Source organism: Acidocella sp. MX-AZ03, from assembly GCF_027626035.1.
GTDB lineage: Bacteria > Pseudomonadota > Alphaproteobacteria > Acetobacterales > Acetobacteraceae > Acidocella > Acidocella facilis.
In genome coordinates, this window is sequence record NZ_CP110774.1 from 1,055,128 (window position 1) to 1,281,412 (window position 226,285).

The window sequence follows — 226,285 nt, forward strand, 5'->3', positions numbered from 1 at the left end:
GGCACGGGCCGGAGACCAGATCATACGGGACGGCATCTTCTGGCTGCCGCTGCTCGGCGCCTTCCACGGGAACCGCCTGGAAGAGTTCGCCCAACTTCGGGGAGCGGACGTGGCCCAGGCGGGCGATATCTGGTTCCTGAACATCACCGATGAGGACGGACGGCAACTCAAGAACGCGCAGTCCCGGCGTAGGGTGCCCTTGCACTCCGAACTGATAAAGCTGGGGTTCCTCCAGTACGTCCAGGCCACCGCGCCCGCACCAGACGCGCCCGTGTTCCCAGACCTGAAACCGCGCGGCGTGGATGCCAAGCAGGGCTATAGCTTCACCAAGCGGTTTTCGGCCTACCGGCGGGCCATCGGGGTCTACAGAAAGGGCCTGGATTACCACTCTTTCCGACATGGCGTGACTACCAAGCTGTTCGAGGCTGACGTGAATGAGGGATGGATTGACCTGCTGACGGGCCACGAGAGCGGCGGGGAGAGCCGGAAGCGCTATCTAAAAGGCATCCCGCTGGAGAAGCTGAAAGAGGCCATCGAGAGGGTGACTTGGCCTGAGGTGGACCTGTCTTGGCTGTATGTGGAGCGGGCGGACTAAACCCCTCCTGGTCTCAGGCATATTGCTTTCGGCGGCGTTCCATGTTCCCGTTAAGCTAGAACGAATGAGATAAAGCATGGCGCATTTCGACAAGGACAAGTTTGCCGAATACATCACCGCGCATGTGTCTAAGCAACGGTTTGGCGAAGGTCGATGCGCCCACTATGTCCGCATGGCTTTGGCCGCAGCCGGTATGCGTCCCGTCACGTGGCCCGAACCCGCGAGATTATGGGGAGGCACGTTGTTGGCCCTCGGGTTCATACCCGTTCCAGCACCTAATTACGTGCCACAAAAAGGCGACATCGTCGTGATCCAACCAGTTAAGGCCGGTGAAGCGGGGCATATCGAGGGGTACAATGGCAAAAATTGGGTCTCAGACTTTGTTCAAGATGATTTCTGGCCGAGCCATATGTATGCGAAGGCAAAGCCTGGTTTTGTCGTGTATCGCCGGGCTGATTAGTGTTACGCCCGCCCTGGCCAGGGCACCGGATTGTAATTCGGATCGTCAGGCCGTTACGATTGACCCAGTTTTCAAGCTTAATCTCCCAGCCAGCTTCTATGAAGCGCACTACGCCCGTGCATCACCCGCCTTGCTGAATGAGTGCGGAATCACAGTTTCTAAAAAGGCTGATTATAGATACTGGGTTTTTGCATCGGTAAACGCTGGCCCAGACCAGTACGTGATCCTGGGCGGGGAGGTCCGCGATAATACCGGGCAAGATACCCCTAAGGGCCGATGGTCACCCGATATGTTCGGCAACCTCGACCAGATCAGCGCAGGGAAGTGTACTGCCATAAGCTGGCCAATAGACATATTTTGCAGCGCTGGCTCTGGGCCGCCGCCTGTTGCCGTGCTGAATAAATTAGCCGCTGATACGGTGGCACGGTATGAAGCCGCCTTTGGCTCACGGGCCGGTTTCATGGAAGAACTCAAAAAACAAGACCGCATCCCTAACGATCCTGGCCTTAAGATACTCAATCAAGCTCTTGCCACACAGCAATGAGACTTCCAGGGCCGTCAGGTCCGCATCGTTACCATCAATGAAAACCCCTGGTTCGTGGCGGCGGACGTGTGCCGGGCGCTGGGCATTTATCTAAAGTCCACCGGGGCGGTTAACATCAATGCCGCCCTCATGAAACTTGGCGATGACGAGAAGGGGACCAATCGGATTGGTACCCCTGGTGGAGCCCAGGCTATGGCCGTTATCTCTGAGTCCGGCCTGTACAAGCTGGTCATGCGTTCGGACAAACCCGAGGCCCGCCAGTTCCAGGACTGGGTTACCCGCGAGGTCCTGCCCGCTATCCGCCCATCTGGTTAGGCCGAGGCAAAACTGGCGTATGTCAACGTTGTTTTAATGCAATGTTGGCAATCTGTAGACAATCAGAGGTGGCGCAAATACCTTAGCTATAAAGTTAAGCGGGAGCCACTTTATGACCTGGACCTACAGCCAATCGACTGGCGAACTATCCGAAAATGGCCGGTTGGTGGGAAAAGGATACTCTGGAACTCAGGGAGGACGAAATAATCCAGCCATGCAGTCTGTCCCGAATATCGGGCCTATTCCCCAGGGAACCTACACCATCGGCGCCCCCCACGATACCACAACGCATGGCCCTTATGTTATGCGCTTAACCCCTATCCCTGGTTCGGTGACCTTTGGGCGTAACGGCTTCCTCATCCATGGCGATAACCGACGCCACGATGCCTCACAGGGCTGCATCATCATGGGGCCACAAATAAGGCAAAAAATCTGGGCGTCTGGGGATCATCGCCTACAGGTGACGAAATGAGACATGTGGCTCTTTTGGGAATATTGACCGCAGCCTGTGCTTGGCCAGCCCTTGCGGCCCCGCTCACGCCCCCGGAACTGCTCAAAGACATTCACCAGCAGGGGCCGCGCAACGTTGTGGCGCAATTGTCGGCTGGAAATGGTGCCCAATGGACGGACGTGCTGAACCGGATTTCCATGGGCAACGATGAGTGGCTGGCGGTTGCCGCAGCGTTACGCCCAGGCACGGACGCGGGGACGGGCGAGGACCTGACAGGCGCTTTGGCCTATGCGCTGCTCAAAAATCCCCAAGGCGTCCTGCCTCTCACGGGCGGCAGTATCCCGCTTGAGGCGGTTTGCAATGTGCCACTCATTGAACCTACAGATGCCCAGGTAGCCAAGTGGAAGGCCGAGGCCCTGACTGCCCTGTCCCGCGTGAAGGCCACTAGCCTTGCCCGTGAGGTAGCAGCCTGCCGGGCGGATTTTTTGGCGGTGCCAGTGCATCAAGATAGCGGTGCCTAACGCCTCATCGCCAACCCGCCCGCACCCAACGACAACGCCACGCCCCCGGATGGAGGCAGCGCGGCACCCATGAGGATCGCTGCCTAAACCACAAGGAACCTAACATGCTGACACTGACTGGAACCGCCCCGGCCCCGCTGGTGGCGAATGTGAACGGACGCGCCCTGACCACAAGCCGGGCGGTGGCTGAGTATTTCGGCAAGGAACACCGCAACGTCCTGCGGGTAATTGATGAAATTGCTACCACCGAACCCGCATGTTCGCTCCATTTTGAGCAGACGTTCGTGGCCGTTCCTATGCCGCGCGGTGGCTACCGTGACGAGCGTATTTACCGGATGGACCGCGACGGTTTCACGCTGTTGGCCATGGGTTTCACCGGGGCCGAGGCGCTGCGCTTCAAGCTGGCTTACATCGCCGCCTTCAACCGTATGGAGGCCGCACTGACCCAGCAGGAACCCCAGGCCCCCGCCGTTCCCCAAACGCTGCCCGAAGCCCTGCGCCTCGCGGCGGACTTGGCGGACCGCGTGGGGCAGTTAAGTGAACGGGTGGAACAGCAGGCCGAGCAGTTGGCAGAGGATGCCCCGAAGGTCCAGGCGTTTGACCGCTTCATGGACGATGAGGGCCTGTTCGGTATCCGAGAGGCTGCCAGGATGACCTAGCGGGCCTTGAGGTGTCGTGTGGTGCCCGGTGCTGCTAGTGGATGAACCGCAACGCCAGGACAACGCCAGTCATCCAGAGGGCTATGGCGAGGTTAGCCTTCCAGATGCTACCTGTAAGGCGGCCTTCCTGGGCCTCTAGCTTGGCCTCAAGCGCCGCAATGTCCTGCCGGGTCGCTGCCGTGTTCATGATGGCGTCCTGTATCCCCTCGGCAAGCCATTCAGCCTGTGTGCGGGTGAACGCGCCGTCTGCCTCAAGGTGACGCGCAAGGCTCAGCCTGTCAAACGAAACGCGGCTATTCGGGCCTTTTCACTGGGTGCAACGTCAAACCCCATATTTTCCATAGTTATCAAAGCCTTGTGGTAGATAAGGTGGGATAGGTCCGCCCTTAGAGATGACCCGCGTGGGGCATGCCTCGGAAACCATCATACACCCGCCCGGTCCCTCCCGGCACCACCCGCCACCCTGAGTACCCGGATACCGCTTTTGGGTCCTCTCTGGGTCCTCCGGGCCGGTTCGGATTTCTCCAGGACCAACCAGGACCTTTCTGGATAAGTGGGGGGTTAGCACGACCCTAAGAGAGACAGGGCTGGCGGACACATGCTGTTGACCTTCCCGCTACCGGACGGCCCCCTGGTCACCAGCGGCTACCCGAGTACCCAGATACCGTCTTTGGGGGTGTTCTTGGGAGGCTCCGCTAGGTACGAACTTCGCAAGCTCAGATCAGGACCTTTCGGGATAAGTGGGGGTAACCCCACCCTATGATAGATACGCCTACGGGAACACGCTATGATCTTTCCCGCTATCGTCTGTCCCCGGCCTAGCCTCTCGCTACGCCCGGTGCCGCCGGGCCTATCCAAGCACCCGCACGGCACTTCCTGGGGCCGCGTCGGACCCTCACGGGCTGGGCGGGAAACCGGCTGGAAAACACAGGAACCTTCCCAAAAAGCCGGGGGGGGGGGTAACCCCTGCCTAAGAGGGCCACGGCCAGCGCACGCCAAGCATCTACCGCCAGCCCTCGTCCCTCACGCTAAAAATTTTGCACAACCGCAACCCATGGAGACCAACATGCGCCGGATTTCGTACGGCGATAACATCACCATCCGCACCAGCCCCGCCGAGGACGCCAACCTGCTCAAGCTAGCAGATGCCGCACGGGCCGCTGGCGTCCACTACCCGAACCGCTCGGGCATCATCAGGGCCGCGCTGAACATGGCGGTCCAGGAGGTTGAAACGTTCATTCGCCATCTGCCCCCGGCGTGACGGAAGCTCCCGGGCATCCCATGCGCCCCTCAAACTCGAACACCGCCTAACCTAGCCATAATCCGTACGCCCCGTGTGGCCCTGTCCGTCTGCTTCAACGTCCACAGTAATGCCTGGGAAACGTCAGACGGCGGCCCGTGGGCAACCGCAATTTCACAATCCTAAATTTGGAGACTTACACATGACCGATACCCCCATGCACACCCTTTTGCGCAGCCTCAAGGCACACGCGATTTACCCGGAGCAGCCGGAGGCTAACGAACCGATTGAAACTCAGGCGATGTATGAGGCTCCGGGGGTCTGTGAAGCCCTGGGCGTCCATTTGAGCGAACTTGTTGATCTCGTCCCGTACGAATGTATGCCAGGGATGGACGAGGCGGACCTTACTGCCATTTCGCCGGAGGGTGTCCTGGCCCTGGCACTGACCTCGGATGAACCCATCGCCCGCGAATTCAGAATGTGGATTGAGCAAACGGTTATGCCCATCGTATTCCTGAGCGGCATCTACACGGTCGAACAGGAGCATACGTGGGTTAAGGCTGGTAAGTCCGAAGACTTTCATATCCTTTCCTTCCTGGCCGAAAAGATGACGACTTCCTCCGGCAACCTCTGGATAGCCTACGAAGTCCTCCGCTCAATCTTGGAAGGCGGGGCTTACGTGGCGATTGCCGGGCATGTGCAATATGGCGTGATGACACGCGGCGAATCTGCACACCTCGTTAAGCAAGGCATCGCGCAATTCTCCAGGGCTTTGGCGGCTTAACCGCAGGCAACACTCGGCACCGGCTGGTTCCTCTAGGGACCGGCTGGGCCTTGCCTGAAATTCTATACACCAACTCAACGGAACCATTATGAATGACCCTCTGGCCACCATACGGGACATAGCGGCACTTCTCGTTACCGATGCTCAACTGTGCCCGCCCGGTGAACTCGCCATTCGCCTGCGGGAACGCGCCGCCAGCCTGCGCTGTGCCGTAGCGGCCCTCACCCGTGCTCTGGAGCAACTAGCCGCTGCCGAACAGGTGCCCGCCAGTGCCTGACGTGGGCCGAGAGGCAGCACCGCCAGAAAAACGCCTAACCCAGGAAGCCTTTGGGCGCTGGCAGGCCGCAAATGCGCTGAATGGCCATCGCCCCGGCCCGCAGCACACCAAGGCAATCTGGGCGGCCCTACAGACCATGGAGGACATGGCCAGGGAACGCGCGGCGGCCAAGGTATTCCTGAGTTCCTTGGACCCTGGCGTGGGCAAAACCCAGGCTGTTATCCACTTTGCCCGCTCCCTTGTTGCCGCCCAAGACTGCCGAGAGGTGGGCATGATGATCCTAGTGGGACGGGTGCATGAAGCCGAGGAACTGGCCCAGGCACTGGCAGACGTGAGGGAAGCCCTGGCGGTCTACGTCTCTGACCCCAAGGTGAACGAGACAAACAGCGGCGCAGAGCCTGGACAGGCGCAAATCCTCATTACAACCCAGCAGATGATTGAGCGGCGTCTCAGGCATAGCGGCACCTTCCATTCACTGGCCGAGTTCCACTATGCCGGACGCCCGCGCATGGTCCGCGTATGGGACGAGGCGTGGCTGCCGGGAGAACCGATAACAGTCGGGCGGCGGGCGGCACTGGGGTTAGCTGACCCGCTTCAACGGCGTTTTCCAAAGCTGGCGGACGAGGTGGAGAACATCGCATCACGCCTGAACGGTGCCGCGCGGGGTACTCTCGTGGACCTGCCGGACTTCGAGGCCCTGGGCGGCGAGCCCGCACTGTCCATCTTGGAGGGGGCTGGACTGGAGAAAAGGCAATCCGGCTATGACCTGCTGGCCAAACTGCTGCGCCTCAGTGGCCAAACGGTCCGTATCGGCCATGACGGGCAGTTAGGTGAGGCCCTGGTTTCCTACGCGGACTCCGGCACGGCAGAGATGGCCCCCTGCTGGTGCTGGATGCGTCCGGGCGGGTGCGCCAGACCTACCGATACGCCGAACAGGTCCGGCAGTGCCTGGAGCGCCTTCCCGGTGCTGAAAAGGACTACAAGCCTCTGCGGGTGGGCGTTTGGAGCCGGTCAGGGCGCAAGGACCTTTTCCATAACGCGCAGACCCGTCAGCCCCTGCTGGAGGGCATTGCCGAGACGATCAGAAGCAAGCCGGACGAGGCATGGCTTGTGATAGCCCATAAGGACAAAGCAGGCGTCTTGCCGTTTGTGAAGGCCCTGGCTGGGTTGCTTCCTGACCGGCAGGTTATGGCAGGTAGCCCCGGCGACGGCCCGCTAGGCCCCGTGGTTTGCGTCATCACCTGGGGTCAGCACATGGCGGTGAACCATTATCGGGATTTCGGCAACGTGATCCTTGCTGGAACCCTCTTCATGCGAGACAGCCACGCCATTGCCACTACTCATCTCGCGCAGGGACGAGAGGTTGCCTCCGGGTTCCGCCCAAAGGACGAGGTTGCCGCAACTGCTGCCGGTGAAATCCGCCACCACGTCCTGCAAGCCCTGTGCAGGGGCCGGGTGCGGCAGCTTGAAGGCGAACGCTGCGGGGCGATGACCGCATATGTGATCGCGTCGGAACGCTCGGGCATCAAGGACATGCTTCCCGATATTTTCCCAGGGTGTGAGGTCTTCACATGGCGAGACGAACCAAAGCCGCTATCCGGGAAACTCCAAGCAGCACTCAGCTACTTACGGGAGCAAACGGAGGCGGGCGTTCAGACGATCAGCTATCACGACATACGGACAGCAGCGGGCATCAAGAACGCGAACCACCTTGCACGAGACATAACCACCCGCCCGGAGTGGCTGGAGGCGATGCAGGAGCAGGGCTGGGAAGCTGACAGGCCCGCGAGGCGAACAGTGGGGCTGAAACGGACTACGGAAACAAACGAGGACCTCCAGGAAGCCGCGTAGGTCACTTCCATGCAACCACCGAGAATAACCACCAAGTTCCCTTATAGTACCTAGCAGTTTGCTGAAAAACTCCTGGCGGCCGGGATTATGATGTGATTCACTTTGGCTGGCAGGTTTTGTGAGGCGTGGGGTGCGGGGTTCTTTTCGAGATCAGGGCGGGATGTTTTCGTATGTTTCACCAGAAACACGGGTTCCGGCGACCCATCCGTTGCGAGCGATCCGTGCTTTGGTGCGGGATGTTCTGCATGAGATGAGCCGCAGCTTTGCCTGGCTGTATTCCAGGGAAGGCCGGCCCTCGGTGCCGCCTGAACAATTGCTGAGCGCGCTGCTGATCCAGGTGCTGTACGGGATTCGCTCGGAACGGCAGTTGATGGAGCAACTGGATTATAATCTCCTGTACCGCTGGTTTGTGGGCTTATCCCCGGATGATCCGGTCTGGAACCCGACCACGTTTAGCAAGAACCGCGAGCGCCTGCAGAACGGCGATATATTCCAGAAATTCATGAGCCGGCTGCTGAACCACCCGCGGGTGACGCCGCTACTATCGGATGAGCATTTCTCGGTGGACGGCACGCTGATCGAGGCGTGGGCGTCGCAGAAGAGCTTCCGGCCGAAGGATGGCAGCGACGATGATGGTTCGGATTTCCACGGTCAGAAGCGTAAGAACGATACCCATGCCAGCACCACCGACCCGGAAAGCCGGCTGTACCGCAAGGCCGCTGGGCGGGAGGCAAAGCTTTCGTATATGGGGCACGCGCTGATGGACAACCGGCACGGCTTGGCGGTGGGTGGCCGAGTGACCCAGGCCACAGGCACGGCTGAGCGTGAAGCCTCGGAAGCGATGTTGAAAGCCAAAGCCAAGTCGGCCGCCGGGCGGATCACCGTAGGCGAAGACAAGGCTTACGATACCGCCGATCATGTCGCCAATCTGCGCGACGCCGGCGTGACACCGCATGTCACACAAAACAACGGTGAGACCAAAACCGGCAGGCACCGCCGCAGCGCGATTGACGGACGCACCACGCGCCATCCCGGTTATGCGATGTCGCAGACCCGCCGGGCGATGATCGAGTGCATATTCGGCTGGGGCAAGCAGCACGGCACGATGCGCAAGACCAAGCTGCGCGGCGTTGCGCGGGTCGCCGGCACCTTCATGCTCAACCTGATCGCCTATAATCTGGTACGCATTCCAAAAATGGTGGCAATATAAGGGACGAGTCTGTCCGCTGGACGAAAAAAGTCCAGAAACCGGCAAGAAACTTCAATCACTTGAACCAAAATCCAGGCCCCAAAGCTAAATCAGAAAAAATAAAACCAAGTTTCGGGGTTTTTCAGCAAACTGCTAGAGGAAGTGGTGGCTATTTGTAGCTCTAGGACACCTTGAGGAACCTGACGTTAACCACCTGTACGTCAGGTTTTTATTCATCAAGACCAAAATCCACAAAACTATAGGCCGCTTTTCGTAACGTTAGGTTAGCATGACCATAGATATGTCTTGCCACCTTTCAGGTGCCTATAGGTAAACCTTCAAGGATAAATCATCATGTATCAGAACAACGAACCTAACAGCACCGCTGGGGAGGAAGGGACCTCCTGTGACCTCTCGGCCCTTAAGGAACCTCAAGGTGTAGTGGGCGTGGCTGAAAGCGCCCCCCGCACCGACGAGGCACCGACTGAATCGCACACCCCGCCCGCCCTGCCCTCCATCTCCAGCTTCTGGCTCGGTAATGCCTCAGTTTGACGTTCAGGGCGCACTGGCGGCGGGCTACAGCCCCTCCCAGCTTGTGGATTACCTGACCACTCAACACGCCTCCAACTTCGACTTTGCGGGTGCCCGCCAAGCTGGCTATTCGGACGACCAAATCCTCCAGGAATACCAGCAGGGATCGCCCGTTTCCACCTCGCCAGTCACGGCCCTTCGCAATTCCGCCGGGTCCGTCAACCCCCTCACAGGAACCACGGGTTCCGGCGTGAAATGGAGTTTGAACTAACACATGCCCACACTGACCCTCACGCCTCCGGGCGGGGGATCGCCGGTTTCTGTTTCGGTGGACGACAGCTTTTCGCAGTTGTCGCCTGCTGACCAGGAACAGACGGTCAATGAAATTTCCTCACAGGTATTCAAGTCCACCTCGCCCGTAACGGCCCTTCGCAATTCCGCCGGTTCCATCGTCTCGGGCCTTGGCGCAGCCGACAAAACCATAGGCCAACTGGCGGGCAAGTACGCGGGCGGCACGATGGTAGGAAACGGCCTCCAGACCTGGGCCGATACCGCCGGGAACGTCCTGAACGATGCCGGACAGGCCATTTCCGGTGACCGCCAATACGATGGGCAATCTATCCACCGCCTGGGCACCGACCTGTCCCAGGGCAACCTTGGCGGGGCCGCGTACGATGCTGCCGGTGCCGTCGCGTCCGCAGCGCCCTATGCCGCCACCGCAGCCCTTGGCCCTGGTGGTGTGGCCGCCCTGGCTGCCTCGGGTGCTGGCAATACCATCCAGGCCCGTGAGGCTGCCCAGGGCGAACAAGCGCCATCGGGCGGTGACCTACTGGCTGGCGGTGCCTCTGCGGCCCTGAACGCCCTCGGCGGCCCGCTGGCTCATGGTGTCATGGGCGGGATCGCCGGGCGACTGGCGGCCCCTGAAATCGCCTCTATGGCCTCTCCGGTTGCCCGTGCGGCGGCCCGCGTCGCCCTCGGGGCTGGCGCTGGCGGTGCCATGGGTGCTGGCAATTACGCCCTGGACAACGCAGGGACCGGGCAGGGCAACCTATCCGGCATGGGCAACGCGGCCATTGAGGGGGCCGGTACGGGCGCTATCGCCTCTCCGGTGGCCCAGGGTGCCGGGATGGGCGTGAAGGCCCTCCAGGACGCCAGAACAGCCGCGCAGGCCGGGCCGGACGTGCAGGCTTACCAGAAGGAAACCGCCCCGTGGACCGCTGCGGTCCAGCAGGCCGCCCAGACCATCAAGGCAGCCAATCCGAACCTGGACGACGACACGGTACAGCAGGCCGCGCAGGCCCAGGCGAACCAGCAGGGACTGGCGGCCCCGACCTATGACCAGCTTTCCCCGCAGGCCCAGAACGGCATGGCCAAAATGGGGTTGCTGAACCTCTACAATCAGCGCCTCCAGGCTTCCACGGCGAACATGGGCCGGGATACAGCGGAACCCGCTGCGGTGTTCAAGGGCGTCATGGATGACCTGTCCGGGAACATCAAACAAATCGGCCAGGGCCTCGCGGATGCCGGGCAGATCAGCAAGGACCAGATCGCGCCCCTTAACGCTGCCGTGGCGGAAGCTGTACGGAACAACCGGGTATCTGCCCGGGGCGGCGCGGACCTCGGCTATTTCGACACGGCGCGGGATCAGGTGGCGAACCTACCGATCGATCAATCCACCAAGAACACGCTGCTGCTGAACCTGAACATGCTGGACCTCGCCCAGCAGAACAGCATGAAGGGCGCGGCCCAAGGACCGCTTGAGCGCAACGCGGGAACGCTAAGCACTCTGGGCGGCGCAGCCGCTGCGGCAGCTTTGGGTGCCTCGGGTCATGGGGGCAGCCTGGGCGGCCTCGGGCTGGAAGAACTCGGCATCGGCGGGGGCCTGCTAGGTCACTACAAGGGCGCGGTCGTGCGTTCTGGTTTGCGCCAACTGGACCAGATGATGGGGACCCAGCTTCCGCCCCTGCTGCAAAACCAGCAGGCCATCCAGGACTACGCGGCCCAGAACAACCTCCAGCCCGGCGGTGCCCCGGTGACCTCATGGCCCTCCAGGCACAGCTACGGCAACAGGCGGCTGACAATCAGGCCCAGGCGCAAGCAGCCCAGGCTGCCCAGGCCCCGCAACCGCTAACCCCGGTCCAGGCCGGGCAACAGCAGGCCGCCAAGACCCTCGCGGCAACCCTGGGCCGGTATGGCGACCAGCACCCGCTCGGTATGCAGGCCATGCAAAGCCTGAACGACATGGGCCAACAGCCGATGATCGCCCAGGCCCTGGCCCGCTACAATGGCCTCGGGGCCTACGGGGCGTCCAGGACCAGATGGCCCAGCAGCAGGCCAATCAGGCTGCACAGACCGCCATCGCCCGTATGCAGGCCCTCCAGGCAGCCAAGGGGAACGCCCAGGCCGTGAAGGACCAAGGGTTCCTCTCGGGCCTCCAGAACCGGCAGGCCAAGAGCAACGCAATGGCCGTATGGCAACCGCAGGGCACGGGCGGGAACTCGGGGGCGCAATCGGTGCCTCTGGCGACCTCCACGGACCTGCTGCGGACAGTCCTGAACAATCAGGCTACCCAGCGGCAGACCCAGGCCCAGGCGTTGAGCGAGGGGCTGCGGACGGCCCTGCCCGTCCTCGGGACCGGCTGGCAGAACGCCATCTCCAAGCAGACCGGCTTGCCCGTCTCGTTCATCCAGGACCACCTACAGGGCCTCGTGGACAACGGTAACATGGCCCCGAACATCCACGCGGCCATCAACCAGCAGGACACGCTGGAGTCTGGTGACTACCACCGCCTCAACTCGTACTTCCACCAGCTTGCGGGTTCCCCGGACCTGCCTACGGACGTGCCCGGCATGGGCCTGCCCAGCGCCTCCACGCCCGATCAGTCCGGCGTGAGGAACAAGCAGTCCTACGGGGCCAATCTGGCGCAGCACGGGGCCATTCTGGCTGACGTGCGCTCCCGTTACCCGGACCTAGCCGACAAGGCGAACATGCTGGCCACCATCAAGACCCAGCAGGCACGCCAACAGGCCCTGGCGGGCTGGGTGGATGCCGAGACGGACCCGGCGGAACAGGCGAGACTTGAGGAAGCCTTGGGGCCGCTTACGCAATTCGGCTGGAAACCCAGCAGCGGCACCCCGAACCCTGACATAATGGCTAGCGTTGCCGCTCGCACTGCCTATCGGGCGTCTCAGAACGCTGGCGGCATTTCGGGCCACTAATCGACAATCACAGACGACAACATACGGGACCCAAGGTGCTTGACGTGCCTTGCGGTCCCTTGAGGACAAATAATGGAAATCAACCAGACTACCCAGGCGTACCCACGCCTACCGAACTGTTCCGGCAGAGTGTTGCGGAAATCCGGGCAACCGAACCGCGCAAGGTGAGCCGCGTCCGTTCGCCTACGCTGCGCCCCATGTCCGAAAAGGTCCGGGCGTGGAACATGTCAGAAGAGAACAAGGCCCAACTCCGGGCAAACATAGAGGCCGCAAAGGCAAAGCGTGGCGGCAAACTGCCTACGCGCATGGGTGTGCCGGATGGCTGGAAAGGACCCCAGCGCCGCCGGAAGCTGGCCGTGTTACGCGAGCAGGCCCACAAGCAGGCGGACGACATGCTGGACGCGATGGTGGCGGACGGCTCGATCATCCTGCCGGATCGCTCCACCCCCCTGGTAGGCCCGGACGGTAACCTGAACGAGGACATGGCGGCCCGCCTCGCTCTCCAGGTTGCTATCAGTTTCGTGGTGGCCCGAGACGCTGATACGGGCAAATATGCGTACACCTTGCAGGACCGGCTGGCCGCCGCGCGGCTCGTACTGAAATACACCAAGGCACGGCCCGAACAACGGAGCATGCAGGGCGGAAATGCAGCCGAAAAGGCCGAGAGGTTCCTAGCGTGGCTGGCGGCTTGCCGTGAGCCTGACGAGGATGGGAACGGCGAGACGATCTAGACAAATAGGAGGCCACCTACCGGGACGCGCGGTTCCTGGCGGGTGGCCTTCTGTACTGGGCGGCGGGGATGTTCAGCCTATGAAACCATCGGGCACGTGCGCGAAGCCACCACCGGGCACGTATTCCACGTATTTGATGACCTGAATGGAGTTCATAGAGAACCACATGCCAGGGTCCTTCGCCTCGAACAGCGACATGGAACCGTTGACGCGGATGATGGAGCCGGAACCGATGCTCAACGGGCGGGTGATCAGATTATCCTGGCTGTCAAACAGGGCAATTATCCGAGGCTTGTCGTTGATAACCGCGTTGGCGGTGTACTTGATAAACGCCTTGCTGCCGTCCTTGGTGGTCTTGATCGGCGGCTTCTCTTTCCAGACCGCCTCGGCCTTCTTGGGCCATAGGCGTCCACCAGGGCGTCATTGATCTTGGTCCGCATGTCCTCCAGGGCTTTGCCGGTCAGGACCAGCTTCATGGTGAACTTGCCGGTATCCTTGCCCTTATACGTCTCGGTCCGGTTGAGGGCGGGCCAGAAGGCTTCACCCATAGGGCTGATAAAATCGATTTTCATCACAGCCCCCCAGTGCCAGCCGGTCCTCTTTAGTATCGTGAGGGTCCGCCTCGGTTGCTGCTGTGCGCTCCGAAGCAGGCAGAAAATCCAAATCGATATGCAACCGTCCGACTCGTACCCGCCAGCCGCCGAACCGTTCGTCAGCGCTCTTTTGAAACCAAAGCCACGCCTTCCCGTCACCGGCCTCATTCGCGTGCGGCCCGTCAGCGATAAACGCCTCATAAGTAATGTTCGTCAGCGGGATGCGGCAATGGCAGCAGAGCAGTTTAACGGGACGCAGCATGTTGCCCCATTGACCGGCCAGGAACTCGGGTTTGCGAAACTGAAAGCGGGTGATTGTGGTGGACACGTTGAGATGATCCTCATGATTGGTAACGGCCCTCAGGGTCAGACCAGAGCCGAACGGGCCATTAAGGAGCATTTCGTGATTCTCCTGTAAATACCTAAGGATTGTACCCATTTGTGTAGTATTGCAGCGTGGCGAGATGAGAGCCGAAAGATGCCACCAGGGACCAAAACGGGCTCTCCCGGAAGCCAACAGCCTCATGCGGGCCACTGGCGAGTCACTGGAGGGCTTGAGGGCCTGCGGGTAGCGTGGCACCCGACATGAGCGGCAGGCTTCCGTGAGTCTCCAAAGGCTATGGAGATGGGGCTGCTCGGCAATGACGCTACCCAAAACGGGTAACGAGCAAGAGATATGCAGAAACGAATCGGTGCTATGCAGTTTTGACTCGGCTGCAATTGCCCACAACTGAAGAACATCTGTACTCCGGTTGAAACGAACCCGTATCATAGAATTAGCGCCATACGTTGCAGGGGAGAGTTTGATGTTGGGCAGGACACGCATTCGGCTTACGGGGGTTGCGTGTGCCTTTGCACTGTGTGGGCTTGCGGCTGTGACCTCCAAGAGCAACCCCGGCGTTGGCCAGCCATTACCAGTCTACACAATGGCTCAACTGGCAGCATCTCCACCGCGAAATTTACCTCAGTACATAAGACTGCTGGGCAGCGTGGCTCATCCTGATTGGGCCTGGAGTTACGTCTTTTCGACGAGGAACAGCTCGGACCACGCATACGTTTTGCCACGAACGGGCGCGGGTGAGCGGCCAGTCAGCCTGTTTTTCTTTTCGAGCAGGACGACCTGGATAATGGCGTTCCAGCTAACCCGCGCGGCGACGTGGAGGGCCTACTCAGTTCTCAGCCCCTCATTCCTGGTTGGGGAAAGATACCCTATGATCCGTCCTGGAAAGCTCCAGTCCCCGTCTTAGTCCTGAGGCGACTGGCGCTCAACGGTAGTGTGCCTGACGGGCCTACGTCTGCAACACAAGGCAGGCTGTTACTGCTCGTCCCGCTTGCTGTCCTGATTTTCGTCCTCTCATTTGTGCTGACCAGACCTAAACGCGCAACATAACCCTCCGCACCGCGTCCGCCGTCCAGGCCCGCCACGTGCCGTCTCTACACCCTCAGCCCCCAGCCGCTCCGCAATCTGCCGCAAGGACATTCCCCGGCCCGCAGGTCATCCACCAGGGGACGCACACGGGCCGCGAAGTCATCCGCCTGCCGTGACCGCGCCTCTGCCGCCAGCGCCGTGTCAGCCTTGGGACCTCCCCGATAACCGCCCAGAACCTTTCCTCTAGCCTTGGCGGCCACAAGCGCCGCTTTCGTCCTGGCGCTAATCAGCCCGGCCTCTAGTTCGCCCACGGCAGCCATCTGGGTCACCAGGAATTTCCCCACGGGACCGGGCGGTATCTGGGGCATATCGCAGAACACCACGCCACCATCACCCGTGCCTTCCACCACGGACAGTAGGAAACGGGCGTTGCGGGCCAGCCGGTCCAGTTTGGCCACAATCAGCGTGGCCCCTTTCAGCTTGCAGGCCGCCAGGGCCTTGGCCAGTTCCGGGCGGTCATTGCGCTTGCCGGACTCAACTTCGACGAAAGAGGCAATCACACGGCCTGGGTGGGCTGCAAGGTAAGCGGCCACAGCTTCCTGTTGTGCCTCCAGGCCCAGCCCGGACCGGCCCTGCTTCTCGGTGCTGACGCGGAAATAGGAGATGAAAGGCTGCTGGGTCATGTGTATGTCCACCGTGAATGGTCGTTGTCGGTGACCATACGGGGCGCATGAGGTAACTAGCCGAGTCGATTAGGAATCCCACCGATTCCAAAAACGCATGACTCCAGGGATTGCCTTCCTGGTGATTTTGAACCGTCACTAGCCGGTTGCAATTCGACTGGAGGCTTTCATGAAAATCCGCTCCCTTACCCTGCTGGCCCTCGCTTGCGCTGGCGTTGCCGCCTGTACGCCCGAGCAACATGCGCGGTTTGAGGCGTTCAACGCCCGGCTACAGCAGGCGAACCAGCAACTGGCTCAGAGTAACGCTGCATGGGCCGCAGGGCACCCGGCACCCGTGCCGCAACAACCAATGACACCCGCACAGACGGCATGCACGACTCAGACGCTTGGCAATCAACTACAGACGACATGCAATAGCTGGTGAACGCGCTCAACCGTTGCCGTTTGATCTGCGAAGCGCGTTCGGAAAATAAAAACGCGCCAAACGGTCCCTAACGCCGCCGGGCGGGGCTTCTCAAAAGGATTTCAAAATTTCCGTTAAACCCCCGGCTGTTGTTGTTCGGCTGAGCCGAGCGGTGAACACCTCCCAGAATTTTTTGGTTCCATAGGGTCCCATACAGGGGCCGGGGTGGAGGGGGACGGTTCCTGGAAATGACCGGGTGGGTATTTTCTGGTTCCCCTCGGGTCCTCGTCCGTAGCCGGGGAAGTAACCTGACAAACCACTTCGATATATCAGATCAATCTCGTCTTGCCGTCCCTCTATGTTCACCCATAAGTTAAAGCGATGGCAGACCTATCGAAATTGACTTGCAGTCAGTGCGACCGCGTCTTGCTTAATACCCGTTCTGGAGGGGAGATGGTCGCCTTCCAGGCAAAAAGCGGCATGGTCGGCGGAACTCTGAGGCTTTTCCACGGCATGTGCTCCCGTTGTGGCCCCCAAACTGTCCAGACCAACGGTCACCACTCAACTACGGCGGAAAGCATCAACAAACGGCTTTTTTCCAAGCAGGTTGTTCTACGAATCGGAACGATACTGACCGCTGACGAGTACAGCCTTTTCAAAAAATTTCGCGAAGGCAAGTTCTGGCCGTCTCATGCGTTAGCGAAAGAGTGGCACGTCCTCGCGGCCTCTATTTGTGCCCAGGAGATGATGGGGCCAGGGCTACCCGTTCAAAGCCAGTCATTCCTGTTTCTTCGAGGTCAACATATCATCTTGACGCGTTCCCACAAAAGTTCCCACAATGGCCCAGACGAACCAACGGACTGTCCGCTAAGTCATTGATTTTCATAGACCCGATACTGAGGAACTGCTCGTCCAGGTCCCCAGCCATCCTTCGGTCACTCATCTCATTGCGGATCCGGACCCCAACCCTGGGTGGCTTGCCGCGTTGGCCAAATCCTTTCCCCCGCCCGCAACACAACATTACAGGAAAGCGAGGCAGGGTTTTGCCCGCCATCTCGACCCTGCGGCGCGAGCGCGCTATGTGCGGTGCCGCTGGCAGCGCGTCTCCGGCGGGCCGGCCGGGGCGGACTCTCACGTGCCATCCACGCCCCGGCAGCGCGGCTGATGGCACGATGCCGATCTATTTTGAGGGGTTTGATATATATGGCGGAGCTCGCGCCACCGGACAGCACGCTCAGGACGCTGAAAACACCGACCCGTTTCGCGCTCTCCGCCGATCGCGGCTGGGGCCAGCGCTTCGGCTTGGCCTTCGTGGATCTGCGCGAAGGCGCGTCGCTCTACCGGCTGATCTGGGCCCTGGCCTTTTCTGAAATTAAGTTAAGATATCGAGGCTCGGCGATCGGCCCATTCTGGCTGACCATCTCCACCGGCATCCAGATCGGCGCCATGGCCTTCCTCTATGCCGATCTGTTCCATACCGTCATCAAGAGCTACCTGCCCTATCTGGCGATCTCGCTGATCCTCTGGAACTATCTCAGCTCGCTGGTGGTGGAAGGCTGCACCTGCTTCATCAGCGCGGACGCGCTGATCAAAGGCACCCGCATGCCGCTGATGGTGCATGCGGTGCGCACGGTGCTGCGCAACACCATCATCCTGGCGCATAACATCATCGTCGTCATCGTCGTGCTGGTGGTCTTCCAGGTCAAGCAGAGCCTCCTCTCGCTGGCGGCAATCCCGGGCTTCGCCTTGTGGCTGATCGACGGCGTGTTTCTCTCTTTGCTGCTGGGCGCCATCTGCGCGCGCTTTCGCGACATTCCCCAGATCATCGCGGCGCTGATGCAGGTCGCCTTCTTCCTGACCCCGATCATCTGGCAGATCAGCGCCCTCAACGGCCACCCGGCGGCGCAACATCTCATCGAGATGAACCCGTTCAACTTCATCCTCAGCGTCGTCCGCAACCCGATCCTCGGCCTGCCTTTGACCTCCACGGATATTTTCGGCGCGCTTGGCGTCTCCGCCGCCATCGTCATCATCTCCCTGGTCGGCTTCGCTCGGTTCCGCGGCCGCATCGCGTTTTGGGTCTAGCAGCGTGACACATCTGACAGCCTTCAATCTCTCGATCGACTTTCCGCTCTACCATTCGGAGAGCCGCTCGCTCAAAAAAGCCCTGCTGGGCAAAATGTCCGCGCGCTTCGGCGTCGACAAGAAAAGCCGGCCGACGGTGCAGGCGCTGCGCGACATTTCCTTCTCCCTGAAGGAAGGCGACCGGCTCGGCCTGGTCGGCTCCAACGGTGCCGGCAAAACCACGCTGCTGCGCACCCTCTCGGGGATCTATCAGCCGACGATGGGTTCGCTCTCGATGGAGGGCAAGCTGGTCTCGCTGCTCGATCCCGGCCAGGGCATGAATATGGAGCTCTCCGGGCGGGAGAATATCCATCTGCGCGGCTATTTCCTCGGCCTGTCCAAGACCCAGATCCGCTATCTGGAGCAGGATGTCGAGGAGTTCGCCGAGCTGGGGCAGTTTCTGGATATTCCGGTGCGCAACTATTCCTCCGGCATGGTCGTGCGTCTCGCCTTCGCCATGGCCACGGCCTTCCCGCCGGAAATTCTGCTGATGGATGAATGGCTGCTCGCCGGCGATGCCGCCTTCATGACCAAGGCGAAGGCGCGGGTGGAAGGCATGGTGCGCCATGCCGACATCCTGATCCTGGCCAGCCACTCCGCCTCCACCCTGGCCGAATGGACCAACCGGCTGATTTGGCTGGATAACGGCCAGATCCGGGCGGATGGCAAGCCGATGGACGTCTTCGAAGCCTATCTGCCCCGGCATGATTTCGAAGAGCTGCTGCGCGGCCAGCAGATGGCGAATCTTTGAGCCCCCGGGCAGCAGCTTGACGTCGCCGACGGCCAGGATCGAGAGGATGGGCGCCCGGCTGCATGCGGTGATCGTGACCTATAATCCGGACCTGGCCGCCTTCACCCAGGTGCTGGCGAATCTGGCGCGGCAGGTTGAGCATGTGTCCATCATCGATAACGGCTCCGCCAACATCCAGGCGCTCGAAACCCTGGCCGTCGCGCACGCGGCGCGCCTGACCCGTTTTCCAGAGAATCGCGGCATCGCCGCCGCCCAGAACCAAGGCATCGCCGATGCCGCCGCGCAAAACGCCGATTATGTGCTGCTGATGGACCAGGACACGGTGCTGCCGGACGGCACCGCCGCCTCCCTGCTCCAGGACAGCATCGACCTCGCCAACCAAGGCGTCAGGATCGGCGCCGTCGGCTGCGCCTATCGCGATACGCATGATGGCCGGCTCACGCAGATCTGGCGCGCGCGGGGCCTGCTGCTGCGCCGGCAGCGCGTCCATCCCGGCGATCCGCGCCTGCAGGAGGTCGATTGCGTCATCGCCTCAGGTTCGCTGATCCCGATGGCAACATTGCGCGCGGTCGGCGACATGGAAGCAGATCTCTTCATCGATCTGGTCGATATCGAATGGGGCCTGCGGGCTAAGTCCCTTGGCTATCGCAGCTTCGTCAGCTTCAACCGGATCATGTCACACACGCTGGGCAATGGCCGGCTGAAACTCTTCGGCAAAACCATTTCGGTGCACAGCCCGATCCGCAATTACTACTCGATCCGCAACAGCATCATGCTGGCGCAGAGGCGATATATCGGCATCGCCTGGCGCTTCTATTTCATCCGCCGGATCATTCCCTATTTCATCGTCTTCGGCCTGTTCGGCGGACAGACAAAATCCCGCCTGCGGATGATGACGCGCGGGCTGCTCGACAGCCTGCGCGCCCGCACCGGCGGGCTCGGCCGGTGACCAAAAAACGCCTGCTCAGCCCTGCAATTTTCGATTGATGATCTGCGCCGCCCTGACCACCAGCCTGGATTTGGTGCGCAGCACCATCGCCTGCATCCGCAACCGCCTCTTGGCCTTCTCCGGCAGGAACGGATTGGCGGTCATCAGTTGCACATAATCCTCCATGATCTCGATCAGCTCGTCGCGATGCTTGGCCATCTTCTGGTCTTGCGGCGAGTTGGACGGCACGATGGCCCGCATCGCCTCGCCGAGCACCAGAGGATTGAAGCGCGGCAGCAACAGATCCTTGACGAAAAACCGGTTCTTATCGGCATCGTCAGGGAAATTCTTCACGAGCTTGTGGATGTAGCGCAGCCGGCTGCGGCTCATCTTGATGCTGTAGGAGGTGCTGTTATTATTGATGCACCAGACCGTCACCGGTTTTTTCACGAAATAATTCGTATAGCCCTTGCGGAACATCCGTAGGAACAGATCGTCATCCTCGTAGCCGGTGAATTGCGGGTCGAACCCGCCGACGGCCTCGAACGCCTCACGCCGGATCAACGAGGCGGAGGGCAGCACATGCATATCTTTGCGCAACATATCATTGAGGAATTTTTTCGGATGCTTGGAATGGTGAATCACGGTCTCGCGACGAACCACCAGCCCATCCTCGTCGGCCTCGACCAGATCCGCGTAAACCCAGCCAAAATAAGGGTCTTTACGTTTGACGCCTTCCAGGAGGATTTCGATATGGGTCTTCAGATAAAAATCGTCCTGGTCAAGAAACGAAATGAAGTTGGAACGGGTCTGCTGCACGCCGAAATTCCGCGCCGAGCCCTGGCCGCCATTTTCCTTGTGCAGAACCTGGAAGCCCATACGCGCCGCGATTTCGTCCAGCGCCTGGGCTTCCGCCGGCGAGGAGCCGTCATCCACCACGATGAATTCCGCCGGCGGGATGCTCTGCTCCAGCACGCTGCGCGCCGACCGCTCGATATATTTCGAGCCATTATAATAGGGGATGATGACGCAAACGGACATATCCATCGGGGTTTCCCCAAAACTCTGCTGCATACTGGCGGACCTGCTGACCTGAAAACGTCTGATACAATCACACTTTACTTCGCAAGAACCAATGCAACCGTCCATAGACGCCGCCGACCTTCCCGAATTTTAACGCATCGCACCAAAGCCCGGGCCGCCGCCGGCCCGCTGGCATGCGGGATTGCCTTGCGGCTGGCGGCTGCCTTAAATCTTGCACATCTCTCCATCTCCGGACGCGCCCGGACCCATATCACGGAGTTGCCCCATGCCGCCCTTGACCCCGCCTTTCACGCTGGAGACCGCCACCGCCAAGGTTCGCCTCGCCGAGGATGGCTGGAACAGCCGCGACCCGGCGCGGGTTTCGCTGGTCTATACCCCGGACAGTATCTGGCGGAACCGCGCCGAATTCGTCACCGGCCGGGAGGAGATCGTCGCCTTCCTCACCCGCAAATGGGCGAAGGAGCTGGATTACCGGCTGATCAAGGAACTTTGGGCCTTCACGGATCACCGCATCGCCGTGCGCTTTGCCTATGAATGGCACGATGATAGCGGCACCTGGTTTCGCTCCTACGGCAACGAGAACTGGGAATTCGACGCCCAGGGGCTGATGCAGCGCCGCTTCGCCAGCATCAACGACCTGCCGATCCGCGCCGAGGACCGCAAATTCCACTGGCCGCTCGGCCGCCGGCCGGACGATCATCCCGGTCTCAGCGCGCTGGGATTGTAAAGGATCCATCGCTTGCCAAGTTGAGGGGCGCTGCTAATCCTGCGCGAGGATGAAGGACCAGACATGCTGAAAGCCTATGCTTGCCACCACGCGCGGCTGCAGAGCCTGCCCCGGCCGATTTCACCGATGCGGTCTGGTTCGATCTGGAAAACCCGACCGCCGAGGAATATGCCCTCGTCACCCGCCTGACCGGCAATTCCCTGCCGCATTACGATGATCTGGCCGAGATCGAGAATTCCGCCCGGCTGTCGGTGGAGGATGACGTGCTCACCCTGTCCCTGCCGGTGGTCACGCGCGTCAAGGGGGTGCTGGAGGACGGGGTGTGCGGCTTCGTGCTTTCGCCCAAGCATCTGATCACGCTGCGTTTCGCCCCCAGCGCGGTATTCGCGCAATTCACCTCGCCGCCGCCGCCCGAAAACGTCCCACCCAGCGCCCATCTCTTCGCCGGGCTGCTGGAGGCGATCTCCGACAAGCTGGCCGATGCGCTGGAGAAACTGCGGACCGAGCTGAACGATCTCAGCCACCAGATCTTTCATCACCGCATGGGCAGCCGCACCCCCTCGCGCAATGCCGAGCGGGAATTACAGGCCATCCTGGTCAAGCTCGGGCTCGATTACGACTCGCTCTCCTATCTGCGTGACTGCCAGCTCGGCATCGCCCGCATCGCCCCCTATGCCAGCGTGGCCGCGCCCTGGCTGGGCAAGCCGGTGCGCGAGCGGCTGAAATCCGTGCAGAAGGATGTCTCCTCGCTCAACGAATTCTCCACGCATTTGACCGACAAGATCCAGTTCCTGATGGATGCGACGCTGGGCTTCATCAACATCGCCCAGAACAGCCTGATCAAGGTGCTGACCATCGTGTCGATCATGGGCATCCCGCCGACGCTGATTGCCGGCATCTATGGGATGAATTTCAAGATCATCCCGGAGCTGAGCTGGACCTATGGCTATGCCTATGCCTGGGCGCTGATGATCATTTCCGCGGTTGCGCCGCTGATCTGGTTCCGTAAAAGAGGGTGGATATGACCGTTTTTTACACCCCGAAGACGCCAGCGCCGCCAGCGCCATCGAAGCCATCGGCGCCGAGCTTGAGATGTTCGACGATTGGATGGAGCGCTACGAATTCATCATCGAGCTGGGCCGCAAACTGCCCCCCTACCCGGCCGAATGGCAGGATGAGGCGCATCGCGTGCGCGGCTGCCAATCCCAGGTCTGGCTGGCCGCCGAGGAGCAGGATGGCAAGCTGTTTTTCACCGGCGCCTCGGATGCCGCCATCGTCTCCGGGTTGGTGGCCCTGGTGCTGCGGGTGTTTTCCGGCCGCACACGGGCGGAAATCCGCGCCACCCCGGCGAAATTCCTGCATGATCTCGGGCTGATCGGGGCGCTCTCGACCAATCGCGGCAATGGCGTCGCGGCGATGGTGGAGCGGATCCACGATCTCGCCAGCGCCCCGGCGGCCGGCTGAACGCACCGGGGGCGCGCGGCCCCCGGGCAGATCACATCAATACCAGCCGCCCGGCACCCAGCGCCAGGCGCCATCAATCAGCGTCCAATGGCCGTTGCGCCAATGGTGCCAGCCGGGGTGGCGGCGGACATAATGGCCACGGATCCAGAGATAGCGATCGCCATTCCAGTGCCAATGGCCGGGCACCCAGACAAAGGCGGCGCCGGGCGGGGCGGGGCGGCGGCTCGAAGCGCGGCGGCGGGACCGGGCGGAAGCCAGGCGGGGGCGGCGGGCCACCCGGCGGGGGCATCGGCTGGGCATTCGCGGCACCGGGCGCCAGCGCCAAGGCCGGCGCGGCGATCAGTGCCCCCACAAGCAGGCGGGACAACATGCGGCGTGTGGTCATGAACTCCTCCTGATACGCTGTTCAGGAGGGTTAGGCCCCAATCATGGCAAAGCCGGGACGCTTGGGTAAGAAAGCGTTACGGGGCCGCCTGCGGCGCCAAGCGGCGGCGGTTGGCGCGCACTTTCTTGCGGTAAAGCTGCATCACTTCCGGCGCATTCAGCCCCGGCTTGCCGGACATCGCGGCATCCAGCATCAGCGCCCCGCTCTCATGCGCCGCCATCAGCTTTTCCGAGACCATCAGCAGCGTCTCATGCGGCGCGTCATGCCCGCCTTGCGCCAGCTTGGCCAGACGCAGCGCGATCACCTGCTGCGCCTCAAAGGCCAGCATCGCGCTCTGCATCGCCAGATTGGGCAGATCCAGACCAGGCCAAACCGGCCAAAAACCGGACTCAAAGGAAGGAAATTTCGTCATAACATCGATCTATATGGGTTTATGCTGCGCCGCAGCAATGAAAAACCACGCAATGCCCCCTGCCCGGCTGGCATGGGCCCCCGCGCCCTATGCTCCTGCCTCTTGCGCGATCAGCTCCGCCTGCCGCGCCAGCCGCACCAGATCCGCCGCCCCGGGGCCGATCGGCAGCGCCGGGCGTGGTGCCGCACGCCCGTCCTCCAGAATCTGACGCAACCAGACCGCCCAGCCCCGCCACACATCGCGCTCCTGCGGGGCGATGGCGGGGCGCTCCAGCGCCAGCAGCGAAAGCCGCCCGGCCATGCGGCGCAAAGCCGCATCGGCAGCGGCGGCCTTCACCATCGCCGGCTCGTGGCGCCCATGCGGCTCGGAGAGTATGCGCTGCAGCGCGGCTTCGAGATTATTGCTGGCCAGGCCCGCGGCACGCCGCGCCGTCTCCGCCGCCCCCCAGCTCCCCTGCCCCAGCAAAGCGTCGATCACCGCCTCCACATAAGCGGCATGGGCGCGCCGCACGGTGCCGAGGAAGCTCTCCAGCTTCGGCGCTTCAAAGCCCGGCCAGAGCAGCGCGCTGCCCAGAACCGCCAGCGCCCCGCCGAGAAGCGACCACAGCACCCGCGAGGCAGCGACGAAGAATTCGCTCTCGCCCGGGCGCAATTTCTCCACCAGCAGCACCACCATCGGGGTCAGCACGGCGATATAGAGGCTGAAATTCACCGGCCGCAGCGCGAAGGCGCACAGGCTGAGCGGTAGCATGGCAAGCGCCAGCTGCAGATCGGTATGCACGAAAAACCCCAAAGCCGCCGCCAGCACACCGCCCAGCACGGTGCCGGCACAGCGCTCCGCCGTGCGCGCCCAGGTGGCGGCGAAATAAGGCTGCAGGCAGAAGACCAGCGTGATCGTCGCCCAATGTGAATAGATGCCGCCAAAGCGCGTCGTCACCGCCAGCACCGGCAGCGCGATCACCGCCGCCCGCAGCGCGTGCCGGAAGGCGACGGAGGACAAGGTGAAATTCTGCCGGATCGGTGAGAGCACCCGCCGGCGCAGCCCCACCGGGCTTGGCGCCGGCAGGGCCGCCCCTGTGGGCGGCGCCACCGCGATCAGCACCGCGAACTGCTCGGCAATCGCCGCCAGCACATGGCGCTCGGGCGCATCCGGCAAATCCCGCAGCGCCTGGCGCAGCCGCTTCAGGCTGGCGCGCTTGCGCGGCGTATCCAGCGGCCGGTCGGCGAGGATTTCCGGCTCCATCGCAGCCAGCCAGCCCGAGATCAGCCGCAGCGGCGCCACGCAGTCATCGCGCACCGCCGGGTCCTGCTCCAGCTGTTCGGAGAGCGCGATCAGCGCCCCGAAAATCCGGTCGAAACTCTCCAGCCGCAGCGAAAGCTGCGCCCCGCGCGGCGAAACCAGCCCGCGCCGCCGGAAGGTGGCATAGGCCACGGCCCGGGCATTTTCGATCGCCTCGCGCACCTGGCCGCGATATTCCAGCGCATGGGCGGAAAACGCCGCTTCGCCCTCGGCATGGCGGGCAAAGCGCACCAGCTCATTATTCAGCCGCGCCAGCCGGCGCGCCACCTCCGCCAGCGCCCGGCGTGAGGCGGCGTAAGGATGCGTCTCCCAGATCACCAGCGTCAAAATCACCGCCCAGCCGGCGCCGGCCAGGAAGTTCAGCCCGTGCAGCAGCGCCCAGCCCATGCCGGACTCCGGCGCCCCCAAAGCCAGCAACGCGGCGACGCTGCTGAGATTGCCCACCTGCATCCCGGCCTGGCCGTAAATCCGGGCAAAACTCGTGCAGAACACCAGAAACGCCGCCAGCGGCGCCGAAACCCAGGGGCTCTGCGCCCCCACCCAGCTGAACAGCGCATATAGGCTCGCCCCCAGCAGCGCATAGCTGATCACCGCCGGCGCCCGCCGCGCGGCCGGCCCGCCAGGGTCGGCATAGCAGGTCAGCAGCGCCCCCAGCGCCGCCAGCCCGAGTTGCGGCACGTCGAACACCTGCCCCAGCAGCAGCGGCAGCGCCACCGCGCAAAAGGCCCGCAACCCTTCGGAGAGCGACAGCCCCCTTAGATCCGGCTTCAGATTGGGGCCGCCAGCTTCATTCAGCCAGCCTCAGCCGCCGAATTTGTTGGATTTGGGGAAGCCGTTTGGCGGCAGCCGCCCGGCCGCCGCGCGCGCCCCCAGCCATTCGGTCAGCTTGCCCTCATTGCGCACGCGCTCGCCGATGCTCCAGCTCAACCCCTCGGCCAGGGTGAACACCTTGGCATCCGAGAGCCCGCCATCCTTGTATTTCTGCAGCTGCACGCCGGTGCCGCGCGGCATCTCCGGCAGCTGCTCCAGCGGGAACACCAGCAGCTTGCGGTTCTGGCCGATCACCGCGACATGGTCGCCATTCGCCGGCACGCACAGCACCCATTCCTCGCCGGGCTTCACCACCAGAATGGTCTTGCCCGCCCGGCGTTCGGAGGCAAGCTCCGCCCCCGGCAGAATAAAGCCCCGCCCGGTGGAGGAGGCGACCAGATATTTCTGCTCAGGATCGGGCACGAACAGCATCAGCACCCCGTCCTCATTCGCCAGCTCGATGATCAGCCGGATCGCCTGGCCATCGCCGCGCCCGCGCGGAATGTCGGAGGCCTTGATGGTATAGACGCGCCCATTGGTGCCCAGCAGCGCCACCTTGTCGGTGGATTGGCAGGGCAGCATCGCGAACAGCTTGTCGCCCTCCTTGAATTTCAGTTCCGCGCCATCGGCCAGATGCCCCTTCTGGGCGCGGATCCAGCCTTTCTCGGAGAGGATGATGGTGATCGGCTCACGCTCCACCAGCGCCTCGGCGACGATCTCGACCATCGGCGCGGCCGCGGAAATCTTGGTCCGCCGCGCGCCCAGCGGCCCGGCGCCGAACTTCGCCTGCACCTCGGCGATCTCCTCGGCGATTTTCGCCCAGCGCTTGGTCTCGCTCTGCAGCAGCCCCAGCAGCCCCTTCTGCTCCGCGGTGAGCTTCTTATGCTCGTTGCGGATCTCCATCTCTTCCAGCTTGCGCAAGGCGCGCAGCCGCATATTCAGGATCGCCTCGGCCTGCACCTCGGAGAGCTCGAAGGTGGCGATCAGCTGCTCCTTCGGCTTGTCCTCGAAGCGGATGATCCGGATCACCTCGTCCAGATTGAGGAAGACCTTGATATAGCCATCCAGAATCTCCAGCCGCCTGGCGATGGCGGCGAGCCGATGGTTGGAGCGGCGCACCAGCACCTCATGCCGGTGATCCGCCCAGGCGCGCAAAATCGCCTTCAGCCCCATCACTTTCGGGTTCCGCCCATCCGCAAGCACGTTCATGTTCAGCGAGAAGCGGGATTCCAGCTGGGTGGCGCGGAAGAGCGAGGCCATCAGCATGTCCGCATCCACGCTGCGGTTCTTGGGCTCCAGCACCAGCCTTATCTGCTCGGCGCTCTCATCGCGCACATCCGCCAGCAGCGGCAGCTTCTTATCCCCCAGCAGCAGCGCGATCTGCTCGACCAGCCGGGATTTCTGCACCTGATACGGAATTTCGGTGACGACGATATTCCAAGTGCCGTTCTTCGCCGGCTCCTTCGCCCACACCGCCCGGGTGCGCAGAGAGCCGCGCCCGGTCTCATAGGCCGCCAGAATCGTCGCCTCATCCTCCACCAGCTCGCCGCCGGTGGGGAAATCCGGGCCCTTCATATGCGCCAGCAGCTCGGCCGTGGTGGCGTCCGGGTTGGCGATCAGATGCAACGCCGCCGCGCACACCTCCCCGGCATTATGCGGCGGAATCGAGGTCGCCATGCCCACCGCGATGCCGGAGGCGCCATTGGCGAGCAGATTCGGGAAGGCGCCGGGCAGCACCACCGGCTCCTGCTCCTCGCCATCATAGGTCGCGCGGAAATCCACCGCATCCTCATCGATGCCGCGCAGCAGATATTCGGCGATCTCGGTCAGGCGCGACTCGGTATAGCGCATCGCCGCAGCGTTATCGCCGTCGATATTGCCGAAATTCCCCTGCCCCTCGATCAACGGGAAGCGCGAGGAGAAATCCTGCGCCAGCCGCACCAGCGCCTCATAGATCGAGCTGTCGCCATGCGGGTGGAACTTACCCATCACGTCGCCGACCACGCGGGCGCATTTCTTGAAGCCCGAGCGCGGATCGAGCTTGAGCTGATGCATGCCGTAGATCAGCCGGCGATGCACCGGCTTCAGCCCATCGCGCACATCTGGCAGCGAGCGGGACATGATGGTGGAGAGCGCATAGGCAAGGTAACGCTCGGAGAGCGCGTTGCTGAGCGCCAGATCCTCCACCTGCCCGAAATCATCCGGCATCGCCGCGCTCCTTCTCCTCAAGCCTCAGGGAAAGTTGCTCATAAAGAGCCTCGCGCGCCGGCGGAAGGGGCGGTGGCGGGCGCCGAACAGGTCACGGGCGAGAAAATGCCCGGTCAGGCGCAATGCCGCCACGCAATCCTTGAGGTCCGGCTCGCTCTCATCCAGCAAAAAATCCGGCAAGGGCAGCAGCCGGCTGGCCCAGTCCCCGGCCTGCGAGAGGGTCACCGCCCGCCCGGTGCGGGGCGAGACGTAAGCCAGACGGTCATTGCCGCCGGCAGAGGAGGAAAAATCCAGCCCGAAGCCCAGCTCCCGCAGCAGCACCAGCTCCCAGCGGCAAAGTGCTGGCAGCGCGACGCCTTTGATCTCGATGCCCGCCAGCAGCCGCAGCAGCCCCTGGAAGGTCTCGGGCGCGGCCTCGCGTTCGGGCAGGGCCTGGGCAGTGAGCTGGCAGGCGGCGCGCAGCACGGCCAGGCTGTCCGGCTCCTGCATCGCCAGCGCCGCCACCGGGCGCACCAGCTCGCCGCTATAGGCGCCGAGCTGTTCGGGCAGCCGCGCCACCCAGCGCGCCGCGACGATATTGCCTTGCTCCCAGATGCCGCCCTGCCGGCGCGAGGCCCCGCCCTTGGCCAGCCCCCGGCGCAGCCCGTCGGGGCTCAGCAGCGTGACGAGATAATCCCCTTCGCCATGGGGGACGCGCTCGACAACGATTCCCGGCCCCTCAATCTCCATGGCGTGGTCCCCAATGAGCAAAAGTTTTTGGAGGGCGGAGGCGGCCAAGGTTCCGCCGCCGCCCAGCGGCGGTGGAAAGCCGCCGGAGGGGTGGGGTGTTTTTCAAAAACACCCCAAGAAAGTTCGGGGTGTGGGCGACGTCGTCGTCACCGCCCCAACGTTCTTCGCCGCTTTTTTGAAAAAAAGCGGCACCAAAAAACTTTTATAACATTACCTCAAAGCCGCTTTCGCGGTGCTCGCCAAAAGCTTCGCCGCCAACGGCAAGATCTCGTCGTTATAATCATAGGTCGGGCTGTGCAGGCCGGAGCTGGGGCCGTTGCCGACCCAGGCATAGGCGCCCGGCACATCCACCAGGAAACGGCCAAAATCCTCCGCCCCCATCGTCGGTTCCATGTCGCGGCGCACCCGTAGCCCGGCCTCGGCGGCGGCCTGGGCCATCAACTCCGCCTGCTCAGGCACATTCCCGGTCGGCGACAGCTCCTCGCCCAGCCACACATCCGCCTCCAGCCCCAGCGCCATCGCCACGCCCTTCGCCGTCTCCGTCAGGCGGCGCTTCAGCAGCTCCATGCTCTCGGTGGTATAAGCGCGGATGGTGCCCTCCATCGAAGCCCTTTCCGGCACCTGGTTGCGGGCCTCCCCAGCCTTCAACATGCAGGTGGAGATCACGCCGGACTGGATCGGCGGCAGATTGCGCGCGACGATGCTGTTCACCGCCACGATCAGCTGCGCGATGCCCTGCACCGGGTCGATGCAGAGATGCGGCATCCCGGCATGGCCGGCCTTGCCCTTCATCGTCACCACGAAATTCACCGCCCCGGCCATCACCGACTCCGGATGCACCATCACCGTCCCGGCTTCCAGCCCCGGCCAGTTATGGTAGCCGAAAATGCGCTCCATCGGGAAACGCTGGAACAGCCCGTCCTCGACCATCGCGTGCGCGCCCTTATAGCCTTCCTCGGCCGGCTGAAACACCAGATGGATCTGCCCGGACCAGTCCGGATCGTCCTTCAACAGCATCGCCGCCCCCAGCAGCGAGGTCGTGTGGCCGTCATGCCCGCAGGCATGCATCACCCCGGCCTGGTCGAGGCGTAGGGCTTGCCGGTGGCCTCGGGGATCGGCAGCGCATCCATATCGGCGCGCAACCCCACCGAGCGGTTGGAATTGCCGCGCTTCAGGCTGGCCACCACCCCATGCCCGCCAATGCCGGCCTCGTAGGGAATCCCCAGCTCATCCAGCCGGGCGCAGACGAAGGCGGCCGTCTCGCGCTCCTGGCGGGAGAGTTCCGGATGGGTGTGGAGATGATGCCGCCATGCGGTCAGTGTGGTCGCGAAATCATCCGGCATAGCGCACTCCTCAACGCAGCAATTTCACAGCTCAGGCAACAACTTCAAGCAAAAGCTGTACCAGTCCCTTATATGGTGTCTCCTACGCCGCCACCGCCATGGCGATATAGTTGACCGAGAGATCCCGGCTCACCGTAAACCCGGCCTGGCGCGGGGAATAGCTCAAGCCCGCCGTGTCGGTCAGGCGCAGCCCCGCCTGGCGGCAGAGCCGCCCCAGCTCCTCGGGCTTGATGAACATCTTCCAGTCATGCGTGCCCACCGGCAGCAGCCGCAGCACATATTCCGCCCCGAATTTCGCCACCGCATAGCTTTGCGGGGTACGGTTGAGGGTGGAGAGGAACAAAACGCCGCCCGGCGCCAGCAAGGCGCGCAGGCTTTTCAGGAATTCCAGCGGATCGGCGACATGCTCGATGATCTCCAGCGCGGTGACCACCGGGAAGCTCGCCCCCTCCGCCGCCAGCCCCTCGGCGGTGCCATGGCGGTAAGTGATGTTCAGCCCCTGCCCCTGCGCATGGCCCGCGCCACGTCGATCACCTCCGCCCGGCATCCAGCCCGGTCACCGCGAATCCGTCCTTGGCGAGGGCTTCGGCCAGCAGCCCGGCGCCGCAGCCGACATCGAGAATCGAGACCCCCTCGCCTTTCGCCCGCCTGACGCGCTGCGCCACCCAGCCGGCGCGCACCGGATTGAGCATATGCAAGGGCCGCATCGGCCCCCGCGCGTCCCACCAACGCGCCGCCAGCGCGTCGAACCGGGCGATTTCTTCCGCAATCACTGACCCCTGGCTCATTGCCCTATCCTTACTCCGCCGCTATGTGACGCCCCGGCCCGAATTCCACAAGGTTCCAGTTCTCAAGGTTTGTCCATGGCGCGCATCGTGATGAAATTTGGCGGCACCTCCGTCGCCGACCTCGACCGGATCAAGAATGTCGCCAAGCGCGTCAAGGCCGAGGCTGATAAAGGCAACGAGGTCGCGGTGGTGGTCTCCGCCATGTCCGGCGTCACCAACCAGCTGGTCGGCTATTGCCAGTCCCTCTCGCCGCTGTTCGATGCGCGCGAGTATGACGCGGTGGTCGCCACCGGCGAGAACGTCACCGCCGGGCTGCTCGCCATCGCGCTGCAGGAGCTGGGGCAGGAAGCCCGCTCCTGGCAGGGCTGGCAGGTGGCGGTGGAGACCAATGGCGAGCACGGCAAGGCCCGCATCGAGAGCATCGATGGCGAGGAGCTGATCTCGCGCATGCAGCAGGGCCAGATCCCGGTGCTGGCCGGCTTCCAGGGCATCGGCCCGGATAACCGCATCACCACTTTGGGCCGCGGCGGCTCGGACACTTCGGCCGTGGCGCTTGCCGCCGCGCTGAAGGCGGACCAATGTGATATCTATACGGACGTTGACGGGATCTACACCACCGATCCCCGCATCGTGCCGAATGCCAAGAAACTGCATAAGATCACCTACGAGGAAATGCTGGAGCTCGCCTCGGTCGGTGCGAAAGTGTTGCAGACCCGCTCGGTCGAGCTGGCGATGAAAGAGCGCGTGCGCGTGCAGGTGCTCTCCAGCTTCGCTGACAAGCCGGGCTCCATGGTTGTTGATGAGGAAGAGGTCGTGGAAAAGGAAATCGTTGCCGGCATCGCCTATTCGCGGGACGACGCCAAAATCACGGTGCGCCGCGTGCCGGACCGCCCGGGTGTCGCCGCCGCCGTGTTCGTGCCGCTGTCGGATGCGGCCATTAATGTCGACATGATCGTGCAGAATGTCGCCGCCGACGGCACCACGGACATGACCTTCACCGTCGGCAAGACCGACATGGCCCGCGCCTTGCTGGTGCTGGAGCAGGCCAAGGCCGAGATCGGCTATGCCGAGATCAACTCGGACCCGAATGTCGCCAAGCTCTCCGTTGTCGGCGTGGGCATGCGCAGCCATGCCGGTGTCGCCGGCACGATGTTCAAAACATTGGCGGCGCGCGGCATCAATATCCAGGCGATCACCACCTCCGAGATCAAGGTCTCGGTGCTGGTCGCGGCCGAATATACCGAATTGGCGGTGCGCGCCTTGCACACCGCCTATGGGCTCGATGGCTGAGCATGGCTGAGCTGGACCAGACTGCCGCAAACGACACGCTGGACGCCCTGCAGCAGCGGGGTGCCGCCTTCCTTGGCACACGCCACGCCATTCTCGGCGGGGCGATGAGCTGGGTGTCCGAGCGGCATCTGGTCTCCGCCATCTCCAATGCCGGCGGCTTCGGCGTCATCGCCTGCGGCGCGATGCCCCCGGCTTTGCTGGAAAAAGAGATCGAGGCAACCAAGGCGCTGACCGACAAGCCCTTCGGCGTCAATCTGATCACCATGCACCCGCAGCTCGATGAGCTGGTGCAGATCTGCATCCGCCAGCAGGTCGGGCATGTGGTGTTTGCCGGTGGCATCCCTCGGGCGCGCATATCAAGGCGGCGAAGGATGGGGGTGCCAAGGTCGTCGCCTTCGCCCCGGCTTTGGTGCTGGCCAAGCGCCTGGTCAAATTCGGCGCCGACGCGCTGGTGATCGAGGGCTCGGAAGCCGGGGGTCATATCGGCCCGGTCTCGCTCACCGTGCTGGCGCAGGAAATCCTGCCGCACATCACCGAAGTGCCGGTCTTCGTCGCCGGCGGCATCGGAAGGGGCGAGGCGATGCTGGGCTATCTGGAGATGGGCGCGGCCGGTGTGCAGCTCGGCACCCGCTTCGCCGCCGCCAGCGAGAGCATCGCCCACGAAAACTTCAAAAAAGCCTTCATCCGCGCCGCCGCCCGCGACGCGCTGCCCAGCGTGCAGCTGGATGAGCGCTTCCCGGTGATCCCGGTGCGCGGGCTGATCAATGAGGGCACCAAGCGCTTCATGCGTCACCAGGCGGAGGTGGTGCAAAAATTCCAGTCCGGCGAACTGGACAAAACCGCCGCGCAACTGGAAATTGAGCATTTCTGGGCCGGCGCGCTGCGCCGCGCGGTGATCGACGGCGATGTGGAGACTGGTTCCGTGATGGCGGGGCAATCTGTGGGCATGGTGACATCGGTGCAGCCGGTGGCCGAGATCATTGCGGCGTTGCGGGCCCAGGCCCTCGCCGCCTTGGTGGCGCGTGGCACAGGAGCATAATCCTCCTTCCACGCCGGCACGCCGGCGCAAAAAGCCGAAATTCGGCGATACCAGGCAGCTTTTTGCCGCGCTGCGGGAGAATCTCGCCACCGGCACCGCCTCGCTGGCGGATTTCGCCAAGCTGGTGGCGGAGGGTCTGGTGGCTGATGCCACCGTCATTTACGTCACCCGCCCGGGCGAGATCCTCGAACTCGCCGCCACCCATGGGCTGAATGTCTCCGCCGTCGGGCGCACCAAATTGCGGGTGGGCGAAGGCATTGTCGGCCTCGCCGCCGCCTCCGGCGACGTGCAGAACCTGCCCGACGTGCAGAACCATCCCCGCTATGTCTACCGCGCCGAAACCGGCGAGGAGAACATGGCCTCGATGCTCGCGGTGCCGGTGAAGCGCGCCGGGCGCACGCTGGGCGTGATCGCGGTGATGTCCCGCGAAGTGCGCGCCTATGCGCCCGTGGAGGTCGAATCGCTGGCCACTGTGGCGATGCTGCTGGCCGAGATCCTGGCCCGCGCCGGCGCCGCCGATATCGGCCAGGAAGGCTTCTCGGATTCCCTGCCCCGCCGCTATGCCGGGCATGTGCTCTCCACCGGCATCGCCCGGGGCGCGGTGCTGGCCTATGGCGCCGCCGCCCCCATCGCCAAGCTGCTCACCGAGGACCCGGAGGCCGAGCTGGCCCGGCTCGATATCGCGGTGGAAGAGGCGAATAAATCCCTCGACGGGCTGATCAGCGCCAACATGCCCGGCGGCAACGCCTCGCGCGATGTGCTGGATGCCTACCGGATGGTGGCGCAGAGCTCCGGCTGGCTGGCCCAGGTGCGCGCCGCGATCAATGACGGCCTCACCGCCGAAACCGCTGTCGACAAGATCGCCCGGCAGCTGCGCGAGCGCATGCGCCGCATCGCCGACCCCTATCTGCGCGAGCGCCTCGCCGATATCGAGGACATGATCAACCGGCTGATGGTGGCCCTGGGCGGCATGGCGCCGAAGCCCGAGCGCGCGGATGGGATGATCCTGATCGTCCGCCGCCTCGGCCCGGCGGATCTGCTGGACTGGCATACGCGCGGCATCGCCGGCATCGCCATCGAGGAGGCCAGCGCCTCCGGCCACGCCGCCATCCTCGCCCGCGCCCTCTCCATCCCCACGCTGCAGGTGGATCGCGGCGCGGTGGAAGCCGCGGTCGAGGGCGACCAGGCGCTGCTGGACGCCGAGGACGGCACGCTGGTGCTGCGCCCGGAACCGGAGGTGATCCAGGTCTATGACCGTGCCATGGCCGCGCGCGACGAGCGCGCCGCCACCCTGGCCAGCTACCGGGACGTCCCCGCCATCACCAAGGACGGCACCGAGCTGAAGCTGATGATGAATGTCGGGCTGGCGCTGGAGCTGGACCAGCTGGACAAGACCGGCGCCGACGGCATCGGCCTCTACCGCACCGAAATCGCCGCCCTGGCCGCCGGCGGCATCCCGGATGTGGCCGGCCAGGCGGCCGAATATGGCAAGGTGATGGACCGCGCCAAGGGCCGCCCGGTGCAATTCCGCACGCTGGATCTGGGGCCGACAAGCTGCTCCCCGGCGAGACCGCGCAGACCGAGGAAAACCCCGCCATGGGCTGGCGCTCCTTGCGCATCGGGCTGGACCGCCCGGCCATCCTGCGCCGCCAGCTGCGCGCTTTGCTGCTGGGCGCGCAAGGCCGGCCGCTGCGGGTGATGTTCCCGATGGTCGCCACCGTGGAGGAATTCCGCGCCGCGCGCGACCTGCTGGAGGCCGAGGCCGGGCGCATCCGCCCCGCGCCGGAGACGCTGGACGCAGGCACCATGCTGGAAGTCCCCTCGCTGCTCTTTCAGCTCCCCGGCCTGCTCGCCGAGGCGGATTTCATCTCGGTCGGCACCAACGACCTGATGCAGTTCCTCTTCGCCGCCGACCGCGGCACGCCGGAGCTGGCGGACCGCTACGACACACTTTCCGCCCCGGTGCTGGAGATGCTGGAAAAGCTGGTGACACTCTGCCAGGAGGCCGGCGTGCCGCTCTCCATCTGCGGCGAGGCCGCCGGTCGGCCACTGGATGCGCTGGCCTTCGCGGCGTTGGGGATCACCACGCTGTCGATGTCCGGCAGCTCGATCCTGAAGGTGAAATCCGTGCTGGTGCAGGCGGATCTCAACGCGCTGCGCCCGGTGCTGCGGGAATTGCGCCGCGCCGGGGCCGCTGGCGGGAGCATTCGCGAGCCGCTGGCGGTGTGGGCGCGAGAACATAATCTCGCAATTTGAGGGATATCCGATTCCGGGTTAAAAGACATGGATATGCCAGACCATATGACCGGACCCGACACCATGGAGCCTGAAGCCACCTATTCCGGCGCGCGCGTCGGTGCGGGCCTGCGCGAAGTGCGCGAGCGGCTGGGCTGGCAATTGCCGGATGTGGCCGAGGGCCTGCGCATCCGCCCGGAATTTCTGGTGGCGATCGAGGCGGGGGATCTCTCCTCCTTGCCCGGCACCGCCTATCGCACCGGCTTCGTGCGCACCTATGCCCAGGCTTTGGGGCTGGATGGCGAGGAGATCCTGCGCCGCTTCCGCGATGCCGGGCAGCTCGGCCAGGCGGAGAAAACGGAAATCCAGTTCCTTGCCCCGGTGCCGGATCGCGGCGTGCCGAAAGGCGCGATCGTGCTGATCGGCATCGTGCTGGTCGTCGCCGGCTACGGGCTCTGGTATCGCCATACCGAGCAGCAGCGTCGGCTGGACCAGAGCGTCACCCATGTCCCGGCCGAGCTGCAGCCTTTGGCGACGCCGCCGAAAGTCACCCCGCCGCCGGCCACGGCGCCGGTTGCGAGCCCCCCAGGCCCGGCCACGCCCTCCCAGCCGGCAGCCAGCACCAGGCCGACCAATGCCCCCGCCGCGCCGTCCAGCCCGGCGGCGCAGGCTCCGGCCGGGCAGGCCCCCGCCGGGCAAGCCCCGGCGGAACAGAGCGCAACGGCCCCGTCCAGCCCGGCGGCCAGCGCATCCGCCCCCGCCACGACGTCCCCCACCGCAGCCGTCCCGGCCAACAGCGCGGCGCCCGCCGCCGCGGCCCAGGGCACCGAGATCACCGCCACCCAGGATGCCTGGGTGCAGGTCACCGATCCGGCCGGCAACATATTGTTCAGCAAAGTGCTGCACCCCGGCGAAAGCTGGCCGGTGCCGGACATGCCCGGCCTGAAAATGACCACCGGCAATGCCGGCGGCACCCTGCTCACCACCAACGGCCAGGCCGGCCAGCCGCTCGGCGCCCCGGGTGTGGTGCTGCATGGCTACCAGCTGACCCCGCCCGCTTCGGGCAGCGCATCCGCCCGGCCTCCGCCGGGACCAGCCCCGCTTCCAGCGCGGCCCAATAGAGGAACCCTCATGAACTACCGCGAATATCAGCAGATCGACCGCCGCAAATCCCGGCAGATCAGCGTCGGCAATGTGAAGGTGGGCGGCGATGCGCCGGTCTCGGTGCAGACCATGACCAACACCCTCACCCATGATGTCGAGGCCACCGTCGCGCAGATTTTGCGCGCCGAGAAGGCCGGCGTGGACATTGTCCGCGTCTCCTGCCCGGATGAGGAAAGCTCGGCGGCGCTCAAGCACATCGTCAAGCGGGTGAATGTGCCGATCGTCGCCGACATTCATTTCCACTATAAGCGCGGCATCGAGGCCGCCCAGAACGGCGCCGCGTGCCTGCGCATCAATCCGGGCAATATCGGCTCGCCGGAGCGGGTGAAGGAGGTCATCAAGGCCGCCCGCGACCATGGCTGCTCGATGCGCATCGGTGTGAATGCCGGTTCGCTGGAGAAGCATCTGCTGGAGAAATACGGCGAGCCCAACCCGGACGCGCTGGTCGAATCCGCCCTGGAACACGCCAAGATCCTGCAGGATCATGATTTCCACGAATTCAAGATCTCGGTGAAGGCCTCGGACGTGTTCATGGCCGTCGCCGCCTATCAGCAGCTGGCCGAGCAATGCGACCACCCGCTGCATATCGGCATTACCGAAGCCGGCGGCAAACGCGCCGGCACGGTGAAATCCTCCATCGGTCTGGGCTCGCTGCTCTGGGCCGGGATTGGCGATACCATGCGCGTCTCGCTCTCCGCCGAGCCGGAGGAAGAGGTGCTGGTGGGCTGGGACATTCTGAAGTCGCTGGGCATTCGCCATCGCGGCGTGCGCGTCATCTCCTGCCCCTCCTGCGCGCGCCAGGGCTTCAACGTCATCAAGACTGTCGAGACGCTGGAAGAGCGGCTGGCCCATATCGAAACCCCGATCACCCTCTCGATCATCGGCTGCGTGGTCAATGGCCCGGTGAGGCGCTGATGACCGATCTCGGCCTGACCGGCGGCGGCGGTGGCCGGCACATGGTCTATGCCAACGGCAAGACCGACCATACCGTCTCCGACGAGGCGATGGTCGAGCATCTGGTCGAGCTGGTGGAAAAGAAGGCCGAGCAGATCGAGGCCGCGAAGAAGGCCGCGCTGATCCCGGCTGAATAGCAGCGAAACTTGCGAGTTTGAGACCGCCGGGGTGCAGCACCCCGGCGTTTTGTATTTGATGGATGGATGAAGATGGCGACTCTTTTGCAGCCGGTGCGCGGCACCAAGGATCTGATCGGCGAGGATGCGGCGCGGCATTTCCATGTCATCGAAACCGCCAGACGCATCACCCGGCTGTTCGGCTTCTCCGAATGGCAGACGCCGATCTTCGAGGATACCAAAGTGTTTTCCCGCACGCTGGGCGAAACCTCGGATGTCGTCACCAAGGAAATGTATACGTTCGAGGATCGCGGCGGTGATTCCGTAACATTGCGCCCGGAAGGCACGGCGGGCATCTGCCGTGCCTTGATCACCGGCGGCCTCACCCAGACCCTACCGCAGAAAGTCTTTTATGCCGGGCCGATGTTTCGCTATGAGCGCCCGCAGAAAGGCCGCTACCGGCAATTCCACCAGATCGGCATCGAGCTGCTGGGTGCGGCCTCGCCGCTCGCCGATGCGGAAGTCATCGCCGCCGGCTGGCGGATTCTGAACGAGCTGGGTGTGGCGAAAGATGTTGTGCTCAACATCAACACGCTGGGGGATGCCGCCAGCCGGGAGGCCTACCGCGCCGCTTTGGTCGCGCATTTCTCCGCGCATGCGGACAAGCTCTCTGAAGACAGCAAGCTGCGCCTGGAGAAAAACCCGCTGCGCATCCTGGATTCCAAGGATGAAGGCGACAAGGCGCTGATGGAAAATGCCCCGCTGATCTACGACCACCTCACCGAAGAGGCCGCAAATTTCTATAACGGCCTGAAATCCACCCTCGCCGCCTTCGGCGTGCCGTTCGCGGAAAATCCGCGCATCGTCCGCGGACTGGATTATTACAACCACACCGCCTTCGAATTCGTCACCACCGCTTTGGGCGCGCAAGGCACGGTGATGGCCGGCGGGCGTTATGATGGCCTCGTCGAGCAGATGGGCGGCCCCAACGTGCCGGGCATCGGCTGGGGCGCGGGCATCGAGCGCCTCTCGATGCTGATCGAGCCCCGCAAGCCGCCGCGCAACCGGTCATCATCATCCCGATGGGCAGCGAGTCCGAAGCCCCGGCCTTGGACATTCTCAACAGCCTGCGCGCTGCCAACATCGCCGCCGAGATCGGCTATTCCGGCAATGCCAAAAAGCGCCTGGAGCGCGCCAATAAATCCGGCGCGGCTTACGCGGTGCTGGTCGGCGCCGAGATCAAGCTGAAAAACCTCACCGACGGCACCCAGGATGACGTCACCCCCGCCACCTTGATCGAGCGCCTGCGCGGATGAGCGACGCGCTGGACAGCAAGCTCGACCGCATCCTGGCCCGCGCCGAGGAGCTGCGCTTCATGCTCTCCGGCACGCTGGCCGGCGAGGAATTCGTGAAAGCCTCCAAGGAGCTGGCGGAACTCGGGCCCGTCGAGGAACAGGTGCTCGCCTTGCGCGAGGCCGAAAAGCAGCGGCGCGAGGCAGAGGCCCTGCTCGCCGACCCGGATATGAAAGAGCTGGCCGAGGCCGAGCTGCACACACTGAAAGCCCAGATCCCCGAGCTGGAAATGGCGGTGCGCCTGGCCCTGCTGCCGAAGGATGAGGCCGATGCCCGCTCCGGCATCCTGGAAATCCGCCCCGCCGCCGGCGGCGACGAGGCCGGGCTGTTCGCCGCCGAGCTGTTTTCCGCCTACCAGAAATACGCGGCCTCCCAGGGCTGGCGCTTCGAGGTGCTGGAATATGATGAAAACGAGCTGGGCGGCGTGAAGGGCGCGATGGCCGAAATTACCGGCAAATCCGTCTTCGCCCGGCTGAAATTCGAATCCGGCGTGCACCGCGTGCAGCGCGTGCCGACCACGGAAACCCAAGGCCGCATCCACACCTCCACCATCACCGTCGCGGTGATGCCGGAAGCCGAGGAGGTGGATGTCGACATCAACGAGGCAGATCTGCGCATCGATGTCTATCGCGCCTCCGGTGCCGGCGGCCAGCACGTGAATAAAACCGAATCCGCCGTGCGCATCACCCACATCCCCACCGGCACCGTGGTGGCGATGCAGGAGGAGCGCAGCCAGCACAAGAACCGCGCCAAGGCGATGAAAATCCTGCGCTCGCGCATCTATGAGCAGCAGCGCGCCGCGCTCAGCGCCACCCGTGCGGCCGACCGCAAGGGCCAGGTCGGCACCGGGGACCGCTCCGAGCGCATCCGCACCTACAACTTTCCGCAAGGCCGCGTCACCGACCATCGCATCAACCTCACTTTGCATAAAATCGATCGGGTGATGCTGGGCGAGTTCGATGACATCATCGAGGCGCTGATCGCCGAGGACCAGGCGGCGAGGCTGGCCGCCCAAGAGTGAAAACTGAATGATCCCACCGCCCAGGCCCTGGCCGAAATCACCGAGGCCTTGCGCCAGGCCGGGCTGGAGGCGCCCCGCCGCGAGGCCCGGGCGTTGCTCGCCGGCTGCCTGGGCACCAATTCCGCCGGGCTGCTGGCGCGCGACGCGGTCGACCCGGCCGCCTATCAGGCCGCCCTCGCCCGCCGCGCCGCGCATGAGCCGCTGGCCTATATCACCGGCCATAAGGAATTCTGGGGGCTGGATTTCCTCACCACCCCCGCCACCCTCATTCCCCGCCCGGACACCGAAACGCTGATCGAGGCGGTGCTCGCCTCCGGCCAGCGCCCGGCGCGCATTCTGGATCTGGGCACCGGCACGGGCTGCCTGCTGCTGTCCGCCTTGCATGAGCTGCCGGAGGCCTTCGGTGTCGGGGTCGACCTCAACCCGAACGCCGCCACCCTCGCCCGCGCCAACGCTCAGCGCCTGGGTCTGGCGGCGCGCAGCGCCTTTCTCGCCGGCAGCTGGGCCGATGCGATTTCGCAGCGCTTCGATCTGGTGCTCTCCAACCCGCCTTATATCGAAACCGGGGATCTGGCCGGGCTGATGCCGGATGTGCGCGCCTATGAGCCCGCCACCGCCCTGGATGGCGGCGCCGATGGCCTCATCGCCTATCGCGCCATCATCGCCGATCTGCCCCGCCTGCTCACCCAGGATGGGCAGGCGGTGCTTGAACTTGGCATCGGCCAGGCGCATATGGTGGATGAGTTGGCACGCCAGGCCGGTTTCGAGACCGTGCTGCGCCGCGATATTTCCGGCATAGAGCGCGCCATCAGCCTCAAATTCTGCAAATAAGCGATTGGCAGAATGAATTTTTACCGCTAAGCACGGGCGGCGCGGGCAGTTTTGTCCACGAGTCGCCGGGCATGAAACCGGCGCCAAAAAGGGCGTTGCATGTATATGCCGCACCGCGCAAGCCAGCAGACGAGGATAGACACGAGCCGATGAATATGAAGCGCATGCGTGGACGCAACCACCGTTCCGGTGGCGGCGGCGGCGGCGGGTTTCGCAACCAGCAGAATGGTATTCCGCTCAACCGTAATCATGTGTTCGACAGCTCCGGCCCGGAAATGCGGGTGCGCGGCACCGCTCAGCAGCTTTATGACAAATATACGCAGCTGGCCCGCGATGCCGCCTCCTCCGCCGACCGGGTGTTGAGCGAGGGATATTACCAGCACGCCGAGCATTATTTCCGTATCGTCAGCGCCATCAACGCCGCCCAGGGCCTGCCGCCCCGGGCCAGGGCGGGCAGCAGAATAATGGTGAGCCGCGCTATCAGAACGGCAATCAAAGCGAGTATCAGGGCGAGGGCGAAGGCCAGGCCCCGCGTGAATACCGCAATGAGCAGCGCGAGCCCCGCGAAAACCGCGACAATCGCGAGCCGCGGGAATTCCGGGATAATCGCGAAAATCGTGATAACCGGGACAATCGTGATAACCGCCAGGAGCGCCGCTTCGAGCCGCGCAACCGTCCGGATTTCCAGCCCCGCGACAACCGCCAGGAAAATCGCCACGAAAACCGCCAGGACCGCCCCGAGCGCCCTTATCGCCCGGCCGCGCCGATCGCTGATACGCCGATCGACATCAGCTCCGCCCTGGAAGCTGAACTGCGCGCCGCCCAGCAGGAGCCAGCCGGCATCGGCGCGCAGCCCGAGGTGAGGCAGGAGCAGCCGGAGCCGCGCGCGATTCCCATCGTCGCCGATGCCCCGCCCGCCAACGCCCCGGAACTCACCTTGACCGAGCCTGAGGCCAAACCGGCGCCGAAGCGCCGTGGCCGCCCGCCGCGCGCCAAAGCCACCGAACCGGCGGCGGAATAATCTCCGCCGCCTCAATTCCCAAATAAAAAGCCCGGCAAAAGCCGGGCTTTTTTCATGAAATGACGGCAGGCGCTTTTATTTCGGCGCCAGCACCATCACCATCTGGCGCATTTCCAGCTTCGGCATCTGCTCGACCTTGGTTTCCACCTCCATGTCGCCACGGATGCGCTCCAGCACTTTCACGCCCAGCTCCTGGTGGGCCATCTCGCGGCCGCGGAAGCGCAGAGTGACCTTCACCTTGTCGCCTTCGCCGATGAAACGCTTCATCGCGTTCAGCTTCACCATGTAGTCATTATCGTCGATATTGGGGCGAACCTTCACCTCCTTGATCTCGACGACCTTCTGCTTCTTGCGCGCCTCGTTACGCTTTTTCTGCTGTTCATATTTGAACTTGCCGTAATCGAGGATCTTGGCGACGGGCGGCTCCGCGTTCGGGCTGATCTCGACCAAGTCGAGGCCCACGGCGTAAGCACGCGCGATGGCGTCACGGGTGCTGATCACACCGATCATTTCACCATCCTGGTCGATCAGACGAACCTGCGGGATTCTGATTTCTTCGTTAACCCGGGGCCCTCGCGTGAGGGAGGGTGGGTGGCGCTGGCGGTCTGGCTATAGGAAAGTCTCCTGTTTCGATTGCTGGAACCGGCATAAGCCCAATTTGTGACGAAAAGCAATGCGCTATCGCTCATGGCCGGGCCTGTATCGCTCAGATAACGCGAAGCGCGCGGATTTCAACGGTTTACTGTTCAGAACAGAAACTCGCGCCGCGCATTCCAGTGCTCCACCAGGGCACGGGCCTCGCGCGACTCATCCAGCAATTTTCCATGCTGGCGGGCCAGCTGCTCGGTCATGTGCAGAAAGGCGGAGAGCGCCTTCAGGCCAGGATCGCTCGGGTCGTGTAAGAGAGCGGGCCGCCGAGATAGGCCAGGGGCGCCTCGACCGCCCGGGATTTGTCGAATTCCTGCGCGAAAAAGCCGGGATTATGCAGCAGCTCACCCGGCTTGTCGCGCAGCGTCTCATAGGGGAGATATAATGCTGGGAGAAATAATCATCCTGGCCGCCAGCCGCCAGCGCCTTCATCCGCCCCGCCGCCCATTTCTGCATCGCCTGCCAGGCCGAGCGGCGCGGGTAATGCGCCAGCCAGGTTTCGGGCAAAGGCACCGGCGCCACCTCCTGGCCTTGTAGAAACACACCATGATTCCCCGCCCCCGCCACCAAGCCGGGAATTTTCGCCCGGGCGATGACCTTGATGACATGGCTGGGCGCGGCCATGCGCCAGCGCAGCCGCCAGGGCACCACCAGCTCCGCCGCATCCTCGCCGCCGACCTGGCCGTAATTCGCCAGCTCCAGGCTCAGCACCGGGGCATCGGCGGGCAGCAGCGTCACCAGCGGCGCGCTGGCCGGTGTGGCCACGAACTCATCCGCATCCAGAAACAGCACCCAATCCGCGCCCAGCACCTGCGACGCCGCCTGATAGCCCCAGCTATTCACCGCGATTTCATCGAAACTCACCGCATGGCTGCGAAACACCCGCAGCGGAAAGCCTTCCTTCAGCAGTTCCTGCAAGATCTCCAGCGTGCGATCCGTGCTGCCATTATCAAGAAACAGCATCTCATCCACATGCGCGGCATGGTGGCGCACGAACGCCTCGACGATATCGTCCTCATTCAATATCCGCGTGAAGGACACGATTTTAGTCACTGTGGCGCTCCGTCTGCGCCAGGATTTATGCGCAAGCGCCGTGCCGGCGTCCAGCCGCCTGCATCGTCTTGGCAAGCTGGGGATTTCAGGTGAAGACACCGCCATGAGCCTGTCCATCCGCCCCGCCGCGCCCGAGGATGCACCCGCCATCTGGGACATCCTCGCTCCCATGCTCGCCGCCGGCGAGACCTACGCCCTGCCGCGCGACTGGTCGCGCGCGCAGGCCCTGGCCTATTGGCTGGCGCCGGAGAAACACTGCTTCGTCGCCGAATATGAAGGTCAGATCGCCGGCACCTATTATCTGAAGGCCAACCAGGCCGGCGGCGGCGCGCATGTCGCCAATTGCGGCTATGTCAGCGCGGGCTGGGCCGGCGGGCGCGGCATCGCCCGGGCCATGTGCGCCCATTCGCTGGAACAGGCCCGCGCCGCCGGGTTTCGCGCCATGCAGTTCAATCTCGTGGTCAGCACCAATCACCGCGCCATACGGCTCTGGGAGCAGATGGGCTTTGCCACCATCGGCCGGCTGCCCGGCGCCTTTCACCACCCCAGCGCAGGCGATGTCGACGCCTTGGTGATGTTCCAGCGCCTCGCCCCTCTTGTCCCGGCGCATAAATAGAATGATATAGTATATCATCCTAAACATCAGATACTTGATAATGATTATCATTTACATTTAAATGAGCGTCATCGAGGACGATGCGGCCTTCCGGCCGGACAACAAAGAGGGGTCATCATGGACGTTTTCATTTCATGGCGCGGGCCAGCCTGGGCGCGCTGCTCACCGCGCTGGCCGGGCCAGCACTGGCGCAGCAGGCGGACAGCACCGGGCTGCTCGGCAATTGGGCGGGCTGAAGCCGGCCCTCGCCGCGCATGGCGTCAGCGTCAACATCACCGATTCGGAAAATCTGCTGGGCAACACCACCGGCGGGCTGAAAACCGGCGCCACCATGCAGGGTGTCACCACCATGACCATGGATATCGACACCGCCAAGGCCTTCGGCCTGGCCGGCGGCAGCTTCCATGTCTCCGCCCTGCAGCTGCATGGCCGCCCGCTGAGCCAATATTATCTAGGCGACATCCAGACCGCCAATGGCAATGAGGGCGAAAACGCCTCCCGCCTCTGGGAACTCTGGTACGATCAGCAGATCGGCCCGAAATTCGACGTCAAAATCGGCCAGCAGAGCATCGATAATGAATTCATCGGCAGCACCTATACGGCGCTGTTCGTCAACACCATGGCTGGCTGGCCGGTGGTGCCCTCCGCCGATCTCTATGGCGGTGGCCCGGCCTATCCGCTCTCCTCGCTGGGCGTGCGCGGCCAGTTCAAGCCGAGCGAGCATGTCGCCATCCTGGCCGGCGTCTATGATGACGATCCCGGTGCTGGCGCCTTTACCGCCGACCAGCAGGCGCTGGATCCGCGCGGCGGCCGCTTCTCGCTGAAGAACGGCGCGCTGTGGATCGCCGAGCTGCAATACAGCACCAAGCTGCTCGGCCTGCCCGGCACCTACAAGCTCGGCGGCTGGTACGATTCCGCCAATTTCGCCGACCCGCTCTACGGCTATAACCATCGCGGCAATTACAGCCTCTACGGCGTGGTCGATCAGACAATCTGGCAGTCGCCCCAGCGCAGCGCGCAAACTTTGAACGTCTTCGGCCGCATCATGGGCGCGCCGTCCGACCGCAACCTGGTCGATTTCGGCTTCAATGGCGGCCTCACCCTCACCGCCCCGCTGCCCGGCCGCGACAATGACCAGGCCGGCATTGATTTCGGCGTGGCGCATGTTTCCTCGCGCGCCGCCGATGCGGTGATCGCCGCCGGCGCCAGCCGCCACCCGGGCACCGAGACGCTGATCGAGGCCACCTACCAGGCCCAGGCCACACCCTGGCTCGTGCTGCAGCCGGACATTCAGTACGTGATCAACCCGGCCGGCGGCGTCGATGATCCGAACAATCCCGCCAGGCGGCTCGGCAATGAGCTGGTGGTGGGGCTGCGCGGCATCGTCACGTTCTGAAAGTAAGATGTGGGGACTTTTTGAAAAAAGTCCCCATCCTCCGGCGGCTTTCCACCGCCGCTGCGCGGCGGCGGAACCTTGGCCGCCTACGCCCCTCAAAAACTTTTGCTCTTTTGGGTCTCGGGCTATGCTGGGCCATGGCCCAAAAACAAAGCTATGAAAAAACCCTCCGCCATCTGCAGATCGAGCTGGTGAAGCTGCAACGCCACGTCATCGAACGCGGCCAGAAATTGCTGATCATCCTGGAAGGGCGCGACACCGCCGGCAAGGATGGCACCATCAAGCGCATCACCGAGCATCTCTCCCCGCGCGACATCCGCATCGTCGCCCTGCCCAAACCCTCCGATACCGAAACCACGCAATGGTATTTCCAGCGCTATGTCGCGCATCTCCCGCCGCCGGGCAGATCGTGCTGTTCAACCGCTCCTGGTATAACCGCGCCGGGGTGGAGCGGGTGATGGGGTTCTGCACCGAGCATGAATATCATGAATTCATGCGCACCGTGCCGGTGTTCGAGGCCATGCTGGCGGAAGCCGGCGTCACCATCGTCAAATATTATCTCGATATCGACGCCAAGGAGCAGAAGGCCCGCATCGAGGCCCGCCGCGACGATCCGCTGAAGCAATGGAAAATCAGCCCGATCGATGAAAAGGCCCTGGCGCATTTCGACGATTACACCAAGGCCCGCGACGCCATGCTGCTGGCCACCGACAGCGCCGCCGCCCCTGGATCGTGGTCCGCGCCGACGACAAGAAAGCCGCGCGCCTCGCCATCATCGCGGATCTGATCACCCGCATCGATTACAAGAACGCCAAATCCCACGCCATCGACGGCCAGATCCTCTGCCGCTTCGACGAAACCTGCCTAAAAAACGGCATGCTGGCGCGCTAAAACTCTCTAACAGTTTGCTGAAAAACTCCTGGCGGCCGGGATTATGATGTGATTCACTTTGGCTGGCAGGTTTTGTGAGGCGTGGGGTGCGGGGTTCTTTTCGAGATCAGGGCGGGATGTTTTCGTATGTTTCACCAGAAACACGGGTTCCGGCGACCCATCCGTTGCGAGCGATCCGTGCTTTGGTGCGGGATGTTCTGCATGAGATGAGCCGCAGCTTTGCCTGGCTGTATTCCAGGGAAGGCCGGCCCTCGGTGCCGCCTGAACAATTGCTGAGCGCGCTGCTGATCCAGGTGCTGTACGGGATTCGCTCGGAACGGCAGTTGATGGAGCAACTGGATTATAATCTCCTGTACCGCTGGTTTGTGGGCTTATCCCCGGATGATCCGGTCTGGAACCCGACCACGTTTAGCAAGAACCGCGAGCGCCTGCAGAACGGCGATATATTCCAGAAATTCATGAGCCGGCTGCTGAACCACCCGCGGGTGACGCCGCTACTATCGGATGAGCATTTCTCGGTGGACGGCACGCTGATCGAGGCGTGGGCGTCGCAGAAGAGCTTCCGGCCGAAGGATGGCAGCGACGATGATGGTTCGGATTTCCACGGTCAGAAGCGTAAGAACGATACCCATGCCAGCACCACCGACCCGGAAAGCCGGCTGTACCGCAAGGCCGCTGGGCGGGAGGCAAAGCTTTCGTATATGGGGCACGCGCTGATGGACAACCGGCACGGCTTGGCGGTGGGTGGCCGAGTGACCCAGGCCACAGGCACGGCTGAGCGTGAAGCCTCGGAAGCGATGTTGAAAGCCAAAGCCAAGTCGGCCGCCGGGCGGATCACCGTAGGCGAAGACAAGGCTTACGATACCGCCGATCATGTCGCCAATCTGCGCGACGCCGGCGTGACACCGCATGTCACACAAAACAACGGTGAGACCAAAACCGGCAGGCACCGCCGCAGCGCGATTGACGGACGCACCACGCGCCATCCCGGTTATGCGATGTCGCAGACCCGCCGGGCGATGATCGAGTGCATATTCGGCTGGGGCAAGCAGCACGGCACGATGCGCAAGACCAAGCTGCGCGGCGTTGCGCGGGTCGCCGGCACCTTCATGCTCAACCTGATCGCCTATAATCTGGTACGCATTCCAAAAATGGTGGCAATATAAGGGACGAGTCTGTCCGCTGGACGAAAAAAGTCCAGAAACCGGCAAGAAACTTCAATCACTTGAACCAAAATCCAGGCCCCAAAGCTAAATCAGAAAAAATAAAACCAAGTTTCGGGTTTTTCAGCAAACTGCTAAAAATTTTCAAAAGTTTTTGGAGGGCGGAGGCGCCAAAGGTTCCAATGCTGCGCAGCAGCGTTGGAAAGGCGCCGGAGGGGTGGGGACTTTTTACAAAAAGTCCCCATGTCTTTCTCAGATGTTACGGAATCAACCGCTCCGCCTGCAACCCGGTAAACAGCTCAAAAAACGCCTCATCCGTCGGCTGATAGAGCGAAAACCCCAGCCGGCGGCTCTTCGACATATCCGTCACCACCTCGATCGGCCGGCCCAGATCCGCATCAGTATGCCAGGGCGAGGCGAGACGGCTCAGATCCGGCTCAACCAGCCTGGCCCGCGCGGCGATATCGGCCCAGCTGCCTTCGTCCTGCGCCATCTGCGCCTCCAGCGGCCGATGCTCGCCGGTAAAGGGGGCGGGCTGCAGCCCGAACCAATCCGCAATCCGCCCCCACATCCAGGACCAGCGGAACACGTCGCCATTCACCACATTGAAGGCCTGGTTGGCGGCCTCCGGCGTCTGGGCGGCCCAGAGCAGATGCGCGGCGAGCAGCCTGGCATCGGTCATATCCGTCAGCCCGTTCCACTGCATGGCCGAACCGGGGAAATAGAACGGCCGCTCCAGCGCCCGGCAGAGCGAGGCATAGACCGCCAGCGTGGTGCCCATATTCATCGCATTGCCCACCGCCTTGCCGATGATCGTATGCGGGCGGTGCACGCTCCAGCTGAAGCCGTCCCGCGCCGCGGCGGCGAATAATTCATCCTCCTGGGCGTAGTAGAAATTCTCCACATCCAGCCTTGGCTGGTCTTCGCGGAAGGGCGTCTGCGGCAGGCTGCCTTTGCCATAGGCCTCGAAGGGGCCGAGATAATGCTTCAAGCCGGTTACCAGCGCGACATGCCGCGTCGCCCCGCCCAGCGCGTTGAGCAGATTGCGCACCATCGCCGCATTCACCCGGATATTCTCCGCCTCGCTGTCCTGGCGCAGCCAGGTGCAGATGAAGACGATCTCCGGCGCCAGCCCGGCCAGCGCGGCTTTCGTGGCCTGCGCATCCAGCAGGTCGGCCGCCACCGGCATTATTCCCGGCTGGCTCTGCGGGCGGCGCGCCAACCCCAGCACCTCCCAGCCCTGGGCGGATAAATGCGAACAGGCCGCGCTGCCAACAATCCCGCTCGCGCCCACCACCAAAGCCGTCTTCGCCATCGCATCTCTCCTTCAAGCTCCCCGCCACATGGGCAGCCCTGCGCCCCGCGCCAACCCGGACGCGTTGACTTTGCAGCGTCTTTGCACCTTCTCTGCGGGCATGAACGCGCATACAGACCTGCTCGCCGCCCTCTCCTTCGATGCCAACGGGCTCGTCGCCGCCATCGCCCAGCAGCATGATAGCGGCGAGATCCTGATGATGGCCTGGATGAACCGCGAGGCCGTGGAAGAAACGCTGCGCACCGGCCAGGTCTGCTATTATTCGCGCTCGCGCGCCAAACTCTGGCGCAAGGGCGAAAGCTCCGGCCAGACCCAGAAGCTGATCGAGCTGCGGATTGATTGCGATGGCGACGCACTGCTGCTGCTGGTCGACCAGACAGGCGTGGCCTGCCACACCGGCCGGCGCAGCTGTTTCTATCGGGCGGTGCGCGAGGACCAGCTGGTCGAAATTGCTGCGCCGCACATCCATCCTGACACACTTTACGGCAAGGCTTGATCTGCAGCCGTTAAATCGGCGAAATGGACCCTAGAGCCATGAAACGCGGAGCGTGACGCGAACAGCGTGACACTCCGGGATAAAAACTAGGGAACCGATCCATGTCTGCGCAAACGCCCCGGCCTAATTTTCTGCGCCCCTTCCTCGCCGCCGCCGCCCTTGCCCTCGCCTTGGGCGGCCTTGCCGTCAGCCGGGTGGCCACCGCCGCGGACACCAAGGATTACCCCGCTGCCTCCCTCTCCGCCCCAACGGACCACGCGGCCTTGCTGGCGCGCGGCAAATATCTGGTCGATGCGGCGGATTGCATGCCCTGCCATACCGGCCCCGGCCAGGCGCCCTTCTCCGGCGGGCTGATCATGCACACCCCGTTTGGCGGCCTCTCCACCCCGAACATCACGCCGGACAAAACCACCGGCATCGGCAACTGGACGGATGCGCAATTCTACGCCGCCCTGCATGATGGCGTCTCGCCCGGCCACAGCTACGGGATTTTCCCGAAATTCCTGTATCCGGCGATGCCCTATACCTCCTACACCAAGCTCTCCTACCCGGATGTGATGGCGATCAAGGCCTATCTGATGAGCCTGCCGCCGGTGGACGCGCCGCGCGCCCCAGCACCATGAGCTTTCCCTTCAACCAGCGTCCGGTGCTGCTGGGCTGGCGGCTGCTGTTCTTCAAGACCGGCCCGATGAAGATGGACCCGTCCTGGGACGAGCATATGAAGAACGGCGCCTATCTCACCATCGCGCTGGGCCACTGCCAGGAATGCCACACGCCGCGCAACATGTTGCAGGCGACGATGGACGACAAGCAGTTCGCCGGCGCGAAGATCGACAATCTCTATGCCCCCAACATCTCGTCCGACAAAACCTACGGCGTCGGCGGCTGGGCGAAGAATGATCTGATCGCCTATCTGCATGATGACGGCAATCTGGTGAAAGGCTCGCCCTACGGGCCGATGGGCGACATGACCGACCATTCCACCAGCCTGCTGCCGGTCTCCGATATCGCGGACATCGCGGATTTCCTGCAAACCGCGACCAAGCCGCAGAATACCCCGCCCACCCCCGCCATCGCCGATGCGGATGCCTCGATCGCCCGCGGCCAGGCGCTCTATAAAATGAGCTGCGCCGGCTGCCACGGCCAGACCGGCGGCGGTCTGCCGCCGAAACTCGTCCCCAACCTCGCCGGCAATGACAGCGTCACCGCCGAACTGCCGGACAACGCCATCGGCGCCATGCTGGGCGGGCTGGGCAGCTGGGGCGCGCCGGCGATGAAGATGCCGGTCTTCGGCGCCCGGCTGAACGACCAGCAGATCGCCGACATCACCAACTATATCCGCACCGCCTGGGGCAATAAGGGCACCGCCAATGCCACCGCCGAGGATGTGAAGGCGCTGCGGGCGAAAACCCATCTGCAAGGCGCTGGCAGCCTGCAGGCCGATAATCTCGGCTGCCCGGTGATCACCCCGAGCTCGGTCACCGATCCCGGCAATGGCTGGCTGAACATCTATCAGGGCGTCACCCCGGCCACCTTGTCCAACCGCACCAACGCCCTCATCGGCGCGGTGCGCGGCGCCAATAGCAGCATCAGCCCGGCCGACCTCACCAACACGCTGGTCGCCGCCTATTGCCCGGCGCTGGCGCAGGAGCACGGGCTGAGCCTGGCGCAGAAGCAGGCGGCGCTGAAGGATTTCATCGCCAGCGTGCAGCCGCTGGTGGCGGCGCATTAAGAGGTTGCCTGAAAACGATTTTTTAAAGAATCACAAAAGTTTTTTGCGCCGCTTTTTTTCAAAAAAGCGGCATCGTGACAAAAGGCCGGACGCCCCTCTGGGGCGATCCGGCCTTTTGTCACGAAGGGGCGTTTTTGAAAAAACGCCCCTTCAACCCCCAAAAACTTTTATTAGTTCTTGAGCTGGGCGCTTGGCAGGTCCGCCCGCTGCGGACATTCTGCGCCGCGTATGACCCTGCCGCCCCCACCCCGCGCGCCAAGCTTGAACTGGAGACCGTCACCGGCGAGGAGGCGCAGGCGGCGCTGCCCGACCTCGCCCGGCTGCGCATCGAGGTTTTCCGTGAATTTCCCTATCTCTATGACGGCGACGAGGCGCATGAGCGCGACTATCTGCAGACCTATGTGCGGGTGAAGGGTGCTGCCATCGTGCTGGCCCGAATCGGCGAGCGAATCGTCGGCGCCGCCACCTGCCTGCCGCTTTCCGCCGAGACCCAGGCGGTGAAAACCCCGTTTCTGGAAGCCGGCATCGATATTTCCGATATTTTCTATTTCGGCGAGAGCGTGCTGGAGAAAGCCTATCGCGGCCGCGGGCTGGGGTTGGGTTTTTCGTCGCGCGCGAGCGCCAGGCCCGCGCCTATGGCGCCACCCTGGCGGCGTTCTGCGCCGTGCAGCGCCCCGCCAGCCATTGGCTGCGCCCGGATGGCTACCAGCCGCTGGATGGATTCTGGACCAAGCGCGGCTTCACAAGGCGCGAGGATCTGGTCTGCCAGATGAGCTGGCGGGATGTGGACGAAGCCGCCGCCAGCACCAAAAACCTAACCTTCTGGACCAAGCGCCTATGAAGCTCGCCCTCGCCCCGTTCGGGGTCTCCGCCCCCGCCAGCTTCAAGGCCTTCCTGCTGCGGCTGGAGCGCCTGGCCGCCGAGGCTGCCCTGGCCGGGCGGACATGCTGGTGCTGCCGGAATATGCCGCCATGGTCTGCGCCGGGGCGGAGATCAAAGCCCCGGACATCGCGGCCGAGCTGCTGCATGTGGTGGACCAGGCCGAGCTGATCCTCAGCGGGCTGCGCGAGATGGCGATGCGCCACAAGCTGCACATCCTCGGCGGCTCGCTGCCGATGCGCGATGCGGACGGCAAAATCCGCAACCGCGCCCCCTTCATCGCCCCCTCCGGCACCATGGGCTTCCAGGACAAGCAGGCGATGACCCGCTTCGAGGCTGAGGAATGGGGGTTGCCGGCGGCGCCGCGCCTGTGGTGTTCGACACTGCCTTCGGGCTGATCGGCGTGTCGATCTGCTATGACAGCGAGTTTCCGCTGCATGTGCGCGCCCAGGTGGCGGCGGGGCGAAGCTGATTTTGATCCCCTGCTGCACCGCCTCGCCCGCCGGCTTCAACCGGGTGCGTTTCTCCGCCCGCGCCCGGGCGGTGGAAAATCAATGCTATACCGCCGTGGTGCCGTTGATCGGCGAGGCCGCCTGGTCCGGCTCCATCGATGTGAATATCGGCCATGCCGCCCTCTTCACCCCTTGCGACACGGGCTTTCCGGATGACGGCGTCGCCACCGCCGGGGCGCTGAACGAGCCGGCTCTGGTTTTCGCCCAAGTCGATTTCGCCGCCATCGACGCGGTGCGCGCGCAAGGGGCGGTGCTCAATCACCGCGACTGGGCGCCGGTCGCCCCCACTGAAATCGTAGCGCTGCGATGACCCGCATCTTCATCATCGCCGGCGAGGCCAGCGGCGACGTGCTCGGCATGCGCCTGATGCTAGCGCTACGAAACCTGGAGCCGGAGATCCAATTCTCCGGCATTGGCGGGGCGCGCATGGCGGAGGCCGGGCTGACCTCGCTGTTCCCGATGCAGGAGCTGGCGCTGATGGGGCTGGCGGAGATTTTGCCCAAGGTTCTGCATCTGAAGGCGCGGCTGAAACAGACCATCGAGGCCATCCGCGCCGAAAAGCCGGATATTTTGCTGACCATCGACAGCCCTGGCTTCACCTTGCGGGTACTGAAAGCCATCGGCCCGGGCGGGCCGAAGCGGGTGCATTATGTCGCGCCGCAGGTCTGGGCCTGGCGGCAGGAGCGGGTGAAGCATTTCCCCGGTCTGTGGGAGGAGCTGCTCTGCCTGCTGCCCTTCGAGCCGGATTTCTTCGCCCCGCACGGGCTGCATCCGGTTTTCACCGGCCATCCGGTGCTGGAATCCGGCGCCGATGCCGGCGATGCGGCGCGCTTTCACGCCACCCACAAGCTCGCGCCGGACGCTGTGCCGCTGGTGCTGATGCCGGGCTCGCGCGTCACCGAAACCAAGCGCCTGCTGCCAGTGTTCCGGGACACGCTGGCGCTGTTGCAGCCGGATGTGCCGGGGCTGGTGCCGGTGGTGGCGGCGGCCGCAGGCATCGCCGAGGCGGTGGCGGCGCATATGGCGGACTGGCCGGTGCGGCCGATCATCGTGCGCGGCGTATCGGAGCGCTACGATGCCTTCGCCGCCGCCCGCGCCGCGCTGACCAAATCCGGCACCTCGACGCTGGAGCTGGCGATGGCGGGGTGCCGATGGCGGTCACCTACCGGGTCAACCCGCTCTCGGCAATGATGGCCCGCCGTCTGATCAAGGTGCCGCATGTGGCGATGATCAATCTGCTGGCGGGGCGCGCCCTGGTGCCGGAATTGCTGCAGGAGGATTGCGCGCCGGCGCGGCTGGCGCAGACCGTGCGCGGCCTGCTGACCGATGCGGCGGAAGCCGCGGCCCAGCGTGCCGGCTTCACCGCCGCCCTGGCCAGCTTGCGCGCCCCGGAGGGCACGCCATCGGCGGCGGCGGCACGGGCGATTCTCGGCGTGGTTGCGGCCTCGCCGGACCCGTAAATCAGTTCTTAACTTTTTCCTGCTTCACTGCGCCCATGATGAGACTCTGAACCTCCACCCCCCTGCCAAAACAGGCGGCCAACATGACCAGGAGAGCAGCATGAGTGCCAGCATGAGTATCGGCAGCGTCGGGCTGGGCAGCACCAGCAATGCGCTGGCCAGCGTCTTCAATTCCAGCACTTCAGGCGACACCACCAACGTCACCACCCTGCCGGACGGCTCCACCGTGACCACCGTGCGGACAAGAAGGGCGATATCGTCTCCATCGCCACCACCCCGCGCACCCGCCCGCCGGAACCGGGCAGCGCCAGCGCCAGCCCCAGCGCCAGTGGCGGGATCAATCTGCTGGCCTGAGCCGGCCCTTCAGCCGTACCGCGCGCGGCGCTCGCCGAACGGCGTGGCAAGAGATACGCTGTAGGGGCAGCCTCTTCCAAAACACTGCCCGACTCGTAGGGCAATGGCATCGATCTTGCTAGCGCATCAGCGTTCGGCGGTTTTTGTAAAAAAGCGGCCCTTCGGCGGGCTTCCACCGCCGCCTTGCGGCGGTGGTGGCTTTGCCGGGTTCGTCCACTTTTACTTTGCCGCCAGCGCCGCCTGCATCGCCGCCACGGCGGAGAGGTTGGTGATGCCGCGCGCTGTGGTGCTGGGCACGGCGATATGCAGCGGCTTCTCCAGCCCCAGCAGCATCGGCCCCACCGTCACCGCCTCGCCGGTCGCCTTGACCAGATTATAGGCGATATTGGCGGCATCGATATTCGGGAAGATCAGCAGGTTGGCGGTGCCGGTCAGGGTCGAATCGGGCAGCGCCTGGTGGCGGATCTGCTCGGCCAGGGCGGCATCGGCGTGCATTTCGCCATCCACCTCCAGCTCCGGGTCGCGCGCCCGGATCAGCCCCAGCGCCTTGCGCATCTTCTTCGCCGAAGGCGAGTTGGAGGCGCCGAAATTGGAGTGGGAGAGCAGCGCCACCTTCGGCGGCAGGCCGAAATGCCGCACCGTCTCGGCCGCCATCAGCGTCATCTCCGCCACCTCTTCGGCGCTCGGGTCCACATTCACATGGGTATCGCAGAAGAACAGCGGACCGGCCTGCAGGATCAGGGCGGTCAGCGCGAAGACGCGGCCCGAGCCGGTGCTGCGCGGCACGATAGGCAGCGCATACTGGAATTGCCGCCACCAATCGCCGGTGCCGCCGCAGATGGCGGCATCCGCCGCCCCCTGCTCCAGCAGCATCGCCGCCGTCACCGTCGGGCGTTTGCGTACATGCCGGGCGGCGGCATCCGGCGGGGTGCCGCGCCGGCCGACGCGCTTGGAATAGGCCGCCAGCAGCTGCTCGAACAGCGCCGTATCCTGCTCCAGATCGACGATCTGCACGTCCTGGCCAGGGCGCAGGCGCAGGCCGAGCGACTGGATGCGCGCGATCACCGCCTCGGTCTTGCCGATCAGGATCGGCTTGGCCAGCCCGTCATCCACCACGCTCTGCACGGCGCGCAGCGTGCGCTCATCCTCGCCCTCGGCATAGACGATGCGCGGCTTCGCCTTGCGCGCCACCTCGATCACCGGGCGCAGCAACTGGCCGGAGCGGAACACGAAGCGCTCCAGCTCATGCATATAAGCCTCGAAATCCTCGATCGGCTTGCGCGCCACGCCCTCATCCATCGCCGCCTGGGCGACGGCCGGGGCGACATGCAGGATCAGCCGGGGATCGAAGGGCTTGGGAATGATGTAATCCGGGCCAAACACCGGCGCCTTGCCGCCATAGGCGGCGGCGACCACGTCCGAGGCCTCGACATGCGTCAGCTCGGCGATGGCGCGCACGGCGGCCAGCTTCATCCCCTCGGTGATCGCGGTGGCGCGCACATCCAGCGCGCCGCGGAAGATGAAGGGGAAGCAGATGACGTTATTGACCTGGTTGGGGAAGTCCGAGCGGCCGGTCGCCATGATCGCATCCGGGCGGACGCGCTGGACGATCTCGGGCATGATCTCCGGCTCGGGATTGGCCAGGGCCAGGATCAGCGGGCGCTCGCCCAGCAGATGCAGCCATTCCTCCTTCAGCACGCGCGGGCGGAGAGGCCGAGGAAGATATCAGCCCCGGCAGCACATCCGGCAGGCTGCGGGCGTTGGTCTCCCGGGCGACATCTTCCAGCGTCGGGTCCAGATTGGGGCGGCCTTTATACACCACGCCCTCCCTGTCGGTCATGGTGATGTTCTCGGGCTGGCGCCCAGCGCCTTGAGGATGTTCACGCAGGAGAGTGCGGCGGCGCCGGCGCCGGAGGTGACGATCTTCACCTCTTCGATCTTCTTGTTCAGCACCGTCATGGTGTTGAGCACCGCGGCGCCGACGATGATGGCGGTGCCATGCTGGTCGTCATGAAACACCGGAATGTTCATCTTCTCGCGCAGGACCTGCTCGATCCTGAAACATTCCGGGGCCTTGATGTCCTCCAGATTGATGCCGCCGAAGCTGGGCTCCAGCCGCGCCACCGTCTCGATGAATTTCTCCGGGTCCTGCTCGTCGATCTCGATATCGAAGCTGTCGATGCCGGCGAATTTCTTGAACAGGACGGCTTTGCCCTCCATCACCGGCTTGCCGGCGAGCGCGCCGATATTGCCCAGCCCAGCACCGCGGTGCCGTTGGTAATGACCGCGACCAGATTGCCGCGCGAGGTGAGGTCGAAGGAGCTGTCCGGGTCTTCCTTGATCAGCTCGCAGGGGGCGGCGACGCCGGGCGAATAGGCCAGGGCCAGATCGCGCGAGGTTTCCATGCGCTTGGTGGCGGTGATGGCGAGCTTACCGGGACGGGGATAGCGGTGATAATCCAGAGCCGCTTTGCGTAAGGTCTCATCCATGTCTCGAACCCTCCCCCGAAATCAATGATCTGCAGGGTTCATGGCGCAAGCCGGCAGGGCTGGCAACTCGCCCCGCCATGTGATTTTTGAAGATCGCTAATTCTGGAGAAGAGAGCTTGGTGCGGTCGAGAAGACTCGAACTTCCACGAGGTTTCCCCCACAAGCACCTCAAGCTTGCGCGTCTACCATTCCGCCACGACCGCATCGAGGCTGCGGCGGGCCTATAGACTATGAACGCGGAGCCTGCAACAGGGGAGCCATGACGAAAAACGCTTTGGATTGGGAAATCTCGCCGGGCCTGACCGATTACGAAACCGCCCTCACCCGCATGCAGGCGCGGGTGGCCGATATCCGCGCCGGGGCGGCCAAGGAGCTGGTCTGGCTGGTCGAGCATCCGCCGCTTTATACCGAGGGGACCTCGGCGAAGCGCGAGGACCTGCAGGATGCAACGCGCTTTCCAACCTACAAGGCCGGGCGTGGCGGGCAATGGACCTATCACGGGCCGGGGCAGCGCGTGGTCTATGCGATGCTGGATCTGGCCAAGCCGCATGGCCGCGTGCCGGCGCGCGATGTGCGCTGCTATGTCGCCGGGCTGGAGCGCTGGGTGATCGCCACGCTGAAGGAATTCGGCATCAAGGGTGAGATCCGCGAGGGGCGGGTCGGCATCTGGGTGGCGCGCGCTGATGGCACGGAAGAGAAGATCGGCGCCATCGGGGTGCGGGTCTCGCACTGGATCACCTGGCACGGACTATCGCTGAACGTGGCGCCGGAGCTGAGCCATTTTGGCGGCATCGTGCCCTGCGGCATCGCCGAGCATGGGGTGACCAGCCTGAAGGCGCTGGGCGTGGATGTGGGGATGGAGGTGGTGGATGCGGCGCTGGCCCGGCATTGGGGGAAATTTTCGGATGAAGATTTTCGTCTATGGCACGCTGGCGGACAAGGATGCGTTCGGGCGCTGCGCCGGACGGCCGTTGCGGCATGAGCCGGTGCCGGCCCGGCTACACGGTTTTGCCCGGGTGAAATTGCGCGGGGCGCGCTACCCTACGCTGCGCCGCGCCCCTGGCGCGCAGGTGCCGGGCATGGTGATGCGGATCAACGCCGACATGCTGGTGCGGCTGCAGGCTTACGAATCGGTGCGCTACCGGCTGATGCGGGTGCGGCTGGCGGCGGCGGATGGGGCGCACCGGGCTTTGGTGTTCATGGGCGACGCGCCGACGCGCATCCTCTGGGCACCGGATTTGAGGCTGATGACACTGCGCTCGCGCAGTTTTTGAGATCCGCTCGCGCAGTTTTTGAACAGCGTTGAGGGCGGGCGAAAAGCTTCCCATACTCCTCGTCAAAAGACGGAAAGGTGAGGAAGATGGATGCCGAGACGCTGCGGGCTTTGCAGGCGCCGCTGAAACAGGATTACCGGGAGAACCCTGGCCATGCGCTGGTGCAGTCCCGGTCCGAAGGGGTGATCGAGCAGGAAAGCCTGACCTGCACGCTGGTCAATCCGCGCCCGGCCCAGGCGGGGCTGCATCCGGCGGCGGGCGGGCCGCAGGGCACGGCGTGCTCGGCGGATCTGCTGCTCGATTCGCTGGTGGCTTGCGCCGGGGTGACGCTGGCGGCCGTCGCCACCGCCATGGGCATTAAACTGCGCGAGGCGCGGGTGGTGGCGCATTCCTTCTGGGATGCGCGCGGCACGCTGGCAATCGACCGCGCCGCCCCGGTCGGGCTCGGGCCGATCAACCTGACCTTCAAGCTGGACACCGATGCGGATGAGGCGACGCGCGCCCGGCTGCTGAAAAGCACTGAGCGCTATTGCGTGATCTTCCAGACGCTGGCGGCGCCGCCGGCTTGTACGGTGACGCTGCTCTGAGAGTGCGGCTGTAAAAGGTGGGGACTTTTTGAAAAAAGTCCCCACACCCCCAAAAACTTTTGAATTTTCAGGGAAGCTGCGCGGGTTTAGCGCCAGCCCAGGGCTGGGGCGATGTGTTTCAGGATCGCCTCGATCACATGCGCATTATAGTCCACGCCGAGCTGGTTGGGCACGGTGAGCAGCAGCGTGTCGGCTTCGGCGATCGCCTCGTCGGCCCGCAGCTCCTCGATCAGCGCCTCCGGCTCGCCGGCATAGGAGCGGCCGAAGATGGCGCGGGTCTGCGCGTCGATCATGCCGATGCTGTCCTGGTCTTTGGCCTGACCGAAATACATCCGGTCCTGGTCGTTGATCAGCGCGAAGATCGAACGGCTGACGGAAACGCGCGGCGTGCGCTCATGCCCGGCTTCCGCCCAGGCTTCGCGGTAGGCGCGAATCTGTTTGGCCTGCTGGATATGGAAGGGTTCGCCGGTTTCGTCATCCTTCAGGGTGGAGCTTTGCAGGTTCATCCCCTGCTGGGCCGCCCACACCGCCGTGGCGTTCGAGCCTGAGCCCCACCAGATGCGCTCGCGCAGGCCCGGCGCGTGCGGCTCGACGCGCAGCAGGCCGGGCGGGTTGGGGAACATTGGGTGCGGGTTGGGCTGGGCGAAGCCCTCGCCACGCAGCACCTCCAGCAGCACCATGGCGTGGCGGCGGCCCATATCCTTGTCCTGTTCGCCCTCGGCCGGAGCGTAGCCGAAATAGCGCCAGCCCTCGATCACCTGCTCCGGCGAGCCGCGGCTGATGCCAAGCTGCAGCCGGCCGCCGGAGATCAGGTCCGCCGCCCCGGCATCCTCGGCCATGTAGAGCGGGTTCTCGTAGCGCATATCGATGACGCCGGTGCCGATCTCGATGCGCTTGGTTTTGGCGCCGACAGCGGCCAGCAGCGGGAACGGGGCGGCGAGCTGGCGGGCGAAATGATGCACCCGGAAATAGGCGCCATCCGCGCCCAACTCTTCCGCCGCCACCGCCAGGTCGATCGATTGCAGCAGCGCCTCGGCGCCGCTGCGGGTGCCGGACTGGGGCGCGGGGTTCCAATGGCCGAAAGAGAGAAAGCCGATTTTCTTCATCTGCATCACTTTGCGTCAGGGAGCGCCGCCTACTTGGCCCACCGGCTCGGATTTGCCAATTCCGGCCGACCGTCTGGCCTGCCATGCGGATCTGGCAAGCCGCCCGTCCGCGCCTATATGGACATTATGAAATTTTCCGTCCTCGACCAGTCCCCGATCCGCACCAACATCCTGCCGGATCAGGCGATCCGCGAGAGCATCGCGCTGGCGCGGGCCTGCGAGGGGTTTGGCTATCATCGCTACTGGCTCTCCGAGCATCACAGCTCCGGCTCCGTGGCGGGCTCGGCGCCGGAGGTGCTGGCCGCTGCGATCGCCAGCCAGACCAGCCGCATCCGCGTCGGCGCGGCGGGGATCATGCTGCCGCATTATGCGGCGCTGAAAGTGGCCGAGCAGTTCCGGGTGCTGGAAGCGATCGCGCCGGGGCGGATCGATCTCGGGCTGGGGCGCGCCCCTGGCTCGGATGGGCGCACGGCGCTGGCCCTGAACCCGAATGCGCGCCAGGCGGCGGATATGTTCCCGGCCCAGGTGCGCGATGTGATGGCCTGGTCCAGCGGTCAGGCGCTGCCGGTGGATCATCCGTTCCGCGCCGTCACCTGCGAGCCGCGCGGGCCGCATGCCCCGAAATCTGGATTCTCGGCAGCTCCACCTATGGCGCCCAGCTCGCCGCCTGGTTCGGCCTGCCTTACGCCTTCGCCTATTTCTTCTCCGACGGCGCCGGGGCGGAGGAGGCGCTGCACGCTTATCATTCCCAGTTCAAGCAGCCCGGCCCGGAAGCGCCGCCGCGCCGCGCCGCGGTGACCGTGTTCGCGCTGGCGGCGGAAACCGAGGAGGAGGCGCAATATTGGGCGAAATCCCGTGGCGCCTTCTGGGCGATGCGCAATCGCGGCCTCTATATCCCCCTGCCCTCGCCCGAGGAGGCCGACCAGATGGGGTTTTCCGAGGCCGAGCAGGCGCAGATGCAAATGTCGCTCTCGCGCAATTTCATCGGCACGCCGGAACAGGTGGCGGAGCGGCTGCACAGGCTGGGCCGGGATCTGCAGCTGGACGAGATCGCCATCACCACGGCGGTTTACGATCCGGCGGTGCGGACCAGATCCTATGAGCTGCTCGCCAGGGCGTTTGGTCTCACTTAAAATTCGATGACGCAGGTTTCATGAGACGAACCTGTCAAATTTGAAAGCTTTAGTGTTTTGCATTGAATTCTCTCAGTCGCAGGACAAGATCCTAGTTCACGATACGCGTCCCAATCCGGGGACCGTTCCAAAAAGGATAAGGGATTTTGGGCGATGGTTTCTAAGTTTCGTGTTGCATTCGGTCTGTTCGCGATGGTTTCGATGGCGGCAGGTCTTGCTGCCTGCCATACCACGGCGGGCGTCGGGCAGGATCTCTCCCAGGGCGGCCACGCGCTGACCAACAGCGCCAATGCCAACGCGCCCAGCAAGCCCAGCCCCTGATCCGTCGCGCCGCCAGCTTCGCTGGCACCGAGGCTATCCCAGCGTCAATCACAAATCTTGAATAAGGAGATACAACATGGACAAGGATCGTATTGAAGGCACCCTGAAGCAGGCCAAGGGCGCGGTGAAGGAAGCCGCCGGGAAGGTCACCGGCGACACCAAGCTGCAGGCCGAAGGCAAGGCCGACAAGGTCGAAGGCAAGGTGCAGAACACCGTTGGCGGGCTGAAGGACGCCGCGAAGAAGCATTAAGCGCTTCCAGGCTCTTTCCGATGAAGGCGGCGGGGATCACCCCGCCGCCTTTTTGATTGTCAGGGCATCAGCACCTTGTCGATCACCTGAATCACGCCGTTGGACTGCATGACGTCGCTGATCGTGATTTTCGCTTCATCGCCCTTCGCGTCCTTCACCAGCAACCCGCCCGCCGGCGCGTTGCTGAAGGTGAGCGGCTCGCCTTCAACTGTCTTGAGCTGCGCGGTGCCGCCACCTTGCTGGATCATGTTCTCGATATCCGCCGCGGTGTAGCGCCCGGGCACAACATGATAGGTGAGAATCTTGACCAGCTCAGCCTTGTTCTCAGGCTTCAGCAGCGTTGGCACGGTGCCCGCCGGCAGCGCCGCGAAGGCCTCATTGGTCGGCGCGAACACGGTAAACGGCCCCTTGCCTTCCAGCGTTGGCACCAGCCCGGCCGCCTTCACCGCCGCGACGAGTGTTGTGTGGTCCTTCGAGTTCAAGGCGTTTTGCACGATGTTCCGGCTGGGATACATGGCGGCGCCGCCGACCATGGGATCCGCCGACATGGATTGCGCCGACATGGATTGCGCGGCGGCGAGGCCAGGCAGCAGCAAGACTCCTGAAAAGGCCAAAGCGAGCCGCAATTTTTTAACAGACATCCGACATTTCCTTGTTGGTTAGAACCTGAATGGTTCGTTAACAAATAGGATTACGCGCGCGCCGGGCGGACGGATTGCCGGAGGCGCGGGAATATGGATGAATTTTCGTCCATAAGCCCGCGAGAGTTTTAAGAGACTCTATAAAAACAAGCCTTTGGAAAATGATAAATGTTTTTTCGGTGCCGCTTTTTTTCGAAAAGGCGGCGATAGCGTGGGGGCTTTTTGGAAAAAGCCCCAAAAAACTTTTTCAATTTTGCAACAGCCTTCAGCGTCAGGCTTGCAGCGCATCCAGGGCGCGTTGCAAAATCTCCGCCGCCGCCAGCTTGTCGACGATCTCGGCGCGGCGCGCCCGGCTCACCCCGGCCTCAATCAGCCGCTCATGCGTCTCGGCCGTGGAATAGCTCTCATCCACCATCGCCACCGGCAGGCCAAGAAGATCGCTGAGCCCATGCGCCCAGTCCCGCGCCGCCTGGGCGCGGGGCCGAGTGTCTGCTCGCCATCCAGCGGCAGGCCGATGATCAGCCCCCCACCCCTTCGCGCACCGCGATCTCGCCGATCTCGACGGCGTTGAACTTCATCTTGGTGCGCTGGAGGGTGGTGTAGGGGCTGGCGATGCGCAAGCCGACATCGGAGAGCGCCACGCCGATGCGTTTGGAGCCGGGATCGAGCCCCAGCAGCCGGGAGCCGGGGGCAGAAGGGATAAAAATTCGGACAGGTTGTAGAGCGCCATGGCCGCCTGTATGGTCCGCCCGGATTTTTTAGCCAAGGGATTTTGGTATGTCGCTGGACGCCGCAACGGTACGCCGGATTGCGAAACTGGCCCGGATCAGGGTGAATGACGAGGAGGTTTCCACCCTCCAGAATGAGCTGAACGCGATTCTGGGCTATGTGGAACAACTTGGCGAGGTGAATGTGGACGGGGTCGAGCCGCTCTCTGGCGGCGCGCAGATGGCGCTGCGCCAGCGCGAGGACCAGGTCACTGACGGCGACATGGCGGAGAAGATCCTGGCCAACGCCCCGACCGCATCGGAAACTTCTTTGCCGTGCCGAAAGTTGTGGAATGAGCATGTTTGACCTGACCCTCGCCGGCGCCGCGAAAGCGTTGAAGGCGAAAGAGATTTCGGCCGTGGAGCTGACCAGCGCCTATAACGAGGCCGTGGCGGCGCTGAACCCGCGTTTGAACGCCTATATCACCACCACCCCGGAGCTGGCGCTGGAACAGGCCAAGGCCGCCGATGCGCGCATCGCGGCTGGTGAGGCCACGCCGCTGACCGGCATTCCCATCGCGATGAAGGATCTGTTCTGCACCGAGGGTGTGCGCACCACGGCGGGAAGCGCGATCCTGGAGCCGTTCGTGCCGCCTTATGAGAGCACGGTTTCGGGCAAGTTGAAGGCGGCCGGCGCGGTGATGCTGGGCAAGGCCAATCTGGACGAGTTCGCCATGGGCTCCTCCAACATCACCTCCTTCTATGGCGCGGTCGAGAATCCCTGGAAGCGCCAGGGCTCGGAGGCCAAGCTGGTGCCGGGCGGCTCCTCCGGCGGTTCCGCCGCCGCCGTGGCCGCGCGCATCGCGCTCGCCGCCACCGGCACGGATACGGGCGGCTCCATCCGCCAGCCCGCCGCCTTTACGGGTCTGGCCGGCATCAAGCCCACCTATGGCCGCTGCTCGCGCTTTGGCGTGGTGGCCTTCGCCTCCTCGCTCGACCAGCCGGGGCCGATGGCGCGCAATGTCGAGGATAACGCGCTGCTGCTGAACGCCATGGCCGGGTTCGATGCGAAGGATTCCACCTCCGCCGACCGCGCTGTGCCGGATTTCACCGCGTCGCTGACCCGCGGCGTGAAGGGGCTGAAGATCGGCATTCCCAAGGAATACCGGCTGGAGGGCACCAATCCTGAGATCCTGGCGCTCTGGGACAAGGGCATTGAGTGGCTCAAGGCGCAGGGGCGGAGATTGTCGAGATTTCCCTGCCGCACACCAAATACGGCCTGGCGGTGTATTATATCGTCGCCCCGGCGGAGGCCTCCTCCAACCTCGCCCGCTATGATGGCGTGCGCTACGGCAAGCGCGTCGATGGCGCGGATCTGATCGATCTCTATGAGCGCAGCCGCGCCGAGGGATTCGGGGCCGAGGTGAAGCGGCGCATCATGATCGGCACCTATGTGCTGAGCCATGGCTATTACGACGCTTATTACCTGAAAGCGCAGAAGGTGCGGAACCTGATCCTGAAGGATTTCACCGACGCCTTCGGCCAGGTGGACGCCATCCTCACCCCCACCGCCCCCTCCGCCGCCTTCGGGCTCGGCGAGAAGATGGATGATCCGGTGACGATGTATCTCAACGACGTGTTCACCGTGCCGGCTTCGCTGGCGGGCGTGCCGGCGATGAGCGTGCCGGCGGGCCTCTCCGCTGATGGGCTGCCGCTGGGCCTGCAGGTCATCGGCAAGCATTTTGACGAGGAAACGGTGTTCGCGGTCTCGGCTGCCATCGAAAACGCGGCGGGCTTCTCGGCCCTGCCTGAAGTGCGAGCGAAATAATGGCCTATACACTTGAAGGCAGCACCGGCGCCTGGGAGGTCGTGGTCGGCCTCGAAGTCCATGCCCAGGTGATTTCTCAGTCCAAGCTGTTCTCCGGCGCCTCGGCCACCTATGGCGGCGCGCCGAATGCGCATGTCTCCTTCATCGATGCCGGCTTTCCCGGCATGCTGCCGGTGATCAATCAGGAATGCGTGGCGCAGGCGGTGCGCACCGGGCTGGGGCTGAAGGCGCAGATCAACCTGTTCTCGCGCTTCGACCGGAAGAATTATTTCTACGCCGATCTGCCGCAGGGCTATCAGATCAGCCAGTTCGAGCACCCGATTGTCGGCACCGGGACGGTCGAGATCGAGCTGCAGGACGGCACGATCAAGCATATTGGCATCACCCGGCTGCATCTGGAGCAGGATGCCGGCAAGTCCATGCATGACCAGCATCCGGCGAAATCGGTGGTGGATTTGAACCGTGCCGGTGTCGGGCTGATGGAGATTGTCTCCGAGCCGGATATACGCTCGCCGGAAGAAGCGGGCGCTTACTTGCGCAAGATCCGCCAGATCGTGCGCTATCTCGGCACCTGCGACGGCAATATGGAGGAAGGCTCCATGCGCGCGGACGTGAATGTCTCCGTGCGCAAGCCCGGCGAGGCGTTCCGCACGCGCTGCGAGATCAAGAACGTCAATTCCGTGCGCTTCGTAATGCATGCGGTGGAGGCGGAGGCGCTGCGCCAGATCGAGGTCTGGGAGAGCGGCGGCGAAGTGGTGCAGGAGACCCGCCTGTACGATCCCGCCAAGGGCGAGACGCGCTCGATGCGCTCCAAGGAGGATGCGCATGATTATCGCTATTTCCCCGAGCCGGATCTGCTGCCGCTGGTGCTGGAGCAGGCTTGGGTGGATGAGCTGAAAGCCAATCTGCCGGAGCTGCCGGATGAGAAGCGCGCCCGCTTCTGCGCCGAATATGGCATCCCGTTCTATGATGCGGGCGTGCTGGTGGCCGACCAGGCGACGGCGGATTTCTACGAAACCGTGGCCAAGGGGCGCGATGGCAAGCTCGCCGCCAACTGGATCTCCGGCGATTTCTTCGCGGCGATGAACCGCACCGGCAAGAGCATCGAGAACCCGCCGGTGTCCGCCGCTGATCTCGGTGCGCTGCTGGATCTGATCACCGACAAGACCATCAATGGCCGCATCGCCAAGGATGTGTTCGAGGAGATGGTGGAAACCGGCAAGGCGCCGGGGGCCATCGTCGAGGAGAAGGGGCTGCGCCAGGTGACCGATACCGGCGCCATCGACGCGGCGGTGACCAAGGTGCTGGCGGAGAACCAGGACAAGGTGGCCGAGTACAAATCCGGCAAGGATAAGCTGTTCGGCTTCTTCGTCGGCCAGGTGATGAAGGCGATGCAGGGCAAGGGCAACCCTGCTCTGGTGAACGAGGCGGTGAAGAAGCAGCTCGGCTGATTTGCTCATGCCTGCCGCGCGGTTTTGCGCGGGCTGTGCTTGATACGGATCAAACCCCGCCCTCTGGGCGGGGTTTATGCGTTGCGGCCATGATGCAAGATCTGCCGCTCTCGGACGCTTATCAATTCATTGAACCCGGCCCGGTGGTGCTGCTGACCACGCAGATGCCGGGGCGAAAGCCGAATGTGATGGCGATGTCCTGGCATATGGTGCTGGGATTCGAGCCGGCGCTGATCGGCTGCGTGGTGGCGCGGGCCAATCACAGCTACGCGGCATTGCTCACCCAGGGCGAGGCGGTGATCGCGGTGCCGCCGGCGGGGCTGGCGCGCATCGTCACCGGGGTTGGGAATTGCACCGGGGATGATACGGATAAATTCGGCAATTTCGACCTCACCCCCTGCCCGCGGCCCGGGTCGCGGCGCCGTTGATTGGGGAGGCGATTGTGAACCTGGAATGCCGGCTGCGCGACCGCACGATGGTGAAGGCTTATGACATGTTCGTGCTGGAATGCGTGAAGGGCTGGGTGAATCCGGCCTTACGGGAGGCGCCGATGCTGCACCACCACGGCTATGGCGCGTTCAGCGTGGATGGTGAGCGGGTGACGCTGAAATCGAGAATGAAGTAGGGGGCAAAAGTTTTTGGGGGCGGCCCTTTTTTCAAAAAGGGCTGCAAAGCGTTTGGGGTTTTGTAGGGCGTTGCCAACGCCCCGAACGTTTTCGCCGCTTTTTTGTAAAAAAGCGGCACCAAAAAACTTTTATAAACTCAGAGTCGGGATCAGCCCGCTGGCCTCGGCCATGGCCCGGCTTTCAGCGATGGACGCACTCACCATCAGCGCCGCCGCCAGAGCGTGCTTGCCCGCCAGCCCGTCCACCACCACCGGCGCCCCATCCAGGCAGGCGGCGAAAAACGCCTCATGTTCGGCCGAGAGCGCGTCATGGTCCTGCCAGCCCGCCTGTTCGATGCCGAATTCCGGAAAGCCCGGCACTTTCACGCCAATCCCCCGCCCCACCAGGGTCAATTTCCGGGCCGAGAAATCCACGGTCAGATAGCCGGTCTGGGAGAAGATGCGCATCTTGCGCTCGGTCTTCAGCGAGATCCGGCTGGCGGTGATCGTCGCCACCGCGCCCGAGGCGAAGCGGATGCGGGCATTGGCGATGTCATCAAACGTGCTGGCCACCGGCGCGCCCACCGCGTCCACGCTCACCACCTCCGAGTCGGCCAAAGTCAGGATCAGATCGAGATCATGGATCATCAGATCCAGGATCACCGAGACATCCGTGCCGCGCGGCTTGAAGGGCGCGATGCGCACCGCCTCGATATAGAGCGGGCGGCCCATGCGTGAGGAGAGCGCGCCATGTGCCGCGGAGAAGCGCTCCAGATGCCCGACCTGCAGCACCCGGCCCGCCTGCGCGGCCAAAGCGATCAGCTCATCGGCCTGCGCCAGCGTCGCGGCGATGGGTTTTTCCACCAGCACATGCTTGCCCGCGCGCAAGGCCCGGGCGGCGTGCTCGTAATGATACTCGGCCGGGGCGGCGATGATCACCGCATCCGCCTCGGCCAGAATTTCCTCGACCGATTTCACCGGACAGCCCGCTTCCCAGGCCACCTCCTTGGCGCGGGCGGGGTTGGGGTCCGCCAGCCCGACGAGCCGGGCGCGCGTTGCCCCCGCCAGTTTCAAAGCATGGTAGCGGCCAAAATGACCCGCCCCGATCAAGCCCACCTGCAATCGCTCGCTCATATCTTAAGCGCTCTATTCCGCTCCGGGGTTGCGCGCAACGCTCTGCCCGCCATACGGCAAGCGGTTTGGCATTTTTCGGAGCCCGTGTTGCTTTATTTCAGCCGTGCGAAGACTTTCGGTATCCTGCTTGTCGTCGCCCTCGGGGTGTTGCTCAGCCTGCCCAATCTCTGGGCGCGGCCGGGGTTTCTGCCCGCTTTCCTGCCCTGGAACCAGGTGCATCTCGGGCTCGATCTGAAGGGCGGCTCCTATCTGCTGCTGCAGCTGGATACGGATGCGATCCAGAAACAGGATCTCGGCCAGCTGGTCGGCGAGGCCCGGCAGACGCTGGTGAAGGATAATCTCGGCTATAAGGATCTGCACGCGGACGCCGCCAGCCATCAGGTGCTGCTGACCCCGCTGGCGGGCCAGGGGCCGCAGGCGCTGAAAGCGCTGCAGGGGCTGATCACCTATCTGCCGAATTCGCCGACGCCGAGCCTGGCCGTGGCGCAGCAGCCGGATGGCAGCATCGCCCTCTCCATCCCCGCCCAGGCGCAGAAAGCCCGCGACACCCAGGCGGTGCAGCAGGCCATTACCATCATCCAGCGCCGTATCGACGGCTCGGGCGTGCTCAACCCGCAGATCCAGCGCCAGGGGGACAGCCAGATCGTCGTGCAGCTGCCCGGCATCTCGGACCCGGAGCGGGTGAAGACGCTGATCGGCACCACCGCGCATATGACCTTCCAGATGGTCGATGCCAACGCCACGCCGGGTCAGCCCGCACCGCTGGGCGATGAGTGGCTGCCAATGTCCGATAATCCGCAGCAGAAGCTGGCGGTGCTGAGCAATGTCGCCGTCGATGGCGCAGATCTGCAGAACGCCCAGGCCAGCACCGATCCGCAGACCGGGCAATGGGTGGTGAATTTCACCCTCAATGCCGTCGGCGCGCGGGAATTCGCGGATACCACCACCGCCAATGTCGGCAAATTGTTTGCCATCGTGCTGGACGGCAAGATCATCGAGGCGCCGGTGATCCGCGAGCCGATCACCGGTGGCTCGGGTCAGATTTCCGGCAATTTCACCGCCCAGTCCGCCACCGATCTGGCGCTGCTGCTGCGCGCCGGCGCGCTGCCCGCACCGCTGAACATCGTCGAAGAGCAGAGCGTGGGGCCGGAGCTGGGCGCGGATGCGATCCGCGCCGGGGCGATCTCGCTTGGCGTCGGCTTCCTGCTGGTGCTGTTCTTCATGGCGCTGTTCTACGGGCTGTTCGGCTGGTTCGCGAATATCGCGCTGGTGGTCAATCTGGTGCTGATGCTGGCCATCCTCTCGGTAATGGGCGCCACCCTGACCCTGCCCGGCATGGCCGGTATTTTGCTCACACTCGGCATGGCGGTGGATGCCAATATCCTGATCAATGAGCGCGTGCGTGAAGAGGTGAAGGGCGGGCGCAAGCCGCTGGCAGCACTTGAGGCGGGCTATAAGCGCGCTTACGGCACCATCATCGATTCCAACGTCACCACGCTGCTGGCGCACGTGACCTTGTTCATCTTCGGCTCGCCGCCGGTGCGCGGCTTCGCCGTGACCATCTGTGCCGGCATCATCACCACCATGTTCACCGCCACGGTCGTGGTGCGGCTGATTACCTCGCGCTGGTATGCCGCCCGCCGTCCCGCCGCCCTGCCCGTCTAGGACCAGCGATCATGTTCACCAAACCGGCTTTCCGCTTCGTCCCGGACGGGACCAAGATCCGCTTCATGAATGGCCGCTTCGCCGGCTTGATCACCTCGGCGGTGCTGTCTCTGGCCTCGGTCGTGCTGTTCTTCCATCCGGGCCTGAATATGGGTCTGGATTTCAAGGGCGGCGTGGTGCTGCAGGTGCAGACCCCGCAAAAGGCCGATTTCGCGGCCCTGCGCGGCGCCCTCGCCGGGGCCGGGCTCAGCGATGCGGCGCTGCAATCGGTCGGCAATCAGGGCGATCAGGTGCTGATCAGCCTGGAGAGCCGGGCCAATGCCGGCGCCACCCAGACCGCCATCGGCGAGGTGCAGCAGGCGCTGGACAAGGCCGCCCCCGGTTCGAAAATCCAATCCACCCAGGCGGTCGGCGCCTCGGTCTCGGACCAGCTTTTCACCCAGGGGCTTGAGGCTCTGGGCCTCTCCTTCGTGATGATCCTGATCTATATCTGGTTCCGCTTTGAATGGCAGTTCGCGGTTGGCGCGGTGGTCACGCTGATCCTGGATACGACCAAGACCATCGGCTTCATGGTGATCACCCGCATCCCGTTCGACCTGGTGACCATCGCCGCGATCCTGACCATCATCGGCTACTCCACCAATGACAAGGTGGTGGTCTATGACCGGATGCGGGAGAATCTGCGCAAATATAAAACCATGGGGCTGCGGGATCTGATCGATCTCTCGATCAACGAGACGCTGAACCGGACCCTGGGCACCTCGGGCACCGTGTTCCTCGCCGCCCTGCCGCTGGCCTTGTTCGGTGGCGCCGCCCTGTCCGGCTTTGCCTGGATCATGCTGTTCGGCATCGTGGTCGGCACTTCGTCCTCGATCTTCATCGCCGCGCCCATCCTGCTCTTCCTCGGTGAGCACCGGCTGCGCCGCTCCGCGACTCCGGTGAAAAAGCCATCCAATTGAAAAAAGAGTGAAATTTCCCTCGCACGGGGGATTTAAGTCTGTTAGAACCGCCGAGTGTTATTTTTGAACAACTCTCGGTAATTTAGACATGCATCCGAAGGCGGCCGGCATTGCCCTCGCCGACACGTTGCGTCTGCGCTACCAGCCCATTTTCCGCTTGCGCGATGGGGCGGTTTGCCATGCCGAAGTTCTCGCCCGCAGCCAGACGGCGGATGGCCAGCTGCTGGGGCCGCAGGCGATTGTGGAGATGATGTCCTGCCCGGACGCGGCGTTGCACCTTACTCTTGCGATCATGGACCGGGCGCTGGGCGAATATGTCGCGCATGGCTTGCGCCGGCGGGGACTGGAGCTGGCCTTCAACCTGCCGCTGAATGTTCTGGTTTTTCCCGGCCTGATCGAACGGATCCGCGCCGTGCAGGCGAAATATGGGCTGGCGGCCACGGCGCTGCGGTTTGAATTGACCGAGACGCAACCGGTGCGCGACCCGCCCGCCGCCCTGGCCAGCATCGCGGACTTGCGGGCGCATGGCTATCTGCTGGCGCTCGACGATGCGATACCCGGCATGGCCTGCCTGGAGGCGCTGCTCGACGCGCCCCTCAGCGCGATCAAGCTTGACCGCTCCGTGGTCACCGATGAGGGCGCCGACGCCACCATGTTCATCCGCGCGATGACCGGCAGCGCCAAGCGCCACGGCCAGGATGTCGTCGCCGAAGGGATCGAGACGGCGGCGCAGATGCGGCGCATGCAGGCGCTGGGCGTTTCGCACGGGCAGGGCTATTTCTTCGCCTGCCCGCTGACCGCCTTGGACCTTGCGGAGATGCTGGCCACGGCGGCAGGCTGAGAGACTGTTTGAAAAGCCACTCTGGCGGCCGCCAAGCGGCGATTTGCTGCGCTCCGGTGCTCACGTACCTTAAGTACGCTCCGCTCCGGTGCTCGCAAATCACCGCTTGACGACTCACCATAGTGACCTTTGAAACAGCCTCTGAGTTTACGCCGCCGCGAGGGCGAAGCGGCGCTTGGAATCCTCCGCCATCCGCTCGATCCGCTGGCGCCAGGCGGGGCTGTTGGCGGCTTTTTCCAGCATCATCAGATTATCCGCATGCAAGCCAGCCGCCGGCGTCAGCTCATGCACCAGCCCTTCCTTTGAGAGCTTCAGCAGATGCGCCAGCACATTACGCTGCGCCGCCGCCTTCAGGAACGGGTCGGCCTTGGCGTAGAGATCGGCCGCGAGGGCGGCGACACTCCAATCCTGCCGCTTCAACGCCTCCAGAATGCTGCGCTCGCGCCGTTGCCGGTGGCCGAGCAGCTCCGCCGTCAGCCCCCTGGGGTCGCGCAGCAGCGGGCCGTGGCCGGGCAGGAAGAGGTCATCGTCGCGCCCCAGCAGCCGCTCCAGCCCGCGATAATAATCCGCCATGTCGCCATCCGGCGGGCTGACGATGGAGGAGGACCATGACATCACATGATCGCCGCTGAACAGGATTTTTTCTCCCCCTGCCCGCGCCAGGCGAAGCAGAGATGGTCCGCCGCGTGACCGGGTGTGTGCAGGGCGGTGAAGCCCTGCAGCTTGTCGCCATCCCGCAGGGGCAGATCCGGGTTGAAGTCCGCGCGCATCGGCTGGTGGAAGGCCGCCACCTTGGCGCCGGTCTGGGCGGCCAGGGCGGGCAGGCCGGCATAATGGTCGCCATGGGTATGGGTGAGCAGGATCAGCCCGAGCTTGCGCGCCCCGATGGCGGTGATGAGATCGCCGATATGCGCCGCATCGTCCGGCCCAGGATCGATCACAACCAGCCCCTCCGGCGTTTCCACCAGATAGGAGTTGGTACCGTGATAGGTCATGATGCCGGGATTATCCGCGACGATCCGGCTGATCCCAGGGAGGACATCGAGCGGCACATGACGTTGCGGCACGGCTTCAGACAAAAAACCCATGCCCGCATCATGCTATGCGGGGGATGATGGGCAATCACACATGGCTGTTTGAAACGCCACTCTGGCGGCCGCCAAGCGGCGATTTGCCGTGCTCCGGTGCTCACGTACTTTAAGTACGTTCCGCTCCGATGCTCACAAAACCCCGCTTGGCGACTCACTATAGCGACTTTTGAAACAGCCGATTATCCGCTGTGTCAGCCGAAATTATAGGCCAGCCACAACACGCCCAGCACCGCGGCGACGCAGACCACGCCCAGCACCATCGGCAGCACCGCGCCTTGCGACGGGGCGCGGCTGAGCCCGTGCGGAAAATGCCCGCCGGGGCCTTGGGAGTTGTGAAGATAATCTTTTATATTCATTGCCTTGACCCTCCATCTTGCGATGGCACGCGATATTCACAGACCGCTTTTTCGGACAGAGACTGACGCCGCCCGGCGATTGCGCCGGACTGATCCTCAAGTCCGACGATACGCCCCAGATCCTTTAAAATGCAATAAAAACCGTGCGGGTCATGGTTGCGGCGCGCGCCGGGCTTGGCCATCGTGAGGAAGCTGTATGAGGGGGATATTCATGGTCGGACGGCATCTCTGTTTCGCCATCTGTCTCGGGCTGCTGGCGGGTCCGGCTTTGGCGCAGAGTAGCGGCATTGTCGGGGCGGATCGCGACCCGTCCTGTCAGGCGGTGGGGGGCATCGGCTCCTATACGGATTGCCGGCGCAATGGCGTGCAGATCGACCCCAGCTCCGGCCTGGCGCTCAATGCGCAGGATCAGTGCAACTCCGTCGGCGGGGTGAATGATGGCCAGGGCTGCTACCGCGACAATGTGCAGGTGAACCCGCTGACCGGCATGAAGGCACAGCCGAGCGATCCGGGCTATGTCCCGCAAGGCGGAGAGGGCCTGCCCGGCCTGCCGGGAGAGGGCAGCAATTAGCCGCCCTGTGTACTTGCGGGCGCAGCTGGGCCATCTATTTCCGCATGGCCATGCCGCAAGACCCTGACGCCCCCCTGCGCACAGCGCTTCGTCGCCACAAAGCCTTCGCCTCCTCGCTGCTGGTGCTGATGGCCGCCCTGGCCCTCGGCAGCTACTGGCTCCCCCCTCCGGCTGGACCGAGCTGCTGCGCGACGCCGCCAAGGCCGGCTTCATCGGCGGGGTGGCGGACTGGTTCGCCGTCACCGCTTTGTTCCGCCACCCTCTGGGGCTGCCAATCCCGCATACCGCGATTCTGCCGGCGCAGAAGCAGCGCCTGGGCGATGCGCTGGGGCGCTTCGTCGCCAACCATGTGTTCACCGAGGCCGATATGCGCCGGTTGCTGGCGGAGCTGGATGGTGCCGCCATTCTGCGCCGCTTCCTGGCCGACCCGGCTGCTTCAAGGCCGCTGGCCGAGGCGCTGGCCGGGATGCTGCCCAAGCTGCTGGCGAGCATCGAGGATGGCCGGGCCAGGCGCCTGCTCAACCGGCTGTTGCCCAAGCTGGTCGGCGGGCGCGCCGCCGGGTGGTGGTGGCGCGCGCCCTGGCCGGGCTGGTGGAAGGCGGCAAGCACCAGGAGATGTTCAGCTTCATCCTGGCCCAGGTGAAGGAGATGCTGGCGGCGCGGGAGGAAAATCTACGCGAGGCGATCAAGGAGCGCGTCGCCGAGCATGGCGGCAAATTTGTCGGCTGGGCGGTGGGGGCGGGCATCGCCAAGCGCGTGCTCTCGGCGGTGAATAGCGAGCTGGACAAGATCAGCCCGGACAGTTCCGAGATCCGCGACGCCTTCGATGAATGGGCACGCGCCGAAATCGCCAAGCTGGAGACCGACCCGGCCCGCGCCGCCGAGCTCGGCCAGGCGCTGCGCGGGGTGATGACGCATGAGACGGTGCAGGCCTGGGTCTGGGATGTCTGGGCGCGGATGCGCCGGGCGCTGGAGCTGGATGCCGCCAACCCGCATGGGCGCTCGGTGGCGGTGATCGAGGCGGCTCTGGTCAATCTGGCCGAGGTGCTGGGGCGTGACGAAGCCACCCAGGCGCGGCTGAACGAGGCGCTGCGCGGCGGCGTGCTGCGGCTGCTGCCGAGCGCCCAGGCGGAAGGGGCGAAATTCATCGGCCATGTCGTCGGCGCCTGGGATGCGAAGACCATCACCGAGAAGCTGGAGCTGCGGGTGGGCAAGGACCTGCAATATATCCGCGTGAATGGCACGCTGGTCGGGTTTGTGCTGGGTGCGGCGCTGAGCCTGCTGGCGCGGCTGGCTCCGGCGCATCCGTGAACGCAGCATAAGGCTTTGCGATATAATTAAAAATTTTTGGCTTTGAAAAGGCTGGGGGGGGGCAACGCGGTCGCCACCGCCCCAGCATTTTTTGCCGCTTTTTGAAAAAAGCGGCACCAAAAACTTTTACGACTTTACAATCCTTACCGGGATCGACTTGGCCGCCGGCGTGCCGGAGATCTCGTCGTGATGCCCAATCGGCAGCAGCGGGTTCAGCTCCGGGTAATAGCCGGCCAAGCTGCCGCGCGGCATCTGGTAGGGATATACGGTCAGCCCCATCACCCGGCGCTCCACCCCGTCATCCGCGATCGTCTCCAGGCCCACAATGGCCTGCGGCGCGATGCCGTAATCGCGCATATCCGCCTCATTCATGAACAGCACCATCCGCCCGTCATAGACTCCGCGATACCGGTCCGAGTTGGAGTAGATGGTGGTGTTGTACTGGTCGTGCGAACGCACGGTGGAAAGGCGGAACATCTCCGCGCCGCCAATCGGCTTATCCTCATCCAGCCCTTCGATGATCAGGAAATTCGCCTTGCCGGTGTCGGTCTTCCATTGCCGGGCGCGCGGCGGGTTGTTGAGGTGGAAGCCGCCCGGCGCCTTGATCCGCTGATTGAACCCGGCGAACAGATCCGGATACACATCCGCGATGCGGTCGCGGATGAGGTTATAATCCGCGATATAATCTGCCCAGGGCACCACGCTGTTGGGCAGCGTCGCCATCGCCATGCGGCAGACGATCTCGATCTCCGAGCGCAGATCCGCGCTCGCCGGCTCCAGCACCCCGCGCGAGGCGGTGATGTTGGACATCGCATCCTCGATGGTGACGAATTGCGGGCCGCTGGCCTGGTTGTCGATCTCGGAGCGGGCGATGACGGGCAGGATCAAGGCCTGCTTGCCATGCACCAGATGGCCTCGATTGAGCTTGGTGGCGATGCCGACGGTGAGGTTCAGCCGGCGCATCGCCTCATAGGCGGCGAACGTGTCCGGGATGGCGTGGATGAAATTCCCGCCCATGCCGATGAACACCTTGGCGCTGCCCTCGATCATCGCCTTCACGCTCTCGACCACATGATGGCCATGCTCACGCGGCGGGGCGAAGCCGAATACTTCCTGCAACTTGTCCAGATAGGCTGGGGTCGGCTTCTCATCGATGCCGACCGTGCGGTCCCCCTGCACGTTGGAATGGCCGCGCACCGGGCAGATGCCAGCTCCGGGCTTGCCGAAATTCCCGCGCAGCATCAATAGATTGGCGATCTGCTGGATCACCCGCGCGCCCTGCTGGTGCTGGGTGACGCCCATGCCGAAGCAGATGATGGTGGCGTTGGAGGCGATATAGACATCCGCGCAACGCCGGATCTGCGCTTCCTCGATGCCGGAGACCGCGACGATATCCGCCCAGTTGGTGGCCTCGATATCCGCCTTCAGCGCCGCGAAGCCATGGGTATGGTCGCGGATGAACTCCTCATCCAGCACCTTTTCCCCGGCCGCGTCGCGCTCGAACAGCACCTTCATGATGCCCTTGAGCAGCGCCACGTCGCCGCCGATCTTGATATGCACGAATTCGCTGGAGATCGGGGTGGACTGGAAGGTGGCCATCTCCACCATGTCCTGCGGCTCGGTGAAGCGGATCAGAGCGCGCTCGGGCATCGGGTTCACCGCCACGATCGGCACGTTGCGCTTCCTGGCATGCACCAGCTCGGTCATCATGCGCGGGCTGTTGGTGCCGGTATTCTGGCCGATGATGAAAATCGCCTCGGCCTTGGCGAAATCGCCGATCACCACGGTGCCCTTGCCGATGCCGATCGACATTGGCAGGCCGCGGCTGGTCGGCTCGTGGCACATATTCGAGCAATCGGGGAAATTATTGGTGCCGAATTCGCGCACGAACACCGAATAAAGGAAGGCGGCTTCGTTGGAGGTACGGCCGGAGGTGTAGAATTCCGCCTCATCGGGGCTGGCGAGGGCGTTCAGCTCGCTGGCGATCAGCCGATAGGCATCGTCCCAGGACACCGGCACATAATGGTCGGTGGCGGCATCATAGCGCATCGGCTCGGTCAGGCGGCCTTGCTCCTCCAGCCAGTAATCGGACTGCGCCATCAGCTCGGTGACGCTGTACTGGGCGAAGAAGTCGCGGGTGACGCGCTTGCGGGTGGCTTCAACGGCCAGCGCCTTGGCGCCGTTCTCGCAGAATTCCAGCTTCTTCTCGCGGTCCGGATTCGGCCAGGCGCAGCTCGGGCATTTGAACCCGTCCGGATGGTTCATCTTCAGCAGCGCCTGGCTGCCTTTCACCACCACGCTCTGTTCCAGCAACACCTTGGCGGTGGCTTTCGCCGCCCCCAGCCACCGGCCGGCGCCTTATAGGTTTCAAAGCGCAGCTTTTCCGACATGATCACCACTCCCCAGCGGATTGTTCTTGACGCTAAATGAGTGTCCCTGCCCCCGCGACAAGTTGCAATGCAGCAACACCGCCCCGCTTATTGCTCAGCCCTGGGTCGGTCTGGCCTCGTGCGCGTCCAGCCAGGTGATGGCGCGTTCCGCCAAGGCGTGGAAGGCGATGCCGATGAGCCCGCCCAGCAGCACCTCGCTGCCCCGCCAGATGCCGGTCTGGAGAATCGTATCGCCGGGATCGACGGTGAGCAGCACGATCGGCGCCGTCCACATCGAAACCCGCAAATTCGGCCAGAGCCGCACCAGCACGGCGCAGAAACAAACGGCCCCGGCCAGTTGCAACGGCACCGGCGCGGCAAAGGCGACCAGCGCCCCGCCGATAATCACCGCCGAGACGACGCCGACGAGCGTGCCGGTGAGCCGCCAAAGCGCGGCGCGGCTGGTATCGTTGAGTTTTTCCTGGGAGACGATGATGCCGCTCATCGTCGCCCAGACCGGATGCGGCAGCCCGACGCCACGGGCCGCCAGATAAGCCAGCGCGGCCGCAGCTGAGCAGCGCAGGACGAAGGCTATGTGCCGGTAGATCTCATCACGTGTCATTCATCGCCCCGGCGCCTGGTTTCAGCCCGTGTGAGCTTCCAGGAACCGTGGCGCCTTGTCCAGATGAGCGGCACAGGCGGCGGCGATCGAGATTTTTGCGGCAATCCGACGGATGATTCGCGATTTTGCGCAATGCCCCGCGCCGCTTTTTTGCGGCCGGTTTTGACGCCGGCTGAAGCGCGGTGCGGGCCGATGAAAGAGGGGTTGGGAAGCCTGGTGCGGGTGGTCGGAATCGAACCGACACTCCATTGCTGGAACCGGATTTTGAGTCCGGCGCGTCTACCAGTTCCACCACACCCGCCTGGCTGCGCCTTCTGTAAGTGAGGCCAGCGGCGAAATCAACTGGCCGGGCCGCCCCTGCCCGCGAAGCAGCTGTTTTTTAAGCTGAACAAGCGCTTACAGGGCGTTGAGGAGAAAGCTGTCATTTATTTGCCAAGGGCACTTGCCAGCCTCCGGGGCGTTGTTTATAGAGCCGCCCACCGGTCCCGAATAGCTCAGTTGGTAGAGCAAGCGACTGTTAATCGCTCGGTCGTAGGTTCGAGTCCTACTTCGGGAGCCACTTCATCAAAATCCGGTCAAAAACACCCCGCTTCGGCGGGTTTTTTTGTGTCAAAACCCCAGGAAAGCCGCCAATATTTATGAACCATTGGGTCATATCGGTTTTTTTCGGTTCATCCTGGTTCATTGTGTTTCAGAAGTCAGTGGGGTTAAAATGGGGTTACGAAACCCCAGCCACGGACCAGGTGTTAGAACACGGAAATGGCTCTAACGGACGCAAAGATAAAATCAGCTAAATCAACCGATAAGCCGGTAAAACTCTTTGACAATTTGGGGTTATACCTGCTCGTCAGCCCGACCGGGCTCAAGACATGGAAATACAAGCTGAGGACGGGCGGGAAGGACACCACGCTGACCCTGGGCGACTATCCCACCATCCGCCTCATCGAGGCGAGGCGGCTGCGTGACCTGATCCGCTTGAGGGCCCGCGCCGGCGCCCCCATGCTCGCCGAAGAGGTCCAGCAGCCGGTCCTTTTCAGGGACGCGGCTGATGCTTGGCTGGCGCGCCAGCGCACCCAATGGAAGCCGGCGCATTTTGAGCGCGTGAAAAAGAGCGTGGAGAGGGAATTGAACCCAGAGTTCGGACATCTCGCGCTGGCCGATATCACGCCGAACCAGGTCGCGGATTTTCTGCTTCGCGTCCAGGCCCGCGGCGTGAACGATCACGCGCACGATTTACGCCAGCGCATCCGGAATATTTTCCGCCTGGCGCAATCTCGGGGAGATGTGGATCGGAATCCGGCAGAGGCCATGACAGCCGTCATGACGCCCATCCCCAAGGCCACACACCGGGCCGCGCTGGTCCAGCGTGCTGAGGTGCTGCAGATGGTCCAAAAGGTCGAGGCGACAAGCGGCCATCGGATCATCAAGGCCGCCTTTCGGCTCACTCTGCTGACTGCGCTCAGGCAGAGCGAGATCAGGTTCGGCCGGTGGGATGAGATCCGTGATCTGGATGGGCCGGCGCCGCTCTGGGTGATCCCGGGCCACCGCATGAAGGGCAAGGAGGTCGAGAAGCAGCCGCCTCACCTCGTCCCGCTTTCGCGCCAGGCGGTTGAACTGCTGCGGGAACTAAAACCGATCACGCACGAAACCGGCATGCTGGTGCCGGCTTTCCAGCGGGGCCGCGGGCCGATCAGCGAGAACGCGCTGAACCTGCTCCTGGAGCGCGCCGGCTATACGGGGCGGCAGACGGCCCATGGGCTCAGGAGCTGCTTCTCGTCCATCATGAAGAAACGCAACCGCGCCGATTCGCATGTGATCGAGCTGATGCTGGCTCACCTGCCGCCGGGCGAGGTCGCCCGGGCGTATGATCGAGAGGAATATCTGGATGAGCGGCGGGCGCTGTTTCAGGTATGGGCGGATATCGTCATGGAAAAGGCGCCCTCAGCAGCCGAGCTGCTGGGGCGCCCCAGGAGAATGACGGTAGAGATCGACTAAACTTGCTCCTTGATGCGCTCGTCGCATCATCAGATGCCTCCGGGCACCAGGCTGAGGCCAGCGGCACGGCAGCGCCAGCCGGATGACGTTCCCGTGGTCTTAAGCGGCGCCCGCATCGAGGGATGCCCGCCGCCGATGAACATAGCCTTGGGCGCCAAGGCGCGGAGACGGCGCGGCAAACGCAGCCCCCCATTGGCAGTGGGGGCTGATGGTCGGGTTCAACCGGGTATTGATGGGCATTTCCAGGATTGAGTTAAGCTCCTCACCGAAACGCCAAACGCCCCGGCCGCTGAAGCGGACGGGGCGAAAGGCTAGGCGGGAAGTGATGAGGAAGGCGGCGGCACGACGCGCTCGACCGCCGCAAACAGCGTCTTGGCGTGCAGTTCCAGCTGCTCGATGGAGGCTGTCATCGTCATCACATCTTCCACCATGCTGTCCCATTGAATGGGATCAGGACGGTTAATGACCTGGTGTTGGATCAAAAGCTCGGCAATTTCCCGCGTGCGCCTGAGGGCGAGCGCGAAATGCTGGGTCTGCAGGCGCACCGCGCTGTAGTCGCGCTGGGCCTCCGCGTAAACATGCCCGGCCAGATCGGCCGAGTGGGTCGGTTCGTTCATGATTATGTTCCTGAATATGCTGATGTCGCCGGATGGCAGATCCGAACAGTTGCGCCGGCGATCAAAATCGGCCGGGCAATGGCGAAAACCAGCAATGAAGGGGATCTGCACTATTTTTATAGCAAAACGCAGCCAGAAATTCAATATAATTATCTGATTTTAAAAGATTATTTTTATTCTTCCGCATCCACGCCACACCTGATTTTTTTTCTCTGGGGCCCGCTCCGATCGCTTTCAGTTACGCGGCGACCAAACTTTCCTAGCCTCCGACGGTTCATCGGAGTTTGAAAATGCCCAGCGAAAAGCCTGACGATTCAACGATCACCGCCATGCCGGCGGCTATGCCTGCCGCGCAATACCTGACCTATGCCGAGGCTGCACGCATCTTTGGCCGCTCGCCGCGGACCATTCGCTATTGGGTCGCGCAAGGCCATTTGCGGGCCATCCGGATCGGCCACGCACGCCTGATTCCGTTCTCGGAAATCCAGCGCCTGGGCAATGCGCCGGCGCTCCCCGAAAGCGCTTCGTGAGCAGGCCCCGCCCTATGCCGGGTGCTCCCGGACATTTCAACCATAACAGTATCTTAGAGGCCAAAATGCAAAGTCATCACACTCAATCTGATAGGTCGAACGGCGAAGGGTTGAACGATTTGCCGCTGTTTGCCGCGGCTTGCCGCTTTGAGAAGGAAGAGATGGAGATGCCTGAGGAAACGACAAAAATCGAGCAAAAACAGGAGGCCATGCCAGCCGCCTCCCTTAGCTCGGCAACTGAGCTGCTGGAGGAGGTCGCAAGCTGGACCGACCAGACCCAGGCCCGCCGGGTAGCGCTGGCCACCGCCATCCGCCATGCCGAGCATATCCAGACGGTCTGCTCTGACAAGCGTCGTGGCCTTGCCCCTGGCAGTGCGAAGCGCTCAATAATTGCCTTTGGGCCCGCCCGCCGCGCAGCTTTGGCCTGAGCGACGATACTCACCGCAACGCTGTCTCAAGCTTGCGCTATATTCTGATCCGGCTCGGCCGCCATGCTGATGCTGGGCACCGGCGCAACCGGCTGAGCCCGGAATGGGAGTCATTATATAAGGCGCTGCCAACCTCGGAGCGCCAGCGCGGCCTGGTGCTGTTCCTGCGCTTCCTCACACTGGAAAATATCATCCCAGACGAGGTGCGGCCCACGCATCTGGACGCTTTCCAGAGCTGGTGCCGAACCCGGATTCTCCACAAGGATGCTGGCGGCATGGCCCGCCGAACCGCCGGAAACTGGGCGTTTGCCCGCGCGGAGGTGCCCGGCTGGCCGCAGGCGGCGCTGACGCGCACCGGCATGCGCGACCATTACGGCATCTCCTGGGACCACTTCCCGCAGCCTTTTCGCGACGAAGCGGAGCTTTATCTCCAGCGCCTGGCCGACGGGCCGACCAATCTGTTTAAAGGAGGGAGCCCCTTCGCGGCGATGGTTGCGCAAGCGAAAGCCGCGGAGAAGAGCGGCCCCAAGCCCCCTTCCCCACGCGCCGTGCCGCGCGCCTTGAAGCCGCGCACCGTGCAAACCCGGCGCGATCAGATCAAGCTCGCCGCCACAGCGTTGGTGCAGTCCGGCTTGCCGATCGAGACACTGCAAAGCCTGGCCGATCTGGTTACGCCGGCCGACCGCCCCATGGCCATCATGAATTTCCACCGGGAACGGCTGCGGGACAAGCTGAAAGGCCGGCAGGACGAGGTGCGCGAGGATGATCTGCGCAGCACCAATCTGGTCGGCATCGGCGAGATGCTCCGGCAGGTCGCCAAATATGTCGTGGCCCTGCCGGCTGAAGAGGTTGATGATCTCTCCGGCATTGTCAGTTTCGTGCGGCCGGAGCAGCAAGAGGGAATGAGCGAGCAAAACCGCACGCGCCTGCGCGCCTTGCTGGCCGAGCCCACACGCGGGCAGTTGCTGCATCTGCCGCGCTATTGGCAACCCAAGGACCAGAGCGCGCCCAGCCGCTCCGAGGCGGTGCAGATGATGTTCGCGGTGGCGCTCGAGATCCTGCTTTTCGCGCCGGTCCGGCGGGCGAATCTGATCAAGCTGCGTATCGACCAGCATCTGGTACGCCCTGTCCGTGCCGGGCCGATCACCGATATCTTTATCCCCGGCCGGGAGGTGAAAAACGGCCAGACCGTGACCTGGCCGATCGATGAACGAAGCGCGCGGCTGATTGAGCTCTATTTGCGCATATATCGGCCGTTGCTGGCGAAGCCAGGCAACCCGTTCCTCTTCCCCGGCATTGGCGACAGCCATCGTGACGAGGCGGAGTTTGCGGCTGAGTTTTCCCGCCGGGTCGAGTCGGAGATCGGGGCCGCGTTCAATATGCATCTCGTCCGGCATTTTGCGGCCGTGCGCTATTTGCAGAGACATCCCGGCGCCTATGAGATTGTCTCCCAGCTGCTCGGCCACAAGAACCCGGAGACTACTCGGCGCTTCTATCTTGGGCTGGAGCAAGAGGCCGCCGCCCGCCATGCCAACCAGGTGCTGCTTGAGGAGCGCGAATCGACGCGAATCCTGGCGTTGGGCGCATTTCACCGAAGTGGCGGCACTATGCGGAGGAAGCGGGCATGAACGGCAGGCAGCCTCGCCAGGTTATTGATCTCGAAGATTGGCCGCCGGCCGATCGCGCCTTGTGGCTGGCGGGTATCGCGCCGCAAACCGGGCTGCAGCGCGGAAAGCGCCTTGCCCAAACATTGCGGCCAAAGTCCATCGAGCGCGCAGCGAATGGCTATGGCTGGTTCCTGGCGATGGTGGGCAAAGAGATCGACGCCCCTGGCCCCGCCGAGCGGGTGACGCCGGAGAGTGTGGCAGCCTATTTCGAAGCGCTCCGCCAACGCGAGAACAAAAACCGGACGATTAAGACACGGCTGTTTCATCTGCGCACGGCGCTGCGCATCATGGTGCCGAAAGCGGATTTCGACTGGATCACCCGCCCGGGCGACATCCCCCTCGACACGCTGTTGCCGGACGAGATCAAGGAAAAGCCATTCATCCCCACCTCGCGCCAGCTGTTTGACTGGGGCTGAGGCTGATGGACGCCCCGCCGATGGCGCAATGGCCGGCGAGTGCGCATCGGAAGATGCAGATCTGTCAGGATTACCGCAACGGGATGATCATCGCGATCCTGGCCTGTTTGGCGCCACGACTCGGCTCGCTCGCGCAGATGAGATTGGGTACCAACTTGCTGCCGCGCGAGGGCGGGTACCAGGTGCGGCTGGACAGCAGCATCGTGAAGAACAAGCGGGCCCTGGAATATAACCTGCCGCCCCAGCTAACGTCTTATATGGACCGGTATCTGGCGGAGATCCGGCCGCTGTTGCTTGACGAGGCGAAGTACGACCATCTCTGGGGCAACGGGAATGGCGGACCGCTGCATTATCAAAGCGTTGAGACGATGCTGTTTCGCCAGTCAGAGAAGGAGTTCGGCCACGCATTTGGGCCTCATACGGCACGGCATGCGCTGGCGAGCTCACTGGCGGCGGTGGACCCGACGAATCCGGGGCTGGCGGCCGTGGTGCTCGGGGTTAGCGAGGGGGTGGTGAATGGGTATTACCGGCAGGCTCGGCAAAGGGATGCGGCGATAAAGTTTCAGCAGGATTTGGCGCAGGAGAGAAGGCCCTGAGAGTTTCAATAACTGGTGATCTTACTTGCGGGAAACGTCGGACTGCTGCTGCCTTAGCGGCGGCGCAATCATGTAAAAACATAACTTTTTGAATGAGCAAGATACTGATCTTCAGCTCCGCCCGTAATGGTCCTCGATTCTAACAATATCATCCTCGCCGAGATAAGAGCCTGACTGGACCTCGATCAGGGTCAGCGGGATCTTTCCCGGGTTATCCAACCGGTGGACACAGCCGAGCGGCAGATAGATGCTCTCATTCTCCTGGATCAACAGCTCCTCGGTGTCACGCGTCACCAAGGCACAGCCAGCGACGACCACCCAATGCTCGGCGCGATGGAAATGTTTCTGCAGCGAGAGCCGGCGGCCGGGCCAGACGACGATGCGCTTCACCTGGAAGCGCTCGCCCTGGATCAAGCTTTCATAAAACCCCCAGGGGCGGTAGCTGCGATATTGCGCCTCCGCCTCCGGCCGCTTCTGGGCTTTCAGCTTGTCGACGATTTTCTTGACGTTCTGTGCCTCGGATTTATGCGCTACCAGCACCGCATCCTGGGTGGTGACGACGACGAGGTCCTGCACCCCAGCAAAGCGGTGAGCATGCCCTCGGAGCGGGCGTAGCAATTCTCGGCATTTTCCAGCACCACATCGCCCTGGGCGAAATTGCCGGCGGAATCCTTCGGCGCGATCTCGGCCAGAGCCGACCAGGAGCCGACATCCGACCAGCCGATCGCGGCGGGGACGACAGCGGCCTTATGAGTCTTCTCGGCAATCGCATAGTCGATGGAAATGTCCGGGCGGTGGCGAAGCTCGCTTCATCCAGCCGGATGAAATCCAGGTCCGCGTGGCGTGCGGCGGTGGCGGCGCGGGCGGCTGCGAGCACCTCAGGGGCGAGGGCTTGCAGTTCCTCGATCATGATATCGGCCCGGAAGATAAACATGCCGGAATTCCAGAGATAACCGCCTTCGGCCAGCATCTGCGCGGCGCGGGTGGCGTCGGGTTTTTCCACGAAACGGGCCAGCTTGTGCACGCCGGAGAGGTTGGGCAACGCCTCGCCCTGGGCGATATAGCCATAGCCGGTCTCGGCTGCCGTCGGCTGCATGCCGAAGGTGACGATATAGCCGGCGCGGGCCGCGGCGGCGGCTTTCGCCAGCGCCTCATGCAGGGCCGGCTCATCCTGAATGGCGGCATCAGCGGCCATGATCCAGAGCACGACATGCGGGTCGGTCTCGGCGGCGAGCAGGGCGGCGGCGGCGATGGCCGGAGCAGAGTTGCGGCCCACCGGCTCCAGCAGGATGCGCGGCGCCTTCACCCCGGCATCGCGCAGCTGTTCGGCGACGATGAAGCGATGCTCCTGATTGGCAACGACGATCGGGGCGGCGAAACCAGCGCCCGTGCCGCGCAGGGCGGTTTCGGCCAGCATCGGGGTTTCGGAGAGCAGCGGCCAGAATTGCTTAGGAAAGCTCTTGCGCGAAACCGGCCAGAGCCGCGTACCGGAGCCGCCGCAAAGAATCACAGGAATCACGCTTGGGCGGTTAAAATTTGACACGTCCACAGAGTGGTTAACAATATCCAACTTTATTCCCCGCCAACCAAAAAAAGAACAACAACTGCTAACTTGAAAAAAAATTAACACAGCCGATCTGTTCAATACAATACAGGCAACTCCGATTTTTTTGAACGACTTGCGCGCCCGACATTAGAATGCCCTGGATACGTCTTGTTTCAAAAGCGTCAACCAGTAGGGAAAAAAGAAATTTCATTTCAATGACTCACTCTCAGCTTTTGCAACGCCCCTTCCTCAGAGAATAAAATGATTACGAAAGCCGCTCTATAGTAATCGTCGGCCGATCCCTGCCTTATAGGGTTTTACGCACTGGAACCGGAGATAAGCGGCCAAAGTGCTGAGCAGCGTGCTTTAGCTCGGCAGGCGCAGGCGCCGCCGCTCTTGGAGGAGCTCCGGCGCTACCTCAAGGAACTAAACGCCAGGCTCTCCGCGAAGAGTAGCCTCGTCAAGGCACTGCGCTATGCGCTCGGCCGCTGGGAGAGCCTGTGTCTCGGCACCACAAACGGCCGTATCAATATCGACAACAACTAGGCCGAGCGCGCCCTGCGCACCATCGCCACCACTCGTAAAAATTTCCTGTTCCTCGGCCCTGAGGTCGACGGTGAGCGCGCCGCCATCATCTACACCGTCCTCAAGGCCGCAAAACTCAACGGCCTCGACCCGGAAGCCCATCTCGCCAATGTCATCGACCGCATAGCAAAGGGGCATCCAACCACTTTGATACATCCAATCCGACGTAAGCTTCGCTATAATGCTCCACGGCTCGTCCTCCTCATTGTGAGGAAATGCTCAATACCATGAGTAACCCTCGATCCGCGTGACCAAGAGGGCGAGCCACCACACCCGGGACAAACATCAGGTCTTACGCCCTATACGTTTATCCGGAACTTCTCAAATCAATCGCCTCATCGGCCTGTTGTCTCGCTTAGAAAGATTATATGTCCTAATTGACACACCGTAACTTTTAATGTCGAAGCTAAGTTCGCGGAACATTCCATAACGGTGTAATTTTATATCGAAAAAGTACTTTCTCTCGCAATAAAGTTTTTTGCGGTGAATTTAGTGTTAACAGATCAAAACAAAAGGAACCCTTAGATGAAAACAGCACTTGTCTGCGGAGCGGGTGGATTTATTGGCAATCACCTAGTGTCACGCCTGAAGCGCGAAGGCTTCTGGGTTCGTGGAGTTGATCTAAAACTCCCTCCCTACTGCGACACTGACGCAGACGACTTTATGATTGGTGACCTACGCGACCAAGCTATTTGCCGGGCTGTTGTGGATCGGCGCTTTGATGAGGTCTATCAACTAGCGGCAGATATGGGCGGTGCCGGCTACATATTCACGGGCGAGCACGACGCCGACGTGATGCACAACTCCGCGACAATAAATCTCAATATGATCGACGCATGCTACAAGCGGACGATCAAGAACGTTTTTTATTCGTCTTCGGCTTGTATGTACCCCGCTTATAACCAAGAAGACCCGCTAAACCCGAAGTGCTCGGAAGACAGCGCTTATCCAGCGGCTCCAGACAGTGAATATGGTTGGGAAAAGCTCTTCAGCGAACGTGTCTATCTCTCATTTCGTCGTAATCATGGCATGAAGACGCACGTCGCACGTTATCACAACATTTTTGGTCCACTTGGCACATGGGACGGCGGCAAAGAAAAAGCCCCTGCAGCCATTTGCAGAAAGATTGCACGCGCCAAAAGCGGAGATGCTATCGAGATTTGGGGTGATGGCGAACAGACGCGCTCATTTCTGTATGTTGAAGAATGCCTCGAAGCTACGACGCGCCTTCTACGATCGTCATTTTCTGGCCCGTGAACATCGGCTCCGAAGAGATGGTTAGCATCAATCAGCTTGTTGATATTGTCGCCGACATTGCCGGAAAACGTATCGATAAAAATCATATTCCCGGCCCCACAGGTGTGCGCGGTCGCAACTCCGACAATCGACTGATTCGCGAAAAGCTTTCTTGGGCCCCCTCTCAACCGCTACGTGAAGGCCTGACGAAAACCTATGCTTGGATTGAAGCTCAAGTCAGAGCCAACACCCTCAAAAGTGATAGCTTAACATTTTAAGGAGTGATGCATGTTTTCGTTTCGTGACGGCGCATCTAAACTTATGGATGGTTCTTGTAGCAGCGATCTTCTGCTGTCCGGCTACTTGATCCAACATCCTTCTGAGCGCCGCCCACGAGATATTGCATGGATTGGCACGGTACCTGACAATCAGTTTCTACTACTTAACACTATGATTTGTGAGGGAGAAACTTTTATCGTATTGGATACTGAAGGCCGTGAGCATATTGCAACCAACGAAAAATGGACATCACTTCAGCATCGACTTACAAGCAACGGCTTCGTACCCGCGCGCAAGTGGTCGACGTTGGTCAATCTAACCGTTGGTTGCAAATTCTGGAAGCGCTTACTTCAGCATCTCTCGGTGTATTATTCGTGGATGCTGCGTGGGCTGTTGAAGAAAGCCGCTTTTGGCACAATCTGGAACAACTTTGGCGCACCAATCCTTGCGCTATCTGCTTGGTTGGATTTTATAATCCTGAACTAAATTCGGAAAATTTTTCATTGATACGCACTATCCCGAAAGAACTGCAGATTGAATTTATTGCGTCAACAGCGTCCTCTGCTTGGATCGCGCCAGTAGAACAGACGGGGGATAGGATGCGCGAATTACTACACTGTTCCGGTCTATTTGGACACTCTGTTCCCGTGATTGCGCGCGAACCAATAGATTTGCTCGATGTGTTTGATGAACAAGGGCGCATCCCGCTTTATACATTCAACATACGCTCAAACGAAATCACCCGGCTGACTCTTGAGCACGGTTGGTCGCACCTTGAAAGCGACGGGGTGTGGACCAATGCGTACCAGGGAGCGGTCACACTTCCAGTGCCAACAATTCAAAAGATGAAACGTCTACGCGTCTCAGGTAATTGTTGGCTACATCCCAACCATGAACATCAGACGCTTTCGATTGGGATCGCTGGCACAACAAGAGCGGAGTTCAAAATCTCTACGGGCGACATACAGATACTAAATATTCCTCTTGAGCCTTCTGACATTGACGCCGGAAAACTCAATCTGACTTTCAGCGTCTCTTCGCCCGGACGACCAGAAGAATTTGGCGGCGAGGATTCCCGCCTGCTCGGCTTTAAGCTACGAAGTGTAGCGTTGTTCGATTAAGCTGTGCTAATCTTTAGGCAAAGCGCTTTTTTAAATAAATTCGGGTTTGGTGGGGCTTATGAAGATTATAATCAACGCAGCAGGCTATGTAGGACAAGATGCCGGCGCTGGGGCGCGGGGGTTTTTTTACAACACTTGGTAGGAGCACTCGTCTCCGAAGCATCGGTGGATGTGCTGATCCGCCCAAACACCAAAGTGTTCGGAGAGATTGCTCACGGTGCTCGGTTCATCGAGCTTCCTTACTTAACCGGAGATGTTTTCCGTCAATTACGTGATGGTGTAACGGCCGTCATCGACCCGTTCGGGGCTCTTCCTTGTGAAGGATTCCCTAATGATATTGCTCTCTCTGTTGTCATTCACGATCTCATGCACCTTGAAGCGCCAGGTTATTTTACAGCCGCGGAGCGCCATGGTCGTTCAGCAAGTTTCGCGCAAGGCTTAAGTCGCGCTGATTCTATTATCACTTTTACTGCTGACCAAGCTCGTGCAATACGCAAGTTCTATCCCGGAACAACGCCCACTGTTATCCCGCATCTTCCATATATGTGTATGGCGAGAGAACCGGCTTCAATTCAACTCCCAATGGACCTGGACCACTTTTTGCTTTTCCCTGCGGTCAAGTGGCCACACAAAAACCATAAGACTGTCCTCGAAGCTTTCACCGCATATATAGCACGCACCGGATCGCCACTAAAGCTTGTGATGTGCGGCGGCCCATGTGCAGAGAGCAGATTCAGCTTTTTGCCAGCTCCAGATTTATTGTCATCACAGATTGTCGATCTTGGAAGAGTGTCCGATGAACTGCTTCGCTCCCTCTACTCCGCTGCGTCAGCGGTTCTATTCCCAACCCATTACGAAGGGTTTGGAATTCCGGTTCTTGAAGCAGCATATCTGGGAAAGATGGTCCTTGCTTCACGCCTTGCGGTTTTCGATGAAATCTTGGGGCCTGACAATTATCTCGCAGTGGAGGATCCCTTATGTCACCAGCGCTGGATTGAAGCTTTTAATAGCGTCGAAGACAATACTCGCGCAGTATTTGAGCAGAGAGTGCTAAGCGTCAAACAGAATGTCAGTCTGGAAAACTTCCGCAACGCATTTCTGCAGGAACTGCAGGAAGTGGGAAGTCGTTACATGCACCCATCTGGGTATTTTTCTCGCCGTTTTCCGATTGGCGATCGTGTTACCACTTCTAGAGCAATTAAGCTGGATTTCGCTGATCTATATGATACTGCTCATAGCGAACGAGGTACGCGTAGCCCAATTTTAGCATCTAAGTCTGTTGCGGCTCAGTCCTTTATTTTTCGTAGCAAATCCTCAAACCACTCCCAATGTCTTCGCGCTACCTACAATGCCTCCGCCCATTTACAGGTAGGAGCGGGTGCGGAATTTTTTGTTTGGGCGCGCCTCTTGTCGCATGATGGAATAGAGAACCTCCGTTATTCGGTAAATGACCAAAACGTTATCGAACTTTTGCCATTGTTGGCAGATGGAGATTGGCATTTAATCCGTGAACCGTTGCCTTCCGAGGGATACATCGATTTCCGTGCAGGCAAGGAGGGTCATTCTGAATCTCCTGGGTTCGAGCTAGAACTGTTCGACGCATCACTTCTGATTGGTAGTCAGCTTGCAATTCCCGAGGAGGCAGGAATTCCTCATGGGCTTACAGTAGTTGTACCTGCTGAAGATCAGTCTTCACTTGATGCTGCCATCACCAATTGGTGCATACTTATTGAAACTCTCGGAGCAGTATCGAAATCACTAAATTTGATTATTGTCAGCACCCTCGAATTAACCGCACCGGTTCTACCGCAAGACGTTCGGATATTTTATAGTCCAAAACAAAAATTAGTACGAAAAGACGCTGCGGCCACTATTGGACCTTATGAGGCAATCAGTCAGCTTCTTCTCCTGGAGGCTTGCGATCTCCCCTCCCTCTCGACCGATCCAAATTTACGAGTAATTAAAGCAACTCTATCTTCACTCAGATCAAATGCCAGTAATAGTTTAATTTTTCTAACCCAGGAAACCGCATTTTGGCATAACTTTGAACGCGGCCGTATTATCGCGACGGGAGATCGTGTCGGCCAGCCTGTACCTCTACTCGATGAAGAGCTTCTCGCTTCGTTACTGTCCGCTCCGACCAACGAAAAGAAACCTCGATTTGCAATCATTGAGACTGACCGCACAAGCCCCCTAAGTCATCACGGCATCGTTACAAATCTTTTTATAAGCGGCGCGGTCGCCTTAGGGTTTGAGCCGGTACTAGGTCTCTGCTTGAACGCAACATCTGAGGCAGAAAGTGACATTAAGGTATGGTCGGGGTTCAGTCCCCAGGTTTATTTTGTTGGTTCGGCAGACACATATGCTGTTGAATTAAGTACGTTTATCGAGGCGCAAAAGCTCACTTCCGACGATGTCGTTTTCATGCACTCTCTTTCACCACAGATCTTGTTGGGCACGGCGCGCTACATTGCTGCCAATCCGCACGACGCGCCGCGCTTTATCATGCGTTTCTTCTCGACGGCAGAAGCCATGGGTGGTCATCGCCTGTCATATGTGAAAATTCTGCGCTCTATTTTGGCGGTAAGTTTTTTGCGCAACCGCATGAGCTTTTTCACAGAATCACGAAATCTGCTTTCTTACTACTTAAAAGAAACAGGCGGAGAATTCCCACTACTCTTTAACCCACTTCATCCGAGCCTTGCTATGGTTCGCTCTTCGAGCTGGATTGATACAAATCTCGCCAAAGATGGAAAGCCGATTCTCGCCTACTTCGGTGAAGCTCGAGAAGAAAAAGGCTTTGATGAACTGCCCGCAATACTGAGCGGCTTGCTGGCATCGCCAATAATGGCGGAGTTTCAATTTCTTATCCAAACCGGCAGCAACCATCAGAACGATACACCTACAATCATCGCTGCCAAAGCGGCCCTTTCAGCGCTTCGCATCAAATATCCAGGCCGTATCAAAACATTCGAATCTGCCGAGACCGCGGAGCAGTTTTATTTCATGATGAAACACGCGAAGGGCATTATTGCGCCATACCGCGTAGAGTCCTACGCCAAACGTGGAACGGGCGTTACACTCGAGGCCATTCAGATGGGGCTTGACGTTTTCGCCCTCTCGCAGACGGATCTTTATGCCACATTCGGTGAAACCGGTCAGGTTATACCAGTTCCTGACGCCTCTTCTTTTTCCAAGGTGATAATAGAGTACTATGAAACCGGAGTGCGAGAGCAACGGAAACTTAACAAAAGTTATGAGCTTACACCAAGAGAAACGGTCGAACGACTATTAGAGTTGTCACGTGCTTTCCCCGTACAGTCAGACGGCACAATACTTTGGGTTGGAAACGATACCTTCGGAGAAGGGTGCTCTGCAGTTTATGCCGCGCAAAAACGCGCTCTGAGAGAGCTTAATCTAGATTGCCTGGAGCTCTTTGTCCCGTGGCCAGATCTTAACTGGTCTGGTGTTGACGCATCGGCCTATGATGAACGGATTTACGGATTTTCATCCGAATATCAAGCGACTGGATTTGCTTGGGTTGCACGCCCTTCCTTCGGGCCGTCACTAACTGCTGTTGTCAACGATGTTAATTCGGAAGGACCGACGTTCGATCGATTGCGCAACATCAACAGCCATATGCAGTTCCCCCAGTCACTAAGAGCAGCGTTAACTGGAAATTGCGTCGAGAGAACATTACTGAACTACGCGCATCTATATCCAGTTATTGCCGGGGTAATGCCGATCGAGAATATTGTATGCGAAACTCATGATATTTTAGCATATCAACATGCTGTTCGCCGGGGGGACGCCATCTCACTAAGCGAAAAGTTAGATGAATTTAAGGCGCTTGCTCAGTTTCCGCACCTGATCGCCATTAGCGCTGCCGAACAACGAGAGTTATCCAAGGCGTGCATAACGTCAACGGTTCATTGGCGGCTACCGCCTTTTACATCTGAAAGCAGCGAGAAGTCGACTCTATCTCAGTATTGGCAGACAGCTAATCATCTATTGACCGAGCAGGGTGACATACCAGACCAAGTCACTCAGCCTTCACCTGCGATGTTACGGTTGTATTTTGTGCGACCGGATCTCAGGCAAGTGTTCAACCTCAGCTTCTCTGCTGATCGTCTAGCATTTTTTCAATGGTTTGTAGTCAATAGTACGTCGTTTTCATCAGAAGCAACGCGCTTTACTCCTGCGCAGCTTGCTTGGCTGACCACAACTGCCTCTTCAACTCTATCGGGCGCTGCCCGCCTCGTATTGGTACATCGCCCGGATGTTCGTGCGGCGTTTTCTTCGGTGGAAGGAATAGATGCCGAGAGCCTTGAGCGATGGCTTGAAACTCACGGGACCATGAACTTGGCCTTGGGACCGCAAATCTACGCAGGCGTTTGGTTGAATTTGAGACAGATGGGCTTGCTAAGCCTACAATGCTCCTATCCACGATACTTGATTCCGGCCCAACATTTCTTGATGCTGCCCACCCCGGACAAAAGCCTCTTTACGAACGATTAGAGCATGTTGAACGTATCGATCTTATTTTAGTCGGCAGCGCTCATCCTGCGAACATCAAGTCGTTTAGATGGTTTATTGAGGAGGTGTTCATAAAGCATCTTGCCGAACGGCGTTTGAATTTATTCGTGGCAGGATCTGTTGGGGCACAACTTCAAGACTTTTTACAACCGAACATCTTCTTGCTTGGCAGGTGCGCACGCCTGACGCCACTACTCCAAGCTGCGCGCGCTTGCCCTTTACCAGTCGTGGCTGGGTCTGGTTCACCAATTAAAACAATACCCGCGTTGGCTTTAAACGGCGCTGTTACGATCACACCCCACATCGACGAGGCCTTCCGCCTCTCTGATTATGGTATCCCCAGCTTTTCGGACCCCGCCGAGTTCGCTGCTGACCTTTGTGATATGCTCGAGAATTCTGAAGTTCGAAACGCGCGCCGCCAGGCAGCAACACACTACGCGCGAGACGTCCTGACTGAAACAAGCTATATAGAGTTCTGGCGTATAATTATGGATGAACTACAGATGAATAAGGCTAACCAATGAGCCGTCTCGCGCTTTTTGCCAATTGCCAAGCCTGGCCTTTATATCTTTTGCTTAGTTCCCTCACTGATCTCAGCGAGGTATACTGCCTTGATATTAACGGTTACGGATCCCCGGAATTCCGTCAGGCAGCCGACAAGGCATTAGCAGGCTCTGAAGATCTCACGATCGTGACACATCCGCTTTCTGACCATTTTGGTGAATATGCAACGGCGCAACTGCGCTTAAACTATCGCGTTCTGACAACTACAAACATCTATTTTAACGGACTGCACCCTGACATCACTTACGTCGGAGGATTCCAACAACGAGTTCCTTCGCCTATGGGCGACTATCATAGTAAAATAGTCCTAGCTTCTTTTTTACACAGCTTGAGCGAGGACGAATGTTTGGCTAAATTTACAACCGAAACGTATCAACGTGCGGGATTTTTCGACACCTATCATACAGCATGTGAAGAGCTCCTCGCGCGCGATGAAGGCATCGACATCAAATTTGCTTCGCAATTCATTGACAAAATTCCTCGTCAGCCTGCACTGTTTTCGATGAACCACGTGAGTATCTCTCTGTTACGAGATCAAGCAAAAGAGATTGCAGCCGCGATTGGCGCAAAATGGATGGATTTTCCGATTGAGTATCTTTTAAATCCGATGTCCTCAGGGCCGTGGTGGCCTATCTATCCTGAGATTGCTGAACGTCATAACCTCAGCTACCGTACACCATTTGCCTTCAAACTATCAGACCAAGAGCCTCTGTTCAGCTTAGAGAAGTTTATTTGTCAATCCTACATTGGCTATCGCGATTTTTCCGGTCTGCATGAATCTCCGACGGCGCTTGATCTAAAGTCGAATTTTTCTCATCTGCTTCAATATTGAATTTTGATGAAAATTTTCACCTCCCTCTCAGGTAGTTTATTATGAACGAATACGATCTCATTGTATCGATCGGTGATTGGTGCGGGCCCGCTCATAACATTCGACGCTTCTTCGGAGTTGAGGAGTCTTATCCATTTGATTGGTGGATCACTCCCTACGAGGCCACTATAAAGCTGCTTAACAGCAATTTTGAGGGAATGTTAAATCCCGCTAACCTAGTGATCGAAGACAACAGTACTGTACGATGCACGACTTATGGCCTTCTTCATCATCACGATTTTGAGCGCGATGATAATGATCTGATCAAACCGGATATTGACCAGCAAATAAATCATGTTTACGCCAAGACGTACCGTCGTATTCAAAGATTGCTAGATAACACGAAGGATAAAGAAGTCTTATTCGTTCGCTCAAATCTTTGGAATGAAGGAGTATGTGCTGAAGGAGAGGAGCTTCGCGCGAGAGTTGATGTATTCTATGACGCCCTTTTGATGCGATATTCGCATTGCCGTCGCCTCGACCTTTTAGTGCTTGCGCCGCTTGAACCTGAAATTATCTCGAGGCCAACAGGTCGCGTCATTGTGAGGCCGCTTGGAGAACGTATCGGCAGTGCTTTTTTTTGGGACGACAATTATGACGCTGTTTTTAATTCTCTTGGGATAAAGCTCAAACATTAACCGTGAGCTCAATCTTTCAATTACCCACAAGTTGCATGCCGATCATCGCGCCGAGCTTGAAGTCGGTCAGACGCGAGAGCCCGCCCCACATGACGGTATTACCAGGTGGAGGATCGGTTGCGCGGCAACCGTCAGCCAGAGACCGCGCTTGTGTGATTTTCCGAGATGGCGGCCCAGTTCCAGGGGAGCAACTCATTGAGCGTGGTTGCTGGATGTCCCGTACGCATCCGGTGAATGACGGTAACCGATGCGAGTCCGCCACCTCGCGGCGCGGTTTGATTTACTGGACAGTATGCCCCTGAATTTGTGTGGGGCGATATTGTGGATAATGACGGTCCTAAAGCCAGACATCAGCACAGTCATGAGGACAATGGCTACCATCGTGTTGAGCTGATCACCGGGCGGCGTCGGCGGCGGGATTGGACGCGGGAGGAGAAGGCGGAGATTCTTGCCGCGAGTGCTGCGCCTGGTGCCGTGGTTACGCAGGTTGCGCGCCGTTATGGGGTGAGCCGGGGCTTACTTTGGACATGGCGTCGCCAGGCGATGAATGATTTGGCGATGGCGGGGGATTTTGTTCCGTTGCGCATTGTGGATGATGTGGCTGGTTGCCCTATGGCTGAACCGGCTGGACCGCCCTCGGCCCGGGATCAAGCCGTGGGATCGATTGAGATAGAGATCGGGCGTACCCGGATCCGGGTGGAAGGCGCGGTTGACCAGGCTGTTTTGCGGCAGGTGCTTGGTCTGATCGGGCCAGCCCGATGATCCTGGGCATTCCGGCCCGGCCGGGGTTAAGGGTGATGGTGGCGTCCAAGCCGGTCGACTTTCGTAAAGGCATGGATGGTCTTGTTGCCCTGGTGGCGCAAGTTTTGGCGGCCGATCCATTTGCGGGCGATGTCTTCGTGTTCCGGGCCAAGCGCGCGGACCGGCTTAAACTGCTGCTTTGGGATGGCACGGGGCTTTGCCTGGTGACCAAACGATTGGAGGCAGGCGGATTTACCTGGCCGCCGGTGCAGGACGGGGCCGTCACACTGAGCCCCGCGCAGATACGCCTGCTGTTTGCTGGCATGGATTGGACGCAGATTGCAGCACGCTCTCCGGCGCTGGTGAGGCCCTCGATCCCGGCGGAAAATTCGCAGAAATTGCTGTAATTTGCTGGCGGCACAGCGGGCCTGTTTGGTAGCTTGCGTGCATGTCGGATGACCAACATTCCCCGCATGATCCAGCGCATCTGCTGGCATTGAATACAGCCCTGCGGGCGGAGAACGAGAACCTCCGGGCCGTTGTGGCGGCTTTGAAGCGGGCCTTGTTTGGTGCACGATCCGAGAAACAAGTTGAGCCCGAGGCCCAGTTACCGCTCGCTTTGGATGACCTTTCCGGCACGCCGGTGGAACTCGCCAAACCGCCAACGCCGGCGAACGCAAACCGGCCGCCGCAGCGAAAGGCGGCGCGCAATATTGGCGGGCTGCCGGTGCATCTGCCGCGGGTGGACATCACGATCGAGCCGGAGCGCAAGGCTTGCCCTTGCTGTCAGGGCAAGCTGCATGTGATCGGCGAGGATGTCAGCGAAATGCTCGACGTGGTTCCGGCAGTGTTACGCGTAAAACGCATTCACCGGCCGCGCTATGGCTGCCGCTCTTGTGAAGGGGCAGTGGTGCAGGCCAAGGCGCCGCCGCGACCGGTCGATGGCGGGCTGCCGACCCCGGCGCTGCTCGTGCATGTGGCGGTGATGAAATTCGCCTGGCACATGCCGCTGAACCGGCAGGCGCAGATGCTGGCCGGCCAGGGGATCATGCTCGACCGCTCGACTTTGGTGCATTGGGTCGCCCGGCTGGCTTGGTGGTGCAAGCCATTGCATGAATTGCTGAGCGCCATCGTTTTGAGCGCGCCAAAACTATTCTGCGATGACACGCCCTTGCCGGTTCAGGATCGCACCCGCAAACGAACGCGCATCGCAAGGATCTGGGCCTATGCGATCGATGACCGCCCCTGGGGCGGAGCACTGCCGCCGGCGGTGGTGTATTTATATGCAGAGGATCGCAAAGGTCAGCATGTCGAGGAACATCTCGCGGGCAAAGCTTGCGTGCTGCAGGTTGACGGCTATGCCGGATATAATCGGTTGACCCGGCGCGGCCGTGCCGGCGGCCCTGTGACGCTGGCTTTTTGCCTGGCACATGCACGGCGAAAGTTTTTTGAGGTGCATAAGGCAACGGATTGTCCGGTCGCCGCCGAAGCGTTGCTGCGCATTGCTGAAATCTACCGCATCGAGAAGCGTATCCGCGGCACCAGCCCCGAAGCACGCGTGGCCGTGCGCCAGGCGGAAACCCTGCCGCTGTTCGAGACGTTCAAGCCTTGGCTGCTCGACAGGCTGGCGGAAACTTCGGCCAAATCCACGCTGGCCAAGGCGATCCGCTACACGCTGGGTCATTGGGCCGGGCTGTGCGTGTTCCTGAACGATGGCCGGGTGGAGGTGGACAGCAACATCGTTGAGCGCAGCATCAGGCCCATTGCCTTGGGCAGAAAAAATTCTCTCTTCGCCGGCAGCGCCGGCGGCGGTGAGAGCTGGGCGATATTGGCCTCTCTCATCAACACGGCAAAATTGCACGATCTCGATCCGCAGACCTATCTCACCGATGTGCTGGAGCGGATGGTCTCGGGCACGACGAAGGCAAATGCGTTGGGCGAATTATTGCCGTGGAACTGGAAGGCGGCGCAGACCCAAAAGGCCATTGCGGCATGAGGCAGGCTGGCACCCGAACCGCGCAGGCTGACAGTGCGATGGATATGGAAATGCTCGACGCCTGGCTGGAGAAACAGAACCGCGTCATCGATGGCGTCTCGATGCTCGACGGCTATCTCGCCGCCATTGTCGTTGGTCCCTCCTCGATCTCCCCAGATGAATGGTTCTTTGATCTGCTTGGACCCAAGGGCAATATCGCCACCGCGCATGGCAAAACACTCAAGGCCATTATGGCGATCGTCGCCAGGCATAACGCCATCAGCGAAACCCTCTCGACCGCGCCACAAACATACGCACCAATCTTCCAACGCACCGACGCCGGCGTCGTATTCGCCGGACCATGGTGCCTGGGATTTGCCCATGCCATGAAGCTGCGATGGAGCGCCTGGGCGCCGCTGCGCGAGGCACGCGGTATCGAATGCGGCCTCATGTTACCGATCATGCTCTATTGTGCCGACCAGATCGGCGCGCCAATCAACCCACCGCCAAACGGCATCAATACAAAAGACTACCTCAAAACCGCCTACCACGACATCCCGCTCGTTATCCCCGCAATCAGAGAATTCTGGATGCCACAGCGCGTCGCCGAAGCCTCACGGTAGATCACAGCATAGCCCGTGGGGGGCTCACATCGGTTACGAATGACGTATGCCTCCGAGAAGGGCCGCCTTCCTGGATTTTGGTGGCTGGGTCAGCCTTTGGGGAGTGTAACCTGAAGGTGGAAAGTGTCCACAACCGAGATAATGGACACAAGTTTGCGTGTGAAGCGCCAGCATAAAGTGTGGCCTGAGGCGTTGAAGCGCGAGATTGTGGCGGCATCTGGGATGCCCGGGGCTTCGGTGTCGATGGTCGCCCGGCAATATGATGAGAACAGCAACCAGGTTTTTTTTACCTGGCGCAAGCTCTGTGCAGAGGCTTCGGGCGTGACGCCGCCGCAGCTTTTGCCTGTGGTTGTGATGCCGGAGCAGCCTGCGGCACAGCCACCTCCGGCCGCTCCCCGCCGGCGCCCATGGCAGATCGAACTGCCGAGCGGTTACCGGGTGCGGATCGGCACCAAGCTGGTACCGTGATCCTGAAAAACGACACCTCGGACGCTTACTTCTTTCGAAGGATTTGCGAAGGGTACAAGATTATGAGATCAGACATAACGCCCATCGTCGATACGTCCAACTTCAGGCATTCGCTCTTTAATGCGAGGTTGAACCCAGTTTTTAGAGGAAGGATTTTTTGCGTAAAATTGTTGTCTACGACCATCTTCGGTTATTAAGCCGAATAATAAATTGGAATGATGCCCATAGTACACGGAGTTTATTTTGAAATGCTGAGATACCTCGTGAACGATCGGCAAACCATAACAGCCACAAGCAGCAACGAACAAGGTCGTTCTGTTTGCTTCAATGTCAGAAAACACACTATCTCGAAATGCCTCATAAGTTTGCGTCCAAGATTGATTTGGGTAAAATGGCCATACTGAATAAGGTGAAGGCACTGTTGAAAAGTTAGATAAAGTTGATTCGAAGCCTAGGTCTCTCCATAAGCGAGCGATTTTCCCGCTTTCAAATCCTTCAGAAATTTCTTCAGAATATGCTGTTGCTAAAGTCACCCGTTGCCGATCAAGAAATTTGATAAAGGCGTCGTCATTCCAGGAGTATATTTTTTTGGAACGAAAATCAGGTTGTGCTGCTGCGATGCCTAATAGCTCTTCGTCATGTCCCGAAAGCAACACGCCGTCCCTAAGCGCTTGGTAATATTTGCCAGCCCAATCTTCAAATGACACCGCCGCGTGTCCTGGCATCGCATACCAGCCTGCATTCGTTTGTAAGCTAATAATGTTTTTTTGTAGATCAACTTGAGGGTAATTATAAGGACTAGCTGAGAAGTCGAGCCCTTCATTTTTAGCACGGAGAGCATGGCAAGCCACGTGCTCTGCCATAATTTTTGAATTTGACTTAGATTCAAAATAGCTGCGCAATGCAAATAGTTCTACATTGCCAGCGCGCACGTAAAATTTTGGGTTCGTAGATGAAAAAATAGCCGCTGGATATGAACTTGTGTCCCGAAAGTCGCATGCTTGTTCTGCTACGGAAGACAGGGGCGAAGGACGAAGTTGAAGCCAGCGCAATGGGTTGACGAATGTGTTGTATAGTGAGGCCAAAAAGAAGTCGGCGTCAGTCACGTTAGTCCACGCTACGTAGCCACGATCGTGGCTATATACTGGCCAATTAAATAGCGCGCTTGCCGTAGTCATGAACGCTATAGCAAGCTGGAACGTCCAGCCTTCAAAGCCTTTAACCTCCAGGTAAGCTATGTTGAGCGAGATGAGATTTTTGTCTTTGTAAACAACTGGCTTGTTGTGATCAAAGGCAAGGGTCCAACAATCTGTGCCGGGCAAAAATTTCGTAAAATCGGTTGCGCTACGCACATGGCCAAAGAAAGAAATTGAAATTTGGAACGCAGATATTTCCGCAAATTCGAGGTGCTTTGAGTTGTATAATTGACCCAACGTAACAAGATAGTTGGCCGGTTGCAGTAGGAGCAACGCATTAAGCACTGCCAGCCGGGGAGCTTCATCGTTCAAAAAAATCTCAAAATTTGTGTATCTTAAAATTTCCCGACAAAAATTTTCGTACTGTGAAGTGCCCCGAAAAAGAGTTAATTGAGGCCACCAACTGTGAGTAAATTCTGGGCAGTTTTTAAGTTGGTCTTCAGCTACACGTCGCGCATCGCCTAGACGTTCAACCCCGCTGTTTCTAAGGAGTTCCATTAGATAATGAGCGCCCCAAGGGAAGAAGCCATCGTGTTTATAGATCTCATAATACCCGGCAATCGCGAGTTCGGGATCACCTTTTGATGTTTCTAAAAGTGCGCCGATTCTCTCATATACGTCTTTCACGGGCTTTTTCCCTTCCTTCGATCATTAGGCACCGTTAAATATTTTATCTGTTCTTCTGGGAGAATTGAACTGCAACAGCATGTAATAAGTGAATTAATTTAGCACGCTCCTGGTAACCTTCGAAAGGACATCGCTATGGAAATGACTAGGCACAGAACCTATCAATTAATTGGCTCGGCTCAGTTTGGCTTGATTCTAGAAATAGTGGAGGGTTTTCTCCCATTTCCGATCAGTTTTTTTCCGGGTGAAAGTCTGGCGCCTTTTTTCACTTGCGCACGGCGTTCCGCTGGCGGGTAACCGCAGCATCAAGGATAGCCTACAATGGAAAGAACCTCCAAAGCCGAACGTCCGCACGAGACGCTTTTCAAATGCTTTCGGAACATAAAAAAATATTTCTGGATTCGGAAATAAATTCTGCCGCTTTAGGGGATGTTGGGTTGAGAAAAAACCCAATCAATTAATTGATTTAAAATGCTTTTAAAAATATTTCGTTTTGCCAGGTCGCATCAAGGCCCTGGATGTCGATGAACCACTTCACGGACTGGCCGCTGACCCGGTGCCAGGGCAAGCCGCTAGCAGGTAAGGGGCGCCATTCTCGAAAACGGAGATGGTCGGGAGTCGAGCGGTCGGCACAAGCCCGTCGGTGACAGTCGGGTTGCCGTGTTCATGCTCTTATTGAAAAAATGCGGGATGGTCATACCGAGACGCAAAGCGGGCTGGGCGGCGCCCCAAAAACGCCCTGGCTCATAGTTAGGCATACTCAGGAATTTTGGGGCTTGTTTTGGGGTTAAATTAAGGGGGCTATTTATTTTCTCATGTTTTTCTCAAAGGCTTTAAAATTATCACGGTCCTACTTCGGGAGCCAGGTTTTTCAATGAACAATTTCGCTGCTTTCGAACCTGCTGGATTTGTTGGCCTGGCCAAAAGACGGGGCTGAAAAGCTCGTCCCAAACGGGCAAGCTCACAACGCCTTGGATAACGCCAGCGTAAATGCCGCGCGCTGCCAGGGCGATCGGCGCGACAATTCCTGGCCTGACATCGTCAAAGCATCCGCGCCGTAAAAGCCCCTGCGCGGGGTGGGCGCGCTCAGATCGCTTCTTCTAGGGCCGCGGCGCAGGTCAGCGGCACAAAGGAGGGTTAAAGACGGCGATCACGCCGTCTCCGCCTCCCATACAGCGACCGCCCGGGTCCAGCCCGCCGAGCCATTCTTGATTTTGGTCGGAAAGCAAATGATCTCGAAACCAAAAGGCGGCAGCTCGGCCAGGCGGGCGAGCTTTTCCAGGTGACAATAGCCGATCTTGGCGCCGGCCTTGTGCCCTTCCCAGATCAACGACGCATCGCCGGTTTCGGCAAAGCGTCTGGCTGTAAGGGGAAAGGGCGCGTCCCAGCTCCAGGCGTCGGTGCCGGTGACGCGCACGCCCCGCTCCAGCAAATATAAAGTCGCTTCACGGCCAATGCCGCAGCCTTTGCCCAGATAAGCCGGGGTGCCATATGCCGCGCCGGCGGCGGTGTTGATGACCACGATATCCAGCGGCCGCAATGTATAACCAATCCGCCGCAACTCCGCCTCAATATCCGCCGCGGTCGCCACGTAACCGTCTTCCATATGCCGGAAATCCAGCTTGACGCCGGGACGATAACACCAATCCAGCGGCACTTCGTCGATCGTGATCGCGCGCGCGCCGTCATCCATCGTCGGATGATAATGCCAGGGCGCGTCGAGATGCGTGCCGTTATGGGCGGTGACCTGCAAGCTCTCAACCGCCCAGCCGGCCCCATCCGGCAATTGGTCTTGCGTGAGACCGGGGAAAAAATTCAGCACTTCCGCGACGCTTTGGGCGTGATCCTGATAGAGGATTTTTGGGCGCAGCGGCGGCGGGTCGGCCGGGGTGTCGTTATCGATGGCGACTGAAAGATCGAGAAATCGTCTCATTCAAGGTCACTCCGGAAAAAGCGGGGGGGAGGCGTTCAGTCGGCCGCCGGCAGAGCGGCGGCCTGAACGCGGATGGCCAGAGGCGCGAGCAAAGCGGGCAATATCAAGGCCACCAGCCCCCAGCCGCAAAATGCCATGGCACTCACCAGGCTGACCCCGCCATGGCGCAACAGCAGGATGACAAGCGGGCTGAGGAATTCACCCAGGAACACGCAGCTATTGAAGCCCCCGGCGCCAACCCCGCGAACCTTTGAGGGCAGCGCCGCCAACGCCCAAGTGATCAGCCCCACCAGCAGCAGGCCGCACCCGAAGCCGTTCAAACAGCCGCCCAGAAGCAGACCGCCCTGCCCCTTGCTGACCGAAACCAGCAGCAGCCCCGCGCCAGCCGCGAAAAACCCGCCGCCGAACACCGGCACATAGCCAAAGCGCACCAGCAGGCGGAACAGCAAGGCGCCGGCCAGCACCGAGGCCTGGTTGCCGGCGGAAAGCAGCCCCGCCGTGGCCGGTGAATCGAGCCCCAGCCCGTGCAGAATGAAGCTGAGCTGAATGGGCACCATCAGCAGCGCGATACCGGTGACCAAGGCAAACGGGTAAGCCACGGCCAGCACCCGCCAGGGCAGCGTCTGCGCCCCCAGATGCGGCGTCAGCCGATGCGGCCGGGAGGGCTCCCACAACAGCTTCAATGCAAAGGGAAACATCACGATGCCGGCGACATAGAGCCAGAACGGCGTGCGCCAGCCAAACTCCCCAGCGCGCCGCCGAGCCCGAAAAACACCGCGGCCGCGAAAGACGCGACCGCCCCCTGCAGGGAGAGCCAGAGCATACGACTGCGGCCTTCGAAATAATCGCCGATGAGCGCGGTGCAAATGGTCATCACCACCGCCTCGGCAAGCCCCAGCCCGGCACGCGAGAGCACGATCGCGTGCAAGCCCTGCAAATAGAGCGGCGCGGTGCCGAACAGCGTGTAAACCAGCAAGCCGATCAGCAGCAATCGGCGTCTGCCGAATCTGTCCGCGAGCCAGCCGGCCAAGGGCGAAAACACCGCGATCATCAGGGCCGGGATGGTGAGCATCACCGGCGTCAGGGCTGCGACATTGGGGGTTGTGATGAAATGCGCCTGCACCTCGGCCAGCACCGGCCCAAGCAGGACCGCGCCCAGAATGGGCAGGCACGACCCGCACAGCAACAAGATGCCCTGGCCGGTTCCAGCCTGGCGTTGCGTCTCGTTCATTCTCCGCTCCTTCAGCTGGCGTGCACCGGCGGGGCCGGCGGCGGCGGCGCAAATAACGGAAAGCCGATATTCACCCAGAGATTATTTTCCTTTGGCGCGTTTTTTGAAATCACGTCGAACTGATCATTGACGTTGACGATGAAGGGGATCTTCCCCAGGAACCGGCCGCTATAGGTAATGGAGGGGCCGATCCTGAAAATCTCCTGACGCGAACCGGGTATTGCCGCGCCATATTGGCTGTCGCGCTGATATTCCTGCAACCAGCCGCCGGTCACGCCAAGCTCGACCGGCCCGATATTCCAGCCGGCGATATAATCCGCCAGGTAGGCATCGCCGGAATGGTAATGGGTGCGCGTATTCGTGCTGTTGAAGAAGAGGCGGTTGGAAACGCCGATATCCAGCCCATGCGGGTTGTTGTAGCGCAGCGAGAGCACCGGCGAGTAGGTGGTATAGCCGGAGGCGATGGCGGGCTTGCTGGCGCTGTAGGCGCCGGTAGGCAGAATGAAGTCAAACCCGCTGGCGATTTTGAAATTCCGCGTCACGCTCCATTGCCCGAGAAACGGTGTGATGGTGAAATTCGCCACACCGGCAGTATGAAATTTCTGCCCGAATATTTCGGTGTTCAGCACCACGATCGGCGGGACGATTTGCGTGTAGAGACGCCCATTGCCCGGCAAAGTCACTGGCCAGCTGATCAGGATGCGCGGCGTGGTTGAAACGGAATGCACCTTGAAGGGAGGGATCTGCTTCTTGTTGCCGTGGCTATCCGTGAGATAGCCGGCGCCGGATACGTCGGTTTGGTCCAACAGGAAAATCCCCGGAATCGGCGGCAAGGAGGCAATGCCGATCGAGGTGGTGCCAACGGGATAAGGCGCGTTGTTATTTTCGAACGCCAAGGCCGGTGCCGCCGCGAGGCAGCATGAGAGGGCCACGGATAGTTTCAGGATTTTTTTCATTTCCCCAGACTTTCTCGTTATAAAGGCGCTTTGCGCGCCGCTTGGACGGTTGCGATCAATCCATAATCATGAACGTTTGAAAAATTTAGTTTTTATATGGCTCCCATTGAGCGTCTCTATCGGCAAAGCAATTTCGCCAGGACGGTAGATAAAATCAGGAGATTTCCTGGCGCGGCGCGGCGACGACACGTTGCGACAAGGCACCGAACGGCGCATGGCCATCGGCATCATAAGCCGTCATCGCGACCTCATCGCCAAACTTCAGGAAGGCGGTGCGCGGTTCGCCGTGCAGGATCATCTCGCCGCCACGCATCTCCGCGATGCAAGCGCTTCCCACACGCTGCGGCGCGCCTTCCGAAACGGTTCCCGAGCCCAGCAACGTGCCTGCGCAGAGGCAGCGTGTGCGGGCGGCGTGGCGGATCAGTTCCGGAAAGCTGAAATCCATCGCCGCGCCATCGGGCTGGCCGAACAGCGCGCCGTTCAGGCTCACCGAGAGGCGCAATTTCGCCCGCCCCTGGTCCCAGGCGGCCCCCAGCTCATCAGGGGTGATCGCCACCGGCGCGAAGCTGGTGGAGGGCTTGCATTGCAGCCAGCCAAAGCCGGTGGCCATTTCCCGCGCGGCAAGCGCGCGCAGGCTCCAATCATTGGCGATTGTCAGCAGGCGGATCGCCCGATGCGCCTCCTCCAGCGTTGCCCCCATCGGCACATCGCCCAGGCATATGGCGAACTCGCCCTCGAAATCGATCCCCAACGCTTCCGAGGGGAATGGCACATCCTCGCACGGGCCGAGCAGGCTGTCCGATCCGCCCTGGTAGATCAGCGGCAGATCGCCCTGCACATTCTTCTCCAGGCGCAGCGCCTTGGTCATCAACGCGCCATGCGCCAGGAAGGCGGAGGCATCGAGCCATTGAAAGCTGCGCGGCAGCGGCGCCATCGCCTGCTCAGGGTCGAAAGCGAAGCTCTCGCATTGGCCGTCGTTCAAGGCCTGATACAAGTTGCGAAGCGCCGGTTCGCGCGCCTCCCACTGGTCCATCAGCGCCAGCATGGTGGGCACGGGCGCCAGGCAGGCGCGGGAGAGATCACGCGAGACCACGGCCAACCGCCCATCGCGGCTGCCATCACGCAAACTGGCCAGCTTCATGAGTCGCTCCCTTTTCTCAAATCGGCGCCGCCAGCGCCTGGTGGCTGTCGCGCATGATCCGCGCATGTTCCGCCTTGTCGCCACCCGTCCGCTCGATCACGCCAAGCCGCGCCGAGTTTTCCACCACCATGCGGCAGCGCTCCCAGCGCCGGGCCTGGAACCGCGCGAGCGCGGCCTCGATGCCGCCACCGCCAGCGAGTTCCTCGGCCAGCACAATGCCATCCTCGATCCCGATACAGGCGCCCGAGGCCAGATGCGGGGTGGTCGCGTGCACCGCATCGCCGACCAGCACCACCCTGCCCTGGTACCAGCTCTTCAGCAGCAGCCCTTCCAGCGGCCGGTAGATGATCTGCGACCGCGCCCCCAGCTGCGCCCTGATCGCCTGCAAAGCCGGGTCCGGGAATGGCGCCAGCAAGGCGCGCAGATGATCGACGAAGCCGGCCGGGTCCAGGCGCTCATGCGCCGCGCGGTCCTCGGTGACGAACAGATACATCTCCTCGGCGGAAACCGGATTCACCCCCGGCTTCACCCTGTCGCCCATCCACATTGTGCAGCGCTCAATCTCGGGCGGGCGCGGCAGCACCGCGCGCCACACACCCTGGCCGCTATAGGAAGGCGCCGGCGCGTCCGGGAACAATGACGTGCGCACCTTGGAATAAAGCCCATCGGCGCCGATCAGCAGATCATACCGGCCGGTGCCGCCATCGGTGAAGGCCACGTCCACGCCGGTTTCGGTCTGGCTGATGCTGGAAAAGGTCACGCCCAACCGCACCGCCACGCCAGCCGCGCGGGTGGCGGCGGCGAGAACCCCAGCCAGGACCGGGCGCATCACGCCGGCACCGCCCGGCACATCCGGCCCCGCCAGGCGCGGGGTGGGCAGCTGGCTGATCAGCGCCCCGGCCGGGGTGCGGATATCCACGCCATCAGAGCCATGGGCGACGCGCAAAAACGCATCCAGAACGCCGAGGGTTTGCAACGCCCGCAAGGTCGCCCCGCCCAGGCTGATCCCCGCGCCGTAAGCACGCCAGCCCGGGTCGATCTCAACCAGCTCGACCTGCATACCCCGCTTGGCCAGCTCAATCGCCGCGGCCATGCCCGCGAACCCGCCGCCAATGACGAGAATTTTCTTCGCCATTCCACTCATTTCGAAATATCCTTTGAGGTCAGAGGCGCGGATGCGGTGGGCAGGAGCCGCACCAAACCCTCCGCTGTCAGCTCCACAGGCAGGGAACTGAGCGACAAGCCGGCGCATGGCCCCGAAAGGCAATGGCCGGTTTCGATGTCAAACAAGGCGCCGTGGCCATGGCAGACGATATGCGCGCCGTCCGCATCCAGATATTCATGGCGCCGCCAGGCCATGCGCGCCCCTGGCCAATGCGGGCAGGAATCACGGTAGGCATAGACATGCCCGGCGCGGCGGACCAGAAAAATCGTATCATGCCCGTCTTCACCAGGCTCGACGCCAATGGCGCCATCAACCGGAATCTCTGAAATATGGCAGAGCACCGTCATGCTCAGCTGGCCGGGCGGGCATTTGGCGGCGGCCCGCCGGGCGCCCATTTCTCACGGAACTGGAACAGATAAGCCTGGCTGGCTTCCGGCCCCATCGCCGTGGCGCGCGGCACCCAATGATCGTCATGCTGGTCCATGTCCGCGTCGAATTCGGCGTGGCAGCCCATCGGGCAATTGAAATACCAGAACCAGTTGCTGCCGAAATGATGCCGCCCGGCCCCCAGAAGCTCTGAAAGCCGCGCTTCACCATCTGGGTTCCGGCCGCCAGAACCTGCGAGGGGCTGGCCATGTGGAAGGCGAAATGCTCGATGCCTTTGATATGCGGCGGGCTTTGGATCAGGAACAAGGCGTGATGATCCGCCATCCCGGCCGGACGCAGGAAGGGCCCGACATCGGTGAAACGATCCGTGCAGCGAAATCCCAGACGCTGCGTGTAGAAGGCTTCGGCCAAGGCCACATCGGGAACGAAATACACCACATGGGACAAAGTACGCGGCCGCGCCGCCGGCGCGCCGGGCGTGACACCGATGACATTCAGCCCACGGCTTTGCGTGGAATTGGGGACGTTGGGCATCACCTCCGCCGGCACCTCCAGCGTCTTGCGCGTCGCCAGGCAGATCCGCAAGGCAAAGCCCAGATCATCGTAAAATCCGATGCTGCCATCGGCATGCCAGGTGACCTCACGGTCACGCGCCATCTCCTTGGCAACCGCCTCGATCGTGTCCGTGTCGGCGGCGCCATAGACCGTCTCGCGCAGCATGGAACCGGTTTCCAGCGGGCGGGCAGCTGCGCATCCGCACGCGGACGAATGCTGATCCAGGTACCATCCTCGGCGAGGAAGTGCCCGCCGTCATCGCCGCGCTCCACCACGTCAAGTCCCATATTGGCGAGGAATTCATTGCAGGCGCCAACATCGTCAACACCGAAAACAAGCCCTTCGAGGCTGGTGATGTTCATGTCTCTCTCCGTGATATCGGTTCAGGCCAGCCGGCCGCCGAGGGTTTGCGCCACCCAATCGGCGATATAGTGACCGGCATTGATAGAATTATCGAAACTCGAATGCTGCACACCGCCTTCGCGATCGGTGAAAATCTTCAGCTCGCGCTTGGGGCTGTTGACCAGCGCGTCATAGGTGCGGCCCGCCATCTCCAGCGGAATTTGTGAATCCTTCTCGCCATGCGTGACCAGAAACGGCACCTTGATGCGGTCCAGAATCCCGTCGAGATGCACATTTTCCGCGATGGCCATGAAGTCATCGATATTCGCGGCACCCCAGACCCAGCAGACATGCTCCCAGTAATGCGGCACCGGAAAGCTTCCCTCTTTTGCCAGACGGCGCTTCTGCACCTCGCGCCAATCATGGTTCGCCCCCCAGGACACACCCATGGCAAAGCGCGGCTCGAAGGCCACGGCGCGCGGACAATAATAGCCGCCGAGCGACACGCCCTCCAAGCCGATCCGCTTGGGGTCGATCTCCGGTTGGGCCTCCAGCCAATCCACCACGACGCTGGCCCAATGCTCGGAATCATAACGTGCCGTTAGATTATGCAGGCGCAGCGCCTCGCCCGTGCCGGGCTGGTCGATCACCAGCGAGGACACACCCCGACTGGCCAGCCAGGCCGGAAGCCCGACGCGATATTTCATCTCTTTCGTTGAATCCAGGCCGTTGACCTGTACCAGCACCGGCGCGGGGCCGCTGACATCTTGCGCCTGCACGAACAAGCCGGAAATCACCTTGCCTTCGTAGGGGATTTCCACGCGCCGGCAATTCTGCCGTGAGAGCGCCACGCCTTTTTCGAAAATTTCCAGAACTTTTTTGTAAAGCTCAAGCCGGCCAGGCGCGTTGCGCGATTGCAGGCGCTCGCAGGTCAGCAGATAGATGGCGGCGCGATTGAGCTTTTCACCGGCGGATAAAAGCCGCCCCGCGGCTTCGTCCTCCTGGGCGAGCTCGACCAGCTTGCCGGCCATGTTTTCCCAGGCTTCCCGGAAGGCCCGCGTGCCGGCGGCATCCGGGGCTTTCGCCGCCTCTTGCAAGGGCGCGCACATCTCCTCGATCTCGCCGATCCTGGCCCCCATCTCGATGGCGAGATCGACAGACAGATTCCAAACATAATTGGTGGGAAAATAGCGAAACATGAAATTCTCCGCGCATACCCGCCGCTTGTGCGCGGGCTTACGCCTGATGAGAGTCAAAATCAGAAATCGAGCCCGTTCATCCGGGTCGGGACGCGAATAAATTATCCGCTCGGCAAAGACGAAATCCCCTCACAACTTTTGTTGTGCGTTCATTGCGCCAGGGGGACGGCCGTTCAAATCATCGTTTTGAATGAAAGCAATAAAAACTGTCTATGGGTGAGAAAACGCCGCATCAATCAAGGCTTGCAGCCTTTGCGCCTTATCCTTGACCAGCCCGCGCAACCATTGATTGCCGGGATCGTCATTGAGGTGAGCCGGCCAGCACATTACTTCCGGCAGTGCGGGAAAGGTGAAATCGGGCTTCACCACCCGCAGCCCCTTGCCGACCCAATGACGTGCCAGCAGCCACGGCAGGCTTGCCACTAACGGCGTGCCGATGACGGCCGCCGCCAGATTGATATAGTTGGGCAGACGAAGCCGAATATTCCGGGTGATGCCCGCGCGCGAAAAATACAGATCAGACTGGCTGATATGGGAAGATTCGCCAAACTCAATGGCCGCATAAGGCATCGATTGAAACGCATCGAGCGGCAATGTGGCGCCGACCGCGTCATTTCTCTCCCAGATCACCGGGACAAATTTATCCTCGAACACGGTTTCAAAATGATCATTCGCGTTCACGAACTCCGGCGGATGAAACATCAGATCAAGCTTGCCCTCGGCAAATTGCTGCCTGACTGCGGCTGAAAGACTGACAATCTGGGTGTTGATGCGCGGCGCGCGGTGCAGCAGCTCTCGTTGAACATCGAGCACCAGGGCATCGACGACATAATCCGAAGCGGCGATGACAATATCGGTCTCGGCTTCCGCGGGGTCGAAGCTGGAGCGGGTCAGCGCCACACGCTGCGCCTGGCGCAACAGCTCCGAAACCGGATCGCGCAGCCGGCTGGCCAAAGGCGTGGGCACCATGCGCCGCCCGACCAACACCAAAAGCTCGTCCTTGAAATGCAGCCTTAAGCGGGAGAGCGCGTTGCTGATCGTCGGCTGGGTGACGTTCAGCTGTTCCGCGACACGGGTGACATTTTCATGCGTCAGCAGCGCATCAAGGACGATCAGCAGATTCAGGTCCAGGCTATTGATCCGCATTGCGCCGCCTCCCTTTGTTATCGACAAACCCAATCATCGCGCTGGCTCTGGTTGAACGCCGGCAGGCCACGCTATCACGGCCGGCGGCTATAACTCCATGGGCAAGCAGGGCGCGATTTCGAAGCGCACATCGCTTGGGTCAAGGAGGATACCCCCGCCACCCGCAGACCCTTGGCGCCCCGGACGCCGGCGCGGGCCTGTGCAGAAGCGGGACAACCCTGCATGAAACCATGCCTTGCATCCCAGACGATATTTATTGTACCCTCATCATGAACGCGAAGATTGCGGCGGCGTCCTAAAAATCAAATCAAAGCTGCGAATAAACCAATGAGTTTTCAAAAAATCGCCTCTAAGACGGCACTGCTGACCCTGTTTTCCCTGGCGGCTTTCACGCCGGGCCAGGCTGCCTGTCCAAGCGGTGGCATCTATTCGTCAGCCCAGGCGCAGGCGGGCATGAGCGTCTATAATGATAAATGCGCTTCCTGCCATAATGCAGATATGTCCGGCAATTCCGGCCCGGCGCTGGCGGGGCCAAAATTTCAGGCCTATCTGCAATTCACCAAAATCACCGCTTCCCAGCTGGAATCATTTATCGCCACCCAGATGCCGGCGGATGCGCCGGGCAGTCTGACGGATACGCAATATAAGGATATTTTTGCCTATATCCTCTCCTATAACCATTACCCGGCGGGAACGGCCGATATGACGAATGACGGGTTGAGCTGCCTCAATATGCTGCCTTATCCCGGCAAGGCCCAGTAAGGGCACGTTTACACAAAATTCGGAGCCTATGCCTCAAAACCTTAAAAATCCAAGCTAAAAGCCAACACAATAAAAATCAGGGAGATTGAAATGAACAGTCCAAGGTTCAAGAAAACATCTGCAACCCTGGCTTCGGTTTTGGCCGGCACGGCGCTGCTGCTCAGCCTGGGCGCGGCGGCGGCGGACCAGCCGCCGGAAAATATGGGGGCTGAAACCGGCGGCGCGAAAGCGGCCGCCAGCGGCCCGGCGGTGAGCGCGAACACCAACGTCACCGATGAAATGACCGCGACTGCCGCGAAAACCGGGCAAAACTGGCTGGGCTCGGGCGATGGTTATGAAAATCACCGGTTTTCGCCTCTGAAACAGATCAACGACACGAATATCGCGAAACTCGCGCCCGTCGCCATCGCTCAGACCGGCTATACCGCCAGCTTCGAGACGACGCCGATCGTCGTCAATGGTGTGATGTATATCACCACGCCGATGGTCAACAGCAAGCAGGCGCTCATTGCCATGAATGCGGCCACGGGCGAGACGCTATGGACCTACACCTACACGGACGGGCTGAACCAGATCTGTTGCGGCCCGGTCAATCGCGGCGCCACCGTCGCGAATGGGAATGTCTATTTCCTCACACTCGATAACAGCCTGGTCGATGTCAACGCCAATACCGGCGATCTGGTCTGGAAGGTGAATGTCGCCGATGCGCAGGCCGGCTATTCGGAAACCATGGCGCCGATCGTCTATAAGGGCCAGGTGATTATCGGCAGCGCTGGCGGTGAGTGGCCGATTCGCGGTTTCGTCGCCTCCTATGACGCCGCGACCGGCAAACAGAGCTGGCGCTTCAACACCACCAACGACAAAACCAGCTGGGCTGGCGATTCCTGGAAAACCGGCGGCGGCACGGTGTGGACGACCCCGGCCATCGACACCAAGCGCGGCCTGCTGATCTTCTCGACCGGCAATCCCAATCCGGATCTGGATGGCTCGCAGCGCGCCGGCGATAATCTCTACACCGATTCCATCGTGGCGCTGCACATCAAGGACGGCACACTGGCCTGGTACTATCAGGAAGTGCCGCATGATGTCTGGGATTACGACGCCGTCAGCAATGTCGTTCTGTTCGATACCATGGACCATGGCAAAATGGTGCCCGCGGCCGGGCAAGCCGGCAAAACCGCGTTTTTCTACATCGTCAACCGTGAAACCGGCAAGCTGATCCGCAAATCCGAACCGTTCGACGAGCAGAAGAACATGTTCGCGCAACCGACCAAGGAGGGCGTGCAGAGCCTGCCAGGCGCCAATGGCGGCGATGACTGGGCGCCACCGGCCTACTCGCCGCTGACCAAATATATCTATGTGATGGGCATGAATCAGCTGATGACCTTCACCACGGAGAATAATGCCGGCGATATACCGGGCCAGATCCGTCTCGGCAGCACCTTCAAGAACGTGCCGCACGGGCTGCAAAACGGCACCTTCACCGCCATCGACGTGAATAGCGGCAAGATCGCGTGGAACGTGACCGTGCCGCAACCGACGATGGGCGGGGCCTTGGTCACCGCCGGCAACATCGCCTTCATGGGCGAGGGCAATGGCTGGTTCGATGCCTTCAACGCGAAAACCGGGAAGAAATTGTGGCATTTCTACCTGGGGGCGGGCGTCAACGCGCCGCCTGTCGCCTATGAGGTCAATGGCCGTGAATATATCGCCGTGGCCGCGGGCGGGAATTTCCAGATGACCTATCCGCTCGGCGACGCGGTGGCGATCTTCGCCTTGCCGCAAGGCTAAAAATGACGCTGTTCAAAAAGACCGCGTTATAATCAAGAAACCCGGTCAGATCTGTTGATCTGACCGGGTTTTGTCATGCGTCATTCCAAGCTTTTCGGCTCAGGCCGCCTTGCTGAACAGCACCGCCTTGGTGATGGCATCGGCCAGCGCCTCGATCCCCTCGCCGCTGCGGGCATTGGTGGCCAGGAGCGGCTTGCCGGCGCGGGCGGTGGTCGCCTCCGCGAGCATCGCGTGGAGATCGACGCCGACATGCGGCGCCAGGTCGGTCTTGTTGATCACCAGCAAATCACAGCGCAGCACGCCGGGGCCGCGCTTGCGGGGATATCGTCGCCGCCGGCGACATCGATGACGAAAATCCACCAATCGACCAGATCCAGCGAGAAGGTGGAGGCGAGGTTGTCGCCGCCGGATTCATAAATGATCAGCTCCAGCCCGGGATTGGCGGCTTCCATCCGGTCGCCGGCCAGCATGTTCAGGGTCGGGTCCTCGCGGATCACGGTATGGGGCAGGCCCCGGCCTCGACCGCGCCGACGCGCTCAGGGTCGATCAGCCCGGAGCGGCGCAGCCGTTCGGCGTCCTCGGCGGTGACGAGATCGTTGGTGATGACGGCAAAATTCACGCCGCGTCGCTGCAGCACCGGGATCAAGGCTTCGATCAGGGCGGTTTTGCCTGAGCCCACCGGGCCGCCGATACCGATTCGCGCTGCTGTCATCTGCCCTCGTCACTCCATTCACGGATTCGCCATCTCAGCAAACACCTTGGGCGCTGGCGCGTCCAGCCCCATCGCGCAGGGCCGGATTCCGGCCGCCGCCAGCGCCGCCTGCATGGCGGCGCCGTCCAGGCAGGCCCTGGCATGCATCTGCCCCTGGCGGCCCAGATGATGGCGCTGCGCCGGATGGTCAGCGAGGCGGTCCAGCCAGACGGCGGCATGTTCGATCTCCGGCTCCGCCCAAAGCGCGCCGGGCAGATCCGCATAATGCCCACCCGCATCGCGGACCGGGATCAGGCGATGCGGGACGAGGCCAGCGCTGTCCGCATCCATGAAAGCGAGATTGCCGGACCAGCCGGTGGCCACCACCGGCTTTCCGGCCAGCATCGCCTCGGCCAGCACCAGCCCGAACCCTTCCGCGCGGTGCAGGCTGAGCACGATATCGGCCCGCCACAGCAAGCCAGCGAGGCGCGGCCGCGGCCAGTCCTCCGGGATGATGCGGATATTTGGCCCGGCCTGGGCCTGCACCAAAGCGGCCGCACGCGGGAAGGCCGCCGCACCCTGAAGCTTGACGATCAGCACACGATCGGCCCGCGCGCCGAAGGCCTGGCGAAACGCCGCGATGGCCGCCAGCGGGTTTTTGCGTTCCAGACCGGAACCCAGAGCGAGCACGACCAGCACCACCACCGCCTCTGGCGGCAGCGCCAGAGGCTCCGGCGCTACCGGGGCGGGCGGCGGGCAGAGGGCCAGAGGATAAGGCACCAGCCGTACCCGGCCGGGTAGCAGCCGGCTCAGCGCCCGCGCCACGAAGGGCGATGGCGCCCAGACCTCGTGCACATAGCGCGCCCCCGCCGCCCAGGCGGGCGGCAAAGTCGGCAATTCCCAGACCCAGCTGCCGATGACATGGCGGCCGCGCAGGAAATCGGCACCGCAACGGGCAAGCATCGGCGCCAGGCTAGGAGCGTTGACCGCCAGCAGCAGGGCAGCGGCTGGTGGTACTTGGCCGCTGCGGGGATGGCCGATGCCCAGCCGGACCGGCGTGCCGCCATAGCCCAGCGCTGCCGCCGCCGTCGCGAAACACCGCGCCGCCTCGCCCAGCCCGGTCAGCGCATCCATCTCGCCCGCCACGGCAAGTCCGGTCGAGCGCGGCGGCGGGGTCGGATCGCAGGAGGGGCCATATGCCCGGCGAGCCAGGCCAGCCCCTCCCGCCGGGCCTTTTGCGGCAGGCAGCGCCAGAGCCGATGCGGCAAGGATAGCGAACCGGTCACGTCACACCTCCAGTCGGGTTGCAACGATTCATCTTTTAACAACTTTTAGTTTAATTTCGACAACGTTTTTATTATGCTGTGCGTATGTCAGAACCGCTCTTATTGCCGTTTCGTCCGGTACAGCCTCCGGCGCTGGACGGGCTGGCCGCGCCCCTCGCCGGGCGGCTGCTCTGCGCCATGCGCTATGGGCCGCTCGGCGCCAGTTCGCGGCTGCGGCTGGGGCAATATATGCCGCTTCTGGCGCAGGCGGGCTTAAGCGTCAGCCAAAGCTCGTTTCTTGATGATGCGTATCTGCGGGCGCTCTATAGCGGGCGAGCGCGAGGCGGGGCGGCGCTGGACGGATATCGGCGGGCCTTGTCCCTGCCCCAGGCCATCCGCCAGCATGATCTGCTCTGGATCGAGAAGGAGCTGCTGCCCTGGATGCCATTCTGGCTGGAGCGCGGGGTGCTGGGGCACACGCCCTATATTCTGGATTTCGATGATGCCTGGGCGCTGCGCTACGCGGCCTCGCCGTCGGCTTTGGTGCGGGCGGTGCTGCGCAACAAGTTCGGGCAGCTGCTGCGCGGCGCGGCCTTGTGCATCGTCGCCAACGAAACTCTTTATCGCTGGGCCGCCAGCGAGGGGGCGCGCCATATTCTGCTGCTGCCGACCGTGGTGGACATCGCCCGCTATGAGCCGCGGTCCCCGCCTTGCGGCCCGTTCACCATCGGCTGGATCGGCACGCCGCTGACCGCCGCCTATCTGGATCTCGTCGCCGCGCCGCTGCGCCAGCTGGCGCGGGAAGCGCCGATGCGGCTGCTGGTGATCGGCGCGCCCGGTTTCACCCTGCCCGGGGTGGAGGTAGAGAGCCTGCCCTGGAGTGCAGAGAGAGAGGCTGAGCTGATCGGGCGCTGCCATGCCGGCATCATGCCGCTGCCGGACAGTGAATGGACCAACGGCAAATCCGGTTACAAGCTGATCCAGTATATGGCGATGGCAAGGCCGGCGGTGGGCAGCGCCATCGGCGCCAATCATCGCATCGTACAGCCGGGGGAAACCGGCTTCCTGGCCAGCAGCAGCGCGGACTGGCTGCAAAGTCTGCGGACGCTACGCGACGACCCTGCCCGCGCCAGCGCGATGGGCATGGCGGCGCGGCGGCGGGTGGAGCAGCATTACACCCTCGCCGTCACCGCGCCGCTGCTGGTGGAGACGATCAGCGAGCTGCTTGGCAATAGGTTTGCACGTAGGGCAGAAACGCCGTCTGCAGGGCCGGCACGCTGAGCTTGAAGGTCTCCAGCCGGTAGGGCGCGTGGCGACGATATCCGCCGCGGGGCTTGGCTTTGATCTTGCCATCCATCGCGGCGCGGGCGGCCGCGGTGAAGGGCTCATCGAAATGCGCGTAGATGCGCTCGATCGCCGTCAGCGGGTCGGCGGTGAATTCCTCATACTGCATGTGCAGCTTGCGCGCCGCCGGCACATCCGCGCGCTGGTCGAATTCCAGCAGCAGGTTCGCGCCCTGCGTCCAGCGCGCCGCCACCTGTGCGCCGATCTCCCCGGCGTCGATATTGCGCAGGAAGGGCTTGCGCAGCACCTGGGTGAGATGCGCCACCGACCCCAGCACGGCGATCGGGTCGCGATGCAGAATCACGAAGCGCGCATCCGGATACACATCCAGGATCGCATCCAGCGTGAAGGTGTGGTCAGGGCATTTCAGCACCCAGCGCGCGGAGGTGCCGTTTTGCAGGAATTGCAGGAACTTCTTGTGAAACACGAAGGCATCGCGATGGCCGTGGGTTTCCAGCCAGTCGAAATAGCCGGGCACGCGATGGGTGCTGTCGAAGCGCAGGCTCTGAAAGACATGCGAGGTGATCTCGCTGCATTCCTGCGGGCTGTCGGCATGGATCGGGTGCATGTCGCGAAAGCCAGGGGCCAGATCGTTGAACAGATCCAGCTGCTTATCGACGCTGATCACCCGCTTGTCGCCAGCCGGGTTGAAGCCGGCCGGGCGCGGCGCGGGATAGATCATCTGCCAGTTGCGTGGCACCTGGTTGTCAGGGTCTTCGGCCATCAGCGCATGCAGGAAGCTGGTGCCCGAGCGCGGCAGGCCGAGGATGAACAGAGGCGCCTTCACCGGCGTGGCGCCGAGCGCCGGATTGGCGCGGTGGGCATCCTCGATGGTCTGGGCGTTGCGCAGCAGCCGGGCGAAATCCCAGCGCAGCGAGACGCGGCCGAACAGGCTCAGCTCTGATTCGGCCTTAATGGAGGCGAGCAACGCCTCCAGCCCGGCGACGGAATCAGCAGTGGGCGTGGCCCCGGCGGTGCGGATCAGCGCCTGCGCGGAGGGCACCGCGAAGGCGCCATCCGGAATGACCTTATCGGCCAAATTGAAGCTCCGGCTCAAACACTTCGCCAGGGCTGACATCTCAGTGCGACTTCCGCTCGATCAGCTCGATCTTGTAACCGTCCGGATCCTCGATGAAGGCGATCACCGTGGTACCGAATTTCACCGGGCCGGGCTCGCGGGCGATTTTCACCCCGGCGGCGCGCAGTTTTTCGCAGGTGGCGTAAATATCCGGCACACCCAGCGCCAGATGGCCGAAGGCGGAGCCAAGTTCGTAGGTCTCGACGCCCCAATTATAGGTGAGCTCAAGCACGGTATTGCTGCGCTCATCGCCATAACCGACGAAAACGAGGGTATATTTGCCATCCGGCACCTCGTTGCGGCGCAGCTCTTTCATGCCCAGCAGTTCGGTGTAGAATTTTACGCTTCGTTCGAGGTCGCCGACCCGCAACATGGTGTGGAGGTACGTAAATTCGCTCATCGCCTGTCCTCTTCGCTCGCGTTCATGAACTTATGTTGAAACGCCCAACAAAAAAATATGTTCTTTGTTCGCTGTTTCAATAAGTTGCAGTTTCGAGGCCAATATGGTGCCGCCGGCTTCAAATGCCACCCCCCTGAGCCCAGCACGGGACGCATGGCTTATCGTATCCGGGCCGATCGTCGGCAGGTCGGCGCGGCGCTCTTGTTGCGGTTTGGCCATCTTCACCAGCACGCCGGCCGGGCCGGGGCGGGCGACGGCGGGGATGCGGGCGAGCATCGCATCGGTGCCCTCCACGGTTTCCACCGCCAGCACGATGCCCTGCTGGACCACGCAAGCCTGGCCGATATCGGCCGCACCGGTGAGCTTCAGCACCTCGATGCCGCGCCTGATGTCGGCCATCGCCTGGGCGTCCGGGCCGAGAGCGGTGAGCAGCCCGTCCGGGCCAGCGCGTCATTGATGATCTCATGCGCGCCGAGCACGTTGAAGCCTTCCTCGGAGAGCACCCGCACGATGGCGGCGAGCAGCCCGTCATCGCCCAGGAACGCCGCCTTGCCGACGCGCGCCAGAAGTTTCGCCCCTTCGGCATCCGGGCGCAGCGAGAGGAAGGAGGGGCGCTTGACCGGGCCGATCATCACCAGATCCCGGCAGCCGCGCTCGCGGAAGGCGCGGATCATCGCGCCGATGGCGCCGAGCCGGAAGGCATGGTGCGGGAAAGGCTGCACGATCTCCGGCAGCGCATAGCCTTCCAGCGCGGCAATGAAGACCTCCCGCCCGGATGCCCGCGCCGCCGCCGCCACCTGGCCCGGCAACGGCCCGCCGCCCGCGATAATCCCCAGCGGTGAACTCATGCCCTCCCCCCTCTCAGATGCGTCGATCTTATGTGGCAAAAGTTTTTGGGGTATGGGGCTTTTTTCAAAAAGCCCCATAAACGTCTGGGGTGGTGGCACAGGCGCTGCCTCAACCCCGAACCTTTTCGCCGCTTTTTTGAAAAAAAGCGGCCCCTCCGGCGCCTTTTATTCCTCGTCGCCCGCGACGTTGGTCAGGATCCCATGCTTGGACGGCGTGGCGATGAAGGCGAGGATCTGCTGGACATGCTCATTGTCCTTGTAGGTCTCAGCGGCCTCGGCAACGCGCGCGGCGAACACGCCAGGGCCGCAGAACAGGAATTTATAGGCGTTATTGACCTCGGCCAAAGCCGCCTTCTCCAGCCCGCGCCGCTTCAGCCCGATCAGGTTCAGCCCCAGCAGCTCCGCCCGGGTGCCAAAGACGCGGGCATAGGGATGACGTCGCGGGTGACACCGGTGAGGCCGCCGACCATGGCGCCGGTGCCCACCCGGGTGAATTGCAGCAACGCCGCATTGCCGCCGATCACCGCGCGGTCACCGATCTCGACATGCCCGCCGAGGGCGACATTGTTGGAGATGATGACGCCATCGCCCAGCACGCAATCATGCGCGACATGGACGGTGGCCATCAGCAGGCAGTCGGCGCCGATGCGGGTGATGCCGGAGCCGGTGACGGTGCCGCGATGGATGGAGGCGTGCTCGCGGATCTGGGTGCGCGGGCCGATCACCGTCTCGGTCTCCTCGCCCTTATATTTCAGATCCTGCGGCTCCAGCCCGATGGTGCAGAAGGGGAAGATCTTCGCCCCTGCCCCCACCCTGGTTCGCCCGGAAATGGCGACGTGGCTGACCAGCTCCACCCCCGCGTCCAGCACCACATCCCGGCCGACCGTGCAGAACGGGCCGATTTTCGCATCCGGCGCGATGGTCGCGCCGGCTTCGATGAGGGCGGTGGGGTGAATCATGGGTGTTACCGTATCCAGCATGTCTTGTCCGCTTCAAGCTGCCCGGGCTGTAGCGGGGCGAAGCGTCCGAGGCCAATCAATTTCAATTACCGCTTATGTCTCGGCGCCGGCATTATGCCGGCGTCTCGTTCTCCATGATCATCGCGGTGATCGTGGCTTCCGCCACCATCGCGCCATCCACGCGGGCGGCGCAGGCGAAACGCCAGATCTGGCCGCGACGCTTTTCCTTGGTCACGGTGATGCGCAGCTGGTCGCCCGGCGTCACCGGCTTGCGGAATTTCGCGCCGTCGATGGACATGAAATAGACGATGGGAATCCCGGCCTCCGGCCCCAGCGTGGCGATCACCATGCTAGCCGCCGTCTGCGCCATGCTCTCGATGATCAGCACGCCCGGCATCACCGGATGGCCAGGAAAATGCCCCTGAAAGAACGGCTCGTTGACGGTGACATTCTTGATGCCGACGGCGGAATGGTCGCGGCGGACCTCGACCAGCCGATCGACCAGCAGGAACGGGTAGCGGTGCGGGATCATGCCGAGGATCTGCTTGGTATCGATCATCTCGATATCAACGGGCGGAAGGGCGGGTGCAGTCTCGTCGGTCATTCTTTATCAGATCCCTGTTTTGGTCCTTTGCGCCCGGATTGGGCGAGTTTGCGCAAGGTGATGACCTCGCGGAAGAAGCTTTTCACATTCTGGGCGGGCGCGCCCAATACTTCCTCGCCGGTCGGTACGTCCTGCATCACGCCGGATTGCGCGCCGATGCGGGCCTTGTCGCCGATTTTCAAATGGCCGGTGAGCCCGGCCTGGGCCGCGATCATCACCCCCTGGCCGATCTGGGTGGAGCCGGAGATGCCAGCCTGCGCCACCACCACCGAGAAGGCGCCGATATTCACGTTATGGCCGATCTGCACCAGATTATCGATATGCACGCCAGGGCCGATGATGGTGTCCTGGGCGGAGCCGCGATCGATGGTGGAGTTGGCGCCGATCTCCGCGCCGTCGCCGATCAGCACCCGGCCGAGCTGCGGCACTGGGGTGAAGCCGGTTTTGGAGATGGCGAAGCCGAACCCGTCCTGGCCGATGCGCGCCCCGGGATAGATCACCACCCGGTCGCCGAGGATGGCGTGGCTCAGCGTCACCTGCGCATGGATGCGGCAATCGCGTCCGACCACCACGCCGGGGCCGACATAAGCCAGCGCGCCGATGGAGGTGCCCGCGCCGATCTGCGCGCCCGCGCCGATGACCGCCCCCGCGCCGATCTCGGCCGAAGCATCGACCACCGCACTCGGATCGATCACCGCCGAAGGGTGAATGCCGGGCACAGCCTGAGGGAAAGGATAAAACAAAGCCGAGATTTTGGCCCAGCCGACATAAGGCTCGGGCACCGCCAGGGCGATGCAGCCTTCCGGCACCTTCTCCGCGAAATCCGGATGCAGGATGACGGCGCCGGCCTTGGTTTGCGCGAGCAAGCCGGCATAGCGGCGATTATCCAGAAAGCTGACATCCTCTGGCCCCGCGGTCTGCAGGGGGCGACGCGGCGGATCAGACGCTCGGTTTCGGGCGCCTGAATGCCAAGCAGCGCCGCGAGGGCGCTGATCGGATGGGGCCCGGCATAGCGGAAGAACCGCTCATCGCCGGGTTTGCCAGTCTCTGCCATGGATCAGGGGCTGCCGTTGCCCTGGTCGCCCGGCTGGTCGACATGCATGCCCGGCGTCACCACGCTGGGCGGCACCTTCACGCTCGGCAGCAGCTTGTTCAGCTCGGTGGCGGTCTCGTCGGTCAGGTCGAAGGCGGCGACGTTCAGCACCGCCTGCTCACGATGCAGCACCAGGTTCATGCCATGGGCCTGGGCTTCCTGCTTGACGATGCCAGCCAGCATCGCCTCGATCTGCTGCAGCGCCTGCTGACCGGAATTCTGGATGGCCTGGTTGCGCTCCTGGAACTTGGTCTGGGTCGCGGCGATCTCGTTCTGCAGCGCCTGCTCCTTCTTCTCCAGCTCGGCATCAGACAGCTTGCCGCGCTCGGCGACGATCGCCTGCTGCTCGCTCTGGATCTTTTCGCGGGCCACCTGCGCGTCCTTCGAGAGGGCGGCCTGGCGCTTCTCGATCTCGGCTTGCACGGCCTGGGCGGCGGTGGATTTCTGCAGCACTTCCGGCACCGAGAGCACGCCGATCACGGCGGTCGGCGGCGGCGGCGCCGGCGGCAAAGCGGGCAGGTCCGGCACCTTGTACTGGGTCTGGTCCGGCTGCGCGGCGGCCGGGGCCGGTGCCTCGCTATGAGGGACTTTCGGCTTGGCGGCGGGGGCGGCGCTATGCTGCGGGGCGCTGGGCGGCATGAAGAAGCCGGGCGAACCGGACGAGGCGGACTGGGCCTGCGCCGCCGGTGCGGCCCCAGCGTCAGCAGCGGCAGAACGAGCGCGTAACGGGAAAGAGCGGACACTTAGAACCTCGTACCAAAAGAGACGCGGAATTGCTGAACCTGATCGCCCTTCTTCTTCACCACGGGCTGGGCCAGCGACAAATTGATCAGGCCGAACGGCGTATTCCAGGAAATACCGACACCGGCGCCGACGCGCGGCGCGGAGCTGTTGAGCAGGGTGGCGTTGTTGAGCGTGTTGGCGCCCCACAGCGAGCCGACATCGACGAACGCGAATCCTGAGATGCCGATATCCTTGGAGATCGGCAGCGGGAAATGCAGTTCGGTGGACTGCGTCCACATATATTTGCCGCCGACCTGGCCGCCCTGGCTGGTGAGGGTGCCGGCGCTGTTATAGACCGGCTCGACATAGGGGCCGACGCCACCATCGGCGAAGCCGCGCAGACTATCGCCGCCAAGGAAGAAGCGGTCTTCGATCTTGTCGGTATAGCCGCGCATATCGGCCAGATAGCCGGCGGAGGCGGAGAATTTCAGTACCCAGGCCGGGTTACCGAAGATATGCTCAAGCGGGATGTAATAGGCGATGTCCGGAGTGATGCGGAAATATTTCGCATCGCCGCCAAGCCCGGCCAGATCCGTGGTGATGTTCAGGCGCAGGCCCGAATGCGGGTTCTGGTCGTCATCCAGATAATCGAAGCTCAGCGTCTGGCTCAGCTGCGAGAGCGAGGATTTGCCGGCTTCGTTCTGGATATAGATGTTGGTGTTGGAGCCGGTCGGGATGTCGTAAATGTTACGCTGGCTCACCGTGTAGGTGAAGGTCTGCCGCACATTATCGTTGAAGCGGTAGCCCAGGCGCACATCGGCACCCATCGTGCTTTCCGAATAGGAATAGTTCTGCCCGACAGAGGTGTAGGAATTCGTCACCGTACGGAAGATATCCCAGCCCGCGATCAGGTTGCGGTCGAGGAAATACGGGTCGGTCATGCCCAGATTGATCTGGGTGCCGCGCTGGGCGATCAGGGCGTTGATCGAGGCGTTGATGCCCGTCCCCAGGAAGTTGTTCTGGCTAAGGCCGGTATTCAGCAGCGCCCCCAGCGAGGTGGAGTAGCCGCCGCCCAGCGAGAACTGGCCGGTCGCCTGCTCGGTCACCGCGGTGTTCAGCACCACCTGCTGCGGGGTCGAGCCCGGCTGGGTGGTGATCTTCTCATCCTTGAAATAGCCAAGGTTTTTGATGTTCTTGGTGGATTCGTCGATCTTGCTCTGGTTGTAGGCATCGCCGTCCGCCACCGTCATCTCGCGGCGAATCACCTTGTCCTCGGTGCGGGTATTGCCGGTGATGTCGACACGCTGGATCCAGACGCGCGGGCCGTTGACCACATTCAGGACGATGTCCATCGTGTGTTTCTTCTTGTCCAGCGACACCTGCGGGTTCACCGTGGCGAAGGCATAGCCGAGATTAAGGGCGCGCTTGTTCAGCGCGTCGATGCCTTCCTGCAGCGCATCGCCATCGAACCAGTCGCCCTTGGAGAGCGGCACCAGCCCGCGCAATTCCTGCTCGGGCAGGTTCTTGATCCCGGAGACGATCTTGATCGAGCCGATCCGGTAACGCGCGCCCTCATCGACCGTGAAGGTCAGGTAGAAGGATTTGCGGTCGGGGCTGAGGCCGGCATTGGCGCTCAGCACCTGGAAATCGGCATAGCCCTTATGGAAATAGAATTTATGCAGCAGGTATTCGTCATACTCGACGCGCTGCGGGTTGTACTGGTCCGAGCTGGAGAGGAAGCGCCACCAGGCGCTCTGCCGGGTGGAGACCACCGTGCGCAGCGTGCCTTGCGAGAAATGCTCATTGCCGACGAAGGTGATGCGGCTGATCTTGGTCTCGAGGCCTTCATCGCACTGGAACACCACATTCACGCGGTTATCCGGCAGCTTGACGATATTGGCCGTCACCTGGGCGTTGTAATAGCCCTTCTTGGCATAGGCATCGAGCAAGGCGCGGCGGTCGGCCTCGGCGGCGGCGGGGGTATAGACCGAGCGCGGCTTCAGGCTGACGGTGGCCTGGGCGACCTTGTCGGTCAGCTCGGTATCGCCGGAGAACAGCACCTGGTTGACGATCGGGTTTTCCACCACCGCCACATTCAGGTCGCTGCCCTGGCGGGTGATGTTCACGCTCTGGAACAGCCCGGTGGCGTAGAGCGTCTTCACCGACTGGTTGATGGCCTGCTGGTCGAAAGGCTGGCCGGGCTGTGCCACCATATAAGCGATGATCGTGCTGGCCTCGATCCGCTTGTTCCCGGTGACATTGATCGCGGCGATGGTGCCGCCCGTGGGAACGGGCGCCACCGGCTTGTTATGATGCGTGGTGGTCGCGGCCTGGGCCTGTTGGCTGGAGGCGGCGAGCATGGCCGGCAGCAGGCAGACGGACGCCAGAAGAACGGAGCGCGGCTTTAGCAATCGAAATCTCCCAAACCTAGAACCCCGGGCTGCCGGGACGTGCCATCTCGCGGCGTTTGGCACGGGTGAACGCCCTGAGCAAGGTGGCATCGCCCTGCGCCGCCGTTTAAACTTTGCCGTTCGCATCCGGGGATGATCCGGCAAAGCTTTGTTTTCGCCAACAACTTCATGCGTTTCGGGACGCCGGGGCGCCGCGCGGAACATATATTGCTCTAAAGTAAATGCGTGAACCAGGCGACCGCGCCGAGCCGGGTCAGATCATTAAATGTGACCAGCAGCACAAGCGAGAGAATGATCGCCACCCCCACTTTCAGCCCGGCCTCGCGCGCCTGCTCGGGCACCGGGCGGCGGATCAGCGCTTCCACCGCGTAGAACACCAGATGCCCGCCATCGAGAATCGGGATCGGCACCAGATTGACCAGGCCGAGATTGATCGAAAGCAGCGCCAGCAGGCTGATCACCGGCAACAGCCCCAGGGCCGCCGCCTGGCCGGAAATCTGGGCGATTCCCAGCGGCCCCGCGAGGTCGCGCAGGCCACGATGATCGACGATCAGCGTCGCCATGCCATGGAACCAGCCGGCGATCTGCGCCCCGGTTTCCCTGAAGGCGGTGGCGATCGCCGGCCAGGGGCGAGGCGCTTGAGGCTGGATTGGCTACCGATGACACCGAGATGGCCGATCTTGTCGCCATTCATGTTAATGTCGCCGACCGTGACCGGCAGCATCAGCCGCGCGCTGCCACGCTGGATGGTGAAATCCAGCACGGTATCGGGGTGCATGACCACGATCTGTTGCAGCTGGTTGAAATTATCGATCGGGTTGCCGCCGATCGCCAGCACCCTATCGCCCGATTGCAGATGCGACTCCGCCGCTGGCGACCCCGCCTGCACATCGCTCAGCACCGGCTGGGTGGTGAGCTGCCCGGCAGTCATGAACATGCCGGCATAGATCACCACCGCCAGCAGCAAATTGGCGAGCGGCCCGGCGGCGACGATCACCGCCTTGGAGGAGAGCGAGGCGGAGGCGAAGGAGCCGGGCTTGGCCGGGCCGCGCGTCTGCTCCTCGCCCCAGCCCTGCATCTTCACATAGCCACCGAGCGGCAAGGCCGAGACCTGCCAGACCGTGCCGGATTTTTTCGCGGTATATTTCAGCAGCGCCGGGCCGAACCCGACGGAGAAGGTCTCGACGGTGACCCCCTGGCTGCGCGCCGCCAGATAATGCCCCATCTCATGCACGAAGATCAGCACGCCGATTTCGACGATGAAGGCGAGGATGGTGCGCAGCGTATCGAGCATGGGTCAGGCGGCCTTTGCGGCGGCAAGGTTGGTGGCGGCGAGGCGGGCCTGGGCGTCGATGGCGAGCACCGCGTCCAGATCCGGCAATGCCGGGGCGCCGAGGGATTGCATCACGCTCTCGACGATGCCGGCAATGTCCAGGAAGCCGATCTTGCGGTCCAGGAAGGCGGCGACGGCGATTTCATTGGCGGCGTTGAGCACGGTGGGGGCGCCGCCGCCGGCGGTCAGCGCCTCACGGGCCAGGCGCAAGGCGGGGAAGCGCTGCTCGTCCGGGGCGTGGAATTCCAGCTTCGCCACCTGCACCAGATCCAGCCGCGGGGCTTGCGTCGCCAAGCGCTGCGGCCAGGCCAGAGCGTGGGCGATGGGGATGCGCATATCCGGGCTGCCAAGCTGCGCCAGCACCGAGCCATCGGCGTAGCAGACCATGCCATGAATGACCGATTGCGGATGCACCAGCACCTCGATCTTCTCGGACGGGAGGTTGAACAATCTTGCAGCCTCAATCACTTCGAGCCTTTATTGAACATAGTGGCGCTGTCGATGGTGATTTTCGCGCCCATCGACCAGACCGGGTGGCACAAGGCCGCCTCGCGCGTCACCGCGCGCATCTCCTCCAGGCTGTGATTGAGGAACGGCCCGCCGGAGGCGGTGAGCACGATCTTGTCGACCGCCTTGGCGTTGCCATCGGCCATCGCCTGCATGATGGCGTTATGCTCAGAATCGACCGGCAGCAGCGTCGCCCCGGCGGCCTCGACCTCGCGCAGGAACACATCCCCGGCGGAGACCATGGATTCCTTGCAGGCAAAGGCAATGGCCCCGCCCTGGCGCACGGCGGCCAGGGTGGGTTCCAGCCCGATGGTGCCGGTGATCGCGCACATGGTCCAATCAGCCTTGCGGCCAGCCGCCTCCAGCACCGCCTCACGCCCGCCGGCGACAGCGAGATTGCTGCCCGCGAGCGCCTCGCGCAGCGCCGGCAGCAAGGTTTCATCGGAAATGACGGTGATTTCCGGGCGGAATTGCCGGGCCTGTTCGGCCAGCAGCTTTACGTTGCGCCCGCCGATCAGCGCGCAGATTTGATAGGCGTCCGGATTTTCCGCAACGAGATCAAGAGTTTGCGTGCCGACACTGCCCGTTGACCCGAGAATGCTCAGCCGCTTCAACCCCATAACCCCAAGCCTCCTTGCATGCAGACCGCGAGCAAAGCCGCCAGCGGTGCCGCCGTCAAAAATCCATCCAAACGGTCGAACAATCCGCCATGTCCGGGGATCGTCCGGCCGGAATCCTTCACGCCGAGTTTGCGCTTGATCGCGCTTTCCAGCAAATCGCCCGCCTGGGCCACGGCGCTTAAGGCCAGCCCGACGCCAAAGGCCGTCAGCGGCTCGCCGAGCGTGAAGCCAGCCAGCAGCGCCCCGCAGAGCGCGCCGATGACCAGACCGCCGACAGCGCCGCTGACCGTCTTGCCCGGCGAGATGCTGGGGGCAAGCTTGCGCCCGCCAATGAGCCGCCCAACCAGATAGGCGCCGATATCCGTGCCCCAGATCACCAGCAGCAGATAGAACACATCCACCAGCCCGGCGCCGGGGCGGTGGCGCAGCCAGAGCAGCGCGATGCCACCAAGCCCGGCATAGGGCACGCCAAGGGCGTCAAACCGGCCGAATACCGGCCAGGAGGCCAGACCGAGCGCCAACACCGCCTCGATCCCCGCCAGCGGCCCGAACAGCACGCTCATCCCCCAGACGATCAGCAGCACCGCCGCCAGCGGCCAGGCATGGTCGCGCTTGGCCAGCGTCGCCCATTCATGGCCGAGCCCGGCCATCGCCACGCCGATCAACAGATCCCAGGCGGTGCCGCCCACCCACATGCAGACCAGCGCCAGCGGCCCCAGCACCAAGGCGGAGGTGGCGCGCAAAGCGAGGTCCGACCAGCGGCCCTTGGCGGGCTGGGGGGCGAGACGTCAGACAGGGCGGGCACCGAATCGCCGCTCCCTGCCCGCGTAATCCTGCAGCGCATTGGCGAAATCCGCCGCGCAGAAATCCGGCCACAGCACCTTGGTGAACCAGATCTCCGCATAGGCGAGCTGCCAGAGCAGGAAATTGCTCACGCGCTGCTCGCCGGAGGTGCGGATGACCAGATCCGGGTCCGGGATGCCATCGGTATGGAGGAATTGCGCGAAATTCTGCTCGGTCAGCTCGCCCGGCTGCAGCCCCGCCGCCATCGCCCGGCGCGCCGCCTGCACGATCTCGGCGCGCCCGCCGTAAGAGAGTGCGAGCACCAAGGTCAGGCGCTGATTCTCGGCCGTGCGGCGCTCGGCGGCTTCCAGCTCATGCGCCAGCGTGTCGCCAAAGCGCTCGCGCTCGCCGATGACCTTCAGCCGCACCCCCTCGGCATGCAGCTCGGCCAGCTCGGAGCGCAGATAATGTTTGAGCAGGAAGGTGAGGTCCTGCACCTCGCCGGCGGGACGCGACCAGTTCTCGGAAGAGAATGCGAAGAGGGTGAGGTAGGGCACGCCATGCGTGACCGCCGCCTCGATCGCTCGGCGCACCGCCTTGGCCCCTTCGCGGTGGCCGGCCACACGCGGCAGCCCGCGTGCGGCGGCCCAGCGGCCATTGCCATCCATGATGATGGCAACATGCGTGGGCACTGAATGGGAGGCGGCGTCAGCCATCAGACCTGCCGGATATCCTTTTCCTTCTCCGCGAAACTGTCATCGACGCGCTTGATATAGCCGTCCGTCAGCTTCTGCACCTGATCGGCCCAGTCGCGCTCCTCATCTTCGGAGATTTCGGACTTCTTCTGCAAGCCTTTGATCTGCTCCATGCCGTCGCGGCGCACGCCGCGCACCGCGATGCGGGCGGCCTCAGCGTATTTATTGGCGGCTTTCACCAGCTCGATGCGGCGCTCCTCGGTCAGCACCGGCAGCGGCACGCGGATGATCTGGCCATCCGGCTGCGGGTTCAGCCCCAGCCCGCAATCGCGAATCGCGGCGACGGTGGCATTCACCATCGAGCGGTCCCACACCTGCACGGTGAGCATGCGCGCTTCCGGCACCGCCACGGTGGCCACCTGGTTCAGCGGCATCAGCGAGCCATAGGCTTCCACCTTCACCGGCTCCAGCAAGGCCGGGCTGGCGCGGCCGGCGCGCAGGCCGGAGAATTCGCGCTTCAGCGCTTCCAACGCGCCGTCCATGCGGCGGATGAGATCGGTTTTGATCGCTTCAATATCGGCCATGTTTAACGAACCTTCTTAGCTCTCGATGATCCGGGTGAAGGGGCCCTCGCCCCGCATGACGGCGGCAAAGGCGCCGGGCGCATGGATGTTGAAGACCAGGATGGGCAGCTTGTTCTCGCGGGAGAGCGAGATCGCGGCGGCGTCCATCACATTCAGGTCGCGGGCCAGCACATCCAGATAGGTCAGTTCCTCGTAACGCTTGGCGTCGCTCACCTTGCGCGGATCGGCGGAATAGACGCCATCCACCTGGGTGCCCTTCAGCATCGCGTCGCACTTCATCTCGGTGGCGCGCAGGGCGGCGGCGGTGTCGGTGGTGAAGAACGGGTTGCCGGTGCCGGCGGCGAAAATCACCACCCTGCCCTTTTCCATATGGCGCTCGGCGCGGCGGCGAATATAGGGCTCGCAGACGGATTCCATGGAAATCGCACTCTGCACCCGCGTCGGCACGCCTGCCTTCTCCAACGCGGATTGCATGCCCAGCGCGTTCATGATCGTCGCCAGCATGCCCATATAATCGGCCTGGGCGCGGTCCATGCCGGCGGCGGCGCCGGCGATGCCGCGGAAGATATTGCCGCCGCCAATCACCAGACACACTTCGATGCCCATATTGACGACATCGCGCACATCGGCGGCGATGGTCTTCACCGTCTCGGTATCCAGCCCGTATTCGCGCTTGCCCATCAGGGCCTCGCCGGAGACTTTCAACAGAACACGTTTATAGCGTGGAGCTTCGCTCATGGGACGGCCTTTGGAACAGGGGCGGTGAAACCGGGACGGTAGAGAAAGGGCGGTGCCGGGCTTGAAGGCCCGGACCGCCCCAGGGGTAGCGCAAACGGAAGGAGGATTAAACCCCGGCGGCAGCCGCCACTTCCGCCGCGAAATCCGTGACTTCCTTCTCGATGCCTTCGCCGAGGGTGAAGCGCACGAAGCGGGTGATCTCGGAACCGGCCTTCTTGACCACGTCCTTCACCTTGCTCTCGCCGTCATGCACCCAGACCTGCTCGAGCAGAACCACGTCGCCGTAATATTTCTGCACCTGGCCCTGCACCATCTTCTCGATGATCGCATCCGGCTTGCCGGAGGCCTTGGCCTTCTCGATCAGAACGTTCTTCTCGCGCTCCAGCGCGGCCGGGTCGACCTCGGCAATGGTCAGCGCGTCCGGACGGGTCGCGGCGACATGCATGCCGATCTGGCGGCCCAGCGTCTCCAGCGCCTCATTGGCGTTGCCGGACAGGCCGACGATGACGCCGATCTTGCCCAGGCCCGGCTTCAGCGCGCCATGGATATAGGCGGCGGCGGTGCCCCCGGAACCCCGATGACGGCGACGCGGCGCACATTCATGTTCTCGCCGATGGTGGCGACCATGTGCACGGTCTCTTCGGCGACGGTACGGCCGGTGCCGGGATAGGCGGCCGCCTTCAGGGCCTCCACGTCCTCGCCGGTGGTCAGCGCGACCTTGGCGACGGTCTCGACGAAATCCTGGAAGGCTTCGTTGCGGGCGACGAAGTCGGTCTCGGCATTGATCTCGACCATGGCGACCTTGCCAGCCCCCAGGGCAACGCCCACCAGCCCTTCGGCGGCAACGCGGCCGGACTTCTTGGCGGCGGCGGAGAGGCCCTTCTTGCGCAGCCAGTCGATCGCGGCTTCCTTGTCGCCGTTCGTCTCAACCAGCGCCTTCTTGCAATCCATCATGCCTGCGCCGGTGGTCTCGCGCAGGTCCTTCACCAGGGCAGCGGTAATTTCGGCCATGTGTTCGCTCCTCAATGATGTGTTTGCGCGGCGCCCCCTGCCGGGAGACACCGCGCCGATCCTTCAAAGCCCGCCCGGCCGTGCGGCAAGGCGGGGTAAAAATCAGGCCTGGGCCTGGGCTTCGTCCAGCACTGGCGCTTCGGCCGCGCCCAGATCGACGCCGGAAGCACCCATCTCGGCGGAGATGCCGTCCAGCACCGCGCCGGCGACCAGGTCGCAATACAGGGTGATGGCGCGAATCGCGTCGTCATTGCCCGGGATCGGGAAGGTCACGCCCTCGGGGAGGAGTTGGAGTCGAGGATGGCGACAACCGGGATGCCCAGCTTGTTGGCTTCCTCGATGGCCAGCTTCTCCTTGTTGGTGTCGATCACGAACAGGATGTCCGGCAGGCCGCCCATATCCTTGATGCCGCCCAAAGCGCGCTCAAGCTTCTCGCGGTCGCGGGTGAAGTTCAGGATTTCCTTCTTGGAGTAACCATGCGTCTCGCCGGAGAGCATCTCGTCCATCTGGCGCAGGCGCTTGATGGAGCCGGTGATGGTCTTCCAGTTGGTGAGCATGCCGCCCAGCCAGCGATGGTTGACGTAATACTGGCCGCAACGCTGCGCGGCCTCGGCCACATGCTCGGCGGCGGCGCGCTTGGTGCCCACGAACAGCACGCGGCCACCGGCGGCGGTGACGTCGCGGATCGCCTTCAGGGCGCGCTCGGCCAGGGGAACGGTCTGCTGCAGGTCGATGATATGGACCTGGTTGCGCACGCCGAACAGGAACGGCGCCATGCGCGGGTTCCAGCGGCGGGTGTTATGGCCGAAATGCACGCCGGCTTCGAGCAGCTGGCGCAGGGAAACGTCGGGAGTGCCATTGGCAACCTCTTTCCTAAAAACTAATCCGGTTTATCCTCCGCGGGGAAGCATCCGGCTCCATGAGGGAGCGAACACCGGACCTTGAGGCTTGCGCCAGGAAAGGCCCCCGCGTGTGAATTTGCCCACACCATGCGGGCGCGCGCCCTATGGCGCATTTTTTGGCGCAATTCAAGCAGGGCGGGGTAAAACCCAGGCTTCCCGCAAAAAAGACGCGGGGGCTTTTTGAAAAAAGCCCCCGCCCCCCAAAAAACTCTTGGGAAATTAGAATTTATAGCCGACGCCGAAGCCGACCACCGTGGGGTCCAGACCGGTCTGGGCGTGTACGGCGCCATGCAGCAGCCGCGCCGAGGTCGGCAGGATCATCTGCTTCACATCGACATTGATGCTCCAATTCCCCTGCACCGGCACATCGAACCCGGCATCGAAGGCGGGGCCAACGGCCGTGCGCAGGCCGAGCTTGTCAGAGGTGCCGAGCAGCTGCGCGGACGGGCTGGTGCCGTAGAAGAAGGCGACGGTGATGCCAACGCCGACATAAGGGCGCACCACGCCGATCTGCGGGAAGTGCCATTGCGCCGTCAGCGTCGGCGGCAGCACCCAGGTGGAGCCCAGCGTGCCGCCGGCCCCAGCGCCCCGCCCTTGGCGGTGATGGTATGGCGCGAGGTCGCCGCGATCAGCTGCACCGAGAGATTCGGGGTGAAGAAATAAGACGCATCCAGCTCCGGCGACACGCCGGTGGTGATGCCGAGCTTCGCACCGGGCATGCCGGTGATGTGGCTGTCGATATTCTCCGGAATGACGCCGATCAGGCTGAAATGGGTCATGATATCGCCGGCCTTATAGCCGGTGGGGCCGGAGAGCAGGTTGTAGCCCTGCGCCATCGCCGGGGTGGCGGCCGCGCCGGCCAGGAGAGCAGCGGCGGTGGCCGCGCGGAAGATGTTTTTCATTGCAGGAAGCTCCGATTGACTTGACGCTCATCGGATAGCCCCGCCTTGCCGCCGGACTTTGATCTGAAACAAAAAATCCCGGCGGAGCCGGGATTTAAAGAGCTGTTGCCGCAATGCAACAGGCGGGGATGGATCAGGCCAGGAGCGGGCCCCAGGACGGATCGGAGGCGTAGGTCGGGGTGTTGACCAGGCGCTCATTGAAGCCATCGACGCCGATGGTCACCAGGTTGGAGCTGTGGCCCGAACCGGTGGGGACTGGCGGCAGAACATGATCACCCGGCCATTCGGGCAGAAGGTGGGGCTTTCCACCAGGAAGCCCTGGGAGATGATGCGCTCGCCGGTGCCATCCGGCGCCATCACGCCGATGGAGAAGCCGCCCGACCCCCAGAAGGTATAAGCGATCAGGTCCCGCGCGGCGACCAGACCGGCTCAGCATACTGACCAGGGCCGAAGGAGATGCGTTTCACCCCCGAACCATCGGCATTCATCACGAAGAGCTGCTGATTGCCGTCGCGGTCCGAGTTGAAGACGATCTGCGAGCCATCCGGCGAATAGCAGGGGGTGACATTGATCGAGCTGCTATCCGTCAGCTCGGTGGCGCCGCCGCCGCTCAGGCTGGTTTTCACGATGGCGGCACCGCCATTGCGCGAAACCGACATCAGCAGGGAATTGCCATCCGGGGAGAAGCGCGGGCCGATGGTCATTTCGCCGAAGCCGCCGACCAGCTGGGTGGCGCCGGTCTGCAGGTTGAACATATAGACCCGCGGATTGGCGCCGCCGCGATAGCTGACGAAGGCCAGCTGCTGGCGCGCCGGGTTATATTGCGGGGAGAGCGCCATATTGGCGCCATCGGTCAGGAACTGCACGTTGGCGCCGTCATAATCCATCACCGCCAGGCGCCGGACCGGGCTGGTGGTGGTGCCGGAGACCGAGATGAAGGCGACCCGGCTGTCGAAATAGCCCTTCTCGCCGATCATCTGCTGATAGACGGTATCGGCGATGATATGGGCGATGCGCCGCCAGTTATCCTGGGTGGTGGTGTAGGCCGTGCCCTGCACCTGCGCCTGTTGCTGCACGTTCCAGAGGCGGAATTCCACCCGCAGCTGGCCGCCGCCGGCATCCTGCACATCGCCGGTGATCAACCCTGGGCGCCGAGCAGCGACCAGTTCTGCCAGACCGGGGTGCCGTTATTCACCGAATTCGGCACGAAGCTGGAGGGGTCGATGGCGCGGAACAGGCCGGAATGGGCGAGATCGTCCGAGATCACCTGGGTGATCTGCGCCGCCACGCCCGAGGCGCCGAAGGGCGAGACGGCGATGGGAATCGGCGCGTTCTGCGCGCCGCTGACATTGATGGCGGGGCCATTATTGGCGGTGCCGCCCGGGGCGGTCTGCGCGAAGGCGGCCGGGGCCAGGAGGCTCGCGGCGCCGGCCGTGCCGAGCAGACGGCGGCGGGAGAAGGGCGGCAGCAGAAGACGCGTCATCATCGTACCTCTCAGGGCGTGAAGTTGAACAGGAAGGTGTTGACCTTGCCCAGCATATTGGAAGGCAGCGGCAACGTTGCACATTGATAATTCTCCACCGCGGCGACGGCGCGCTGGGCGTAGGCGGCGTAGATCGGATCGCCCATATTGCCTTGCGAGGCGGGCGCGATGACGGCCTGGCGCACGGTGCCGGAGGCATCGGTGGTCACCAGCAGCTGCACGGAGAAATTCTGCACCCCCGGCGCCCCGGCATCGATGCCCCAGCACGGGCGCACATGCGCGCCGATGGCGTTGCGGTCAGCCTCCGAGAGCCCGGAATTGGCGGTGCTGTTCGGGCTGCCGCCCCATGCGGGGCGCCGCCCTGGTCCGGGTTATATTGCGCCGTCGGCGGTTTATCCTGCTTCTGGTTCACCCGCAGCTTGGACAGCGTGTTCAGCACATCCTTGCTCAGCGGCAGCGGATTTTTGACATCATGCTGCTGATGCGTGGCCGATTGCACGGCGGCCGGCGGCTTCACCTCCTTGGTCGGCTTCACCGGCTGCTTCACTGGCGGCGTCGGCTTTTGCGGCTGCGGCTGCTTCACCGGCGGCGGCGGCGGCGGCGCGGGTGTCGGCGTCTCCACCGGCGGCGGGGGCGGCGGGGCGGCGCAGGCGGCGTCGGCGCCGGGGGTTGCGGCGGCGCCGGCGGCGGTGGCGGAGGTGGCGGCGGTGGCGGGGCCACTGGCTGCGGCTTCGGCTGGGTCGGGTTCACCGGGCCCTTATGCACCACCGGCTGGTCCGAGGGGGCGGCCACGGTGCCCTTGTTCTGCGCCGTCTGCGGCTGGGTCGGGCCGACCAGATCCACGTCCACGCTCTCATCCGCCGAGGTGTTCAGCGGCTGCATGGGCAGCGTCACGATCGCGGCGATGATGATCGCCACGTGGATGACGCCAGAAACAATCGCGCTACGGCGCAGATCGCGATCCACTTGTTACTCCCCTGCCCGGCTTTATTGACCGGGCTGCTGGGCCAGCAGCGAGACCTTGGTGAACCCGCCCTGCACGATATCGGCCATCACCTGCAGCATGGTGCCGTAATCGACCTGCTTGTCACCGCGGATGAAAATGCGCTGATCGGCATTGTTCTTCGAGGCTTCCTGCAGGGTGCTGACCAGATTGTTCAGCGGGATCTCGCTATTGTTCAGATAGACCTTGCCCTTGTCGTCCACTGTGACGGTGATCGGCTTGGAATCGGCATTGGCCGGCTTGGCATTGGCCTGCGGCAGGTTCACCTGCACCGAGGAGGTGATCATCGGCGCGGTGACCATGAAGATGATCAGCAGCACCAGCATCACGTCCACCAGCGGGGTGACGTTGATTTCCGCCATCGGCCGGTAGCGGCGCTTGCCGCCCCCGGCCCGCCGATGAGCCCGCCCGCCATTTACTTATGCTCCTCGGTCTGGCGGGAGAGGATGGCGGAGAATTCCGTGCCGAACCCTTCCAGCCGCCCGGCGAAGCGGGAGAGATCGTTGGAGAGCTTGTTATAGGCCAGCACCGCCGGAATCGCGGCAACGAGACCGATGGCGGTGGCGAACAGCGCCTCGGCGATACCCGGGGCAACCACCGCGAGATCGGTATTATGCATCGCGGCGATGGCGGAGAAGGCATGCATGATGCCCCAGACCGTGCCGAACAGACCGACGAACGGCGCCACCGAGCCGACCGAGGCCAGGAAGATCATGAACCGCTCCAACCGCTCCATCTCGCGCATGATGGTCACGTTCATCGCGCGGTCCACGCGCTCCTTCACCGCGGTGCGGCCGATATCGGTGCCGGCGATGCGCGCGGTGCGCTTCCACTCGCTCATCGCCGCGCCAAACACGGCGGCCATCGGGTTGGTGGGGTCCGCGCCCTCACGGTCGAACAGCTCATCCAGGCTGCCGCCGGACCAGAAATTATCCTCGAACGCATTGGCCTCGCGGTTGACGCGGCGCAGCGTCATCACCTTCTCGATAATGATCGTCCATACCCAGATGCTGGCGAGCAGCAGGATGATCATCACCAGCTTCACCACCGCATCCGCATGCAGGAACAGACCCAGCAGCGAGAGATTTGCCTGCGGCGCGGCCATCGCCGCCTGAGACACCGTTTGGTCCACTATCTTTCCCCGTTCAAAATTTCAGACGCGCGGCCCAATCGCGCGGAATTCGCGTCGCCCGGCCATCGGATACCCGTGCGCAACCCAGGCCGAGCTCAAGCACGGCCAGCGAGTCGCTGTCTCGCAGGAATTTCTGGCGTAGTGTAACGCTGGCCCCGCGCATCTCAGTGAATTCGGTCTCCACGCTCACCAGCTCATCGATCCTTGCGGGGCGCTGATAGAGCAGATTGACGCGATGCACCACAAACATGACTCCATATTGCGCCACCATCTCGGCATGCGGCGCACCCATCTCGCGCAGCGCTTCCGTGCGGGCGCGCTCGGCGATGGCGAGATAGTTCCCATGGTAAACAATGCCCCCGGCATCCGTGTCCTGGTAGTAGATGCGCGTGGTGTAACGATAGATCAAGATCCTGCTCCAAGCCCATGATTAAAGCTGAAAAAGGTTTTAATGTGGCAGTGCGGCGCAATGATCTCGCCAGACGCACGTTCCGGTTGCGGATTACTCGTCCAGCAGGTCAAGCAGATCCGGCCCAGTGCGTGGCGGGTTAAGCCCCAGATGCTTCCAGCCCGGCTCGCCCAGCATCCGCCCGCGCGAGGTGCGCAGCAGCAAACCTTCCTGAATCAAATAAGGTTCTACAACATCTTCCAGCGTATCGCGGGCCTCGGCCAGGGCGGCGGCGAGGGTTTCCACCCCACCGGACCGCCATTATGATGCTCGGCCAGACGTTTCAGATAGCGCATATCCATCGCGTCCAGACCGATCTGGTCGACATCCAGCCGGGTCAGCGCGGCATCCGCGAGCTGTTGTGAAATTTCCGCAACATTCGCCGCCGTGGCGAAATCCCGCACCCGGCGGGTGAGCCGGCCGGCGATGCGCGGGGTACCGCGCGAGCGCCGGGCGATCTCGTAGGCGCCCTCGTAAGACAGGTTCATCCCCAGCTTCTGCGCGAGGCGGATGACGATGCCGGTCAGCTCGTCGGGGGTATAAAACACCAGCCGCAGCGGAATCCCGAAGCGGTCGCGCAGCGGCGTGGCGAGCAGGCCGGCGCGGGTGGTGGCGCCGACCAGGGTGAAAGGCGGCAGATCGATGCGCACCGTGCGCGCCCCCGGGCCTTCGCCGATGATCAGATCGAGCTGGAAATCCTCCATCGCCGGATAGAGAATTTCCTCGATCGCCGGCTGCAGCCGGTGGATCTCATCGATGAACAACACGTCCTTGGGCTGCAGATTGGTGAGAATGGCGGCGAGATCGCCGGATTTCTGGATCACCGGGCCGGAGGTCGCCTTGAACCCCACCCCCATCTCGTGGGCCACGATCTGCGCCAGCGTGGTCTTGCCCAGGCCCGGCGGGCCGTGCAGCAGCACATGGTCCAGCGCCTCGCCGCGGGATTTCGCGGCGGCGACGAAGATTTTCAGATTCTCCCGGCTGGCCGCCTGGCCGGTGAAATCCTCCAGGCTCTGCGGGCGCAGCGAGGCTTCGCCGCTATCGTCGGCCAGGCGCTCAGGGGCTGTGATGCGGTCGCTCATGGGGTTGGATTTGCAGCTTTTTGAAAAAAGCTGCACCAAAAACTTTTGATTCTTGGGGCCAGTGCCGTCACTTGGCCAAGGCCTTCAGGCCGGCGCGGATGAGCACATCCAGGCTTGCATCTTCGCCGTGCGCCTCCAGCGCTTTCGCCAGCGCGGCTTCGGCTTCAAGGCGTTTATAGCCGAGATTTGTAAGTGCGGAGAGCGCATCGCCCGCCGCCCCTTGGCCACCGCAACAGGCAGCGCCGCAGCCCCGCCGCCCGGCATCGCCCCCGCCTTGCTCTGCAACTCGGTGAGAATACGGATGGCGAGCTTCGGTCCCACACCCGGCGCCCGGGTCAGCGCCCCCTTATCCTGCCCGGCAATCGCGCCGATCAGCTGGTCCGGCGACAAGGCAGAGAGAATGCCCAGCGCCACCTTCGCGCCCACACCCTGCACTGTGGTCAGCAACCGGAACCATTCCCGCTCGGCCGAAGTGAAAAACCCGTAGAGCGTGATCGCATCCTCACGCACCTGCATCTCGATCAGCAGCGTCGTCAGCCCCTCCGGCAACGCGCCCAGCGTGCGTGAGGAGCAGAACACCAGATAGCCGACGCCATTCACATCGATGACGCAGCGCCCGTCCTCGATCGAATCGACGATGCCGCGCAGCCTCGCGATCATGACAGGCTCTTCCAGACATTCGAGGTCGAGCGCCGATGCGCGTGGCAGATCGCCACCGCCAGCGCATCCGCCGCATCGGCGCGTTTCTGGGTGGAGCCGGGCAGCAAGCGCTTCACCATCAGCCCCACCTGCTCCTTCTCCGCATTGCCGGTGCCGACCACAGACATCTTCACCGTCTTGGCGCCATATTCGAACACCGGAATCCCCGCCCGTGCCGGGGCCAGCAGCGCCACGCCGCGCGCATAGCCGAGCTTGAGCGTCGCGGTGGCGTTGCGGTTGACATAGGTTTCCTCAACCGCCGCCTCATCCGGGGCAAAACGCGCCAGCAAATCGGCCAGCTTGGCGTCCAGATCCTTCAGCCGCAACGGCACATCCTCGCCGCCATCAGTGGCGATGACGCCATCCGCCACATGCACCAGCCGGTTGCCCTGCGCCTCCAGCACGCCCCAGCCGGTAAAGCGCAGGCCGGGGTCGATGCCGAGGATGCGAACGCTGGCAGCCCCGCCTGTTATTTTGCGCGCGGCCGCCCCACCATCCCGCGCGCGTCCATTACGCCGAGAGCTTCGCCAGAACCTCGTCCGGCAGCTCGTAATTGGCGTAAACATTCTGCACGTCGTCATCATCCTCAAGCGTATCGATCAGCTTGAGCACGCTCGTGGCTTTTTCCTCGTCCAGCGTCACCGTCATGTTCGGCTGCCATTCGATGCCGGCCTCCGCCGGATCGCCGAAGGTCTGGGCCAGCGCGTCGCGGACCGCGAAAAAATTCTCCACCGCCGCCTGCACCTCGTGGCCGTCCTCGTCGGAGACCACATCATCCGCCCCGGCCTCGATCGCGGCTTCCAGCATCGCATCCGCGCTGGCGGCCGAAGCCGGATAGCGGATCGCGGCCAGGCGGTTGAACATGAAGGAGACGGAATTGGTCTCTCCCAGCGCCCCGCCGGATTTATTGAAGGCGGCGCGCACCACGGAGGCGGTGCGGTTGCGGTTATCGGTCAGCGCCTCGATGATGATCGCGACACCGGACGGGCCATAGCCCTCATAGCGCACGGATTCGTAGTTCTCGGTCCCGCCGGCGCCGGAGGCCTTCTTGATCGCGCGGTCGATGGCATCGCGCGTCATGTTCTGCTTCAACGCCGCCGCGATGCCCGCGCGCAGGCGGGGATTGGCGGCGGGGTCGGGCAGACCCTCCTTGGCCGCCACGGTGATCTCGCGGATCAGCTTGGCATAAATCCGGGCACGCTTGGCGTCCTGCGCGCCCTTGCGGTGCATGATGTTCTTTGCATGTGAATGTCCAGCCATGGGCGGGCTTTAGCATCCGCCGCGCCAGGCCGGAAGCGCTGTTAAGCGCTGTTTCCGAGCATCCCGCGCAGCCGGGCCGCCAAAGCGTCCATGGTGAAGGGTTTGGCCATGATCTCCATGCCCGGCGCCAGCCCGCCCTCCTGAATCACCGCTTTCTCGGCATAGCCGGTCATGAACAGCACCTTCAGATTGGGGCGCAGCAGCCGCCCGGCCTCGGCGATCTGCCGGCCATTGAGCCCCGGCAGGCCGATATCGGTGATCAAGAGATCGATCGCCCGGCGCGATTGCAGCATTTCCAGCCCCTGCGGCCCATCCTGGGCCTGCAGCGCGGCATAACCGAGCGTGCCCAGAACCTCGACGATCAAGCCGCGCACCATCGCGTCGTCCTCGACCACCAGCACGCTCTCGCCGGTCGCCTCGTAGGCGATCTGCTCCGGCGCGACCTGCGCGGTGGGGGCGTCACATTCCAGGCAGCGCGGCAGATAGAGCCGCACGATGGTGCCGGCACCGGGTTCGGATTCGATCCGCAGAAAACCGCCAGATTGCCGGGCGAAGCCGTAAATCATCGACAGGCCGAGCCCGGTGCCCTGCCCCAGCGGCTTGGTCGTGAAAAACGGCTCGAACGCCCGCGCCAAGGTGGCGGCATCCATGCCGAGCCCGCTATCGGCGACGCTGATGCAGACATAGGCGCCGGATGCGATATCGCCCGGCCGGGCCAGCCCTGCCCCATCCAGCTCGGTATTCTTCGTGGCGATGACCAGCCATCCGCCATCCGGCATCGCATCGCGCGCATTGATGGTCAGGTTCAGCACGGCGTTTTCCAGCTGGTTGGGGTCGCACAAGGTCGTCCACAGCCCATCCTGCAATGCGAGACGCAGCTCCACCGCCTCGCCCAAGGTCCGGCGCAGCAGCATTTCCATCGAGCCGATCAGCGGGTTCGCCGACACCGGCTTGGGGTCGAGCGGCTGTCGGCGCGAGAAGGCCAGCAAGCGTTGGGTAAGTGCCGCCGCCCGGTCCGCGGCGGCCATGGCCAGCTCGATGAAGCGTTCCAGCCCCTCATGCTGGCCGCGCTGCAGCCGCTTGCCCACCACCTCCAGGCTGCCGCTGATGCCTTGCAGCAGATTGTTGAAATCATGCGCGATGCCGCCGGTGAGCTGCCCTACCGCCTCCATCTTCTGGGATTGGCGCAGCAGCTCCTCCGCCTCGCGCTGGGCGCTGACATCGCGCCCGACAACATAGACGGCGCCATCCAGCGGGTCCGCCGACCAGGAAACCAGCACGGCGCGCCCCGCCTGGTCGAGAATCCGCCATTCCGCATCGCGCACCGGCCGGCCAGCGCGCAGCGTCTGCAAGGCGCGTGCGGCGGCGGGCTGGTCGGCCGCTGGGACCAGCTCCAGCAACGGCGCCGCCAGCAGCCGCGCCTCCTCATAGCCGAGCAGCCGCCGCCAGGACGGGTTGACCGAACGCAGCCTGCCATCCGGCGTCATCGTCGCCAGCAGATCATTGGCGGACACCCAAATCTGTTCGCGCTCGGCACTCGCCGCCGCCGCCGCCGCCGCCGCCTCATGCTCGGCCGTCACGTCCCGTCCGAATCCGTAATGCAGCCCGCCTTCGGCGACATGGGTCCAGACCACTTCCCGCCGCCCGCCTTCCCTGGCCCGCATGCCCACGCTGATCTCGCCGCCGCGCCGCGCCGCGCCCGGATCATAGAGGTGCCGGCGCAGCCGTTCCCAATCCTCCGGCATCACCAGCTCCTGCAGCATCCGCCCGCGGCTCTGCGCCTCATCCCAGCCCAGAACCTTGCTCCAGGCGGGGTTGACGGTGACGATGATGCCCTCCGCCCCGGTGATGAATTTCATCACCGGCGACAGCTCCCAGGTTTGCGCCAGCATGCGCAGGGCGGCACGCTGGTCGGTGATGTCACGCCCGACCGCATGGTTCAGCGCGCCATCCGGCACCACCTCCCAATCGACCACGCGGTAATGCCCATCCTTCATCAGGCAGCGGCACTCGAAGCCCTGGATCGTCTCCCCCTTGGCCAGCCGCTCAAAGACCTGGCGGGCCGCCACGTAATCCTGCGGATGGATGCAGGCGCGCAGCTTGCGCCCGCTCAGCTCCGGCTCGCGCCAGCCCAGCCCACGCTCGATCGCCGGATTGCTGTGCAGGATGACGCCGTGGGAATCGAAGGTGAGCATATAGACGCGGCTGAGCGTCCAGATCCGGTTGCGGGCCTCGCTGGCTTCGGCCTCGGCCAGCTTGCGGGCATGGATGTTCACATTGCTGCCAACCCAGCCTTCCACCGCGCCGCCGGCGCTGCGAATCGGGGTGGCGTGGATCAGATGCCAGAAATATGTGCCTTCGGGCGTCCGCAGCCGGGCTTCGGCCTGATACGGGATGCCGGCCGCCACCGCCTCGGCCCAGCGCCGGGCGATGGCGCTGCGATCATCCTCATGCACCAAACCAGGCCAACCCTCGCCGCCATCCGCGGCCAAAGCAGCCTTCAGCCGGTCATTCATCCAATCCACCCGCCCATCCGGGCGCGCGGTCCAGACCTGGCCCGGCATCGCCTCGGCAAGGCGGCGCAGGGCCGGCAGTTGTGTCGGGGCGGACGGCAGGACGGCCCCATCCTGCGGTCCCAGCTTGAGGACAGCCAACACCGCCAGCACCTTCCCAGCATCCCCCATCAAGGGCAGGCACAACGCGCTCAGCCTCCCCTGGTCGGGCACGGTGCCGAGATCGACCGTCATCGGCTGCAACCCCGCCCCCTGATCCGCGAACTGACTGAGGCTGACAATATCCGCCAGTTCCGGCCAGACGGCGCGCGCGCTCCAGCCCAGCATCGACACGCCGCGCGCGGCCATCAAGGGAATGCAGGGATCATTATACAGCACCACCCCCTCAGGCCCGGCGAGAATCGCCAGCGGCTGCGGCACCCGCAGGCAGGTGGCGACATGCGCCTTGAACGCGGCCGACCAGCCTTCGGCCGGGCCGAGACATGTCCGTGCCCAGTCGAATCCACTGATCAGTTCGCCCATTGCGCCGCCATGAGCGAGAAACCCAAGGCAATCCCCCTCGCGTCCGGCGGGGTCAGCTGGCAGATGTGAAGAAATCATCACCATTCCCACGACTATTCCATGCCTACCCGATGACCGCAAAACCTCAATTTTCTGACATTTTCCCTGAAAGCTTCATGAGATCCCCGCGATATACGGAAAGGCTGGCGCAAAATGGTTTATGTCAGGTGATTGACAGCGCCTTGTGGGCAGATTATCAGCCCGCCCACCGGGCGCGTAGCTCAGCGGTAGAGCATTCGCTTCACACGCGAAGGGTCACAGGTTCAATCCCTGTCGCGCCCACCATTCCTTCAAAATCAAAGCCTTACACAAAGCCCCTCCGGGGCTTTTGGCGTTTTCGGGACAAAAGAATGCAGCCTTTCTGAAAAAAGGCTGCACCCAAAAACGTTTGCGAATTTTTACGTCCGGGGCGCGGCTGATGCCGTGCCCCGGAAGCGAAATCAGGCGGCCTTGGCCATGCCGCGCAGCACGTACTGCAGGATGCCGCCATTCTTGTAGTACTCGACCTCGTCCGCCGTATCGACGCGGCAGAGCAGCTCGACCTCTTCCTTGGAGCCATCCGGGCGGGTGATGATCGCCTTGATGTCCATCCGCGGGGCCAGCTTGTCGAGGCCGACAATGTCCACGGTCTCCTCGCCGGTCAGGCCCAGGCTCTTGCGGGTCTGGCCGTTCTTGAACAGCAGCGGCAGCACGCCCATGCCCACCAGGTTGGAGCGGTGGATGCGCTCGAAGCTCTCGGCGATCACCGCCTTCACCCCCAGCAGGAAGGTGCCCTTGGCCGCCCAGTCACGCGAGGAGCCGGTGCCGTATTCCTGGCCGGCGAACACCACCAGCGGCACGCCATCCTTCTTGTATTTCTGCGCGGCGTCATAGATCGGCATTTCCTGACCGCCCGGATAATATTTAGTGTTGCCACCCTCGGCGCCACCCATCATCTCGTTCTTGATGCGGATATTGGCGAAGGTGCCGCGCACCATCACATCGTCATTGCCGCGGCGCGAGCCATAGGAGTTGAAGTCCTTCTGCTGCACCTGATGCTCGGAGAGGAACACACCGGCCGGAGAGGATTTCTTGATGTTGCCGGCAGGCGAGATGTGGTCGGTGGTGATGCTGTCACCCAGCAGCGCCATGATCCGCGCGCCATGGATATCGCTCACCGGCTTGATCTCCGGGGTGATGTCCTGGAAGTAAGGCGGGTTCTTCACATAGGTGGAGCCGGACGGCCAGGCATAGGTGTCGGTGCCGCCGGTGACTTCGATGGCCTGCCACTCGGCCGGGCCCTTGAACACGTCCGAATAGCGCTCCAGGAACATCTCGCGGGTCAGCACCTTGCCGACGATATCCTGGATCTCCTTGTTGGAGGGCCAGATATCCTTCAGGAACACAGGCTTGCCGTCCTTGGAGGTGCCGATCTGCGCGGTGGTGATATCCTCGCGCATATTGCCGAACAGCGAATAGGCGACCACCAGCGGCGGCGAGGCCAGATAGTTGGCGCGCACATTCGGGTGCACGCGGCCCTCGAAGTTGCGGTTGCCGGAGAGCACGGACACCGCCACCAGCTTGTTGCTCTCGATCGCATCCACGATCGGGTCGGCCAGCGGGCCGGAATTGCCGATGCAGGTGGTACAACCATAGCCGACGGTCTCAAACCCGATCGCATCCAGATCCTCGGTCAGGCCGGACTTGTTCAGATAATCGGTGACAACCTGGCTGCCGGGGGCGAGCGAGGTCTTCACCCAGGGCTTCGGCGCCAGGCCCAGCGCCCGGGCCTTGCGGGCCACCAGGCCGGCCGCGACCAGCACGTACGGGTTGGAGGTGTTGGTGCAGGAGGTGATCGCCGCGATCACCACATCGCCATGGGTGATTTCGTAATTGGTCCCGGCGACGGCGCCCTTCGCCGCAACGGCATCGGCCGTCACGCCCAGGCTCTTGGTCAGCTCGGACTTGAAGGCCGAGGCGGCCTCCTTCAGCAGCACGCGGTCCTGCGGGCGCTTCGGGCCGGCGAGGGAGGGCATGACGGTGGAGAGATCCAGTTCCAGCGTGTCGGAGAAGACCGGCTCATGCGCGTCGCGCCACAGGCCCTGGGCCTTGGTGTATTCCTCGACCAGCTTGATGCGGTGCTCGTCGCGGCCGGAGAGGCGCAGATAGTCCAGCGTGACCTCGTCAACCGGGAAGAAGCCGCAGGTGGCGCCATATTCCGGGGCCATGTTGGCAATGGTGGCGCGGTCCGCCAGCGCCATATCGGCCATGCCTTCGCCATAGAACTCGACGAACTTGCCGACGACCTTCTTCGCACGGAGCATTTGGGTGACGGTGAGCACCAGATCGGTCGCGGTGACACCCTCGGAGAGCTTGCCGGTCAGCTTGAAGCCGACCACGTCGGGGATCAGCATGGCGATCGGCTGGCCCAGCATCGCGGCCTCGGCTTCGATGCCGCCAACACCCCAGCCCAGCACGCCCAGGCCGTTGACCATGGTGGTGTGGCTGTCGGTGCCGTACAGCGTGTCCGGATAGACATAGGTCTTGCCGCCATTCTCGGAGGTCCAGGCGACCTGGGCGAGATATTCCAGATTCACCTGGTGGCAGATGCCGGTGCCGGGCGGCACCACGCGGAAATTATTGAACGCTTCCTGGCCCCAGCGCAGGAAGCGGTAACGCTCGGCGTTACGCTCGAATTCGAGGTCGATATTCTTCTGCAGCGCGTCGTGGGAGGCGGAGTAATCCACCATCACCGAGTGATCGATCACCAGATCCACCGGGATCAGCGGGTTCACCTTCTCCGGGGCGGCGCCCAGGCGACCAATGCCGTCGCGCATCGCCGCCAGATCCACCACCGCCGGCACGCCGGTAAAATCCTGCATCAGGATGCGGGCGGGCTTGAACGGCACTTCCTTGGTGGAGGACGCCTTTTCCTGCCAGGCGATGATGGATTTGGCGTCTTCCTGGGTGTAGCTGCCGCCGTTTTCAAAGCGCAGCACGTTTTCAAGCAGAACCTTCAGCGTCTTCGGCAGGCGCGAAATATCGCCCAGCTTGGCGGCCGCGGCCGGAAGCGAGAAATACTCGTAGGACTTACCGTCAACGGTCAGGGTTTTCTTCGTTTCCAGGCTATCGTGGCCGATCGCTGTCATGGGGCTCAACCTTTCTGCAGTTGCCGCTTGTGATTTGGACCGGCTTAAACCATAGCCGTACCCGCCCGTCCATTCCGTGACCAAGGATTTTTGCACCTGCTCACTGCCCAAAAACTCGCCATTTTCCGCGGAGATCGCCTTGTTCAGCAGGGTCTGAGCTTCGAGCTTCGCCCTGGCGGCATGCTTCTGCTGCGCGGGGCGAATGGCGCGGGCAAATCCAGCCTGCTGCGCGCCATCGCCGGGCTCACCCCTTTGGCCGCGGGTGACCTGTTCTGGGACGCTTTGCCCGCCTTCGCCGACCGCGAGGCGCATGCCCAGCGCATCGCCTGGCTCGGCCACCAGGATGCGGTGAAACCGGCGCTGACCGCCGGCGAGCATGTGCCAGCGTCCGCGCTCGCCGCCGTGGGGTTGGAAAAATTCCAGGCTTTGCCGGCGCGTTTCCTCTCCGCCGGGCAGAAGCGCCGGCTCGCCATCGCCCGCGTGGTGGCGGCGGAGAAGCCGCTCTGGCTGCTCGATGAGCCAACCACGGGACTCGATGCCGCCTCCATCGACCAGTTTCTCGGGCTCTGCGCCGCCCAGCTGGCGAAAGGCGGCATGATCATCGCCAGCACCCATACCCCGATCGAACTGCCCGGCACAGAGGGTCTGGCGCTATGATCGGGCTGATCGCGCGGGAGCTGCGCCTTTCTATAAGACACGGCGCCGAGAGCATGGCCGCCCTGCTGTTTTTCGTTATCGCCGGTACGCTGTTCGCCTTCGGGGCGGGGCCGGACCCGGTGGTGCTGGGCCGCATCGCCCCGGGCGTGGTCTGGGTGACCGCGCTGCTGGCCGCCTTGCTGCCGCTGGAGCGGCTGTTCGGGCCGGATTTCGAGGATGGCACGCTGGACCTGCTGCTGCTCTCCGGCCAACCGGCGTCCTTGATCGCCGCCGCCAAGGCGATTGTGCACTGGCTGACCACCGGGCTGCCGCTGCTGATCATCGCCGGGCCGCTGGCGGTGATGCTGCGCCTGCCGGGCGAGAAACTGCCAGTGCTGCTGGCAACCTTGCTGCCGGGGACGCTGATTTTCTCGCTGCTGGGCACGCTGGCGGCGGCACTCACCACCGGGGCGCGGCGCGGGGCGATTTTGATGCCGCTGATCACGCTGCCGCTGATGATCCCGAGCCTGATCTTCGGCACCGCCGCCGCGACCAGCCCGCATCCGGCGGCGGCGTTTTATATGATTTTCGCGATGCTGCTGGCGGCCCTGCCGCTGGCGCCGCTGGGGACGGGATTGGCGCTGCGCGCCGCGGCGGAATAAGCAAGATGAAATAAGCAAGACGGGGGGACTTTTTGGAAAAAGTCCCCACACCCCAAAAACTTTTATAACTTCAGGCCGTCGCCGGGAAAGACAGGCCCGATCCCGGATCGACAAAGGTCATCTTGTCGTGCACATCCTCGACGCCCGGCGCGTTCTCGGCGATGCACACCACCGCCTGGCGCTCCTCATCCGAGAAAATGGTGCCATCCAGCATCACCACCCTATCCTTCACACTGATCCGCAAGCCAGCTTTCGGCGCCCAGTTGGCCTTGGCGATCTCCGCCCTGATATAGGCCAGAATCTCCGCATCCGTCCGCACCTCCGGGTGGGTCTCGATCAGCTTCGCGGTCAGCGCCTTTAGCAGATCCGCACGGCTGACCACGCCGGTCAGCTTGCCATCCTCCAGCACCGGCAGGCGCTTGATATGCTTGCGCAGCATGATCTGCGCGACCTCACCCAGCGACATTTCTGGCGTCGCGAAAATCGGACTATGCGTCATCACCCCGCTGACATGGCGGGAATGGGTGGCGACATAATCCGCCGCCACCGAAGCCGGCTGCAGCAGCGCCTTCAGCCAGCCCGCCGGGCTGCCCTCGGTGCCGATCTCGGCCCGGCGCAGCAGATCCCCCTCCGTCACCACGCCCACCAGCACCCCGGCCTCGTCCAGAACCGGCAGGCCGCTGACATGGTTGGCCAGCATGATCCGCGCCGCATCCGCAACACTGGTGCGCGGCTGTACCGAAAGCGCGTTGCGCGTCATCACTTCGGAAACATTCATGGCATCCTCCTGAATAGAGCCTACCTTATTCCTGGCAGGAGACGCTTGCGCGCGCCTTGATGCTTGTCAATTGGCGGCTTCGGCGATGTTTTCCAAGGCTTGCGGCCGTTGCAGAATGATCTCGTGAATGCTGGGGATCTCGATCAGCCCGTCCTTTTTCAGCTGGCTGAGCGAGCGCGAGACGGTTTCGATGGTCAGGCCGAGATAATCCGCCAGATCCGTGCGCGAGAGCGGCAAGGTCAGTTTCGCCCCCGGGCGCGGCAGCTTGCCGGCCCCGCAAATCTCCTGGCGCTGCGCCCAGCCGATCAGAAAGCTGGCGATGCGTTCCAGCGCGGTCTTGCGGCCCAGCAGCAGCATCTGCTGCTGGCTCAGCACCAGCTCATGCATCGCCACATCCAGCAGCTTGCGCTCCAGCGCCGGATATTCGGTGAACATGGCGCGCAGATTGGCGCGCGAGAACCGGCAGAGCTGCACGGTCTCGATCGCCTCGGCCGAGACCATGTTGGTTTCCAGCGACGCCAGCCCGATGAAATGGCCGGCCGTGGCAAAGCCGGTGATCTGCCGGCGCCCATCCGGCAGCGCCTTGAACAGCCGCACCGTGCCGGCATTCATGTTGTAGAAATACTGCGCCGGCTCGCCCTCTTCCATGAACAGCTTGCCGGCCTGAAAAGTCACGCGCTGCGCCGCCCGGGAGAGAAACACCAGCTCATCATCGGAAAGCGCGTCGCACAGCCCCATATGGCGCGCGCCGCAATCATCACAGGCGGAAGCGGCCGGGCGCTCGGTCAGATTGATGGAGACCGGGTGGCGCAGCGAGGCGATCTTGCCGAAGGAACTCATGCAGGGATGATTACCCGCTGGGACCGCGTTGATCCATATCAAAATCATCCCGGCGGGCCGGCAGGAGACGCAAAATCGTCAGCGCAACAGCAAGTTCCACCCCAGACCGATCACGCTGCCCTCCGGGCCGGTCAGCCCGCCGGAGAGCCAGGCCGGCCCAACCGGCAGGGTGCTGAGCAGCGCCCCGGCGCAGCCTTGGCCGCTATCATGGGTGCCGAAGATCACGTTCTGGGCAAAATCCCAGCCGGTGTGAAAGCCGATCGGCCACCACAGCCCGCCGGTGCGCTGACGGGCGAGGCATAAAATCATCCCGGCGCCGAACACGTTGAGGATGCCGAACACGCTCTCACCCCCGTTGCTGACATGCAGCAGCGCGAACACCAGGCTGGTGAGGAGCGCCGCCGGCCAGAAGCCGATGCCGCGCGCCAGCGCGACCAGAGGATAGCCGCGAAACCCCAGCTCCTCGGTCACGCCGACCAGCAGTGAGACGCCAAGCCACGCCGCCAGGCTGGCCAGAGACGCCGCCAGCCCCAGCCCCTGCAAGCTGATCCGCGCCAGCCCGCCGCCCCAAAGCAGCCCGATCAGCAGTGAAAGCACGGCGATACCGGCCGCCAGCCCCCGGCCAGCGCGCGAACGGGCCGCGGCTGGCGCAGCCCGAACGCGGCGACCTCCCGCCCCTCGGCCCGGGCCATGGCCAGGCTGGCGAGATAGATCGGCACCAGCAGCAAAACCTCGTTGAGCAGGATGATGCGCGGGGTGAGCAGCGCCGTCGGCCTCACCCAGGGCGGCTTCAGCCAGGCCAGCCCGGCGATTTCGACCGCGACCAGCACCAGGGCGATCAACAGATAGGCGAGCCCGCGCCAGCCGGCGCGCACCCCCGCCGGTCCGCGCAACCACCCTTGGCCTGCTCTGCTCATCCAAGCCGCCATCGCCCCTCCGACAAAGAAAAAGGGATGCTCCCTCGCGGAAGCATCCCTTTTCGGAAGCAGCTTGCCAAGGGCCGCAACCGGCCCAAGGCATCGAGATTACTCGGGAAGGGTCGCGTGGGTCATCGAGACGTTGCGCGCTTCCGGCCCGAACAGCATCAGCAGGATCAGCACCACGGCGACGACACCGCCGACCACCGCCAGCGCATAGCCGTAATCCCCGCCATGGCTCATCGCCATGCCAACCTGGATCGGCGCGTTGAAGGAGGCGACGAAATTGCCCAGCTGATAGACGAAGCCCGGGAAGGTGCCGCGGATTTCGGACGGAGAGAGCTCGTTCAGATGCACCGGCACCACGCCCCAGGCACCCTGCACGCCGATCTGCATGAAGAAGGCGGCGATGGCGATGGTGGTGAAATCCGAACCATGCGACCAGGGATAGAGGGCCAGCAGCGAGACGCAGCAGGCGCCGATGATGGCGTAGCGGCGGCCGATTTTCTGGCTCAGGAACCCGAACAGGATGCCGCCGATGATCGCGCCGGCATTGAAGATCAGCCCGGCATTGGCCATCTGGCTGTGGGTGAAGTGCAGCTGCTTGCCCAGGAACAGCTTGACGTAAATGTCCTGCGTGCCGTGGGAGAAGAAGTTGAAGGCGGCCATCATCAACACGCCATAGACAACCAGCTTCATGTTCTTGCGCAGAACCGTGCCGATGGAAACCTTGGTCGGGCGATGCTTCATCGCCTCGAAGGCCGGGCTCTCTTCCACCTGGGTGGCGATGTAGAGCACCAGCAGGGCCGGCAGCGCGCCGACGAAGAACATGCCGCGCCAGCCCAGCGGCTGCATGCCGAAATCGAACAGCAGCGTGGCCAGGAAGAAGCCGAACGGATAGCCCGCCTGCAGCAGGCCGGAGACCCAGCCGCGCCAACGATCCGGGATCGTCTCCATCGCCAGCGAGGAGCCCAGGCCCCATTCGCCGCCCATGGCGATGCCGAACAAGGTGCGGATGACCATGAAGGACACGAAGGACCAGGCGAAACCGGTCATCGCCTCAAAGAAGGAATAGAGGACGATCACCAGCATCAGGATCGGCTTGCGGCCGTAAATATCCCCCAGCCGGCCGAACACGAAGGCGCCGATGGCGCGGGTGCCGAGCGTCAGGGTGATCGAGAACGCCACGGAGCCGATGGTGACGCCGAACGCCTTGGAGACGTTATCGAGGGTGAGGATCAGAATGAAGAAATCGAACGCATCCAGCGTCCAGCCCAAGAAAGCGGCCACAACGGCATTACGCGCCCGCCTGATATCGATAGCCGAGGTCCCCGACATGTCGTTTCCTTCCAAAATGTCATCCCATGCAAACCGGCAAAATAAAACTTTCGCCAGATACGCTCCGGTACAATAGAGCATCTATGGGGCAGAGATTTTTCGGAGGCAATTGCTTCAAGGAAAGTTTTTTATGAATTTTGGAATTTTTAACGCACTATACTGCAGCGCAGCATCATTTCGCCCACGCACGTGAAAAAAACGCCAGAAAAGCGTGACCGCACCTGGAGAAAATTAAATTCTACCAAGAACAAAGATTAAAATGTCTGAGAGAAAATTTGGTCGGAGTGAGAGGATTCGAACCTCCGGCCCCTGCGTTCCGAACACAGTACTCTAACCAGGCTGAGCTACACTCCGATGCGGCGAGCCTATAGCCAAGCCGGAAAACTTCCGCAAGCCCCCTCCCGCAGATCGGTGAGATGTTGGTGCGGCGCCACATGCCGACCCAGAAGCGGACATAAAGCGGTTACGTTTCTCGCGCTAAAACCGGCTGATTATCAATGAGTCATAGCCAAAACTGAAAGCCGGATGGTAGGACCACACGCATGTGCCTGATTTGCGACCCCACACGCCGTGACTTTCTGCGCCTGGGACTCGGCGCCGCCGGGCTTGCCGCCCTCTCCCGTCCGGCCCGCGCCGCCATGCAGAAGCCGCTGATCATGCTGGATCCCGGCCATGGCGGGCATGATCCCGGCGCCATCGCCCCCGACGGCTATTATGAAAAGACCATTACCCTGGCCACGGCGCTGGAATTCCACCACGCTTTGCTGGAGACCGGCCGCTACCGCGTCGCGATGACCCGCAGCAGCGATGAGTTCATCACGCTGGAGGGGCGCGTCAATCTGGCGCTGGCGCATAAGGCGGATCTGTTCCTCTCGATGCATTGCGATCATCTGCCCGAATCGGATCTGCGCGGCGCCTCGGTGTTCACCTTGTCCAACAAGGCCTCCGACCGGCTGGCGGCGGCGGTGGCGGCGGATGAAAACAGCGCCGACGGCCCCAGCGCCGGCCCCTCCGGCGTGTCCCCGCAAGTGGCGAATATCCTGGCCAGCCTGGAAACACGCGCCACCAAGATCGGCTCCGCCACCTTCCAGAACGACATCGCCAGCTCGCTTGCCGGCGACATCCCGCTGCTGCCCGACCCCAAGCGCAGCGCCAATTTCGCGGTGCTGCGCGACCCCTCCATCCCCTCCGTGCTGCTGGAGATGGGCTGCCTCAGCAATGCAGAGGATGAACGGCGCCTGCGCGACCTGCGCCAGCGCCGCCAGCTGGTGGCGAAGCTCACCCGCGCGGTGGACCATTATTTCACCGGCCCGGCCGGCGGGCGCATGGCCGGCTGAATTGCAAAGCTGTCATTTCGGCTCTCTCGCGGGCCATAAAACAAGGTGCTAAGAGCCGCGCATGTCCGATCAGAATGACGATTTCACGCCCGGCGAGCGGCTGGCGCGCCCGAGCCGCCCGCAGGCCCCGCAACGGCCAAAACCGCCCCGGGACCCGCGCGCGCCGAAGCCCCGCAAGCCCCGCGGCCTGATCGGCAAAATTTTCGCGTTCTGCGTCTCCAGCGTCTATAGACTGGCATTTGTCGTCATCATCGCCGGTATCGTCGTGGCGGGTGGCGGCTTCCTGTATTTCTCCTCCGGCCTGCCCAGCATCGACAGCCTGAAGACCTACAAGCCGCCTTTGGAATCGCGCGTCTATACCTCGAATTTCCAGCTGCTGGCGGAAATGGGCACGCAGCACAGCATCTATGTGTCCTACGACCAGATCCCGAAAGTCGTGCAGAACGCCTTTATTTCGGCGGAAGACCGGCTGTTCTGGGTGGAGCCGGGGATCAATCCGGCGGCGATCGTGCGCGCCGGGCTGACCGACATCACCTTGATCGGCTCCGGCCGGCGGCCCATCGGCGCCTCCACCATCACCCAGCAGGTGGTGAAGAACATGCTGCTGGATAATCACATCACCTTCGCCACCAAGATTAAGGAGGCGCTGCTGGCGATGCGCGTCAGCCAGGCGATGAGCAAGCAGCAGGTGCTGACGCTGTATCTGAACGAGGTTGATCTCGGGCAGAATTCCTTCGGTGTCGCCGCCGCCGCGCAGACCTATTTCGACAAGCCGCTCTCCCAGCTCGATATCGCCCAGGCGGCGACGCTGGCGGCACTGCCGAAGGCGCCGACCAACTACAACCCCTTCCTCCACCCCGCCGATTCGCTGCAGCGGCGCAATTTCATCATCGGCCGGATGCTGGCCGATGGCGTCATCACCCAGGACCAGGCCACGGCCGCGCAGGCCGAGCCGCTGCTGCCGAAAGCCGGGCAGGCCCGCCAGGATCTGGTGAATGGCGGCTATTTCGCCGATGCGGTGCGCGCCCAGCTGGTGCAGAAATTCGGCGCCGACGCGGTGAATACCGGCGGGCTGATCGTGCGCACCAGCCTCAACCCGACGCTGCAGCAGGCCGCGACCACGGCGGTGCGCAACGGGCTGGAGGATTACGACCATATCTATGGCGGCTGGCACGGGCTGGTGAACCATCTCGCGACGCCGGATCTGGCCGATAACTGGCAGAAGCTGCTGGCCAAGCAATCCACCCCGCAAGGCATGCGCGAGGGCTGGCGGCTTGGCATCGTCCTCGCCGCCAGCGGCCCCAGCGCGCGCATCGGCACGCTCGACCCGGCGGACGGCAAGCCCGGCATCGGCACGCTGCCGATCGCCAATATGCGCTGGGCCCGCCCGCTGGTGAACGGCCATCCCGGCGCGCATCCCAGCTCCACCGCCCAGGTGCTGCATGAAGGCGATGTGGTGATGGTCTCCGGCGACCTCAACGCTTTGTCCCTGGAGCAGATCCCGCTGGTCCAGGCGGCGCTGATCTCGATGGATCCGCGCACCGGCCGGGTGCTGGCCATGGTCGGCGGCTGGAGCCATAATGTCAGCCCCTTCAACCGGGCCATCCAGGCGCAGCGCCAGCCGGGTTCCTCGGTGAAGCCGCTGGTCTATCTCACCGCCATGGAACAGGGCATCCAGCCCGACGCCCAGGTACTTGACGGCCCCTTCGTGCAGACCCTGCCGGATGGCACCGTCTATCGCCCCGGCAATTATGAGCTGACCTTCGAAGGCCCGGTGCCGATCTTCCATGCGCTGGAGCAGTCGCTCAACCTGGCGACGCTGCATCTGGCGCGCCAGATCGGCCTGCCGGCGATCGCCAAAACCTTCCAGGATTTCGGCATCGTCGATAAAATGCCGCCTTATTACCCGTCGGCCATCGGCGCCATCGACACGACCTTGTGGAAGATGGTCGCCGCCTATGCGACCATCGATAATTACGGCCGGATGGTCACACCCAGCCTGATCGACAGCGTCACCAACCCGGATGGCACGGTGCTCTATCAGGCGCCCGGCGAGCAATGCGCCAATTGCGTGAATGGCAACCCCGACCAGCCCCCGGTTCTGACCCAGACCGGCCAGCAGGTGGCGGATCCGGATTCCGCCTATCAGATGCAGGTGATGATGAAGGGCGTGGTGCTGCGCGGCACCGGTGTTCCGGCGGTGAAGGGCATTTCCCAGCCTGTCGCCGGCAAGACCGGCACCACCAACGATTTCAACGATGCCTGGTTCATCGGCTACACGCCGGGCATCGTCACCGGCTGCTGGACCGGCTTCGACACGCCGACCAGCCTGGGCAACAACGAGACCGGCGGCAATGTCTGCGGCCCGGTCTGGAACGAATTCATGAAGGTGGCGCTCAAGGGCCAGCCGGATCTGGATTTCGCCACCCCGCCCGGGATGACCCTGCAGCAAGTGCCCGAGCCGAACGGGCAGATGGTGACGGAAGCCTTCAAACCCGGCCAGAGCCCCGGCGCACAGAACCAGAATGGCCTGCTCGGCGGCGGCATGGATAACAGCCAGAGCGGCGCCCCGAGCCTGACCGCCCCCGGCCAGCAAGCTGCCCCCGGCACGCCGGCCACGCCCTCCACGGTCGAGAAATCTCTGGGCGGCCTTTATTGATCCCGGATCTCCCCAAAGAAAAACCCGCCATGAGGCGGGTTTTTCTTTGCCCGATGAGCGACTCCGGCGGGCAAATCAGCGCGCCGCCAGCCCCAGCACATGGCCGTCGGCGCCCTGCAGGATCACCGCGACATGCTGCCCTACCGGGCGCGGCGCCCGCAATTGCAACGCGGCCCCGGACCAGGCGCCCAGAGGCACCATGGCGCGCACCACATTCACCTCGGTGATCAGCACCCCGCCATTCTCCCCGGCGCCGACATGGGTACGGTGCTGGTCGTCATAGCCAACCAGCAGCACCGAGCCGGTGCCTTTGCCGGCGGCCACCGAAATGCCGAGCTGATCCTGCCCGGAAATGCCGATCGCCACATTCCCCGCGGGCGCGGCCTTGGCGGATTTGATCGCCGCGCGCAGCTCCGCCGCATGGCTGCCGACAAGCTGGCTTTGCCCATCCACCACCGCCTCGGGCGTATAAACCTCGGTGCTGTGGCGCAGGCCGGCATACCAATCCTGCCGGTCCGTGGCGCCGGGGAGCGAATCGGTATCCTTCCAGCCGAGATCGTTCCAATAGGTCACGTCGAAGCTCAGCGGCAGAATATCCTTATCCTGCGCCTTCAGCACGCCCAGCAGCGCATTCGCCGGCGGGCAGGAGGAGCAGGATTGCGAGGTGAACAGCTCCACCAGCACCGGACGGGCAAAGGCCGGCGACGCGGCCAGCGCGAAGGCGGCGGCCAGCGCCAGACGATGCGCCCTCACGAGCCGCTGAACCAGTTATAACCCTGGTCCTCCCAATAGCCGCCCGGATAGACATTGGTGACGGCGAGCTGGATGATGGATTTCGGGTTCTTGAAGCCGAGCTTGATGGGAATGCGCAGCCGCACCGGCGCGCCGAACGGCGCGGTGAGTGGCTGGCCCAGGAAATCCAGCGCCAGGATGGTCTGCGGATGCAGGGCGGAGGGCATGTCGATCGAGCTGTAATAACCATCGGCGCATTTGAAGCTGACATATTTGCAGCTGGTATCCGCGCCGACATGCGCCAGGAAATCGCTCAAGCGCACGCCCGACCATTGCCCGATCACCCGCCAGCCTTCGACGCAGACGAAGCGTGTGATCTGCTCATGCTGCGGCAGGGCGCGCAGCTGGGCCAGGCTCCAGCCGGTCTTGCTCTGGATCTGCCCGCCCAGCTCCAGCTTATAGCTGGCGGCATCGACGACCGGCGCCTGGTCGATGGAATAGAACGCGTTGAAGCGCGGCGGCCGGGTGATCTGGTCCGGCCGGAAGGTGGGCGCCAGGGTGCGCGGGTCGAACAGAGCCTCCTGCACCCGGTCATTCCAGGCGGACATCGCATGCAGGAATTTATCGGCGAGGTCCGGATGCGCCGGATCCTCGTAATTGCAGCCCCCGAGCGGGGCGGCGGCGCCGAGCGCCATGGCACGCAGCAGCAATGAACGGCGTTGGATCATGGCAGACGGCCTCCAGTGATCATCGGCGGCAAGGTTTTCGGCACCAGCGCCACCAGCAGAAGATGAATGAGGATGAACAGGCAGATCCCGGTCATCGCGAAGAAATGCACGTAACGGGCGATGAAAAACCCGCCAAAGGCATCACACAGGAACCAGAGCTGCACCGGCTTCCAGATCGACAGCCCCGAGAGCACCGCCAGCAGCCCGGCCAGCAGCACGCCCAGATACAGCAGGCGCTGCACGGCATTATAAACCCCGCGCTCATGCTTGAGGTTAAAGCGCAACGCCGCCCCCAGATCCGCCAGCACCGCGCGCGGCCGGATGGGGAAGAATTTCCTGTAATGCCCGCTGGCCAGGCTCCAGACCAGATAGATCAGCCCGTTGAGCACCAGCAGCCACATCGCCGCCAGATGCCAGGCGATGCCCGCCCCCAGCCAGGCGCCGATGCCGACGGGGAAATTGAAATTGAACAAGGGCGAGGCATTATAAATCTGCCAGCCGGAGCCAATCATCATCACCATCGCGATGACGTTGAGCCAGTGGGTCAGCCGCAAGGGCCAGGGATGGATGACGCGCGCACGCATGGCCGGCACTCCGTTCGGTTTTGAAAACGTACAGCCTTATACGCCATAGATGCCGGCCTGGATGCGGTTGATTCAGGCATCGAGTTCATGCCTCAACGGCATTGGCGCAGCCGGTCGTGAATGGGCCATCTCAGGGGCACCGGATCTTCCGGCCTCACCCACAGGAGAATTTCGATGTTGCGTTCACTTGCTTTCGCCGCTGCCATGTCCCTTTCCATGGCCGGCGCCGCCCTCGCCCAGACCAGCACCGGCATGAGCCATGATACGATGGGCAATAACGCCATGAGCCACGACAGCATGGGCAACAACGCCATGAGCCATGACAGCATGGGCAATAATGCGATGCAGCATGATGATATGGGCAAGACCAAAACCCAGGACAGCATGGGCAACGGCATGAGCCATGACAGCATGGGCAATAACAGCATGGGCCACAGCAGCAACAGCCAGTAATCGCCAGCACAGCGCCTCACGCCTTGGCGTGGGGCGCCGGAATGGGGACGCCCATGTCTTCTTGACGCTCCGGCGTCACTCTCAATACATAATACCCCACGCCACCCAGGAGGCCGACCATCGGCGATCTGACCCAGAAGCTGGATAGTCTGCGCGCAAGCCGGCGTGAAAATGCGGTCTGGGATGCGTCTTATCGGCAGCTTGTCGAAACCCTCGAAGCGGCCGGCATGGCGGAGCTGATCCTGCCCGAAGGGGCCATTTTCCCGGATTTCATGCTGCCGGATGCGCAGGGCGGGCTGGTCTCGCTCAACGGGCGGTTACGCCACGGGCCGGTAGTGCTGGGATTTTTCCGCGGCACCTGGTGCCCCTTCTGCAAGCTGATGCTCGAAGCCCTGGCCGAGGCGATGCCGCGCATCGCCGACATGGGCGCCTCGCTGCTTGCCCTTACCCCTGAAACAGGCCCCCTGCCCGCCGCCCTGCAAACCCGCCATGGCGGCCGGCTGGACGTGCTGTGCGATGTGGATTTCGGCGTCGGGCTGCAGGCCGGGGTGGTGTACCGGATTCCCCCCCTCTACCGCGCCGGGCTGATCGCCGCCGGGCTGGATATGGAGCTGCGCCACGGCAATGCCGCCTGGTGCCTGCCAGTGCCGGCGATTTTCATCATCACCCCGGATGGGCGCATCGCCCGGCGCTTCGTGGATATGGATTTCACCAAATGGCCGGAGCCAGAGGCCATTCTGGACGCGCTGGCGGGCCTGCGCTGATGGAACTCACCCAGGTCCGCTATTTTCTGGCCTTGTGCGAGACGCTGAATTTCTCGCGTGCCGCCGAGGCCTGCAACGTCACCCAGCCGGCCTTCTCCCGCGCGATCCAGAAGCTTGAGGAAGAGCTTGGCGGCGCCTTGATTTTCCGCGAGCGCACCCTCACCCGCCTGACCGCTTTGGGCCAGGAGATGCGCCCGCATTTCGAGACGATGGTGGAGGCCGCCCAGGCCGCGCAGGCGCTCGCCCGCGCCCATCAGAACCCGGCCCCGCGCAGCCTGCGCATCGGGCTCGGCCCCGGCATCCCGGCCACGCCGATCACCGGCGCGGTGGCGGAGATTTTGCGCGTGCTGCCCGGCACCGAAATCCATTTCTCCGAGGCGCCATGCGGTACGCTGGTGGATGCGATGCTGGCCGACGCGCTGGATTGCGCCCTGCTCCCCGCCGACGCGCCGCTGCCCGAGCGGCTGAATCGCTGGCCGGTCTTCACCGACACCCCCCGGCTGATCTGCCCGGAAACCCATCCGCTTGCCAGCAAAAACCAGTGCGGCCTGGAAGATCTGGCAGGCGAAACCCTGCTGCTCAGCGATGAATGCGGCAATTTCGGCGAGGCGCTGGCGCGGCTGGCGGAACCGCCTTTGCGCACCCAGCGCCTGCGCGCCGGGCTGGGACAGATGCAGGAGCTGGTGCGCGCCGGGCTGGGCGTGGCCCTGCTCTCCGACCGTGCGGCGATCTCCCCGTCTCTGGCGGCGCGGGACTTCGTGGAGCCGGATCTGACCCGGCAGATTTTGCTCACCGCCGTCGCCGGCCGGCCGCTGCATCAGGCGGCGATGGGGTTTATCCGGCTCTGCCGGGCGAATGCGTTTGCGTAAAAATATTTAGGCGAAGGCGGCAAAGTCGCCGCCGCCAAAAGGATGAGGCGCTTTATCAGAGCAATATATGTTGAGGTTGACCCGGCAGCGTCAAGATAAACACATGAAATTGCACGTCAAAATAAAAATCAGAGGATCAAAGCAAAAAAGCTCGATGTCCCGGTTCAACCAGACCAGTCGTCAGCCCGGCTCGCCCTGCACCGGCTCCACGCCCTGGGCGCGGATCAGGTCGGTGGCTTGAATAATCGCCGCCTCGATGGCCGGCAGGTCGGTGCCCTTGGCAACCAGCGCAACGCCCCAGCCGCCATCGCGCTTGAACGGGTAGCTGCCGAGATCGAGCTGCGGGAACGCCTCCTGGATCGCCTCCAGCCCGGCGGCGATGCCGCCTTCCATCACCCCCATGCCGTGCACGGCGCGCATCTGGATCGCCTCGCCACGCGGCAGGGTGGCTTCCAGCGTCTTCATCATGGATTGCATGATCCGCGGCACCCCGGCCATCACATGCACATTGCCCATGGTAAAGCCCGGCGCGATGCTGGCTTCGTTCTTGATCGGCACGGCGCCGCGCGGCATCGTCGCCATGCGCTGGCGGGCTTCGTTGTAGCGCTCGCCCATATGGGCCTTCATCTCCTGGTCGGTTTCCTCATGCAGCTCCCAGGGCACGCCGAAGGCGGCGGCGATGCATTCGCTGGTGATGTCGTCATGGGTCGGGCCGATGCCGCCGGTGGTGAACAGCATGGTGTAGGCGGCGCGAAGCTCGTTCACCGCGCCGATGATGCGGGCGGCAATGTCGGGCACCACCCGCACCTCCTGCAGCCTGATGCCCAGGGCGGCCAGGCGCTGGGCGATGAACTGCACATTCACATCCTGGGTGCGGCCGGAAAGGATCTCATTGCCGATGATCAGGATGGCGGCGGTGGGGTTGCCGGCTTGTGCGTCGTTCATAGAAAATCCCTCAACATCGGTATCAGTGGACGGTCGGCGGCGGGCATCGGGTATTCGGCCAGATCCGGCGGCGCCACCCAGGCGAGTTTCTGCCCCTCGCGGCCGCGCGGCTCGCCCTGCCAGCGCCGGCAGAGAAACACCGGCATCAGCAGATGGAAACTGTCATAAGCATGGGAGGCGAAGACGAAGGGGGCGAAATCCTTCGGGTCGGTCTCCAGCCCCAGCTCCTCGCGCAGCTCGCGGGCCAGCGCGCCTTCCGGAGTCTCGCCCGGCTCCAGCTTGCCGCCGGGGAATTCCCAGAGCCCGGCCATCTTCTTGCCCTCCGGCCGGCGGGCCAGCAGGATGCGCCCTTGCGCGTCGATCAAGGCGGCGGCGACCACCAGCAAGGTTTTCGCCGCCTGTTCGGGCGGGGCCGCCTTGGCGTCCTGCGGCAGCTCACGGGCCAGGGTAAAATGCTTCACCGGCAGCTTCTCGCCGGGGCGGCAGGAGAAGACGCGGTGGCCGTTATGGGTCTTGGTGAAGCCGAGATTGCGCAGCAGCGCCAGCGAACCGTCATTATCCGCCGCCACCACGGCGGAGAGATGGGTGATCGGCAGGCTGGCGAAAGCCCATTCGGTGAGCCGGCGCACCGCCTCCAGCGCGTAGCCCTGGCGCCAATGGGCGCGGCCGATCCAGTAGCCCAGCTCGGCGGATTTACGGTCCTTGGAGAGTTTCAGTCCGGCGCAGCCCAGCAGCTCGTCACTGCTTGCATCGGTGATGGCGAATTGCTCGGCCCGGCCGGCTGCCCGGTCCGCCCCCGCCGCCTGCACCCATTCCGCCGCCTGGAGGGCGGGGTAGGGAAAAGGCGCGTCCGGCACGCGCCGGCAGATGTCCCAGTCATTGATGAGACGATGAAAGGCGGCGACATCCCCCCGTGCAGCGGGCGCAGGGTGAGACGCGTGGTGCGCAGCACCGGACCTGGCGGCAATGCGAGCCCGGGCATCAGCGAATCGAGGAGATCAGGCATGCTGAAGTCAGTGTAACCCGCAGTTGATCTTCCCGCCAGGACTGGGCAAGCATGCGCGCCATGAACGCTGAGTCCGAGACATTTTCGCAGACCATGGAGGAGATGGGCCGCCGTGCCCGTGCCGCCGCAGCTACCCTGGCGCAGCGCCCAGCCGCCGCGCGCGATGCTGGCTTGCGCGAAGCCGCCTCTGTCCTGCGGGCCACCGCCCCGGCGATCCTGGAAGCGAATGGCAAGGACATGGCCGCCTATAAAGGCTCGGCCGCGTTCGGTGACCGGCTGCTGCTGAACCCGGCCCGGGTGGAGGCGATGGCCAAGGGGCTGGAAGAGGTGGCGGATCTGCCCGACCCGCTGGCCCATATGCTGGCCGAATGGACCCGCCCGAATGGCTTGCGCATCGCCCGCATCGCCCAGCCGATCGGCGTGCTGGGGATGATCTATGAGAGCCGCCCGAATGTCGGTGCGGATGCCGCCGCCATCGCGCTGAAATCCGGCAATGCCATCATTCTGCGCGGCGGCTCAGAGAGTTTTCACTCCGCCCAGGCGATCCACCAGGCGGTGACCGCCGGGCTGCGCGCCGCCGGGTTGCCGGCGGATGCGGTGCAGGTGGCGCCCTCGACCGACCGGCGCTTCGTCGCCGCCATGCTGGGGGCTGTCGGGCATATCGACCTGATCATCCCGCGCGGCGGCAAGACGCTGGTGGAGCTGGTGCAGCGCGAGGCGCGGGTGCCGGTGCTCTCCCACGCCGAAGGGCTGAACCATACTTACATCCATGCCGCGGCCGACCCTGAGATGGCGCGCAGCGTGCTGGCCAATGCCAAGATGCGCCGGCCCGGCGTTTGCGGCGCCACCGAGACGCTTCTTATAGACGCGTCCATCGCCCCTTCCCTGCTGCCGGTGCTGGTGGAAGACCTCGCCAAGCTGGGCTGCGCCTTCAAGGCGGATGCGCAAGCGCGGGCGATCCTGCCGGCTTTGCCCGCCGCCGAAGAGAAGGATTTCGACACCGAATGGCAGGATGCGATCCTCAGCATCGCCGTGGTCGACGGGCCGGAGGGCGCGCTTTCGCATGTGCGCGCCCATGGCAGCGAGCATACCGAGGCGATCATCACCCAGGATGAGGCGGTGGCGGAGGCTTACCTCGCGCGCTGCCCGGCGGCGGTAACGCTGTGGAACGCCTCGACCCAGTTCTGCGATGGCGGCGAGTTCGGCTTCGGCGCAGAAATCGGCATCGCCACCGGCCATATCCATGCGCGCGGGCCGATCGGGCCGGAACAGCTCACGACGTTCCGCTACGTGGTGCGCGGCACCGGCCAAACCCGCCCGTAACCCCGCCCCTTGCCCTTCAACACGCCAACCTATGGCCATCGGCACCGGCTGAAAATCGGGCTGCTCGGTGGCTCCTTCAATCCGGCGCATGAGGGGCATCTGCATGTGGCGCGCGAGGCGATGCGGCATCTGGGGCTGGACCAGCTCTGGCTGCTGGTCTCGCCGGGCAACCCGTTGAAGCCGGCGAACGGCATGGCGAAGCTGGCGGAGCGCGTGGCGAGTGCCCGCAGGATCGCCGATGGCAGGCGGATCATCGCCACCGATATCGAGACCCGCATGGGCACGCGCTATACCCGCGACACGCTGCGCGGCCTCAAGCGCCGCTTTCCGCGCGTGCGCTTCGTCTGGCTGATGGGGGCGGATAATCTGATCCAGCTGCCGCGCTGGGGGCACTGGCAGGAGATCATCCATGCGATGCCGATGCTCGTCGTCCCCCGCCCCGGCGCCACCCGCCAGGCGCTGGCCGGGCGCGCGGCAAAGCGCCACCAAAAAGATCGCCTTCCCGCGCGGGCTGGGTTATGTCTGGCGACAATGCGGGCGCCGGCCTGGATTCTCCTGCCCGTGCGGGAGAACGCGGCCTCGGCCACCGCATTGCGCCGCAGGATTTTAGAAGGAACGCAGCCATAACGCGCACGCCCACCCGCACCCCGGCCAGCCGGGGCGCCAAAACCACCGCCCGCGTAAGCGCGCCGCCAAGCCGGCCGCCGAAACGGTCACCGACTCGATTGCCAGCATGCCCGGCACCCGCGCAAGAAGGCCGCCATCGCCGGGCCGAAGCGCAAGAAGGCCGAGCCGAAGACCACCCCGGAATTTCTGGACAGGCTACAGGCGGTCATCGTCACCACGCTGGAGGATGACAAGGCCGAGGATATCGTCTCGCTGGATCTGGCCGGCCGCGCCTCCTTCGCCGACCGCATGATCATCGCCACCGGCATCGCCGACCGGCAGATCGCCGCGATGGCGACGCATCTCTACGAGAAGCTGGCCGCGGCCGGGTTCCGCAAGCCGCTGACCGAGGGCGCGACCGGCACTGACTGGGTGCTGATCGATGCCGGCGACATCGTCGTGCATCTGTTCAAGCCCGAGGCGCGCACGCTCTACGGGCTGGAGAAGATGTGGTCCGCCGAGCTGGATGAGGCGGATAGCGAGGCTTGAGGCTGCTCGCCATCGGCAAGGCGCCGTCGAAGGCGCCGGAGATGGAGCTGTTTGCCCGTTACGCGAAACGCATCCGCCCCGCGATGGGGCTGGTGGAGTTCGCGGATGGGCAAGGCGCTCCCGCCGAGATCAAGCGCCGCGAGGGCGAGGCCATCCTCGCCGCGCTGAAGGCCGATGAATTTCTGATCGCATTGGATATGGATGGCGCGGCCCCGGATTCGCCGGGGCTGGCGAAGCTGCTGGCCGGCTGGCTGGAGCGGAGCAAAAAACTGGCCTTCGTGATCGGCGGAGCGGAGGGGCTGGACGCGCCGGTGATCGCCCGGGCCGGGGCCAAACTCTCGCTGGGCACCCTCACCTGGCCGCATATGCTGGTGCGGCCAATGCTGGCCGAGCAGATCTACCGGGCGCAGAGCATTCTGGCGGGGCATCCTTATCACCGGGCCGGACGGCCTTGAAATTTTAAAGGTTTTTTGGTGCCGCTTTTTTTCAAAGAGGCGGCGAAAGCTTCAAGCCTGCACTTCATCCGTCCAGACGCGGAATCCATCCAGCGTATGGGCGCCGAAATGGGTGGTGATGGCGGTATCCGCCGCATCCATGCCGCGCGCGACCAGCACACGTCCAATCCGTGGAATATTGTGGCGCGCATCGAAGGTCAGCCATTGGCCGCCGATATACGCCTCGAACCAGGCGGAGAAATCCATCGGCGCGGGGTCTTCCGGCACGCCGATATCGCCGAGATAGCCGGTGCAATAACGGGCTGGAATGTTCATGCACCGGCAGAGTGTCACCGCCAGATGCGCGAAATCCCGGCAGACGCCGACGCGCTCCTGATAGGCCTCGAAGGCGGTGCGGGTGTTGCGGGCGAAATGATAGCCGAATTTGATATGTTCATGGGTGAAGGCGCAGATCGCCTGCACGCGGTTCCAGCCGCCGATCACTGGGCCAAACCGCGCCCAGGCGATTTCCACCATCCTGTCGGTCTCGCAATAGCGCGAGCCGAGCACGAAGCGCAGCGTCTCGTCCGGGAGATCGGAAATCTCGTGCTGCCGGGCATCGGGGACGCAAAGATCTGGCGTGCCGGGGTCATCGATCAACATGTCCGCGCTCAGCCGGATCTGCCCGGCGGGTGCGACAAAACGCGAGACTTTATTGCCGAACCCATCACGATACTGACTGACCGATACCGGCGGATGAATGGCGAGCTTGTCAGACCCGGCGAGGTCGGGCACGCGCGATTCATGGATGCTCAGATGCGCGATCATGGGCGTGGGCTGAGGGTGAGATACGATAATCTCGTAGCCAAGGTGGATGCGCATGAAACCTCACGTTCGTTCAATCGATCTCGTTCAATCGATATGGGGCGCTGTCAGGCGCGGATGAGCCAGCCCGGCCGCGTTGTAATCTGTGTTTAACGGTGAGGGTAAAGCGAGCTGAGCATGGGGCGACTTGGCATGGAAGGGTACAACGATGCCAAACCGGGGTTTTTTTGAATTGCGGCGCACTTCCCTGGTGCCCAGCATGGCCAAGCGGGCGGGAGTTTCATAAAACATCCGCGGAACGCTTATGTTAAGGACTGAAATGGCCAAGAAACCCGTGATGCTGGTGATCCTCGATGGCTTCGGCTGGAACGAGTCGCCGCAGGACAATGCCGTCGCGCAGGCGAACACGCCGCATTTCGATGCGCTCTGGGAGACCTGCCCGCGCGCCTTTCTCACCACCTCGGGCCGGGTGGTCGGGCTGCCGAGCGGGCAGATGGGCAATTCCGAGGTCGGGCATCTGAATATCGGCGCCGGGCGGACGGTGATGCAGGATCTGCCGCGCATCGATGCCGCCATCGAGGATGGCGCGCTGGCCAGGAACGAGACGGTGCAGGGCTTCATCGCGGCGCTGAAGAAGAGTGGGGGCACCGCGCATCTGCTGGGGCTGGTCTCGCCGGGCGGGGTGCATTCGCACCAGGACCATGCGGTGGCGCTGGCGAAGATTTTGCACGAGGCGGGCATTCCCGTCATCGCCCATGGCTGGATGGATGGGCGCGACACCCCACCCCAGGCCGGGCTCGGCTATATGGAAAAATTCCTGGCCGGGCTGGGCGAGAGTGCCAAGCTGGGCACGCTGGTCGGGCGCTATTACGCCATGGACCGCGACAAACGCTGGGAGCGCGTGCAACAGGCTTATGAGCTGCTGGTGGATGCCAAGGGCGCGCATTTCCCCAGCGCCGAGGCGGCGATCCAGGCCAGCTACGAGGCCAAGATCACCGATGAGTTCATCAAGCCCGCCGTGATCGGCGATTATGGCGGGATCAAGGATGGGGATGGGGTGATCTGCGCCAATTACCGGGCGGACCGGGTGCGCGAGATCCTCACCGCCTTGCTCGACCCGTCCTTCGACGGCTTCCAGCCGCGCCAGCCCAAGCTGGTGGGGGCGGTGGGCATGACCGCCTATTCGGACGCGCTGGCGCCGTTCATGCAAACCATCTTCGCGCCGCAGCGCATGGATGATCTGCTGGGCGGAATCGTCTCCAAGGCCGGGCTGAAACAGCTGCGCATGGCCGAGACGGAGAAATATCCGCACGTGACCTATTTCTTCAATGGCGGGATGGAGACGCCCTTCCCTGGCGAAGAGCGGATCATGGTGCCTTCGCCGAAGGTCGCCACCTATGATCTGCAACCGGAAATGTCCGCGCCGGAGCTGACCGAGAAGGCGGTGGCGGCGATCAAGACCGGGACGTTCGACATGATCATCCTGAATTTCGCCAATCCGGACATGGTCGGCCATACCGGCTCGCTGCCCGCCGCGATCAAGGCGGTGGAGACGGTTGATGCGGGCTTGGGTAAGATCTGGGCGGCGGTGCAGGCGCAGGGCGGGGCGATTCTCGTCACCGCCGATCACGGCAATTGCGAGATGATGCGCGACCCGGAGACCGGCGGGCCGCATACCGCGCACACCACCAATCCGGTGCCGGTGCTGATCGCTGGCGGGCCGGCGGGGATCAAGCTGCATGACGGCATTCTGGCCGATATCGCGCCGACCCTGCTGAAGCTGATGGGTGTGGCGCAGCCGCCCGCGATGACCGGCAAGCCGCTGTTCGGCTGAGGTGAGGGTTAAGCGTCTCCTGCAAAATGCGGGGCTGGCCGCGCTCTGGCTGGGGCTGGCCGGCCCTGGCCTGGCGAAGGAGCGCCATCTGACTCCGCACCACCAGGACAGCGCCGACGCCGCCAAGCTGAAGAAGGAGCGCGCTGCGGCCGCCGCCGCGATCAAGGCGCATCAGGCGGCGGAAGCGGCGGCGGCGGCGCACCAGAAGGCGGTGGAACAGAAAGCCGCGGCGCTGGCGCAGCAGCAGGTGCAGGCCGCCGCCGCCTTGCGCGGGCTGGAGGACCAGACCTCCAAGGATGCCAACCAGCTCGCCATGCTCACCGCCGCCCAAAATGCCGCCGCCGCCCGGCTGGACCAGGCGCAGGCGGCGCTGAAGGCGCTGCTGCCGGTGATGCAGCGCCTCTCCGCCGCGCCCGCCACCACGCTGCTCGCCGCCCCGCAATCGCCGGTGGACAGCGTCCGCGGCATCGCCATTCTGCAAGGGGTGGCGCAGGAGGTCTCCGACCAGGCGCGGGCGGTGAAAACCGAGACCGCGACCCTGACCAGCGCCATTACCCAGGCGCAAGCCGCGCGCGAGGCGCTGGATGCCGCCGTGGCCGCGCAGCAGGCGGCGGAGGCAAAGCTCTCCATGGATATCGACCAGGCCAGGCAGGATGAGCAGGATGCGGCGGACCAGAAGGTGGCCGAGGCCGCCGCCGCCGCCAAGGCCAAGCATGAGCTGACGGATCTGGACCAGGCCATCGCCAATCTGGTGCCGAAAACCCCAGCCCCGGCGACTCCTGTAAACCTGCCCAGCGGCGGGGCGGGCGCGCCGGTGGCGGGGCATATCATCCAGCCCTATGGCGCCGCCACCGTGGCCGGCCCGGCCACCGGCATTTCCTACGCCGCCGCCCCGGGGGCACGCGTCACCAGCCCGTGCAACGGCACCATTCTCTATGGCGGCCCGCTCTCGGGCTATGGCCAGGTGGTGATCGTGGATTGCGGCACCAGCCTCTCCGCCGTGCTGGCGGGGATGAGCCATCTCGACGTCTCGCAGGGCCAGCGCATCGCCCATGGCCAGCCGCTGGGCAGCATGCAGCCCTTCAGCGCCGCCGATCCCACCCGCCAGCCGCGCCTCTATGTGGAGCTGCGCCGGGGTGGTGAGCCGGTGGACCCGACGTCCTGGCTGGCTTCCGGCCACTCTGGATAATCCGGGCGGGATGCTATCTAATAGGGCCAGGGCGATACGCCCGGCGTTTGAAGGGATAAATATATGCGTTTGCGCGGTGGTTTGATGCTCGGCGGGGTTTTCGTGGTCGGTTTGGCCGCCGGATCGCTGACACAGCCCCTCTCCCGCGCCTTCGGCGACAACGCCCCGAGCGACAGCACCTATCAGCAGCTCTCGCTTTTTGGTGACATATTGTCGCAGATCAAGCAGAACTACGTGATCGACCCGCCGACCGACAAGCTGATCTACAATGCCGCCAACGGCATGCTCTCCGGGCTGGACCCGCATTCCAGCTACATGAATGCGCAGCAATATTCGGACATGCAGGTGCAGACCTCCGGCCAGTTCGGCGGGCTGGGGCTGGAAGTGACCGAGGCCAGCGGGCTGCTGAAGGTGATCACCCCGATCGACGGCACGCCGGGCCAGAAGGCTGGGATCAAGCCGGGTGACATCATCGTGGAGATCGACGGCCACGCCACCGAAGGGCTGTCGCTGGATGATGCCGTCTCCAAGATGCGCGGCGCGCCGGGCACGCAGATCACCCTCACCTTGAAGCGCAACGGCGTGAACACGCCGGTGCATGTCACGCTGACCCGCGAGATCATCAAGATCGACGATGTGAAGAGCAAGCTGCTCACCAGCACCGCCGGGCCGGTCGGCTATATCCGCCTCGATAGTTTCGATGAGAATGCCGATGCGCATATCCGCGCCGCGGTGAAGAGCCTGAACAAGCAGGCGCATGGGCCGATCCATGGCTATATCCTGGATCTGCGCGACAATCCCGGCGGGCTGCTCGACCAGGCAGTGGCGGTGTCCGATGATTTCGTCACCAGCGGCGAGATCGTCTCCACCCATGGCCGCCATTCGGAGGACGACCAAGCCTGGTACGCCCAGGGCAATGACATCACCAATGGCGCGCCGATCGTGGTGCTGACCAATTCCGGCACCGCCTCGGCGGCCGAAATTGTCACCGCCGCCCTGCAGCAGAACCGCCGGGCGCTGGTGCTGGGCACCAAGACCTTCGGCAAGGGCTCGGTGCAAACGATCATCCCGATCGACAATGAGGGCGCGCTGCGTCTGACCACGGCGCTGTATTTCACCCCGTCGGGCAAGTCGATCCAGGATTACGGCGTGACCCCGAACGTAACGGTGGCGGACAGCGCCACGCCGGAGGACAGCTTCGCGCAGCTGCGTGAGACCGACCTGCTGCACGCCTTCACCAACCCGACCCAGCAGAAGGCCGCGTCACTGCCGCCGCCGCTGCCGCTGCCGCCGGTGGCCGCCAGCATCCCCAACAAGCCGCCCGCCAACTGGCCGAAATTCGACCCGACCAAGCCGGCGACCGACTTCCAGCTGCAGATGGCGCTGAAGCTGATTGCCGACATGAAGCCCGCCTCGACGACGACGGCGGCAAACTGACAAAGTTTTTTGGGCCGCTGGCGCGCCGATGAGCAAGCAGCCTTGCTGCTGTCTCTCAATCGGCCCGCCCAGCGCGGCTCAAAAAAGCGGCGAAAACGCCGGGCGGAAGCAACCAAGTTGCCACCACCCAGACGTTCTGTGGCCCTTTTTGAAAAAAGGGCCACGCCCCAAAAACTTTTGCATATTTTAGGTGAGACGCCGCGATGACCGAGAAATCCTCCCTGCCCTATCGGCTCAATGTCGGCGTTGTGCTGTTCTCGCGAGACGGGCGCGTTTTCGTCGGCAAGCGCAAGAACTACCCCGATGCCTGGCAGCTGCCGCAAGGCGGCGTCGATGAGGGGGAGGATCTGCGCGCGGCGGTGCTGCGCGAAATGAAGGAAGAGATCGGCACCGACAAGGCCGAGATCGTCGCCGAGCATCCGGACTGGCTGGTCTATGACCTGCCGCCGGCGCTGATCGGGGTTGCCTGGAAGGGCAAATATCGCGGCCAGCGGCAGAAATGGTTCGCGCTGCGCTTCACCGGGCGCGACGAGGATATCGACCTCACCGCCGATGCCCATCCGGAATTCGAGGATTGGCGCTGGGTGAAACTATCCGAGCTGCCGGCCCTTGCGGTGGCCTTCAAGCGCGACATCTATGAGACGCTGGCGCGGGATTTCGCATCCCTCGCCGGCTGAACCGCCCGCCAGACCACCGCCAGCCAGAACAAGGATCACCCGCCGATGATGACCCTCACCGCCGCCGACGGCCATAAATTCCACGCCTACGAAGCCGGCAACGTCAACGCCAAGCGCGGGCTTGTGGTCGTGCAGGAGATTTTCGGCGTGAACCAGCATATCCGCAATGTCGCCGAGCGCCTGGCCGGGTTCGGCTACCGGGTGCTGGCGCCGGCGATGTTCGATCGCGTCACACCTGGCATCGAGCTGGGCTATGACCAGGAGGGCATCGCCCAGGGCCGCGCGCTGATGCAGCAAGTGCCCCCCGAACAGGCGCTGCTGGACCTGCAGGCGACCGCCGCCGCCTTCGGCGAGGGCGAACCTGTGGGCATCATCGGCTATTGCTGGGGCGGCAGCCTGGCCTGGGACGCGGCGACGCGGACCAAGGGCTTCAAGGCCGCCAGCTGCTGGTATGGCGGCGCCATTGCCGCCAGCAAGGACGCCAAGCCCAATTGCCCGGTGCAGATGCATTTCGGCACCGAGGATCACGGCATTCCGATGAACGACGTGCAGGCGATCAAGGCGGCGCAGCCGGGGGCGGATGTGTTCGTCTATGAAGGCGCGCAGCACGGCTTTGGCTGCGAGGCCCGGGCCAGCTATAGCCGCAAGGATTGGGAGCTGGCGGAGCTGCGGGCTCTGGCGTTTTTCGCCGAACATCTGCGCTGAGATCTCCTGCGTCGTAGAAGCGGCCGCCCTGGCGCCAGGGCGGCCGTCATGTCATTGATCCTTCTCGCATGGCCGGTTTGACAGATCGCCCTGGGATGGCATGATTTTCTTGCCAATGTAAGCGTTGCCTTAAATATTCGAGACCATTCGTCAGCCGAGAAGGATTGACCGCCCATGGACATGCTCTCCGATCCCAAACGCCCGCATCGCCGCCCGCTGGACCCGATCGCGCCGGTCGCCCGGCCGAAGGGTTGCGATGTGGTCGGGCTGGTGCTGCAAGGTGGCGGCGCGCTGGGGGCGTATCAGGCGGGCGTCTATCAGGCGCTGCATGAGGCCGGGCTGGAGCCGGACTGGGTGGCGGGGGTGTCCATCGGCGCCGTGAACTCCGCCATCATCGCCGGCAACAAGCCCGAGCACCGGCTGGAGAAGCTGGAAAAATTCTGGATGGATATCACCGCCCGGGACCCCTACACCACCTGGTTCGAGGGCGATAATGCCCGCAAGCTGCGCAATGGGCTTTCGGCCATGCATGGCATGTTTTTCGGCCAGCCGGGCTTCTTCCGCCCGGTGCCGGCCTCGGGCTTCTTCGCCCCGCGCGGGGCGCGCTTCGCCACCGCACTGTACGATACCGCGCCCCTGCACCGCACGCTGGAAAAGCTCGCGGATTTCAAGCTGATCAATGAAGGCCAGATCCGCCTCGCGGTGGGGGCGGTGAATGTCGAGACGGCGAATTTCGTCTATTTCGACAATGCCGAGCGCGATCTGGAGCCCGAGCACATCATGGCCTCCGGCGCGTTGCCGCCGGGGCTGCCGATGGTCCGGATCGGGCGCCACCATTACTGGGATGGCGGGCTGGTCTCCAACACCCCGCTGCAGCATCTGCTGGATAATATCGGCTCGCAGAACCTGCTGGCCTTCCAGGTGGATCTGTTCTCCGCCCGCGGCGAGGTGCCGCGCGACATGCCGGAGGTTCTGGCCCGGCAGAAGGACATTCAGTACTCCTCGCGCACCCGCACCACCACCGACCATTTCCTGCAGACCCACCGGCTGAAACAGGCTTTGCGCGACGCGCTGGGCAAGGTGCCGGATAATGAGCTGACCAGCGAGCAGAAGCAGATGAAATCCGATCTGCGCCAGCTGCCCGAGATCAACATCATGCAGTTGATCTACCAGCAGAAAGCCTATGAGGGGGATGCGAAGGATTACGAGTTCAGCCGCATCTCCATGAAGGAGCATTGGCGCTCGGGCTATTACGACACCCGCAACACGCTGAACCATGGCGACTGGTTCAGCTTTACCGGGGAGCCCGGCATTCGCTCTTACGATCTGCACCGGGTGGGCGAATAGGGGGCCCCTCTTGCCTGCGCGGCACCGGCCATGGCAACCAAGACGCCCGGTGCAGCGTAGGAGTCGGCCGCGTTGAGTAGTGACCTGTTCGAGACCATCCCCGCCAAGGACAGCTATGGCGCGAAGGATATCGAGGTGCTGGAGGGGCTGGAGCCCGTCCGCCGGCGGCCTGGCATGTATATTGGCGGCACGGATGAGAACGCCCTGCACCATCTGGCCGCCGAAATTCTCGACAATTCCATGGACGAGGCGGTGGCCGGCCATGCCAGCACCATCGAGATGCGGCTGGATGAGGGCAACCAGCTCACCATCCGTGATAATGGCCGGGGCATCCCGGTCGATCCGCATCCGAAATTCAAGACCAAATCCGCGCTGGAGGTGATTTTCACCACGCTGCATTCGGGTGGCAAATTCTCGGGCAAGGCCTATGCCACCTCAGGCGGGCTGCACGGCGTGGGCTCCTCGGTGGTGAACGCGCTCTCCTCAAGCTTCACCGCCGAGGTGGCGAAGGACCGCAAGCTGTACCGCCAGAGCTATGTGCGGGGCGTGCCGCAGACCAGGCTGGAGGAAGTGGGCGCGGCCCAGAACCGGCGCGGCACCAGCATCGGCTTCGTGCCGGATACCGAGATTTTCGGGAGCCTGAGATTCTCCCCCGCCCGGCTGTTCAAGCTCTGCCGCTCGAAAGCTTATCTGTTCCGGGGGTGAAGATCCGCTGGAGCTGCGATCCCAGCCTGCTGAAATCCGACTCGGAGGTGCCGGCCGAGGCGGAGCTGCATTTCCCCGGCGGTTTGCGCGATTCGCTGGCGGCCGAGCTGGGCGCCGCCCCGCTGGTGCTCCCCGAGATCTGGGCCGGAGAGGCGAAATTCGCGCCGATCGGCGGCCAGGAGCAGGGCAAGCTGGAATGGGCCCTGGCCTGGCTGGAACAGGGCGAGAGCAGCGTCGATACCTATTGCAACACCGTGCCCACCCCGCTGGGCGGCACCCATGAGGCCGGAATGCGCGCCGCCCTGCTGAAGGGCCTGCGCGCCTGGGCTGAGACGCGCGGCAATAAGCGCGGGGCGGCGATCATCGCCGAGGACGTGTTCGGGGGCTTGCGCGCCAAGCTCTCGCTCTTCATCCGCGATCCGCAATTCCAGGGCCAGACAAAGGAGAAGCTGACCACCCAGGAAGCCACGCGGCTCACCGAGACCTCGCTGCGCGACCGGTTCGACCATTATCTCGCCGGCGACCCGGCCAATGCCGATAATCTCTTGGCCTATGTGGTGGACCGCGCGGAAGAGCGCATCCGCCGCAAGGAGTTGAAGGACACGCCGCGCAAATCCGCCACAAGGCGGCTGCGCCTGCCCGGCAAGCTGGCCGATTGCGCCACGGAAAGCGCCGAGGGCACCGAGATCTTTCTGGTCGAGGGCGATTCCGCCGGCGGCTCCGCCAAGCAGGCGCGCAATCGCAACTCCCAGGCGATCCTGCCGCTGAAAGGCAAGATCCTGAATGTCGCCTCCGCCTCGGTGGAGAAGCTGAAGCAGAATCAGGAGCTGAAGGATCTGATCGAGGCGCTGGGCTGCGGCACCGGCACCGCTTTCAACCGCGCCAATCTGCGTTATGAGCGCATCATCATCATGACCGATGCGGATGTGGACGGCGCGCATATCGCCTCGCTGCTGATGACGTTTTTCTATCGCGAGCTGCCGGAGCTGATCCGCCACGGCCATGTCTATCTGGCGCAGCCGCCGCTCTATCGGCTGACGCAAGGGGCAAAGAGCATCTATGCGATGGACGATGCCGCGCGCGAAAAGCTGATGAAAAACTTCAAGCCCGGCAGCAAGGTGGAAATCAGCCGCTTCAAAGGGCTTGGCGAAATGCCCCCCGCGGTGCTGAAGGAAACCACGATGGACCCAGCCAAACGCACGCTGCTGCGCATTGTCGCGGCCCCTGAGGCGCGGGCGGAAACCTCGACGCTGGTGGATAGTTTGATGGGCAAGCGCCCGGAACTGCGCTTTCAATTCATCCAGGAAAACGCGGGGAAGGTGGAAGAGCTGGATATCTGATCAAACGCCGCTGGTCGCAACCGGGACGGCTTCGCACCTGTCCCGTTATGGGACGCTTTATGTGGCGTCAGCTTTTGAAATTCACTTCGTAAAGCGTGGTGTCGGTTTCAAACCAGGCTTCGTGCCAGGCATTGGCCTCGAAATGAATCACCACGCCAGGGCGAAGCGCGATCTCGCCCGATTCGCAAACCAGCCTGCCCTGCCCTTCGGAGATCAGCACGAACTGCTCGAAATCATGGGCGTGGCGCGCGGCATGGGTGCCGGCTTTCACCGCCACGCGTTTCAAATCGCCCCCCGCCCCGGGGATCAAGCGGCGATCCGCCTTCGCATCGCCATAAGGTGCGACATCGTTCCAGGCATAATGCAAGGTTTTCGGCATCTTCATCCCCCGGTGCAGCGCATAAAAAAACCCGGACCAGGTCCGGGTTTCTTTATCGCAAATGCAGGTGCGATCAGACCAGCTTCTTCAGCGTCGGGGAGGCCTTGAAGCGCACGGTCTTGCCGGCCTTCACCTTGATCTCCTCGCCTGTGCGCGGGTTCACGCCCTTGCGCGCCTTGGTCTTGCGGACGGTGAAGGTGCCGAAGGACGGCAGGGTGAACTTGCCGTTCTTCTTCATTTCCTTAACGATCGCTTCGATCAGAACGGTAGCCGTACGGTTGGCGGCAACGCCGGTGATCTCGGCAGTTTCCTGAATGACCTCGGCAATGAACGCTTTTGACATTATACGCGCCTTTTCCTGTTGATCGGTCTGGCCGGAACGTCCGCGACCGAAGATTCTATGTTCAAACCAGGGACTCTTTGAATTTGCCCGGCTGGATGCGAAATATCTAGCCTTGGCCTGCGGAAAAGACCAGCCTTAAACCCCCTCGGGAGAAAGGTTTTTTCAAAAAAAGCGTGGCGCTGCGTCGCAAAAAATCGTTGCCACACGAAGCAATGCAGATTCGGCCGGGTTCAGAGGGGAGGGAAAATGGTGCCCAGAGCCGGAATCGAACCAGCGACACTGCGATTTTCAGTCGCATGCTCTACCAACTGAGCTATCTGGGCCCTTGGTCCAGGCTGCCTAACCGATTAGGCCGCCCCGATCAAGTTCGCTGGTGCTGTCACTGGGAATTGAACCCAGGACCTCTTCATTACCAATGAAGTGCTCTACCCCTGAGCTATGACAGCGAAACCCGCGAAGGTGCGGCGCTTCCTAGCTTGTTGCCGTTGGGCCTGCAAGTCCCGCGATGGAAGTTTTTCCGTCATCATCCGCTCCGGGTATATTTTCCTGTGGAAAATCCGCATCCTAGCCTCTGGTAATGCGGCCCGGCTGTCGGAAAACCGCCAGTTTGGGCCGATCCGGCGATCAACGTGAAAAAGGCCGGCGGGGCGCCCCGCCGGCCAGATCACAGACATGCCGGCCCGAATCGCGCCCTCAGGCGGCGCTGCGCGCCCGCAGGGCGCGCGGCAGCTGGCGGGCGGATTTCACCCGAGGCAGCGCCATCTCGCGGGCCTGGGCCGGTGCCGGGCGCTCATGCCAGTTATCGAAGGCGAAAACCGACACCTGATCCAGGAAGCTCTCCGCCGGCAGCCCTTCGGCCAGCAGCAGCGCATGGTCGGCAAGCTCGACATGGTAATAGCAGAAACGCTCCGGCAGATTCGTCTCACGCCGGATGCTGGCGCCGTTGACCAGGGCGCCGGCCTGCACCAGAACGCCATCCAGCAGCAGCGCATGGTCCGGCGAGAGCAGCAGGTCGCGCCAGGGCAGCCCATTGCCGAGGGCACCGGCGGTGATGCGCACGGGCAGCACCCGCAACCGGTCGGCAAAGCGGCTGGCGATGGTCTGCACCCCCACCCAGCTCACCGGCGCCACCCGGCCATCATGGCAGAGCACCAGATCTCCTGCCCGCAGCATCTCGACCGCGACACCGCCGGTGGGGTGGCGATTTCGGTCCCGGCCATGAAGCAATAGGCCGCCGCGCCGCCAGTGCTGAGATCCCAGTTATACGGCTGTGGATCGTTGGCGCCGCTGGAGACGTTGACGGTAATCGGCGTGCCAAATGGCAGCCAGGGCGTGGTGGAGAACAGGAAATATTGCTGGGTCGTCGCGTCCTCGAACACGAAGCCGATCACCTTGCCGTTGCCGGTTTCGCTGGCGGTGCCGATATAGACCTGCGTGTCGGTCTGGCCGACGATGAGGAAATTTTCCCCGCCATATAAAATCGGCGAGCTGGTGAGGGAAACCACCTGCTGCGTCTGTAGCGAAAATGGCAGACCAACCGAGACGCTACTGCCCCCATCGTCGCCGCTCAGCAGATAAAACGGGAATAGGTTTTCAGATGGGTTGGGTGGTGTTTGATCGTCTGTGTCGCTTCCACCCCAACCGTCTGTATCGTTTCCCCCCAGCCGTTTGTGTCGGTTCCATCCGTCATCACGAAGCTCCTCTTATAAATTAGACGAGTTCGTGTTAATTTTTTAACAGATGTTATGAAATGATTTTCTTTGCTTTGTCGCAACAAGCTTAGGTTAAAGGAAATTTTCCTGTTTGCTCAGCTCACGAAATAGTGAAGGCGGGATGTAGGCGCGGTGATCAGCCCGCAAACAAACCGCAGGCCGTTCATTTTTTTCGACATTTGGGCGTCAGGCAGCGTTAGTTCAGCTTAGCCGGGCGAACTGCGCGCCACTTTGTTGCAACGCCGCAAGCCCGGCGGCGATGCCAGCCCCGCTGGCGCGTTTGGGCTGGTTGATATGGCCTTCGATCACATCGCCATCCCGCGCCGCCTCGATCCGCGCCTGCACGATGGCGGCCGGCAGCCCGGCGCCTTCATCGGAATTCAGCGAATAACCGGCCACGCGCACGCCCAGCGCCTCGATCCGCGGCACCATCGAGGGGGTGTAGAGCCCGGCGGCCCCGCGATACCATTGCGGCACCCGCCCGGTGGCCTGGGTGATGGCCAACGCCCCGCCATTGATCTCGGCCTGGATCGCGGGCCAGCTCCCGGCCACCTCCAGCCCGTAGACGCGCCTGGTGCCCAGGATCGGCGGCAGATGCCGCGCGCCATGGTTTTCCAGGGTGAAGATGTCCTTGTGCTGGAGGAAATAGGCCAGCCCCTCCGGGTTCATCCGCATCCAGACGGCGGTGACGAAGATGGTGGCCGGGATGCGGCGCTCGACCAGAACCGGGGCGATCCGCATGTCAAAATGGCCGGGGCAACAATCCAGCGTCACCGCCACACGGCGCGGGCCGGATTGTGGTTGCAGCCGCAGCACCGGCTCCACCAGACCTTCTTTATCGAACGGCCCCAGCGCCAAGGGGCCGCCAGCCCGGCAAAGAGCAGCTGGCGGCGGTTCAGCCCATCACCGCAAAGGCCGCACATATCAGGCCTTGAGCACGCGGCCGGCGACAACCTCAAGACGCTTCAGCGCCTCCGGGTCGCGCGCCTCGGGGCGGTGATCAGCGCGTAGGTCAGCGCGGTGTCGCAGCCATGCGCGCAGGCACTGCGCGGTGCGGCCAGGCGGGGGAGCACGTCCTTCACCAGGGCGCGGGCCTTGTCGGCATTGCCGAGCAGCACCTTCACCACCTGGTCGACGGTGACGGCGTCATGGTCCTCGTGCCAGCAATCATAATCGGTGACCATGGCGACTGTGGCGTAATCGATCTCCGCCTCGCGGGCGAGCTTGGCCTCGGGCATATTGGTCATGCCGATCACCGCGCAGCCCCAGCTGCGGTACAGGTTGCTCTCCGCCAGGGTGGAGAATTGCGGGCCTTCCATCACCAGATAGGTGCCGCCGCGCGTATGCGGCAGGTCCAGCGCCTTCAGGCTGGCTTCCAGCGCATCGCCCAGGCGCCCGCAGACCGGATGCGCCATCGACACATGCGCGACGCAGCCCGGGCCGAAAAAGCTCTTCTCGCGGGCGAAGGAGCGGTCGATGAACTGGTCGACGATGACGAAATGCCCCGGCGGCAGTTCCTCTTTCAGCGAGCCGACGGCGGAGAGGGAGAGAATGTCGGTCACCCCCAGCGATTTCAGCGCATGGATGTTGGCGCGGTAATTCAGCGCCGTCGGCGTGGTCTTGTGGCCGCGCCCGTGGCGGGCAGGAACACCACCTTCTGGCCATGGAAGGAACCGACGAGGAGCTCGTCAGAGGGATCGCCCCAGGGGTTTCGACCTTGACCCAGCTGGTGTCTGTCAGACCGTCGATATTATACAGCCCCGACCCGCCAATGATGCCGATGACCGTCTGCTTCGTCTCACCCATAGCGCCACTCCAAAAAATCAAACGTTTTTGGTGCCGCCCCGTCCCGATGACGGAGCGGCAAAGCCGCGTAGTCTGAATCGGGACGGCCAGCAACAGGCCAAAAAGCTGCGAAAAAAATGCCGCCTTTTTGAAAAAAGGCGGCACCCAAAAACGTCTATAAATATATTCAGCTCTTACGCAACCTTGCGCTTTTCCTGGTAAGGCGGGCGCTTCGGCTTGATCTTGCGCACCTGCATATCCGGATGGCGGGCCGGCTTCTTCACCGGCATCGCCTGGCGTGGACGCTCGCCGCCCGCCACCTTCATCTTGATGCCGGTCAGCTTCTCGATCTGAGTGAGATAAGGCAGCTCGGTCGCGTCGCAGAACGCCACCGCCACGCCATCCGCGCCGTTGCGCGCGGTGCGGCCGATGCGGTGCACATAGCTCTCCGGCTCATTCGGCAGCTCGAAATTGATCACGTGCGAAACCGCATTCACATCGATGCCGCGCGCCGCGATATCGGTGGCGACCAGAGCGCGCACCTCACCGGCCTTGAACGCATCCAGGGCGCGCTGGCGCTGGTTCTGGCTGAGATTGCCATGCAGGGCGGCGGCCGAGATCTTGGAGCTGTTGAGCATCAGCGCCACGCGGTCGGCGCCGCGCTTGGTGCGGGTGAACACCACGGTTTTGGAGAATTCCGGCTGGTGCAGCAGCTTGATCAGCAGGTTGCGCTTCTCCGGCCCTTCGGCGAAATACACGCTCTGCTCGATGCGCGACGGGGTGGAGGCCACCGCCTCGATTTCCACGCGCACCGGCTCACGCAGCAGGCCATTGGCGAGCTTGGCGATTTCGGCCGGCATGGTGGCGGAGAACAGAGCCGACTGGCGGCGCGCCGGCAGCACGTTCACCACCTTGCGGATATCCGGCATGAAGCCGAGATCCAGCATACGGTCAGCCTCGTCCAGCACGAAGAACTGACACTGGTCGATCACCAGCTCGCGGGTGTTCATCAGATCCACCACGCGGCCGGGGCAGCCGACGACGATGTCCGCACCGCGCATCATGCGCTGCACCTGGCCGAAGCGGCTGACGCCGCCCACGATCAGCACCGTGCGCAGGCCAAGCCCGGCGGCGAATTTCTTGATCTCCTGCTCGATCTGCACCGCAAGCTCACGGGTGGGGGCCAGCACCAGAGCGCGAGTCGAGAAGCGCTTGCTGTGCAGGCGGTCGGTCATCGCGTTGATCATCGGCAGGGCGAAGGCGGCGGTTTTGCCGGTGCCGGTCTGGGCGATGCCCAGAACGTCGCGCCCGGCCAGCGCGTGGGGAATGGCCTTCGCCTGGATGGGGGTGGGCTTGATGAAGCCCGCCGCCGTCAATGCGCCCAAAATCGGGGAAGCCAGGCCAAAACTCTCAAAGGTCAAATCAGTCAAAACAAACATCTCCACCGCCGAAGGCCCATGCCCTGGCGGTCAATGTCCGGTATCCCATGCGCGAATCTGGAAAAGGACGGTGCAAAACAGCCCGTAAAGGGCGTCCCCGCCCCGTATAAAGCCTGTGCCACCATGTCTCGTTCGCGCCATGGCGGCAGGTAAGTATCCCTTAGCCTTGCCGGCCAAGGCGACGCAAGCCCAGCCTTTGCAAAGCTGTGTCGCGTTGCACAAAAAACCCTCCCGCTGCACAGCGGGAGGGTCAATTCATGGCATCAAGCTCGTGTGCCTACGAGTCTTAATCCCCAGCCGCCGGGTGCATCACCGGGGCCTTCATCGGCTTGACGGCGGGGGCGGCGACCAGCTTGGGCGCCTTGGCCGGAAGGGCGGCCAGGATGGAGACGCCGACCGAGGCCAGATAAGGCATCGACTGGGTGAACAAAACCGCCACCCACAGCTTGGTCTCCAGCGTCGCCCAGTGATGGCCAAAGCCGACACCCAGCGCCGCACCCCAGGTCAGAGCCAGGATCACCAGCTCCTCGCGGGCCATCACCAGACCCTGGACCAGGGCCGGGGCGTTCTCCATCTTCGGCGTGCGCAGGAAGGGCAGCGAGTTGGTGAACAGGCCTTTCCACACCGCCTTGCCGATCGAGTGGCTCAGCGCCAGCCCGGCGACCGCCGCGCCCACCCGGTCCCAGAAGCCGCAAGGCACGCGGCTCTTATAGAGGGCCAGGATCTGCACGATCTTAAAGCCGAACAGGAAGATCGAGGGCAGCATGAACAAAGCGATCGGGAATTCAAACCGCACCGGATCCAGGATCAGCCCCAGCGACCAGACCAGACCCATGGCCAGGAAGGCGATGCCCAGCGCGTCGCCGAACCAGGGCAGCCAGCCGGTGATGAAGTGCCAGCGCTGGCCGGCGGTCAGCTCCTTGTTGAAGGGGTTGAACAAAGCCGCCGCATTGCCGCGAACAATCCGCATCGCGCCATAGGCCCAGCGGTAACGCTGCTTGCGGAAGGCGTTGTAATCGTCCGGCATCACGCCCTTGCCGAAGCTCTTCTTGGAATAGACCGCCTCGTACCCGGCGCGGAACAGGCGCAGACCCAGCTGGCTGTCCTCGCAGATGCACCATTCGGCCCAGCCATTTTCGTTCTGCAGCGCCTCCTTGCGGATCAGCGTCATGGTGCCGTGCTGGATGATCGCGTTGCGCTCATTGCGGGTGACCATGCCGGTATGGAAGAAGCCGGCATATTCCCAGAACATCATGCGCTTGAAGATCGAACCGTCATTATCCCGGTAATCCTGCGGGGACTGGGTGAAGCCCACCGCCGGGTCGTCGAAGGCCGGGGCCATCGAGCGCAGCCAGTCCGGCTCGACCAGATAATCGCTGTCGATCACGCCGATCACCTCGGCATCCGGGGCGGTCTCACGCAGGGCGAAATTCAGCGCGCCGGCCTTGTAGCCTTTATACTTGCCCAGGGTGAAGAAGCGGAATTTCGGCCCCAGCCGGGCGCAATGCTCGGCCACCGGCTCCCAGACAGCCGGGTCCATGGTGTTGTTGTCGATCACCAGAACCTCGAAGCGGTCATAGTCCAGCGCGGCCAGGCTATCGAGCGTCTGCTTCACCATGTGCGGCGGCTCGTTGCAGATCGGCAGATGGATGGAAACCTTCGGCAGCTTGGCGCCAGCCGGGGCCGGCATCGGTTCAAAATGCCGCTTGGCGATACGGCCGAAGATGGTCTCGACCAGATCGAAACTGTCCGCGATCAACAGGAAGAGCAGCAGCCCCTGCCCCAGCGCCAGCCCGCTCCACACCGCGGCAGCCCCCAGCGAGAGATAAGTCTGGCCCATATACATCAGCAGCATCGCCAGCGTCGCGGTGAAGCCTTCCACCAGAGCCGCGAAGAGCAGCTTGCCGGTGAAGCGGATATCCGGGCGGCGGGAGAGCAGCGCCATGGTGGCGAGCAGGCTGGCCAGCGCCGCGCCGGCGGCGTACCAGATCCATTCCGGGTGATTCCAGACCGGGCCGGTCAGCGACCATTTCTGGTGGCGGCCCAGCGTGAACATACCCCAGTAACCGGCGGCACGGCCTTCAAAGCTGGTCTTCCAGGGCTGGTCGAAGGCTTCCATCACGAAGTAATCGAGATGCTTCTGCTGCGCCAGATTGAAGAAATCGCGCAGGAAGCGGGCCTGGTTGATGTTGTTGGCGCGCGCCGCGCCGATATCGATACCGTCCGACGGCCAGCCGATTTCGCCGATCACGATCTTCTTGTTTGGGTACATCTTATGCACCGCCTCATAGCGGTTCATGCTGTCCTGCACGGCGATCTTCTCCGGCACACCTTCCCAGTAGGGCAGCAGATGCACGGTGATGAAATCGACCGAATTGGCCAGCTCGGGATGCTTCAGCCAGACATGCCAGGGCTCGGCGGTGGAAACCGGCACATGCACCTGCTTCTCGACCGAGCGGATCTCGGAGACCAGCTCCGGCACGCTCTGGTCGCCACGCAGGATGGTCTCGTTACCGACCATCACCTGCTTCACGTCCGGGTTGGCGTTCGCCACCTGCACGACCTTCGCCAGCTCCTTGGCGTTGGCCTCGGGGTGACGGTCCAGCCAGGCGCCGAGCGTGACATTCAGCCCCATGCCCTGCGCCAGCGCCGGGATCTGCCCGAGATCGCCCTCGACCGTGTAGGTGCGGATATTGTGGGTGTGCTTGGCCGCCAGCGCCAGATCGGACTTGATCTGTGCCGTGGTCGGGTAATCGCCGGTCTGCGGGCTCTCGCCTTTATGGAAGGGCGAGAAGGCGAAGCCGCCGATCTCGCCGGTATAGGGCGCGATATTCGTCGCCGGGCGGTTGATGCCGGCCCAGATCCCGAACGCGACCACACCGACGCCGATGGCGGCTGCCCATGAGCTGGGGGACGCCCAGCCCTTGCGGGCCTTGCGGGTGGAGATCAGCGCCGTCTGGCGGCGAATTTGCGACTGGTACGTCATGGCGGTGTCCAAGCGATGTCCAAGCTGCGTCCCGGGAAAATCCCCGGATCGACAGCCAATATGATCGTCCAGTGCGGCAGGTGCTGGGCGCGAATGTGGCCCAACTAAGGCAAACAAAATTTAATCTTGTAACCAGATGTAGGAAGGATTTGTTCAAATTTTCCTTCTTTTGAAGGCTTTGTCTGGACAGCTTCACTTACGCTTTCAACAGCGCTCCCACCTTCATGGCATAATCGCGTCGGCTGCCATTCCGCGCTAGAAGCGGGCCATGCCTTTGATCGTGCAAATCCTGATTCTCGTGCTTCTGGTGGTTCTCAACGGCGCCTTCGCGCTGGCGGAGCTGGCGCTGGTCTCCTCGCGCCGGGCGATGCTGACATTGATGGAGCGCCAGGGGCTGCGCGGCGCCACCAAGGCACGGATGCTGGCGGATGACCCGCAGAGCTTCCTGCCCACCACCCAGTTCGGCATCACTCTGGTCGGCATCCTCACCGGTATGTTCGGCGGCGACCAGCTGGGCGAGCGCATGCAGGGGCCGCTGCGGCATGTGCCCTATATCGCACCTTATGCCGGGCCGGTCGGCGTCGTCGTCACAGTTCTCATCATCACCTATCTCACCTTGGTGTTTGGCGAGCTGGTACCCAAGCAGCTGGGGCTGCGCCACCCGGAACGGCTGGCGGTGGTGGTGGCCGGGCCGGTCTCGGTGCTGGCGAAACTCGCCGCCCCGGCAATCTGGCTGCTGAGCCGCACCACGGACCTCGTGCTGCGGCTGTTCGGCCCCACCCAGGAGGATAGGCGCGGCGTTTCCGAAGAAGAGCTGAAGGCGATGCTGGTGGAAGGCGCCGAAACCGGCGTGCTGGAGACCGAGGAGCGCGACATTATCGAACGCGTGCTGCGCCTGGCCGACAAGCCGGTGCGCGCGATCATGACGCCGCGCACCGAAATCGTCTGGATCGACCGCTCCGCCGGACGCGAGGACATCATCGCCCGGCTGCGCGCCGCGCCGCATTCCCGCTTCGTGGTGTGCGACGGCTCGGTCGATAACGTCACCGGCATCATCCTGGCCAAGGATGTGCTGGACCGCGTGCTGGGCAAGCAGGACGGGCCGATCATCTCCTCCGTGCTGCGCCAGCCGATGGCGATCCCGGACTCGGTCTCGGCCTTGGACGCGCTGGAGCGGCTGAAGGCGGATGCGCTGGGCATGGCGCTGGTGTTCGATGAATATGGCAGCTTCGAGGGCGTGGTGACGGCGGCGGACGTGCTGGAGGCGATCGTCGGCGACGCCGAGGATACCGGCCCCTCCTCCTATATCGAGCCGCCGGCGGACAGCGCCTATGAGCTGGACGGGCTGACCCCGGTGGACGAGATCAAGGCCAGGCTGCATCTGCCGGACCTGCCGAGCGAGGGCAGCTATCACACGCTGGGCGGGCTGATCCTGGCGCTGCTGCTGCGCCCGGCGGCGAAGGGCGATGCGATTTTGTTCGGCGGCTGGAAGTTTGAAGTGACGGAGATGGATGGGCGGCGGATTGAGCGGGTGCGGGTGACGAAGGAAGTGGCGGAAAATTCCTAAAAGTTTTTGGGGCCGACCCTTTTTTCAAAAAGGGTCGGAAAACGTTTGGGGTGGTGGCTACGTCGTCGTCACCACCCCAGCGTTTCGCAGCCCTTTTTGAAAAAAGGGCTGCCCCCAAAAACTTTTGCAACTTATCCTAAGGCGACTTCCACTGCCCGGGCCACACGCAGCACCACGTCATCGCGATAAAGCGGTGCGGCAATCTGCACCGATGTCGGCAAGCCCGCAGCGTCCACGCCCATCGGCAGCGACAAGGCCGGTTGCCGCGTCAGGCTGAACAGCATCGTCCAGCTCGCCCAATGCTGCAGCAGCGCCTCCACCGCATCGCCATACGCGGCATCCACAGGCGGCGCGCCATGCGGTACGGCCGGGCAGAGAATCGCGTCCACCTCAAGCATCGCCATCGCATGCGCCGCCTCCACCCGCCCGGCTTCCGCCGCCAGCAGCTCCAGCCCCGGCACCTGCATGTAACGCTCCGCCAGCGCCAGCAGCCCGGAATCGACCAGCCCCAGCCGCGCCTGCGGCACCGCGGCGACGGTTTTCGCCAGCCCCGCCCCCACAGCGTGGAGAAGATGGCACCACTATCGGGCAATGCCGGGTCGATCTCGACAATCCGCGCCCCTGTCCGGTCAGGATCGCGACCGCCTCCTCCACCGCGCCCCAGGCGGCTTCATCCGCCGGCGCATCAAAGCCGGGGTGGCGCAGAATGCCGATGCGCAGGCCCTTCACCCCGTCCTCCAACCCGGCGCCAAAATCGCGAGCTGGCTCCGGCAGGGAGAACGGGTCGGCCTTCTCGAACCCCGCCAGCACGGAAAGCAGCAATGCCGCATCGCGCACCGAACGCGTGATCGGCCCCGCCACCGCCAGCGGGCCGAAGGCGCCCAGCTTCCATTGCGGCACCCGCCCGAAGCTCGGCTTCAGCCCGACCACGCCGCTCCAGGCGGCGGGAATGCGAATCGAGCCGCCGCCATCCGTGCCGACATGCAGCGGCCCGAAAAACGAGCCCGCCGCCGCCGCCGCCCCGGCCGAGGAGCCGCCCGGCGTATGCGCCACATTCCAGGGGTTGCGGGTGATGCCGTTGAGCGGGTTATCGCCTGGGCTTTTCCAGCCGAATTCCGTGCTGGTGGTTTTGCCGATAATCACCGCCCGGCCGCGCGCAGCCGCGCCACCAGGGGGGCATCCTGCGCCACCGGCGCCGGATCGGTCGTCTTGCTGCCACGCCGCGTCGGCAGGCCGCGCACATCGATCAGATCCTTCACCGTCACTGGCACACCTTCCAGCGCCCGCGCCTGCCCTTCCTGCCAGCGCGCCGTGCTCTCGCGCGCCGCATCCAGCGCGGCACTGTTCAGCGTGGCGAAGGCGTTGATCTCGGGATTGCGCCGGGCAATCCGCTCAGTCACACCTTGCAGCGCCTGTAGCGGCGTGAGCGCGCCGGATTTGTAGGCGTCCAGCAGCTCACCGGCATCCAGAACCGGGGCGTCATTCACATCCATGGCGGCACCGGCAGGTTCTTGGCGCGCAAAAACTCCGGATTGAACAGCTTGCTCTGATAGCGCGCCCCGCCATCGCACAGCACGGTCACGATGGTGTGCCCCGGCCCATCGCCTTCGCCACCCGGATCGCCGCGGCGACATTGATGCCGGCCGAGCCGCCGATGGAGAGCCCCTCATGGATCATCAGGTCATAAACCTGCTCCAGCGCCTCCGGATCGGGGATTTTCACCGCATCGTCGATCGGCGCACCATTCAGGTTCTCCGGCACCCGGGACTGGCCGATGCCCTCGGTGATCGAGGAGCCGGTGACGGTGAGATCGCCCGATTTCACCCAGCCATAGAGCCCGCTCCCCTCCGGGTCCGCCAGCACGATTTTCACCCCTGGCTTGCGCTCCTTCAGCGCCAGCGCCACCCCGGCCAGCGTGCCGCCGGTGCCGCAGGCGCAGGTGAAGGCGTCGATCTTGCCCCCGTCTGCGCCCAGATTTCCGGGCCGGTGGTGGCGCGGTGGCCCTCGCGATTGGCCAGATTATCGAACTGGTTGGCCCAGACCGCGCCCATCTCCTCGGCCAGGCGGCGCGAAACATGCACGTAATTCCCCGGATCCTTGAAGGGTTTGGCCGGCACCAGCCGCAGATCCGCGCCGATCATGCGCAGGAAATCGATCTTTTCCTGGCTCTGCGTCTCCGGCATCACGATCACGCTCTTATAGCCCAGCGCATTCGCCACCAGCGTGATGCCGATGCCAGTATTGCCCGCCGTGCCCTCGACGATGGTCCCACCCGGCGCCAACAGCCCGCGCGCCTCGGCATCGCGGATGATCGCCAGCCCCGCCCGGTCCTTCACCGAGCCGCCGGGCGAGCAGAATTCCGCCTTGCCCAGTATCTCGCAGCCCGTGAGGGCGGAAGCGCGCTTGAGCCTGATGAGGGGGGTATTGCCGATCGCCCCGATCAACCCGTCCGCCACTGTTTCCATCCGTTTCCGTCCTCGCTATGGTTGGGCCCAAAAGGCTAACGCCTGGAGGGTATTATGATCGAAGATGTGGCCCCGCGACAGGTCTGGGAAGCGCTGATGAGCAATCCCGATGCGCTGCTATGCGATGTGCGCACCAATGCGGAATGGAGCTTCGTCGGCGTGCCGGAGCTGAGCCAGGCCGGCAAGCAGACATTGCTGATCCAGTGGCAGGTGTTTCCCAGCATGCAGCCCAACCCGAATTTTCTGGCCGGGCTGAGTGCGGCGCATGCGACCCATGAATCGCATATCTATTTCATCTGCCGCTCCGGTGCGCGCTCCATGGCCGCCGCCCAGGCCGCCAAGGCGGCGGGGTTCAAGCATGTGTATAATGTGAAGGATGGGTTTGAGGGCCCACCCGATGCGCGCGGCCATCGCGGCCTGGTGGCGGGGTGGAAAGCGGATGGGCTGCCCTGGAAGCAGGGGTAAGATCATAAAAAAGGCCCTGGATTTTCCAGGGCCTTTTTGTTTACGCCGCGTTGCGTCCCGCCCGCGCCAACTCCAACGGCCCGTTGAAAGACAATGTCTGGTTCGGGAATGGAATCTCGATCCTGGCCTCGTCGAAGGCCAACTTGATCGCTTCGGTGATCTCGCATTTGGTCACCCACCAATCCCCCGCCTTGGTCCAGGCGCGGAAGACGAAATCCACCGAGCTGTCCGAGAGCTGCAGAACCTTGATGAAGGGCGCAGGCTCTTTCAGTACGCGCGCATCCGCCTGCGCCAGCTCGTTCAGGATCGCGGAGGCTTTTTTCAAATCGCTGCCATAGGAAATACCGATGGTCAGGTCGATCAGGCGCGTCTGGATATTCGAATAATTGGTGATCGCCCCGGCCCAGACATCCTTGTTGGGCACCAGCACCTGCAGCCCGTCATAGGTTTTCATCTCGGTATAGAACAAGGTTACATCCAGCACCGTGCCGGCATGCGAGCCGGCACTGATATAATTGCCGATCCTGAACGGGCGAAAGACGATCAGCATGATCCCGGCTGCGAGATTGCTGAGCGTGCCCTGCAGTGCCAGCCCCACGGCGAGGCCTGCGGCACCCAGCACCGCAACCAGCGAAGCGGTTTGAATCCCGAAGCGGTTGAGCACGAAGATGAAGGCAAAGGCCAGTACCAGATAGCGCGCGATGGTGCCGAAGAAGCGGAACAGGCTTTCATCCAGATGCGGGCTCTTGCGCGCGTAGCCGACAATGTAGCGATGCAGCGCCCGCGAGCCGAGATGGGCGATTGCAAGAATGACGACAGCGTAAATCACATTCAGCAGCACGCCGATGATGCTGTTCAACGTGCTCGCGCTGAACAAAGCGGTGACCGCATGGTTGATCGTCATGGATGTCTCCTTCTGCATCTGGTCAAATCATCGCGCCGCGAGATTGCTCGCCTTCGACTTGGCGATTTCGTCAAGACGTTCAATGGGCTGAAACGAAATCGCAAAGCCCGGCTTTAATCTTCGCCTAATCGCGACCGCGTTGGAACACCACCACGCTCTCGACATTGTCCGAGAACGGGAACTGGTCGATCGGCGTTGCGGCCAGAATCTCATAGCCGGCATGGCGCAGCATGCCCGCATCCTGGGCCAGCGCGTCCGGGTTGCAACTTACATAGATGATCCGCTTCACCCCGGCCGGGCGAGGAATTTCATCTGCGCGCCGCAGCCAGCGAAAGGCGGGTCCAGCACCACCACGTCAGCGCCTTTGAAATCCGCGCTCAGCAGCGGGCGGCGATGCAGATCGCGCCTGGCGAAGGTGACGCGCCCGGCAAGCCCGGCATCGCGCGCGGCTTTGTCAGCGGCGTAGACGGCAGGCTCGTCGCCCTCATAGGCTTCCACGCGCGAATGCGGGGCCAGAGCAAAGCTCAGCGTGCCACAGCCGGCATAGAGTTCCACCAGCCGGCTCTTGTTGCGCAGCTTCGGCAGCCCGGCCAGCATCGCCTCGATAATCGCCGCCTCGCCTTCCGGGCAGGCCTGCAGGAAGCCACCCGGCGGCGGTGTGACCGCCACCCGGCAAAGCGCAGCACCGGCGGGCGCAGAATGATGATCGGCTCGGGCAGAGATTTCGGCTCGGCGACGCTGATGCGCGGCGCGTCATGCTCCTTGGCGAAGGCGATCAGGCGGGTACGGTCCGGCTGGGTCAGCGGCGCATCGGCGCGCAGCAATATATCCGGGCCGTTATCCAGCCAGTTGATCACCAGCGAAGCCTCGCGGCGAAAACAGTTCAGGCTGCGCAGCAAGGTGCGAAGCGGTTCCAGCAGCGCCAGGAAATCCGGCCGCAGCAAGGCGCATTCCCGCATATCGACGATTTCGGAAGAGCGCACGCGGTGCAGCCCGAGGCTGATCTCAGCCGCCTTGCGGGATGCCGCCAGATCCACCCGCCGGCGCGTGTGCAGAGGTGCGGCCATTAGCGGCGCGATCTCAGCCTGGGCATAGCCAGCGCGGCTCAAAGCGCGTTCAAGCAGTGCCCGCTTGTCGGGCTTGGCGCGGTCATCGCTGGCACAGCCACCGCAGGCGCCGAAATGAATGCAATGGGACATCATCATGAATTTCTAAAGTTTTTTGAGGTGGGTGGAGATTTTTCAAAAAATCCCCACCGCTTTCGCCGCTTTTTTGTAAAAAAGCGGCACCAAAAAACTTTTATAAATTATGCCGCGAGATCGGAGCCGTTATCTTCCGGCCCATCCGGCTCGTCATCGCCCATCGGCCGGGCTTCGTCACGGCGGCGCAGCAGCATGAAGGCGGGGATCGAGTCGCCAAAACCGCGCACGCCCGGGCCGTGATCACGCTCACCGCGCTCGCCCCGGTCGCGGTCATTGCGGTCGCGCTCACGCGGCCGGCGGTCACGCTCCGGGCGCTCGGGCCGTTCCGCGCGCTCAGGGCGCTCGGGCGTTCCGTACGCTCCGGACGCTCGGCCGGTTTGCGCTCCTTCTCGCCATCCTTGGGCTTGGCGGCCTTGCGCTCACCACGGTCACGCTCACGGCCTTTATTATCCTTGCCGTCTTTACCGTCCTTGCCATCCCTCTTGGGCCCACGGCCCGGCGGCGGCCATCCTCTTCGGACCACTCCACCTCATCCAGACCGGAAACCTCGATGCGCGGGATCGGATTGCCGATCAGCTTCTCCACCGCCTCCACCGCCAGCTTGTCCGCGGGCGAGGCCAGCGTATAGGCGTGGCCTTCGCGCCCGGCGCGGCCGGTGCGGCCGATGCGGTGCACATAATCCTCGGCATGGTGCGGCACGTCGAAATTGAACACGTGGCTAAGCCCGCCAATATCAATGCCGCGCGCCGCGACATCCGAGCAAACCAAGATCTTGATCTCGCCCGCCTTGAATTTCTCCAGCGTGGCAAAGCGCACGCTCTGCGGCAGATCGCCATGCAGCGCGCCGGCGGCAAAGCCATGCTTGCTCAGCGATTTGAACAGAATATCGACATCGCGCTTGCGGTTGCAGAAGACGATGGCGTTCTGCACATCCTCGGCCCGCAGCAGCCGACGCAGCGCCTCGCGCTTATCGATCTCGGAGACCAGCGCCAGCCCGGTGGTGATGGTGGTGGCCACCGAAGCCTGGCGGGAGACGGTGATCTCCTTCGGGTTGCTCAGGAAGGCATCGGCCAGGCGGCGGATTTCCGGCGCCATGGTGGCGGAGAAGAACAAGGTCTGCCGGGTGGTGGGCAGCATCGCGACGATGCGCTCGATGTCCGGGATGAAGCCCATATCCAGCATGCGGTCGGCTTCGTCGATCACCAGCACCCGCACATCGCGCAGCAACAGCCCACCGCGCTCGAACAGATCGATCAGGCGACCCGGGGTGGCGATCAGCACATCCACACCTTTGGTTAGCACCGCCTTCTGGTCGGCCATGCTCTCACCGCCGATCAACAGCGCGTGATTAAGCTTCAGATTCTTGCCGTACTGGACAAAATTTTCCGCCACCTGCAGGGCCAGCTCACGGGTCGGCTCCAGGATCAGCGAGCGCGGCATCCGCGCGCGGGCCCGCGAGCCGGCCAGGATTTCGAGCATCGGCAAGGTAAAGCCGGCAGTCTTGCCGGTGCCGGTCTGCGCCACGCCCAGCACGTCGCGCCCCATCAGCACCACCGGAATCGCCTGCGCCTGGATCGGCGTGGCGTGCACATAGCCCTTCTCCGCCAAGGCGTTCAGGATCGGCTCGGACAGACCCAGCGAGGCGAAGTCCGGCTTCTCTTCCGGCGCGGGCGCGGGATCAGCGATGCGCGCCTCCAGCTCGGCGGGCAGCTCAGCGTTGGGGTCTTGATGGTCGTCTTGTGTGTCGGACAAAAATAGCGTCTCTCGTGGTCGGGGGCGCAAGCCTGCGCCCGTGGTCGGGGCGCAAGCATGCGCCGAGCGCGGAACGCGCCCATGTCAATGCGCCTCGTATCGGCAAAGACTGCCAGGAAGTCAAGGATCGCGTCAGATTTCAGCCGGTTTCGGCGGGTCGAGCGCATCCAGGATCGGACAATCCGGCCGGTCATCGCCATGGCAGCAGGCGGCGAGCTGTTTCAGCGTGCGACTCATCGCCGCCAGCGCGGCGGCCTTCTGGTCCAGCTCCTCGACATGGCGCAGCGCGATCGCCTTCACATCGGCGGAAGAGCGCGTGCGGTCGCGCCAGAGCGAGAGCAGCTGGCGGATATCCTCGAAGGAAAAGCCGAGATCGCGCGAGCGGCGGATGAAACCCAGCTCGTGCAACTCCGCCTCGCTGTAATGGCGGTAGCGGTTTTCGGTACGCATGGGGGCGGCGATCAGCCCGATGCTTTCATAATGCCGGATCATCTTGGCGGAGACGCCGGTGATGGCCGAAGCCTGGGCGATGGTGACCAAACTCATGACGCCCTCCATTGCCGCAGCCGCAGCGCATTGCCAAGCACGCAGAGCGAGGAGGCCGCCATCGCCGCCCCGCCAGCGCCGGGCTGAGCAGCCCGAACGCCGCCGCAGGCAGCCCCAATGCGTTGTAAAATAACGCCCAGAACAGGCCCTGGCGCAGAATCCGCCAGGTCCGGCGGGCCAGATCCAAAGAAGCCGGGCCAGAGAGGGCGCGGCGCGCAGCAGCGAGATGGCGGCCGCCTCGATCGCCACATCCGCCCCTGCCCCATCGCCATGCCGGCATCGGCGGCGGCCAGGGCGGCGGCATCGTTGATGCCGTCCCCCAGCATCGCGACGCGCTGGCCCTGGCTTTGCAAATTCACGATGATGTCACGCTTTTGTTCCGGCGTCGTCTCGGCCTCCACGCGCTCGATGCCGAGCGATTTGGCCAGAGCCTGCGCCACGGCGGCGCGGTCCCCGGTCAGCAGCAGGGTCTTGATGCCCATGGCGTGCAGCCGCGCCACCGCCTGCGCCGCATCCGGGCGCGGCGTGTCGGTAAAACCAAAAGCCCCCAGCGGCGTGCCGTCTGCCAACGCGAGGTAGGACCAGGTCAGCGCATCGCTGGGCGCCGGGGCGCGCGGCACTAGCCGGGAGGAGCCGAACAGATAGGCCACGCCGTCAACCTCGCCCTGCACGCCCTGGCCGGGCAAGGCCTTGAAGGCGGTGGCCGGGGCCACATTGTCCTGGCGCAAAGGCAGGCTCAGCGGATGGGTATCGCGCGCCGCCAGCGCGGCGGCGATGGCGCGCAGCCGCTCCTCGGTCAGATCGGCCAGAGGCCGGATTTCGGCCAAACTCGGGCTGCCGGTGGTCAGCGTGCCGGTTTTGTCGAAGGCCAGAACGTCGATCTTCGCCGCCGCCTCGATCGCATCGGCATCCCGGAATAATATGCCCGCCTTCGCCGCCGCGCCGGTGCCCGCCAGAATCGCCGCCGGGGTCGCCAGCCCCAGGGCGCAGGGGCAGGCAATGACCAGCACCGAGACCGCGTCGATCAGCGCGGTGGAGACAGGCGCGCCATGCAGCAGCCAGCCGGCGAAGGTGAGCGCGGCGATCCCCAGCACCATCGGCACGAACCAGGCGGAAACCCGGTCCGCCAGCTTCTGCACGCGCGGCTTGGCGGCTTGCGCCTGCTCGATCAGCCGGGCCATCCGGTCCAGGAAGCTCTCACCGGGCGGGGCGGTGACGCGCAGGCGCAGCACCGCGTCCAGGTTCAGCGTGCCGGCCAGCAGCTTGGCCCCCTTGCCCCGAGGCTGCGGCAGCGCCTCACCGGTGACCGGGCTTTCATCCAGGCTGCCCTCGCCCTCCAAGATCTCGCCATCCACCGGCACACGCTCGCCGGGCGGATCAGGATCTCGTCATCCACGCGCAGCCTTGACGGCGCCACATCCTCGCCGCTGGCCAGATGCGCCAGCTCCGGGCGCAGCGCCTGCAGCCCCAGCACCGCCTTGGCGGCATCGCGCTTGGCCTGGCCTTCCAGATATTTGCCCAGCCGCACCAGGGCGATGACCGCCACCGAACTTTCCAGATAAAGCGGCCCGCCGGCGAAGACATCCCAAAGCGAGAGCCCGTAGGCGGCGGAGGTGCCCAGCGCGACCAGCAGATCCATATTGCCGCCGCCGGCGCGCAGGGCCAGAAACCCGGCCCGGTAAAAGCGCGCCCCCAGCCAGACCTGCACCAGCGTGGCGCAGATCAGCGGCACCAGCTTGGGCACCGGCATCACCATACTGTCCAGCACCACCGGCACCGCCAGCAGGAAGGCGGCCATCAGCTCGATCTGTTCGCGCCAGCTGGCATCCGGCCGGACGGATTTCACCGGACCGGCGCTATAGCCCGCCCGCTCCACCGCCGCCGCCAACGCCTCCAGCCCTACCTCGCCGCTGACCCTGACATGCGCGCGCTCCAGCGCCAGATTGACACTCGCCGCCTGCACCCCCGGCACCCGTCCCAGCACTTTTTCCACGCGGGCCACGCAGGAGGCGCAGGTCATGCCGCCGATGCTGAGCTCGATATCGCGGGAGGGAGAGAGGGTCTGGTCCATCGCCTCCATATAGGGCTTCCCATCATGGGAGGGTCAAGGCTTGACCTTCCCATCATGGTCCCCCTTATCCAGCATAAATCACAGGAGACCCGATATGGCCGATTCCACCCCCTGCAGTTCGACGTGCCCGATATGGATTGCCAAGGCTGCGTGCGCTCGATCACCGAGGCGCTGCGCAAGCTCGACCCGAACGTGCATGTGGTCGCCGACCTGGAGAGCAAGCGCGTCGTCATTGGCGGCGAGATCGATGCCGGCCGCGCCGCCGAGGCGATCGAGGCGGCTGGGTTTGACGTGAAGGCGGCGGGTTAAGTCATAATTTTTCGCCCCGCCTGCGCCGGATTTCTGCAAGGCCGCTGCAAACAGCCTTGCAGCGACGTGTTTTAACGCTTTTGTTCTTCTTTTGTTCTTGACTTCCCGGGCTGGAATGACCTTAATCAAACCAGAACGGAGCATGAACACACAATGTCTGCGTCTCGGGTACAAATCAAGCAGGAAGCCGGCTTTGGCGCGCTGAAAGGGCGCGGCACCGGGCTCAACCCCGCCAACCGCTTTGAAGCGGCGCGCCGGGACGCCTTCGATGATGGCTGGGACCAGGCGGAAGAGGCCGTGCGGCCGCAAACCAGCCTGATCCGCGATGCCGCGCGCAGCATCATTGCGCGCAATGACAGCCCGGACCTATCCTTCGAGACCAGCATCAACCCGTATCGCGGCTGCGAGCATGGCTGCATCTATTGTTTCGCCCGGCCCAGCCACGCTTATCTCGGCTTCTCCGCCGGGCTGGAGTTCGAGACCAATATCCTGTTCAAGCCGGACGCGCCGAAGCTGCTGGAAAAGGAGCTCTCCCGCCCCGGCTACAAGCCCAACGTGATCGTGCTCGGCTCCAATACCGACCCTTACCAGCCGGTGGAGCGCACGCTGGGCCTGACGCGCGCGATTTTGGAGGTGCTGGAGCGCTTCAACAATCCGGTCGCCATCGTCACCAAATCCGCATTGGTGCTGCGCGATGCCGATATTCTCGGCCGCATGGCGGCGAAGGGGCTGGCGAAGGTGCATCTCTCCATCACCACGCTGGATGCGGATCTGGCCCGGGCGATGGAGCCGCGTGCCGCCGCCCCCGCCCGCCGCCTGGCGGCGATCGCCGGGCTGGTCCAGGCCGGCATTCCCGCGGCGGTGATGGCCTCGCCGATGATCCCCGGCCTCAATGATATGGAGCTGGAGCGCATTCTGGAGGCGGCAGCCGCCGCCGGGGCCGGCAGCGCCTACAGCATCATGCTGCGCCTGCCGCATGAGCTGGGCGAGCTGTTCACCGACTGGCTGAACAAATTCCTGCCCGAGCGCGCCGGCCATGTGCTGAGCCTGATCCGCCAGGCCCGCGCCGGGGCGCTCAACGATGCGCAGTTTCATTCCCGCTTTCAGGGTAGCGGCCCCTACGCGCAGCTGCTGCGCCAGCGTTTCAGCGCCGCCGTGAAGCGGCTGGGGCTGGATGAAGCCACCTCACGCCTCGATATTTCGCAATTTAGTGTCCCCGGCCGGGCGCTGCCCAGCCAGCAAATGAGTCTTTTCTAACCCGTGCGTCCCGCGTCGGTCTAAACAGCGCGTCCCGCGCAAGCGGGAGCGTCCAGCGGGCAGAGTGCCCGCCCAATCCCAAAAGGAGTTTGGTCATGCAGTATCTGTTCTTCATCAATCCGAGCATCGTCATCGGCCTGGTCTCGGCCTTGGGCTGTGCCTACTTCCTCTGCATCTGTGCGGAGGAAACCAAAACCTTGCTGGCCTATCGCCGCTCTATGCGTCAGCCGGTCGAGAAGCTGGCCAGCCATAAGCGCGTGAAATTTCCGCGATTTCCACGCGATATGCGCCATACCAGCGCGCCCGCCCCGTATTTTGCGCCAGCAGATGCGCGGTTTGCGCCTTCCAGGCTTTGATCGCCTCCAGATCGCGCCAATAGGACAGCGCGATCTCCTCATCACCCTCGCTGAGGGCGTGAAATTCCAGGCAGCCGAACTCCTGCAACGCCATGTCGCGCAGGCGCTGCGCCATGGCGCTGTAGTCTTCATCCAGCTGGGCGATTTGCGCCCGGAAAATCACCACATACATCGCCCTGCCCTCACCCTGGCAGGGTGATGTCTGGTGCTGTCACGGTCAAGCCGCAGATGAAATTCGCTCGCCCGGCCTTGGCATCGCGGTTTCCTTACATAAATGATCGGAAACGTTCATTTGGCCGGCGCCGCGCCGGGAAGGATTTCCCCTTTGAGTCAGCAATTGCATCTCGGCGCCTTCATGCGCCCGGTCGGCATCCACACCGCCTGGTGGCGCTATCCCGGCGCCTGGGCGGACGCGAATTTCAATCTTGACCATCTGGTGCAGCTGATCCAGACGCTGGAGCGCGGCCGGTTCGATGCCTTCTTCATGGCTGATCATCTCGGCGTGCTGAACATGGGCATGGATGCGCTCAAGCGCAGCGCCACCGTCACCTCCTTCGAGCCCTTCACCCTGCTCTCGGCCCTGTCGATGGTCACCAGCCGCATCGGCCTGGTCGCCACCGCCTCCACCACCTTCGATGCGCCGTTCCACATCGCTCGGCGCTTTGCCTCGCTCGACCATCTCAGCAAGGGGCGCGCGGGCTGGAACATTGTCACCACCTCCAACCCGGAATCGGCGCTGAATTTCGGCGGCGAGGATCAGATGGAACATGATGAGCGCTACCGCCGCGCGCGGGAGTTCCACGATGTTGTCACCGGGCTGTGGGACAGCTTCGCCGACGATGCCTGGATCCGCGACCAGGAAAGCGGCGTGTTCTTTGATCCGCAGAAAATGCACCGGCTGGATCATCAAGGCGAATATTTCGCCGTGCGCGGGCCTTTGAATATCGCTAGGCCGGTGCAGGGCCGTCCGGTGATCGTACAGGCCGGCGCATCCGAGGCCGGGCGCCAGCTGGCGGCGGAAACCGCCGAGGTGATTTTTGGGTCCGCCCGCACGCTGAAGGATGGTCAGGAATTCTATGCCGATATCCATAAACGCATGGCCGCCCTCGGCCGGGCTGACGACACGTTAAAAATTCTGCCCGCCGCCTTCGTCGTCGTCGGCCGCACCCATGCGGAAGCGCTGGAGAAGAAGCAGCGCCTGGACGCGCTGGTGCATCCGGACAGCGCCCTGCCCAATCTCTCAATGCGCCTGGGCGTCGATGCCAGCCGGTTTGATCTCGACGCGCCCTTGCCCGAACTCCCTCCCACCAATGCCAGCCAGAGCGCGCAGGCGCAGCTGGTGAAGATGGCGCGCGAGCAGAACCTCACCGTACGGCAGCTGGCGCAATATGTCGGCGCCTATGGCGGGCTCAGCTTCGTCGGCACGCCGGGTGAGATCGCCGACGGCATGCAGGAATGGCTGGAGAGCAAAGGCTCCGACGGATTCAACGTGATGTTCAACACCGTGCCGGAAGGGGTGAATGATTTCGTCAATCTGGTGGTGCCGGAACTCACCCGCCGCGGTATCTATCGTGACACCTATGCCGGCACCACGTTGCGCGAGCATCTGGGGCTGGCGCGGCCGGTGAACCGGTTTTTCAGCTGAACATCTGGACGCGAAACCGGGGGACATGGCGGCGCTTAACCTAGCCTCGGGCCCGCGCGCCCGGCGCGGGTGATGACGACCACGCCGTCCCCCGCCTCCACCAGCAGCTCCGGCCCAGGGCGGCTGATCGTCTCGCCGCCGCGCCGGTTCAGCCCAACCACGAACAGGCTCCCCTCCGCCCCGCGCTCGATCTGTCCGATGCTCTGCCCGGCATAGGCGCTGCCCGCCGCCACCGGCAGAATCTCCAGCTCCAGCCCCAGCGTGCGCAGGCCGGTACCCAGCACCTGCATCGGCACCGAATCCGTCAGCGCCGCGCTGCGCGGAAACAGGATCAGCTGGGCGATGCGCTCGGCGCCGATATGGGTCGGCTCCACCACCGCGCTCGCCCCGGCGCGCAGCAGCTTGCTCTTGGTGCTGGCCGCCTCGCCGCGGGCGATGATCTCGATATCGGGGTTGAGATTGCGCGCCGAGAGGGTGATGAAGACATTCACCGCGTCATTCGGCACTACGCAGGCCAATGCCCGCGCCCGGCGCACCCCGGCCTCCTCCAGCACCTGCTCATCCGTGGCATCGCCGGCCAGGGTGAGATGCCCGCGCTCCGCCGCCTCCGCCAGCTTCGCCTCCTCGCGGTCCAGGATCAGAAATTCCGCCCCGCCCGCCTTCAGCTCATCCGCGAGCATATGGCCGATGCGCCCATAGCCGCAGACAATCACATGCCCGCTCATTCTGCCGATCTGCGATTTCATCCGCCGATGCCCCAATAATTGCTGGATCTGCCCGAAGGTGATGAACTGCACCAGCGCACCGGTGAGAAAGATCATGCCGGTGCAGCCGAGCATGATCGTCGCCAGCGTGATCGCGCGCAATTCCGGTGTGACGATCGGGTGCACCTCGTCATAGCCGACCGTGAACACCGTGATGATTACGAAATAGAACGCATCGCCGAGACTCCAGCCGGCAAGGCTGAAGGCGAGCGTGGCGGCCAGCACCACCGCCAGCATGAAGCACAGCCCGCCAATCAAATTGCGAGCCGGGCTGTCGGTGAAATGCCTCATGATACGGACAAAATAAAACCCTTTCGCGGGCGGGCCGCGAAAGGGTTGCTCTGCGCTTGTGGCAGGCGGGCCAGGGTCAGCCCCGCTTGTCGAGCGGCACGTAGTCGCGCTGCGGCGCGCCGGTATAAATCTGACGCGGACGGCCGATGCGGTTGGTCGGATCCTCGATCATTTCCTTCCACTGGCTGATCCAGCCGACCGTGCGCGCCAGCGCGAAGATCGGCGTGAACATGGTGGTCGGGAAGCCCATCGCGCTCAGGATGATGCCGGAATAGAAATCCACGTTCGGATAGAGCTTGCGGGAGACGAAATAATCGTCATGCAACGCGATCTTCTCCAGCTCCATCGCCAGGTCCAGCATCGGGCTGTCCTTGATGCCGAGCTCGCCCAGCACTTCGTGGCAGGTCTTCTGCATGATCTTCGCGCGCGGGTCGAAATTCTTATAGACGCGGTGGCCAAAGCCCATCAGCTTCACGCCGGAATTCTTGTCCTTCACCTGCTCGATGAAGGCCGGGATGTTATCCTTGTGGCCGATTTCAGCGAGCATCTTCAGCACGGCCTCATTGGCGCCGCCATGGGCGGGGCCCCAGAGCGAGGCGATGCCGGCGGCGATGCAGGCAAACGGGTTTGCGCCGGTGGAGCCGGAGAGACGCACCGTGGAGGTGGAGGCGTTCTGCTCATGGTCGGCGTGCAGGATCAGGATCCGCTCCATCGCCTTGGTCAGCACCGGGTTGGGCTTGTAATCCTCGGCCGGGACGGCGTGGAACATATACAGGAAGTTTTCCGCGTAGGAGAAATCGTTGCGCGGATACACGAAAGGCTGGCCGACATTGTATTTATGCGCCCAGGCGGTGATCGTCGGCATTTTCGCGATCAGCCGGTAGGCGGAAATCTCGCGCTGGCGCTCATCATGGATGTCGATGCTGTCGGGATAGAAGGCGGACATGGCGCCGACCACGGAGCAGAGCATCGCCATTGGGTGGGCATCGCGACGGAAGCCGTTCCAGAAATTGCGGATCTGCTCATGCAGCATGGTGTGGCGGGTCACGCCGTGGGTGAATTTTTCCAGCTCCGGGGCGGTCGGCAGGGCGCCGAAAAGCAGCAGATAGGCGACTTCCAGGAAGGAGGAATGCTCAGCCAGCTGGTCGATCGGGTAGCCACGATGCAGCAGCACGCCCTCATCGCCGTCGATATAGGTGATGGAGCTTTCGCAGGAGGCGGTGGAGCCATAGCTCGGATCGAAGGTGAAGATGCCCAGCTCGCTCTGGAGCTTGCGGACATCCATGCAGTCCGTGCCGAGCGAACCGCCCAGCACCGGCAGCTCGGCCTGCTTGTTGTTGAACGTAAGCGTTGCCGTGCCGACCTGTTTGGTCTCGGTTTGAGCCATGTGCTTCACCTTCTATTTTGACTTTTAGGGGCGTCGGAAAGGCGATCCCGACGGGACGAAACTGATGCAGCGTTATTCAATCCGCCGTCCCGTGTAAAGCCAGTGTGCCGCGCCGCAGCATGGCAGCCCCTCCAGAGCAGGGCGTTGAAATGGTTGGGAGCGCTACCGGCATATGTCACCCAATGCCGCAATTTTGCCGTAAAGGGTTCAAATCGCAGATGAAAGCCGGATGCTTGCCACAGGCCGCCGTGCGGCAGGGCTGCGCGCAACGCATAAGCGGCCTCGCAGCCCCCACCCTGGCGCAAAAATTCTTGGACTTAGAGCATCAAGCTTTTAGCTTGATGCTCTAAGTTTTGTTTTGGCGAGCAATTTCATGTGTTTAGGTTGACGCTGTCACGTCAACCTAAACACATATTGCTCTAAGCTCTCGAGGCGGCGATGGCGGCGGAACCTTCACCGCCTCCGCCCAAAAACTTTTTATTTCAATATCTTGTTTAGACCTCGAAGCTCAGTTCCTCGGGCCAGTCCGGCTTGGTCATGGCGCGCGGCATATGGATGCCGCATTCCGTCTTCGCCTTGCCGGCCCAGCGGCCGGAGCGCTTATCGGCGCCGGGCAGCGGCTTCATCGTGCAGGTGGCGCAGCCGATGGAGCTGTAGCCCTGCGCCTGCAGCGGATGCGCCGGCAGGTCATGCGCCGGGAAATAGGCTTCCAGCATCGCATCGTCCCAGAAAGCCAGCGGGTTGATGGTGATGCGCCCATCCGCGCCGGTTTCCTGCAGCTGCAGCTGCGCGCGGGTGGCGGACTGGCCGCGCTTGCGCCCGGTGATCCAAGCGCTGAACCCCTCCAGCGCGTCGTCCAGCGGGTTGGTCTTGCGGATGGCGCAGCACAGATCCGGGTCTTTCTCCCAGAGCCGGCCATCGGGATCATAGGCGGCGAGTTGCTTGCCCGAGGGGCGGATGGAGCGCACCCCGGTGAGGCCGAGCCGGGCGATCAGAATGTCCCGATAGGCCAGGGTTTCGGGGAATAATTTGCCGGTATCGAGGAAAATCACCGGCAGGCCGGGGTCGATCTGCGCCACCATATGCAACAAAATCGCGGACTCGGTGCCAAACGAGGACACCAGCGCGATCTGCCCCGGGAATTGTCGGGTCATCGCCTCGCGCAGAACGGACAAGGCATCGGTATTGAGAGGCAGGCTGTCGGGCATTTCGGATGGTCCAGAAAAAGAGTGCAACCGGATCGCGGCTATTTTGATTTCGGGCAGGAGAGCCAACAGCTCTGCTCGACGATGTCGTCGATGCGTCGGGCGGCTTCCGGCATCGGCACATGCTCCGCCTGCCAGCCCTGGCGCAGCGCCGCGATCTCCTTCACCCGCGCCGCCCAGCTCTCCGGAAAACAGGCTTCCAACCGCCGGCGCAGCGCGCCCGCGAGGCCAGGCGCCTGGCCGCCGGTGGAGATGGTGAGCAGGAAATCCCCGCGGCGGATTTCCGCGACCGAGTTGAAATCGCAGAATTCCGGCACGTCCTCGACATTGACGAGCACATTGGCGGCGCGCGCCGCCTCGGCCAGCGGGCGGTATTGCGCCGGCTCCAGCCCCACCATCCACAGCACATGCAAGCCCGCAACCTCATCCGGGCGGGGCAGCCGGTTCAGCCCCTCCTCACCGGCCGCGTCCAGAATGGCCGGGTCCGTGCTGAACACCGAAAGCCGCTGCGCCCCGGCCGCGCGCAGGCCGCGCAGACGGCGCAGGGCGGAGGTGCCAGCGCCAGCCAGGGCGAGGTTCAGGCGAGAAGGGTTGAGAGCCAATGGGATCATGGGGATTTAGAAAAGCATTTTACCGGCAGTTGCAATATCCCGCTGAAAATAAGGATTTCCTGCCAAACCTTGGGGACAGAAAAAAATAATTTTGTTAAAATCGCGCATGCGGGACAAACAAAACCCAAAATACCCTGTAGATATATAGAGATTATCCAGTTTTTAATCCAGCGCGTCCGCACGGGTTCAGGGGCGCAACGGCACGTCCTGCAATTCCGGCGTGGTCAGATCCATGCGGAATATCGTCCCGGCCGGGCCGGTACGCAGCATCACCAGCTCGCCGCCATGGGCGCGGATCAGGTCGCGGGCGATGGCCAACCCCAGCCCGGTGCCGCCGCTGCGGGCCGAGCCGCTGAAGGGACGGAACAGATTGGCCTGGGCCCGCGCCGGCAGGCCGGGCCCGTTATCCGTCACCAGCAGACGGGTCTGGGCGCCTTCCGTCTCGGTGCTCAGCGTGATCCTGGTCGCCCCGGCCTCGGCGGCGTTGCGGATCAGATTGGCGAGAACGCGGTAGAGCTGCGCCTGGTCGAGCTGCAGCACGAGCGCCGCCGGCACCTGGTTGACCACCGCCCACCCGCCATCCTCCGGCACCAGGCTCTGCGCCACCTCCTCCACCAGCGCGTGCAGCCGCACCGGCGTGCGGTTGACCGGCGGCGGCCCCTCGCGCGCGAAATCGACCGTTCTGGCGACAAACTGGGTGGCGCGCTCCACGGCGGGGACCAAGGTGCGGGTGGCGCGCTGGACCAACGGGTCCTGCACGTCCTGCAGCCGGTCCGCGACCAGCAGCGCGGAGGAGAGGATGTTGCGCAGATCATGCGCGATCTTGGCGACCGAGGTGCCGACGGCGGCGAGCCGGGCATTGCGCCAAAGCGCGGCGCGTAGCTCATCCTGCATGATTTTCAGCTCCGCGGCGGCGCGGGCGATATCATCCTTCGGGTCGGCGGCCATCTGGTCGAGTGCCGCGCTGCCCTGCTCCTCCGGGGATTCGCGGAAATGAATGATCGCCGAAATCAGCACTTCCATCGGCCGCACCAGCAGCCAGTTGAGCACGGTATAGACCAGCAGCCCGGTCAACAGCGCCACCACCAGGGCGAAATCGAAGCCGCTGCGGGCAAAGGCCTTCAGTTCGAGGGCCAGCGGCGTGGTATCGACCAAGACTTCCAGCATCGCGCCATCGATATCGGGGTCCGGCACCCGTACGGCCTCCTCGCGCGGCGCGCCGCCCGTCAATTGCTCCAGAGCGCGGCAGATACTGGTGAAAAACCCTTCGCGGGCGCTGTCGATCAGCTTGGCGCCGCGCGGCAATGGCGCATTGATCTGCCAGCGCAGCGCTTGATGATCCGGCATCAACAGCTTGAGCCGCTGCACCCCGGCATGGCGGAGAATGTCGTCGATGGTGGCGGCGGAGGGGTTTTGCAGCAAGGCGTAGGAGGCGAGACGCGCCTGAACAACACGCTGTTCCAGCCATTCCTGCCGGCGTTGACCAAGGCCCGGCAGCAGCACCAGCAAATCCATCAGCAGAATGGCGATGACGGTAACCCACAGCACCTTGGAGGACAGGGAAGCCGGCTGCGGCCGAAAATTCAACTGCCGCAGGCGCTTCAGCGAGATCATTCGCTGTGCAACGCTCGTTCGGCAGCCTCGCGGCCGGCGGCGAACAGCGCCTCCAGGAAGGGGCGGTCGGTATTCAGCTTGGAATTGAGCGGGTGGCGGGCCAGCGCCGCATCGGCGCTGACCTCGATCAGTTGCACCCGCTTGGGCAGCAGCGCCAGTTCGGCGTCCAGCGGTGCCTGGAAGGCGATTTCGTGCAGCCTGTGCACGATGTCGGCGGTAGCGGTGGGCACGCCGGGGCGCCTGCGCGGCTGCGCGCGGATCAACACCAGCCGCTCCGGTGCCGGCTCCAGCACCGGTGCCAGCGGCGGGTTGCAGCTATAACCGCCATCCCAATAATGCCGGCCGCCGATCGTCACGGTGGGAAACATCATCGGGATGCAGGCCGAGGCCAGCAAGGCCTCGACGCCGATCTCGGCATTGCTGAAAATCGCCGCCTCGCCGCTTTCCACATCGGTGGCGCCAACATAGAGCCGCGCCGCATCGGGAGCGCGCAGCGCGGCGACATCCAGCAGCTCGCGCAGCAGCGGCTCCAGCGGATTCTGGCCGAGCGGGTTGAGCACGCCGGGGTCGAACATCCGCAGCGCCTGGGTCAGCCCGCTCCAGGCGAAATCATTGCTGAAGGCCTTGGTGGTGTCCCACATCCAGTCCAGCGGCGTGGCGGGGATATTGCCGAGCAGATTGCCCTCCATCACCCGGCCCCAGAGCCGCGCCACGGCGGCGCGCGCGCCGGAGGGGCCGGCCTTCACCATCCCCTGCACCGCCATCGCCGCGATCATCGCGCCGGAGGAGACGCCGGTGACGGCATCGAAGCTCAGCCCGTCCTCCAGCAGCCGGTCCAGCGCGCCCCAGGTGAAAGCGCCATGCGCGCCGCCGCCTTGCAAGGCGAGAACGGTACGTGGACGGGCAGCGAAAAAATTCTTCATCTCGATCACCATTCTGTGACCGGAAACAACCGACTTGGCAAATTTTTACATCTCGGATGTGCAAGGCAGGACAACCGAAGGTGAAGTTGGCGAACCGGTACGCAGGGGGTAACGGGGAAGGCAGAAGCCGCCGAGTCGGCCAGGATCAGGGCATCAGCCCCCTCGCCCCCGCCATGGCCCGCGCGGCAACCGGCGCGAAGCTGCTCATCGCGGGCAGCTTTATGACGCTTTCCGGAATTCGACAGGGCGCCGCGGCGGCGGGTTCGACACCATCTTGCCGCGCCAAGCGCCTGCGCGATTGACGCGGCGGTACTGCCCCGCCTATACCCCGCCAACCCCGCCGGACCAGGGATGGCCCGGTGAACGCTATTGTTTATAAATTGCCGGAGTAGAATGCCGTGAAACGGACCTATCAACCTTCCAAACTCGTCCGCAAGCGCCGGCACGGGTTCCGCGCCCGCATGGCGACGGTCGGCGGCCGCAAGGTCATCGCCAACCGCCGCTCCAAGGGCCGCGCCAAGCTCTCCGCCTGATCGCGCGCCCACGCGCGCCGCTTATGCCCATGGCCACTGCCCAAACACCGCCCGCCCGGCTGACCCGGCGCGCCGCGTTTTTGCGCCTTGCGGCCAAGGGCAGGAAAACCGCCAAGCACGGCTTCGTGCTGCAGGCCGTCCAGGACGGCCAGGCGGAGAGCGTGCGTGTGGGCTACACGGCCACGAAGAAAATCGGCAACGCCGTCTGCCGTAACCGTGCCAAGCGCCGGTTGCGGGAGGCGGCGCGTCTGGTTTTGGCCGGCCGCGAGCTGCCCGGCGTCGAGCTGGTGCTGATCGCCCGGCGCGAGACCGGCGAGATGGAATTCGCGCGGCTGACGCAGAATCTGAAGCGCGCGCTGGACGAGGTGCTGGCATGAGCCCGGCCGCCTTGCTGCTCTCAGGTGCCGTGCGCGCCTATGAGCTGACGCTGCGCCCGGTGATCGGCGCCAATTGCCGCTTCTACCCCTCCTGCAGCGCCTATGCGCGCGAGGCTCTGGCCTGCCATGGCGCGGGCCGCGGCAGCCTGCTCGCGGCAAAGCGCATCCTGCGCTGCCACCCTTTCAATGCCGGCGGATACGACCCGGTTCCCACCCCGAAGGATAGCTGACCCTGATGGACACCAAGCGCCTCATCCTCGCCCTTGCCATATCCTTTGGCATTTTAGCGGTGTTCACCGTGGTGCAGGAGAAATTCTTCCCGCATCCCGCCCCCAGCCCGGCGCAGACCGTGCAGCAAGCGAAGGAAGCCGCCGGCACCAAGCAAGCGGCGATCGAGGCCGGTGCGCCCGGCACCGCGCAGAGCGCGCCCGCCAACGGGCCGCGCCTCGCCGTCGATGCGCCGATGCTCAAAGGCAGCATCGGGCTGACTGGTGCGGTGTTCGATGACGTGGTGCTGAAAGGCTATCACGAGACCATCGCCAAGGATTCGCCGCTGGTGCAGATCGAGGGCCGGCGCGGCGGCGACACTCCCTCCTACGCCCAGTTCGGCTGGACCGCGCCGGATGGCGTGAAGGTGCCCGATAACAGCACCGTCTGGACCCCAGCGCGCAGACGCTGACGCCGGGTAGCCCGGTCACCCTCTCCTGGGATAACGGCCAGGGCCTGACCTTCCAGCTGCTGCTGAAGATCGACGATAAATTCATGTTCACCGTCACCCAGAACGTGGTCAACCACGGCGCGGCGCCGGTGAAGCTTTACCCCTGGTCGCGCGTGGTGCGCGATTACCAGCCCAAGGTCGCCTCCAGCTGGGTGCTGTTCGATGGCCCGCTCGGCGTGTTCAACGGCACGCTGAAGCAGGAAGGCTATGGCGCGCTGAAGAGTGAGGGCGAGAAGAAGGCAGGCGGTGTGGCCTATTCCACCTCCGGCCCCGGCGGCTGGGCCGGCATCACCGACAAATACTGGCTGACCGCCGTGGTACCGACGCAGAGTGCGACGATGAACGCCACGATGAGCTACGGCACGGTGAGCGACGGCGATGGCGGCGCCTACCAGACCAGCTTCATCACCCAGACCCCGCTCGACGTGCCCGCCGGCGGCCAGGCGGGTTTCACCAGCCATCTCTTCACCGGCGCCAAGGTGGTGAAGATCCTGGATCAGTATCAGAGCCAGTATCAGATCCCGGCCTTCTACAAGGCGGTGGATTTCGGGCATCTCTATTTCCTGACCAAGCCAATCTTCTTCTGCCTGGACTGGCTGAACACCCTCACGGGCAATTTCGGCCTCGCGATCATCATCTTCACCATCGGCGTGAAGCTGCTCTTCTTCCCGCTGGCGAGCTATTCCTACCGCTCGATGGGCCGGATGAAGGCAATGCAGCCGAAGATCGCGGCGCTGAAGGAGCAGTATAAGGACGACAGCACCAAGCTCCAGCAGGCGACGATGGAGCTGTATCGCAGCGAGAAGATCAACCCGGCCTCGGGCTGCCTGCCGATGGTGGTGCAAATCCCGGTGTTCTTCGCGCTGTACAAGGTGATCTTCATCACCATCGAGATGCGCCACGCGCCGTTCTTCGGCTGGCTGCATGACCTCTCCGCGCCGGACCCGACGAATATCTTCAACCTGTTCGGCCTGATCCCGTTCGACCCGATGAGCATCAACCCGATCCTGCATGTCGGCCTGCTGCCGATCATCATGGGCGGCACGATGTATCTGCAGCAGAAGCTGAACCCGGCCCCGGCCGATCCGGCGCAGCAGAAAATGTTCCAGTTCATGCCGGTGATCTTCACCTTCATGCTGGCGCGCTCGCCGGCGGGGCTGGTGCTGTACTGGACCTGTAACAACATTCTTTCCGTGGGGCAGCAATGGCTGATCATGCGCAGGGCGATGGCGCCGAAGCAGACGGTCCCGGCAAAGGGCTGAATTTCGAAACCGCCGGGCCCAGCCCGGAGCAGATCGAGGCGGGGCGCAAGCTCTTCGCCTCGCCCTGCGAGTTCTTCTATGCCGCGCAGGCGCTGGACCATCTGCCAGAGCCGCGCGGCAATGAGATCGCGCTGGCGGGGCGCTCCAATGTCGGCAAATCCTCGCTGATCAATGCGATCACCGGGCGCAAGGCGCTGGCGCGGGTCTCGCACCAGCCCGGCCGCACCCGGCAGCTGAACTTCTTTGAATGCCAGGCGGGCCCGTGGTGCTGGTGGATATGCCAGGCTACGGCTACGCCGAGGCGCCGAAGGAGATCAAGCGCGACTGGCAGGGGCTGATGCTGGATTATCTGCGCGGCCGCCCCAATCTGCGCCGGGTGTTCCTGCTGCTGGATGCGCGCGTCGAGATCAAGGTTTCCGACGAGACGGTGATGGAGCTGCTCGACCAGGCGGCGGTGCCGTTCCAGATCGTGCTGACCAAGGCCGATTCGGTGAAGCCGGCGGCGCTGAAGCGCAAACAGGATGAGGTGCGGGCCTTGACCGCGCAGCACCCTGCCGCCCTCCCCCAGATACTCACCACGTCGAGCGCGGGCAGCATCGGCATCGAAGAGCTGCGCGCCGCCATTGCCGAATTCGTTGAATGAGGACGAGATGACCAGAGCAGACATCACCGACGCGACCCGCGAAGCGCATATCGTCACCAAGGTGCTGCCGTATCTGCGCCGTTATGCGGGTGCGACCATCGTGGTGAAATATGGCGGGCATGCGATGGATGGATCGCTGGCCAATGAATTCGGGCGTGACATCGCGCTGCTCAAGCAGGTCGGCATCAACCCGGTGGTGGTGCATGGCGGCGGGCCGCAGATCAATGCGATGCTCAAGCGCCTCAACATCCAGTCCAGCTTCATCCAGGGGCTGCGGGTGACCGACGCCGCCATGGTCGAGGTGGTGGAGATGGTGCTGGCCGGCACCGTGAACAAGCAAGTGGCCGGGCTGATCAACGCCGCCGGAGCGCTGGCTGTGGGCATCTCGGGCAAGGATGGCGGGCTGATCCGCGCGCGCAAACTGCGCCGGACCTACAAGGACCCGGACAGCGCGATCGAGCAGGTGCTGGATCTGGGTTATGTCGGCGAGCCGATGTTCATTGATACCCGCGTCATCCACGCGCTGACCGGCGCCGGGCTGATCCCGGTGATCGCCCCGGTGGGGGCGGGCGAGGATGGCCAGACCTACAATATCAACGCCGATACCGTGGCCGGCGCCATTGCCGGGGCGCTGAACGCGCAGCGTTTGCTGATGCTGACCGACGTGCCGGGCGTGCTGGATAAGAGCAAGACGCTGCTGGCGGATTTGTCGCTGACGCAGATCCGTTCGCTGATCGCCGATGGCACCATCTCCGGCGGGATGATCCCGAAGGTGGAGACCTGCATGGAGGCGGTGACGCAAGGCGTGAAGGGAGCGACCATCCTGGATGGCACCGTGCCGCACGCGCTGTTGCTGGAGCTGTTCACCGAGCATGGCATCGGCACGATGATCCATAAATAACGCAGGGTTTTTCAACACAAACCGCTGAAAAACCGGGGTGTTGGCGCAATGACGCCGGCACCCCGTTTTTACGCGTCTCGCCGGCTTTTGCCCCTGGAGACGATCCGGGCGGTTCAGAGCGCGGCCACCAGCAGATAAACCACCGCGCCGACCACAGCCGAAGCCGGGATGGTCACCAGCCAGGCTACCACCACGCGGCTCGCCACACTCCAACGCACCGCCGAGGCCCGCCGCGCCGCCCCTACCCCTACGACGCAGCCCATGATGGTATGGGTGGTGGAGACCGGCACGCCCAGCGCGGAGGCCGAGAACAGCATGATCGACCCGCCCGCCGAGGCGCAGAAAGCCTGGTGCTGGTCCAGCCGGGTGATCCGGCTGCCCATGGTCTGGATGATCTTCCACCCCCCGCCAGCGTGCCCAGCGCCATCGCGATGTAGCAGCCAACCACCACCCAGCCCGGCACATGGAAATGCGGCCCGAGCAGCCCTTGCGAGAACAGCAGCACGGCGATGATGCCCATGGTCTTCTGCGCGTCATTGGCGCCATGGCCCACCGAATAGGCCGCCGCCGAAAGCAGATGCAGCGGCTTGAACATCGCTTCCGCTCCCCGCGCCGTCACGCGCTGGAACAGCCAGCTGGTCAGCAGCATCAGCGCCATCGAGACGAATAGCCCGACCAGCGGCGAGATCACGATGGCCAGCACGGTCTTGTTCACCCCGCCCCACACCACCGCATGCCAGCCCGCATGCGTCACCCCCGCCCCCAGCAGCCCTCCGATCAGCGCGTGGCTGGAGGAGGAGGGAATGCCGCGCCACCAGGTGAAGACATTCCAGGCCATCGCCCCCACCAGCGCGCCGAACACCACTTGCGGGGTGACCACATGCGCATCGACGATGCCCTTGCCCACGGTCGCCGCCACTTTCAGCCCGAAAATCCAATAGGCGGCGAAATTGAAAAAGGCGGCGAAGGCCACCGCCTGCATCGGACCCAGCAGCCTTGTGGAAACCACCGTGGCGATGGAGTTGGCGCTGTCATGCACGCCATTGACGAAATCGAAGGCCAAAGCCAGCGCCACCAGGGCGATCAGCAGCGGCAAAGCCAGCGTGGCATGCGCGATCATGGCGGCCTCAGGAATGGTCGATGACGAGGCCGTCAATCTCGTTGGCGACATCCTCGAACCGGTCCACCACACGCTCCAGATGGCTGAAAAGCTCGCGCGCGACGATAAAGCCCATCGGGTTCGCCGCGCCATGCGCCTTGAAGGCTTTCTTCAGCCCGGCGGCATGGATGTCATCCGCCTGGCCCTCCAGGCGCACCAGCCGCCCGGTCAGCTCATGCAGCCGCGCCGCATTGGCGTGGATGTTGCGCAAAAGCGGCAGCGCCTCGCCCAGCAGCCGGGCGGAATCGGCGATGATGGCGCCCATGTCGCGCATCTCCGGCTCGAAGGCGGAAACCTCGAACAGAGCGGTAGCCCGGGCCGTCTGCTGCATCTCGTCGATGGCATCATCCATCGAGGAGATCAGCCCGGTAATGGCGCTGCGGTCGAACGGGGTGAGGAAGATGCGGCGCACGCTGCGCTTCACCTCACGGGTGATGGCGTCCGCCTCCTCCTCGCGCTCATTGATCTCGCGCATATGCTGGCCCATGCCCTCGCCGCCCTGCAGCAGGCGGGTCAACGCGCCGCTGGCGGCCAGCAAGGTCTGGCCATGCGCCTCGAACAATTCGAAAAACTGCCCCTTCTGCGGCAGCAGCGCCTGGAACCAATGAAACATCCGCAACCCGTCCTTCAAGCCCCGCAGCCGCTCCAGAAAGGCGGCGCGCTTATCCAAACTCGCCAGCTCGCTGCCACGAAAACTGCGGATCAGCTGGCCCAGATCCACCTCATCCACCGCCTTGGCCGCCTCGCGCAGGGGAAACCAGCGCCGCTCGCGCTCGGCGCGCTCCGGCCATTCCTCCAGCAGCCCGGTGACGGCAAGCGGGAACACATCCACATCCACGAGCAGGGAGGCGCCGGTGCGCAGCAATTTCCGGTAGCGATAGCTGCCCAAAGCCGCCGGGCAGGCCGCGCCCTCGATCCCGGCTTCCTCGAACGCTTCCTGCGCGGCGGCGGCGTGCGGCGGCAGACCCTTCATGCGGTTGCCCTTGGGCAGCACCCAGCGATGGGTGCGCCGGGAGGTGACGAGCATCACCTCGATCGGCGCATCCAGGGCGGTGCCCGCGATACGGTAAGGGAGAGCGGCAATCTGGCGGATAATCGGACCTGCGAACGTGAAAAAGACGGCTGAAAGCCGGGCTTATCCGCCGCTTCCCCTGTCACGTCAATGTCACATTTGCGCGCGTCAGTCAGCTCTCTTGCACAGGCACATGCACGAACCCGCTCATCAGCACCCGTGCCGAGCGGCTCATCACCGCCTTGGCCACCAACCAGGCGCCGTTCTCCTGCTTCGCCCCGGCGCCGACGCGCAGACTGCCCGAAGGATGGCCAAAGCGCACCGCCTCGCGCACACCGCCGCCGGCCGCCAGATTGACCAGCGTGCCCGGCACCGCAGCCGCCGTGGCAATGGCGACCGAGGCCGTGCCCATCATCGCATGATGCAGCTTGCCCATGGACATGGCGCGCACCAACAGATCGATATCCCCCGCCGCGATTGGCTTGCCGGCGGAGGAGATGTAACCGGCGGGTTGCGCCACCCAGGCGAGCTTGGGCGTGTGCTGGCGCGTGGCGGCCTCCTCCAGCGTCTTGATCAGGCCCATTTTCAACGCGCCATGAGCGCGGATCGTCTCCAGCCTGGCAAGCGCCGCAGGATCGCCATTCACATCATCCTGCAGCTCGGTGCCCTTATACCCAGCGCCGCGGCGTTGAGGAAAATCGTCGGGATGCCGGCATTGATCATCGTCGCCTCGAAGCTGCCAATGCCCGGCACTTCCAGCGTATCGACAACATGACCGGTGGGAAACAACGCCCCGCCATCGCCTTCCTCGGCGGGGTCGAGAAATTCCAGCTCGATCTCGGCGGCGGGGAAGGTCACGCCATCCAACTCGAAATCCCCTGTCTCCTGCACCGCGCCATTCGTCATCGGCACATGTGCGATGATGGTCTTGCCGATATTCGCCTGCCAGATGCGGATGGTGGCGAAGCCGTCACGCGGCAGCCGCGCCGGATCGACCAGCCCGTTGCTGATCGCGAACGGCCCGACGGCGGCGGAAAGATTGCCGCAATTGCCTGACCAATCGACAAATGGCTTGTCGATGGCGACCTGGCCGAAGAGATAATCCACATCATGATCCGGCCGCGTGCTGGCACTCAGGATCACGGTTTTCGAGGTGCTGGAGGTCGCCGCCCCCATGCCGTCAATCTGCTTGCCGTAGGCATCCGGGCTGCCGATCACCCGCATCAACAACGCATCGCGCGCCGGCCCCGGCTTTTGCGCCGCCGCCGGCAGATCCTGCAACCGGAAGAATACGCCCTTGGAGGTGCCGCCGCGCATATAGGTGGCGGGAATTTTAATCTGGGGGGCAAATGCCATGGCGCTCACTCCGCCGCCTGCGCGGCACTCAGGAAGTCCTCAGCAAAACGCTGCAACACCCCGCCGGCCTCATAGATCGAAACCTCCTCGGCCGTATCCAGCCGGCAGGTGACGATTTCCTGCGAGACCGTGCCTTCCTTGTGATGGATGGTGAGCATCAGCTCCGCACGCGGTCGCAGCGCGCCGGTGACATCATAGGTCTCGGTGCCGTCCAGCCCCAGCGCCAGGCGGGTGCGTCCTGGTTTGAATTGCAGCGGCAACACCCCCATGCCGATGAGATTGGTGCGATGGATGCGCTCAAACCCTTCCGCGACAATCACCTCAACCCCCGCCAGCCGCACGCCCTTCGCCGCCCAATCGCGCGATGAGCCCTGGCCGTAATCGGCGCCCGCGATGATGATCAAAGGTTGGCCGCGCTGCATGTAGGTTTCAATCGCTTCCCACATGCGCATGGTTTTGCCTTCCGGCTCCACCCGCGCCAGCGAGCCCTTGCGTACCGCGCCCTGCTCATCGCGCACCATCTCATTCAGCAGTGTCGGGTTGGCGAAGGTGGCGCGCTGGGCGGTGAGATGATCGCCGCGATGGGTGGCGTAGGAATTGAAATCCTCCTCCGGCAGCCCCATCCGCGCCAGATATTCGCCCGCCGCCGAATCCGGCAGGATGGCGTTGGAGGGCGAGAGATGATCGGTGGTGATATTATCGCCCAATATCGCCAGCGGGCGCATATTGCGCAGAAGCCGCGCCCCGGCCAGCGCCCCCTCCCAGTAGGGTGGACGGCGAATATAAGTGCTCTGGCCGCGCCATTCATAAAGCGGACTCACCTTGCGCCGGGCCGCGCGGGTGCCGAACATCGCCTCATAGACCGTGCGGAACTGCTCGGGCTTCACCGAGGCCGAAACCACCGCATCGATTTCCTCATCGCTCGGCCAGAGATCCTTCAACCGGATCTCCTTACCGCTTGCATCATGGCCCAGCACATCGCGCTCGATATCAAAGCGGATCGTGCCCGCGATGGCGTAGGCGACAACCAAAGGCGGCGAGGCCAGGAAGGCCTGCTTGGCGTAGGGATGAATGCGGCCATCGAAATTCCGGTTCCCGGAGAGCACGGCGGTGGCGTAGAGATCGCGCTCGATAATCTCCTGCTGAATCACCGGATCCAGCGCGCCGGACATGCCGTTGCAGGTGGTGCAGGCGAAGGCCACAATGCCAAAGCCAAGCTTTTCCAACTCTGCCGTCAGCCCCGCCTCGTCCAGATACAGAGCCACCGCCTTCGAGCCAGGGGCGAGCGAGGATTTCACCCAGGGCTTGCGGGTGAGCCCGGCGCGGTTGGCATTGCGCGCCAGAAGCGCGGCAGCGATGACATTGCGCGGGTTGGAGGTATTGGTGCAGCTGGTAATCGCGGCGATGATCACGGCGCCATCCGGCATCTTCCCAGCTTCCTCCACCCAGGGTGCGGCCACACCACGCGCGGCAAGGTCCGAAACAGGTAACCGCTTATGCGGGTTGGAGGGCCCGGCCATGCTGCGCACCACGGAGGAAAGATCAAAACGCAGCACACGCTCATATTCGGCCTGCGCGAAATCATCAGCCCACAAGCCCGTGGTTTTAGCGTAGGTTTCCACGAGAGCGATCTGGGAAGCCTCGCGCCCGGTCAGGCGCAGATAATCGATCGTCTGCTCATCGATGGCGAACATCGCCGCCGTCGCCCCATATTCCGGCGCCATGTTGGAGATGGTGGCGCGGTCGCCAATGGTCAGGCTGCGCGCCCCTGCCCCGTAAAATTCCAGATAGGCACCAACAACTTTCTCACGGCGCAAAAATTCGGTGAGGCTGAGCACGATATCGGTGGCGGTAATGCCCGGCTGCCTGCGGCCGGTGAGTTCGACGCCGATAATATCCGGCAGCCGCATCCAGGAGGCGCGGCCCAGCATCACATTCTCCGCCTCCAACCCGCCAACGCCGACGGCGATGACGCCGAGCGCATCCACATGCGGCGTATGGCTGTCCGTGCCGACCAGCGTATCCGGAAACGCCACCCCATCCTGGGTGTAGATCACCGGGGAAAGCCGCTCCAGATTGATCTGGTGCATGATGCCATTGCCCGCCGGCACGACATCGATATTATCGAAAGCCTCGCGCGTCCAATTGATGAAATGGAAGCGATCGGCATTGCGGCGCTCCTCGATTTCCCGGTTTTTCTGAAACGCGTCTTTCTCAAACCCGGCATGCTCGACCGCCAAGGAATGATCGACAATCAGCTGCACCGGCACCACCGGGTTCACTTTCGCCGGATCGCCACCTTTTTCCGCGATCGCATCGCGTAGCCCCGCCAGATCCACCAACGCCGTCTGCCCCAGAATATCATGGCAGACCACGCGCGCCGGATACCAGGGAAAATCAATCTCGCGCTTGCGTTCGATCAGCTGTTTCAGAGCCGCTTCCAGAAGCGCCGGGTCGCAGCGCCGCACCAGATTTTCCGCCAGCACCCGCGATGTATAGGGCAATGTCGCGTAGGCGCCGGGCGCAATCGCCTCCACCGCCTCGCGCGCGTCAAAATAATCCAGCCCGGCCTGGCCGAGGGGCTTACGGTACTTGCTGTTCATCGCTTGGCTTCCTGCAAATTCTGTTTTTCGATATTGAGCCGGGAGGTGCGGATATGCCGGCGCATCAAAAGCTCCGCGAGCTCACCGTCACCTTGCGCGATGGCGTCCAATATCCGGTGATGCTCGGCAAAGGCCTGCGCCGGGCGGTTGGGCATGCCGGCATATTGGATGCGATACATCCGGGCCAGCTGGTAAAGCTCATCGCATAACAGCCGGAACAGCATGGCATTGCCACTGGCCTTGACGATGCGATAATGAAAATCGAAATCGCCTTCCTGCTGATAATAGCCGCGCCCGGCCTGGAAGGCTTCATCGCGCTCATGCGCGGCCAGTACCGCGCGCACCGCCTCCACCTCTTGCGGGCTCATCCGCTCGGCCGCCAACCTGCAGGCCAGGCCTTCGAGCGATTCACGGATCTGATAAAGCTCGTTCAGCTCCTCGCGCGACAGCGCCACCACCCTGGCACCGACATGCGGCACCCGCACCAGCAGTTTTTGGCCTTCCAGCCGGTGCAACGCCTCACGCAAGGGGCCGCGGCTGATGCCGTAGGCGCGCGCCAATTCCGGCTCGGAGATTTTCGCGCCGGGCGCGATTTCGCCTTTCACGATGGCGGCCTGAAGCTGGCGCAGAACCTGTTCGGTCAGCGTCTCGCTCTCAGGGCTTGGCAGCGCGTCTTTGTCCATATTGTTGACAGTTTCCGTGCCTGACTGCGTCGATTTGGCAGAAATCTACGCATAATCGGCTAAACTGTCAACAATCTATCATTCGATCAAGCGGCCCTCAGCGTCAAAGAACGGAAACGGCCCGGCCCAGCCGCCGGTCAGCGCGGTATGGCTGACCAGCCCGCCCGCCTCGGAAAACGCATGCAGTTGGTAGCCGCCCGGCTCCATCATGAAGGCCGACGGCGCGTCCTCGCGCAGATCCAGCACGACCTGATGCGCGGTGGAGGGCGCGATGGAGGCGATGCTGCCGGCCCAACCGGTGGTGATCGGCCGGTGCACATGCCCGCAAATCACCCGCAGCACCTGCTTATGCCGGCTGACGATGGCGGCGAAGGACTCCGCATCCGCGAGGCCAAGCTTGTCCATATGGCCGATCCCGGTCGCGAAGGGCGGATGATGGAGGGCGATCAAGGTCGGGCGCTCCGGCTGCTCCTCCAGGCGCTGCGCCAGCCAGTCCAGCTGCCCCGCCCCAAGCGCGCCGCCGCCCTGCCCCGGCACCAGACTATCCAGCGCGATGATCCGCAATTTGTAAGCTTCAATGGTGTAGCAGGCCGGCCCCTCCATGCCGAGATAGCCATGGCCCGGAAACGCCGCGCGCAGCGCCTCACGCGCATCATGGTTGCCGGGCAGCAGATAGAAAGGCTGTGTGAGCTTGGAAAGATGCCGCACCAGTCGCGCATATTCCTCAGGATGGCCGGTATCAACCAAATCTCCGGTGAACAGCACCAGGTCCGGCCGCATCGGCAGCGCCGCCAGATGGTCAAGTGCCGCCTCCAACGCCGCCGATGTATCCACCTTCCGGTAGGCGAGCTGGCCTTCGCGCTTGATATGCAGGTCGGTCAGTTGCGCGATGATCATGCGGCGGAGCTTTCAGGCAGGATAATGAGATGATCGAGATCGAGCGCCACCGGAACCATGGCCCCCGGCAGCGCCTCCAATCCGGGCGGCGCATCCAGCGCCATCGCCGTGCCATCAGGCAAAGTGACACTCAGGCGTGTGCGCTCACCCAGGAATTGCGCCGCCTCGATGCGCACCGGCACACCTTCCGGTGCCACACGCAGCGCCTGCGGACGCAGCATCACCTTGCAGCGCCCTGGCGCCTGCGCGCACAGCGCCTGCAGCCCGGCCACATGCAGCAACCCAGCCTCGACATGTCCGGAAAATCCCGTGCTGGCGCCGATAAAATCCGCAACAAAGGCATCCGCCGGCTGAAACCAGATTTCGCGTGGCGTGCCGATCTGCGCGATATGCCCTTTGCGCATCACCACCAGCCGGTCGGCCAGCGCCATCGCCTCCTGCTGATCATGCGTCACATAGATGGTGGTGATGCCAAGCCCGCGCAGCAACGTGTTGATCTCACCGCGCAGCGTATCGCGCAATTTCGCATCCAGAGCGGTCAACGGCTCGTCCAGCAGCAGCACATCCGGCGCGGCGGCTACGGCGCGGGCCAGGGCGACACGCTGACGCTGCCCGCCGGAGAGCTGAGCGATGGCGCGGTTGCCAAGATCCGGAATGCGCATCATCTCCAGCATCTCAGCCACACGGGCCTGGCGCTGCGCCCTCGCTACACCGCGGATATTCAAGCCATAACCAATATTTTCGGCGACACTCATATTCGGAAACAGCGCATAGCTCTGGAACACCATGCCGACATTGCGCTTCTCAATCGGCAATCTGGTCACATCCCGCCCGCCGAAGAGAATGCGCCCGCCTGCATCCGGGCTCTCCAGCCCGGCGATCAGCCGCAGCAGCGTGGTCTTGCCGCAGCCTGAAGGCCCCAGAAACACCAAGGTTTCACCGGCATGGATGGAAAGATCCACCGGTTCCAAGACGCGCGTGGCGCCAAAAACCTTGCCGCATTGATGCAAGGTGATGTCAGTCGTCATGGTTTCTCTCCGGCGCGCGGCTTCGTAGCGCGCTGCAAGGCGAGCAGCAGCGGCACAGTCATGATGAAAAAGATCAAGGTGTAGGCACTGCCGATTTCCAGACGCATTGAGGCGTAGGCATCGGCCAGCGCCACCGGCAAGGTCTTGGTCAGCGGCGTGTGCAGAATCCAGGTGAGGTTGAATTCGCCCATCGATAGCGTGACGACGCTGAGCGCCCCCGCCAGAATACCGTTTTTGCAATTGGGCAACACCACGCCAAGGAAGCGCCGGGTAAACCCCGCACCGAGACTCGCAGCCCCTTCCTCAAGCGTTTGTAAATCCGCCGAAGCCATCACCGCCAGCACCGCGCGGACCATGAAGGGTAGCGTGAACAGCACATGCCCAGCCAGGATGAACCAGATGCTCTGGCGGAAATCCCCCAGCCATCATAGGCCACCACCAAAGCCAGCCCTGTCGCCAGCCCCGGCACGGCAACGGGCAGAATCAACGCCTCCTCCGCCAGCCGTGCCAGCCGGCCAGGCGCACGCGCCAGCGCATAGGCGGCGGGAATGCCGATCAACGCCGTCGCCACCAGGCAGAGCAAGGCGATTTCGATGGAGAGCAGGATCGTCGGCCAATACAGGCTGAGCACCTGCTCCACCCACTGAAAGGTCAGCCCTCCGCGTAGCCCCAGAAAGGCGTTGCGCATCAATCCGGAAAGCACAGAGTAGGCCATCGGCACCGCGATGAACAGGCAGGATGCCAAAGTCACCGCCGCCTGCAGCCAAAAGCCGAATTTGTAAGGTTTCATCATTGCATTTAACCGCTTGCGGCAACACCCGCGCCGGTCAGGCTGCGGGCCAGAAACAACGCCGCCCAGCTCACCAGCCCGAGCAGCAAACTCAGTGCCGCGACCGAGGAGAGATCCGTGGTCAGGGTGAAATCCGTGTAGATCATCATCGGCAGCACGGTCACGCGCGTTGCCAAGGTGAAGGCCGTGCCAAACGCGCCCATCGAGGTGGCGAAGGTGAGTGCTGCCGCCGAGACCAGCGCCGGGCGCAAGGCCGGCAGCGTGATATCCCTGAAAATCTCAAAGGGTTTTGCGCCGAGGCTACGCGCCGCCTCCTCCAGCGCCGCATCCAGCCCGCGCGCCGCCGCCAGCATGGTCAGCACCACGCGGGGAATGGAGAAATAGAGATAGCCAAGAAACAGCCCCAGACCGAGTAGGCAAACACGATCCGCCCGCCATGCAGAGCGAGGCTGAGCTGGGTAACCAGCCCCTGCCGCCCACCCAGCATGATGATCATGAACCCGACCACCACGCCGGGAAAGGCCAAAGGCAGCGTCAGGATCGACACCAAAAGCCCCTGCCCGGGAAATTCATGCCGGCCTAGAAACAGTCCGCAGATGCCACCAACCACCAGCGTCGCCAGTGTCACCAATACGGAAAGAATGAAGGTGGCGAGCAGGCTTTGCAGATGCCGCGCATCGCCCAGCGCCAGCGCGTAGCCGGCCCAGCCATGCGCGCCCTGCCCGCCGACATGCAGAAAGATGCCCAACGGGACGACAAAGAACCCCAGAAACACCAGGGCGGCTGGCAGGGCGAGCCCTGCCAGCCTGAGACGCGATGGCGCCATTACGACACTTCAGCGAGATAGCGCGCGGCAAAGCCCTTCTGCGCCGCCGCAAGTGCCGCCAGATCGACAGGGCGCGCGCGGGCATAATCGGAAGCCGGCAGGAAGCGCGCCTCGATCTCCGGCGGCAGCGCCACCGGGCGGGCCGGGCGCAGATAGGCCTTCGCCCACAGCGCCTGGCCTTCATCGGAGAGGGTGAAGTCCAGCAGCTTCTTGCCATTTGCCAGATGCGGCGCGCCCTTCAGCAGCGTCATCACATAAGGGAAACTCACGCTGCCTTCCCGCGGAATCACGAACTCCACCGGCGCCTTGTCGGTATATTTGGCGCGGTAGGCATCGAAATCATAATCCAGCAGAATCGGGATTTCGCCGGAGAGCACGCGGGCATAGGCGGTCTGCTTCGGCACGATCGGCTGATTGGCCTGCAGCTTCTTGAAGTAGGTGATGGCCGGGGTGAAATCCGTGTAGCTGCCGCCCATCGCGAGATTGACCGCCACCGCGCCGACATAGCCGACCGCCGCGCTGGACGGGTCCAGATAGCCGATCATGCCGCTATAATCGGGCTTCAGCAGATCCGCCCAGCTCTGCGGCACGGGCTTGCCGCCCAGCGCCGCCTTGTTGACGAAAAAGCCCAGCGTGCCGCTATGGATGGCGAACCAATAGCCGTCCGGGTCTTTCTGCCCGGCCGGCACCTGGTCAAACCCGGCCGGCTTGTAAGGCTGGGTCAGCCCGTCCTGCTTGGCCTGAATGCCAACCTGCCCGCCCAGATACATCGCATCCGCCACCGGATGCGCGCGCTCGGCCAGGGCCGCGGCCATCGCCTGGCCGCTATTCTTGTCGTCAGCCGGCACGAAAATGCCGGTTTTCTGCTGAAACGCCTTCAACTGGCCGGCCCAATCCGCCCATTCCGGCGGGCAATTATAGCAAATCGCCGTCTCCTGGGCGAAGGCGCGGCGGGAGATCGCGGTGCTGGCGGCAAGCGCACCGGTCAGCGTCAACATGGTACGTCTCAACATGGCGTGGTCACTCCTGGGGGTTGCGGCCGCGAGCGACTGCCCGGGCCGGTAGCGATGGGAAAGGCGGATCTGCGCGGGCGGGCTGGCCTCGGCCAGGCGCGCCAGCAGATGCAGGAAGGCGCGCCGGCCCATCTCGCGGGCCGGCTGCACGATGGAGGCGAGGCTGGGGCTGATCAGCTGGCCGACATTGATGCCGTCCATGCCGATGACCGAGACATCCCCCGGCACCGCCAGCCCGAGCGCGCGCAACCCGGCGATGGTGCGCAGCGCCAGCAGATCATTCGAACAGAACAGCCCGGTCGGCCGGCCAGAGGCGGTGAACACATCGCCCAGCGCCGCCGCCTCCTCGGCATTGAAATCGGCCTCGATCAAGGCCGGGGCCGGCAGCCCGGCCTCCGCCACCGCCTGCATGAAACCGCGATGGCGACGGCGCGAGCGGTCCGAGGCGAGAAACCGCCCCGCCACCATCGCCAGCCGCCGATGCCCCTGGGCGATCAGCGCGCGCGCCGCATCCGCCCCGGCCGCCTCGTTATCGACGGCGACGCTGGCGCGTTCCGGAAACGGCGATTCATTGTGAAACAGCACATAAGGCTGGCCGGCCTCGTCCAGCGCATCCAGGGTCGGGCTGCGCTCGGCATCCGCGACGGTGACGATCAGCCCGGCCACGCGCTCGGCCAGCAGCCCCTCCATCGCCGCCCGCTCCTGGGCGGGGTCGTAATCGCTGGAGGTAATCAGCACCGTCCAGCCCGCCTCGCGCGCCGCCTCCTGAATCCCGGAGACGCTGTCGGCGAATACCGGATTGGCGAGGGTGGGCAGCAACACGCCGACAGCCCGGCTCTGCCCCCTGCGCAGATCCCGCCCCATGCGGTTGGGCCGGAAGCCCAAGGCGCGGACCACCTCCTGCACGCGCTGCGCCGTCTCCGGCCTAATCCGCGCCCCGCCATTGAGCACCCGCGAGACGGTGGCGATGGAGACACCGGCCTGCGCGGCGACATCGTGCAAAGTGGGGCGGGGTTGCGATTTCATGCGGGCGCTTTAGCGCGCCGCCGATGACAATTTCGCGACAGTCCGGAAACGCTTTTATGAAAATGAAAACGTTTACATCATTTCCCTTATCCGGCGCGCAGATACATCCCGAGCATCCGCGTCAGCTCCGCCACCAGCTCTTCCTCCTGCCCTGCCTTGGGCACCTGCTTCATCATCAGCAGCACCGGCATCGCCATCGCCGCCGCGCGGCCGGGGGCGAGTGGCGGCCTGGCTTGAAGCAAAACGGCTTCCACCAAAGCGCGGCTGCGCGCACGGAACGGCCGCGCCTGGCCCACCAGATCCGCACAAGCCTCCAGCAAGGAAGGCGCCAGCGCCCGGTCCTGCTCATGCGCGCGCAGCACCGCCAGCAGCCCGGCCGCCAGCGCCTCCGGGCTCAAACCCGGCGCGGCATCGCGCAGCGCCCCCAGACTTTCCTCCAGCCGCGCGGCATAGCGCTCCAGCAGCGCCATCGCCACGGCGGCTTTGGAGGGGAAAAACTGGTAGAGCGAGCCGATCGGCGCCCCGGCGCGTTTGGCGATCTCGGTCATCGTCGCCGCCTCCACGCCTTTTTCCGCAAATAGGCTTGCGGCGGCTTCCAGCAGTGCGGCCACACGCTGCACGCCGCGCGCCTGCTTGGGCGCCTTGCCGGGCTGGGTCGCGCTTGACGAATGTGAGGACACGCTCATATATCCGAATGTGAGGAAACCCTCATAATACAGTCCCCCTTATCTGAAAAGGCTGTTGCCATGACCGAGCTTGATCCCGCCCGCACCGCCCTGGTGCTCATCGACCTGCAGAACGGCATCACCGCCCTGCCCACCAGCCCGCGCAGCGGTGCGGACATCGTCGCCCGCACCCTGCCCTTCGTGGAAAAATGCCGCGCCGCCGGGGTGCTGGTGGTGCCGGTGCATGTCGGCTGGCACGCGGATTTCGGCGATGCGCTGCGCCAGCAGGTGGACGCCCCCGGCAATCACGGCAAGCTGCCCGATGACTGGATGAATTTCGTCGAAGGTCTGGTGCAGCCGGGCGATGTCACCATCATCAAGCGCCAATGGAGCGCCTTCCACGGCACCGAGCTGGACCTGCAGTTGCGCCGCCGCGGCATCACAAATATCGTGCTCTGCGGCATCGCCACCAATATCGGCGTGGAATCCACCGCCAGGCAGGCCTGGGAGCATGGCTATCAGCTGGTGCTTGCCGAGGATCTCTGCACCTCGCTCGGCGACGGCGCGCATGAATTCGCGATCAAGACGATCTTCCCGCGCCTCGGCCTGGTGCGCCAGAGTGCGGAAATCAACTTCAAGGCCTGACCGGAAAGCCGCACCGGTCATACCGGGGCGGCAAACATCATGCGGAAAGCGCGAAAAAACTTAAAAATACGGAAAATCAATGAGTTGCGCTGGCGGAGGAGATGTCCACCGAACTCAACCACCTAACCACCTGAATTTGAACATCACGAGCGGCCGATGTTTTGAAAAGTGCCCGGAATTATACCCGGGATTTTTTTTGCTGGAAACGCACTCTCACCGCGCCCCGGGCACGGCGCGGGGCCCCGGAAGATCAGGAGCTTACCGGCTCGGCTACGTCGTCGGTCTGATATTGGGACAGCGTGGGGTCGTTTGGCAGCTGGGCGGAGATGGTGCAGAGGTATCCACCCTTGCCGTCCAGGCGGTGATCGACCTGAGTGATCACCCATCTGGTCGGCACGTCCGGATGAAACCCGGAGAGCGTGAGGGGGCCTCAGCCAGGAAAGCGGGGTCACCCTCCAGCGAGAGGGTCAGCCGGGTCTGCGCGCGGATGGACTGCGCCAAGAGCGCCTTGGCGGCAGCGAGCGCCGTTGCTTGATCCGGGAAATGCTGCCGGATCCGCTTGACCGGCTCGCCCTGCCCCACGCTCACGACATGCTTCTGGGCTGTCTTGTGGACATGGTAGCATGCCACCACCGTGCCGGCGTTCGCGCGGGTCTGCTCGTTCATGCCGAAGCTCGAGGCCTGGCTCGCCTGCACCGTGATTGCCGGCAGCGGTTGACCGCTCACAGAGAGGCCGGTCGCCCGGGCGTAGAACAGCAATTGGCCGTTGGCCACCTTGAGGACGGCGTCATATTGCTGGGCCAGCCGGGTCAGCAGGTTGAGGTCACTTTCCGCGTCCTGCATGACGTGCGGCAGCGGGATTGATGCCAGCGCGCTGCTGGTGCTGCCGGCCAGGCCGTGCCGCTTGGCGATGGTCTGCACCAGCACGCCGATGGTGGTGCCGGCCGCCCACACCTGGGTGTATTGGGTCTGCAGGTCGGTTTTCCCGGCTGGCGTCGGCGCATAGATGGCCGAGCGCGCACGGATGGTTACGACTTCCGGCCAGCCCCGGATCTCGACCTCATCGGCGACGAACATCCCCATATTGATGGTGGTGCCGTCATAGCCGAGGAACAGCGACAGCTCGGCGCCAGTCGGCGGCTTTCTGATCGGGTTGGCCGGGTCCGTCGAAGCAAGCTCGATCACCAGGGAATCGGACTCGTACCCCGTTGCATCGGTCATCGTGAGCGACGACAGATTCGCCTGCACCACAGAGGTGATGTCGGAACCGTTGGCGATGAGCGCGAAATTGGGAACGATGCCGGTACTCATGACCAGAGACGCACGCCTTGATCGGCGCCCACACTGGCAGACAGGTCCGGCAGCGTGATCACCACCCCGGCGCCCAGCACCGGGCCCAGCGCGGCCAGGCCTGGGTTGGCGGCGAGCACCTGCTCATATACCCGGCCGTCCAGCGTGCCGTAATAGGCGAAGGCCACCGCATCGACCACATCGCCATCCTTGGTGGTATAGGTCACGGCCGCCATCAGATCAGGTTCCCGATACCGGTCAGCCCCTCGACCGTCTGCTGCGCGCTCTGCGCCGACGAGACGAGGCCGCCCAGGCCAATATTGTTGAGCAGGTTCGTAAGCAGGCTCGAGGGGCCGCCATCATACCAGCGCAGGGTCACCGTGAAGGCCTGTTTCTTCGGCTGCCCGAAGGCCGCGAAGATGCTCTGCGTCTCGGCAACGCCCGTGATGACCCAGCGCCCGTAGACGTTGCCCATGCCGTCGATCAGGCTCTGGGGCTTCCCCTGGCCAGCGAGAGCGCGCAGGGCATTCAACTGCCCCCCACCGCCCGGAAGCCAGGATAGACGACGCCGGGCAGCGTGATCATATCCTGCCCCGGGCCGGTAAATTGCAGCGCATCATTCTGGCTAAAGCGCGGGACGGCGGCCCAGGTATATTCGGTGTTGCGCTGCAGCTCCTGGAACGCGGCCGTGTTCAGCGAGAACAGGAAGCTGCCAAGGATCATCTGCGGCATATACCCGCTGGCAGCGCCGGCGGCGCCGGAAAGGACGCTCATCGCATGAACTCCTGGGCCGGGTCGTACATCGCGCCCCGCGCCGCCGTCGCCTGGTGCGCCTGGATGCGCCGGTGCAGCTCATCCCACAGTTTGCCGCCATCCTGCCCGGGCGCGGCATTAATCTCGACCTTGCCGATATGGACCCCGCCGGCGGATGCGTGGCCCCGTGACGTGAAGGCATTCGGCGCCGCCTGGGTCGCCACGCCGGCCGGCGCCTGCCCGCGGCCGGTGAAGGCATTGGTTGCTATGGGCGTTGGGGTAAGCCCCGCGGCCGTAAAGGAGTCGAGCACCGTCTTTTTGAACGCCTCGAGCTTCTTCACCAGCCAATCAAGCCGGTCGCCGATCCAGCCGATGGTGGTCTGAAAGGCAGATTTCACGCCGCCCCACAGATCCTGGAAAAAGGCCTTCACACCACTCCAGTGCTTGGTCAGCTCATAGGCGGCCACGCCGAGCGCCGCCACGGCCGCAATCGTCAGGCCGATTGGGTTGGCGAAGAGCGTCTCCCCCAGGAACAGCATCGCCGAACCCACCGCGCGAATCGCCCCAGGTGCCACTAGGCCGAATTTGGTAAAGAGCAGCGTGTACCCGGCATAGGCCGCGAACGCGCCGCCCACCGTCAACAGCACCGGCGCCAGCACCGCCAAAGATGCGCCGAGCACAGTCACACCAATCATCATGTCGCGCGCGAGGCGCGGGTGACGGGCGGTGAAGGCGTCGAGCTTCTCCAGCGCGGTGGCGGCGAGCGTGAGGGCGGCTGTGTAGGTTGGCAGAATATCGGTGCCGAGCCGCAGCTTCAGGTCGGCCAGCCTGGCCTCTGCCTGCGCCTCCTTGCCCGCCGGAGTGTTCTGGGCGTTGGCGTTCATCTGGTCGATGTTCTGCGCGCCGGCATTCAGGCGCTGGCGCTTATCGATGTTCTGCTGCTGCTGGTACATCGTCGAGAACAGCGCCG

At 63.3% G+C, this 226,285-nt stretch carries 213 protein-coding genes, 7 tRNA genes and 33 pseudogenes (2 of these 253 running past the window's edge); 117 read left to right on the plus strand and 136 right to left on the minus strand.

All coding sequences use genetic code 11. The annotated features are described in order from the left end of the window. The 12 genes from GT370_RS05905 to GT370_RS05955 form a co-directional block, all read left to right on the plus strand. Positions 1-595 carry the 3' portion of a site-specific integrase gene (locus GT370_RS05905; RefSeq protein WP_144052638.1) on the plus strand. It extends 1,130 nt beyond the left edge of the window, so 595 of the gene's 1,725 nt are visible here — the last part of the coding sequence; the start codon falls outside the window, past its left edge; it ends in the stop codon at positions 593-595. Positions 596-671: 76 nt separating this feature from the next. After that, a complete protein-coding gene (locus GT370_RS05910) occupies positions 672-1,055 on the plus strand; it encodes a hypothetical protein (RefSeq protein WP_008492704.1) in 384 nt (127 codons plus the stop codon). A 289-nt stretch (positions 1,056-1,344) separates the two neighbouring features. Beyond that, positions 1,345-1,599, plus strand: coding sequence for a hypothetical protein (locus GT370_RS05915; RefSeq protein WP_144052637.1), 255 nt, complete (start codon positions 1,345-1,347; stop codon positions 1,597-1,599). A 24-nt stretch (positions 1,600-1,623) separates the two neighbouring features. Next, positions 1,624-1,914, plus strand: coding sequence for a BRO-N domain-containing protein (locus GT370_RS05920; RefSeq protein ID WP_083878436.1), 291 nt, complete (start codon positions 1,624-1,626; stop codon positions 1,912-1,914). 112 nt (positions 1,915-2,026) lie between these two features. After that, positions 2,027-2,386: a tlde1 domain-containing protein gene (locus GT370_RS21285; RefSeq protein ID WP_008492702.1), complete on the plus strand. Its 360-nt coding sequence runs from the start codon at positions 2,027-2,029 to the stop codon at positions 2,384-2,386. Next, positions 2,383-2,886: a hypothetical protein gene (locus tag GT370_RS05925; protein ID WP_008492700.1), complete on the plus strand. Its 504-nt coding sequence runs from the start codon at positions 2,383-2,385 to the stop codon at positions 2,884-2,886. The genes GT370_RS21285 and GT370_RS05925 overlap by 4 nt, the downstream gene beginning before the upstream one ends. A 104-nt stretch (positions 2,887-2,990) precedes the next feature. Beyond that, positions 2,991-3,545 (plus strand): Rha family transcriptional regulator, encoded by a 555-nt coding sequence (locus tag GT370_RS05930; RefSeq protein WP_008492699.1) that lies wholly within the window; start codon positions 2,991-2,993, stop codon positions 3,543-3,545. A gap of 1,066 nt (positions 3,546-4,611) precedes the next feature. Then, positions 4,612-4,806 carry a hypothetical protein gene (locus tag GT370_RS05935; protein WP_144052636.1) on the plus strand — a complete coding sequence of 65 codons (195 nt, stop codon included), beginning with the start codon at positions 4,612-4,614 and terminating at the stop codon, positions 4,804-4,806. A 181-nt stretch (positions 4,807-4,987) separates the two neighbouring features. Further along, positions 4,988-5,569 (plus strand): BRO-N domain-containing protein, encoded by a 582-nt coding sequence (locus tag GT370_RS05940; protein WP_008492697.1) that lies wholly within the window; start codon positions 4,988-4,990, stop codon positions 5,567-5,569. Between the two features lie 1,162 nt (positions 5,570-6,731). Further along, positions 6,732-7,697 carry a hypothetical protein gene (locus GT370_RS05945; protein ID WP_270184039.1) on the plus strand — a complete coding sequence of 322 codons (966 nt, stop codon included), beginning with the start codon at positions 6,732-6,734 and terminating at the stop codon, positions 7,695-7,697. A 130-nt stretch (positions 7,698-7,827) separates the two neighbouring features. Then, positions 7,828-8,907 (plus strand): IS5 family transposase, encoded by a 1,080-nt coding sequence (locus GT370_RS05950; RefSeq protein ID WP_083878918.1) that lies wholly within the window; start codon positions 7,828-7,830, stop codon positions 8,905-8,907. A 784-nt stretch (positions 8,908-9,691) separates the two neighbouring features. Continuing rightward, on the plus strand, positions 9,692-11,548 hold the full coding sequence (locus GT370_RS05955) for a hypothetical protein (protein WP_270184040.1): 1,857 nt from the start codon (positions 9,692-9,694) through the stop codon (positions 11,546-11,548). Here GT370_RS05955 and GT370_RS05960 read toward each other — a convergent pair. After that, complete coding sequence (locus GT370_RS05960; protein WP_270184041.1) at positions 11,545-11,667, minus strand: hypothetical protein; 123 nt, start codon at positions 11,665-11,667, stop codon at positions 11,545-11,547. The genes GT370_RS05955 and GT370_RS05960 overlap by 4 nt on opposite strands. Before the next feature lie 68 nt (positions 11,668-11,735). On the opposite strand from GT370_RS05960, the gene GT370_RS05965 reads away from it, so the two are divergent. Both GT370_RS05965 and GT370_RS05970 read left to right on the plus strand, forming a co-directional pair. Continuing rightward, on the plus strand, positions 11,736-12,635 hold the full coding sequence (locus tag GT370_RS05965; protein WP_270184042.1) for a hypothetical protein: 900 nt from the start codon (positions 11,736-11,738) through the stop codon (positions 12,633-12,635). 224 nt (positions 12,636-12,859) lie between these two features. Next, entirely contained in the window at positions 12,860-13,366 is a 507-nt protein-coding gene (locus tag GT370_RS05970; protein ID WP_270184043.1) for a hypothetical protein, read from the plus strand. A gap of 72 nt (positions 13,367-13,438) precedes the next feature. On the opposite strand, the gene GT370_RS05975 is transcribed toward GT370_RS05970, so the two are convergent. From GT370_RS05975 to GT370_RS05985, 3 genes are all read right to left on the minus strand, one after another. After that, a complete protein-coding gene (locus GT370_RS05975) occupies positions 13,439-13,606 on the minus strand; it encodes a hypothetical protein (protein ID WP_270184044.1) in 168 nt (55 codons plus the stop codon). A 300-nt stretch (positions 13,607-13,906) separates the two neighbouring features. Next, on the minus strand, positions 13,907-14,359 hold the full coding sequence (locus GT370_RS05980) for a hypothetical protein (protein WP_270184045.1): 453 nt from the start codon (positions 14,357-14,359) through the stop codon (positions 13,907-13,909). Between the two features lie 1,034 nt (positions 14,360-15,393). Further along, positions 15,394-16,011 carry a recombinase family protein gene (locus GT370_RS05985; RefSeq protein ID WP_333490021.1) on the minus strand — a complete coding sequence of 206 codons (618 nt, stop codon included), beginning with the start codon at positions 16,009-16,011 and terminating at the stop codon, positions 15,394-15,396. An 856-nt stretch (positions 16,012-16,867) separates the two neighbouring features. On the opposite strand from GT370_RS05985, the gene GT370_RS05990 reads away from it, so the two are divergent. From GT370_RS05990 to GT370_RS06005, 4 genes are all read left to right on the plus strand, one after another. Next, a complete protein-coding gene (locus GT370_RS05990; protein ID WP_270184046.1) occupies positions 16,868-17,293 on the plus strand; it encodes a hypothetical protein in 426 nt (141 codons plus the stop codon). A 324-nt stretch (positions 17,294-17,617) separates the two neighbouring features. Next, complete coding sequence (locus GT370_RS05995) at positions 17,618-18,499, plus strand: ABC transporter permease (RefSeq protein ID WP_008492687.1); 882 nt, start codon at positions 17,618-17,620, stop codon at positions 18,497-18,499. 4 nt (positions 18,500-18,503) lie between these two features. Further along, entirely contained in the window at positions 18,504-19,289 is a 786-nt protein-coding gene (locus GT370_RS06000; protein ID WP_008492686.1) for an ABC transporter ATP-binding protein, read from the plus strand. A gap of 46 nt (positions 19,290-19,335) precedes the next feature. Next, positions 19,336-20,238: a glycosyltransferase family 2 protein gene (locus tag GT370_RS06005; RefSeq protein ID WP_008492685.1), complete on the plus strand. Its 903-nt coding sequence runs from the start codon at positions 19,336-19,338 to the stop codon at positions 20,236-20,238. Positions 20,239-20,253: 15 nt separating this feature from the next. Here the strand turns inward: GT370_RS06005 and GT370_RS06010 are convergent, their stop codons facing one another. After that, on the minus strand, positions 20,254-21,264 hold the full coding sequence (locus tag GT370_RS06010; RefSeq protein ID WP_270184047.1) for a glycosyltransferase family 2 protein: 1,011 nt from the start codon (positions 21,262-21,264) through the stop codon (positions 20,254-20,256). Positions 21,265-21,526: 262 nt separating this feature from the next. Between GT370_RS06010 and GT370_RS06015 the strand changes: the two genes are divergently transcribed. The 3 genes from GT370_RS06015 to GT370_RS06025 all read left to right on the plus strand — a co-directional run bounded on the left by GT370_RS06015 (position 21,527) and on the right by GT370_RS06025 (position 23,452). Further along, the gene (locus tag GT370_RS06015; protein ID WP_008492683.1) at positions 21,527-21,988 is read left to right on the plus strand and encodes a nuclear transport factor 2 family protein; all 462 of its coding nucleotides are present in this window, start codon (positions 21,527-21,529) and stop codon (positions 21,986-21,988) included. A gap of 80 nt (positions 21,989-22,068) precedes the next feature. Further along, complete coding sequence (locus GT370_RS06020) at positions 22,069-23,013, plus strand: magnesium transporter CorA family protein (protein ID WP_270184048.1); 945 nt, start codon at positions 22,069-22,071, stop codon at positions 23,011-23,013. A gap of 67 nt (positions 23,014-23,080) precedes the next feature. Beyond that, positions 23,081-23,452, plus strand: coding sequence for a SufE family protein (locus tag GT370_RS06025; RefSeq protein WP_270184049.1), 372 nt, complete (start codon positions 23,081-23,083; stop codon positions 23,450-23,452). A 36-nt stretch (positions 23,453-23,488) separates the two neighbouring features. Here GT370_RS06025 and GT370_RS06030 read toward each other — a convergent pair whose 3' ends face one another. The 5 genes from GT370_RS06030 to recO all read right to left on the minus strand — a co-directional run bounded on the left by GT370_RS06030 (position 23,489) and on the right by recO (position 29,295). After that, on the minus strand, positions 23,489-23,728 hold the full coding sequence (locus tag GT370_RS06030; RefSeq protein WP_270184050.1) for a hypothetical protein: 240 nt from the start codon (positions 23,726-23,728) through the stop codon (positions 23,489-23,491). Positions 23,729-23,913: 185 nt separating this feature from the next. After that, on the minus strand, positions 23,914-24,249 hold the full coding sequence (locus GT370_RS06035; protein ID WP_008492679.1) for a hypothetical protein: 336 nt from the start codon (positions 24,247-24,249) through the stop codon (positions 23,914-23,916). Positions 24,250-24,336: 87 nt separating this feature from the next. Next, positions 24,337-26,262 (minus strand): FUSC family protein, encoded by a 1,926-nt coding sequence (locus GT370_RS06040; RefSeq protein ID WP_270184051.1) that lies wholly within the window; start codon positions 26,260-26,262, stop codon positions 24,337-24,339. Positions 26,263-26,349: 87 nt separating this feature from the next. Then, complete coding sequence (parC, locus tag GT370_RS06045) at positions 26,350-28,566, minus strand: DNA topoisomerase IV subunit A (RefSeq protein ID WP_270184052.1); 2,217 nt, start codon at positions 28,564-28,566, stop codon at positions 26,350-26,352. A 24-nt stretch (positions 28,567-28,590) separates the two neighbouring features. Beyond that, positions 28,591-29,295: a DNA repair protein RecO gene (recO, locus tag GT370_RS06050; RefSeq protein ID WP_270184053.1), complete on the minus strand. Its 705-nt coding sequence runs from the start codon at positions 29,293-29,295 to the stop codon at positions 28,591-28,593. A gap of 13 nt (positions 29,296-29,308) precedes the next feature. Here recO and GT370_RS06055 point away from each other — a divergent pair, with 13 nt between their 5' ends. Continuing rightward, positions 29,309-29,503, plus strand: a complete 195-nt coding sequence (locus GT370_RS06055) for a hypothetical protein (protein WP_270184054.1) — start codon at positions 29,309-29,311, stop codon at positions 29,501-29,503. Between the two features lie 2 nt (positions 29,504-29,505). Here GT370_RS06055 and GT370_RS06060 read toward each other — a convergent pair whose 3' ends face one another. The 4 genes from GT370_RS06060 to GT370_RS20735 all read right to left on the minus strand — a co-directional run bounded on the left by GT370_RS06060 (position 29,506) and on the right by GT370_RS20735 (position 31,426). Further along, positions 29,506-30,363 carry a M20 metallopeptidase family protein gene (locus tag GT370_RS06060; protein WP_270184055.1) on the minus strand — a complete coding sequence of 286 codons (858 nt, stop codon included), beginning with the start codon at positions 30,361-30,363 and terminating at the stop codon, positions 29,506-29,508. Further along, positions 30,363-30,638, minus strand: a complete 276-nt coding sequence (locus GT370_RS06065; RefSeq protein ID WP_270184056.1) for a hypothetical protein — start codon at positions 30,636-30,638, stop codon at positions 30,363-30,365. Before GT370_RS06065 ends, GT370_RS06060 begins: the two co-directional genes overlap by 1 nt. Before the next feature lie 82 nt (positions 30,639-30,720). Next, positions 30,721-31,185: a bifunctional 2-polyprenyl-6-hydroxyphenol methylase/3-demethylubiquinol 3-O-methyltransferase UbiG gene (gene ubiG / locus GT370_RS06070; RefSeq protein WP_333490022.1), complete on the minus strand. Its 465-nt coding sequence runs from the start codon at positions 31,183-31,185 to the stop codon at positions 30,721-30,723. Further along, positions 31,169-31,426, minus strand: a complete 258-nt coding sequence (locus GT370_RS20735; RefSeq protein ID WP_333490023.1) for a hypothetical protein — start codon at positions 31,424-31,426, stop codon at positions 31,169-31,171. Before GT370_RS20735 ends, ubiG begins: the two co-directional genes overlap by 17 nt. Positions 31,427-31,501: 75 nt before the next feature. Here GT370_RS20735 and GT370_RS06075 point away from each other — a divergent pair, with 75 nt between their 5' ends. The 8 genes and pseudogenes from GT370_RS06075 (at position 31,502) to prmC (ending at position 41,429) form a co-directional block, all read left to right on the plus strand. Then, a complete protein-coding gene (locus GT370_RS06075; protein ID WP_008492673.1) occupies positions 31,502-32,716 on the plus strand; it encodes an aspartate kinase in 1,215 nt (404 codons plus the stop codon). 2 nt (positions 32,717-32,718) lie between these two features. Beyond that, positions 32,719-33,755, plus strand: a pseudogene (locus GT370_RS06080) (NAD(P)H-dependent flavin oxidoreductase). A 139-nt stretch (positions 33,756-33,894) separates the two neighbouring features. After that, positions 33,895-36,011, plus strand: a pseudogene (locus tag GT370_RS06085) (putative PEP-binding protein). A gap of 63 nt (positions 36,012-36,074) precedes the next feature. Continuing rightward, positions 36,075-37,007 (plus strand): annotated as a pseudogene (locus GT370_RS06090) (RodZ domain-containing protein); the annotation flags it as partial. Between the two features lie 114 nt (positions 37,008-37,121). Next, a pseudogene (gene ispG / locus GT370_RS06095) lies at positions 37,122-38,245 on the plus strand (flavodoxin-dependent (E)-4-hydroxy-3-methylbut-2-enyl-diphosphate synthase). A 66-nt stretch (positions 38,246-38,311) separates the two neighbouring features. Next, positions 38,312-39,540 (plus strand): annotated as a pseudogene (gene hisS, locus GT370_RS06100) (histidine--tRNA ligase). After that, a complete protein-coding gene (gene prfA / locus GT370_RS06105) occupies positions 39,537-40,598 on the plus strand; it encodes a peptide chain release factor 1 (protein ID WP_008492665.1) in 1,062 nt (353 codons plus the stop codon). The pseudogene hisS and the gene prfA overlap by 4 nt, the downstream one beginning before the upstream one ends. Positions 40,599-40,601: 3 nt before the next feature. Then, entirely contained in the window at positions 40,602-41,429 is an 828-nt protein-coding gene (gene prmC / locus GT370_RS06110) for a peptide chain release factor N(5)-glutamine methyltransferase (RefSeq protein WP_270184360.1), read from the plus strand. Positions 41,430-41,455: 26 nt separating this feature from the next. Here prmC and GT370_RS20740 read toward each other — a convergent pair whose 3' ends face one another. Continuing rightward, a complete protein-coding gene (locus GT370_RS20740) occupies positions 41,456-41,821 on the minus strand; it encodes a hypothetical protein (protein ID WP_333490102.1) in 366 nt (121 codons plus the stop codon). Between GT370_RS20740 and GT370_RS20745 the strand changes: the two genes are divergently transcribed. Further along, positions 41,705-42,292, plus strand: a complete 588-nt coding sequence (locus tag GT370_RS20745) for a DUF4167 domain-containing protein (protein ID WP_333490062.1) — start codon at positions 41,705-41,707, stop codon at positions 42,290-42,292. The genes GT370_RS20740 and GT370_RS20745 overlap by 117 nt on opposite strands. Beyond that, positions 42,289-42,450 carry a hypothetical protein gene (locus GT370_RS06125; RefSeq protein WP_270184057.1) on the plus strand — a complete coding sequence of 54 codons (162 nt, stop codon included), beginning with the start codon at positions 42,289-42,291 and terminating at the stop codon, positions 42,448-42,450. The genes GT370_RS20745 and GT370_RS06125 overlap by 4 nt, the downstream gene beginning before the upstream one ends. Positions 42,451-42,525: 75 nt before the next feature. On the opposite strand, the gene infC is transcribed toward GT370_RS06125, so the two are convergent. Then, entirely contained in the window at positions 42,526-42,960 is a 435-nt protein-coding gene (infC, locus tag GT370_RS06130; RefSeq protein ID WP_008492662.1) for a translation initiation factor IF-3, read from the minus strand. Between the two features lie 297 nt (positions 42,961-43,257). Beyond that, positions 43,258-44,151, minus strand: coding sequence for a glycosyltransferase family 2 protein (locus tag GT370_RS06135; RefSeq protein WP_270184058.1), 894 nt, complete (start codon positions 44,149-44,151; stop codon positions 43,258-43,260). 40 nt (positions 44,152-44,191) lie between these two features. Here GT370_RS06135 and GT370_RS06140 point away from each other — a divergent pair, with 40 nt between their 5' ends. The 4 genes and pseudogenes from GT370_RS06140 to GT370_RS06155 all read left to right on the plus strand — a co-directional run bounded on the left by GT370_RS06140 (position 44,192) and on the right by GT370_RS06155 (position 48,220). Next, positions 44,192-44,767 carry a GNAT family N-acetyltransferase gene (locus GT370_RS06140; RefSeq protein ID WP_270184059.1) on the plus strand — a complete coding sequence of 192 codons (576 nt, stop codon included), beginning with the start codon at positions 44,192-44,194 and terminating at the stop codon, positions 44,765-44,767. A 223-nt stretch (positions 44,768-44,990) separates the two neighbouring features. Then, positions 44,991-46,163, plus strand: coding sequence for a carbohydrate porin (locus tag GT370_RS06145; protein WP_270184060.1), 1,173 nt, complete (start codon positions 44,991-44,993; stop codon positions 46,161-46,163). Positions 46,164-46,300: 137 nt separating this feature from the next. Then, positions 46,301-47,054, plus strand: a pseudogene (gene ppk2 / locus GT370_RS06150) (polyphosphate kinase 2). An 86-nt stretch (positions 47,055-47,140) separates the two neighbouring features. After that, positions 47,141-48,220 carry an IS5 family transposase gene (locus tag GT370_RS06155; protein ID WP_083878918.1) on the plus strand — a complete coding sequence of 360 codons (1,080 nt, stop codon included), beginning with the start codon at positions 47,141-47,143 and terminating at the stop codon, positions 48,218-48,220. 256 nt (positions 48,221-48,476) lie between these two features. On the opposite strand, the gene GT370_RS06160 is transcribed toward GT370_RS06155, so the two are convergent. Further along, positions 48,477-49,532 carry an SDR family oxidoreductase gene (locus tag GT370_RS06160; RefSeq protein ID WP_008492656.1) on the minus strand — a complete coding sequence of 352 codons (1,056 nt, stop codon included), beginning with the start codon at positions 49,530-49,532 and terminating at the stop codon, positions 48,477-48,479. 100 nt (positions 49,533-49,632) lie between these two features. Between GT370_RS06160 and hisI the strand changes: the two genes are divergently transcribed. The 9 genes and pseudogenes from hisI to GT370_RS06200 all read left to right on the plus strand — a co-directional run bounded on the left by hisI (position 49,633) and on the right by GT370_RS06200 (position 55,029). Next, a complete protein-coding gene (gene hisI, locus GT370_RS06165; protein WP_039884689.1) occupies positions 49,633-50,028 on the plus strand; it encodes a phosphoribosyl-AMP cyclohydrolase in 396 nt (131 codons plus the stop codon). 101 nt (positions 50,029-50,129) lie between these two features. Continuing rightward, positions 50,130-50,651, plus strand: coding sequence for a c-type cytochrome (locus tag GT370_RS06170; protein ID WP_270184061.1), 522 nt, complete (start codon positions 50,130-50,132; stop codon positions 50,649-50,651). Further along, entirely contained in the window at positions 50,648-51,760 is a 1,113-nt protein-coding gene (locus GT370_RS06175) for a c-type cytochrome (RefSeq protein WP_270184062.1), read from the plus strand. The genes GT370_RS06170 and GT370_RS06175 overlap by 4 nt, the downstream gene beginning before the upstream one ends. 134 nt (positions 51,761-51,894) lie before the next feature. Next, the gene (locus tag GT370_RS06180; RefSeq protein WP_270184063.1) at positions 51,895-52,533 is read left to right on the plus strand and encodes a GNAT family N-acetyltransferase; all 639 of its coding nucleotides are present in this window, start codon (positions 51,895-51,897) and stop codon (positions 52,531-52,533) included. Positions 52,534-52,704: 171 nt separating this feature from the next. Continuing rightward, on the plus strand, positions 52,705-53,037 hold the full coding sequence (locus GT370_RS06185) for a nitrilase-related carbon-nitrogen hydrolase (protein ID WP_270184064.1): 333 nt from the start codon (positions 52,705-52,707) through the stop codon (positions 53,035-53,037). Continuing rightward, positions 53,013-53,111 carry a hypothetical protein gene (locus tag GT370_RS20750; protein WP_333490024.1) on the plus strand — a complete coding sequence of 33 codons (99 nt, stop codon included), beginning with the start codon at positions 53,013-53,015 and terminating at the stop codon, positions 53,109-53,111. Before GT370_RS06185 ends, GT370_RS20750 begins: the two co-directional genes overlap by 25 nt. Before the next feature lie 2 nt (positions 53,112-53,113). Next, positions 53,114-53,461, plus strand: a complete 348-nt coding sequence (locus tag GT370_RS06190; protein WP_270184065.1) for a hypothetical protein — start codon at positions 53,114-53,116, stop codon at positions 53,459-53,461. Beyond that, positions 53,458-54,611, plus strand: a pseudogene (gene lpxB / locus GT370_RS06195) (lipid-A-disaccharide synthase). Before GT370_RS06190 ends, lpxB begins: the two are co-directional and overlap by 4 nt. A gap of 100 nt (positions 54,612-54,711) precedes the next feature. Beyond that, a complete protein-coding gene (locus GT370_RS06200; protein WP_270184066.1) occupies positions 54,712-55,029 on the plus strand; it encodes a hypothetical protein in 318 nt (105 codons plus the stop codon). Positions 55,030-55,184: 155 nt separating this feature from the next. On the opposite strand, the gene GT370_RS06205 is transcribed toward GT370_RS06200, so the two are convergent. The 3 genes and pseudogenes from GT370_RS06205 to GT370_RS06210 all read right to left on the minus strand — a co-directional run bounded on the left by GT370_RS06205 (position 55,185) and on the right by GT370_RS06210 (position 57,657). Beyond that, positions 55,185-56,663 (minus strand): phosphate acyltransferase, encoded by a 1,479-nt coding sequence (locus GT370_RS06205; protein WP_442865502.1) that lies wholly within the window; start codon positions 56,661-56,663, stop codon positions 55,185-55,187. 138 nt (positions 56,664-56,801) lie between these two features. Continuing rightward, positions 56,802-57,454, minus strand: a pseudogene (locus GT370_RS21290) (hypothetical protein). Between the two features lie 117 nt (positions 57,455-57,571). Then, a tRNA-Leu gene (locus tag GT370_RS06210) sits at positions 57,572-57,657 on the minus strand. Positions 57,658-57,713: 56 nt separating this feature from the next. Here GT370_RS06210 and lipB point away from each other — a divergent pair. From lipB to GT370_RS06225, 3 genes are all read left to right on the plus strand, one after another. Further along, entirely contained in the window at positions 57,714-58,436 is a 723-nt protein-coding gene (lipB, locus tag GT370_RS06215) for a lipoyl(octanoyl) transferase LipB (protein WP_270184067.1), read from the plus strand. Further along, positions 58,360-58,728, plus strand: coding sequence for a gamma-glutamylcyclotransferase family protein (locus tag GT370_RS06220; protein WP_008492647.1), 369 nt, complete (start codon positions 58,360-58,362; stop codon positions 58,726-58,728). The genes lipB and GT370_RS06220 overlap by 77 nt, the downstream gene beginning before the upstream one ends. Positions 58,729-58,814: 86 nt before the next feature. Further along, a complete protein-coding gene (locus GT370_RS06225) occupies positions 58,815-59,315 on the plus strand; it encodes an OsmC family protein (protein ID WP_008492646.1) in 501 nt (166 codons plus the stop codon). 86 nt (positions 59,316-59,401) lie between these two features. On the opposite strand, the gene GT370_RS06230 is transcribed toward GT370_RS06225, so the two are convergent. Further along, entirely contained in the window at positions 59,402-60,421 is a 1,020-nt protein-coding gene (locus tag GT370_RS06230) for an LLM class flavin-dependent oxidoreductase (protein WP_008492645.1), read from the minus strand. A gap of 126 nt (positions 60,422-60,547) precedes the next feature. On the opposite strand from GT370_RS06230, the pseudogene GT370_RS20755 reads away from it, so the two are divergent. The 4 genes and pseudogenes from GT370_RS20755 to GT370_RS06250 form a co-directional block, all read left to right on the plus strand. After that, positions 60,548-60,982: pseudogene (locus GT370_RS20755) on the plus strand (MsnO8 family LLM class oxidoreductase); the annotation flags it as partial. Between the two features lie 62 nt (positions 60,983-61,044). Beyond that, entirely contained in the window at positions 61,045-61,554 is a 510-nt protein-coding gene (locus GT370_RS06240; protein ID WP_442865532.1) for an LLM class flavin-dependent oxidoreductase, read from the plus strand. 201 nt (positions 61,555-61,755) lie between these two features. Beyond that, complete coding sequence (locus GT370_RS06245) at positions 61,756-61,875, plus strand: entericidin A/B family lipoprotein (RefSeq protein ID WP_240376509.1); 120 nt, start codon at positions 61,756-61,758, stop codon at positions 61,873-61,875. A gap of 76 nt (positions 61,876-61,951) precedes the next feature. After that, entirely contained in the window at positions 61,952-62,125 is a 174-nt protein-coding gene (locus GT370_RS06250) for a CsbD family protein (protein WP_008492642.1), read from the plus strand. A 59-nt stretch (positions 62,126-62,184) separates the two neighbouring features. Here the strand turns inward: GT370_RS06250 and GT370_RS06255 are convergent, their stop codons facing one another. Both GT370_RS06255 and ruvX read right to left on the minus strand, forming a co-directional pair. Then, positions 62,185-62,721, minus strand: a complete 537-nt coding sequence (locus GT370_RS06255) for a fasciclin domain-containing protein (protein ID WP_270184070.1) — start codon at positions 62,719-62,721, stop codon at positions 62,185-62,187. A gap of 316 nt (positions 62,722-63,037) precedes the next feature. Beyond that, a pseudogene (gene ruvX, locus GT370_RS06260) lies at positions 63,038-63,496 on the minus strand (Holliday junction resolvase RuvX). Between the two features lie 47 nt (positions 63,497-63,543). Between ruvX and gatC the strand changes: the two are divergent. The 5 genes and pseudogenes from gatC (at position 63,544) to GT370_RS06285 (ending at position 67,377) form a co-directional block, all read left to right on the plus strand. Further along, a pseudogene (gatC, locus tag GT370_RS06265) lies at positions 63,544-63,830 on the plus strand (Asp-tRNA(Asn)/Glu-tRNA(Gln) amidotransferase subunit GatC). Then, positions 63,827-65,301 (plus strand): annotated as a pseudogene (gene gatA / locus GT370_RS06270) (Asp-tRNA(Asn)/Glu-tRNA(Gln) amidotransferase subunit GatA). Before gatC ends, gatA begins: the two co-directional pseudogenes overlap by 4 nt. Continuing rightward, positions 65,301-66,752 carry an Asp-tRNA(Asn)/Glu-tRNA(Gln) amidotransferase subunit GatB gene (gene gatB, locus GT370_RS06275; protein WP_008492636.1) on the plus strand — a complete coding sequence of 484 codons (1,452 nt, stop codon included), beginning with the start codon at positions 65,301-65,303 and terminating at the stop codon, positions 66,750-66,752. Before gatA ends, gatB begins: the two are co-directional and overlap by 1 nt. Before the next feature lie 89 nt (positions 66,753-66,841). Then, entirely contained in the window at positions 66,842-67,180 is a 339-nt protein-coding gene (locus GT370_RS06280) for a flavin reductase family protein (protein ID WP_270184071.1), read from the plus strand. A 14-nt stretch (positions 67,181-67,194) separates the two neighbouring features. Then, positions 67,195-67,377 (plus strand): flavin reductase, encoded by a 183-nt coding sequence (locus tag GT370_RS06285; protein ID WP_270184072.1) that lies wholly within the window; start codon positions 67,195-67,197, stop codon positions 67,375-67,377. Between the two features lie 129 nt (positions 67,378-67,506). Here the strand turns inward: GT370_RS06285 and GT370_RS06290 are convergent, their stop codons facing one another. Further along, the gene (locus tag GT370_RS06290; protein WP_008492634.1) at positions 67,507-68,490 is read right to left on the minus strand and encodes a Gfo/Idh/MocA family protein; all 984 of its coding nucleotides are present in this window, start codon (positions 68,488-68,490) and stop codon (positions 67,507-67,509) included. Between the two features lie 84 nt (positions 68,491-68,574). On the opposite strand from GT370_RS06290, the gene secD reads away from it, so the two are divergent. The 3 genes from secD (at position 68,575) to GT370_RS06305 (ending at position 71,955) form a co-directional block, all read left to right on the plus strand. After that, positions 68,575-70,155: a protein translocase subunit SecD gene (gene secD / locus GT370_RS06295; RefSeq protein WP_008492633.1), complete on the plus strand. Its 1,581-nt coding sequence runs from the start codon at positions 68,575-68,577 to the stop codon at positions 70,153-70,155. 11 nt (positions 70,156-70,166) lie between these two features. Continuing rightward, positions 70,167-71,114: a protein translocase subunit SecF gene (gene secF / locus GT370_RS06300; RefSeq protein ID WP_008492631.1), complete on the plus strand. Its 948-nt coding sequence runs from the start codon at positions 70,167-70,169 to the stop codon at positions 71,112-71,114. A gap of 88 nt (positions 71,115-71,202) precedes the next feature. Further along, positions 71,203-71,955 (plus strand): EAL domain-containing protein, encoded by a 753-nt coding sequence (locus GT370_RS06305; protein WP_008492630.1) that lies wholly within the window; start codon positions 71,203-71,205, stop codon positions 71,953-71,955. Between the two features lie 147 nt (positions 71,956-72,102). Here GT370_RS06305 and GT370_RS06310 read toward each other — a convergent pair whose 3' ends face one another. The 3 genes from GT370_RS06310 to GT370_RS06320 form a co-directional block, all read right to left on the minus strand. Continuing rightward, complete coding sequence (locus tag GT370_RS06310) at positions 72,103-72,570, minus strand: hypothetical protein (protein ID WP_270184073.1); 468 nt, start codon at positions 72,568-72,570, stop codon at positions 72,103-72,105. Further along, entirely contained in the window at positions 72,570-73,043 is a 474-nt protein-coding gene (locus GT370_RS06315) for an MBL fold metallo-hydrolase (RefSeq protein ID WP_270184074.1), read from the minus strand. The genes GT370_RS06310 and GT370_RS06315 overlap by 1 nt, the downstream gene beginning before the upstream one ends. A gap of 194 nt (positions 73,044-73,237) precedes the next feature. Beyond that, complete coding sequence (locus GT370_RS06320) at positions 73,238-73,402, minus strand: hypothetical protein (RefSeq protein ID WP_168118379.1); 165 nt, start codon at positions 73,400-73,402, stop codon at positions 73,238-73,240. 211 nt (positions 73,403-73,613) lie between these two features. Here GT370_RS06320 and GT370_RS06325 point away from each other — a divergent pair, with 211 nt between their 5' ends. From GT370_RS06325 to GT370_RS06335, 3 genes are all read left to right on the plus strand, one after another. Then, positions 73,614-73,973 (plus strand): hypothetical protein, encoded by a 360-nt coding sequence (locus GT370_RS06325; protein ID WP_008492628.1) that lies wholly within the window; start codon positions 73,614-73,616, stop codon positions 73,971-73,973. Positions 73,974-74,193: 220 nt separating this feature from the next. Then, the gene (locus tag GT370_RS06330) at positions 74,194-74,616 is read left to right on the plus strand and encodes a DUF445 family protein (RefSeq protein WP_270184075.1); all 423 of its coding nucleotides are present in this window, start codon (positions 74,194-74,196) and stop codon (positions 74,614-74,616) included. Further along, a complete protein-coding gene (locus GT370_RS06335) occupies positions 74,538-75,284 on the plus strand; it encodes a DUF445 domain-containing protein (protein ID WP_270184076.1) in 747 nt (248 codons plus the stop codon). Before GT370_RS06330 ends, GT370_RS06335 begins: the two co-directional genes overlap by 79 nt. Positions 75,285-75,410: 126 nt before the next feature. Here GT370_RS06335 and GT370_RS06340 read toward each other — a convergent pair. The 3 genes and pseudogenes from GT370_RS06340 to GT370_RS06350 all read right to left on the minus strand — a co-directional run bounded on the left by GT370_RS06340 (position 75,411) and on the right by GT370_RS06350 (position 78,576). After that, positions 75,411-77,674, minus strand: a pseudogene (locus GT370_RS06340) (FdhF/YdeP family oxidoreductase). Positions 77,675-77,768: 94 nt separating this feature from the next. Further along, positions 77,769-78,275, minus strand: coding sequence for an FUSC family protein (locus GT370_RS06345; protein WP_008492625.1), 507 nt, complete (start codon positions 78,273-78,275; stop codon positions 77,769-77,771). A 214-nt stretch (positions 78,276-78,489) separates the two neighbouring features. Next, positions 78,490-78,576, minus strand: a tRNA-Leu gene (locus GT370_RS06350). 182 nt (positions 78,577-78,758) lie between these two features. Here GT370_RS06350 and GT370_RS06355 point away from each other — a divergent pair. Next, a tRNA-Asn gene (locus GT370_RS06355) sits at positions 78,759-78,834 on the plus strand. A gap of 200 nt (positions 78,835-79,034) precedes the next feature. Continuing rightward, positions 79,035-80,270, plus strand: coding sequence for a tyrosine-type recombinase/integrase (locus GT370_RS06360; protein ID WP_083878430.1), 1,236 nt, complete (start codon positions 79,035-79,037; stop codon positions 80,268-80,270). Between the two features lie 311 nt (positions 80,271-80,581). On the opposite strand, the gene GT370_RS06365 is transcribed toward GT370_RS06360, so the two are convergent. Further along, positions 80,582-81,031, minus strand: coding sequence for a hypothetical protein (locus tag GT370_RS06365; RefSeq protein ID WP_144052633.1), 450 nt, complete (start codon positions 81,029-81,031; stop codon positions 80,582-80,584). 146 nt (positions 81,032-81,177) lie between these two features. On the opposite strand from GT370_RS06365, the gene GT370_RS06370 reads away from it, so the two are divergent. Genes GT370_RS06370 through GT370_RS06390 form a run of 5 tightly spaced genes read left to right on the plus strand, consistent with a single transcriptional unit; the run spans position 81,178 to position 84,524 of the window. Then, complete coding sequence (locus tag GT370_RS06370) at positions 81,178-81,417, plus strand: helix-turn-helix domain-containing protein (RefSeq protein WP_039884684.1); 240 nt, start codon at positions 81,178-81,180, stop codon at positions 81,415-81,417. Positions 81,418-81,431: 14 nt separating this feature from the next. Continuing rightward, positions 81,432-81,845 (plus strand): hypothetical protein, encoded by a 414-nt coding sequence (locus tag GT370_RS06375; protein ID WP_270184077.1) that lies wholly within the window; start codon positions 81,432-81,434, stop codon positions 81,843-81,845. Positions 81,846-81,877: 32 nt separating this feature from the next. Next, positions 81,878-83,473: a site-specific integrase gene (locus GT370_RS06380; RefSeq protein WP_270184078.1), complete on the plus strand. Its 1,596-nt coding sequence runs from the start codon at positions 81,878-81,880 to the stop codon at positions 83,471-83,473. Beyond that, entirely contained in the window at positions 83,470-83,928 is a 459-nt protein-coding gene (locus tag GT370_RS06385) for a hypothetical protein (RefSeq protein ID WP_270184079.1), read from the plus strand. Before GT370_RS06380 ends, GT370_RS06385 begins: the two co-directional genes overlap by 4 nt. A gap of 5 nt (positions 83,929-83,933) precedes the next feature. Beyond that, the gene (locus GT370_RS06390) at positions 83,934-84,524 is read left to right on the plus strand and encodes a hypothetical protein (protein WP_270184080.1); all 591 of its coding nucleotides are present in this window, start codon (positions 83,934-83,936) and stop codon (positions 84,522-84,524) included. A 111-nt stretch (positions 84,525-84,635) separates the two neighbouring features. Here GT370_RS06390 and GT370_RS06395 read toward each other — a convergent pair. After that, positions 84,636-86,034 (minus strand): annotated as a pseudogene (locus tag GT370_RS06395) (mannose-1-phosphate guanylyltransferase/mannose-6-phosphate isomerase). 372 nt (positions 86,035-86,406) lie between these two features. On the opposite strand from GT370_RS06395, the gene GT370_RS21295 reads away from it, so the two are divergent. The 13 genes from GT370_RS21295 to GT370_RS06460 all read left to right on the plus strand — a co-directional run bounded on the left by GT370_RS21295 (position 86,407) and on the right by GT370_RS06460 (position 99,707). Beyond that, entirely contained in the window at positions 86,407-86,616 is a 210-nt protein-coding gene (locus GT370_RS21295) for an IS66 family transposase (RefSeq protein WP_442865533.1), read from the plus strand. A 564-nt stretch (positions 86,617-87,180) separates the two neighbouring features. After that, the gene (locus GT370_RS06405) at positions 87,181-87,912 is read left to right on the plus strand and encodes an NAD-dependent epimerase/dehydratase family protein (RefSeq protein ID WP_270184082.1); all 732 of its coding nucleotides are present in this window, start codon (positions 87,181-87,183) and stop codon (positions 87,910-87,912) included. Continuing rightward, positions 87,909-88,169: a hypothetical protein gene (locus tag GT370_RS06410; RefSeq protein WP_270184083.1), complete on the plus strand. Its 261-nt coding sequence runs from the start codon at positions 87,909-87,911 to the stop codon at positions 88,167-88,169. Before GT370_RS06405 ends, GT370_RS06410 begins: the two co-directional genes overlap by 4 nt. A 243-nt stretch (positions 88,170-88,412) precedes the next feature. Further along, complete coding sequence (locus GT370_RS06415; RefSeq protein WP_270184084.1) at positions 88,413-89,291, plus strand: hypothetical protein; 879 nt, start codon at positions 88,413-88,415, stop codon at positions 89,289-89,291. A gap of 165 nt (positions 89,292-89,456) precedes the next feature. Continuing rightward, entirely contained in the window at positions 89,457-93,809 is a 4,353-nt protein-coding gene (locus GT370_RS06420) for a glycosyltransferase (RefSeq protein WP_270184085.1), read from the plus strand. Further along, a complete protein-coding gene (locus GT370_RS06425) occupies positions 93,725-94,351 on the plus strand; it encodes a glycosyltransferase (RefSeq protein WP_270184086.1) in 627 nt (208 codons plus the stop codon). The genes GT370_RS06420 and GT370_RS06425 overlap by 85 nt, the downstream gene beginning before the upstream one ends. Beyond that, positions 94,348-95,223 (plus strand): WcbI family polysaccharide biosynthesis putative acetyltransferase, encoded by an 876-nt coding sequence (locus GT370_RS06430; protein WP_144052630.1) that lies wholly within the window; start codon positions 94,348-94,350, stop codon positions 95,221-95,223. Before GT370_RS06425 ends, GT370_RS06430 begins: the two co-directional genes overlap by 4 nt. 41 nt (positions 95,224-95,264) lie before the next feature. After that, positions 95,265-95,900 (plus strand): DUF1796 family putative cysteine peptidase, encoded by a 636-nt coding sequence (locus GT370_RS06435; RefSeq protein WP_083878422.1) that lies wholly within the window; start codon positions 95,265-95,267, stop codon positions 95,898-95,900. 321 nt (positions 95,901-96,221) lie between these two features. Further along, positions 96,222-96,662, plus strand: a complete 441-nt coding sequence (gene tnpA / locus GT370_RS06440; protein WP_083878915.1) for an IS66-like element accessory protein TnpA — start codon at positions 96,222-96,224, stop codon at positions 96,660-96,662. Further along, positions 96,659-97,048, plus strand: a complete 390-nt coding sequence (tnpB, locus tag GT370_RS06445) for an IS66 family insertion sequence element accessory protein TnpB (RefSeq protein WP_144052888.1) — start codon at positions 96,659-96,661, stop codon at positions 97,046-97,048. The genes tnpA and tnpB overlap by 4 nt, the downstream gene beginning before the upstream one ends. 41 nt (positions 97,049-97,089) lie before the next feature. Then, the gene (gene tnpC, locus GT370_RS06450) at positions 97,090-98,637 is read left to right on the plus strand and encodes an IS66 family transposase (protein ID WP_008495811.1); all 1,548 of its coding nucleotides are present in this window, start codon (positions 97,090-97,092) and stop codon (positions 98,635-98,637) included. Next, positions 98,592-99,239, plus strand: coding sequence for a UPF0149 family protein (locus GT370_RS06455; RefSeq protein ID WP_270184087.1), 648 nt, complete (start codon positions 98,592-98,594; stop codon positions 99,237-99,239). Before tnpC ends, GT370_RS06455 begins: the two co-directional genes overlap by 46 nt. A 141-nt stretch (positions 99,240-99,380) precedes the next feature. Next, positions 99,381-99,707, plus strand: a complete 327-nt coding sequence (locus tag GT370_RS06460) for a transposase (protein WP_270184361.1) — start codon at positions 99,381-99,383, stop codon at positions 99,705-99,707. Positions 99,708-99,775: 68 nt separating this feature from the next. Here the strand turns inward: GT370_RS06460 and GT370_RS06465 are convergent, their stop codons facing one another. From GT370_RS06465 to GT370_RS06515, 11 genes are all read right to left on the minus strand, one after another. Further along, entirely contained in the window at positions 99,776-101,530 is a 1,755-nt protein-coding gene (locus tag GT370_RS06465) for a hypothetical protein (RefSeq protein WP_240376503.1), read from the minus strand. A gap of 1,150 nt (positions 101,531-102,680) precedes the next feature. Beyond that, complete coding sequence (locus GT370_RS06470) at positions 102,681-103,463, minus strand: cyclase family protein (protein ID WP_008492608.1); 783 nt, start codon at positions 103,461-103,463, stop codon at positions 102,681-102,683. 35 nt (positions 103,464-103,498) lie between these two features. Continuing rightward, entirely contained in the window at positions 103,499-104,164 is a 666-nt protein-coding gene (locus tag GT370_RS06475) for a hypothetical protein (protein ID WP_270184088.1), read from the minus strand. Next, positions 104,161-104,694, minus strand: coding sequence for an MFS transporter (locus GT370_RS06480; RefSeq protein WP_270184089.1), 534 nt, complete (start codon positions 104,692-104,694; stop codon positions 104,161-104,163). The genes GT370_RS06475 and GT370_RS06480 overlap by 4 nt, the downstream gene beginning before the upstream one ends. 11 nt (positions 104,695-104,705) lie before the next feature. Further along, positions 104,706-105,650 (minus strand): SphA family protein, encoded by a 945-nt coding sequence (locus tag GT370_RS06485; RefSeq protein ID WP_008492606.1) that lies wholly within the window; start codon positions 105,648-105,650, stop codon positions 104,706-104,708. A gap of 154 nt (positions 105,651-105,804) precedes the next feature. Beyond that, positions 105,805-106,791 carry a fumarylacetoacetate hydrolase family protein gene (locus GT370_RS06490; RefSeq protein WP_008492605.1) on the minus strand — a complete coding sequence of 329 codons (987 nt, stop codon included), beginning with the start codon at positions 106,789-106,791 and terminating at the stop codon, positions 105,805-105,807. A gap of 16 nt (positions 106,792-106,807) precedes the next feature. Continuing rightward, complete coding sequence (locus GT370_RS06495; RefSeq protein ID WP_039884676.1) at positions 106,808-107,935, minus strand: FAD-dependent oxidoreductase; 1,128 nt, start codon at positions 107,933-107,935, stop codon at positions 106,808-106,810. Then, complete coding sequence (locus GT370_RS21300; protein ID WP_008492602.1) at positions 107,932-108,351, minus strand: Rieske (2Fe-2S) protein; 420 nt, start codon at positions 108,349-108,351, stop codon at positions 107,932-107,934. The genes GT370_RS06495 and GT370_RS21300 overlap by 4 nt, the downstream gene beginning before the upstream one ends. Then, entirely contained in the window at positions 108,266-109,063 is a 798-nt protein-coding gene (locus tag GT370_RS06505; protein WP_270184090.1) for a VOC family protein, read from the minus strand. Before GT370_RS06505 ends, GT370_RS21300 begins: the two co-directional genes overlap by 86 nt. 218 nt (positions 109,064-109,281) lie before the next feature. Beyond that, entirely contained in the window at positions 109,282-110,439 is a 1,158-nt protein-coding gene (locus tag GT370_RS06510; protein ID WP_008492599.1) for an alpha/beta hydrolase family protein, read from the minus strand. A 210-nt stretch (positions 110,440-110,649) separates the two neighbouring features. Next, on the minus strand, positions 110,650-111,618 hold the full coding sequence (locus tag GT370_RS06515; protein WP_270184091.1) for a LysR family transcriptional regulator: 969 nt from the start codon (positions 111,616-111,618) through the stop codon (positions 110,650-110,652). A gap of 249 nt (positions 111,619-111,867) precedes the next feature. On the opposite strand from GT370_RS06515, the gene GT370_RS06520 reads away from it, so the two are divergent. Both GT370_RS06520 and GT370_RS06525 read left to right on the plus strand, forming a co-directional pair. Further along, positions 111,868-112,347, plus strand: a complete 480-nt coding sequence (locus tag GT370_RS06520) for a c-type cytochrome (protein WP_240376496.1) — start codon at positions 111,868-111,870, stop codon at positions 112,345-112,347. 90 nt (positions 112,348-112,437) lie between these two features. Continuing rightward, entirely contained in the window at positions 112,438-114,138 is a 1,701-nt protein-coding gene (locus GT370_RS06525) for a pyrroloquinoline quinone-dependent dehydrogenase (RefSeq protein WP_039884675.1), read from the plus strand. Between the two features lie 99 nt (positions 114,139-114,237). Here GT370_RS06525 and GT370_RS21305 read toward each other — a convergent pair whose 3' ends face one another. The 4 genes from GT370_RS21305 to GT370_RS06535 are packed head-to-tail and all read right to left on the minus strand — an operon-like array spanning position 114,238 to position 115,963. After that, entirely contained in the window at positions 114,238-114,498 is a 261-nt protein-coding gene (locus tag GT370_RS21305; protein WP_442865503.1) for a GTP-binding protein, read from the minus strand. Then, complete coding sequence (locus GT370_RS21310) at positions 114,414-114,635, minus strand: hypothetical protein (protein WP_442865504.1); 222 nt, start codon at positions 114,633-114,635, stop codon at positions 114,414-114,416. The genes GT370_RS21305 and GT370_RS21310 overlap by 85 nt, the downstream gene beginning before the upstream one ends. Then, positions 114,632-114,850 carry a GTP-binding protein gene (locus tag GT370_RS21315; RefSeq protein ID WP_442865505.1) on the minus strand — a complete coding sequence of 73 codons (219 nt, stop codon included), beginning with the start codon at positions 114,848-114,850 and terminating at the stop codon, positions 114,632-114,634. The genes GT370_RS21310 and GT370_RS21315 overlap by 4 nt, the downstream gene beginning before the upstream one ends. A gap of 18 nt (positions 114,851-114,868) precedes the next feature. Continuing rightward, a complete protein-coding gene (locus GT370_RS06535) occupies positions 114,869-115,963 on the minus strand; it encodes a glycosyltransferase (protein ID WP_270184092.1) in 1,095 nt (364 codons plus the stop codon). A gap of 236 nt (positions 115,964-116,199) precedes the next feature. Between GT370_RS06535 and GT370_RS06540 the strand changes: the two genes are divergently transcribed. Further along, the gene (locus GT370_RS06540) at positions 116,200-117,375 is read left to right on the plus strand and encodes a glycosyltransferase (RefSeq protein ID WP_083878420.1); all 1,176 of its coding nucleotides are present in this window, start codon (positions 116,200-116,202) and stop codon (positions 117,373-117,375) included. Here the strand turns inward: GT370_RS06540 and GT370_RS06545 are convergent. From GT370_RS06545 to GT370_RS06705, 30 genes and pseudogenes are all read right to left on the minus strand, one after another. Further along, positions 117,308-118,477, minus strand: coding sequence for a sulfotransferase family protein (locus GT370_RS06545; protein ID WP_168118375.1), 1,170 nt, complete (start codon positions 118,475-118,477; stop codon positions 117,308-117,310). The two genes, GT370_RS06540 and GT370_RS06545, sit on opposite strands and share 68 nt — an antisense overlap. 40 nt (positions 118,478-118,517) lie before the next feature. Further along, positions 118,518-118,916, minus strand: coding sequence for a lactoylglutathione lyase (gene gloA / locus GT370_RS06550; protein ID WP_008492590.1), 399 nt, complete (start codon positions 118,914-118,916; stop codon positions 118,518-118,520). Between the two features lie 30 nt (positions 118,917-118,946). Further along, a pseudogene (locus GT370_RS06555) lies at positions 118,947-119,764 on the minus strand (LpxI family protein). Between the two features lie 165 nt (positions 119,765-119,929). Next, positions 119,930-120,723 (minus strand): annotated as a pseudogene (gene lpxA, locus GT370_RS06560) (acyl-ACP--UDP-N-acetylglucosamine O-acyltransferase). 112 nt (positions 120,724-120,835) lie between these two features. Next, complete coding sequence (gene fabZ, locus GT370_RS06565; RefSeq protein WP_240376567.1) at positions 120,836-121,282, minus strand: 3-hydroxyacyl-ACP dehydratase FabZ; 447 nt, start codon at positions 121,280-121,282, stop codon at positions 120,836-120,838. A 41-nt stretch (positions 121,283-121,323) separates the two neighbouring features. Continuing rightward, positions 121,324-122,250: a UDP-3-O-(3-hydroxymyristoyl)glucosamine N-acyltransferase gene (gene lpxD / locus GT370_RS06570; RefSeq protein WP_442865534.1), complete on the minus strand. Its 927-nt coding sequence runs from the start codon at positions 122,248-122,250 to the stop codon at positions 121,324-121,326. Between the two features lie 134 nt (positions 122,251-122,384). Continuing rightward, positions 122,385-123,059 (minus strand): OmpH family outer membrane protein, encoded by a 675-nt coding sequence (locus tag GT370_RS06575; protein WP_270184093.1) that lies wholly within the window; start codon positions 123,057-123,059, stop codon positions 122,385-122,387. Positions 123,060-123,163: 104 nt separating this feature from the next. Continuing rightward, positions 123,164-125,554 carry an outer membrane protein assembly factor BamA gene (gene bamA / locus GT370_RS06580; RefSeq protein WP_008492583.1) on the minus strand — a complete coding sequence of 797 codons (2,391 nt, stop codon included), beginning with the start codon at positions 125,552-125,554 and terminating at the stop codon, positions 123,164-123,166. 212 nt (positions 125,555-125,766) lie between these two features. Beyond that, positions 125,767-126,117: a site-2 protease family protein gene (locus tag GT370_RS06585; RefSeq protein ID WP_270184094.1), complete on the minus strand. Its 351-nt coding sequence runs from the start codon at positions 126,115-126,117 to the stop codon at positions 125,767-125,769. After that, positions 126,105-126,848 carry an RIP metalloprotease RseP gene (rseP, locus tag GT370_RS06590; RefSeq protein ID WP_270184095.1) on the minus strand — a complete coding sequence of 248 codons (744 nt, stop codon included), beginning with the start codon at positions 126,846-126,848 and terminating at the stop codon, positions 126,105-126,107. Before rseP ends, GT370_RS06585 begins: the two co-directional genes overlap by 13 nt. A 3-nt stretch (positions 126,849-126,851) precedes the next feature. Next, a pseudogene (locus tag GT370_RS06595) lies at positions 126,852-128,014 on the minus strand (1-deoxy-D-xylulose-5-phosphate reductoisomerase). After that, positions 128,005-128,757 carry a phosphatidate cytidylyltransferase gene (locus GT370_RS06600; RefSeq protein WP_008492580.1) on the minus strand — a complete coding sequence of 251 codons (753 nt, stop codon included), beginning with the start codon at positions 128,755-128,757 and terminating at the stop codon, positions 128,005-128,007. Before GT370_RS06600 ends, GT370_RS06595 begins: the two are co-directional and overlap by 10 nt. A 45-nt stretch (positions 128,758-128,802) precedes the next feature. Further along, positions 128,803-129,513 (minus strand): polyprenyl diphosphate synthase, encoded by a 711-nt coding sequence (gene uppS, locus GT370_RS06605; protein ID WP_008492579.1) that lies wholly within the window; start codon positions 129,511-129,513, stop codon positions 128,803-128,805. After that, complete coding sequence (frr, locus tag GT370_RS06610; RefSeq protein ID WP_008492577.1) at positions 129,513-130,076, minus strand: ribosome recycling factor; 564 nt, start codon at positions 130,074-130,076, stop codon at positions 129,513-129,515. The genes uppS and frr overlap by 1 nt, the downstream gene beginning before the upstream one ends. Before the next feature lie 15 nt (positions 130,077-130,091). Beyond that, on the minus strand, positions 130,092-130,814 hold the full coding sequence (pyrH, locus tag GT370_RS06615; protein ID WP_008492576.1) for a UMP kinase: 723 nt from the start codon (positions 130,812-130,814) through the stop codon (positions 130,092-130,094). Positions 130,815-130,920: 106 nt separating this feature from the next. Beyond that, positions 130,921-131,825: pseudogene (gene tsf / locus GT370_RS06620) on the minus strand (translation elongation factor Ts). 102 nt (positions 131,826-131,927) lie between these two features. Beyond that, positions 131,928-132,664 (minus strand): annotated as a pseudogene (gene rpsB, locus GT370_RS06625) (30S ribosomal protein S2). A 282-nt stretch (positions 132,665-132,946) separates the two neighbouring features. After that, positions 132,947-133,629: pseudogene (locus GT370_RS21320) on the minus strand (OmpW/AlkL family protein). Between the two features lie 133 nt (positions 133,630-133,762). Then, a pseudogene (gene tolB / locus GT370_RS21325) lies at positions 133,763-135,115 on the minus strand (Tol-Pal system beta propeller repeat protein TolB). A gap of 8 nt (positions 135,116-135,123) precedes the next feature. Continuing rightward, entirely contained in the window at positions 135,124-135,348 is a 225-nt protein-coding gene (locus GT370_RS06655; protein ID WP_270184101.1) for a hypothetical protein, read from the minus strand. Continuing rightward, positions 135,318-135,734 (minus strand): hypothetical protein, encoded by a 417-nt coding sequence (locus GT370_RS06660; RefSeq protein ID WP_270184102.1) that lies wholly within the window; start codon positions 135,732-135,734, stop codon positions 135,318-135,320. The genes GT370_RS06655 and GT370_RS06660 overlap by 31 nt, the downstream gene beginning before the upstream one ends. Beyond that, positions 135,692-136,078, minus strand: a complete 387-nt coding sequence (locus GT370_RS06665; protein ID WP_270184103.1) for a hypothetical protein — start codon at positions 136,076-136,078, stop codon at positions 135,692-135,694. Before GT370_RS06665 ends, GT370_RS06660 begins: the two co-directional genes overlap by 43 nt. Positions 136,079-136,099: 21 nt before the next feature. After that, positions 136,100-136,477: a protein TolR gene (tolR, locus tag GT370_RS06670; protein WP_270184104.1), complete on the minus strand. Its 378-nt coding sequence runs from the start codon at positions 136,475-136,477 to the stop codon at positions 136,100-136,102. 53 nt (positions 136,478-136,530) lie between these two features. Next, positions 136,531-137,247 carry a protein TolQ gene (gene tolQ / locus GT370_RS06675; protein ID WP_026440056.1) on the minus strand — a complete coding sequence of 239 codons (717 nt, stop codon included), beginning with the start codon at positions 137,245-137,247 and terminating at the stop codon, positions 136,531-136,533. A 13-nt stretch (positions 137,248-137,260) separates the two neighbouring features. Beyond that, positions 137,261-137,656, minus strand: coding sequence for a YbgC/FadM family acyl-CoA thioesterase (locus tag GT370_RS06680; RefSeq protein ID WP_008492566.1), 396 nt, complete (start codon positions 137,654-137,656; stop codon positions 137,261-137,263). A gap of 93 nt (positions 137,657-137,749) precedes the next feature. Next, positions 137,750-138,777, minus strand: a pseudogene (gene ruvB / locus GT370_RS06685) (Holliday junction branch migration DNA helicase RuvB). 67 nt (positions 138,778-138,844) lie between these two features. Then, positions 138,845-139,437, minus strand: a pseudogene (gene ruvA / locus GT370_RS06690) (Holliday junction branch migration protein RuvA). Further along, positions 139,434-140,042, minus strand: a complete 609-nt coding sequence (gene ruvC / locus GT370_RS06695; protein WP_270184105.1) for a crossover junction endodeoxyribonuclease RuvC — start codon at positions 140,040-140,042, stop codon at positions 139,434-139,436. The pseudogene ruvA and the gene ruvC overlap by 4 nt, the downstream one beginning before the upstream one ends. Continuing rightward, the gene (locus GT370_RS06700) at positions 139,987-140,736 is read right to left on the minus strand and encodes a YebC/PmpR family DNA-binding transcriptional regulator (protein ID WP_008492562.1); all 750 of its coding nucleotides are present in this window, start codon (positions 140,734-140,736) and stop codon (positions 139,987-139,989) included. Before GT370_RS06700 ends, ruvC begins: the two co-directional genes overlap by 56 nt. A 41-nt stretch (positions 140,737-140,777) precedes the next feature. After that, complete coding sequence (locus GT370_RS06705; RefSeq protein ID WP_008492561.1) at positions 140,778-143,771, minus strand: hybrid sensor histidine kinase/response regulator; 2,994 nt, start codon at positions 143,769-143,771, stop codon at positions 140,778-140,780. Positions 143,772-144,020: 249 nt separating this feature from the next. Between GT370_RS06705 and GT370_RS06710 the strand changes: the two genes are divergently transcribed. Continuing rightward, positions 144,021-144,095 (plus strand) — tRNA-Val (locus GT370_RS06710). Positions 144,096-144,250: 155 nt separating this feature from the next. On the opposite strand, the gene acnA is transcribed toward GT370_RS06710, so the two are convergent. Continuing rightward, complete coding sequence (acnA, locus tag GT370_RS06715) at positions 144,251-146,938, minus strand: aconitate hydratase AcnA (protein WP_008492560.1); 2,688 nt, start codon at positions 146,936-146,938, stop codon at positions 144,251-144,253. Between the two features lie 90 nt (positions 146,939-147,028). On the opposite strand from acnA, the gene ccmA reads away from it, so the two are divergent. Both ccmA and ccmB read left to right on the plus strand, forming a co-directional pair. Then, positions 147,029-147,595 carry a heme ABC exporter ATP-binding protein CcmA gene (gene ccmA, locus GT370_RS06720; RefSeq protein WP_008492559.1) on the plus strand — a complete coding sequence of 189 codons (567 nt, stop codon included), beginning with the start codon at positions 147,029-147,031 and terminating at the stop codon, positions 147,593-147,595. Next, entirely contained in the window at positions 147,592-148,236 is a 645-nt protein-coding gene (gene ccmB, locus GT370_RS06725; protein WP_008492558.1) for a heme exporter protein CcmB, read from the plus strand. Before ccmA ends, ccmB begins: the two co-directional genes overlap by 4 nt. A 70-nt stretch (positions 148,237-148,306) precedes the next feature. Here ccmB and GT370_RS06730 read toward each other — a convergent pair whose 3' ends face one another. From GT370_RS06730 to GT370_RS06755, 6 genes are all read right to left on the minus strand, one after another. Beyond that, on the minus strand, positions 148,307-149,014 hold the full coding sequence (locus GT370_RS06730; RefSeq protein WP_008492556.1) for a CBS domain-containing protein: 708 nt from the start codon (positions 149,012-149,014) through the stop codon (positions 148,307-148,309). A 66-nt stretch (positions 149,015-149,080) separates the two neighbouring features. Then, the gene (locus GT370_RS06735) at positions 149,081-149,854 is read right to left on the minus strand and encodes a Crp/Fnr family transcriptional regulator (RefSeq protein WP_008492554.1); all 774 of its coding nucleotides are present in this window, start codon (positions 149,852-149,854) and stop codon (positions 149,081-149,083) included. Between the two features lie 78 nt (positions 149,855-149,932). Further along, positions 149,933-150,451, minus strand: a complete 519-nt coding sequence (locus tag GT370_RS06740; RefSeq protein WP_270184106.1) for a CPBP family intramembrane glutamic endopeptidase — start codon at positions 150,449-150,451, stop codon at positions 149,933-149,935. After that, the gene (locus GT370_RS06745) at positions 150,436-150,771 is read right to left on the minus strand and encodes a hypothetical protein (RefSeq protein ID WP_270184107.1); all 336 of its coding nucleotides are present in this window, start codon (positions 150,769-150,771) and stop codon (positions 150,436-150,438) included. The genes GT370_RS06740 and GT370_RS06745 overlap by 16 nt, the downstream gene beginning before the upstream one ends. Positions 150,772-150,879: 108 nt before the next feature. After that, on the minus strand, positions 150,880-152,109 hold the full coding sequence (locus GT370_RS06750; RefSeq protein WP_008492552.1) for an MFS transporter: 1,230 nt from the start codon (positions 152,107-152,109) through the stop codon (positions 150,880-150,882). Positions 152,110-152,385: 276 nt separating this feature from the next. Beyond that, positions 152,386-152,463: transfer RNA gene (locus GT370_RS06755), tRNA-Pro, on the minus strand. A 188-nt stretch (positions 152,464-152,651) separates the two neighbouring features. Between GT370_RS06755 and GT370_RS06760 the strand changes: the two genes are divergently transcribed. Next, entirely contained in the window at positions 152,652-153,446 is a 795-nt protein-coding gene (locus GT370_RS06760) for an N-acetylmuramoyl-L-alanine amidase family protein (protein WP_008492551.1), read from the plus strand. A 61-nt stretch (positions 153,447-153,507) separates the two neighbouring features. Next, positions 153,508-156,105, plus strand: a complete 2,598-nt coding sequence (locus tag GT370_RS06765) for a penicillin-binding protein 1A (RefSeq protein ID WP_008492550.1) — start codon at positions 153,508-153,510, stop codon at positions 156,103-156,105. A gap of 75 nt (positions 156,106-156,180) precedes the next feature. Here GT370_RS06765 and GT370_RS06770 read toward each other — a convergent pair whose 3' ends face one another. The 3 genes from GT370_RS06770 to GT370_RS06780 are packed head-to-tail and all read right to left on the minus strand — an operon-like array spanning position 156,181 to position 158,149. Further along, positions 156,181-156,858 (minus strand): DUF1223 domain-containing protein, encoded by a 678-nt coding sequence (locus tag GT370_RS06770; protein ID WP_008492549.1) that lies wholly within the window; start codon positions 156,856-156,858, stop codon positions 156,181-156,183. Beyond that, entirely contained in the window at positions 156,855-157,565 is a 711-nt protein-coding gene (locus tag GT370_RS06775; protein WP_008492548.1) for a molybdopterin-dependent oxidoreductase, read from the minus strand. Before GT370_RS06775 ends, GT370_RS06770 begins: the two co-directional genes overlap by 4 nt. Then, positions 157,562-158,149: a cytochrome b/b6 domain-containing protein gene (locus GT370_RS06780; protein ID WP_008492547.1), complete on the minus strand. Its 588-nt coding sequence runs from the start codon at positions 158,147-158,149 to the stop codon at positions 157,562-157,564. The genes GT370_RS06775 and GT370_RS06780 overlap by 4 nt, the downstream gene beginning before the upstream one ends. A gap of 174 nt (positions 158,150-158,323) precedes the next feature. Between GT370_RS06780 and GT370_RS06785 the strand changes: the two genes are divergently transcribed. From GT370_RS06785 to GT370_RS06795, 3 genes are all read left to right on the plus strand, one after another. After that, on the plus strand, positions 158,324-158,602 hold the full coding sequence (locus GT370_RS06785; RefSeq protein ID WP_008492546.1) for a hypothetical protein: 279 nt from the start codon (positions 158,324-158,326) through the stop codon (positions 158,600-158,602). 227 nt (positions 158,603-158,829) lie between these two features. Beyond that, positions 158,830-159,366, plus strand: coding sequence for a peroxiredoxin-like family protein (locus GT370_RS06790; protein ID WP_008492544.1), 537 nt, complete (start codon positions 158,830-158,832; stop codon positions 159,364-159,366). Further along, the gene (locus GT370_RS06795; protein ID WP_008492543.1) at positions 159,366-160,235 is read left to right on the plus strand and encodes a LysR family transcriptional regulator; all 870 of its coding nucleotides are present in this window, start codon (positions 159,366-159,368) and stop codon (positions 160,233-160,235) included. Before GT370_RS06790 ends, GT370_RS06795 begins: the two co-directional genes overlap by 1 nt. Positions 160,236-160,415: 180 nt before the next feature. Here GT370_RS06795 and GT370_RS06800 read toward each other — a convergent pair whose 3' ends face one another. Together GT370_RS06800 and mutT are read right to left on the minus strand one after the other, a co-directional pair. Beyond that, the gene (locus tag GT370_RS06800) at positions 160,416-161,180 is read right to left on the minus strand and encodes a competence/damage-inducible protein A (RefSeq protein WP_008492542.1); all 765 of its coding nucleotides are present in this window, start codon (positions 161,178-161,180) and stop codon (positions 160,416-160,418) included. After that, the gene (mutT, locus tag GT370_RS06805; protein ID WP_333490065.1) at positions 161,177-162,148 is read right to left on the minus strand and encodes an 8-oxo-dGTP diphosphatase MutT; all 972 of its coding nucleotides are present in this window, start codon (positions 162,146-162,148) and stop codon (positions 161,177-161,179) included. Before mutT ends, GT370_RS06800 begins: the two co-directional genes overlap by 4 nt. A gap of 89 nt (positions 162,149-162,237) precedes the next feature. Between mutT and GT370_RS06810 the strand changes: the two genes are divergently transcribed. The 4 genes from GT370_RS06810 (at position 162,238) to GT370_RS06825 (ending at position 165,119) form a co-directional block, all read left to right on the plus strand. Then, a complete protein-coding gene (locus GT370_RS06810) occupies positions 162,238-163,509 on the plus strand; it encodes a glutamate-5-semialdehyde dehydrogenase (RefSeq protein ID WP_008492540.1) in 1,272 nt (423 codons plus the stop codon). Positions 163,510-163,518: 9 nt separating this feature from the next. Next, complete coding sequence (locus GT370_RS06815; RefSeq protein WP_008492539.1) at positions 163,519-164,136, plus strand: nicotinate-nucleotide adenylyltransferase; 618 nt, start codon at positions 163,519-163,521, stop codon at positions 164,134-164,136. Between the two features lie 135 nt (positions 164,137-164,271). Next, positions 164,272-164,664 carry a ribosome silencing factor gene (gene rsfS / locus GT370_RS06820; protein ID WP_270184363.1) on the plus strand — a complete coding sequence of 131 codons (393 nt, stop codon included), beginning with the start codon at positions 164,272-164,274 and terminating at the stop codon, positions 164,662-164,664. Next, entirely contained in the window at positions 164,661-165,119 is a 459-nt protein-coding gene (locus GT370_RS06825) for a 23S rRNA (pseudouridine(1915)-N(3))-methyltransferase RlmH (protein ID WP_008492537.1), read from the plus strand. The genes rsfS and GT370_RS06825 overlap by 4 nt, the downstream gene beginning before the upstream one ends. 51 nt (positions 165,120-165,170) lie before the next feature. Here GT370_RS06825 and GT370_RS06830 read toward each other — a convergent pair whose 3' ends face one another. Beyond that, positions 165,171-165,926 carry a transglutaminase-like domain-containing protein gene (locus tag GT370_RS06830; RefSeq protein WP_008492536.1) on the minus strand — a complete coding sequence of 252 codons (756 nt, stop codon included), beginning with the start codon at positions 165,924-165,926 and terminating at the stop codon, positions 165,171-165,173. A gap of 316 nt (positions 165,927-166,242) precedes the next feature. Between GT370_RS06830 and gpmI the strand changes: the two genes are divergently transcribed. The 7 genes and pseudogenes from gpmI (at position 166,243) to parE (ending at position 175,157) form a co-directional block, all read left to right on the plus strand. After that, a complete protein-coding gene (gene gpmI / locus GT370_RS06835; RefSeq protein WP_008492535.1) occupies positions 166,243-167,757 on the plus strand; it encodes a 2,3-bisphosphoglycerate-independent phosphoglycerate mutase in 1,515 nt (504 codons plus the stop codon). A 1-nt stretch (position 167,758) separates the two neighbouring features. Further along, on the plus strand, positions 167,759-168,946 hold the full coding sequence (locus GT370_RS06840) for a murein hydrolase activator EnvC family protein (protein WP_008492534.1): 1,188 nt from the start codon (positions 167,759-167,761) through the stop codon (positions 168,944-168,946). Positions 168,947-169,009: 63 nt separating this feature from the next. After that, positions 169,010-170,383: a S41 family peptidase gene (locus GT370_RS06845; RefSeq protein WP_008492532.1), complete on the plus strand. Its 1,374-nt coding sequence runs from the start codon at positions 169,010-169,012 to the stop codon at positions 170,381-170,383. A gap of 203 nt (positions 170,384-170,586) precedes the next feature. Continuing rightward, a complete protein-coding gene (locus GT370_RS06850) occupies positions 170,587-171,060 on the plus strand; it encodes an RNA pyrophosphohydrolase (protein ID WP_008492530.1) in 474 nt (157 codons plus the stop codon). A gap of 45 nt (positions 171,061-171,105) precedes the next feature. After that, the gene (locus GT370_RS06855) at positions 171,106-171,765 is read left to right on the plus strand and encodes a dienelactone hydrolase family protein (protein ID WP_008492529.1); all 660 of its coding nucleotides are present in this window, start codon (positions 171,106-171,108) and stop codon (positions 171,763-171,765) included. A 174-nt stretch (positions 171,766-171,939) separates the two neighbouring features. Further along, the gene (locus GT370_RS06860; protein WP_008492528.1) at positions 171,940-173,112 is read left to right on the plus strand and encodes a patatin-like phospholipase family protein; all 1,173 of its coding nucleotides are present in this window, start codon (positions 171,940-171,942) and stop codon (positions 173,110-173,112) included. 72 nt (positions 173,113-173,184) lie between these two features. Further along, positions 173,185-175,157: pseudogene (gene parE, locus GT370_RS06865) on the plus strand (DNA topoisomerase IV subunit B). Positions 175,158-175,224: 67 nt separating this feature from the next. Here the strand turns inward: parE and GT370_RS06870 are convergent. The 10 genes and pseudogenes from GT370_RS06870 to GT370_RS06915 form a co-directional block, all read right to left on the minus strand. Beyond that, the gene (locus GT370_RS06870) at positions 175,225-175,536 is read right to left on the minus strand and encodes a cupin domain-containing protein (protein WP_039884915.1); all 312 of its coding nucleotides are present in this window, start codon (positions 175,534-175,536) and stop codon (positions 175,225-175,227) included. 73 nt (positions 175,537-175,609) lie between these two features. Continuing rightward, complete coding sequence (locus tag GT370_RS06875) at positions 175,610-175,879, minus strand: HU family DNA-binding protein (protein WP_008492525.1); 270 nt, start codon at positions 175,877-175,879, stop codon at positions 175,610-175,612. Positions 175,880-176,126: 247 nt separating this feature from the next. After that, a tRNA-Phe gene (locus GT370_RS06880) sits at positions 176,127-176,202 on the minus strand. A gap of 48 nt (positions 176,203-176,250) precedes the next feature. Then, positions 176,251-176,325 (minus strand) — tRNA-Thr (locus GT370_RS06885). A gap of 247 nt (positions 176,326-176,572) precedes the next feature. Continuing rightward, a complete protein-coding gene (locus GT370_RS06890; RefSeq protein ID WP_270184108.1) occupies positions 176,573-177,052 on the minus strand; it encodes a Hint domain-containing protein in 480 nt (159 codons plus the stop codon). Next, the gene (locus GT370_RS06895) at positions 176,998-177,384 is read right to left on the minus strand and encodes a hypothetical protein (RefSeq protein ID WP_270184109.1); all 387 of its coding nucleotides are present in this window, start codon (positions 177,382-177,384) and stop codon (positions 176,998-177,000) included. The genes GT370_RS06890 and GT370_RS06895 overlap by 55 nt, the downstream gene beginning before the upstream one ends. A gap of 408 nt (positions 177,385-177,792) precedes the next feature. Next, complete coding sequence (locus tag GT370_RS06900; protein WP_270184110.1) at positions 177,793-178,449, minus strand: polysaccharide deacetylase family protein; 657 nt, start codon at positions 178,447-178,449, stop codon at positions 177,793-177,795. A 66-nt stretch (positions 178,450-178,515) separates the two neighbouring features. Further along, a pseudogene (locus GT370_RS06905) lies at positions 178,516-179,397 on the minus strand (S-methyl-5'-thioadenosine phosphorylase). A 173-nt stretch (positions 179,398-179,570) separates the two neighbouring features. Further along, positions 179,571-180,815, minus strand: coding sequence for a DEAD/DEAH box helicase (locus GT370_RS06910; RefSeq protein ID WP_008492519.1), 1,245 nt, complete (start codon positions 180,813-180,815; stop codon positions 179,571-179,573). A gap of 286 nt (positions 180,816-181,101) precedes the next feature. After that, positions 181,102-183,801 (minus strand): glycosyltransferase, encoded by a 2,700-nt coding sequence (locus tag GT370_RS06915; RefSeq protein ID WP_039884914.1) that lies wholly within the window; start codon positions 183,799-183,801, stop codon positions 181,102-181,104. Between the two features lie 268 nt (positions 183,802-184,069). On the opposite strand from GT370_RS06915, the gene GT370_RS06920 reads away from it, so the two are divergent. Beyond that, the gene (locus GT370_RS06920) at positions 184,070-185,368 is read left to right on the plus strand and encodes a hemolysin family protein (RefSeq protein WP_008492517.1); all 1,299 of its coding nucleotides are present in this window, start codon (positions 184,070-184,072) and stop codon (positions 185,366-185,368) included. A 131-nt stretch (positions 185,369-185,499) separates the two neighbouring features. Here GT370_RS06920 and GT370_RS06925 read toward each other — a convergent pair whose 3' ends face one another. The 3 genes and pseudogenes from GT370_RS06925 to GT370_RS06935 all read right to left on the minus strand — a co-directional run bounded on the left by GT370_RS06925 (position 185,500) and on the right by GT370_RS06935 (position 187,833). After that, a complete protein-coding gene (locus GT370_RS06925) occupies positions 185,500-185,835 on the minus strand; it encodes an amidase family protein (RefSeq protein ID WP_270184111.1) in 336 nt (111 codons plus the stop codon). Next, a pseudogene (locus GT370_RS06930) lies at positions 185,759-186,861 on the minus strand (amidase). The gene GT370_RS06925 and the pseudogene GT370_RS06930 overlap by 77 nt, the downstream one beginning before the upstream one ends. Continuing rightward, a pseudogene (locus GT370_RS06935) lies at positions 186,852-187,833 on the minus strand (cysteine synthase A). Before GT370_RS06935 ends, GT370_RS06930 begins: the two co-directional pseudogenes overlap by 10 nt. Positions 187,834-187,887: 54 nt before the next feature. Here GT370_RS06935 and GT370_RS06940 point away from each other — a divergent pair. Then, the gene (locus GT370_RS06940) at positions 187,888-188,298 is read left to right on the plus strand and encodes a rhodanese-like domain-containing protein (RefSeq protein ID WP_008492514.1); all 411 of its coding nucleotides are present in this window, start codon (positions 187,888-187,890) and stop codon (positions 188,296-188,298) included. Positions 188,299-188,338: 40 nt separating this feature from the next. On the opposite strand, the gene GT370_RS06945 is transcribed toward GT370_RS06940, so the two are convergent. From GT370_RS06945 to GT370_RS06985, 8 genes and pseudogenes are all read right to left on the minus strand, one after another. Further along, positions 188,339-189,202 (minus strand): mechanosensitive ion channel family protein, encoded by an 864-nt coding sequence (locus tag GT370_RS06945; RefSeq protein WP_168118373.1) that lies wholly within the window; start codon positions 189,200-189,202, stop codon positions 188,339-188,341. A gap of 124 nt (positions 189,203-189,326) precedes the next feature. Continuing rightward, entirely contained in the window at positions 189,327-189,491 is a 165-nt protein-coding gene (locus GT370_RS06950) for a hypothetical protein (protein ID WP_270184112.1), read from the minus strand. Then, positions 189,488-189,757, minus strand: a complete 270-nt coding sequence (locus GT370_RS06955; RefSeq protein WP_270184113.1) for a hypothetical protein — start codon at positions 189,755-189,757, stop codon at positions 189,488-189,490. Before GT370_RS06955 ends, GT370_RS06950 begins: the two co-directional genes overlap by 4 nt. Further along, positions 189,727-190,407, minus strand: coding sequence for a hypothetical protein (locus GT370_RS06960; RefSeq protein WP_270184114.1), 681 nt, complete (start codon positions 190,405-190,407; stop codon positions 189,727-189,729). The genes GT370_RS06955 and GT370_RS06960 overlap by 31 nt, the downstream gene beginning before the upstream one ends. A gap of 101 nt (positions 190,408-190,508) precedes the next feature. Next, positions 190,509-192,156, minus strand: a pseudogene (locus GT370_RS06970) (DEAD/DEAH box helicase). Between the two features lie 132 nt (positions 192,157-192,288). Further along, positions 192,289-192,702 carry a Cu(I)-responsive transcriptional regulator gene (cueR, locus tag GT370_RS06975; RefSeq protein ID WP_035179984.1) on the minus strand — a complete coding sequence of 138 codons (414 nt, stop codon included), beginning with the start codon at positions 192,700-192,702 and terminating at the stop codon, positions 192,289-192,291. Beyond that, positions 192,699-194,057 (minus strand): heavy metal translocating P-type ATPase, encoded by a 1,359-nt coding sequence (locus GT370_RS06980; RefSeq protein WP_270184116.1) that lies wholly within the window; start codon positions 194,055-194,057, stop codon positions 192,699-192,701. Before GT370_RS06980 ends, cueR begins: the two co-directional genes overlap by 4 nt. Further along, positions 193,946-194,773, minus strand: coding sequence for a cation transporter (locus tag GT370_RS06985; protein WP_270184117.1), 828 nt, complete (start codon positions 194,771-194,773; stop codon positions 193,946-193,948). Before GT370_RS06985 ends, GT370_RS06980 begins: the two co-directional genes overlap by 112 nt. A 123-nt stretch (positions 194,774-194,896) precedes the next feature. Here GT370_RS06985 and GT370_RS06990 point away from each other — a divergent pair, with 123 nt between their 5' ends. Next, the gene (locus GT370_RS06990) at positions 194,897-195,082 is read left to right on the plus strand and encodes a heavy-metal-associated domain-containing protein (protein WP_270184118.1); all 186 of its coding nucleotides are present in this window, start codon (positions 194,897-194,899) and stop codon (positions 195,080-195,082) included. A gap of 153 nt (positions 195,083-195,235) precedes the next feature. After that, on the plus strand, positions 195,236-196,339 hold the full coding sequence (locus GT370_RS06995) for a PA0069 family radical SAM protein (protein ID WP_008492506.1): 1,104 nt from the start codon (positions 195,236-195,238) through the stop codon (positions 196,337-196,339). 216 nt (positions 196,340-196,555) lie between these two features. Here the strand turns inward: GT370_RS06995 and GT370_RS07000 are convergent, their stop codons facing one another. Next, complete coding sequence (locus GT370_RS07000; protein ID WP_008492505.1) at positions 196,556-196,867, minus strand: antibiotic biosynthesis monooxygenase family protein; 312 nt, start codon at positions 196,865-196,867, stop codon at positions 196,556-196,558. Positions 196,868-197,020: 153 nt separating this feature from the next. Here GT370_RS07000 and GT370_RS07005 point away from each other — a divergent pair, with 153 nt between their 5' ends. Beyond that, positions 197,021-198,340: an LLM class flavin-dependent oxidoreductase gene (locus GT370_RS07005; RefSeq protein ID WP_240376490.1), complete on the plus strand. Its 1,320-nt coding sequence runs from the start codon at positions 197,021-197,023 to the stop codon at positions 198,338-198,340. Positions 198,341-198,375: 35 nt separating this feature from the next. On the opposite strand, the gene GT370_RS07010 is transcribed toward GT370_RS07005, so the two are convergent. The 6 genes from GT370_RS07010 to GT370_RS07035 form a co-directional block, all read right to left on the minus strand. Next, the gene (locus tag GT370_RS07010) at positions 198,376-199,395 is read right to left on the minus strand and encodes a potassium channel family protein (RefSeq protein WP_008492503.1); all 1,020 of its coding nucleotides are present in this window, start codon (positions 199,393-199,395) and stop codon (positions 198,376-198,378) included. A 76-nt stretch (positions 199,396-199,471) separates the two neighbouring features. After that, positions 199,472-200,782 (minus strand): citrate synthase, encoded by a 1,311-nt coding sequence (gltA, locus tag GT370_RS07015; protein WP_008492501.1) that lies wholly within the window; start codon positions 200,780-200,782, stop codon positions 199,472-199,474. A gap of 494 nt (positions 200,783-201,276) precedes the next feature. Then, positions 201,277-201,990: a phosphoadenylyl-sulfate reductase gene (locus tag GT370_RS07020; RefSeq protein ID WP_008492499.1), complete on the minus strand. Its 714-nt coding sequence runs from the start codon at positions 201,988-201,990 to the stop codon at positions 201,277-201,279. Positions 201,991-202,028: 38 nt separating this feature from the next. Continuing rightward, complete coding sequence (locus GT370_RS07025; protein WP_008492498.1) at positions 202,029-202,598, minus strand: precorrin-2 dehydrogenase/sirohydrochlorin ferrochelatase family protein; 570 nt, start codon at positions 202,596-202,598, stop codon at positions 202,029-202,031. 186 nt (positions 202,599-202,784) lie between these two features. Further along, positions 202,785-204,212 carry a sensor histidine kinase gene (locus tag GT370_RS07030; RefSeq protein WP_008492497.1) on the minus strand — a complete coding sequence of 476 codons (1,428 nt, stop codon included), beginning with the start codon at positions 204,210-204,212 and terminating at the stop codon, positions 202,785-202,787. Then, entirely contained in the window at positions 204,209-205,135 is a 927-nt protein-coding gene (locus tag GT370_RS07035; RefSeq protein WP_144052622.1) for a patatin-like phospholipase family protein, read from the minus strand. Before GT370_RS07035 ends, GT370_RS07030 begins: the two co-directional genes overlap by 4 nt. Positions 205,136-205,533: 398 nt before the next feature. On the opposite strand from GT370_RS07035, the gene rpmH reads away from it, so the two are divergent. The 6 genes and pseudogenes from rpmH to argB all read left to right on the plus strand — a co-directional run bounded on the left by rpmH (position 205,534) and on the right by argB (position 209,569). Continuing rightward, positions 205,534-205,668: a 50S ribosomal protein L34 gene (gene rpmH / locus GT370_RS07040; protein ID WP_026440011.1), complete on the plus strand. Its 135-nt coding sequence runs from the start codon at positions 205,534-205,536 to the stop codon at positions 205,666-205,668. Between the two features lie 23 nt (positions 205,669-205,691). Beyond that, on the plus strand, positions 205,692-206,045 hold the full coding sequence (gene rnpA / locus GT370_RS07045) for a ribonuclease P protein component (RefSeq protein ID WP_008492495.1): 354 nt from the start codon (positions 205,692-205,694) through the stop codon (positions 206,043-206,045). Then, on the plus strand, positions 206,042-206,275 hold the full coding sequence (gene yidD / locus GT370_RS07050; protein WP_008492494.1) for a membrane protein insertion efficiency factor YidD: 234 nt from the start codon (positions 206,042-206,044) through the stop codon (positions 206,273-206,275). Before rnpA ends, yidD begins: the two co-directional genes overlap by 4 nt. Positions 206,276-206,280: 5 nt before the next feature. Next, positions 206,281-208,025 (plus strand): annotated as a pseudogene (yidC, locus tag GT370_RS07055) (membrane protein insertase YidC). Beyond that, positions 207,968-208,668: pseudogene (gene yihA / locus GT370_RS07060) on the plus strand (ribosome biogenesis GTP-binding protein YihA/YsxC). The pseudogenes yidC and yihA overlap by 58 nt, the downstream one beginning before the upstream one ends. A gap of 7 nt (positions 208,669-208,675) precedes the next feature. Next, positions 208,676-209,569, plus strand: a complete 894-nt coding sequence (gene argB / locus GT370_RS07065; RefSeq protein ID WP_008492490.1) for an acetylglutamate kinase — start codon at positions 208,676-208,678, stop codon at positions 209,567-209,569. A 113-nt stretch (positions 209,570-209,682) separates the two neighbouring features. On the opposite strand, the pseudogene GT370_RS07070 reads toward argB, so the two are convergent. From GT370_RS07070 to GT370_RS07130, 13 genes and pseudogenes are all read right to left on the minus strand, one after another. After that, a pseudogene (locus GT370_RS07070) lies at positions 209,683-210,740 on the minus strand (inorganic phosphate transporter). Continuing rightward, on the minus strand, positions 210,697-211,755 hold the full coding sequence (locus GT370_RS07075) for a DUF47 family protein (protein ID WP_008492488.1): 1,059 nt from the start codon (positions 211,753-211,755) through the stop codon (positions 210,697-210,699). The pseudogene GT370_RS07070 and the gene GT370_RS07075 overlap by 44 nt, the downstream one beginning before the upstream one ends. A 157-nt stretch (positions 211,756-211,912) precedes the next feature. Next, positions 211,913-213,096 (minus strand): annotated as a pseudogene (gene prpF / locus GT370_RS21330) (2-methylaconitate cis-trans isomerase PrpF). Positions 213,097-213,101: 5 nt separating this feature from the next. After that, positions 213,102-215,699: a Fe/S-dependent 2-methylisocitrate dehydratase AcnD gene (acnD, locus tag GT370_RS07090; protein WP_008492486.1), complete on the minus strand. Its 2,598-nt coding sequence runs from the start codon at positions 215,697-215,699 to the stop codon at positions 213,102-213,104. Then, on the minus strand, positions 215,696-216,382 hold the full coding sequence (locus GT370_RS07095) for a GntR family transcriptional regulator (protein WP_008492485.1): 687 nt from the start codon (positions 216,380-216,382) through the stop codon (positions 215,696-215,698). The genes acnD and GT370_RS07095 overlap by 4 nt, the downstream gene beginning before the upstream one ends. A gap of 78 nt (positions 216,383-216,460) precedes the next feature. Beyond that, positions 216,461-217,279 (minus strand): phosphodiesterase, encoded by an 819-nt coding sequence (locus GT370_RS07100; RefSeq protein WP_008492484.1) that lies wholly within the window; start codon positions 217,277-217,279, stop codon positions 216,461-216,463. Continuing rightward, positions 217,276-218,307 (minus strand): ABC transporter ATP-binding protein, encoded by a 1,032-nt coding sequence (locus tag GT370_RS07105; protein WP_008492483.1) that lies wholly within the window; start codon positions 218,305-218,307, stop codon positions 217,276-217,278. Before GT370_RS07105 ends, GT370_RS07100 begins: the two co-directional genes overlap by 4 nt. Further along, on the minus strand, positions 218,304-218,684 hold the full coding sequence (locus tag GT370_RS20765; RefSeq protein WP_333490027.1) for an ABC transporter permease: 381 nt from the start codon (positions 218,682-218,684) through the stop codon (positions 218,304-218,306). Before GT370_RS20765 ends, GT370_RS07105 begins: the two co-directional genes overlap by 4 nt. Further along, entirely contained in the window at positions 218,639-219,100 is a 462-nt protein-coding gene (locus GT370_RS20770) for an ABC transporter permease (protein WP_333490028.1), read from the minus strand. The genes GT370_RS20765 and GT370_RS20770 overlap by 46 nt, the downstream gene beginning before the upstream one ends. A 5-nt stretch (positions 219,101-219,105) precedes the next feature. Then, positions 219,106-219,450, minus strand: a complete 345-nt coding sequence (locus GT370_RS07115) for an ABC transporter permease subunit (RefSeq protein WP_270184365.1) — start codon at positions 219,448-219,450, stop codon at positions 219,106-219,108. A gap of 2 nt (positions 219,451-219,452) precedes the next feature. Further along, complete coding sequence (locus GT370_RS07120; RefSeq protein ID WP_270184121.1) at positions 219,453-219,923, minus strand: hypothetical protein; 471 nt, start codon at positions 219,921-219,923, stop codon at positions 219,453-219,455. Further along, positions 219,923-221,962 carry an extracellular solute-binding protein gene (locus GT370_RS07125; protein WP_270184122.1) on the minus strand — a complete coding sequence of 680 codons (2,040 nt, stop codon included), beginning with the start codon at positions 221,960-221,962 and terminating at the stop codon, positions 219,923-219,925. The genes GT370_RS07120 and GT370_RS07125 overlap by 1 nt, the downstream gene beginning before the upstream one ends. An 86-nt stretch (positions 221,963-222,048) precedes the next feature. Further along, on the minus strand, positions 222,049-222,648 hold the full coding sequence (locus GT370_RS07130) for a TetR/AcrR family transcriptional regulator (RefSeq protein ID WP_008492477.1): 600 nt from the start codon (positions 222,646-222,648) through the stop codon (positions 222,049-222,051). A gap of 60 nt (positions 222,649-222,708) precedes the next feature. Between GT370_RS07130 and GT370_RS07135 the strand changes: the two genes are divergently transcribed. Continuing rightward, positions 222,709-223,272, plus strand: a complete 564-nt coding sequence (locus GT370_RS07135; protein ID WP_008492476.1) for a hydrolase — start codon at positions 222,709-222,711, stop codon at positions 223,270-223,272. 378 nt (positions 223,273-223,650) lie between these two features. Here the strand turns inward: GT370_RS07135 and GT370_RS07140 are convergent, their stop codons facing one another. The 4 genes and pseudogenes from GT370_RS07140 to GT370_RS07155 form a co-directional block, all read right to left on the minus strand. Beyond that, positions 223,651-224,583 carry a contractile injection system protein, VgrG/Pvc8 family gene (locus GT370_RS07140; protein ID WP_270184123.1) on the minus strand — a complete coding sequence of 311 codons (933 nt, stop codon included), beginning with the start codon at positions 224,581-224,583 and terminating at the stop codon, positions 223,651-223,653. Beyond that, positions 224,580-224,798 carry a tail protein X gene (locus tag GT370_RS07145; RefSeq protein WP_008492474.1) on the minus strand — a complete coding sequence of 73 codons (219 nt, stop codon included), beginning with the start codon at positions 224,796-224,798 and terminating at the stop codon, positions 224,580-224,582. Before GT370_RS07145 ends, GT370_RS07140 begins: the two co-directional genes overlap by 4 nt. Continuing rightward, positions 224,798-225,336 (minus strand): annotated as a pseudogene (locus GT370_RS07150) (phage tail protein). Before GT370_RS07150 ends, GT370_RS07145 begins: the two are co-directional and overlap by 1 nt. Then, positions 225,333-226,285, minus strand: partial view of a hypothetical protein gene (locus GT370_RS07155; protein ID WP_008492471.1) — the final stretch only. The gene runs 1,168 nt beyond the window's last position; only the last 953 of its 2,121 coding nucleotides appear in the window; the start codon falls outside the window, past its right edge; it ends in the stop codon at positions 225,333-225,335. Before GT370_RS07155 ends, GT370_RS07150 begins: the two are co-directional and overlap by 4 nt.

What these genes read in the sequence shown, in the direction of transcription:
- GT370_RS05970 (WP_270184043.1), top strand. Translation starts at nt 12,860, where the DNA reads ATGTCAGAAGAGAACAAGGCCCAACTCCGGGCAAACATAGAGGCCGCA.
- GT370_RS20745 (WP_333490062.1), top strand. Translation starts at nt 41,705, where the DNA reads ATGCGGGTGCGCGGCACCGCTCAGCAGCTTTATGACAAATATACGCAG.
- GT370_RS06015 (WP_008492683.1), top strand. Translation starts at nt 21,527, where the DNA reads ATGCCGCCCTTGACCCCGCCTTTCACGCTGGAGACCGCCACCGCCAAG.
- GT370_RS07010 (WP_008492503.1), bottom strand. Translation starts at nt 199,395, where the DNA reads ATGAGGCATTTCACCGACAGCCCGGCTCGCAATTTGATTGGCGGGCTG.
- GT370_RS06305 (WP_008492630.1), top strand. Translation starts at nt 71,203, where the DNA reads ATGCATCCGAAGGCGGCCGGCATTGCCCTCGCCGACACGTTGCGTCTG.
- GT370_RS06060 (WP_270184055.1), bottom strand. Translation starts at nt 30,363, where the DNA reads ATGCATGCCTGCGGGCATGACGGCCACACGACCTCGCTGCTGGGGGCG.
- GT370_RS21300 (WP_008492602.1), bottom strand. Translation starts at nt 108,351, where the DNA reads ATGGGCGCCCGGCGGGCCGCCGCCAAATGCCCGCCCGGCCAGCTGAGC.
- GT370_RS06225 (WP_008492646.1), top strand. Translation starts at nt 58,815, where the DNA reads ATGGATGCCGAGACGCTGCGGGCTTTGCAGGCGCCGCTGAAACAGGAT.
- GT370_RS06940 (WP_008492514.1), top strand. Translation starts at nt 187,888, where the DNA reads ATGATCGAAGATGTGGCCCCGCGACAGGTCTGGGAAGCGCTGATGAGC.
- yidD (WP_008492494.1), top strand. Translation starts at nt 206,042, where the DNA reads ATGAGCCCGGCCGCCTTGCTGCTCTCAGGTGCCGTGCGCGCCTATGAG.
- infC (WP_008492662.1), bottom strand. Translation starts at nt 42,960, where the DNA reads ATGATCGGTGTGATCAGCACCCGTGACGCCATCGCGCGTGCTTACGCC.
- GT370_RS06910 (WP_008492519.1), bottom strand. Translation starts at nt 180,815, where the DNA reads ATGTTTGTTTTGACTGATTTGACCTTTGAGAGTTTTGGCCTGGCTTCC.
- GT370_RS06540 (WP_083878420.1), top strand. Translation starts at nt 116,200, where the DNA reads ATGTCAGAACCGCTCTTATTGCCGTTTCGTCCGGTACAGCCTCCGGCG.
- frr (WP_008492577.1), bottom strand. Translation starts at nt 130,076, where the DNA reads ATGGCCGATATTGAAGCGATCAAAACCGATCTCATCCGCCGCATGGAC.
- GT370_RS06945 (WP_168118373.1), bottom strand. Translation starts at nt 189,202, where the DNA reads ATGACGATCAACCATGCGGTCACCGCTTTGTTCAGCGCGAGCACGTTG.
- GT370_RS05985 (WP_333490021.1), bottom strand. Translation starts at nt 16,011, where the DNA reads ATGACCCAGCAGCCTTTCATCTCCTATTTCCGCGTCAGCACCGAGAAG.
- GT370_RS05915 (WP_144052637.1), top strand. Translation starts at nt 1,345, where the DNA reads ATGTTCGGCAACCTCGACCAGATCAGCGCAGGGAAGTGTACTGCCATA.
- GT370_RS06745 (WP_270184107.1), bottom strand. Translation starts at nt 150,771, where the DNA reads ATGAGCAGAGCAGGCCAAGGGTGGTTGCGCGGACCGGCGGGGGTGCGC.
- GT370_RS05980 (WP_270184045.1), bottom strand. Translation starts at nt 14,359, where the DNA reads ATGCTCCTTAATGGCCCGTTCGGCTCTGGTCTGACCCTGAGGGCCGTT.
- GT370_RS06170 (WP_270184061.1), top strand. Translation starts at nt 50,130, where the DNA reads ATGTCTGCGCAAACGCCCCGGCCTAATTTTCTGCGCCCCTTCCTCGCC.
- GT370_RS06875 (WP_008492525.1), bottom strand. Translation starts at nt 175,879, where the DNA reads ATGTCAAAAGCGTTCATTGCCGAGGTCATTCAGGAAACTGCCGAGATC.
- GT370_RS06845 (WP_008492532.1), top strand. Translation starts at nt 169,010, where the DNA reads ATGCGTTTGCGCGGTGGTTTGATGCTCGGCGGGGTTTTCGTGGTCGGT.
- GT370_RS05955 (WP_270184040.1), top strand. Translation starts at nt 9,692, where the DNA reads ATGCCCACACTGACCCTCACGCCTCCGGGCGGGGGATCGCCGGTTTCT.
- GT370_RS06995 (WP_008492506.1), top strand. Translation starts at nt 195,236, where the DNA reads ATGTCTGCGTCTCGGGTACAAATCAAGCAGGAAGCCGGCTTTGGCGCG.
- GT370_RS06200 (WP_270184066.1), top strand. Translation starts at nt 54,712, where the DNA reads ATGAGTGCCAGCATGAGTATCGGCAGCGTCGGGCTGGGCAGCACCAGC.
- gltA (WP_008492501.1), bottom strand. Translation starts at nt 200,782, where the DNA reads ATGGCTCAAACCGAGACCAAACAGGTCGGCACGGCAACGCTTACGTTC.
- GT370_RS06765 (WP_008492550.1), top strand. Translation starts at nt 153,508, where the DNA reads ATGTCCGATCAGAATGACGATTTCACGCCCGGCGAGCGGCTGGCGCGC.
- GT370_RS06010 (WP_270184047.1), bottom strand. Translation starts at nt 21,264, where the DNA reads ATGGATATGTCCGTTTGCGTCATCATCCCCTATTATAATGGCTCGAAA.
- ruvC (WP_270184105.1), bottom strand. Translation starts at nt 140,042, where the DNA reads ATGTTTACGCCAATTACGAGCTGCCGGACGAGGTTCTGGCGAAGCTCT.
- GT370_RS06325 (WP_008492628.1), top strand. Translation starts at nt 73,614, where the DNA reads ATGGTCGGACGGCATCTCTGTTTCGCCATCTGTCTCGGGCTGCTGGCG.
- GT370_RS21285 (WP_008492702.1), top strand. Translation starts at nt 2,027, where the DNA reads ATGACCTGGACCTACAGCCAATCGACTGGCGAACTATCCGAAAATGGC.
- GT370_RS07130 (WP_008492477.1), bottom strand. Translation starts at nt 222,648, where the DNA reads ATGAGCGTGTCCTCACATTCGTCAAGCGCGACCCAGCCCGGCAAGGCG.
- GT370_RS06735 (WP_008492554.1), bottom strand. Translation starts at nt 149,854, where the DNA reads ATGAGTTCCTTCGGCAAGATCGCCTCGCTGCGCCACCCGGTCTCCATC.
- GT370_RS05995 (WP_008492687.1), top strand. Translation starts at nt 17,618, where the DNA reads ATGGCGGAGCTCGCGCCACCGGACAGCACGCTCAGGACGCTGAAAACA.
- GT370_RS06435 (WP_083878422.1), top strand. Translation starts at nt 95,265, where the DNA reads ATGAACGAATACGATCTCATTGTATCGATCGGTGATTGGTGCGGGCCC.
- GT370_RS06915 (WP_039884914.1), bottom strand. Translation starts at nt 183,801, where the DNA reads ATGACGTACCAGTCGCAAATTCGCCGCCAGACGGCGCTGATCTCCACC.
- GT370_RS07125 (WP_270184122.1), bottom strand. Translation starts at nt 221,962, where the DNA reads ATGAAATCGCAACCCCGCCCCACTTTGCACGATGTCGCCGCGCAGGCC.
- GT370_RS06385 (WP_270184079.1), top strand. Translation starts at nt 83,470, where the DNA reads ATGAACGGCAGGCAGCCTCGCCAGGTTATTGATCTCGAAGATTGGCCG.
- tnpB (WP_144052888.1), top strand. Translation starts at nt 96,659, where the DNA reads ATGATCCTGGGCATTCCGGCCCGGCCGGGGTTAAGGGTGATGGTGGCG.
- GT370_RS06870 (WP_039884915.1), bottom strand. Translation starts at nt 175,536, where the DNA reads ATGCCGAAAACCTTGCATTATGCCTGGAACGATGTCGCACCTTATGGC.
- GT370_RS06055 (WP_270184054.1), top strand. Translation starts at nt 29,309, where the DNA reads ATGAGCAAAAGTTTTTGGAGGGCGGAGGCGGCCAAGGTTCCGCCGCCG.
- GT370_RS07140 (WP_270184123.1), bottom strand. Translation starts at nt 224,583, where the DNA reads ATGAGTACCGGCATCGTTCCCAATTTCGCGCTCATCGCCAACGGTTCC.
- GT370_RS06075 (WP_008492673.1), top strand. Translation starts at nt 31,502, where the DNA reads ATGGCGCGCATCGTGATGAAATTTGGCGGCACCTCCGTCGCCGACCTC.
- fabZ (WP_240376567.1), bottom strand. Translation starts at nt 121,282, where the DNA reads ATGATCGATACCAAGCAGATCCTCGGCATGATCCCGCACCGCTACCCG.
- GT370_RS06860 (WP_008492528.1), top strand. Translation starts at nt 171,940, where the DNA reads ATGGACATGCTCTCCGATCCCAAACGCCCGCATCGCCGCCCGCTGGAC.
- GT370_RS05940 (WP_008492697.1), top strand. Translation starts at nt 4,988, where the DNA reads ATGACCGATACCCCCATGCACACCCTTTTGCGCAGCCTCAAGGCACAC.
- GT370_RS06425 (WP_270184086.1), top strand. Translation starts at nt 93,725, where the DNA reads ATGCTCCTATCCACGATACTTGATTCCGGCCCAACATTTCTTGATGCT.
- GT370_RS06705 (WP_008492561.1), bottom strand. Translation starts at nt 143,771, where the DNA reads ATGGGCGAACTGATCAGTGGATTCGACTGGGCACGGACATGTCTCGGC.
- GT370_RS06490 (WP_008492605.1), bottom strand. Translation starts at nt 106,791, where the DNA reads ATGAAGCTGGCCAGTTTGCGTGATGGCAGCCGCGATGGGCGGTTGGCC.
- GT370_RS06415 (WP_270184084.1), top strand. Translation starts at nt 88,413, where the DNA reads ATGGACATCACTTCAGCATCGACTTACAAGCAACGGCTTCGTACCCGC.
- prfA (WP_008492665.1), top strand. Translation starts at nt 39,537, where the DNA reads ATGAGCGACGCGCTGGACAGCAAGCTCGACCGCATCCTGGCCCGCGCC.
- GT370_RS06470 (WP_008492608.1), bottom strand. Translation starts at nt 103,463, where the DNA reads ATGAGACGATTTCTCGATCTTTCAGTCGCCATCGATAACGACACCCCG.
- GT370_RS07035 (WP_144052622.1), bottom strand. Translation starts at nt 205,135, where the DNA reads ATGAAGAATTTTTTCGCTGCCCGTCCACGTACCGTTCTCGCCTTGCAA.
- tnpC (WP_008495811.1), top strand. Translation starts at nt 97,090, where the DNA reads ATGTCGGATGACCAACATTCCCCGCATGATCCAGCGCATCTGCTGGCA.
- GT370_RS06985 (WP_270184117.1), bottom strand. Translation starts at nt 194,773, where the DNA reads ATGGACCAGACCCTCTCTCCCTCCCGCGATATCGAGCTCAGCATCGGC.
- GT370_RS06245 (WP_240376509.1), top strand. Translation starts at nt 61,756, where the DNA reads ATGGCGGCAGGTCTTGCTGCCTGCCATACCACGGCGGGCGTCGGGCAG.
- GT370_RS06960 (WP_270184114.1), bottom strand. Translation starts at nt 190,407, where the DNA reads ATGATGATGTCCCATTGCATTCATTTCGGCGCCTGCGGTGGCTGTGCC.
- uppS (WP_008492579.1), bottom strand. Translation starts at nt 129,513, where the DNA reads ATGGCTGACGCCGCCTCCCATTCAGTGCCCACGCATGTTGCCATCATC.
- gpmI (WP_008492535.1), top strand. Translation starts at nt 166,243, where the DNA reads ATGGCCAAGAAACCCGTGATGCTGGTGATCCTCGATGGCTTCGGCTGG.
- GT370_RS06535 (WP_270184092.1), bottom strand. Translation starts at nt 115,963, where the DNA reads ATGGATGCGCTGACCGGGCTGGGCGAGGCGGCGCGGTGTTTCGCGACG.
- GT370_RS06750 (WP_008492552.1), bottom strand. Translation starts at nt 152,109, where the DNA reads ATGTCGGGGACCTCGGCTATCGATATCAGGCGGGCGCGTAATGCCGTT.
- GT370_RS07025 (WP_008492498.1), bottom strand. Translation starts at nt 202,598, where the DNA reads ATGATCCCATTGGCTCTCAACCCTTCTCGCCTGAACCTCGCCCTGGCT.
- GT370_RS06830 (WP_008492536.1), bottom strand. Translation starts at nt 165,926, where the DNA reads ATGATCGCGCATCTGAGCATCCATGAATCGCGCGTGCCCGACCTCGCC.
- GT370_RS20740 (WP_333490102.1), bottom strand. Translation starts at nt 41,821, where the DNA reads ATGCTCGGCGTGCTGGTAATATCCCTCGCTCAACACCCGGTCGGCGGA.
- GT370_RS21315 (WP_442865505.1), bottom strand. Translation starts at nt 114,850, where the DNA reads ATGACAGCAGCGCGAATCGGTATCGGCGGCCCGGTGGGCTCAGGCAAA.
- GT370_RS06800 (WP_008492542.1), bottom strand. Translation starts at nt 161,180, where the DNA reads ATGAACGACGCACAAGCCGGCAACCCCACCGCCGCCATCCTGATCATC.
- GT370_RS06775 (WP_008492548.1), bottom strand. Translation starts at nt 157,565, where the DNA reads ATGATCCAACGCCGTTCATTGCTGCTGCGTGCCATGGCGCTCGGCGCC.
- GT370_RS06585 (WP_270184094.1), bottom strand. Translation starts at nt 126,117, where the DNA reads ATGGCGACGCTGATCGTCGATCATCGTGGCCTGCGCGACCTCGCGGGG.
- GT370_RS05935 (WP_144052636.1), top strand. Translation starts at nt 4,612, where the DNA reads ATGCGCCGGATTTCGTACGGCGATAACATCACCATCCGCACCAGCCCC.
- GT370_RS06850 (WP_008492530.1), top strand. Translation starts at nt 170,587, where the DNA reads ATGACCGAGAAATCCTCCCTGCCCTATCGGCTCAATGTCGGCGTTGTG.
- GT370_RS06065 (WP_270184056.1), bottom strand. Translation starts at nt 30,638, where the DNA reads ATGCCGGATGATTTCGCGACCACACTGACCGCATGGCGGCATCATCTC.
- GT370_RS06575 (WP_270184093.1), bottom strand. Translation starts at nt 123,059, where the DNA reads ATGCCGCCCAGCGCCCCGCAGCATAGCGCCGCCCCCGCCGCCAAGCCG.
- GT370_RS06430 (WP_144052630.1), top strand. Translation starts at nt 94,348, where the DNA reads ATGAGCCGTCTCGCGCTTTTTGCCAATTGCCAAGCCTGGCCTTTATAT.
- GT370_RS06320 (WP_168118379.1), bottom strand. Translation starts at nt 73,402, where the DNA reads ATGAATATAAAAGATTATCTTCACAACTCCCAAGGCCCCGGCGGGCAT.
- GT370_RS06855 (WP_008492529.1), top strand. Translation starts at nt 171,106, where the DNA reads ATGATGACCCTCACCGCCGCCGACGGCCATAAATTCCACGCCTACGAA.
- GT370_RS07105 (WP_008492483.1), bottom strand. Translation starts at nt 218,307, where the DNA reads ATGACGACTGACATCACCTTGCATCAATGCGGCAAGGTTTTTGGCGCC.
- acnA (WP_008492560.1), bottom strand. Translation starts at nt 146,938, where the DNA reads ATGACAGCGATCGGCCACGATAGCCTGGAAACGAAGAAAACCCTGACC.
- GT370_RS06280 (WP_270184071.1), top strand. Translation starts at nt 66,842, where the DNA reads ATGATGCAAGATCTGCCGCTCTCGGACGCTTATCAATTCATTGAACCC.
- GT370_RS06310 (WP_270184073.1), bottom strand. Translation starts at nt 72,570, where the DNA reads ATGTCATGGTCCTCCTCCATCGTCAGCCCGCCGGATGGCGACATGGCG.
- GT370_RS06405 (WP_270184082.1), top strand. Translation starts at nt 87,181, where the DNA reads ATGAAAACAGCACTTGTCTGCGGAGCGGGTGGATTTATTGGCAATCAC.
- GT370_RS06485 (WP_008492606.1), bottom strand. Translation starts at nt 105,650, where the DNA reads ATGAAAAAAATCCTGAAACTATCCGTGGCCCTCTCATGCTGCCTCGCG.
- GT370_RS06480 (WP_270184089.1), bottom strand. Translation starts at nt 104,694, where the DNA reads ATGAACGAGACGCAACGCCAGGCTGGAACCGGCCAGGGCATCTTGTTG.
- GT370_RS06160 (WP_008492656.1), bottom strand. Translation starts at nt 49,532, where the DNA reads ATGGCGAAGACGGCTTTGGTGGTGGGCGCGAGCGGGATTGTTGGCAGC.
- GT370_RS06920 (WP_008492517.1), top strand. Translation starts at nt 184,070, where the DNA reads ATGCCTTTGATCGTGCAAATCCTGATTCTCGTGCTTCTGGTGGTTCTC.
- GT370_RS06510 (WP_008492599.1), bottom strand. Translation starts at nt 110,439, where the DNA reads ATGTTTCGCTATTTTCCCACCAATTATGTTTGGAATCTGTCTGTCGAT.
- gatB (WP_008492636.1), top strand. Translation starts at nt 65,301, where the DNA reads ATGGCCTATACACTTGAAGGCAGCACCGGCGCCTGGGAGGTCGTGGTC.
- GT370_RS06230 (WP_008492645.1), bottom strand. Translation starts at nt 60,421, where the DNA reads ATGAAGAAAATCGGCTTTCTCTCTTTCGGCCATTGGAACCCCGCGCCC.
- GT370_RS06495 (WP_039884676.1), bottom strand. Translation starts at nt 107,935, where the DNA reads ATGAGTGGAATGGCGAAGAAAATTCTCGTCATTGGCGGCGGGTTCGCG.
- GT370_RS05930 (WP_008492699.1), top strand. Translation starts at nt 2,991, where the DNA reads ATGCTGACACTGACTGGAACCGCCCCGGCCCCGCTGGTGGCGAATGTG.
- GT370_RS07145 (WP_008492474.1), bottom strand. Translation starts at nt 224,798, where the DNA reads ATGGCGGCCGTGACCTATACCACCAAGGATGGCGATGTGGTCGATGCG.
- argB (WP_008492490.1), top strand. Translation starts at nt 208,676, where the DNA reads ATGACCAGAGCAGACATCACCGACGCGACCCGCGAAGCGCATATCGTC.
- GT370_RS06315 (WP_270184074.1), bottom strand. Translation starts at nt 73,043, where the DNA reads ATGGGTTTTTTGTCTGAAGCCGTGCCGCAACGTCATGTGCCGCTCGAT.
- GT370_RS07135 (WP_008492476.1), top strand. Translation starts at nt 222,709, where the DNA reads ATGACCGAGCTTGATCCCGCCCGCACCGCCCTGGTGCTCATCGACCTG.
- GT370_RS06250 (WP_008492642.1), top strand. Translation starts at nt 61,952, where the DNA reads ATGGACAAGGATCGTATTGAAGGCACCCTGAAGCAGGCCAAGGGCGCG.
- GT370_RS07100 (WP_008492484.1), bottom strand. Translation starts at nt 217,279, where the DNA reads ATGATCATCGCGCAACTGACCGACCTGCATATCAAGCGCGAAGGCCAG.
- GT370_RS06760 (WP_008492551.1), top strand. Translation starts at nt 152,652, where the DNA reads ATGTGCCTGATTTGCGACCCCACACGCCGTGACTTTCTGCGCCTGGGA.
- GT370_RS06790 (WP_008492544.1), top strand. Translation starts at nt 158,830, where the DNA reads ATGGCGGAGCTGATCCTGCCCGAAGGGGCCATTTTCCCGGATTTCATG.
- GT370_RS20770 (WP_333490028.1), bottom strand. Translation starts at nt 219,100, where the DNA reads ATGATGAAACCTTACAAATTCGGCTTTTGGCTGCAGGCGGCGGTGACT.
- GT370_RS06220 (WP_008492647.1), top strand. Translation starts at nt 58,360, where the DNA reads ATGAAGATTTTCGTCTATGGCACGCTGGCGGACAAGGATGCGTTCGGG.
- GT370_RS07095 (WP_008492485.1), bottom strand. Translation starts at nt 216,382, where the DNA reads ATGGACAAAGACGCGCTGCCAAGCCCTGAGAGCGAGACGCTGACCGAA.
- GT370_RS05965 (WP_270184042.1), top strand. Translation starts at nt 11,736, where the DNA reads ATGGCCCAGCAGCAGGCCAATCAGGCTGCACAGACCGCCATCGCCCGT.
- GT370_RS06730 (WP_008492556.1), bottom strand. Translation starts at nt 149,014, where the DNA reads ATGAATGTTTCCGAAGTGATGACGCGCAACGCGCTTTCGGTACAGCCG.
- rseP (WP_270184095.1), bottom strand. Translation starts at nt 126,848, where the DNA reads ATGCTCGATACGCTGCGCACCATCCTCGCCTTCATCGTCGAAATCGGC.
- GT370_RS06700 (WP_008492562.1), bottom strand. Translation starts at nt 140,736, where the DNA reads ATGGCTGGACATTCACATGCAAAGAACATCATGCACCGCAAGGGCGCG.
- GT370_RS06390 (WP_270184080.1), top strand. Translation starts at nt 83,934, where the DNA reads ATGGACGCCCCGCCGATGGCGCAATGGCCGGCGAGTGCGCATCGGAAG.
- GT370_RS06525 (WP_039884675.1), top strand. Translation starts at nt 112,438, where the DNA reads ATGAACAGTCCAAGGTTCAAGAAAACATCTGCAACCCTGGCTTCGGTT.
- GT370_RS06370 (WP_039884684.1), top strand. Translation starts at nt 81,178, where the DNA reads ATGCCCAGCGAAAAGCCTGACGATTCAACGATCACCGCCATGCCGGCG.
- GT370_RS06360 (WP_083878430.1), top strand. Translation starts at nt 79,035, where the DNA reads ATGGCTCTAACGGACGCAAAGATAAAATCAGCTAAATCAACCGATAAG.
- GT370_RS07075 (WP_008492488.1), bottom strand. Translation starts at nt 211,755, where the DNA reads ATGCTCGTCACCTCCCGGCGCACCCATCGCTGGGTGCTGCCCAAGGGC.
- GT370_RS06925 (WP_270184111.1), bottom strand. Translation starts at nt 185,835, where the DNA reads ATGCAGGTGCCGGGGCTGGAGCTGCTGGCGGCGGAAGCCGGGCGGGTG.
- GT370_RS07030 (WP_008492497.1), bottom strand. Translation starts at nt 204,212, where the DNA reads ATGATCTCGCTGAAGCGCCTGCGGCAGTTGAATTTTCGGCCGCAGCCG.
- GT370_RS06785 (WP_008492546.1), top strand. Translation starts at nt 158,324, where the DNA reads ATGTTGCGTTCACTTGCTTTCGCCGCTGCCATGTCCCTTTCCATGGCC.
- GT370_RS06375 (WP_270184077.1), top strand. Translation starts at nt 81,432, where the DNA reads ATGCCGGGTGCTCCCGGACATTTCAACCATAACAGTATCTTAGAGGCC.
- GT370_RS06890 (WP_270184108.1), bottom strand. Translation starts at nt 177,052, where the DNA reads ATGCTGCGGGCAGGAGATCTGGTGCTCTGCCATGATGGCCGGGTGGCG.
- cueR (WP_035179984.1), bottom strand. Translation starts at nt 192,702, where the DNA reads ATGAGTTTGGTCACCATCGCCCAGGCTTCGGCCATCACCGGCGTCTCC.
- GT370_RS06185 (WP_270184064.1), top strand. Translation starts at nt 52,705, where the DNA reads ATGCTGGTGCTGCCGGAATATGCCGCCATGGTCTGCGCCGGGGCGGAG.
- parC (WP_270184052.1), bottom strand. Translation starts at nt 28,566, where the DNA reads ATGCCGGATGATTTCGGGCAGGTGGAGGATCTGGCGCTCAGCAACGCG.
- GT370_RS06345 (WP_008492625.1), bottom strand. Translation starts at nt 78,275, where the DNA reads ATGACACGTGATGAGATCTACCGGCACATAGCCTTCGTCCTGCGCTGC.
- GT370_RS06025 (WP_270184049.1), top strand. Translation starts at nt 23,081, where the DNA reads ATGTTCGACGATTGGATGGAGCGCTACGAATTCATCATCGAGCTGGGC.
- GT370_RS07120 (WP_270184121.1), bottom strand. Translation starts at nt 219,923, where the DNA reads ATGGCGCCATCGCGTCTCAGGCTGGCAGGGCTCGCCCTGCCAGCCGCC.
- GT370_RS06290 (WP_008492634.1), bottom strand. Translation starts at nt 68,490, where the DNA reads ATGAGCGAGCGATTGCAGGTGGGCTTGATCGGGGCGGGTCATTTTGGC.
- GT370_RS05990 (WP_270184046.1), top strand. Translation starts at nt 16,868, where the DNA reads ATGGTCGCCTTCCAGGCAAAAAGCGGCATGGTCGGCGGAACTCTGAGG.
- hisI (WP_039884689.1), top strand. Translation starts at nt 49,633, where the DNA reads ATGAACGCGCATACAGACCTGCTCGCCGCCCTCTCCTTCGATGCCAAC.
- recO (WP_270184053.1), bottom strand. Translation starts at nt 29,295, where the DNA reads ATGGAGATTGAGGGGCCGGGAATCGTTGTCGAGCGCGTCCCCCATGGC.
- GT370_RS07020 (WP_008492499.1), bottom strand. Translation starts at nt 201,990, where the DNA reads ATGCCCGACAGCCTGCCTCTCAATACCGATGCCTTGTCCGTTCTGCGC.
- lipB (WP_270184067.1), top strand. Translation starts at nt 57,714, where the DNA reads ATGACGAAAAACGCTTTGGATTGGGAAATCTCGCCGGGCCTGACCGAT.
- GT370_RS06005 (WP_008492685.1), top strand. Translation starts at nt 19,336, where the DNA reads ATGGGCGCCCGGCTGCATGCGGTGATCGTGACCTATAATCCGGACCTG.
- GT370_RS06460 (WP_270184361.1), top strand. Translation starts at nt 99,381, where the DNA reads ATGGACACAAGTTTGCGTGTGAAGCGCCAGCATAAAGTGTGGCCTGAG.
- GT370_RS06175 (WP_270184062.1), top strand. Translation starts at nt 50,648, where the DNA reads ATGAGCTTTCCCTTCAACCAGCGTCCGGTGCTGCTGGGCTGGCGGCTG.
- GT370_RS06810 (WP_008492540.1), top strand. Translation starts at nt 162,238, where the DNA reads ATGCGCGCCATGAACGCTGAGTCCGAGACATTTTCGCAGACCATGGAG.
- GT370_RS05925 (WP_008492700.1), top strand. Translation starts at nt 2,383, where the DNA reads ATGAGACATGTGGCTCTTTTGGGAATATTGACCGCAGCCTGTGCTTGG.
- pyrH (WP_008492576.1), bottom strand. Translation starts at nt 130,814, where the DNA reads ATGAGCGAAGCTCCACGCTATAAACGTGTTCTGTTGAAAGTCTCCGGC.
- acnD (WP_008492486.1), bottom strand. Translation starts at nt 215,699, where the DNA reads ATGAACAGCAAGTACCGTAAGCCCCTCGGCCAGGCCGGGCTGGATTAT.
- GT370_RS05910 (WP_008492704.1), top strand. Translation starts at nt 672, where the DNA reads ATGGCGCATTTCGACAAGGACAAGTTTGCCGAATACATCACCGCGCAT.
- ubiG (WP_333490022.1), bottom strand. Translation starts at nt 31,185, where the DNA reads ATGCCGGGCGGAGGTGATCGACGTGGCGCGGGCCATGCGCAGGGGCAG.
- GT370_RS20735 (WP_333490023.1), bottom strand. Translation starts at nt 31,426, where the DNA reads ATGAGCCAGGGGTCAGTGATTGCGGAAGAAATCGCCCGGTTCGACGCG.
- gloA (WP_008492590.1), bottom strand. Translation starts at nt 118,916, where the DNA reads ATGAGCGAATTTACGTACCTCCACACCATGTTGCGGGTCGGCGACCTC.
- GT370_RS07000 (WP_008492505.1), bottom strand. Translation starts at nt 196,867, where the DNA reads ATGTATGTGGTGATTTTCCGGGCGCAAATCGCCCAGCTGGATGAAGAC.
- GT370_RS06795 (WP_008492543.1), top strand. Translation starts at nt 159,366, where the DNA reads ATGGAACTCACCCAGGTCCGCTATTTTCTGGCCTTGTGCGAGACGCTG.
- ccmB (WP_008492558.1), top strand. Translation starts at nt 147,592, where the DNA reads ATGATCGGGCTGATCGCGCGGGAGCTGCGCCTTTCTATAAGACACGGC.
- tolR (WP_270184104.1), bottom strand. Translation starts at nt 136,477, where the DNA reads ATGGCGGAAATCAACGTCACCCCGCTGGTGGACGTGATGCTGGTGCTG.
- GT370_RS07115 (WP_270184365.1), bottom strand. Translation starts at nt 219,450, where the DNA reads ATGCTGGCGGCGGCGCGCGGGCTGGATGCGGCGCTGGAGGAGGCGGCG.
- GT370_RS06505 (WP_270184090.1), bottom strand. Translation starts at nt 109,063, where the DNA reads ATGCTGCGCGAGACGGTCTATGGCGCCGCCGACACGGACACGATCGAG.
- rnpA (WP_008492495.1), top strand. Translation starts at nt 205,692, where the DNA reads ATGCCCATGGCCACTGCCCAAACACCGCCCGCCCGGCTGACCCGGCGC.
- secF (WP_008492631.1), top strand. Translation starts at nt 70,167, where the DNA reads ATGTTCACCAAACCGGCTTTCCGCTTCGTCCCGGACGGGACCAAGATC.
- GT370_RS06780 (WP_008492547.1), bottom strand. Translation starts at nt 158,149, where the DNA reads ATGCGTGCGCGCGTCATCCATCCCTGGCCCTTGCGGCTGACCCACTGG.
- GT370_RS06035 (WP_008492679.1), bottom strand. Translation starts at nt 24,249, where the DNA reads ATGACGAAATTTCCTTCCTTTGAGTCCGGTTTTTGGCCGGTTTGGCCT.